Annotated in this window: 200 protein-coding genes and 2 pseudogenes (2 of these 202 only partly in view); 97 read left to right on the top strand and 105 right to left on the bottom strand. The window is 70.7% G+C overall.

What is annotated here, in order from left to right:
- Together BN1197_RS05760 and BN1197_RS05755 are read left to right on the top strand one after the other, a co-directional pair.
- Positions 1-157: the final stretch of an NADP-dependent oxidoreductase gene (locus tag BN1197_RS05760; RefSeq protein WP_040157074.1), read on the top strand. The gene continues 791 nt to the left of window position 1, outside the view; the window shows 157 of its 948 coding nt (coding positions 792-948); the start codon falls outside the window, past its left edge; its stop codon occupies positions 155-157.
- 42 nt (positions 158-199) lie between these two features.
- Positions 200-865 carry a trimeric intracellular cation channel family protein gene (locus BN1197_RS05755; RefSeq protein WP_040157072.1) on the top strand — a complete coding sequence of 222 codons (666 nt, stop codon included), beginning with the start codon at positions 200-202 and terminating at the stop codon, positions 863-865.
- Here the strand turns inward: BN1197_RS05755 and BN1197_RS05750 are convergent.
- Positions 860-1426, bottom strand: a complete 567-nt coding sequence (locus BN1197_RS05750) for a TIGR01440 family protein (RefSeq protein WP_176489715.1) — start codon at positions 1424-1426, stop codon at positions 860-862. The two genes, BN1197_RS05755 and BN1197_RS05750, sit on opposite strands and share 6 nt — an antisense overlap.
- A gap of 158 nt (positions 1427-1584) precedes the next feature.
- On the opposite strand from BN1197_RS05750, the gene BN1197_RS05745 reads away from it, so the two are divergent.
- The 3 genes from BN1197_RS05745 to BN1197_RS05735 are packed head-to-tail and all read left to right on the top strand — an operon-like array spanning position 1585 to position 3213.
- A complete protein-coding gene (locus BN1197_RS05745) occupies positions 1585-2025 on the top strand; it encodes a hypothetical protein (RefSeq protein WP_040157069.1) in 441 nt (146 codons plus the stop codon).
- The gene (locus BN1197_RS05740; protein ID WP_040157067.1) at positions 2022-2336 is read left to right on the top strand and encodes a winged helix-turn-helix domain-containing protein; all 315 of its coding nucleotides are present in this window, start codon (positions 2022-2024) and stop codon (positions 2334-2336) included. Before BN1197_RS05745 ends, BN1197_RS05740 begins: the two co-directional genes overlap by 4 nt.
- Before the next feature lie 37 nt (positions 2337-2373).
- Positions 2374-3213 carry an HAD-IIA family hydrolase gene (locus tag BN1197_RS05735; protein WP_040157065.1) on the top strand — a complete coding sequence of 280 codons (840 nt, stop codon included), beginning with the start codon at positions 2374-2376 and terminating at the stop codon, positions 3211-3213.
- Positions 3214-3256: 43 nt separating this feature from the next.
- Here BN1197_RS05735 and BN1197_RS05730 read toward each other — a convergent pair whose 3' ends face one another.
- Complete coding sequence (locus BN1197_RS05730) at positions 3257-4528, bottom strand: PTS transporter subunit EIIC (RefSeq protein ID WP_040157295.1); 1272 nt, start codon at positions 4526-4528, stop codon at positions 3257-3259.
- A 105-nt stretch (positions 4529-4633) separates the two neighbouring features.
- Between BN1197_RS05730 and BN1197_RS05725 the strand changes: the two genes are divergently transcribed.
- From BN1197_RS05725 to BN1197_RS05700, 6 genes are all read left to right on the top strand, one after another.
- A complete protein-coding gene (locus BN1197_RS05725; RefSeq protein WP_261795876.1) occupies positions 4634-4909 on the top strand; it encodes a PTS sugar transporter subunit IIB in 276 nt (91 codons plus the stop codon).
- The gene (locus BN1197_RS05720) at positions 4906-5352 is read left to right on the top strand and encodes a PTS sugar transporter subunit IIA (protein WP_040157061.1); all 447 of its coding nucleotides are present in this window, start codon (positions 4906-4908) and stop codon (positions 5350-5352) included. The genes BN1197_RS05725 and BN1197_RS05720 overlap by 4 nt, the downstream gene beginning before the upstream one ends.
- A gap of 87 nt (positions 5353-5439) precedes the next feature.
- The gene (locus BN1197_RS05715; protein WP_040157060.1) at positions 5440-6642 is read left to right on the top strand and encodes a M4 family metallopeptidase; all 1203 of its coding nucleotides are present in this window, start codon (positions 5440-5442) and stop codon (positions 6640-6642) included.
- 94 nt (positions 6643-6736) lie between these two features.
- The gene (locus BN1197_RS05710; RefSeq protein WP_040157059.1) at positions 6737-7516 is read left to right on the top strand and encodes an NAD-dependent epimerase/dehydratase family protein; all 780 of its coding nucleotides are present in this window, start codon (positions 6737-6739) and stop codon (positions 7514-7516) included.
- Between the two features lie 115 nt (positions 7517-7631).
- On the top strand, positions 7632-8939 hold the full coding sequence (locus BN1197_RS05705) for a YihY/virulence factor BrkB family protein (RefSeq protein ID WP_052466068.1): 1308 nt from the start codon (positions 7632-7634) through the stop codon (positions 8937-8939).
- A gap of 178 nt (positions 8940-9117) precedes the next feature.
- On the top strand, positions 9118-11412 hold the full coding sequence (locus BN1197_RS05700; RefSeq protein ID WP_040157058.1) for an immune inhibitor A domain-containing protein: 2295 nt from the start codon (positions 9118-9120) through the stop codon (positions 11410-11412).
- Between the two features lie 82 nt (positions 11413-11494).
- Here BN1197_RS05700 and BN1197_RS05695 read toward each other — a convergent pair whose 3' ends face one another.
- The 4 genes from BN1197_RS05695 to BN1197_RS05680 all read right to left on the bottom strand — a co-directional run bounded on the left by BN1197_RS05695 (position 11495) and on the right by BN1197_RS05680 (position 15174).
- Positions 11495-12802, bottom strand: coding sequence for an O-antigen ligase family protein (locus BN1197_RS05695; RefSeq protein ID WP_176489714.1), 1308 nt, complete (start codon positions 12800-12802; stop codon positions 11495-11497).
- 67 nt (positions 12803-12869) lie between these two features.
- Positions 12870-13619 carry a class I SAM-dependent methyltransferase gene (locus BN1197_RS05690; RefSeq protein WP_040157056.1) on the bottom strand — a complete coding sequence of 250 codons (750 nt, stop codon included), beginning with the start codon at positions 13617-13619 and terminating at the stop codon, positions 12870-12872.
- 101 nt (positions 13620-13720) lie between these two features.
- Positions 13721-14143 carry a DUF1810 domain-containing protein gene (locus BN1197_RS05685; protein ID WP_040157054.1) on the bottom strand — a complete coding sequence of 141 codons (423 nt, stop codon included), beginning with the start codon at positions 14141-14143 and terminating at the stop codon, positions 13721-13723.
- 59 nt (positions 14144-14202) lie between these two features.
- Positions 14203-15174, bottom strand: a complete 972-nt coding sequence (locus BN1197_RS05680) for an oxidoreductase (RefSeq protein WP_245851834.1) — start codon at positions 15172-15174, stop codon at positions 14203-14205.
- Positions 15175-15347: 173 nt separating this feature from the next.
- On the opposite strand from BN1197_RS05680, the gene BN1197_RS05675 reads away from it, so the two are divergent.
- The 3 genes from BN1197_RS05675 (at position 15348) to BN1197_RS05665 (ending at position 19646) form a co-directional block, all read left to right on the top strand.
- A complete protein-coding gene (locus BN1197_RS05675) occupies positions 15348-15686 on the top strand; it encodes a DUF2249 domain-containing protein (protein ID WP_040157053.1) in 339 nt (112 codons plus the stop codon).
- A 98-nt stretch (positions 15687-15784) separates the two neighbouring features.
- Positions 15785-16855 (top strand): hypothetical protein, encoded by a 1071-nt coding sequence (locus BN1197_RS05670; RefSeq protein ID WP_040157051.1) that lies wholly within the window; start codon positions 15785-15787, stop codon positions 16853-16855.
- Complete coding sequence (locus BN1197_RS05665; protein WP_082043660.1) at positions 16839-19646, top strand: multicopper oxidase domain-containing protein; 2808 nt, start codon at positions 16839-16841, stop codon at positions 19644-19646. The genes BN1197_RS05670 and BN1197_RS05665 overlap by 17 nt, the downstream gene beginning before the upstream one ends.
- 146 nt (positions 19647-19792) lie before the next feature.
- Here BN1197_RS05665 and BN1197_RS05660 read toward each other — a convergent pair whose 3' ends face one another.
- Positions 19793-20410 (bottom strand): class I SAM-dependent methyltransferase, encoded by a 618-nt coding sequence (locus BN1197_RS05660; RefSeq protein ID WP_052466066.1) that lies wholly within the window; start codon positions 20408-20410, stop codon positions 19793-19795.
- Positions 20411-20449: 39 nt separating this feature from the next.
- On the opposite strand from BN1197_RS05660, the gene arfB reads away from it, so the two are divergent.
- Positions 20450-20875: an alternative ribosome rescue aminoacyl-tRNA hydrolase ArfB gene (arfB, locus tag BN1197_RS05655; protein WP_040157049.1), complete on the top strand. Its 426-nt coding sequence runs from the start codon at positions 20450-20452 to the stop codon at positions 20873-20875.
- 197 nt (positions 20876-21072) lie between these two features.
- The gene (locus BN1197_RS05645; RefSeq protein ID WP_141397231.1) at positions 21073-21639 is read left to right on the top strand and encodes a hypothetical protein; all 567 of its coding nucleotides are present in this window, start codon (positions 21073-21075) and stop codon (positions 21637-21639) included.
- A gap of 111 nt (positions 21640-21750) precedes the next feature.
- On the opposite strand, the gene BN1197_RS05640 is transcribed toward BN1197_RS05645, so the two are convergent.
- Positions 21751-22257 carry a DUF3830 family protein gene (locus BN1197_RS05640; protein WP_040157044.1) on the bottom strand — a complete coding sequence of 169 codons (507 nt, stop codon included), beginning with the start codon at positions 22255-22257 and terminating at the stop codon, positions 21751-21753.
- Between the two features lie 37 nt (positions 22258-22294).
- Complete coding sequence (locus BN1197_RS05635) at positions 22295-23722, bottom strand: amidase (protein WP_040157042.1); 1428 nt, start codon at positions 23720-23722, stop codon at positions 22295-22297.
- Positions 23723-23797: 75 nt separating this feature from the next.
- Between BN1197_RS05635 and BN1197_RS05630 the strand changes: the two genes are divergently transcribed.
- Entirely contained in the window at positions 23798-24526 is a 729-nt protein-coding gene (locus tag BN1197_RS05630; RefSeq protein WP_040157040.1) for a maleate cis-trans isomerase family protein, read from the top strand.
- Between the two features lie 30 nt (positions 24527-24556).
- On the opposite strand, the gene BN1197_RS05625 is transcribed toward BN1197_RS05630, so the two are convergent.
- On the bottom strand, positions 24557-25933 hold the full coding sequence (locus tag BN1197_RS05625) for an MFS transporter (protein WP_052466065.1): 1377 nt from the start codon (positions 25931-25933) through the stop codon (positions 24557-24559).
- Positions 25934-26047: 114 nt separating this feature from the next.
- Between BN1197_RS05625 and BN1197_RS05620 the strand changes: the two genes are divergently transcribed.
- Positions 26048-26758: a maleate cis-trans isomerase family protein gene (locus BN1197_RS05620; RefSeq protein WP_040157038.1), complete on the top strand. Its 711-nt coding sequence runs from the start codon at positions 26048-26050 to the stop codon at positions 26756-26758.
- A gap of 16 nt (positions 26759-26774) precedes the next feature.
- On the opposite strand, the gene BN1197_RS05615 is transcribed toward BN1197_RS05620, so the two are convergent.
- The 6 genes from BN1197_RS05615 to BN1197_RS05590 all read right to left on the bottom strand — a co-directional run bounded on the left by BN1197_RS05615 (position 26775) and on the right by BN1197_RS05590 (position 34074).
- Complete coding sequence (locus BN1197_RS05615) at positions 26775-27497, bottom strand: GntR family transcriptional regulator (protein ID WP_245851833.1); 723 nt, start codon at positions 27495-27497, stop codon at positions 26775-26777.
- Positions 27498-27530: 33 nt separating this feature from the next.
- Positions 27531-28772 carry a M20 family metallopeptidase gene (locus BN1197_RS05610; RefSeq protein WP_040157034.1) on the bottom strand — a complete coding sequence of 414 codons (1242 nt, stop codon included), beginning with the start codon at positions 28770-28772 and terminating at the stop codon, positions 27531-27533.
- Entirely contained in the window at positions 28769-29998 is a 1230-nt protein-coding gene (locus BN1197_RS05605; protein WP_040157283.1) for an aminotransferase-like domain-containing protein, read from the bottom strand. Before BN1197_RS05605 ends, BN1197_RS05610 begins: the two co-directional genes overlap by 4 nt.
- Before the next feature lie 88 nt (positions 29999-30086).
- A complete protein-coding gene (locus BN1197_RS05600; RefSeq protein ID WP_040157033.1) occupies positions 30087-31268 on the bottom strand; it encodes a M24 family metallopeptidase in 1182 nt (393 codons plus the stop codon).
- Positions 31269-31286: 18 nt separating this feature from the next.
- Complete coding sequence (locus BN1197_RS05595; RefSeq protein WP_040157031.1) at positions 31287-32762, bottom strand: NAD-dependent succinate-semialdehyde dehydrogenase; 1476 nt, start codon at positions 32760-32762, stop codon at positions 31287-31289.
- A gap of 49 nt (positions 32763-32811) precedes the next feature.
- On the bottom strand, positions 32812-34074 hold the full coding sequence (locus BN1197_RS05590; protein WP_040157030.1) for an aspartate aminotransferase family protein: 1263 nt from the start codon (positions 34072-34074) through the stop codon (positions 32812-32814).
- A gap of 63 nt (positions 34075-34137) precedes the next feature.
- On the opposite strand from BN1197_RS05590, the gene BN1197_RS05585 reads away from it, so the two are divergent.
- A complete protein-coding gene (locus tag BN1197_RS05585; RefSeq protein WP_245851832.1) occupies positions 34138-35157 on the top strand; it encodes a D-2-hydroxyacid dehydrogenase in 1020 nt (339 codons plus the stop codon).
- A gap of 92 nt (positions 35158-35249) precedes the next feature.
- Positions 35250-35708, top strand: a complete 459-nt coding sequence (locus BN1197_RS05580; protein ID WP_141397230.1) for a hypothetical protein — start codon at positions 35250-35252, stop codon at positions 35706-35708.
- Between the two features lie 6 nt (positions 35709-35714).
- On the opposite strand, the gene BN1197_RS05575 is transcribed toward BN1197_RS05580, so the two are convergent.
- Both BN1197_RS05575 and BN1197_RS05570 read right to left on the bottom strand, forming a co-directional pair.
- On the bottom strand, positions 35715-36377 hold the full coding sequence (locus BN1197_RS05575) for a class II aldolase/adducin family protein (protein ID WP_040157278.1): 663 nt from the start codon (positions 36375-36377) through the stop codon (positions 35715-35717).
- 54 nt (positions 36378-36431) lie between these two features.
- Positions 36432-37196 (bottom strand): GntR family transcriptional regulator, encoded by a 765-nt coding sequence (locus BN1197_RS05570; protein WP_052466063.1) that lies wholly within the window; start codon positions 37194-37196, stop codon positions 36432-36434.
- A 114-nt stretch (positions 37197-37310) separates the two neighbouring features.
- On the opposite strand from BN1197_RS05570, the gene mtnA reads away from it, so the two are divergent.
- The 5 genes from mtnA (at position 37311) to mtnK (ending at position 43449) form a co-directional block, all read left to right on the top strand.
- The gene (mtnA, locus tag BN1197_RS05565) at positions 37311-38348 is read left to right on the top strand and encodes an S-methyl-5-thioribose-1-phosphate isomerase (RefSeq protein ID WP_040157029.1); all 1038 of its coding nucleotides are present in this window, start codon (positions 37311-37313) and stop codon (positions 38346-38348) included.
- A 45-nt stretch (positions 38349-38393) separates the two neighbouring features.
- Positions 38394-39509 carry a substrate-binding domain-containing protein gene (locus tag BN1197_RS05560; RefSeq protein WP_040157028.1) on the top strand — a complete coding sequence of 372 codons (1116 nt, stop codon included), beginning with the start codon at positions 38394-38396 and terminating at the stop codon, positions 39507-39509.
- Between the two features lie 67 nt (positions 39510-39576).
- Entirely contained in the window at positions 39577-41127 is a 1551-nt protein-coding gene (locus tag BN1197_RS05555; RefSeq protein ID WP_052466062.1) for a sugar ABC transporter ATP-binding protein, read from the top strand.
- Positions 41127-42161: an ABC transporter permease gene (locus BN1197_RS05550; RefSeq protein WP_040157026.1), complete on the top strand. Its 1035-nt coding sequence runs from the start codon at positions 41127-41129 to the stop codon at positions 42159-42161. The genes BN1197_RS05555 and BN1197_RS05550 overlap by 1 nt, the downstream gene beginning before the upstream one ends.
- Before the next feature lie 46 nt (positions 42162-42207).
- Positions 42208-43449 carry an S-methyl-5-thioribose kinase gene (mtnK, locus tag BN1197_RS05545; RefSeq protein WP_052466061.1) on the top strand — a complete coding sequence of 414 codons (1242 nt, stop codon included), beginning with the start codon at positions 42208-42210 and terminating at the stop codon, positions 43447-43449.
- A gap of 52 nt (positions 43450-43501) precedes the next feature.
- Here the strand turns inward: mtnK and BN1197_RS05540 are convergent, their stop codons facing one another.
- Complete coding sequence (locus tag BN1197_RS05540) at positions 43502-44335, bottom strand: Fpg/Nei family DNA glycosylase (protein ID WP_040157024.1); 834 nt, start codon at positions 44333-44335, stop codon at positions 43502-43504.
- Positions 44336-44644: 309 nt separating this feature from the next.
- On the opposite strand from BN1197_RS05540, the gene BN1197_RS05535 reads away from it, so the two are divergent.
- Both BN1197_RS05535 and cynS read left to right on the top strand, forming a co-directional pair.
- Positions 44645-46204, top strand: coding sequence for a methyl-accepting chemotaxis protein (locus BN1197_RS05535; protein ID WP_187122589.1), 1560 nt, complete (start codon positions 44645-44647; stop codon positions 46202-46204).
- Between the two features lie 107 nt (positions 46205-46311).
- A complete protein-coding gene (gene cynS, locus BN1197_RS05530) occupies positions 46312-46761 on the top strand; it encodes a cyanase (RefSeq protein WP_040157023.1) in 450 nt (149 codons plus the stop codon).
- Positions 46762-46789: 28 nt separating this feature from the next.
- Here the strand turns inward: cynS and BN1197_RS05525 are convergent, their stop codons facing one another.
- The 5 genes from BN1197_RS05525 to BN1197_RS05505 all read right to left on the bottom strand — a co-directional run bounded on the left by BN1197_RS05525 (position 46790) and on the right by BN1197_RS05505 (position 52012).
- Positions 46790-47599 (bottom strand): MBL fold metallo-hydrolase, encoded by an 810-nt coding sequence (locus BN1197_RS05525; RefSeq protein WP_040157021.1) that lies wholly within the window; start codon positions 47597-47599, stop codon positions 46790-46792.
- Positions 47592-49097, bottom strand: a complete 1506-nt coding sequence (locus BN1197_RS05520; protein WP_040157013.1) for an FAD-dependent oxidoreductase — start codon at positions 49095-49097, stop codon at positions 47592-47594. The genes BN1197_RS05525 and BN1197_RS05520 overlap by 8 nt, the downstream gene beginning before the upstream one ends.
- A gap of 79 nt (positions 49098-49176) precedes the next feature.
- Entirely contained in the window at positions 49177-49959 is a 783-nt protein-coding gene (locus BN1197_RS05515; protein ID WP_040157008.1) for an ABC transporter ATP-binding protein, read from the bottom strand.
- The gene (locus tag BN1197_RS05510) at positions 49956-50984 is read right to left on the bottom strand and encodes a FecCD family ABC transporter permease (RefSeq protein ID WP_040157007.1); all 1029 of its coding nucleotides are present in this window, start codon (positions 50982-50984) and stop codon (positions 49956-49958) included. The genes BN1197_RS05515 and BN1197_RS05510 overlap by 4 nt, the downstream gene beginning before the upstream one ends.
- On the bottom strand, positions 50981-52012 hold the full coding sequence (locus BN1197_RS05505; protein WP_082043658.1) for an iron chelate uptake ABC transporter family permease subunit: 1032 nt from the start codon (positions 52010-52012) through the stop codon (positions 50981-50983). Before BN1197_RS05505 ends, BN1197_RS05510 begins: the two co-directional genes overlap by 4 nt.
- An 81-nt stretch (positions 52013-52093) precedes the next feature.
- Here BN1197_RS05505 and BN1197_RS05500 point away from each other — a divergent pair, with 81 nt between their 5' ends.
- Complete coding sequence (locus BN1197_RS05500) at positions 52094-53125, top strand: ABC transporter substrate-binding protein (RefSeq protein ID WP_040157005.1); 1032 nt, start codon at positions 52094-52096, stop codon at positions 53123-53125.
- Between the two features lie 120 nt (positions 53126-53245).
- On the top strand, positions 53246-55354 hold the full coding sequence (locus tag BN1197_RS05495) for a methyl-accepting chemotaxis protein (RefSeq protein ID WP_040157003.1): 2109 nt from the start codon (positions 53246-53248) through the stop codon (positions 55352-55354).
- A gap of 18 nt (positions 55355-55372) precedes the next feature.
- Here the strand turns inward: BN1197_RS05495 and BN1197_RS05490 are convergent, their stop codons facing one another.
- Positions 55373-56110 (bottom strand): sulfite exporter TauE/SafE family protein, encoded by a 738-nt coding sequence (locus BN1197_RS05490; RefSeq protein WP_052466058.1) that lies wholly within the window; start codon positions 56108-56110, stop codon positions 55373-55375.
- A 36-nt stretch (positions 56111-56146) separates the two neighbouring features.
- Between BN1197_RS05490 and BN1197_RS05485 the strand changes: the two genes are divergently transcribed.
- The 3 genes from BN1197_RS05485 to BN1197_RS05475 all read left to right on the top strand — a co-directional run bounded on the left by BN1197_RS05485 (position 56147) and on the right by BN1197_RS05475 (position 58789).
- Complete coding sequence (locus BN1197_RS05485; RefSeq protein ID WP_040157001.1) at positions 56147-57118, top strand: ERCC4 domain-containing protein; 972 nt, start codon at positions 56147-56149, stop codon at positions 57116-57118.
- A gap of 62 nt (positions 57119-57180) precedes the next feature.
- The gene (locus BN1197_RS05480; protein WP_040156999.1) at positions 57181-58389 is read left to right on the top strand and encodes an NAD(P)/FAD-dependent oxidoreductase; all 1209 of its coding nucleotides are present in this window, start codon (positions 57181-57183) and stop codon (positions 58387-58389) included.
- 40 nt (positions 58390-58429) lie between these two features.
- On the top strand, positions 58430-58789 hold the full coding sequence (locus BN1197_RS05475; RefSeq protein WP_040156998.1) for a SpoIIAA family protein: 360 nt from the start codon (positions 58430-58432) through the stop codon (positions 58787-58789).
- Between the two features lie 3 nt (positions 58790-58792).
- Here BN1197_RS05475 and BN1197_RS05470 read toward each other — a convergent pair whose 3' ends face one another.
- The 4 genes from BN1197_RS05470 to BN1197_RS05455 form a co-directional block, all read right to left on the bottom strand.
- The gene (locus tag BN1197_RS05470) at positions 58793-60019 is read right to left on the bottom strand and encodes a GNAT family N-acetyltransferase (protein ID WP_245851840.1); all 1227 of its coding nucleotides are present in this window, start codon (positions 60017-60019) and stop codon (positions 58793-58795) included.
- Positions 60020-60053: 34 nt separating this feature from the next.
- Positions 60054-62453, bottom strand: a complete 2400-nt coding sequence (locus BN1197_RS05465) for a penicillin acylase family protein (RefSeq protein WP_217991158.1) — start codon at positions 62451-62453, stop codon at positions 60054-60056.
- A 116-nt stretch (positions 62454-62569) separates the two neighbouring features.
- A complete protein-coding gene (locus tag BN1197_RS05460; RefSeq protein ID WP_052466057.1) occupies positions 62570-64084 on the bottom strand; it encodes an MFS transporter in 1515 nt (504 codons plus the stop codon).
- 225 nt (positions 64085-64309) lie between these two features.
- A complete protein-coding gene (locus BN1197_RS05455) occupies positions 64310-65821 on the bottom strand; it encodes an HNH endonuclease (RefSeq protein ID WP_040156992.1) in 1512 nt (503 codons plus the stop codon).
- A gap of 212 nt (positions 65822-66033) precedes the next feature.
- Here BN1197_RS05455 and BN1197_RS05450 point away from each other — a divergent pair, with 212 nt between their 5' ends.
- On the top strand, positions 66034-69786 hold the full coding sequence (locus BN1197_RS05450; RefSeq protein ID WP_052466056.1) for a hypothetical protein: 3753 nt from the start codon (positions 66034-66036) through the stop codon (positions 69784-69786).
- On the opposite strand, the gene BN1197_RS05445 is transcribed toward BN1197_RS05450, so the two are convergent.
- Positions 69783-70682, bottom strand: coding sequence for an alpha/beta fold hydrolase (locus BN1197_RS05445; RefSeq protein ID WP_040156984.1), 900 nt, complete (start codon positions 70680-70682; stop codon positions 69783-69785). The two genes, BN1197_RS05450 and BN1197_RS05445, sit on opposite strands and share 4 nt — an antisense overlap.
- Before the next feature lie 75 nt (positions 70683-70757).
- Here BN1197_RS05445 and BN1197_RS05440 point away from each other — a divergent pair, with 75 nt between their 5' ends.
- Positions 70758-71432, top strand: coding sequence for a hypothetical protein (locus tag BN1197_RS05440; protein ID WP_040156981.1), 675 nt, complete (start codon positions 70758-70760; stop codon positions 71430-71432).
- 5 nt (positions 71433-71437) lie between these two features.
- Here the strand turns inward: BN1197_RS05440 and BN1197_RS05435 are convergent, their stop codons facing one another.
- From BN1197_RS05435 to BN1197_RS05425, 3 genes are read right to left on the bottom strand one after another with little or no spacing between them, the layout of a single operon-like run.
- Positions 71438-72013, bottom strand: coding sequence for a DinB family protein (locus BN1197_RS05435; protein ID WP_040156980.1), 576 nt, complete (start codon positions 72011-72013; stop codon positions 71438-71440).
- A gap of 30 nt (positions 72014-72043) precedes the next feature.
- The gene (locus BN1197_RS05430; RefSeq protein ID WP_052466055.1) at positions 72044-72268 is read right to left on the bottom strand and encodes a DinB family protein; all 225 of its coding nucleotides are present in this window, start codon (positions 72266-72268) and stop codon (positions 72044-72046) included.
- Complete coding sequence (locus BN1197_RS05425) at positions 72238-72693, bottom strand: maleylpyruvate isomerase N-terminal domain-containing protein (protein WP_052466054.1); 456 nt, start codon at positions 72691-72693, stop codon at positions 72238-72240. Before BN1197_RS05425 ends, BN1197_RS05430 begins: the two co-directional genes overlap by 31 nt.
- A gap of 110 nt (positions 72694-72803) precedes the next feature.
- Between BN1197_RS05425 and BN1197_RS05420 the strand changes: the two genes are divergently transcribed.
- Positions 72804-73829 carry a helix-turn-helix transcriptional regulator gene (locus BN1197_RS05420; protein WP_052466053.1) on the top strand — a complete coding sequence of 342 codons (1026 nt, stop codon included), beginning with the start codon at positions 72804-72806 and terminating at the stop codon, positions 73827-73829.
- On the opposite strand, the gene BN1197_RS05415 is transcribed toward BN1197_RS05420, so the two are convergent.
- On the bottom strand, positions 73766-74602 hold the full coding sequence (locus tag BN1197_RS05415) for an undecaprenyl-diphosphate phosphatase (RefSeq protein ID WP_040156979.1): 837 nt from the start codon (positions 74600-74602) through the stop codon (positions 73766-73768). The two genes, BN1197_RS05420 and BN1197_RS05415, sit on opposite strands and share 64 nt — an antisense overlap.
- A gap of 234 nt (positions 74603-74836) precedes the next feature.
- Here BN1197_RS05415 and BN1197_RS05410 point away from each other — a divergent pair, with 234 nt between their 5' ends.
- The gene (locus BN1197_RS05410; protein WP_040156976.1) at positions 74837-76192 is read left to right on the top strand and encodes a GntP family permease; all 1356 of its coding nucleotides are present in this window, start codon (positions 74837-74839) and stop codon (positions 76190-76192) included.
- 30 nt (positions 76193-76222) lie between these two features.
- Here BN1197_RS05410 and BN1197_RS05405 read toward each other — a convergent pair whose 3' ends face one another.
- Positions 76223-77818: a phospholipase D family protein gene (locus tag BN1197_RS05405; protein WP_040156974.1), complete on the bottom strand. Its 1596-nt coding sequence runs from the start codon at positions 77816-77818 to the stop codon at positions 76223-76225.
- Positions 77819-77856: 38 nt separating this feature from the next.
- A complete protein-coding gene (locus BN1197_RS05400) occupies positions 77857-78603 on the bottom strand; it encodes an alpha/beta fold hydrolase (protein WP_040156971.1) in 747 nt (248 codons plus the stop codon).
- 109 nt (positions 78604-78712) lie between these two features.
- Here BN1197_RS05400 and BN1197_RS05395 point away from each other — a divergent pair, with 109 nt between their 5' ends.
- The 4 genes from BN1197_RS05395 to BN1197_RS05380 all read left to right on the top strand — a co-directional run bounded on the left by BN1197_RS05395 (position 78713) and on the right by BN1197_RS05380 (position 85959).
- On the top strand, positions 78713-80980 hold the full coding sequence (locus BN1197_RS05395; protein WP_052466052.1) for a putative bifunctional diguanylate cyclase/phosphodiesterase: 2268 nt from the start codon (positions 78713-78715) through the stop codon (positions 80978-80980).
- Positions 80977-83223, top strand: a complete 2247-nt coding sequence (locus BN1197_RS05390; protein WP_082043657.1) for a putative bifunctional diguanylate cyclase/phosphodiesterase — start codon at positions 80977-80979, stop codon at positions 83221-83223. The genes BN1197_RS05395 and BN1197_RS05390 overlap by 4 nt, the downstream gene beginning before the upstream one ends.
- Positions 83224-83363: 140 nt before the next feature.
- Positions 83364-84167 carry an EAL domain-containing protein gene (locus BN1197_RS05385; RefSeq protein WP_040156967.1) on the top strand — a complete coding sequence of 268 codons (804 nt, stop codon included), beginning with the start codon at positions 83364-83366 and terminating at the stop codon, positions 84165-84167.
- Positions 84168-84210: 43 nt separating this feature from the next.
- Positions 84211-85959 carry a putative bifunctional diguanylate cyclase/phosphodiesterase gene (locus BN1197_RS05380; RefSeq protein WP_052466051.1) on the top strand — a complete coding sequence of 583 codons (1749 nt, stop codon included), beginning with the start codon at positions 84211-84213 and terminating at the stop codon, positions 85957-85959.
- Here the strand turns inward: BN1197_RS05380 and BN1197_RS05375 are convergent.
- The 4 genes and pseudogenes from BN1197_RS05375 to BN1197_RS05360 form a co-directional block, all read right to left on the bottom strand.
- Positions 85932-86153 (bottom strand): hypothetical protein, encoded by a 222-nt coding sequence (locus BN1197_RS05375; RefSeq protein ID WP_040156965.1) that lies wholly within the window; start codon positions 86151-86153, stop codon positions 85932-85934. The genes BN1197_RS05380 and BN1197_RS05375 overlap by 28 nt on opposite strands.
- Before the next feature lie 55 nt (positions 86154-86208).
- Positions 86209-86589, bottom strand: a complete 381-nt coding sequence (locus tag BN1197_RS05370; RefSeq protein WP_217991157.1) for a tetratricopeptide repeat protein — start codon at positions 86587-86589, stop codon at positions 86209-86211.
- 28 nt (positions 86590-86617) lie between these two features.
- Positions 86618-87355, bottom strand: a pseudogene (gene yaaA, locus BN1197_RS05365) (peroxide stress protein YaaA); the annotation flags it as partial.
- A 4-nt stretch (positions 87356-87359) separates the two neighbouring features.
- Positions 87360-89651, bottom strand: coding sequence for a putative bifunctional diguanylate cyclase/phosphodiesterase (locus BN1197_RS05360; RefSeq protein ID WP_095999854.1), 2292 nt, complete (start codon positions 89649-89651; stop codon positions 87360-87362).
- Between the two features lie 172 nt (positions 89652-89823).
- On the opposite strand from BN1197_RS05360, the gene BN1197_RS05355 reads away from it, so the two are divergent.
- The gene (locus BN1197_RS05355) at positions 89824-92508 is read left to right on the top strand and encodes a bifunctional acetate--CoA ligase family protein/GNAT family N-acetyltransferase (protein ID WP_040156960.1); all 2685 of its coding nucleotides are present in this window, start codon (positions 89824-89826) and stop codon (positions 92506-92508) included.
- Between the two features lie 313 nt (positions 92509-92821).
- Here BN1197_RS05355 and BN1197_RS05350 read toward each other — a convergent pair whose 3' ends face one another.
- Entirely contained in the window at positions 92822-93742 is a 921-nt protein-coding gene (locus BN1197_RS05350; RefSeq protein ID WP_217991156.1) for an alpha/beta fold hydrolase, read from the bottom strand.
- A 317-nt stretch (positions 93743-94059) separates the two neighbouring features.
- Here BN1197_RS05350 and BN1197_RS17490 point away from each other — a divergent pair, with 317 nt between their 5' ends.
- Positions 94060-94692, top strand: a complete 633-nt coding sequence (locus BN1197_RS17490; protein ID WP_095999862.1) for a serine acetyltransferase — start codon at positions 94060-94062, stop codon at positions 94690-94692.
- Between the two features lie 13 nt (positions 94693-94705).
- Here the strand turns inward: BN1197_RS17490 and BN1197_RS17290 are convergent, their stop codons facing one another.
- Positions 94706-95152: a TetR/AcrR family transcriptional regulator gene (locus BN1197_RS17290; RefSeq protein ID WP_052466049.1), complete on the bottom strand. Its 447-nt coding sequence runs from the start codon at positions 95150-95152 to the stop codon at positions 94706-94708.
- A gap of 78 nt (positions 95153-95230) precedes the next feature.
- On the opposite strand from BN1197_RS17290, the gene BN1197_RS05335 reads away from it, so the two are divergent.
- Complete coding sequence (locus tag BN1197_RS05335) at positions 95231-96031, top strand: alpha/beta fold hydrolase (RefSeq protein ID WP_052466048.1); 801 nt, start codon at positions 95231-95233, stop codon at positions 96029-96031.
- A 213-nt stretch (positions 96032-96244) separates the two neighbouring features.
- Here BN1197_RS05335 and BN1197_RS05325 read toward each other — a convergent pair whose 3' ends face one another.
- Entirely contained in the window at positions 96245-96658 is a 414-nt protein-coding gene (locus tag BN1197_RS05325) for a MarR family winged helix-turn-helix transcriptional regulator (RefSeq protein WP_245851839.1), read from the bottom strand.
- Positions 96659-96784: 126 nt separating this feature from the next.
- Here BN1197_RS05325 and BN1197_RS05320 point away from each other — a divergent pair, with 126 nt between their 5' ends.
- Entirely contained in the window at positions 96785-97351 is a 567-nt protein-coding gene (locus BN1197_RS05320) for a GNAT family N-acetyltransferase (protein WP_040156955.1), read from the top strand.
- A gap of 96 nt (positions 97352-97447) precedes the next feature.
- Positions 97448-98422, top strand: coding sequence for a Rossmann-fold NAD(P)-binding domain-containing protein (locus BN1197_RS05315; protein ID WP_052466046.1), 975 nt, complete (start codon positions 97448-97450; stop codon positions 98420-98422).
- Positions 98423-98491: 69 nt separating this feature from the next.
- Here the strand turns inward: BN1197_RS05315 and BN1197_RS05310 are convergent, their stop codons facing one another.
- The 4 genes from BN1197_RS05310 to BN1197_RS05295 all read right to left on the bottom strand — a co-directional run bounded on the left by BN1197_RS05310 (position 98492) and on the right by BN1197_RS05295 (position 103234).
- A complete protein-coding gene (locus BN1197_RS05310) occupies positions 98492-99619 on the bottom strand; it encodes an epoxide hydrolase family protein (RefSeq protein WP_040156954.1) in 1128 nt (375 codons plus the stop codon).
- Between the two features lie 64 nt (positions 99620-99683).
- Positions 99684-99977 carry a hypothetical protein gene (locus tag BN1197_RS05305; protein ID WP_040156952.1) on the bottom strand — a complete coding sequence of 98 codons (294 nt, stop codon included), beginning with the start codon at positions 99975-99977 and terminating at the stop codon, positions 99684-99686.
- Positions 99978-100036: 59 nt separating this feature from the next.
- The gene (locus BN1197_RS05300) at positions 100037-102940 is read right to left on the bottom strand and encodes a helix-turn-helix transcriptional regulator (RefSeq protein ID WP_261795880.1); all 2904 of its coding nucleotides are present in this window, start codon (positions 102938-102940) and stop codon (positions 100037-100039) included.
- A 75-nt stretch (positions 102941-103015) separates the two neighbouring features.
- Positions 103016-103234 carry a hypothetical protein gene (locus tag BN1197_RS05295; protein ID WP_141397228.1) on the bottom strand — a complete coding sequence of 73 codons (219 nt, stop codon included), beginning with the start codon at positions 103232-103234 and terminating at the stop codon, positions 103016-103018.
- 217 nt (positions 103235-103451) lie between these two features.
- Between BN1197_RS05295 and BN1197_RS05290 the strand changes: the two genes are divergently transcribed.
- From BN1197_RS05290 to BN1197_RS05280, 3 genes are all read left to right on the top strand, one after another.
- Positions 103452-103847 (top strand): HsmA family protein, encoded by a 396-nt coding sequence (locus tag BN1197_RS05290; protein ID WP_040156946.1) that lies wholly within the window; start codon positions 103452-103454, stop codon positions 103845-103847.
- 158 nt (positions 103848-104005) lie between these two features.
- Positions 104006-104302, top strand: coding sequence for a transposase (locus BN1197_RS05285; protein ID WP_040156944.1), 297 nt, complete (start codon positions 104006-104008; stop codon positions 104300-104302).
- Positions 104299-105165 carry an IS3 family transposase gene (locus BN1197_RS05280; protein ID WP_040156942.1) on the top strand — a complete coding sequence of 289 codons (867 nt, stop codon included), beginning with the start codon at positions 104299-104301 and terminating at the stop codon, positions 105163-105165. The genes BN1197_RS05285 and BN1197_RS05280 overlap by 4 nt, the downstream gene beginning before the upstream one ends.
- A 130-nt stretch (positions 105166-105295) precedes the next feature.
- Here BN1197_RS05280 and BN1197_RS05275 read toward each other — a convergent pair whose 3' ends face one another.
- Positions 105296-106507, bottom strand: a complete 1212-nt coding sequence (locus BN1197_RS05275) for an ATP-binding protein (protein ID WP_040156940.1) — start codon at positions 106505-106507, stop codon at positions 105296-105298.
- Positions 106508-106769: 262 nt separating this feature from the next.
- Between BN1197_RS05275 and BN1197_RS05270 the strand changes: the two genes are divergently transcribed.
- The gene (locus BN1197_RS05270) at positions 106770-108014 is read left to right on the top strand and encodes an IS256 family transposase (protein WP_040155408.1); all 1245 of its coding nucleotides are present in this window, start codon (positions 106770-106772) and stop codon (positions 108012-108014) included.
- 307 nt (positions 108015-108321) lie between these two features.
- Here BN1197_RS05270 and BN1197_RS05265 read toward each other — a convergent pair whose 3' ends face one another.
- The 4 genes from BN1197_RS05265 to BN1197_RS05250 form a co-directional block, all read right to left on the bottom strand.
- Positions 108322-111828, bottom strand: a complete 3507-nt coding sequence (locus BN1197_RS05265; RefSeq protein ID WP_052466045.1) for an FtsK/SpoIIIE domain-containing protein — start codon at positions 111826-111828, stop codon at positions 108322-108324.
- Positions 111829-111836: 8 nt separating this feature from the next.
- The gene (locus BN1197_RS05260) at positions 111837-112622 is read right to left on the bottom strand and encodes a hypothetical protein (protein WP_141397226.1); all 786 of its coding nucleotides are present in this window, start codon (positions 112620-112622) and stop codon (positions 111837-111839) included.
- 174 nt (positions 112623-112796) lie between these two features.
- Complete coding sequence (locus tag BN1197_RS05255; protein WP_040156936.1) at positions 112797-113666, bottom strand: Fpg/Nei family DNA glycosylase; 870 nt, start codon at positions 113664-113666, stop codon at positions 112797-112799.
- A gap of 3 nt (positions 113667-113669) precedes the next feature.
- Complete coding sequence (locus BN1197_RS05250; RefSeq protein ID WP_040157245.1) at positions 113670-114734, bottom strand: App1 family protein phosphatidate phosphatase; 1065 nt, start codon at positions 114732-114734, stop codon at positions 113670-113672.
- A 512-nt stretch (positions 114735-115246) separates the two neighbouring features.
- Here BN1197_RS05250 and BN1197_RS05245 point away from each other — a divergent pair.
- Both BN1197_RS05245 and BN1197_RS05240 read left to right on the top strand, forming a co-directional pair.
- Positions 115247-116380, top strand: a complete 1134-nt coding sequence (locus BN1197_RS05245) for a YihY/virulence factor BrkB family protein (protein WP_052466044.1) — start codon at positions 115247-115249, stop codon at positions 116378-116380.
- Positions 116381-116624: 244 nt separating this feature from the next.
- A complete protein-coding gene (locus BN1197_RS05240) occupies positions 116625-117293 on the top strand; it encodes a hypothetical protein (RefSeq protein WP_052466043.1) in 669 nt (222 codons plus the stop codon).
- A 20-nt stretch (positions 117294-117313) separates the two neighbouring features.
- Here BN1197_RS05240 and putP read toward each other — a convergent pair whose 3' ends face one another.
- On the bottom strand, positions 117314-118834 hold the full coding sequence (gene putP, locus BN1197_RS05235; protein ID WP_052466042.1) for a sodium/proline symporter PutP: 1521 nt from the start codon (positions 118832-118834) through the stop codon (positions 117314-117316).
- Positions 118835-119017: 183 nt separating this feature from the next.
- On the opposite strand from putP, the gene BN1197_RS05230 reads away from it, so the two are divergent.
- Entirely contained in the window at positions 119018-120235 is a 1218-nt protein-coding gene (locus BN1197_RS05230) for a globin domain-containing protein (protein ID WP_245851831.1), read from the top strand.
- 88 nt (positions 120236-120323) lie between these two features.
- Here the strand turns inward: BN1197_RS05230 and BN1197_RS05225 are convergent, their stop codons facing one another.
- Together BN1197_RS05225 and pepN are read right to left on the bottom strand one after the other, a co-directional pair.
- Positions 120324-120692, bottom strand: a complete 369-nt coding sequence (locus BN1197_RS05225) for an FKBP-type peptidyl-prolyl cis-trans isomerase (protein ID WP_040156932.1) — start codon at positions 120690-120692, stop codon at positions 120324-120326.
- Between the two features lie 5 nt (positions 120693-120697).
- The gene (gene pepN / locus BN1197_RS05220) at positions 120698-123325 is read right to left on the bottom strand and encodes an aminopeptidase N (RefSeq protein WP_040156930.1); all 2628 of its coding nucleotides are present in this window, start codon (positions 123323-123325) and stop codon (positions 120698-120700) included.
- Positions 123326-123440: 115 nt separating this feature from the next.
- On the opposite strand from pepN, the gene BN1197_RS05215 reads away from it, so the two are divergent.
- Positions 123441-124016 carry an LOG family protein gene (locus tag BN1197_RS05215; protein ID WP_040156927.1) on the top strand — a complete coding sequence of 192 codons (576 nt, stop codon included), beginning with the start codon at positions 123441-123443 and terminating at the stop codon, positions 124014-124016.
- A 38-nt stretch (positions 124017-124054) separates the two neighbouring features.
- Entirely contained in the window at positions 124055-124834 is a 780-nt protein-coding gene (locus BN1197_RS05210; protein ID WP_040156926.1) for an inositol monophosphatase family protein, read from the top strand.
- Between the two features lie 34 nt (positions 124835-124868).
- Here the strand turns inward: BN1197_RS05210 and BN1197_RS05205 are convergent, their stop codons facing one another.
- Positions 124869-125639: a dimethylarginine dimethylaminohydrolase family protein gene (locus tag BN1197_RS05205; RefSeq protein WP_040156924.1), complete on the bottom strand. Its 771-nt coding sequence runs from the start codon at positions 125637-125639 to the stop codon at positions 124869-124871.
- A 270-nt stretch (positions 125640-125909) separates the two neighbouring features.
- Here BN1197_RS05205 and BN1197_RS05200 point away from each other — a divergent pair, with 270 nt between their 5' ends.
- The 3 genes from BN1197_RS05200 to BN1197_RS05190 all read left to right on the top strand — a co-directional run bounded on the left by BN1197_RS05200 (position 125910) and on the right by BN1197_RS05190 (position 129072).
- On the top strand, positions 125910-127211 hold the full coding sequence (locus BN1197_RS05200; RefSeq protein WP_040157241.1) for a cytochrome P450: 1302 nt from the start codon (positions 125910-125912) through the stop codon (positions 127209-127211).
- Positions 127212-127273: 62 nt separating this feature from the next.
- Positions 127274-128170: a D-hexose-6-phosphate mutarotase gene (locus tag BN1197_RS05195; RefSeq protein ID WP_040156922.1), complete on the top strand. Its 897-nt coding sequence runs from the start codon at positions 127274-127276 to the stop codon at positions 128168-128170.
- A gap of 71 nt (positions 128171-128241) precedes the next feature.
- Positions 128242-129072 carry a hypothetical protein gene (locus BN1197_RS05190; RefSeq protein WP_040156919.1) on the top strand — a complete coding sequence of 277 codons (831 nt, stop codon included), beginning with the start codon at positions 128242-128244 and terminating at the stop codon, positions 129070-129072.
- Here the strand turns inward: BN1197_RS05190 and BN1197_RS05185 are convergent.
- The 5 genes from BN1197_RS05185 to thiD all read right to left on the bottom strand — a co-directional run bounded on the left by BN1197_RS05185 (position 129049) and on the right by thiD (position 133195).
- Complete coding sequence (locus tag BN1197_RS05185; protein WP_040156917.1) at positions 129049-130161, bottom strand: zinc metalloprotease; 1113 nt, start codon at positions 130159-130161, stop codon at positions 129049-129051. The two genes, BN1197_RS05190 and BN1197_RS05185, sit on opposite strands and share 24 nt — an antisense overlap.
- Before the next feature lie 175 nt (positions 130162-130336).
- Positions 130337-131104 carry a DNA-3-methyladenine glycosylase I gene (locus BN1197_RS05180; RefSeq protein WP_052466041.1) on the bottom strand — a complete coding sequence of 256 codons (768 nt, stop codon included), beginning with the start codon at positions 131102-131104 and terminating at the stop codon, positions 130337-130339.
- A 137-nt stretch (positions 131105-131241) separates the two neighbouring features.
- A complete protein-coding gene (locus BN1197_RS05175; RefSeq protein ID WP_141397225.1) occupies positions 131242-131883 on the bottom strand; it encodes a hypothetical protein in 642 nt (213 codons plus the stop codon).
- A gap of 83 nt (positions 131884-131966) precedes the next feature.
- Positions 131967-132386 (bottom strand): YchJ family protein, encoded by a 420-nt coding sequence (locus BN1197_RS05170; protein ID WP_052466040.1) that lies wholly within the window; start codon positions 132384-132386, stop codon positions 131967-131969.
- The gene (gene thiD / locus BN1197_RS05165; RefSeq protein WP_040156912.1) at positions 132383-133195 is read right to left on the bottom strand and encodes a bifunctional hydroxymethylpyrimidine kinase/phosphomethylpyrimidine kinase; all 813 of its coding nucleotides are present in this window, start codon (positions 133193-133195) and stop codon (positions 132383-132385) included. The genes BN1197_RS05170 and thiD overlap by 4 nt, the downstream gene beginning before the upstream one ends.
- 197 nt (positions 133196-133392) lie before the next feature.
- On the opposite strand from thiD, the gene BN1197_RS05160 reads away from it, so the two are divergent.
- Together BN1197_RS05160 and BN1197_RS05155 are read left to right on the top strand one after the other, a co-directional pair.
- Positions 133393-134688 (top strand): acetyl-CoA hydrolase/transferase family protein, encoded by a 1296-nt coding sequence (locus BN1197_RS05160; protein ID WP_040156911.1) that lies wholly within the window; start codon positions 133393-133395, stop codon positions 134686-134688.
- Between the two features lie 136 nt (positions 134689-134824).
- Positions 134825-135280 carry an ArsC/Spx/MgsR family protein gene (locus tag BN1197_RS05155; RefSeq protein WP_082043653.1) on the top strand — a complete coding sequence of 152 codons (456 nt, stop codon included), beginning with the start codon at positions 134825-134827 and terminating at the stop codon, positions 135278-135280.
- Between the two features lie 3 nt (positions 135281-135283).
- Here BN1197_RS05155 and BN1197_RS05150 read toward each other — a convergent pair whose 3' ends face one another.
- The 4 genes from BN1197_RS05150 to BN1197_RS05135 form a co-directional block, all read right to left on the bottom strand.
- Positions 135284-136120, bottom strand: a complete 837-nt coding sequence (locus tag BN1197_RS05150) for a class II glutamine amidotransferase (protein ID WP_040156910.1) — start codon at positions 136118-136120, stop codon at positions 135284-135286.
- 149 nt (positions 136121-136269) lie between these two features.
- Complete coding sequence (locus BN1197_RS05145) at positions 136270-136959, bottom strand: exonuclease domain-containing protein (protein ID WP_040156909.1); 690 nt, start codon at positions 136957-136959, stop codon at positions 136270-136272.
- Complete coding sequence (locus tag BN1197_RS05140; RefSeq protein WP_040157235.1) at positions 136956-138818, bottom strand: DUF294 nucleotidyltransferase-like domain-containing protein; 1863 nt, start codon at positions 138816-138818, stop codon at positions 136956-136958. Before BN1197_RS05140 ends, BN1197_RS05145 begins: the two co-directional genes overlap by 4 nt.
- A 96-nt stretch (positions 138819-138914) precedes the next feature.
- The gene (locus BN1197_RS05135; protein WP_040156908.1) at positions 138915-139433 is read right to left on the bottom strand and encodes a gluconokinase; all 519 of its coding nucleotides are present in this window, start codon (positions 139431-139433) and stop codon (positions 138915-138917) included.
- Between the two features lie 157 nt (positions 139434-139590).
- Between BN1197_RS05135 and BN1197_RS05130 the strand changes: the two genes are divergently transcribed.
- The 4 genes from BN1197_RS05130 (at position 139591) to BN1197_RS05115 (ending at position 144128) form a co-directional block, all read left to right on the top strand.
- Complete coding sequence (locus BN1197_RS05130) at positions 139591-140901, top strand: glycosyltransferase family 4 protein (protein ID WP_245851830.1); 1311 nt, start codon at positions 139591-139593, stop codon at positions 140899-140901.
- Positions 140888-141598 carry a class I SAM-dependent methyltransferase gene (locus BN1197_RS05125; protein ID WP_040156907.1) on the top strand — a complete coding sequence of 237 codons (711 nt, stop codon included), beginning with the start codon at positions 140888-140890 and terminating at the stop codon, positions 141596-141598. Before BN1197_RS05130 ends, BN1197_RS05125 begins: the two co-directional genes overlap by 14 nt.
- A 10-nt stretch (positions 141599-141608) precedes the next feature.
- Positions 141609-142622 (top strand): hypothetical protein, encoded by a 1014-nt coding sequence (locus tag BN1197_RS05120; RefSeq protein ID WP_052466039.1) that lies wholly within the window; start codon positions 141609-141611, stop codon positions 142620-142622.
- Positions 142623-142751: 129 nt separating this feature from the next.
- Positions 142752-144128: a dicarboxylate/amino acid:cation symporter gene (locus BN1197_RS05115; protein WP_082043651.1), complete on the top strand. Its 1377-nt coding sequence runs from the start codon at positions 142752-142754 to the stop codon at positions 144126-144128.
- 2 nt (positions 144129-144130) lie between these two features.
- Here the strand turns inward: BN1197_RS05115 and BN1197_RS05110 are convergent, their stop codons facing one another.
- Positions 144131-144814 (bottom strand): class I SAM-dependent methyltransferase, encoded by a 684-nt coding sequence (locus BN1197_RS05110; protein WP_040156906.1) that lies wholly within the window; start codon positions 144812-144814, stop codon positions 144131-144133.
- Between the two features lie 60 nt (positions 144815-144874).
- Here BN1197_RS05110 and BN1197_RS05105 point away from each other — a divergent pair, with 60 nt between their 5' ends.
- Positions 144875-145681, top strand: a complete 807-nt coding sequence (locus BN1197_RS05105) for a PaaX family transcriptional regulator C-terminal domain-containing protein (protein ID WP_176489713.1) — start codon at positions 144875-144877, stop codon at positions 145679-145681.
- Positions 145682-145696: 15 nt separating this feature from the next.
- On the opposite strand, the gene BN1197_RS05100 is transcribed toward BN1197_RS05105, so the two are convergent.
- The 6 genes and pseudogenes from BN1197_RS05100 to ccmA all read right to left on the bottom strand — a co-directional run bounded on the left by BN1197_RS05100 (position 145697) and on the right by ccmA (position 152230).
- Entirely contained in the window at positions 145697-146374 is a 678-nt protein-coding gene (locus tag BN1197_RS05100; protein ID WP_040156904.1) for a GAF and ANTAR domain-containing protein, read from the bottom strand.
- A gap of 205 nt (positions 146375-146579) precedes the next feature.
- Positions 146580-147314 (bottom strand): PspA/IM30 family protein, encoded by a 735-nt coding sequence (locus tag BN1197_RS05095; protein ID WP_040156902.1) that lies wholly within the window; start codon positions 147312-147314, stop codon positions 146580-146582.
- 1586 nt (positions 147315-148900) lie between these two features.
- A pseudogene (locus BN1197_RS17675) lies at positions 148901-149257 on the bottom strand (TPM domain-containing protein); the annotation flags it as partial.
- A 324-nt stretch (positions 149258-149581) separates the two neighbouring features.
- On the bottom strand, positions 149582-149920 hold the full coding sequence (locus BN1197_RS05085) for a hypothetical protein (RefSeq protein ID WP_141397223.1): 339 nt from the start codon (positions 149918-149920) through the stop codon (positions 149582-149584).
- A 49-nt stretch (positions 149921-149969) separates the two neighbouring features.
- The gene (locus BN1197_RS05080) at positions 149970-151490 is read right to left on the bottom strand and encodes a DUF6297 family protein (RefSeq protein ID WP_141397222.1); all 1521 of its coding nucleotides are present in this window, start codon (positions 151488-151490) and stop codon (positions 149970-149972) included.
- Positions 151491-151531: 41 nt separating this feature from the next.
- On the bottom strand, positions 151532-152230 hold the full coding sequence (ccmA, locus tag BN1197_RS05075; RefSeq protein WP_040156895.1) for a heme ABC exporter ATP-binding protein CcmA: 699 nt from the start codon (positions 152228-152230) through the stop codon (positions 151532-151534).
- A gap of 106 nt (positions 152231-152336) precedes the next feature.
- Between ccmA and BN1197_RS05070 the strand changes: the two genes are divergently transcribed.
- Both BN1197_RS05070 and menC read left to right on the top strand, forming a co-directional pair.
- Complete coding sequence (locus BN1197_RS05070) at positions 152337-153188, top strand: hypothetical protein (protein ID WP_052466037.1); 852 nt, start codon at positions 152337-152339, stop codon at positions 153186-153188.
- A 49-nt stretch (positions 153189-153237) separates the two neighbouring features.
- Positions 153238-154365 carry an o-succinylbenzoate synthase gene (gene menC, locus BN1197_RS05065; protein WP_040156892.1) on the top strand — a complete coding sequence of 376 codons (1128 nt, stop codon included), beginning with the start codon at positions 153238-153240 and terminating at the stop codon, positions 154363-154365.
- Between the two features lie 13 nt (positions 154366-154378).
- Here menC and BN1197_RS05060 read toward each other — a convergent pair whose 3' ends face one another.
- Positions 154379-155575: a cysteine desulfurase-like protein gene (locus BN1197_RS05060; RefSeq protein ID WP_040157221.1), complete on the bottom strand. Its 1197-nt coding sequence runs from the start codon at positions 155573-155575 to the stop codon at positions 154379-154381.
- Positions 155576-155699: 124 nt separating this feature from the next.
- Here BN1197_RS05060 and BN1197_RS05055 point away from each other — a divergent pair, with 124 nt between their 5' ends.
- Complete coding sequence (locus BN1197_RS05055; RefSeq protein WP_040156890.1) at positions 155700-156989, top strand: citrate synthase; 1290 nt, start codon at positions 155700-155702, stop codon at positions 156987-156989.
- A gap of 148 nt (positions 156990-157137) precedes the next feature.
- Here BN1197_RS05055 and BN1197_RS05050 read toward each other — a convergent pair whose 3' ends face one another.
- From BN1197_RS05050 to BN1197_RS05015, 8 genes are all read right to left on the bottom strand, one after another.
- Positions 157138-158394: an MFS transporter gene (locus BN1197_RS05050; RefSeq protein WP_095999860.1), complete on the bottom strand. Its 1257-nt coding sequence runs from the start codon at positions 158392-158394 to the stop codon at positions 157138-157140.
- 62 nt (positions 158395-158456) lie between these two features.
- Positions 158457-159353 (bottom strand): CoA transferase, encoded by an 897-nt coding sequence (locus tag BN1197_RS05045; protein WP_052466036.1) that lies wholly within the window; start codon positions 159351-159353, stop codon positions 158457-158459.
- Entirely contained in the window at positions 159350-160066 is a 717-nt protein-coding gene (locus tag BN1197_RS05040; RefSeq protein ID WP_040157217.1) for a GNAT family N-acetyltransferase, read from the bottom strand. The genes BN1197_RS05045 and BN1197_RS05040 overlap by 4 nt, the downstream gene beginning before the upstream one ends.
- A 37-nt stretch (positions 160067-160103) precedes the next feature.
- A complete protein-coding gene (locus BN1197_RS05035) occupies positions 160104-161810 on the bottom strand; it encodes a hypothetical protein (protein ID WP_096807367.1) in 1707 nt (568 codons plus the stop codon).
- Positions 161807-162124, bottom strand: coding sequence for a hypothetical protein (locus tag BN1197_RS05030; RefSeq protein ID WP_040156883.1), 318 nt, complete (start codon positions 162122-162124; stop codon positions 161807-161809). Before BN1197_RS05030 ends, BN1197_RS05035 begins: the two co-directional genes overlap by 4 nt.
- Before the next feature lie 169 nt (positions 162125-162293).
- Entirely contained in the window at positions 162294-162893 is a 600-nt protein-coding gene (locus BN1197_RS05025; protein ID WP_217991154.1) for a DUF421 domain-containing protein, read from the bottom strand.
- A 66-nt stretch (positions 162894-162959) separates the two neighbouring features.
- Entirely contained in the window at positions 162960-164120 is a 1161-nt protein-coding gene (locus BN1197_RS05020; protein WP_040156882.1) for an alpha/beta hydrolase, read from the bottom strand.
- A 93-nt stretch (positions 164121-164213) separates the two neighbouring features.
- A complete protein-coding gene (locus tag BN1197_RS05015; RefSeq protein WP_082043647.1) occupies positions 164214-165416 on the bottom strand; it encodes a CapA family protein in 1203 nt (400 codons plus the stop codon).
- A 64-nt stretch (positions 165417-165480) separates the two neighbouring features.
- Between BN1197_RS05015 and BN1197_RS05010 the strand changes: the two genes are divergently transcribed.
- Positions 165481-166488, top strand: a complete 1008-nt coding sequence (locus BN1197_RS05010; protein WP_040156879.1) for an aldo/keto reductase family protein — start codon at positions 165481-165483, stop codon at positions 166486-166488.
- 22 nt (positions 166489-166510) lie between these two features.
- Here the strand turns inward: BN1197_RS05010 and recD are convergent, their stop codons facing one another.
- From recD to recC, 3 genes are read right to left on the bottom strand one after another with little or no spacing between them, the layout of a single operon-like run.
- Positions 166511-168526, bottom strand: coding sequence for an exodeoxyribonuclease V subunit alpha (gene recD / locus BN1197_RS05005; protein WP_082043646.1), 2016 nt, complete (start codon positions 168524-168526; stop codon positions 166511-166513).
- Positions 168523-171861 (bottom strand): UvrD-helicase domain-containing protein, encoded by a 3339-nt coding sequence (locus BN1197_RS05000; RefSeq protein ID WP_245851829.1) that lies wholly within the window; start codon positions 171859-171861, stop codon positions 168523-168525. The genes recD and BN1197_RS05000 overlap by 4 nt, the downstream gene beginning before the upstream one ends.
- The gene (gene recC / locus BN1197_RS04995) at positions 171861-175364 is read right to left on the bottom strand and encodes an exodeoxyribonuclease V subunit gamma (RefSeq protein WP_040156877.1); all 3504 of its coding nucleotides are present in this window, start codon (positions 175362-175364) and stop codon (positions 171861-171863) included. Before recC ends, BN1197_RS05000 begins: the two co-directional genes overlap by 1 nt.
- A 373-nt stretch (positions 175365-175737) precedes the next feature.
- Between recC and BN1197_RS04990 the strand changes: the two genes are divergently transcribed.
- The 4 genes from BN1197_RS04990 (at position 175738) to BN1197_RS04975 (ending at position 180901) form a co-directional block, all read left to right on the top strand.
- Entirely contained in the window at positions 175738-176961 is a 1224-nt protein-coding gene (locus BN1197_RS04990) for an arginine deiminase (RefSeq protein ID WP_040156875.1), read from the top strand.
- Between the two features lie 5 nt (positions 176962-176966).
- Complete coding sequence (gene argF / locus BN1197_RS04985; RefSeq protein ID WP_040156873.1) at positions 176967-177968, top strand: ornithine carbamoyltransferase; 1002 nt, start codon at positions 176967-176969, stop codon at positions 177966-177968.
- A 404-nt stretch (positions 177969-178372) separates the two neighbouring features.
- A complete protein-coding gene (arcC, locus tag BN1197_RS04980) occupies positions 178373-179338 on the top strand; it encodes a carbamate kinase (protein WP_040156871.1) in 966 nt (321 codons plus the stop codon).
- A gap of 192 nt (positions 179339-179530) precedes the next feature.
- Positions 179531-180901 carry an NAD-dependent succinate-semialdehyde dehydrogenase gene (locus BN1197_RS04975; protein WP_040156869.1) on the top strand — a complete coding sequence of 457 codons (1371 nt, stop codon included), beginning with the start codon at positions 179531-179533 and terminating at the stop codon, positions 180899-180901.
- Positions 180902-180986: 85 nt separating this feature from the next.
- Here BN1197_RS04975 and BN1197_RS04970 read toward each other — a convergent pair whose 3' ends face one another.
- A complete protein-coding gene (locus BN1197_RS04970) occupies positions 180987-181556 on the bottom strand; it encodes a TIGR03086 family metal-binding protein (RefSeq protein ID WP_040156868.1) in 570 nt (189 codons plus the stop codon).
- 203 nt (positions 181557-181759) lie between these two features.
- On the opposite strand from BN1197_RS04970, the gene BN1197_RS04965 reads away from it, so the two are divergent.
- Positions 181760-182587: a helix-turn-helix domain-containing protein gene (locus tag BN1197_RS04965; RefSeq protein ID WP_141397220.1), complete on the top strand. Its 828-nt coding sequence runs from the start codon at positions 181760-181762 to the stop codon at positions 182585-182587.
- A 21-nt stretch (positions 182588-182608) separates the two neighbouring features.
- On the opposite strand, the gene BN1197_RS04960 is transcribed toward BN1197_RS04965, so the two are convergent.
- A complete protein-coding gene (locus tag BN1197_RS04960; protein WP_052466033.1) occupies positions 182609-184024 on the bottom strand; it encodes an L-lactate permease in 1416 nt (471 codons plus the stop codon).
- Between the two features lie 198 nt (positions 184025-184222).
- Positions 184223-185614: a peptidase associated/transthyretin-like domain-containing protein gene (locus BN1197_RS04955; protein ID WP_141397219.1), complete on the bottom strand. Its 1392-nt coding sequence runs from the start codon at positions 185612-185614 to the stop codon at positions 184223-184225.
- Between the two features lie 319 nt (positions 185615-185933).
- Between BN1197_RS04955 and BN1197_RS04950 the strand changes: the two genes are divergently transcribed.
- Positions 185934-186482, top strand: a complete 549-nt coding sequence (locus BN1197_RS04950) for a mycothiol transferase (RefSeq protein WP_040157203.1) — start codon at positions 185934-185936, stop codon at positions 186480-186482.
- A 144-nt stretch (positions 186483-186626) separates the two neighbouring features.
- Here BN1197_RS04950 and BN1197_RS04945 read toward each other — a convergent pair whose 3' ends face one another.
- A complete protein-coding gene (locus BN1197_RS04945; protein WP_040156865.1) occupies positions 186627-186992 on the bottom strand; it encodes a VOC family protein in 366 nt (121 codons plus the stop codon).
- Between the two features lie 218 nt (positions 186993-187210).
- Between BN1197_RS04945 and BN1197_RS04940 the strand changes: the two genes are divergently transcribed.
- From BN1197_RS04940 to BN1197_RS04930, 3 genes are read left to right on the top strand one after another with little or no spacing between them, the layout of a single operon-like run.
- Positions 187211-188314, top strand: a complete 1104-nt coding sequence (locus BN1197_RS04940; protein ID WP_040156864.1) for a hypothetical protein — start codon at positions 187211-187213, stop codon at positions 188312-188314.
- A gap of 11 nt (positions 188315-188325) precedes the next feature.
- Positions 188326-189999: a vWA domain-containing protein gene (locus BN1197_RS04935; protein ID WP_052466032.1), complete on the top strand. Its 1674-nt coding sequence runs from the start codon at positions 188326-188328 to the stop codon at positions 189997-189999.
- Positions 189986-190720, top strand: coding sequence for a hypothetical protein (locus BN1197_RS04930; RefSeq protein WP_052466031.1), 735 nt, complete (start codon positions 189986-189988; stop codon positions 190718-190720). The genes BN1197_RS04935 and BN1197_RS04930 overlap by 14 nt, the downstream gene beginning before the upstream one ends.
- A 16-nt stretch (positions 190721-190736) precedes the next feature.
- Here the strand turns inward: BN1197_RS04930 and BN1197_RS04925 are convergent, their stop codons facing one another.
- Together BN1197_RS04925 and BN1197_RS04920 are read right to left on the bottom strand one after the other, a co-directional pair.
- Positions 190737-191210 carry a MarR family winged helix-turn-helix transcriptional regulator gene (locus tag BN1197_RS04925; RefSeq protein ID WP_040156863.1) on the bottom strand — a complete coding sequence of 158 codons (474 nt, stop codon included), beginning with the start codon at positions 191208-191210 and terminating at the stop codon, positions 190737-190739.
- A gap of 121 nt (positions 191211-191331) precedes the next feature.
- Positions 191332-192093: a hypothetical protein gene (locus BN1197_RS04920; RefSeq protein WP_040156860.1), complete on the bottom strand. Its 762-nt coding sequence runs from the start codon at positions 192091-192093 to the stop codon at positions 191332-191334.
- Positions 192094-192243: 150 nt separating this feature from the next.
- On the opposite strand from BN1197_RS04920, the gene BN1197_RS04915 reads away from it, so the two are divergent.
- Positions 192244-193371, top strand: a complete 1128-nt coding sequence (locus BN1197_RS04915; protein ID WP_052466030.1) for a polyprenyl synthetase family protein — start codon at positions 192244-192246, stop codon at positions 193369-193371.
- 4 nt (positions 193372-193375) lie between these two features.
- Here the strand turns inward: BN1197_RS04915 and BN1197_RS04910 are convergent, their stop codons facing one another.
- Positions 193376-193771, bottom strand: coding sequence for a DUF2237 family protein (locus BN1197_RS04910; protein ID WP_040156857.1), 396 nt, complete (start codon positions 193769-193771; stop codon positions 193376-193378).
- Between the two features lie 133 nt (positions 193772-193904).
- On the opposite strand from BN1197_RS04910, the gene BN1197_RS04905 reads away from it, so the two are divergent.
- Entirely contained in the window at positions 193905-194990 is a 1086-nt protein-coding gene (locus tag BN1197_RS04905) for an ArsO family NAD(P)H-dependent flavin-containing monooxygenase (protein ID WP_040156855.1), read from the top strand.
- Positions 194991-195152: 162 nt separating this feature from the next.
- Here BN1197_RS04905 and BN1197_RS04900 read toward each other — a convergent pair whose 3' ends face one another.
- On the bottom strand, positions 195153-195851 hold the full coding sequence (locus BN1197_RS04900; RefSeq protein WP_141397218.1) for a MerR family transcriptional regulator: 699 nt from the start codon (positions 195849-195851) through the stop codon (positions 195153-195155).
- A gap of 240 nt (positions 195852-196091) precedes the next feature.
- On the opposite strand from BN1197_RS04900, the gene BN1197_RS04895 reads away from it, so the two are divergent.
- Positions 196092-197588 carry a DNA-3-methyladenine glycosylase 2 gene (locus BN1197_RS04895; protein WP_040156853.1) on the top strand — a complete coding sequence of 499 codons (1497 nt, stop codon included), beginning with the start codon at positions 196092-196094 and terminating at the stop codon, positions 197586-197588.
- On the top strand, positions 197585-198091 hold the full coding sequence (locus BN1197_RS04890) for a methylated-DNA--[protein]-cysteine S-methyltransferase (RefSeq protein ID WP_040156852.1): 507 nt from the start codon (positions 197585-197587) through the stop codon (positions 198089-198091). Before BN1197_RS04895 ends, BN1197_RS04890 begins: the two co-directional genes overlap by 4 nt.
- Positions 198092-198120: 29 nt before the next feature.
- Here BN1197_RS04890 and BN1197_RS04885 read toward each other — a convergent pair whose 3' ends face one another.
- Both BN1197_RS04885 and BN1197_RS17050 read right to left on the bottom strand, forming a co-directional pair.
- A complete protein-coding gene (locus BN1197_RS04885; protein ID WP_082043644.1) occupies positions 198121-199521 on the bottom strand; it encodes a saccharopine dehydrogenase family protein in 1401 nt (466 codons plus the stop codon).
- Between the two features lie 80 nt (positions 199522-199601).
- Positions 199602-200441: an MOSC domain-containing protein gene (locus BN1197_RS17050; protein ID WP_040156848.1), complete on the bottom strand. Its 840-nt coding sequence runs from the start codon at positions 200439-200441 to the stop codon at positions 199602-199604.
- Between the two features lie 106 nt (positions 200442-200547).
- Between BN1197_RS17050 and BN1197_RS04870 the strand changes: the two genes are divergently transcribed.
- Positions 200548-201645 (top strand): PLP-dependent cysteine synthase family protein, encoded by a 1098-nt coding sequence (locus BN1197_RS04870; protein ID WP_040156846.1) that lies wholly within the window; start codon positions 200548-200550, stop codon positions 201643-201645.
- A 43-nt stretch (positions 201646-201688) separates the two neighbouring features.
- On the opposite strand, the gene BN1197_RS04865 is transcribed toward BN1197_RS04870, so the two are convergent.
- Together BN1197_RS04865 and BN1197_RS04860 are read right to left on the bottom strand one after the other, a co-directional pair.
- Positions 201689-203368, bottom strand: a complete 1680-nt coding sequence (locus tag BN1197_RS04865) for a DNA polymerase (RefSeq protein ID WP_082043642.1) — start codon at positions 203366-203368, stop codon at positions 201689-201691.
- 72 nt (positions 203369-203440) lie between these two features.
- Entirely contained in the window at positions 203441-204613 is a 1173-nt protein-coding gene (locus BN1197_RS04860) for a trans-sulfuration enzyme family protein (protein WP_040156845.1), read from the bottom strand.
- 164 nt (positions 204614-204777) lie between these two features.
- Between BN1197_RS04860 and BN1197_RS04855 the strand changes: the two genes are divergently transcribed.
- The gene (locus BN1197_RS04855) at positions 204778-205263 is read left to right on the top strand and encodes an Lrp/AsnC family transcriptional regulator (protein WP_040156844.1); all 486 of its coding nucleotides are present in this window, start codon (positions 204778-204780) and stop codon (positions 205261-205263) included.
- Here the strand turns inward: BN1197_RS04855 and BN1197_RS04850 are convergent.
- Complete coding sequence (locus BN1197_RS04850) at positions 205247-206833, bottom strand: alanine/glycine:cation symporter family protein (protein ID WP_082043641.1); 1587 nt, start codon at positions 206831-206833, stop codon at positions 205247-205249. The two genes, BN1197_RS04855 and BN1197_RS04850, sit on opposite strands and share 17 nt — an antisense overlap.
- A 148-nt stretch (positions 206834-206981) precedes the next feature.
- Positions 206982-208490 (bottom strand): protein adenylyltransferase SelO, encoded by a 1509-nt coding sequence (locus BN1197_RS04845; protein WP_040156840.1) that lies wholly within the window; start codon positions 208488-208490, stop codon positions 206982-206984.
- Positions 208491-208548: 58 nt separating this feature from the next.
- On the opposite strand from BN1197_RS04845, the gene BN1197_RS04840 reads away from it, so the two are divergent.
- Positions 208549-209490: a ribokinase gene (locus tag BN1197_RS04840; protein WP_040156838.1), complete on the top strand. Its 942-nt coding sequence runs from the start codon at positions 208549-208551 to the stop codon at positions 209488-209490.
- A 13-nt stretch (positions 209491-209503) separates the two neighbouring features.
- On the opposite strand, the gene BN1197_RS04835 is transcribed toward BN1197_RS04840, so the two are convergent.
- Both BN1197_RS04835 and BN1197_RS04830 read right to left on the bottom strand, forming a co-directional pair.
- Positions 209504-210421 carry a polyphosphate polymerase domain-containing protein gene (locus tag BN1197_RS04835; protein WP_176489712.1) on the bottom strand — a complete coding sequence of 306 codons (918 nt, stop codon included), beginning with the start codon at positions 210419-210421 and terminating at the stop codon, positions 209504-209506.
- 7 nt (positions 210422-210428) lie between these two features.
- On the bottom strand, positions 210429-211100 hold the full coding sequence (locus BN1197_RS04830; protein WP_052466027.1) for a DUF4956 domain-containing protein: 672 nt from the start codon (positions 211098-211100) through the stop codon (positions 210429-210431).
- 203 nt (positions 211101-211303) lie between these two features.
- Here BN1197_RS04830 and BN1197_RS04825 point away from each other — a divergent pair, with 203 nt between their 5' ends.
- Positions 211304-212101, top strand: a complete 798-nt coding sequence (locus BN1197_RS04825; RefSeq protein ID WP_040156835.1) for a MerR family transcriptional regulator — start codon at positions 211304-211306, stop codon at positions 212099-212101.
- A 238-nt stretch (positions 212102-212339) separates the two neighbouring features.
- On the opposite strand, the gene BN1197_RS04820 is transcribed toward BN1197_RS04825, so the two are convergent.
- A complete protein-coding gene (locus tag BN1197_RS04820; protein ID WP_040157184.1) occupies positions 212340-213872 on the bottom strand; it encodes an ATP-dependent DNA ligase in 1533 nt (510 codons plus the stop codon).
- A 144-nt stretch (positions 213873-214016) separates the two neighbouring features.
- Here BN1197_RS04820 and BN1197_RS04815 point away from each other — a divergent pair, with 144 nt between their 5' ends.
- The 6 genes from BN1197_RS04815 to BN1197_RS04790 all read left to right on the top strand — a co-directional run bounded on the left by BN1197_RS04815 (position 214017) and on the right by BN1197_RS04790 (position 221613).
- Entirely contained in the window at positions 214017-214970 is a 954-nt protein-coding gene (locus tag BN1197_RS04815) for a TIGR03885 family FMN-dependent LLM class oxidoreductase (protein WP_040156833.1), read from the top strand.
- 76 nt (positions 214971-215046) lie between these two features.
- A complete protein-coding gene (locus tag BN1197_RS04810; protein WP_040156831.1) occupies positions 215047-216732 on the top strand; it encodes an alpha-amylase family protein in 1686 nt (561 codons plus the stop codon).
- 235 nt (positions 216733-216967) lie between these two features.
- A complete protein-coding gene (locus BN1197_RS04805) occupies positions 216968-218602 on the top strand; it encodes a methyl-accepting chemotaxis protein (protein ID WP_040156828.1) in 1635 nt (544 codons plus the stop codon).
- A gap of 360 nt (positions 218603-218962) precedes the next feature.
- Positions 218963-219877 (top strand): EamA family transporter, encoded by a 915-nt coding sequence (locus BN1197_RS04800; protein ID WP_040157182.1) that lies wholly within the window; start codon positions 218963-218965, stop codon positions 219875-219877.
- A 327-nt stretch (positions 219878-220204) separates the two neighbouring features.
- The gene (locus BN1197_RS04795) at positions 220205-220408 is read left to right on the top strand and encodes a type II toxin-antitoxin system Y4mF family antitoxin (RefSeq protein WP_040156827.1); all 204 of its coding nucleotides are present in this window, start codon (positions 220205-220207) and stop codon (positions 220406-220408) included.
- Positions 220405-221613 (top strand): type II toxin-antitoxin system HipA family toxin, encoded by a 1209-nt coding sequence (locus BN1197_RS04790; RefSeq protein WP_052466025.1) that lies wholly within the window; start codon positions 220405-220407, stop codon positions 221611-221613. The genes BN1197_RS04795 and BN1197_RS04790 overlap by 4 nt, the downstream gene beginning before the upstream one ends.
- 3 nt (positions 221614-221616) lie before the next feature.
- Here BN1197_RS04790 and BN1197_RS04785 read toward each other — a convergent pair whose 3' ends face one another.
- Positions 221617-222396 carry a DUF4232 domain-containing protein gene (locus BN1197_RS04785; protein ID WP_141397216.1) on the bottom strand — a complete coding sequence of 260 codons (780 nt, stop codon included), beginning with the start codon at positions 222394-222396 and terminating at the stop codon, positions 221617-221619.
- A gap of 565 nt (positions 222397-222961) precedes the next feature.
- On the opposite strand from BN1197_RS04785, the gene BN1197_RS04780 reads away from it, so the two are divergent.
- From BN1197_RS04780 to BN1197_RS04770, 4 genes are all read left to right on the top strand, one after another.
- Positions 222962-223708, top strand: a complete 747-nt coding sequence (locus BN1197_RS04780; protein ID WP_040156826.1) for a hypothetical protein — start codon at positions 222962-222964, stop codon at positions 223706-223708.
- A gap of 14 nt (positions 223709-223722) precedes the next feature.
- Positions 223723-224316: a hypothetical protein gene (locus tag BN1197_RS04775; RefSeq protein ID WP_040157179.1), complete on the top strand. Its 594-nt coding sequence runs from the start codon at positions 223723-223725 to the stop codon at positions 224314-224316.
- Positions 224317-224503: 187 nt separating this feature from the next.
- On the top strand, positions 224504-224638 hold the full coding sequence (locus tag BN1197_RS17945; protein WP_261795866.1) for a hypothetical protein: 135 nt from the start codon (positions 224504-224506) through the stop codon (positions 224636-224638).
- Between the two features lie 274 nt (positions 224639-224912).
- Positions 224913-225584: a hypothetical protein gene (locus BN1197_RS04770; RefSeq protein ID WP_141397215.1), complete on the top strand. Its 672-nt coding sequence runs from the start codon at positions 224913-224915 to the stop codon at positions 225582-225584.
- Here BN1197_RS04770 and BN1197_RS04765 read toward each other — a convergent pair.
- On the bottom strand, positions 225568-226416 hold the full coding sequence (locus BN1197_RS04765; protein WP_040156822.1) for an aldo/keto reductase: 849 nt from the start codon (positions 226414-226416) through the stop codon (positions 225568-225570). The genes BN1197_RS04770 and BN1197_RS04765 overlap by 17 nt on opposite strands.
- Before the next feature lie 121 nt (positions 226417-226537).
- Between BN1197_RS04765 and BN1197_RS04760 the strand changes: the two genes are divergently transcribed.
- Complete coding sequence (locus BN1197_RS04760; RefSeq protein WP_040156819.1) at positions 226538-227044, top strand: DinB family protein; 507 nt, start codon at positions 226538-226540, stop codon at positions 227042-227044.
- 127 nt (positions 227045-227171) lie between these two features.
- Here the strand turns inward: BN1197_RS04760 and BN1197_RS04755 are convergent, their stop codons facing one another.
- Both BN1197_RS04755 and BN1197_RS04750 read right to left on the bottom strand, forming a co-directional pair.
- On the bottom strand, positions 227172-228110 hold the full coding sequence (locus BN1197_RS04755; RefSeq protein WP_040156816.1) for an AEC family transporter: 939 nt from the start codon (positions 228108-228110) through the stop codon (positions 227172-227174).
- Between the two features lie 65 nt (positions 228111-228175).
- Positions 228176-228808 carry a TetR/AcrR family transcriptional regulator gene (locus BN1197_RS04750; protein WP_040156814.1) on the bottom strand — a complete coding sequence of 211 codons (633 nt, stop codon included), beginning with the start codon at positions 228806-228808 and terminating at the stop codon, positions 228176-228178.
- Between the two features lie 71 nt (positions 228809-228879).
- Here BN1197_RS04750 and BN1197_RS04745 point away from each other — a divergent pair, with 71 nt between their 5' ends.
- Positions 228880-229016, top strand: the beginning of a protein-coding gene (locus BN1197_RS04745; RefSeq protein ID WP_052466022.1) for a VOC family protein. The gene runs 628 nt beyond the window's last position; 137 of the gene's 765 nt are visible here — the first part of the coding sequence; the start codon lies at positions 228880-228882; its stop codon lies beyond the right edge, outside the window.

The raw sequence follows: 229016 nt of genomic DNA, 5'->3' as shown, positions 1-229016 counted from the left end.
CGAGCGCCTCGATGCGCTCGCCGCCCGGGTCGCCGACGGCACGCTGGAGCTCACGATCGCCGAGGTCCTGCCCCTGCGAGAGGTCGCCCGCGCGCACGAGATCCTCGAGGAGGGGCACACCCCCGGCAAGATCGTGCTCGACGTGCCCGGTGACTGACCCGCTGACCGACACCGCGGCGGCCACCGCCGGAGTGCGTCGATGACGGAACTCGACCCGAGCCTGCTGCTCACCGTCGACCTGCTCGGGGTGTTCTGCTTCGCGCTGTCGGGCTGCCTGCTCGCGACGTCACGCCGGTTCGATGTCGTCGGATCCCTGCTGCTCGGCGGTCTCACGGGCCTCGGCGGCGGGATCATGCGCGACGTCATCATCGGCATCCATGCGCCGACGGCGTTCGGCGCACCGATCTATCTCGTCCCGCCGCTTCTTGCGGCTGCCGTCGTGCGTCTCGGCTGGCTGACGCCGGGGCGGTTCCGGCGCACGCTGCTGATGTTCGACGCCGGTGGTCTCGCGCTCTTCTGCGTCAGCGGCACGCTCATCGCGCTCGAGCACGGGCTCAACGCGATCGGCGCGACGCTCATGGGGGTGACGACCGCGGTCGGCGGCGGACTGTTGCGCGACATCGTCGCTCGCGAGGTGCCGCAGGTCATCAGGCCGGACGGCGGTCTGTACGCGGTGCCGGCAGCGGTGGGGGCCTCGCTCGTCGCGCTGACGGATCACCTGGGATTCAACCCGTACCACCGTGTCGGCCCGGTCGAGATCCTCGTCATCGTGCTCGTCGTGGGCTTTCGCGGGTTGGCTCTGCGGCAGGGTTGGCAACTCCCCCTCGCGGGACCGTCCACGCCGAGACGGCCCCCACCGTCATAGCCGGTAGTGCGCTCGTTCCCCGCCGATGAGCCTGGGGCGGCTGCGTACCGCCGTGACCCGGGCCGCCCCCACCTGGTTGGCCTGCAGGCGCAGGGGGATCTGCACCCAGCGCACGTGCATCGCGACCTCGGTGTCACCGATATCGAGTCCCGCGTCGGCCACGACCCGCTCCACGATGACCGGGTCCTCGGCGCTGACGAACGCGGCACGACTCACCGCACCCCCGGCCTCGAGCGCGGGCACGACCGAGACGATCTCGAGCCGCTCGGCTTCGGCGTACTCCCGGTCGACGACCAGTGCGCGGTTGATGTGTTCGCAGCCCTGGACCGCGAGACGCACGTCGTGCTCGGCGACGACCGGGCGGATCCCGGCGATCACCGCCTCGCCGACCTCCTGGCTGCCGTACTTGCCGATGCGCCCGCCGCGGATCTCGCTGCTGCTCGCGCCGAGAACGACGAGGCGCCCCGGCCGTACTCCGGCCACGTCGAGCAGCTCACGCATCGCGGTCGCCGCATGAAGGGTGATCTCGTCGAGGGACGTCTCCACCTGCGTATCGCTCATGCCTCCAGTGTCGGACGAATCGGTCGCGGCCGCGTGCGGTCGCCGGGACGAGAACGATCACGGCAAGTGCTTTCCACTTCGGAAACTGGTTGCTACTGTTCTTCCATGTTCCGGTCCGGCAGGTACTCCCCGCCGGCCCTCCGACGAAAGGAACGGCCATGACCGACCACACCCGTCCCACCGCCGACGAGGCGCGACGCTCCCTCGACGAGGCCTCCGGCATCTCGGTCGTCACCGGCCGTGACCTGCGCGTTCTACAGCGCGTGCTCGTCGGCATCGGGGCTGCCATGGCAGCCGTGTTGCTCTTCGTGCGCGCCCTCGGCGACCACCCGTGGGGTCTTGCCGTGGCGATGGGGCTCTACGTCGTCGCGATCCTGCTGCTCCTGCGCTGGCAGCGCACGGTGACCGCGGCACCACGGGGCTACGGCTCCCGGTACGGCATGGGCATCGCGGGCACGTCGGCGATGTACGGACTCGGCATCGCCCTCATCGCCGGGCAGAACCCGAGCTGGTCGCTCACGGCGCTGCTCGCCCTGCTCACCGTGGCACCCGCGGTGCTCGCCGCCCGGTCGATCGCGCGCCTGGGACACCACCGATGAGCCTGCCCGACCAGCGCGAACACGCGCGCCACCGCCTCGACGACGTCATCCACGCTCCCGTGCGGTTCAGCATCGTCGCGGCCCTCGCCAAGGTCGACAACGCGGAGTTCGCGGCCGTGCGCGACGCGATCGAGGTGAGCGACTCGGTGCTCTCCAAGCAGTCGCAGGCCCTCGAACAGGCGGGGTACGTGGCGATCAAGAAGGGCTACGTCGGTAAACGGCCGCGCACGTGGCTCAAGCTCACTCCCGCGGGTCGGCGAGCGTTCGACGCCCATCTCGCGGCGTTGCGCGAGATCGCCGGAGGCGCCTGACCCGGCAGGAGCGGCCACGGCGGGGCACAATCGCGCCATGGCCATCTCACCTCCCCCTCCGCACGCCGCGCACGTCGACTCGTGGCTCACCGACATGGACGGTGTCCTCGTCCACGAGGAACAGGCGATCCCCGGTGCGGCGGATTTCATCGAGGCGCTCAAGAGTCACGGTCTGCGGTTCCAGGTGTTGACGAACAACTCGATCTACACCCCGCGCGACCTGCGAGCGCGCCTGCTCGGCAGCGGGATCGACGTGCCGGAGGACGCGATCTGGACCTCTGCCCTCGCCACGGCGCGGTTCCTCGCCGACCAGCGGCCCGACGGCTCGGCCTACGTCATCGGCGAGGCCGGGCTCACGACGGCGCTGTACGAGGAGGGGTACACGATGAGCGCGCGGGACCCCGATTACGTCGTTCTCGGTGAGACCCGCACGTATTCGTTCGAGGCGATCACCACGGCGATCCGTCTCATCGAGCGGGGGGCGAGGTTCATCGCGACCAACCCCGACGTCACCGGCCCCTCGCCGGCCGGCAGCCTTCCGGCGACCGGATCCGTGGCCGCGCTCATCACCGCCGCCACCGGCCGCACCCCGTACTACGTGGGCAAGCCCAACCCGCTGATGATGCGGACGGCACTCAACCGCATCGAGGCGCACTCCGAGCACACCGTGATGATCGGCGACCGCATGGACACCGACATCATCAGCGGCCTCGAGGTCGGCATGCGCACGATCCTCGTGCTCTCCGGCTCCACCCGGCCCGACCTCGTCGACACCTTCCCCTTCCGCGCCACCCGCGTCGCCGACTCGATCGCCGACGTCGTCGACCTCGTCGGCGAACGCGCTCCGCGCGACGACGACCCGGCCTCGAGCGAGTAGTCGAGACCGGGTCGCTGCGGTTGCGCCTCCAGTGCGTGCGCGGTCAGGCCTTCTCGTCGGCCGTCACGCCGGACTCCGCGACCGCCGTGTCGTCGTCCTCACGACCCGGGGTACGCAGGTTCCACTTGCGGATGACGAACCGGAACAGCACGTAGTAGATCACCGCGTATCCGAGGCCGATGGCGAGCAGCCACACCGGTTGCTCGGCGATGCGGAAGTTGAGCATGTAGTCGAACAGACCGGCGGAGAAGCTGAAGCCGTCGCGGATGCCCAGCGCGTTCACCAGCGCCAACGACGTACCCGTGAGCACGGCGTGGATCACGTACAGCGGGAACGCGACGTACATGAACGAGAACTCCAGCGGCTCGGTGATTCCGGTGAGGAACGCCGTGAGCGCGACCGAGACCATGAGACCGGTCGTGGCCTTCTTCGCGTTCGGGCGGGCCTCGTGCGCAATCGCGAGGGCGGCGGCGGGCAGGGCGAACATCATGATCGGGAAGAAGCCCGTCATGAAGGCACCGGCGCTCGGGTCGCCACTGAGGAACCGGGCGATGTCGCCGTGGACCACACCACCCGAGGCCGTCGTGTAGTCGCCGAGGACGAACCACGGCACGGAGTTGAGGATGTGGTGCAGGCCGAGCGGGATGAGCAAGCGGTTGGCGGTGCCGTACACGAAGCCGCCGACGACGGCGTTGGCCGCGACCCACTCCCCCAGTGCGGTCAGGCCCGCGTTGAAGGCGGGGTAGAGGAACGACATGACCACGGCGAGCGCAAGGCAGGCGAACGCGGTGATGATCGGCACGAACCGGCGTCCACCGAAGAACGCGAGGTAGTCGGGCAGCTTGGTGCGGTGGTAGCGCTGCCAGAGCCACGCCGCGATGAGGCCGACGAGCACACCGCCGAGGACACCGAAGTTGATCATGAGCGGCTCGCCCTTGACGTCGGTCTTGCCGGCGAGCACGACCGGGCTCATCGCCTTGAGCACGGCCTCGTACGTGAGGTAGCCGACGACGGCCGCGAGCGCGGTCGACCCGTCGGACTTGCGCGCCATGCCGATGGCGATGCCGAGCGCGAACAGCAGCGGCAGGTGGTCGAAGATCGCGGCGCCACCGGCTCCGACGACCGCCGCGACCGGTCCCCAGCCCAGGCCGTCCTTGCCGAGCATGTCGTCGGCACCGAGCCGCAGCATGAGTCCCGCGACGGGCAGCGCCGCGATGGGCAGCATGAGTGAGCGCCCGAACTTCTGGACGCCGGAGAGGTCGAGCTTCTTGCGCCGTGGTTCGGGGGCCGCCGCGGCGGATGGAGTCGTGGCCATGAGGACCTGCTTTCCTGCGTTCGAGGCCGCGGGTGCGGCGCGGGCGTCTGCCATGATCCCGCGCACGGGCGTGCCCACGGCGCAGGTCCGCCATGAGGCACACTCGTGTCCTGGCACCGAAGCCGGAAGACGAGTCAGGGAGGGCCGGACATGGGCAAGGCGGAGAAGATCGTCGCGGGACTCGGCGGGGCCGACAACATCGAGGAGATCGAGGCCTGCATCACGCGCCTGCGCACGGAGGTCCGTGACCCCTCCAAGGTCGATGCGGCCGCGCTCAAGGCCGCGGGGGCGCACGGGGTCGTCGAGGCGGGCTCGGTCATCCAGGTCGTCGTCGGGCCCGAGGCCGACACCCTGGCCGACGACATCGACGACCTGCTGTGACGCTCGTCCTCGCGCCGGTCGGGGGCCGGGTCGTCGCGGCGGGCGAGATCGGGGATCCGGTCTTCGCGCAGGAGATGGTCGGCGGATGCCTCGGCATCGTCCCGCGCGCCGAGGTGGGGGTCGCGGTGGCGCCGGTCACCGGGACCCTGGTCAAGGCGATGCCGCACGCGTACATCGTCACCGACGAGCAGGGGCGGGCCGTGCTCGTCCACCTCGGCATCGGCACGGTCAGGCTCGAGGGCGAGCACTTCGAGGTGCTCATCGAGGAGAACGCGACCGTGCAGGCGGGCGAGGAGATCACGCGCTGGGACGTCCCGGCCGTCGCCGCCCGCGGCATCGACACGACCGTCGTCGTCGTGCGACTGGACTCCGCTCCCGGCTCGGTGGCCTCGGAGCAGGTGGGAGCCGAAGTCGAGCCCGGGATTCCGCTGTTCGGCCTCTGATTCGCCGCCCCGCGTCGCCGGAGGGTCCGCGAGATCGCCCTCGCCGAGGACGACCGGTTGTCGGTGGGCGGGTGCACAGTGGGCGCCATGAGGACGCACCAGGGCATCATCCCGCCGTATCTGTTGGAGAACGTCGCCGAGCGGTGCGAGGGCGAGGTGGCCGAGCGGGCCAGGCTCACCCGCCGGGTCGAGGCGGCGATGCGCAACCAGCGCGAGGTCAGGGCCTACCGCGCCGGCGCCTCGCACGAACGTGGGGCCGTGGATCCCGGTGCCGGCATCGTCCCGCCGCAGATCCTCGACCGCCTCGACGCCGAGCGCAGTCACGGGCAGGGGCTTCGTGCCGGAGATGCGCGTCGACGGCGCGAGGCGACGGGGGCCGACGATGTCGGACCCCCGGCCGCCCCCAACCGGGCGGTCCATGACGCCGGACACCGCGAGACCCTCCCCGGCAGGCTCGCGCGGGCCGAGGGCGCGCCGGCGGTGGACGACGAGTCGGTCAACGAGGCCTACGACGGTCTGGGCGACACGTGGCGGCTGTTCCACGACGTCTACGGGCGCGACAGCCTCGACGACCGAGGTCTGCAACTCGTCGCGACCGTCCACTTCATGCGCGGCTACGACAACGCGTTCTGGAACGGCGAGCAGATGGTCTTCGGCGATGGTGACGGCGAGATCTTCCGCAGCTTCACCGACTCCCTCGACGTCATCGGCCATGAGCTCGCCCACGGCCTCACGCAGTACACCTCAGGGCTCATCTACCTCGCGCAGGCCGGCGCGCTCAACGAGTCGGTCTCCGACGTGTTCGGGGTGCTCACCGCCCAGTACACCGCGGGGCAGACCGCGCGGGAGGCCGACTGGCTCGTCGGGGCGCAGCTCTTCGAGGCCGGCGTCAAGGGGGTCGCGCTGCGGTCGATGAAGGCTCCCGGCACCGCCTACGACGACCCGCGCCTCGGCAAGGATCCCCAGCCGGCGCACATGCGTGACTACCAGGACCTGCCCCATGACGACACCGGCGACAACGGCGGCGTGCACATCAACTCGGGCATCCCCAACCACGCGTTCTACCTCTTCGCCACCGCGCTCGGTGGGCACGCCTGGGAACGCGCGGGCCAGGTCTGGTACGACACGATCACGCAGCAGCGCATGCCCAAGGACGCCGACTTCGCCACGTTCTGCGCGGTCACCCTCGCCGCCGCCGATGCCCGTTACGGCGGCGGAGACGTCACCGACGCGCTGCGCACGGCCTGGTCGGAGGTCGGCGTCGAACCCGCCGAACGCCCGGCCCCGTGACGTAGCGGGGGATGACGGGCGCGCTCGCTCCCACCGATCGGCGGTCGCGCGCCTCGAGGTGCCGGTCGCCACGGCTGCGACGAGAATCCGGGACATGGCAAAGCGACGAGTTCTCATCACGGGCGCGACGGGCGGAGTCGGGCTGGTGCTCAGCGAGGCGTTGTCGAGCGAGTACGACATCGTCCAGCACGGCCGCACGCCCCGCACACCCGAGCAGGAGCAGGTGCTGCGCAAGGCCGACCTCGCCGACACCGGGGAGGTGCTCGACCTCATGGAGGGCGTCGACACCGTGGTCCACCTCGCCGGGCAGGCCTCACCCGAGGCCGACTGGGACAGTGTGCTCGCGGCGAACATCGTGGGCTACCGAAACGTGCTCGAAGCGGCTCGGCAGGCCGGCGTGCGCCGCGTCGTCTACGCCTCCTCCAACCACGCGATGGGCATGTACGACCGGCACGAGCAGTGGCCCGTCTACCCCACCGATCACCTGCGGCCCGACTCGTTCTACGGCGTCTCCAAGGCGTTCGGCGAGATCCTCGGCCGCTTCTACCACGACGAATACGGCCTCGACGTCATCTCACTGCGCATCGGGTGGATGTCGGACGATCCGATGGCGGCCGACCTCGAGTTGCTCCACGCGATGTGGCTGAGCCAGGGCGACACCGTTCGCGTCGTGCGAAGCGCCATCGAGGCAGAGGTGCGCTACGGCGTGTACTACGCGATCTCCGACAACCCCGATCGCCGCTGGGACATCACCAACACGATGCTGGAGCTCGGCTACCGGCCGCAGGACTCGTGGACCGATCGTTCTGCGGAAGGGGAGGACGTCGTCGAGGGCGGCGAGTCCGTTCCCGACACCTGGCCCGCCGGCTCCTGACGGGATGACCGAACCGGCGCCGGCGAGAGGCCGCATGCCCTCCTGACGGGCGAGACACGGGCCGACACCTCGCGCCGGACGTGCCGCACGCGCCCGCTCTGGCTAACTTGGTGGCATGGCGACCGCGAGCAGCGACAACGAGATCCGTGCCCACGACGATCCCGACCACGACGGCGAGGAGTCCACGCCCAAGAAGGCCGTCGGCACGATCATGACCTCGCGCCCCATGCGGGCGTTCCAGCGGTTCGGCAAGGCCCGCGGCGGCCTGCTCGCCGGCGGCATCGCCTACACGGCGTTGTTCTCGATCGTGTCGGCCCTCACCATCGCGTGGACGGTCTTCATGTCCACCCTCGGTGGCGACCCGGGGCTGCGCGGCCAGGTCATCAAGGCCGTGAACACGACCCTGCCGGGGATCCTCGACGACGGCTCGGGGCAGGGCATGATCGACCCCGACACGCTCGTGCTCGACTCCGCGATCAACCCCGCCTCGGTCATCGCCGCGCTCGTGTTGTTGTGGAGCGCGGTCGGGATGATGTCGAACATCCGCTCCACGGTGCAGGCGATGTTCGGCATGGTGGCGCCGGCCGACAACTTCGTCATCGCCAAGCTGCGTGACCTGCTCGGGTTCATCGTCATGGCCCTCGGCATCGTGCTCTCGGCCCTGCTCGGCACGGCGGCGAGCACGATGGGCGCCACCGTCATGCAGTGGATCGGCCTTGGTGACAACCCCGTCGTGGGCTTCCTCGTGCGAATCCTCGGTCTGCTCGTCGCCGCCGCGGTCGCGGCGTGCACCTTCGCGTTCCTCTTCCGGGTGACGGCCGCGGTGCGCCCGCTGGCCAAGGACCTGTGGATGGGCGCGGCCATCGGTGGCGTCGCGGTGCAGGTCGTCCTCAACGTCTCGACGCTGCTCGTCGCCAAGGTGGCCGACAATCCGCTGCTCGCGGCCTCGGCCTCGCTCGGCGCGCTGCTGCTGATCGTCAACATCCTGTCGCAGGTGCTCATGCTCGTCGCCGCCTTCACGGCCAACCCGCCCGCACCCGACAAGGTGGAGTCGCCGCAGGAGGTCCACTTCAAGGAGACCCCGAACTTCGTCACGCTCTCCGACCGGCGCACGCTCGAGTGGAAGCACCAGGACGTCACCGGCCAGATCGACGTCGACGAGACCCTGCGTCCCGGCTACCGGGCGCCGAAGGGTGGCGACCGTCGCCCCGGCGTCGGCGACGTACGTCCCGACGGGCAGCCGATCGGCGGCGTTCTCGTCAGCCCGTGGTCGCTGCGGAGCACGATGCGCAAGGCCCGCAAGCACGAGCGCAAGGCGGTGGAGTTGCGGGCACGGCTCGGCCAGCGTCCGCGCATCGACGCGGCCGAGCAGGCGTACTGGCGTCGTCGCGGCATCCGGGGCCGCTTCAAGGTCACGCGCTGACGCGCGGGGCCCGCGAGTCCCGTTCTCCCGCAGCCGAGGCGAAGCAGGCGCGAATCGCCCTATCCCGACGAATGTGACTGTCGTCACATAGGGCGTGTTCCGGAATGAATTCTCCTGGGAGCAGGTCAGGATTCCCCTCACTCGGGGACCCACCTCTCTCCACCAGGAGGCAACGACGATGTTGCGACGCACCCCTGCGGCCTTCGCCGCTCTCACCCTCGGCGTGCTCACCGCCGGCATGGTCCCCACCGGGGCCGCGCAGGCCGCACCACCGATCGATCCCGGCCGACCGGCGGCCGGGGCACCCCGGACCGACGACAAGCCCAGCCCTCAGTCCGAGCGCCAGCGCGCCCTCACCCGCTCGGCCGCCGAGCAACTCGTCAGCGGCGAGGCCGTCGTGACGACCAACCACCGCGGCAAGAAGGTCGTCAAGCTCGGCAAAGGCAAGTACGTCAACTACGACGTCGAGCGTCACGAGAGCGTGTTCACGATCCTCGCCGAGTTCGGTACGCAGACGAAGTCGCCGCAGGGCGGAACGCCGGGACCGCGGCACAATCAGATCCCCGAGCCCGACCGCGTGTACGACGGCAGCCCGACCGACGACAACACGACGATCTGGAGGAAGGACTTCTCGCGGGCCCATTACCTGGATCTCATGTTCGGCCCCGGGGAGTCGTTCCGGGACTTCTACGCCAAGCAGTCCAACGGCCGCTTCGACACCTCCGGTGACATCTCCGACTGGGTCACGTTGCCCTACAACGAGGCCCGCTACGGTCACAACCCCGTGGCGGGCGACGGCACGAGCGAGGCGGAGGGCTACTGGTCCTTCATCGGCGACACAGTCACGGCGTGGTACCAGGCGCAGAAGGCGGCCGGCAAGAGTGATGCGGACATCAAGAGCTACCTCGCGCAGTTCGACAAGGTCGACCGCTACGACTACGACGGGGACGGCGACTTCAACGAGCCCGACGGCTACATCGACCACTTCCAGGCCATTCACGCCGGTGCCGGTGAGGAGGCCGGAGGCGGCGCCGAGGGCGACGACGCCATCTGGTCGCACCGCTGGTACGCCTACGGCAACCGCGCGGGTCAGGACGGTCCGACGAACAACCGCGAGGGCGGCGTGCAGATCGGCAACACCGGCCTGTGGGTCGGCGACTACACGACCGAGCCCGAGAACGGCGGCCTCGGCGTGTTCACGCACGAGTTCGGTCACGACCTCGGCCTGCCCGACCTCTACGACACCCGTGGCGGCGACAACGGCACCGGGCACTGGACACTCATGAGCGCGGGCTCGTGGCTCGGCGACGGCAAGGTCGACATCGGCAGCAAGCCGGGATACATGGGTCCGTGGGAGAAGCTGCAGCTCGGCTGGCTGGACTTCGCCACCGTCCAGTACGGCAAGAACACGCGGCTCAAGCTCGGCCCGGCCGACCGCGACGGCAAGAACACGCCGCAGGCGATCGCCGTCAACCTGCCCGACAAGAAGGTCACCACGGCCTACAACACCCCGCATTCGGGCACGGGCGAGTGGTGGAGCGGCACCGGCGACAACCTCGACGCGAGGTTGACCCGCAAGGTCGACCTCACCAAGGCGACGACCTCGGCGACGCTGTCGGCGTGGGTCGAGACCAAGACCGAGCCGGACTACGACCTCCTCTACGTCGAGGTCTCGAGCGACGGCGGCGCCACCTGGACCCGGGTCCCGCCGGCCCTCAGCGGTGAGAGCGCGTGGACTCAGCGCACCTGGGACCTGTCGGCCTACAAGGGCCGCTCGGTCGACGTGCGATTCCGGTACGGCACCGACGGCGGACTCTCGGGCCCGGGCGTGTTCATCGACGACATCGCGATCACCGTCGACGGCAACGCGGTGTTCACCGACTCCGTGGAGGCGGGCGACAACGGGTGGACCGCCAAGGGGTTCAGCCGCATCTCGGGCTCGGTGACCGCCTCGGTGCCGCACTACTACCTCGTCGAGAACCGCGTCTACGCCGGTTACGACCGCTACCTCAAGACCGGTCCGTACAACTTCGGCTGGCTCAACACGCGTCCCGACTTCGTCGAGCACTTCCCGTACCAGAACGGCATGCTCGTCTGGTACCAGGACGGCGCGGTCAAGGACAACAACACCAGCGTGCACCCCGGCGCCGGTCAGTCGCTGCCGGTCGACGCCCGGCCGGAGCCGATCGTCTTCCCCGACGGCGCACGCCTGGGCAACCGCCGCCAGCCGTTCGACGCCACCTTCGGTCGCGAGGCGACCGACCCGGTGACGTTCCACCGCAACGGCACCGCCGTGGACGTCCCGTCGCGTCCGGGCATCCCGACGTTCGACGACTCCGATCCCGGCCGCTACTGGTCCGCGGCCAACCCGCAGTCCTCGACGAAGGTCGCGGGTTCGGGCACGCAGATCACCGTGCACAGCTCGTCCAAGCAGGGCGACGAGCTCATGGTCGACGTCACCTTCAAGAAGTGACGACCTGACGGTCACTCACGCGACGCCCCACCGGCTCGACCGGTGGGGCGTCGTGCTGTTCGAACCCTGCGGGCCGCCCGCCTCAGACTGACTCGCGCGAGATCCTGCTCGCGCCGTGCCGGACGGTCGGTGCGTGGTCGTCGGCGGCCGAGGCGGTCTCGCGATCCTCGGGTCGGAAGACCTCGAGGCTGCGGCGGTGGCGCACCCCGTGACCCGCGGCGACCGCGAGACCGAGGACGAACCAGGCCGCGGTCGCGTTGCGGATCGCGTTGACGGGGTTGTCGAGCAGGCAGAACACGGCGAACGCGGTGAGCGCACAGCCGAGGGCGACTCCGGCGGCCGAACCCCGACGCGCAGCACGGATGACGCAGGCCGCCGCGAAGACCGTGAGGCCGATGGTGGCGAGCAGTCCGACGGGGCCGGCGGCGAGGAGCATGTCGAGCCACAGGTTGTGGGCGTGTTGGAACTCCTCGTCGCCGGGCACCCGGGCCGCGAGGAGATTGCCGGTGCGGCCGACGCCGACGCCGAGAGGGTGCTGCCGGACGAGCTCCACGGCGGCGGCCCACACGTCGGCGCGCACTCCGATCCGGCCACCGACGGCGATCGCGATCCCGGCAGCGGTGAGAGCGACCACGGCGCCGGCCGCACCCGCGACGAGCCGGGTGGTCGTGGGGCGACGCAGGATGACGAAGGCGACCAGCGAGGCCAGCAGGGCGAGCATCCCCGCGCGGGATCCGGTGGCGAGGACGCCCGCGACACCGGCCGCGGCGACGAGGTAGGCGACGGCGCGGGAGTTCCGCTGGGTGTGCCCCGCCGCGTACGCCACGGCCAGCGGCAGCATGAGCACGAGGAACGCGGCGAGGAGGTTGGGGTTGCCGAAAGTGCCGATGGCACGCATGTACACGTCGGGGTGGCCGCACGAGTCGGAGCTGCCGTCGAGGGCCCCGCGGCAGAATCCGGTCGGGATGCCCTGGACCGTCTGGCGCAGACCGGTGAGACCGGCGGTGGCGACGGCCCCGAACGCCAGGAGGGTGACGGCTCGCCACGACTCGGCGCTGCTGCGCAGCACTCCCGCGGCCAGGTACGCGACGGCGACGGACGTGAGCAACCCCCGCCACTCCGACCACCCGTCGTAGACGTACGCCGGGATCGCCGCCGCGGCCAGTAGTGCGAGAGCGCACAGGTCGAACGGCCACCGCCACCTCAGCGCGGAGGTGTCGACGCGCCGCACCGTCGCCGCGAGCGCGAGCAGCCCCACCACGATCACCAGCCGCACCGGCGTCACCACCCAGAAGAGGGAGGCGTCGGGGAGCACGTCGGCCACGGCATCGAGCACGACGAGGGCGAGAGCGATGAGGGCAAGGATCGGCACGTTTCCGTTGTCCCCCATGACGATGACCACCGTCGGGACACGAGGTGAACCACCGGTGGGCATCTCCCGACGACGACGCGTCGCGTCAGGGCCGGAGGAAGCGGTGCACCGACGTGACCTGTGGCAGTTCGACGTTCGCGCCGGCCGGGCCGAAGTGCTGCTCGACGGCCGCCGTGACCGCGGCGCGGATCTCGGCACGCTCCGGCTCGGGTCGGGCCAGGTAGTAGCTGCGGGTGGTGACGAGTTCGGCGAGATCGCTCGTCGTCATCGACCAAGCCCAACGGAACTCGCGGTTCTCGTGGTGGCCGAACGGGGCCCCGACGTCGCCGGCACTCTCGGACTTGTCGAGCACTCCGGGGTCGAGAACGTGCATGGCCTGGTTGACGGCGTCGACCCGCGAATCGCCGGTGTCCATGTAGTTCCAGACGAGCCCGAGCACCCCGCCCGGGCGCAGAACGCGGGCGGCCTCGGTCGTGCCCTGCCCCGGTTCGACCCAGTGCCAGGCCTGCCCGTAGCAGACGGCAGCCGCCGACGCGTCGTCGAGACCGGTCGACTCACCGCTACCCACGCGGACGTCGACCGCGGGGAGCCCCTCACGCAGCTGCATCGCCATGTCGGTGCTGGGCTCGACCGCGACGACGTCCCGTTCGAGGTCGACGAGCAGCCGCGTGAGCTTGCCCGTGCCCGCACCGACATCGGCGACGACCCCGGGCGGTACTTCGGCGATCATCCACGCCACGGCCTCGCGCGGGTAGCTCGGCCGCAGTCGGGCGTACGCGGCGCCGCCCTCCGCGAAGGCGCCACCGAGTCGCCGCCGTTCGTCCTCAACCCCCACGCGCCCAACCTAGCCACCCGGACGGCAGGGTCGTCGTCGTTGCCCGGACCCTGTCCGGGCGCGGGTGAAGGCGCCTGTTCGAGCCTTGTCGGGGGGCGGGATCAGAGGCGGTTCAGGGTCTCGGGGTCGGGCTCGCCTCCGTAGAACGTCTCGAGTACGTCGGTGAACAGGGCCTGCGCGTCGTCGTCCGATACGGCCTGGAACAACGTCATCGAGCTGCGGAACTTCATCGCGTCGATGCCACCGAGGAGAACGTCGGGGTCGGTCGTGCCCGACTCCAGTGCGGCCCGGCTCGCCTCCGCCAGACGAGGACCGAGCACGGGATGGGCGAGGTAGGCGCGTGCCTCGTCCGCCCCGGCGATCGCATATTTCTGCGCCATGGGGCTGCTGCCCAGCCCTGCGATCTGCGGAAACACGAACCACATCCAGTGGCTCGTCTTGCGCCCGGCCCGCAGTTCGGCGAGCGCCTGGTCGTAGGTGCCTTCGTCCTGCGCGGAGACGAACCGTTCGAGGTCGTAGCTCATGACTCCATACTGCAAGTACCCCATGCCGGGCGCAGCTCCGGCGGGTCGGCGCGCGGCTCTCAGCGCGGCCAGGGCCCAGAGCCCGACATCTCCTCGCACCTGTCCCACAGCGCGGCGGCGAGGTCGCGGTCGTGCGAAGACATGCTCGACCCGACGGGACGGGGGTGGCCCCGCCATTCGCGGGCCGCGTGGGGGCCGATGTAGCTGCCGCCCGGCAGGTCGGGGATCGTCGCGGCGTAGAGCTCGGGCAGGGCGCCGGCCTCCGCCGACTGCCCGAGGACCGGGACGAGACGCTCCGCCACTCGACCGAACGGGATGATCCCCGTGTGGCTGAAGAGCGCGGTGGCCGCCGTGCCGGGGTGCGCGGCCATCGACCGCAGGCCCGACCCCACGCGGAGCAGTCGTCGCTGCAACTCGTAGGCGAGCAGGAGGTCGCCGAGTTTGCTCGCGCCGTAGGCCTTCCACCGCGAGTACGGGCGGCGGCGCCAATCGAGGTCGTCGAGATCGAGGCCGCCCCAGCGATGCGCGAGTGAACTCAGCCAGACGACCCGGTCGGTCAACTTGGGCAGTAGCAGCGACGTGAGCAGGAAGTGGCCGAGCACGTTGACCCCGAACTGCATCTCGTGCCCCTGGGCGGTGCGCTGTTCGGGGATCGCCATGACGCCGGCGTTGTTGATGAGCACGTCGATGCGCCAGTCGGAGACGCCGTCGGCGAAGGCCCGCACGCTGTCGAGGTCGGCGAGGTCGAGGTGTCGCACCTCGGAGTGGTCGTCGCCGCCAGGCACCGTGCTCCGCGCCTCGTTCGCCTTGTCGAGGTTGCGGCAGGCCATGACGACGTACGCGCCGGCCTCGGCCAGCTCGCGTGCGGCGACGAGTCCGATTCCGGAGTTCGCGCCGGTGACGACCGCCACGCGGCCGGTCTGGTCGGGGATGTCGGCTACGGTCCACGGCTTCATGCGCCCAGCCTTGCGCACCCGCACCCCCTGACGCGAGGCGAGCACCACACCTGCCGCCGCGACCTCGGGCGTCACGGTCAGGAGGCGAGACGAGCGTCCAGGTGGTGGACCGAAGACGGGGAACGAGGCCCGAATGTGAGGCACACCGCGCTCCGCACTCGACGTCCCCACTTATTTTTCACGCCGTGGACTGTAATAATTGGATCGAACGGAGAACGACCCACACACGCGCCCGTCGAGGAGACCCCATGACCCAGCAGATCCCCCTCACCGAGAAGCCCGCCGCGAACCCCGGCGCCACCAGCGATGGTGGCGGCTGCGGCTGTGGCTGCAACCACGGTGACCTGCCCGTTCTCGACGCTCGTGTCATCCCGGGCGCGATCCGCCACGGCGCGATCCTCGGGGCGATCTCGCAGGTGCGCCCCGGCGCCGCCATGATCCTCCACGCACCGCACGACCCGCTGCCGCTGCTCGACCAGGTGCGCGACGCCTTCGGCGACTCCGTCGAGATCGGCTACATCGACCGCGAGGCCGACATCGCCGCAGGTGATGGCGTCCGCGTCACGTTCACCAAGGTCGCGCCCTGACCACTGCCCAGACCTTCTCGCGCCCTGCCTCCGGTGTGACACCGGCAGCAGGGCGCCGGTCGTCGCATCCCACCCGTTCGCGCGCGAACACCCCTCGCGTGCGGACCGCCCTCCTCGCCCTCGGCGGCGCCAGTCTGCTCGCCGGCCTCGACGCGGCCCTGGTGCGCGTGGGCGTGTGGGCGCCGGTCGAGTCGTCGCGTCTGGGAATGCTGCACGGCGTGGTCATGGTGCTCGGCTTCCTCGGCACCGTGATCTCGCTCGAGCGCGCCCAGTCGCTCGGTCGTTCGTGGGCGCTGCTCGCACCGGCGACGCTCGCCGCGGGCAGCCTGGCCCTCGTTCTCGGTGCCCCGCCGATCGTCGGAGCGCTCCTGCTCGTGCAGGGCGCTCTCGTGTTCGTCGCGGTCTACGTGGCGTTGTGGCAGCGCGCCCACGCGACTGTCGTTGCGGTCGAGGGCCTCTCGGCGGTCGCCGCCCTGCTCGCCGCGATCCTGTGGCTGTGGGCGCCGCTACCCGCGATCGCCTGCCTGCTCGCGACGTTCGTCGTCCTCACGATCGCCTCCGAACGCACCGAGCTCGCGATCCTCACCCTCGGCCCCGCCGCGCCCACCCGGCTGCTCGTCCTCGGCGGGACGATGACGTTCGCGGCGCTGCTCTCGGTGGTCCTCCCCCAGATCGGGACCCGGGTCTTCGGCGCCGCGATGCTCGCTCTCGCCCTGTGGCTGATGCGGGACGACGTCGCTCGTCGCTTCATCCGCACCGACGGCCTGCGCCGGTTCAACGCCGCCGCCCTCCTGCTCGGGTACGTCTGGCTCGCACTCGCCGGCGCCGCCTGGCTGGTCGTCGGCGTCCCCGCCGCGCAGCCCGCCTACGACGTCACCGTCCACGGCGTCTTCCTCGGTTTCGCCGTCTCGATGGTCATGGCCCACGCGCCGATCATCCTGCCCGCGGTGCTCGGCCGTCAGTTGCCGTATCGCCCCGTCTCGTGGCTGCCACTCCTCCTGCTCCACGCGGGTCTCGCGCTGCGGTTCGGCGCCGACGCCGCCGTCGCTCTCGGCCTGCCCGCCGAGCCCGTGTGGCAGGCCGGCTCGGTCGTCACGGTCGTCTCCCTTCTCGTGTTCATGCTCGTCTCGTTCGTCCTGGTGGTGACTCATCGTGCCCGCACCCACTGACCTCGGCACCCGCATCCCCCTCCGCGGTTCCGACTCCCCCGCGCAGACCCCTGACCTGCGACGACGCCGCTGGCCGCTGCGCGACTACCCGTCCGTGTTCTGGCTGGTCGCGGCCGCTGCCGTGTCGCTGGGGCACCGATTCATCCCGGAGTCGACGTGGCTGATGATCCACCTCGTGCTGCTCGGTGCGCTCACCCACGCGATCCTCGTGTGGAGCCGCTACTTCGCCGACGCCCTGCTCAAGACGCCCCAGACCGAGGCCTCTCGCCGGGAGCAGTCGATCCGCATCGTCATGGTGCTCGCCGGCGCGACGCTCGTGCTCGTCGGCGTCCCCGCGGGCATCGGTCCCCTCGCGGCCGCGGGCGCGACGCTCGTCGGGCTCGCCGTGCTCTGGCACGTGGCGGTGCTCTGGCAGATGCTGCGCGGCTCCCTGCCCGGGCGCTTCCGCGTGACGATCCACTACTACCTCGCCGCGGGGCTGAGCCTCGCGGTCGGGGCGACGTTCGGCGGCCTGCTCGCCTCGATCCCCGGTGGCGCGCCCGGGTCGTGGCACGGCCGACTCCTTCTCGCCCACACGATGGCCAACCTCCTCGGCTGGGTGGGGCTGACGATCCTCGGCACGCTCGTCACGTTCTGGCCGACGCTGCTGCGCACGCGCATGGATCCGCGGGCCGATGCGTTCGCCCGTCAGGCCCTGCCGCTGCTGCTCATCGGGCTCGTCACCCTCCTCGGCGGCGCGCTCTCGGGGATCATGCCGGTCTCGCTGCTCGGCCTGCTCGTCTACACCGGCGGAGTCGCCTGGTGGGGTCGCGCGATCCTCGCCCCGTTGCGCACCAAGCCACCGCGCGAGTTCGCGCCCGCGTCGGTCGCCGCGTCGCTGCCGTGGGCCGTCGTCGGGCTGCTGTGGGTGGGGTGGATCCTCGCGACGGCCGGCCCCGGCGACAGCGGGTGGGCCTCGGTCGTCGACCGCATGACCCCGGTGGCGGGCGTCGCCGCGGTCGGTGTCGCCCTGCAGATCCTCATGGGGGCCCTCAGCTACCTCATCCCGACCGTCCTCGGCGGTGGCCCGGCCGTCGTCCGCGCGACGATCGCGGAGTTCGACCGCCACGCGACCCTGCGTCTCGTCCTCGTCAACGGCGGCCTGCTGTTCCTGCTCCTCCCCGTCCCGAGCTGGGTGAGCGTGACGACCTCGCTCGTCGGGCTCATCGGCCTCGTGTGGTTCCTGCCCCTGGTGTTCCGCGGCCTGCGCACGAACGCGCGCGCCAAGAGGGCCGTCGAACTCGGCGAGCCGGTCACCGGCGGTGCCCCACGAGAGAGCCGCACGCCGTTCTGGTCGGCCGGCCAGCTCGTGACCAGCCTCTCGGTGCTCGGACTCGCGATCGTCCTCGGCATCGGCGTCGACCCCGCCGGGGCCGGCTTCGCCACCCCGGGAGCCCTCGGGGCCGCCGCCGGTGGCACGGCACCGGCGACCGGGCAGACGGTGCGAATCTCGGTGAGCGCGAAGGACATGCGCTTCGAGCCGGCGAGCGTCACGGTGAACGCGGGTGACCGCCTCGTCATCGACCTCGTCAACGACGACCCCGCCCAGGTCCACGACCTCGTCATCGCCGGCGCGGACTCCGGGCGCCTCGCCCCCGGTGAGCGCGCCGAGGTCGACGCCGGAGTCATCGGTGCCGCCACCCAGGGCTGGTGCAGCATCGCCGGTCACCGGCAGATGGGAATGGTGTTCGACGTCCTCGTCAACGGCGGTGACGCAGCCGCGTCCGATGCGAACGCCGCGCAGGGCGGCCAGCACGGAGGCCACGACATGTCCGGCATGGCCGGCATGTCAGGGATGGCCCCCGGCACGACGAACCGGGTCATGGCCGTGCCCGACGCGAAGCTCACGACGCACGTCGACCCGCGCCTCGCGCCGCTGCCGCCCGCGAACTCCGACGGCTCGCCGACGCTCCACCGGCTCACGCTCACGGCCACGGAGATCCCGCTCGAGGTCGCCCCCGGCGTCTGGCAGCGACGGTGGACGTTCAACGACGGCCACCTCGGGCCCACCCTGCACGGCCGGGTCGGCGACATCTTCGAGATCACGTTGAAGAACGACGGCACGATGGGGCACTCGATCGACTTCCACGCGGGCGCCCTCGCCCCCGACAAGCCGATGCGCACGATCGCCCCGGGTGAGTCCCTCGTCTACCGATTCACCGCCGGACGTGCGGGCGCGTGGATGTACCACTGCTCCACCCACCCGATGTCGAGCCACATCGCCGCGGGCATGGCGGGCGCGGTCGTCATCGAGCCCAAGGATCTGCCGGCGGTCGATCACAGTTACGTGCTCGTGCAGTCGGAGGCGTACGTCGCCACCGACGCGCAGGGTAAGGCGGCGGGCTCGGCCGATCAGGCCGTCGACGTCGACGCGACGAAGATCGGCAACCGCACCCACGACTTCGTCACGTTCAACGGCATCGCCAACCAGTACGACCAGTTCCCCCTCACGAGCAAGGTCGGCGAGCGCGTCCGCATCTGGGGTGTCGACCTCGGCCCGAACGTCGCGAGCAGCCTGCACGTCGTCGGCGGCCAGTTCGACACCGTCTACTCCGAGGGCGCCTACCTGCTCAAGAGGGGCAAGGACGCGTTCGGCAGCACCGGCGGCGGCTCCCAGGCGCTCGCCCTCCAGCCGGCCCAGGGTGGATTCGTCGAGCTCACCTTCCCGGAGGCCGGCCACTACCCCGTCGTCTCGCACCTCATGAGCGACGCCGAACAGGGCGCTCACGGGGTCGTGAAGGTCACCGACTGACGAGTGTTCAATCTGCTCACGTGTTCATTTCACGTGAACACGTGAGCAGATTTGAACTCGGGAACACGCGGATCGTGTGGGTGTCGTCCGCGTCGTAGCTCGAGGCCCGTTGTCGAGCGGTGCCGGGGACCTGACCGCCAATCGCCTCAGGTACGCGGGAGTCGGCCCGTCGCGAGGAAGACGCTGAACTCGCGCTCGATGCCGTGTTTGTTCTTGAACACGGTCGCAGCGGTCTCGGTGGTGACATCGTCGAATCCGAGGTCGCGCAACCGGGCCGCGAGGTCGTCGCGGTCGATGCCGCGGTGCCCGTCGTGGTCGTCGTCGTGGAAGAGGTTCTCGGGGTCGGCGTCGAGATCGGCGAGCGCGATCCAGCCACCGGGGTACAGCGTCTCGCGCAGAGCCTGGAGGAGGGCCTGGGTATCGGGCACGTGGTGCAGGGTCATCGCGCTGATGACGAGGTCGACCTTCTCCCCGAGCGGTTCGCTCGTGAGGTCGACCTGCCGCACGTCGTAGCGGTCGGGGTCGTCCTCGGCGCGGGTGCGTGCGACGTCGAGCATCCCGCCGGAGGGGTCGGTGACGATCATCCGGGCCACGTGCGGACCCACCACCCAGCTCAACTGGCCCGTGCCCGCACCCACGTCGAGGGCGACCCAGTCCTGCTGCACCGGCACCCGCCGGAGGATCTCGTGCGCGAGCACCCGGGATCGTTCGACCTTCTCCGGGGTGTCCCACTCGGCTGCCGCGGCGTCGAAGTCTGTGGCCATGCGGTCAGCGTAGCCATGCCCGCTTGAGAGGATTGCGGCATGGACGGCGAGCTGGTGGTGAGCGATCGGGTGCGCATTCCCGCCTCCGAGCTGCGCGAACGCTTCTCCCATTCCTCCGGACCCGGCGGCCAGGGTGTCAACACCGCGGACTCGCGCGTGGAGCTGACGTTCGACGTGGCCGGCTCGCCGTCGCTGCCGGAGCCGCTGCGGCAGCGCGCGCTCGCTCGCCTCGCCCGCCGTCTCGTCGACGGGCAGCTCACGCTCGCGGTCGCCGAACACCGTAGCCAGCTCGCCAACCGTCGGGCAGCCCGAGAGCGGCTCGCCCAACTCCTCCGCGAGGCCATCGCACCCCCTCAACCGCCCCGCCGCGCGACGCGCCCGACCCGCGGATCCCAGGAACGCCGCCTCGCCGGCAAGAAACGCCGCTCGGAGATCAAGCGAGGCCGCGGCCGACCCCAGGATTGAACCGCTCGAACAGGCTCTTTCATCCGATAGAGGGGGTGAAAGAGCCTGTTCGAGCGACCGCCTCGTTCTCAGGCATTCGGACTCGGCTGCGTGTTCGCGCACCGCGGGAGATTTCGGTGCGTACGGTATTCGCGAGGTGTTCGCACATGACGCAGGGGGCTGACCGGCGACACCTCGACTACACGAGGGGAATCACCATGAACACTCGCGTCCTACTCGCGGCCGCCGCATCCGCGGCGCTGGCCCTGACATCCGTAGGCATCCCCGCAGCCTCGGCCGGCACCCATCCGGCGTCCACCTCGAAGAGCGCCGCGAAGGTCCGCACGATCACGGCGCGCGGCAACGAGGCTGCCTTCACGACACCGTCGGGCAACATCACTTGCGACATGACGGTCGTGAAGCGGGGACGCGCTGACGTGCGTTGCGACATCACGAATCGCACCTGGAAGGTCAAGAAGCCCAGGACATGCGAAGTCGACTACGGCCACGCCCTCTACCTGTTCGGCGGCCGGGGAGTCATCCTGTGCGCAGGTGACACCGCGCTGGGCACTGCAGCGTTGTCGAACAGGTCGGCCACGCGGTGGTTCTCGGCCAAGCGCGATGTCGTCGTCCGCACCCACGGAATGCGGCGGGCCGGTCTGCGCTACGGCACGGCGCTCAAGCTGGCCGACACGACCTGTGTCTCCACCAAGACCGGGGTGACGTGCACGAACACCAAGCGACACGGCTTCTTCCTCTCGAAGGGCTCCTATCGCACCTGGTGACCACCCCTTATAGGCCGGCCGGACTCCTCGGATCTGAGGGGTCCGATGCGGATCTGAGGAGCGCGGCCGCCCATGTGGGACACCGCTGTGCCAGCGAGGGGTGTGGTGGCCTCACTCCTCGCGCCCTCGAGCGAAGGTCAAGATCTCGCCGCGGGCGCCGCCCATCCACAGGTCCTGGCAGGCGGCGGCCAGGTCGTCGAAGCCGTCAGTGATCGTGGCGAATACGTTGCCGGGCACCCAACCCTGATCGCCGTTGATGAGGAGGTTGTTGCGGCCGTAGAACAAGGCGAGGTCGACGATCTGCGAGGTCTGCCGGTGTTCGGACTCCTTCTCGTACCCGTAGGCCGGGTTGCCGAGATCGTCGCCACTGAACGTGAACCAGCAGACGTCGCCCGGGATCGGCGTGACGGTCGTGTTCTCCGGCCCCGGATCCTGCTCGGCGAACTGCGGGTGCAGGGCGTAGATCTCGTTCCGTGCGTACTTGCCGTGGTAGACCTGGGCCGAGAGCGGCAGTGCCTCCCACACGGCGTTCGCGGTGCGAGGCGCGGCATCGTCGAGGAGTCGTGCCGTGCACGTCACGCCGCGCTTCTCCAGAGTGATCGTCACGTAACGGGTCATCGGGACTCCTTCGCAGAGTTGTACTGGTACATCCGCCTCATCGCAGCAGCGTCGGCACCGCCTCGTGCCACGGCGTGGCCGCCTCGTACGCGCGACCAGCGCGCAGGACGAGCCGGTCCGCGTGCCGGGGCCCGACGATCTGCAGCCCCACCGGCCGCTCGTCGGAGGTGAACCCGCACGGCACGGTGAGCGCCGGCTGCATCGTCATGTTGAACGGGTAGGTGTACGGCGTCCACGACGTCCACAGCGGGAAGGGCCAGCCGTCCGGCGAGTTCTGGCCTCGCGGGAACGCGGCGATCGGCATCGTTGGGGTGACGAGGACGTCGTACATCTCGTGGAACCGACCCATCACGACGCCCATGTCCATACGCATCGTCGTCGCGTCGAGGTAGGACGACGCGCTCGTCTCCGCGTGGCGCCGGACGTTCTCCGCGAGCAGCGGGTCGACACGGTCGAGTGCGCCCGGCCCGAATCCCTCGAGCACCTTGCTCGCTCCGGTGAACCACAAGAGGTGAAAGGCGTCGGTGCCATCGGGCAGTTCGGGGTCGACCTCCTCCACCCGCGCTCCGAGGCCGGCGAGCACGTCGACCGCCGCACGGACGGCGGCCTCGACCTCCGGGTCGTTCTCGCCGAGGCCGCCGAGCGTGGGTGAGAACGCGACACGCAGACCCTCGATCCCCTCGTCGAGGCCGTCGAGGTAGGAACCGGACGGTGTCGGCATCGCGAACCAGTCGCGGGGGTCGCCACCGGTGATGACGTCCATGAGCAGCGCCGCATCGGTGACGCTCCGGGTCATCGGCCCCGCGTGCGACAGGGTTCCGTAGGCGCTGGGCGGATAGATGGGGATGAGACCGAACGTCGGCTTGAGGGCGACCGTGCCCGTGAACGACGCCGGGATCCGCACCGAACCACCTCCGTCGGTGCCCACCGAGACCGACCCCATCCCGAGACCCACCGCCGTCGCCGCACCGCCACTACTGCCGCCGCTCGTGAGGCCTGCGCCCCACGGGTTGCCGGTCGAGCCCTCGAGCAGGGAGTCGGTGACGCCCTTCCAGGCGAACTCCGGTGTCGTGTTCTTGCCGAGGAACACCGCGCCGGCGTCGCGCAGGCGGGCGACCGCGGGGGCGTCCTCCTCCCACGGGCCGTTCGCACCGATGAGCGTGCTGCCCTTGCGTGTGGGCCAACCCCGCGTGAGCAGCATGTCCTTGATCGTCATCGGGACACCGTCGAGCGGGCCCGCCGGCCTACCGGCAGCCCATCTCTCGTCCGCCGCGGCGGCGGCGCGCTGCGCGGACCCGGCGTCGGTGAGGACCATGGCGTGCACGGAGTCGTCGTGGGCCCCGATGATCGCGAGCGCGGTGGCCAGTGCCTCCGATGGCGTCGTCTCTCCCGCGCCGAAGCGGCGGACGAGAACGTGCGCCTCGTGTTCGGCCAGCGAGGTGCGGGCGTCGTCCGTCGCGTTCATGGGCGTCCTTTCACCGGGATGCCCACGCTATGAACGGGGATTGCCGATTGTCAACAATCTGGCACATCATCGCCCATGCAGGTGCCGCCTACTCCGATCCTCGACGCCACGGTCGGCGTCATCGCCCCCTATGACTTCGCGCTCGATCGCGAGCTGTGGCGCTGGGCACCGCACGACGTCTCCCTCGCCATCACCCGCTCACCGACCTCGCCGTTCCCGGTCAGTCGCGAGCAGGCCACGGATCTCGCGGAGGCCGGCATCGTGCGGGCCCTCGCCGCTGAGGTCCGCATGACGCAGGCGCCGGTGTGCGCCTACCTCTGCACGTCGGGCAGCTTCGTGCACGGCGCGGCCGGAGAGCGTCGACTCGTCGAGGCGATGCGGGACGCCGGATTTCCCCACGCGGTGACGACGAGCGGATCCCTGCTCGCCGCGATCGACGCCCTCGACGTCGCGCGCGTCGCCATCGCGACTCCGTACGACGACGAGATCACGGGGTTGCTCGTCGCGTACCTGGCGGATGCCGGCGTCGAGGTCACCGCCGCTCGGCACCTCGGCCTCGCCGGTCACATCTGGACCGTCGACTACACGACGACGGCGAGGCTCGCGATCGCGGCCGCGAAGGCAGGTTCGGGCACCGAGGCCCTGTTCCTCTCGTGCACCAACCTCGCGAGCTATGACCTCATCGCGCCGCTCGAGACCGAGCTCGGCATCCCCGTGCTCACGGCGAGCCACGTGACGATGTGGGCCGCCCTACGCGCGGTCGGCCGGCGCCCCGAAGGCGCCGGCCGACTGCTGGAGCTGTGATCGCGGGAGTCGTGACCGCCGAACGGCGTCTCAGTGCGTTCCGGCGAGACGTGCCTGTTCCTCGTGTGCCTCGGCCGTACCGGGTACCTGAGTGCCGCGCAGGGATTGGCCCTTGGTCTCGATCATGAAGAACCAGCAGACGAGGCCGACGAGGCATGCACCGATCGTGTAGTACGCGGGCCAGAGGGTGTCGCCGGTCCGTCCGATGAGCCACTCGTTGACGAGCCCCGCCGTGCCACCGAACAGCGAGGTCGAGATGTTGTACCCGAGTGCCAGGCCCGCGTAGCGCACGTGTGTCGGGAACATCGCGGGGAAGGTGGCCGAGATCGTCGCGAGCTGCGGCGTGTACAGCAGCCCGAGCACCGTGAATGCGATGATCGCCGAGGCGAACGACGTCGCCATGAACCGATACATCGGGTAGGCGAGCACGATCGTGCCGACGAGCGAGAACAGCCACAGCGGTTTGCGCCCCACCCGGTCGGAGAGCCCGCCGACCAGCGGCAACAGCAACATCATGATGAGCTGGCCGATGATCGGCACGATGAGCGCATGCTCGTCGGAGAGGTTGATGACGCTCTGCAGGTACGTCGGGGTGTACGACAGCAGCGTGTAGTTGATGACGTTGACGGCGATGACGAGGCCACCGAGCACGAGCAGTGGACGCCAGAAGCGCGTGAAGAGCTCCTTGAGGGTCTGACGGCCGGTGTCGGCCTCCTCGCCCTTCTCTGCGAGCTCCTGGAAGACGGGCGTGTCCTCCATCTTCGACCTCAGGTAGATGCCGATGATCCCGAGCGGGCCGGCGACGAGGAACGGCACCCGCCAGCCCCAGTCGTGCATCTGCTGGTCGTCGGTGAGGCCGATCATGAGCAGCATGAGCAGCGCGCCGCCGTTGAATCCGGCGAGGGTGCCGACCTCGAGGAAGCTGCCGTAGAAGCCGCGGCGTCGGTCGGGGGCGTACTCGGCCATGAAGGTCGCCGCGCCGCCGTACTCACCGCCGGTCGAGAACCCCTGGATGATGCGGAACGTGTAGAGCAGCACCGGCGCCCAGATCCCGATCATCGTGTAACTCGGCAGCAGGCCGATGCAGAAGGTCGCGGCGGCCATGATGATGATGGTGATCGCGAGGACCTTCTTGCGACCGACCTTGTCGCCCAGCGGACCCCAGAACAGTCCGCCGATGGGACGCATGAGGAACGACACCGCGAAGCCGAGCAGCGTGAAGATCATCGCGTTCGTCGCATGCTCGGGAAAGAGTGCGGCCGCGATATAGGTGGTTCCGTAGGCGTAGATGCCGTAGTCGAACCATTCGACCGCATTTCCGATGGCCGAGGCCGCGATGGCCCGCCGCAGCAGCGAGGGGGGGACATCCGTCTGCGGCCTGGCCGCGGGCGGTGGTGCGCTGGTCATGGGGGAACCTCCGGAGTGCGCGTCGTTGCGCTGTCGGATTGTTGACAATCGGAGCGTAGCCTCGTGAGACTCCGGTGAAAAGGGTCCAGCCGGTCGGATTCTCCGGGAGGTTCGATGATCACCGTCGCCATGCTCTACCCGGGGTCCAGCGCCGAGGACGAGTACGCCACGCTCGAACGGCGGTTCGTGGACGTCTCGTTCCCGATCGTCCACACGTGGGAGGGGGCCACCGACCACGACGTGCGGTCGTTGCTGGCCCTCGGCGCGCGCGACGTTCTGTCGCCGCACGCGAACGCCGCTCGGCGTCTCGGCCCCGACGCCGTGATGTGGGCATGCACCTCCGGCAGCTTCGTCTTCGACGAGCGCGTCGAGGAGCAGGCGGGGTGGGTCTCCGAGGCATCGGGGGCCCCCGCCTCCTCGACCACCCTGGCGTTCGTCGCGGCGGCCCGACACCTCGGCGTTCGTCAGGTGCGACTCGCCGCGACGTATCCGGCCGACGTGAGCGCGCACTTCGTGGCCGTCCTGAACCGGTCGGACGTGACGGTGGTCGACGCCGCCAGTCACGACGTGGCCTCCGGGGAGGACGCGGGACGCCTCGACCCCCGGCAGGTGAGAGCGATGATCTGCGCCGGCCACGAGGATGGCGTCGACGCCGTGCTCGTCCCCGACACCGCGCTCCACACCGTGGACCTCATCGAATCCCTCGAGGCCGAGCTCGACACGATCGTGCTCACCGCCAACGCGGTCACCGCATGGCAGGGCTTGAGGCTAGCGGGTCATTCGGCGCTCACCGACGGCCTCGGGCGCTTGTTCCGGATGCCCTGAGATGCCCGAGCCCTGGTCAGGCGTCCTCCGCCTCGAGCACGGCGAGGACGCGGCGCAGGCCGTCGTTCATGTGCTCGGCCAGGAGGCCGGTCGCACGGGCCTTGTCGCCGTCGACGATCGCGCGGGCGATGGCCTCGTGCTCGGAGGCCCGGATCTCGGTGTCGTCGTACGTCGCCTGCATCCGGGCAAGGCACAGGCGCACCTGGGTGAGCAGGGTGTCGTGCATGCGCACGAGCCGCGGACTCCCGGTGAGGGCGACGAGACGCTGATGAAAACGCATGTCGAGGGCGGCGATCTCGGGCCCGTCCGGAGCGCCGTCCTCGGCTCGCATCTCGGCGACGATGTCGAGCAGCGCGATCGCGCTCGGGCCGTTGCCGGTGTCGACGAGGCACTCGACGGCGGCGCGTTCGACCGCGCCGCGGGCGAGGTACATGTCGCGCACGGTCGCCTCGTCGAGGTCCATGACGAACAGGCCGCGGTTGCGGTGGCCGACGAGCAGCCCCTCCTGGGTGAGCCGCTGCATCGCCTCACGCAAGGGGCCCCGACTCACCCCGAGACTCGCGGCGAGTGAGGTCTCGAGGAGCTGTTGCCCGGGCACGAAGCGGCCTTCGGCGATGGCCTCGCGAAGCTGCTGGGCGATCAGCGCGGGCGTGGAGTCCTGGACGATCGGAGCGAAGAGCGGCATGTCCTCGGTGCGCGTTCTCGTCGCCCGCCTGTTCGCGGTCTTCCTGGTCGTCATGCCTCGTCCCCTGCTCACACGTGATCGTTCAGTCTAGGCACCGGCAGGGGCCGCGCCGAGCAGCCGCACGATGAGGCTCGCGTACCAGCGGGCGGCGTCGACCAGCTCGTCGATCCCCACCGATTCGTCGACCTGATGCGCCTGATCGTTGAGGCCGCCCGGCCCGGCGACGACGGCGGGAATGCCGAGGTCGCGGGCGACGAACCCGCCATCGCACGCGGCGCTCCAGCCCCCGATCGGCACGGAGAGGCCGACCTCGACACCGGCCGCGTGCACCGCGCGCACGAACGGGTGGTCGTCGGGGGTGCGGAAGCCGGGCATCTCCATCGTCACGGTGATCTCGACGCCGATGCCGTCACCGCTGATCCCGGACTCCTCGATGCGGCGAGCGAGGTCGGCGGCGATCGCGTCCGGATCCTCCTCCGGCAGCAGGCGCCGGTCGAGCCACACGTGCGCGTCGGGGGCGACGATCGAGCTGCCGCGTCCGCCGCTGATCCGGCCGACGTTCCACGTCGCCGGGCCGAGCAGCGCGTCACCCTCCCCCGCGAGCCGTTCGTGGTCGGCGCGGACGAGCTCGAGGATCCGGCTCGCCGCGTCGATCGCGTTGCGTCCGTCACCCGGTCGTCCGGAATGGGCCGGCACGCCGGTGACCTCCATCTCGAGGTAACTGTCACCGCGGCAGCCGACGACGAGCCCGAGGTCGGTGGGTTCGGCGACGACGCAGCCGAGGTACTCCGCACCCATCCCGGCCGCCGCGGGGTCGGCGACGAGGGCGCGGATGCCGAGGCCCAGGTCCTCCTCGTCGACGGTGCAGGCCAGGGTCACGGGGCCGGAGAGTCGTATCCCGGCCGCCCGCACCGCGGCCATCGCGATGACGACCGCGGCGAGCCCGCCCTTCATGTCGGTGGAGCCGCGGCCGTACACGCGCCCGTCGTCGACCGTCGCGGCGAACGGCTCCCGCGTCCAGCCCGGCCCCGCCGGGACCACGTCGGAGTGGCCGAGAAAGAGCAGTCCGGGCCCGCCGTCTCCGCGCGACCCCGTCGTCTCGCGCGACAGCGTGGCTACGAGGTTGGGACGGCCCGCGACCACCGGACTCACCGTGACGTCGAATCCCCGTTCACGGCAGGCTCGTTCGAGCACGTCGACCACCGCCTGCTCGGTGCCGCCCGGGTTCTCCCCTGCCGCATCGACGAGGGCGCAGGTGAGCTCGACGAGCTCGTCCTCCCGCACGAGCGCGCGGGGATCGGCCGCCCCGTCTCCGACCCCATCGGTCACCTCGCGACCTCCGCCCGGGCGATGTCCATGGCCCGGGCCAGACGGGCGATGCCCTCCTCGGTGCGCTCGGGGGTGGTCGAGGCGAAACACAGCCGGAACGCGTCGGAGAACCGTTGCGACGGCGAGAGCGCGGTGCCCGGGATGAAGGCGACCCCCTCGGCGAGGGCGATCTCGAAGAGGCGCCGGGAGTCGATGGCCGCGTCCTCGCCCTGGAGGGTCATCCAGAGGAAGAAGCCGCCCTCGGGGTCGGTGGTGCGCACCCGGTCGCCGAGGTGGCGGGTGATCGAGTCCTGCATCGCCTCCTTGCGCTTGCGGTACTGGCTGCGCAGGCCCTCGAGATGGGCGTCGAGCCCGCCTCGACGGAGGAACTCGGCGACGACGTGCTGGTTGGGCACGTTGGTGCACGTGTCCATCGCCTGCTTGCCGGCGATGAGCAGCTCGCGCAACCGCGCGTCGGCGCTGACCCACCCCACGCGCAGGCCGGGCGCGAGGATCTTGCTGAACGTACGCACGGAGAACAGCAGCGGGTCGTCGCCCATGAGCGCGGGGAATCCGGGAACGTCCTCGCCGGCGAAACGCAGGAGGCCGTAGGGGTCGTCGTCGACGATGACGCTGCCCCAGGTGCGGGCCAGGTCGATGAGGCGGCGGCGCCGCTCCTCCGACAGCGTCGTGCCGGACGGGTTCTGAAAGTTGGGGATCGTGTAGATCGCCTTGGGCACGCGGCCGGCCCGCGCGACGAGGCTCTCGAGCTGCTCGACGTCGAGTCCGTGTTCGTCGACCGGCACCTCGAGCAGGTCCGCGCCGTAACTCAGCGCCGTGCCCGATCCGTTGGTGTACGTGGGCGATTCGACCACGACGAGGTCACCCGGGTCGACGAAGAGCTTGAACGCGAGGTCGAGACCCTGCATGCCGCCGGTGGTGATGACCGTGCGGCTCTCGTCGACCGGCTCCGGGGTGTGCCGGCTGTACTCCACGAGCGCGTCGAAGAGCACCGGCTCACCCTCGGTCGCGCCGTAGGTGAACGAGCTCGCGTCGTACACGTCGCGAGCCAGGTCGCGGAACTGCTCCCACGGGGTGACGTCAGGCGCGGGCGCTCCCATCGCGAACCGCACGATGTCGTGCTTCTGCGCGGCGAGCAGCGAGGTCGAGGAGTCGATGACCGAGCCGACGAGTCCGTCCGCCCGTGAGGCCAGGGGGACGAACCCGGCCTGCGGGTCGCCGGCGATGCCGTGGGTGGGCAGCGGGGAGAAGGTCGAGATGGTCGTGAGCACGGATCCTCCTGGTCGTCGTGGCTCGTGATCGGCCGTGCGCGGGTCAGCGCCGGATGAGTCCTCGGGGGAACGAGGTGAAGGTCTCGACTCCCGTGGCGGTGATGCGCACGGATTCGGAGACCTCGTAGCCGAACCCCTCCATCCACATGCCGCAGATGATGTGGAAGGTCTGGTTCTCGGCGAGGTCGTTCTCGTCCTCGCTGCGGATGCTGATCGTGCGCTCGCCCCAGTCGGGCGGGTAGGCGGCGCCGATGGAGTAGCCGAGGCGGCTCGGCTTCTCGAGGCCGTACTCGGCGAGGGTCCAGTTCCAGGCGTGCGCGAGGGAGGCGACCGCGACGCCGGGAGCGGCGGCGTCGAGCACGGCCTGCAGGCCCGCGGCCACGGCCTCCTCCAGGCGCAGGAGTTCCTCGCTCGGCTCGCCGAGCATCACCGTGCGGGCGAGGGGGACGTGGTAGCGGCGGTGAGCCCCGGCGAGTTCGACGACGACCGCGTCACCGAGTTCCAGACGCCGATCGCTCCAGGTCAGGTGGGGTGTGTCGGCGGACTCGCCGGTGGGGAGCATCGGCACGATCGCCGGGTAGTCACCCCACGCCTCCCCGTCGCCGATGGCCTGCGCGGCGGCGATGCGGGAGGCGATGACGTTCTGCGGAACACCGACCTCGATCGCCTCGATCGCGGCCTCCATCGCCTTGGTCGTCACCCGCGCGGCCGCGCGCATGAGTTGGATCTCGGCGTCGGACTTGACGAGGCGCACCCAGTTGACGAGTTCGAAGCAGTCGACGATCTTCCATTCCGGTACGCCGTGTTCGAGCGCGCGGTACCCCTTGGGTGAGGTGAAGTGGGAGTCCATCTCCATGCCGACGACGCCCTTGGACGCGGGCGCGACCTGCCACCGGCGGCGCAGCGCGAACGCGACCCAGTCGAAGGGGTGCAGATGCGGGCGGTGCACGTAGCGCTCGGGGTAGGCGACGATCTGCTCGTCGGGGAGCCACGTCGTGCGATGCGCACCCTTGGCGTCCATCTCGCGAGCGAAGAGGATCATGTCTCCTTGTGCTGGTACAAACAGCATCTGTGGGGTGTAGAACGACCACGCGTTGTACCCACACAAGTAGTAGATGTTCGTCGGGTCGGTGACGATGAGCGCAGACATGCCCTGCAGATCCATGCGGGTGCGCACCCGCGCCAGGCGCTCGTCGTACTCCGCCCGGGTGATCTCGGTGGTCATGCGGGCACTCCCCTCTCGTCAGGTGCGCGGCATGGCGAGGTACCTCATCTCGAGGAACTCCTCGATGCCGACGCGACCTCCCTCGCGCCCGAGCCCCGATTCCTTGACACCGCCGAACGGGGCGGCCGGGTTGGAGACCAGCCCGGTGTTGAGCCCGAGCATGCCGACCTCGATGCGCTCCGACATGCGGAAGCCACGGTCGACGTCCTGGGTGAAGACGTACCCCACCAGGCCCCAGGGGGTGTCGTTGGCGAGCGCCACGACCTCCTCCTCGGTGTCGAACGGGATGACCGGGGCGACGGGGCCGAAGATCTCCTGCCCCATGAGGTCGGAGTCGGGCGAGACGTCGGCGAGCACGGTCGGGGGGTAGAAGTAGCCGGGGCCGTCGGGGGTCTTGCCGCCACAGACGACCCTCGCGCCCCGGTTCACGGCGTCCGCGACGAGCTCCTCGACCTTGGTGCGCGCCTTCTCCTCGACGAGCGGGCCGACCTGTGTGCCCTCGGCCACGCCGTCACCGACGGTGAGGCCCGACATGCGCTGGGCGAGCCGGCGCGAGAACTCGTCGGCGACATCGCGGTGCACGAACAGGCGGTTGGCCGCCGTGCAGGCCTCCCCCATGTTGCGCATCTTCGCGACCATCGCGCCCTCGACCGCCACGTCGAGATCGGCGTCGTCGAAGACGATGAACGGCGCGTTGCCGCCGAGCTCCATCGACGAGCGCATGACGTGCCGCGACGCCTGCTCGAGCAGCGTGATGCCGACCGCGGTCGAACCGGTGAACGAGACCTTGCGCGCCAGGCCGGAGTCCATCCACGGCTCGACGACCGAGCCGGCGTTGCTCGTGCACACGACGTTGAGCACGCCCGCGGGCAGGCCCGCCTCGACGAGGATGTCGGTGAGCGCGAACGAGCTCAGCGGCGTGAGGTGCGCGGGTTTGAACACCATCGTGCAGCCGGCCGCGATGGCGGGGCCGATCTTGCGGGTCCCCATCGCGAGGGGGAAGTTCCACGGCGTGACCAGCACACACGGCCCGACGGGCTCCTTCGTGACGATGATGCGGGTCTTGCCGTCACCGCTCGTCGTCGCGTCGCCGCCGATGCGCACGGCCTCCTCGGAGAACCAGCGGAAGAACTCGGCCGCGTAGGCGACCTCGCCCCTGGCCTCGGCGAGCGGCTTGCCCATCTCGCTCGTCATGACGAGGGCCAGCTCGTCCTGCCGCTCCATGATGAGTTCGTAGGCGCGGCGCAGGATCTCGCTGCGTTCCCGGGGTGGTGTGCGCCCCCACGACTGCTGGGTGCGGGCCGCGACCTCGATGGCGCGCCTCGCGTCCTCCTCACCGCCGTCGGCGATCGTCGCGATCACCTCACCGGTGGCGGGGTTGACGACGTCGGTCCTCCGGCCGGAGGCGGCATCGCCCCACTCCCCGTCGATGAAGACGCCCGTGCTCACCTTCGCGACGGCGTCCTTCGCGGCCTGGGTCGGGTCTGTCGTCATGGTTCGTCCTTCGTGTGGGCGGTTCGTGGGGTCGGGAGAGCCGTTGAGGTCAGGATGATGCGCCGACGACCTCGTCCACCGCGGCGCCGAATCGCTCGACGCCCGTGTCGATCTCGTTCTGGGTGACGACGAGGGCGGGGATGAGCCGGACGACGTTGCCGAGCGGGCCGCACGTGAGGGAGAGCAGGCCGTGTCGCGTCGTCGCCTGCTGTACGGCGGCGGCCGTGGCCGCGTCGGCGTTGCCCTCGGCGTCGGTGAACTCGACGCCCATCATCAGCCCGTGGCCGCGCACGTCACCGATGACGGGGTGCTTCTCCTGGATGGCCTTGACGCCGGCGAGGAGCTGTTCGCCGCGCACGCGGGCGTTCTCGACGAGGTTCTCCTCCCGGATGACGTCGAGCGTCGCGCACCCGGCGGCGGCGGCGACCGCGTTGCCGCCGTACGTTCCGCCCTGCGAGCCCGGCCATGCCTGGCTCATGAGCTCCTCTGACGCCGCCATCGCGCTGATGGGGAAGCCGGACGCGATGCCCTTGGCCGTGATGAGGATGTCGGGGCGGATCGAGGACCACTGGTGCCCCCAGAAGCGGCCCGTGCGCCCGCACCCGGCCTGGACCTCGTCGAGGATGAGCAGGATGTCGTGGCGGTCGGCGCGTTCGCGCAACCCGTCGAGGAACGCGGGCGGGGTCGGGATGTAGCCGCCGTCGCCGAGGGCGGGCTCGATGAGGAACGCAGCGGTGTCGTTGGGCGCGGTGCGCGTGGCGAGCAGGTAGTCGAGCTCCCGCAGCGCGAAGTCCACCGCCGTGTCGATGTCCCAGCCGTAGCGATAGGCGTAGGGGAACGGCGACATGTGCACGCCCGCCATGAGCGGCGCGAAGCCGGCGGAGAACTTCGTGCCTGCCGTCGTCAGCGTGGCCGCGGCGACGGTGCGGCCGTGGAAGCTGCCCTGGAAGACGACGATGTTCGGACGCCCCTTGGCCATGCGCGCGAGGCGCACCGCGGACTCGACGGCCTCGGAGCCGGAGTTCGCGTAGAAGACGGAGTCGAGGCCCTCGGGCAGCACCTCGCCGAGCTTCTGCGTGAGCTCGAGCAGGGGCGGGTGCATCACGGTCGTGTACTGGGCGTGGATGACCTTGCCCACCTGCTCGCGCGCCGCCTCGACGACCCGAGGGTGGCAGTGACCGGTGCTGGTCACGCCGATTCCGGTCGTGAAGTCGAGGTAGTCCTTGCCGTCGGTGCCGTGGATCCAACTGCCGCTCGCGTGGTCGACGACGACGGGGGTCGCTTGCTTCAACAACGGGCTGAGGGAGGTCATGAGCCGATCCTCACGGCGGCATTGCCGATTGTCAACAATCTTGTTCGACCCTAGAGTGCCGGTGTGATCAGCGCAGGTCCTCAGCCCTCGTCCGCCGCCGGTGCCCCGGCATCCTCCAGGCCGCAGGTCGTCGTCCTCACCGCCGAGGGCACGCCACCTCCGGCCAACGACGCCGCCCTCCGCGAGCTCGCCGACATCACCTACTGCGACGCCGCCGGACTCGCCGAGGCCCTTCCCGGGGCCGAGGCGCTGTTCATCTGGGACTTCTTCTCCGGCGCGCTACGGGACGCCTGGCCCGCGGCCGACGCGTTGCGGTGGGTCCACGTCGCCGCCGCCGGGGTCGACGCGATCCTCTTCGAGGAGTTGCGCGAGTCCGACGTCGTCGTCACGAACGCGCGCGGCGTGTTCGACGAGCCGATCGCGGAGTTCGTCGCGGCCTCCGTGCTCGCCCACGACAAGCTGCTGCACGAGAGCAAGGCTCTGCAGAACGAGCGCACGTGGCGCCACCGCGAGCCTCGCCGCACCGCGGGCGCACAGGCCCTCGTCGTCGGCACCGGGGGCATCGGTCGCGCGACGGCCCGGCTGCTGCGGGCGCTCGGCATGAACGTGCGGGGTGCCGGACGCGTGGCGCGGGAGGGCGACGCCGACTTCGGCACGGTCGTCGCGTCGAGCGAGCTCGCGGCGCACGTCGGCGACGTCGACCACCTCGTCCTCGCCGCACCCCTCACCGACACCACTCGCGGAGTCGTCGACGCCGAGGTCCTCGCCGCCCTGCCCGAGCATGCCCACCTCGTCAACGTCGGGCGCGGGCAACTCGTCGACGAACCCGCGCTCGTCGCTGCCTTGCAGGCGGGTGACATAGCCGCGGCGAGCCTCGACGTCTTCGTCACCGAACCCCTGCCCGCCGACCATCCCTTCTGGGCGATGCCGAACGTCCACGTCTCGGCCCACATGTGCGGCGACGTGCAGGGCTGGCGCGACGCCCTCTCCGACCAGTTCGAGACCAACCTTCGCCGATACGTCGCGGGCGAGTCGCTGCCCGACCCCGTCGACAAGGCCAGCGGCTACGTGCCGGGGCGCTGACCTGCGCGTTCGCACGGCGGCGTGTCAGGGGCGTGTCAGGGGCCGACGTTGCGGGTATGTCGATGACAGACGCCGACTCGAAGGAGACACCGATGAACGAGCAGAAGCTCGACAAGCAGAAGGTCAAGGACGCGCTCGTCTCGCAGTTGGGCGCCGAGGCGGCGAGCACGAAGACGACGGAGTCCGTCGATCAGGACGCCGCACGGCTCGACCAGGACATGCCCATGGACTCCGGTGACCTCTCGCAGTCCGACCAGGCCGGTGAGATGCGCGGGCGGCTCTCCGCGGTGGCGCAGGGCGAACTCGGCGGCATTCAGGAGGTCGAGGCGCTCGACGTCTCCCCCAAGACCACGATCGAGCCCGGCGCGATCGTCGCGATCGACGGCGACCACTACCTCGTCGGCGTCCCCGCCTCACCGTTCGAGTGCGACGGCGTCACGTACGAGGGCATGTCGAGCGATTCCCCGATGTTCGAAGCCGCGCAGGGCAAGAGCGCCGGCGACACCTTCGATCTGCTCGGCAGCACCCGTCACATCGACTCGGTGGACTGAGCGGCCTCAGCGCGCGTCGGCGGGCGGGGCGCTCTGGCCGTATCCCTTCATCTGCTCGACGACCCCCGCGATCTCCTCCTCGGGCAGGACGCGGGGCACGCCCGCCGACGAGACGCGAAGAACCAGATCGCACAGCCATTCGAGGTAGAGGGCGCGGTCGTAGGCCTGGGTGAGGTCGGAGCCCGTGACGACGGCCCCGTGGTTGCCCATGAGCGCACTGTTGCGGCCGACGAGCGCCGATTCCACCGCCGAGGCCAACGCCGACGAGCCGTAGCGGTGGTAGGGCGCGACTCGGGGAGCCCCGCCGAACATCGCCGCGTAGTAGTGCACCGCCGGCACCTCGTCGATCCCCTCCAGGCAGGCCACCGCGGTCGCCGCGCCCGAATGCGTGTGGACGACGGCCCCTGACTGCGTGGCGCGCAATGCCACCTGATGCAGTTCCAGCTCGCTCGCGGGCGCCAGCGGCGAGTCGACGCGCGCGCCGTCGTCGAACCGGACGACGCTGATCAACTCAGGCCGTAGGTCGGCGTAGGGAACTCCGCTCGGAGTGATCGCCAACAGCTCCCCAGCTCGCACCGAGACATTGCCGGCGGTGCCCACCACGAGGTCGTCGGCCACCATCCGATGGCAGACATCGATGATCTGTTTCCGCTCATCGGCCAACAACATGTCATTCACCCCAGACGTAGTTGTCAGACAACAAACCACATGTCGACGCTCTCGTCAACGCCCGAGCTCGGGCCCGTCCGCAGGCAGCGGCGCCCCGGCCCCGGACGGCGTGCGGTAGATCGTGAAGGAGTAGCGGCCTTCGATGAAGTACGTGCGCGAGTAGGCCACCAGCCGCTGCGAGGCGTCGTAGTGCAACTGGTTGAGCAACACGAAGAGCCGATGCGCGGCCGCCTCGGGCCCCCATCCGACGTGCTCGGAGTACACGGCGTGGACCTCGGCGACGGCGGTCGCGGGCTCGACGCCCAGACGGGTGCTCATGAACTCGAAGATCGATCCGGTCAACGATGAGGGGTCGAAGTCGTCGGGGAACATCTCCCACGGCAGGAGGTCGTAGGAGTACGCGACCACCTCGCCGTCGGCGAGGATCGACCGCCGAAGCTCGAGAACCTCGGTGTTCACGGCGAGCCCCATGCGTGCTGCCTCTTCCGGTACGAGCGGCCTACGCAGCCGGCTCGCATACACCATGCCGGGCTCGTGCCCCTGGTTGCGGATGGCGTCGGTCATCGACTCCAGGCGCTCCAACCCCGCGCGAACCGCGGGCTGCTCGACGACGAAGGTCCCCACCCCGTGCCTGGTCCGCACGAGGCCGAGCCCCTCGAGCTCCTGCAACGCCGTCCGCACGGTCGGGCGGGACACCTGGAACCGCGCACTGAGGGCGTGCTCGGTGGGCAACCGGTCACCCGGGGCGTACTCGCCCGCGGCGATCTCGCTACGGAGATCCTCGGCGACACGCGTCGCCAGGGTGGACCGTCGGGGCATGGCTCTCCTTGGAGGGCAGGGGACATCGGTCACTCATCCGGCGCAGCGTTGACAACCGAGGGTCGCCATTCTACGTTGAGGCATCGGTTGTCTGACAACAGCGAGGTGCAGACGATGGTTCTTGCCGTCCAATGGGTCGCCGACGACGCTCCCTGTCTTCGGTTGATCGACCAGCGGCTCCTGCCGGCGCAGGAGGAGTACATCGACGTGCGAACGGTGGACGTGCTCATCGACGCCATCCGGACGCTGGCCGTGCGCGGCGCTCCGGCCCTGGGTGCCACCGGCGCGCTCGGCGTCGTCGTCGCGATGAACGAAGCGGCGCGCAACGGCTGGAGTGAGGACCGGCTGCAGGCGGAGGTCGATCGCGTACGCGACGCACGCCCGACCGCCGTGAACCTCGCGTGGGGCGTCGACCAGGTGCGCCCGCTCATGAGCGGCGGAGTCGACGAGGTGCTCGCGTCGGCCCTGCGGCTGGTGGCCGAGGACGAGGCGGCCAACCGCGAGCTGTCCCGCCTCGGAGCCGACTGGATCCTGGCCCGCACGGGGCGATCCTCCGTGCGCGTCGTCACTCACTGCAACACCGGCGCCCTCGCCACCACGGCGTGGGGAACCGCGTACGGGATCATCCACGAGCTCCAGGACCGCGGGGCCCTCGAACTCGTCTACGCCGACGAGACCCGTCCCCTGCTTCAGGGCTCCAGGCTCACCAGCTGGGAGCTCACGCAGGACGGCATCCCGCACGTCGTCGAGTGCGACGGGGCGGCCGCCTCCACCATCCTGCGCGGCCTCGTCGACGTCGCCATCATCGGCGCCGACCGCATCACCGCCAACGGTGACACCGCCAACAAGGTCGGTTCGGTCGCGCTCGCCCTCGCGTGCCGGCGGGCCGGCATCCCCTTCGTCGTCGCCGCACCGTTCTCCACGGTCGACCTCGACACGGCCACCGGTGACGAGATCGTCATCGAGGAACGGTCCGGTGACGAGGTGCTCGTCGTCGCCGGTCACCGGGTCGCACCCGCCACGGCGCGCGGCTTCAACCCCGCCTTCGACGTCACTCCGCACGATCTCATCGACGCGGTCGTCACCGAGCGCGGAATCGTCGAACCGGCCGCTGCTCCTGCCGCACGCCTGCTCGACACCATCGCAGATTGACATCCACCGGCCGGCAACGACGCCGGTCGTACGAGAGGAACGTCCATGAAGCCTTCCGTTGCATTCGTGGCCTCGGCCGCGGCCTTCTCTCTGCTCGGGCTGACGGGGTGCAGCCAGGGAACGCCGAGCGGTGGGTCCAGTCCCGCCGGCGACAACGCCGCCAGCGCCTCGGTCCAGCAGGCCACGGGTCAGGCCCCCGCCCCCTTCGACAGTGGGACCGTGCACGTCGCGGTCGTCCAGCAGAGCGGCCAGGGCGACTACTTCCAGCAGTACCTCAACGGCACGCGCAAGCAGGCCGAGGCGCTGAAGATGAAGCTCGACGTCTACGACGCCCAGGGTGACAACGCTCAGCAGGCCACGCAGCTCGATCAGGCCATCGCCTCCGGCGTCAAGGGCATCGTCGTTCGCCACGGCTTCCCCGACACCCTGTGCCCCGGGGTGAACAAGGCCATCGACAAGGGCATCAAGGTCGTCATCTACGACGTCGAGATCCAGAAGTGCGCGCTGCGCGCGGTGCAGACACAGCAGTCCGACGCCAAGATGGCGAGCCTGGTACTCGACCAGATGGCCAAGGACATCGGTCAGGACAAGCCGGTCGGGTACGTCAACGTCGCGGGAATCGCACCGTTGGACCGCCGCGACGCCGTGTGGAAGGAGTACCTGCAGAAGAACTCCTGGACGCAGAAGTTCAAGACGGGCAAGTACACGAACTCCTCGGCCACCGACTCGGCGCCGATGGTCGACAACGCCCTCAAGTCCAACGCCGACGTCGTCGCGGTCTACGCGCCGTACGACGAGCTCACCAAGGCGACCCTCTCGGCTCTCGAGCAGAACCCCGACCTCAAGAACAAGGTCAAGGTCTACGGTGCCGACATCTCGACCGCCGACATCGAACTCATGAGCGCGGACGGCAGTCCCTGGGTCGCCACCGGCGCGACGGACCCGAACGCCATCGGCGCGGCGGTCGTGCGAACGCTCGCCCTGAACCTCGCGGGACAGGCGAAGGAGGGCGACAAGGTCGACTTCCCACCGATCCTCGTCACGAGCGAGATGTTGCGCAGCAAGAACATCAAGAACATGGACGACCTGCGCAAGGCGGAGCCTGCGCTGAACATCTCGCAGGTGTCCTCGGCCGACTGGATTCCGGCCGTCACGTTCTGACAGCTGTCGGCGCGGGGCAGGTGAGCACTCCTTGCCCCGCACCGACGCCCACGTTGAGGGAGAAGAGATGGATCACCGCGACCCCGGCACGCCGGAGCAGCCGCGTCCCGAGACGCCGGCCGCACTGGCGCTGACCGACATCACGATGGCGTTCGGCGCGAACAGCGTCCTCAAGGGCGTGACCATGCGCCTCACTCCTGGCCGGGTCACGGCGCTGCTGGGTGCGAACGGCGCCGGCAAGTCGACGCTCATCAAGATCCTCTCCGGCGTCTACCAGGGCTACGGAGGAACCGTGGAGGTCGGTGGCGAGCCCATCCACATCTCTTCACCGATCGACGCCGCGCGTCACGGTGTCCAGACGGTTCACCAGCGCATCGACGACAGCATCGTGCCGGGGCTCTCGGTCGCCGAGAACCTCACGTTCGAGGAGATCGTGCAGGGCGACATCCCTGCGGTGCGCTCACTGAAGGCCATCCTCCCCCGCGCCCGGCAGATCGCGGCCACCCTCGATCTCGGCTGGTCGGACGAGGTACTGCGCAAGGACGTCTTCGACCTCGGCATCGCGGACGCCCAACTCCTGCTGCTCGCCCGGGCGTTGATCCGCCGCCCCAAGGTGCTCGTGCTCGACGAGCCCACGTCGACGCTCTCGCAGGCCGAGGCCGACCGTCTCTTCGACGTCGTCCGGCGGTTGCGTGAGGAAGGCGTCGCGATCCTCTACGTCTCCCACCACCTCGACGAGATCCGCACGATGGCCGACGACCTCGTCGTTCTGCGTGACGGCCGCATCCACGACGAGCAGGCGGCGCCGTTCGACATGTCCCGGGCGATCCGCTCGATGCTCGGTGAGAGCGTCGCCGTCGCCGCCGACGAGCTCGTCGAGCGGCGTGGAGAACGGGTGGCGATCCACCTGGAGGGAGTGCAGTTGCTCAAGCGGTCCCGGCCGTTCGACCTCGACCTGCGGTACGGCGAGGTCACCGGCATCGTCGGCCTGATCGGAGCCGGCAAATCCGAGCTCGCGCGAGGCATCTTCGGGGTCGACCGGTTCCGCGCCGGGACGATGACCTTCGACGGGCAACCGTTCGCGCCGAGGCGCAGCGGGCACGCCGTGCGCAAGGGCATCTACCTCGTCCCCGAGGATCGCGCCGCCGAGGCGATGCTGCCGGGATGGGCGATCGCCGCGACGGCGACCCTCCCGTTCCTCGGCCGGTTCTGCCGGGGCAGCGTCATCGACCTCGGCCGCGAGCGCCGGCGCGGTGTCTCCACGATCGAGGACTTCGGCGTCGTCGCCACCGGGCCGGATCAACCGCTCGACGCCCTCTCCGGAGGCAACCAGCAGAAGGTCGTCGTCGGGCGCTGGTTCGCCGAGTCGCCCAAGGTCATGCTCCTCGACGAACCCTTCCGGGGGGTCGACATCGGGGCTCGCCGCGATATCTCCCGCCAGGCTCGCGAACTCGCCGGTGAGGGGGCCTGTGTCGTCGTCCTCTCCAGTGACGTCGACGAGATCCGCGAGGTCGCCGATCGCATCGTCGTCCTCGTCGACGGGCATCCGCGGTTCGACGCCTACACAACCCAGACCGACGGTGACGCCATCGTCGCGAGCATGTCGGAGGTGGCCTGATGGCACACGCACGCACGGACAACGACGTCACCACCGGGATGAGGGTGCAGGACGCCGTCGTCAAGTACGGCTTCATCGCCGTGACGATCGGGCTGTTCCTGTTCTTCGCATCCACCGAGCCCGCCTTCCGGACGTCCGGGGCGCTGTTCTCGATGCTCAAGTTCGCGTCGGTGACCGCCATCCTCGGCCTGGGGATGACCTACGTCATGGCCGTCGGCGGCATGGACCTGTCGATCGGGTCGACGGCGGGACTGGCGGTGCAGATGGCCGCGATGACCATGGTCTTCTACAACCTGACGGGCGGGACCGCGGCGATCGTCGTGCTGCTGGCCGGAATCGCGGTGGGCCTGCTCAACGCCTTTCTCATCGTGGTCTGCAAGATCCCCGACCTGCTGGCCACCCTGGGCACGATGTTCGTCATCCAGGGCGCCAAGCTCATTCCCGTCGACGGTCAGAGCGTCTCGGCCGGCATGGTGCTGCCCGACGGGACACCCGCCCCCGGCAAGTTCACGTCCGCGTTCCTCATGATCGACCGCGGCGCGATCGGGCCCGTTCCCTACCCCGTCGTCCTCATGTTGCTCCTCACCGTCGTCTCCTGGTTCATCCTCGACCGCACCAAGTGGGGTCGCATGATGTACGCCATCGGGGCCAACCCCGAGGCCTCCCGGCTGGCGGGTGTCAACGTCGGCTTCTACCGCGGACTGGCGTACGTGTTGTGCGGTCTCTTCGCCGCCATCGGCGGACTCATCCTCGTCTCCCGCATCGGTCAGGGCGACGTCAACGCGGGCGCCTCGAGCCTGCTGGAGGCCGTGGCCGTCGCGCTGGTCGGCACCTCCGTCCTCGGCATCGGCAAACCCAACGCCTGGGGCACGCTGCTCGGTGCGCTGCTCATCGGCATCGTGCTCACCGGCCTGACGATGAAGGGCTTCTCGTACTACTACCAGGACACGGCCAAGGGCCTGGTGTTGCTGGTGGCACTGCTCTTCTCGTTCACGATCTCGCGCAAGAAGGTGAGATACACGCCGGCCACCTGACCGTGCACCGCTCACCCGTTCCACCTTCTCTTCACAGGAGTCCACCGTGGCCGACTACGAGTTCCTCACCGTCGAGAACATCCCCGACTACATCCGCTCCACACCCACGCTCGCCGAGGTGATCGACCCCGACGACCTCGTCTTGTGCGATGAGATCGGGGACGGCAACCTCAACCTCGTCTTCCTCGCCAAGGACACCTCCGGCCGTGGGCTCTGCCTGAAGCAGTCGCTGCCCTACGTGCGGATGACCGGCGAGGGGTGGCCGATGACACCCGACCGAGCGCGGCACGAGGCCGAGACGTTGGCGGCGCACGGGGCGCTCGTTCCCGACCTCGTTCCGGCGATGTACCACTACAACCCGGAGCGGTACATCATCGCGATGGAGGACCTCTCCGATCACCGCGTGTGGCGCGGTGCGCTGAACGAGGGGCTCTCCCACACTGGCGCGGCCGAGGCCGTCGGGCGTTACGTCGGCGCCGTCGCGTTCGGCACGTCCCCGCTGGGCATGGAACGAGAGGCGCTGGCAGAGGCGATCGCGCGGTCGGTCAATCCGCAGTTGTGCGAGATCACCGAGGATCTCGTGTTCACGGAGCCGCTCGTCGACGCCGGACGTAACTCGTGCCTGCCGGCGAACGAGCCGGACGCTCGTGAGTTCTCCGAGGACGCCGCCATGATGCGGGCCATGGGCCACGCCAAGTGGCTCTTCATGACCAAGGCCGAGGCCCTCCTCCACGGCGATCTGCACACCGGGTCGGTCATGGTCCGCGCCGAAGGAGAGCCGGACGCCGACGGGGTCGTGGCCTGCGACAGCATCAAGTGCTTCGATTCGGAGTTCGCGTACTACGGACCCCTCGCGTTCGACATCGGGGCGCCCTGGGCCAACTACGTGGCCGCCGCGGCACGGGCCGTCGCCCTCGGCGAGGACGAGCGCGCGCGGTGGTGCCTCTCGCTCGTCTCGGCCACCTGGAACGCATTCGAGGCCGAGTTCCGTCGCCGCTGGCCGCAGCGACGTGATCCGCGCGTGTGGACGGACGCCACCCTGGAGGACCTGCTTCTCACCTGGCGTAGCGAGGCATGGTTGTTCGCCGCCGCGAAGATGTCGCGCCGAATCGTCGGCGCCGCCAAGAACAAGGACGTCGAGACACTCCCGGAGAACCTGCGTGAGGGCGCGGCTCGCGGCATCCTGCGCCTGTCGCGACAGCTCGTGCGTCAGGCCGGCGTCGACAGCAGCCCCGATGCCTTCGAACGACTCGCCCACGACGTCCTGCTGGAGAACCGCACGCGCTGAGGCGGTTCTTCGGCTCCGGCAAGGTCGACGAGCCGGACGCACGACCGATCGGTCACACCTGTTCCCTCGGGCAGAACCATGTCGTGCGGCTGCCGACCGTGGCCCGTTCGAGGGGCGCCCCGCACCGGGGGCACACGCCTGCCTTCTTGCGGGAGGCGATGAACTCCCCGGTGTGGACGCCGCCCTTATCGATGGCCGAGCGAGTCGCGGCGCCGAGGGCGTCGTGGAGCGTACGCAGCTCCTTCCTCGACAGTGAGCCGGCCTCGCGCCGAGGGTCGAGGCGCGCCTGCCAGAGCGTCTCGTCGGCGAGGAGGTTGCCGACCCCCGCGAGGGTCGCCTGGTCGAGCAGGCGAGCCTTGACCGGTGCGGTGCCGCGCCCGACGCGGTCGGCGAACTCCTCCACCCCGATCTGTTCGGCGTCGGGTCCGAGGGAGTCGAGGTCGGGGTCGAGCCGAACGCGGCCGAGGCGGCGCTTGTCGAAGAGGCGCAGCACGCCGCCGTCCTCGAACGTCACGGTGAAGCGATCCCACTCGGGTTTGCGGCCCGGGGCGTCGGCGTCGATCCCGTAGCGCCCGGCCGGTGGGTCGCCTCCCGAGACCTGACCGCCGTCGGCGCCGCTGATCATGATGCGGCCGGCCATGCCGAGGTGCAGGCCGAGCGACGGCCCATCGACGCCCGGCTCGTCCCCACTCGTGTCGACCCACATCGCCTTACCCCGCCGGTGGGCGGCGGTGAACTCGCGCCCCACGAGTGCATCCCGGATCTGCCCCGGCGCATGCGGACGGCAGACGTACTCGTCGGAGTCGTCGACGTCGACGATGCGGCGATGGAGCGCCGCGTCCTCGATGGCGGCGCGGGCGGTCTCGACTTCGGGCAGTTCGGGCACCCGGCCATTCTGCCCGGCCCCGGACGCAGGTCGCTCCCGCATCACCCCTCGGCTCCCTCCGAGCGAGCAACTCGAATGTCGGCACAACCGAAACGCTGCAACTTTTCGGTTGCGGTGCCGATGAGCACGGTGAGTCGTCAATCGGTGGCGGCTCGGCTCGACGCCCCCACGAAACTCTGTGTGAGGTCTACGTTGTCCACGACGGCTGCCGGCGCACTTCTGCCTGCCCCCCACGACACCGCTACCGACCGAGACGAGGCCCCTCGACGAGGTCTCACGTTCGCACGACGCATCCTGCTCGTCGGAGCCGTGGGTGCCATCGGTGCCGCGATCATGGGTCTACTCGCGTTCGTCGGAGCGTCGCGCACCGCCGAATCCAGCGCTCACGCCGCTGAACTGCGCACGGCGATCTCACAACTGTCCGAGGTGCGCACCTACAACTCCGACGTCAGCGGATGGCAGGGCGCCTACGCGTGGGACACCCGCCGTCTCGGGGCCGCCAAGGCCGTCTCGGCGGACTCCGACAACCGCAAGGGTTACCTCGCGTCGGCAGCGAACCTCAAGAAGCTGCTCGCCGCGGTGCCCACCGGGCAGATGACCAGCGCCGAACGGGCCGACTTCGACGAGATCAAGGCGTCGTGGGATCGGTTCTTCGCGGCCGACGACAAGGCGGTCGCGCTCTACGCCAAGGGCGGCAAGGCCGACGTCGACGCGGCCGACAAGGTGATCATCGAGGAGGCCTGGGGAGAGTACGGCAAGGTCCTCGAGATCACACCGCGGCTCCTCGGCTCGTTGCAGTCCCGCTCGGACGACCTCTCGGCCTCGATCGTCGCCGGGCAGCGGCGCGACATGTTCCTGCAGGTGCTGCTGGCTGCGACCATCACCGGCCTCGCCCTCATCGTGTGCCTGATGACGGTCCGCAGCCTGCGTGAAGGTTCGCGCGACATCGAGGAGTCGTTGTCGGCGCTGGCCGACGGCGACCTCACCGTCGCGCCACGTCGTGAGAGCGAGGACGAGTTCGGGCGCATGGCCGACGCGTTGCGCCACGCTCAGGCGAGGCTGCGTGAGCTCGTCGCCGGAGTGGCCACGACGACCGATTCCGTCTCGTCGACGTCCACCGGCTTCTCCCACGGTGCCGAGGATCTGCGGCGCGTCAGCCGGGACACGTCGAGCAGCCTCGCGTCGGTGACGGCCTCGGCGCAGAGCGTGTCGGCGAACATGCAGACCGTCGCCGCCGGCATGGAGGAGATGACGACGTCGATCCGCGAGATCTCACGCGCCGCGAACGATGCCGCGGGTGTGGCGGCGCAGGCGGTCTCCGTGGCCGATCGCACGAACGAGACGGTCGGCAAGCTCGGCGAATCGTCGATCGAGATCGGCAACGTCATCAAGACGATCACGTCCATCGCGGAACAGACCAACCTCCTCGCCCTCAACGCCACCATCGAGGCGGCGCGCGCCGGTGAGGCGGGCAAGGGCTTCGCGGTCGTCGCGAACGAGGTCAAGGACCTCGCTCAGGAGACGGGCAAGGCGACCGAGGACATCGGACACCGCGTCGAGGCGATCCAGCTCGACACGGAGGCCGCGGTGGCGGCGATCAGCGAGATCTCGGCGATCATCGCGCAGATCAACGACACCCAGTCCACGATCGCGAGCGCGGTCGAGGAGCAGACCGCGACGACCAACGAGATGGTGCGCAACGTGACCGACGCCTCCGAGGGTGCCTCGAGGATCTCCACCGACGTCGCCGTCGCCCAGCGCACAGCCGAGGAGGTCGCCGGCACCGCCGACGCCACCGCCGGCGGCTCCACCGAACTCGAGGAGTGTGCCTCGGGGCTGCGCTCCGCCGTGTCGCGCTTCACCTTCTGACGCGCTGCGTCCGGGGGTTCACGGTCGCCGACGCGACCCCATGACGGTCGCGCAGGGCGATCGGGTAGAAGGAGAGGACACCACCCCCGATCCGAGGAGGACATGTCATGGAACCGTTCGTCTCCCAGGCCGAAGCCGCAGAGATCGTCAAGGTCGCGCGCACGCGGGCGGGGAGGTCGTGGGCGGAGATCGCCGAGGCGATCGGTCGGCCGGCGCCGTGGACGGTGGCGGCGCTGCTCGGGCAGCACCCCGTGCCCAAGGACGAGGCGGAGAAGGTCGGCGAACTGCTCGACCTCGACGCAGCGGTGGTCGAGGCCTTGCAGGCCCAGCCCACCCGCGCCGGCATCGGCGACGCGATCGACGACCCGACGATCTACCGCTTCCACGAGGCCCTCGCCGTGTACGGCCCCGCGATCAAGGAGCTCATCCACGAGGAGTTCGGCGACGGCATCATGAGCGCCATCAACTTCAAGGTCGACGTGCAGCGCCGCGAGGATCCGAGCGGCGACCGCGTCGTCGTCACCTTCGACGGCAAGTTCCTCGACTACAACTGGTGACCCCGCCAACCGGTGACGACGCCCGGCATCAGGCGCCGGGCGCGTCCGGGGCGGCCAACCCCACCGTCTCCCCACGACGCACGAGGCGGAGCTCTCCGGGCAGCGCCCGCCGCTTCCACGTCGAGACGAAATCCTCGAGCGGGGAGCGGAACACGGTGTAGTCGTCGTAGTGCACGGGCACGGTCACCGACGGGCGGACGAGCTCGACGAGGTCGGCGCCCTGCTCGTCGTCCATGGTGACGAGCAACCCGAGGATGCGGGTGCCGCCGAGGTGCATCACCGCCGCGTCGATCGGCCCACACCGATCGACGACGGCCTTGAGCCACGGCCGATAGAGCGTGTCGCCGCTGATGTAGAGGCGGAAGGGACGGCCTCGGCCGGTGTCGAGCTCGAGCACGCTGCCCATGACCGGCGGCAGCAGTCTGCGCGCGAGGCCGGGCGCGTGCTGGCCGGGCATCGACGTGATCCGCAGACCCATGCCGTCGCGTTCGAGGGTCCGCGTGCTCCACGTCTCGAGCCCCTCGGCGGCCTCGAACCCCCACCGCTGCAACCGTGTCGCCGCGTGCGGGGTGGTGATGACGGGCAGCGAGTGGTCGAGCTCCCGGCGCGCGACCCGGTCGAAGTGGTCGCCGTGCAGATGCGAGAGCAGCACGGCGTCGAGGTCGGGCAAGTCGGCGATCCGCATGGCCGGGTCGGTGCGCCGCTTCGAGAACAGCCCCTTGCCGAGATACGCGCGCTGGCCCTTGTGCAGGAAATTCGGGTCGGTGAGCAGCGTGAACGGCCCCAGCCGCAGCACACTCGTCGCCGTCCCGACGAACTCCAGGGTCGGGTCACTCATGTCGATCCTCTCCTCGGCTTCGCTGGTCGAGCGGGGTGACGGCCGGGCCCTCGAGAACCGAGCCGTCGGCGGCGAAGCGGGACCCGTGCAGCGGGCAGTCCCACGACTTCTCGGCGTCATTCCATTCGAGGACGCCGCCGAGGTGCGTGCACAATCCGGAGACGCGGCACGTCCGCCCGTCGACCGTCGACGTCGCGACCGGTACGGCGCCCTCTCGCTCGATGCGGCCCTCCCCCTCGGCCGGCGCCGTCCGCGACTCCGGATGCGCGGCGGCCTCGGCGAGCCCGCCCGCGAGCGCCGCCCCGACTCCCGCGTTCATCGCCAGCCCGCGACCGACTCCGCGTGGCCCGGTGATGCGATGGGCCATCGGCTTCGCCCACGAGGGGGTGTTCCCGTGCAGCTGCGCGCTGAGGTTGAGCGCCGCCATGACGGCGCTCGCCATGCCCCACTTGTCGAATCCCGTTGCGACGTAGTAGTCGCCACCGCCGCGCGGGAGCGCGCCGACGTACGGGACGTGATCGTGGCTCGCGTAGTCCTGCGCCGACCAGGCGTGGGTCTCGACCGCGCCTGGGAAATACCGGTGGGTCCACTCGCGCAGCCGATCGAGGCGGTCCGCCTCCGATCGCGCGCGTCCCACCACGTGCCCCGCGCCACCGACGAGCAGCCGCGTGCCGGCGGCCCCGCCGGGGGCATCGCGTAGCGAGTGCGCCGTCGACTCGGTCGACAGCGCCATGACCTGCGGGGCGTCGGCGTGGTCGAACGCGAAGCCGTACGAACGCAGCGGTTCGAGCTTGGCGAAGTAGAGACCGCGGTCGAGGATCGGCGCGCCGGTCGCGAGCACGACCTTGCGGGCGGCGACGCGGCGGCCGTCGTCGAGGTGCAGCACGGGCGAACCGACCTTGTCGGCCCCGACGACGCGGCGTCCCAGCACGAGAGTTCCGCCCGCACTGCGGAACTCCCCCGCCAACGCCTCGAGCACGTCCATCGGGTCGAACTGCGCCTGGTCGGGTAGGACGACGCCGCCCGCGGTCGGCACCGGCAGATCGGGCCGATCCTCCCAGCGCACGGGCAGGCCCACCTCACGGGCCGCGACGAACTCCGCGCGAGCGCGATCGACCTGCGCTCCGGGGTCGGCCGCGTACGTCATCGCGTCCCGGCGTTGTACCGGTACATCGTGGGACTCGCAGAAGCGCAAGAGCCACTGCTGCCCTTCGAGGTTGCCGTCGACGTAGGACTGCGCGACCTTGCGCGAATGGAACCGCCGGATCGTCGACAGCTTCGTCCCCTGCAGCAGCGAGAGCTTCGCCGTCGTGTTCCCCGTGGTGACGGCGCCGACGTGGCGCGCCTCGAGCACGACCACGTGCCGTCCGGCGTGCGCGAGCAGGAGAGCCGTGGTCAGACCCGTGAGGCCGGCGCCCACGACCGCGACGTCGTAGGAGTCGCGATCGAGCTGGTCACCGGGGATCGGGGGGCGGTCGTCGAGCCAGAGCGAGATCATGTCGTCCTCCTGCGAATCGGCATGGAAGCGGCCATATCCGGCATTCAACGCGCATTCGCTCAGCGGCGCGCGCCGAGAATCACCCCCGCGTCACCCGCGGCACCACAAGGGGCGTGTGCGACTCGGGATCGTCGATGATGCGGCAGTCCAGCCCGAACACGTCGCGCACGGTCTGCTCGGTGACGACCTCCGACGGCGCTCCCGCGGCGACGATCGCTCCCTCGCGCATGGCGATGACGTGGTCGGCGTAGCGGGCGGCCTGATTGAGGTCGTGGAGCACGGCGACGACGGTGCGCTCCCCCGTCTCGAAGAGGCCGCGGAAGAGGTCGAGCACCTCGATCTGGTGAGCGATGTCGAGGTAGGTCGTGGGCTCGTCGAGCAGGAGCAGCGGGGTCTCCTGGGCCAGCGCGAGAGCGATCCACACACGCTGCCGTTGACCTCCGGAGAGCTCGTCGACGGGTCGTCTCGCGAGCTCGGTCAGGCGCGTGTAGGAGAGTGCTCGGTCGACGGCGGCAGAGTCGGCATCGCTCCACTGCCGCAGCAGGCTCTGGTGCGGAAAGCGGCCGCGGGCGACGAGATCCGCGACGGTGATGCCGCTGGGCGCGATGGGCGTCTGGGGCAGCAGGCCGATGTGGCGGGCGAGCTCCTTGGTCGGCAGGCGGGCGATATCGGCGCCGTCGAGCAGCACGTGCCCGCGCGCCGGTGACAACAACCGCGCGAGCGCACGCAGCAACGTCGACTTGCCACACGCGTTGGGCCCGATGATCGCGGTGAACCGTCCCGGGGGGATCGTCACGTCGAGCTCCTCGGAGACCACCCGGGCGTCGTAGGCGAGCGTCAGATCGCGACCCTGCAGACTCATCGACGTGCCTCCTTGGCGAGCAACCACACGAGATAGACGCCGCCGACCGCGACGGTGACGACGCCGACGGGCAGCGCGATCGGTGTGAACAGGTGCTGCCCGGCGACGTCGCCGAGGAGCAGCAACAGCCCGCCCGTCGCGGCGGCGGGCAGCAGGGGGATGCCCGGTGCGCCCGCCAGCCGGCGTCCGATCTGCGGGGCGGCGAGGGCGACGAACGCGATCGGCCCGGCGACGGCGGTCGGCGCCGCGGTGAGCACGGTCGCGAGCACGAGGAGCACGAGACGCACGCGCCCCCGAGCCAGGCCGAGTGAGGAGGCGTGGTCGTCGGAGAGGTCGAGCATCGCGAGATGACGAGCCGTGAGCCCGGTGACGAGCAGCACGACGAGGACGAGAACGCAGCTCGGCGCGGCCGCGGACCACCGCACACCGTTGAGCGACCCCGCTCCCCACACGGCCGCCGACACGGCGGTCTCGAGCTCGCCGGTGAGGATGAGCCAGTGGTTGACGGCCGTGAGCATCGCGCTGATGCCGATGCCGACGAGGATGAGCCGGAACCCCTGCGTGCCGTGTCGCCACACGAGCGCGACGACGACGAGCGCGGTCGCGAGGCCTCCGACGAGGGCTCCCGCGACGATCGCCGCGAACGACCCGCCGAGGACGACGATCGCGACGAGCGCGCCGGTGTAGGCACCGGTGTTGAACCCGATGATGTCGGGACTGCCGAGCGGGTTACGGGTCAACGTCTGGAAGACGGCGCCGGAGACACCGAGCGCCATGCCGAAGACGATCGCGGCGACCACCCGCGGCAGCCGCCACTCGAGCACGATCGTACCGCCGAGCGCGTCACCGGCCCGCCCGGTCAGGGCGCGCACGACGTCGGCTGCGGGCACGTGGAACGCTCCGAGGGTGAGCGCCCACACGGCGCACGCGGCGGTGACGGCGAGAACGACGGCGCTGACGACGAGCGCCCGAGGATGCACCCGCAGCCGGACCGGACCGGCGGGCAGGGTGACGGCCGTGCTCACAGTTCGATCACCTTGCGCCGCAACGCGATCGCCACGAGCACCGGAGCCCCGACGAACGCCGTGACGACGCCGACGGCCATCTCGCCGGGCACCACGACGCGCCCCAGCACGTCGGCGAGCAGCAGCACCGCCGGCCCGAGCAACACGCAGAGCAGCATGATCCGGCGTTGATCCGGCCCGACGATGCGCCGCGCGAGATGGGGAGCGAGCAGGCCGAGGAACCCGATCGCCCCGGCCGCCGCCGTCGCCGCCCCGGCGAGCAGCGTGAGCGCGAGCAGACCGAGCATCCGCACGACGGTGACGTTGGTGCCGAGCGCGTGCGCCATGTCGTCGCCGAGCGCGATCGCGTCGACCCCGCGTGCGAGGCCGGCGGCCAACAGCAGCCCGGCGGCGACGAACGGGAGCACGACGACCGTCGGCTCCAACGAACGCACGTCGAGACTGCCGACGTTCCACGCCCGCAACCGGTCGAAGGCGTGCGGATAGAGCAGGGACAACCCCGAGCCGATGCCGGTGAGCACCGCCCCGAGCGCGACGCCGGCAAGGGTGAGCCGCACGGGATCGATTCCTCCTCGGCGCCCCCGCAGCCCGCCCGAACCGATGGCGTACACCGCCACCGTGCTGGCGAGGGCTCCGGCGAGCGCGAACCACACGAGGCCAGAGACCGATCCGACGTCGAGCAGGCCGACGGCGAGCACGATCGCGAACGCCGCGCCCGCGTTGACGCCGAGCACGCCGGGATCGGCGAGGGGATTGCGCGTGAGTCCCTGGACGAGGGCGCCCGCCACGCCGAGAGCTGCGCCCGCGACGAGGCCGAGTACGGTGCGCGGCAGCCGGCCGTCCCAGATCGCGGCGTGGTCCAACGGGTCGACGTCGCCGGCGAACACCGCCCGGAGCGCGTCGAGCGGCGCGACCGGTCGGGCCCCGACCACCAGACTCGACACACACGCCACGATCACCAGCAGGCCCGAGACGACCAGGGCGACGACGAGCCGGGACGCGCCGTCGCGCGTGTTCTCGCCGTGCACGTGGGCTCCTGCCGGTCGGGGGGACGTCTCCGGGCGCAGCGAGTTGTGACCTCACGGTTTGGTAAGGCTATCCTCACTCGCATGCTGCGCATCTCACACCGTACCCGGTCTCTTTCGCTCGCTCTCGCCGCCGTCCTCCCGCTCACCCTCGCCGCCTGCGGCGGGGGCCAGAGCGACGCCGCGAAGTCCGGCCCCGGCAACGCCGATGTCGCGGTCGGCGGCGCGAAGTTCGGCACGGCCGACGCGGAGACCGCCAAGCTCGGTAGCGACGCGCAGCCCGGTGCGTTCCCCCGGACCGTGAACCACGCGGGCGGCACGACCGAGATCAAGGCCAAGCCGCAGCGCGTCGTCGTCCTCGACACCGGCGAGCTCGATCAGGTGCTCAGCCTCGGCATCACCCCCGTGGGCATCCCCTCGACCAAGGGCGCCAGCTCGACGCCGAGCTACCTCGCCGACAAGGTGCAGGGCGTGCAGCAGGTCGGCACGATCGCCGAACCCAACCTCGAGGTCATCGCGAGCCTGAAGCCGGATCTCATCCTCGGCTCCAAGCTGCGCGCCGACAAGATGTACCCCCAGCTCGCGCAGATCGCGCCGACGGTCTTCTCGATTCGCCCCGGCTTCCCCTGGAAGGAGAACTTCCTGCTCGCCGGCGACGCCCTGGGCGAGGAGAAGAAGGCGACCGACGCGCTCAACACCTACCAGGACAAGGTCGAGACACTGAAGGACAGCATCGAGGGGGATCCCAAGGTCTCGCTCGTGCGGTTCATGCCCGGCAAGATCCGGCTCTACGGCAACAAGTCGCTCATCGGCGTGATCCTCAAGGACGCCGGAATCTCCCGCCCGGCCAACCAGAACATCGACGACCTCGCCGCCGAGGTCAGCCCCGAGAACATCGCCCAGGCCGACGCCGACCACGTCTTCTACTCCAGCTACGGCACCCCCGACGCCACCGGAGAGACCTCGGTGACCGGTGGGACGGCCTGGAAGTCGATGTCCGCGGTCAAGAAGGGTGCGGCCGTGCAGGTCTCGGACGACCTCTGGTTCCTCGGCCTGGGCCCCATGGGCGCCACGCGCATCGTCGACGAGCTCGGGACTCACCTGACGAAGAAGTGACGCCTGCGGGTCGAATGCTCGCGAGATCCTTGCGCAAGAAAACCTCCCGGACGGTCGGGAGCGGTCGACAGGGCGGAGGAATATCCGCTTTGCGTAAGCGCATCGATCCGCGAGGTCCCCATGAAACTCTCCATCCAACGGATGGTCGTCCTGTTGTCGGTTGCGCTGGTACTGCTCACGGCCCTCGCCTTGTCGACGGCGAGCATCATCCAGACCAACGGGTTCGCCGACGGGGTGCAGGCCGACCTCGACGGGATGACCGATGAGCGGATCAACCAGTCCGCCAACAGCGTCCGGGACATCGTGCGCACCCAGGGCGATGCCCTGGCACAGCGGGTCGAGAGCGACCTGCGCGTGACCCAGGCCGAGCTCGACGACGCCGGCGGATTCCGCACCGGCGGCGGCTCCGTCACCTGGCAGGCCAAGAACCAGGCCACGCAGGAGATCACGACCGTCAAACTGCCTCGCGCCCAGGTGGGCGACACCTGGTTCGGTCAGGTCACCGACCCCAAGACGAGGGTGCCCGTGGTCGACGACGCCAAGGACCTCATCGGAGACACCGCGACGATCTTCCAGCGCATGAACGCCCGCGGCGACATGCTGCGCGTCGCGACGAACATCGCCAATCAGGACGGCAAGCGCGTCATCGGCACGTACATCCCCGTCGAGAACGCCGACGGCGGAAAGAACGCCGTCCTCGACGCCGTCCTCGCCGGAAAGACCTACGTGGGCACCGCCAACGTCGTCGGCTCCTGGTACGTCACCCGGTACGCGCCGATCAAGGACGCCTCCGGCGCGGTCATCGGCATGAGCTACGCGGGTGTCAAGCAGGAGTCGGTGACCACGCTGCGCGACGCCGTGCTCGGCGCCCGTGTCGGCGAACACGGCCGCGTCCTCACGCTGGGGACGACGGGCCCGAACAAGGGCATGATCCGGTTCGCCGACGACACCGCCCTGCAGGGGCAGAGTGCACTCGAGACGACCGACGCGAACGGCAAGGCCTATCTCGCGGAGGCCGTCGATGCGGCCGCCAAGCTCGATGAGAACGGCTCCGCCACGGTCCAGTTCGTCGATCCGCAGGGCGGCCCGTCCACCGTGCACGTGGCCTACTACAAGCCCTGGGACTGGACCATCGCGACGATCACCCGGGACTCCGACTTCGCCGGCCCGGCGGAGCGACTCGCTCAGGGACGCCGCGGGCTCATCGCGGGATCGGTCGTCATCTCCATCGTCGTCGTGGCCGCGGCCCTCGCGCTCGCCTGGTACCTGGGCCGGCGCATCACCCGCCCCATCACGGTTCTTCGCGACCGCATGGCCGAGATCGCCGACGGCGACGGTGATCTGACCCAGCGGGTCGACGAGCACGACCGCGACGAGGTCGGCCAGCTCGGGGGCGCGTTCAACCGCTTCGCGGGCAAGGTCGCCGGCACGATCGCGACCGTGTCGAACGCCTCTCGCGGCGTGAGCGCCTCCACCGGCGAGATCGTCGCCCTCACCCGTGAACTCGACACGTCGGCGGCCGAGTCCGCGCGACAGGCCGCCTCCGCCCGCTCGGCCTCCGAGGAGGTCGGCCAGAGCGTCGAGGGCGCGGCAGCGGCGACCGAGGAGATGTCGACGTCGATCCGCGAGATCGCCGGCAGCGCCGCCCGCGCGGCCGAGGTCGGCTCGGAGGCGGCACAGCTGGCCGCGGACACCGAGGCCGTCGTCACCACGCTGGGCGAGAGCTCCGCCGAGATCAGCCAGGTCGTCAAGACGATCAACGCCATCGCCGAACAGACCAACCTCCTCGCGCTCAACGCGACGATCGAGGCCGCCCGCGCCGGGGACGCCGGCAAGGGCTTCGCCGTGGTCGCCGGTGAGGTGAAGGACCTCGCGCACGAGACGAGCGCCGCCACCGACGACATCGGCCGTCGCATCGAGGCCATCCAGGCCGACACGCTGCGCGCGGTCGACGCCATCACCCGCATCGCCACCGTCGTCCGCGACATCAACGACGCCCAGGCCACGATCGCGGCCGCCGTGGAGGAGCAGAGCGCGACGACCGCCGAGGTCTCGCGCAGCATCCAACACGCGGCGACGGGTGTCGAAGGGATCCGGCGGGCGATCGGCGTGGTCGATGCGAGCACCGCCAGTTCGGCCGAGGCGCTGCGCACGGCCCGGGCCAGCACCGATCAGCTCAACGAACTCGTCGACGAGCTCGGACGCGACCTCTCCGGGTTCACGATCTGACGCATCTGGGCCGCCGCTTCACGTCGCGACGGCCCAGATCGCCTTGGCGAGCGCGAGGATCGTCCCGGTGAACGCGAGGATCATGACGACGCGCATCGCTGCGCGGTCGTCGAGCCTGCCGTGCAGGGCTTGCCCGGCGGCGATCCCGACGAGGACGGCGAGGATCATCAGCGTCCAGCCGAGGACGTCGAGACCCGGCCAGTGCCACTTGAGCAGCACCGCCGCCACGCCCTGAATGCCGAAGATCGCCGTCGCCGTCGCGGCGAAGGGGCGCCTCGCCCAGCCCACACCGCGCATGTAGACGGCGATCGCCGGGCCGCCGACACCGGCGGAGGTGTTCATGAACCCCGATATGAGGCCGGTGAGGATGCGGAGCCCGGGCGTGTCGCGCATATGGCCACCCGGAGCGCGCGCGGTGACGACGAGAGCGACGAGGACGATCGAGCCGACGACGAGCGCCACCCAATCCGGGGGAAGGGCGAGCACGACGAGGGCCCCGGGCACACAACCCACGAGCCCGACGGGGATGAGCCATCGCGCCCGGGCGGTGTCGAAGTCCTGTCGCAGGTGGTAGGCCGAGAAGAACGACGTCAAGGCCCCACAGATGTTCGTCAGCACGATGCCCTCGAGCGGCCCGAGAGCCAGGATCATGAATGGCGCGCTGACCAGCGCGAAACCCATCCCCGTCGAGCGTTGCAGCATCGCGCCGACGAACACGGCGACGACGGTGACGAGAACGGAGGGGTCGATGGGCATCCGCCCATTCTGGGCCCTACGCGGCACACTGGTCGCGTGCCCGACGACTTCGTCATCGCGACCAACCCCGAGGAGGGCACGACGCTGCCCTTCCTCGTCCGCATCCCCCTGGGGCGCGAAGGAGTCGTCCTCAAGGTCAAGGACCGCTGGCCGCGCACGGCGAAGGTGTACTGCCACCCGTCGGCGTGGCCGGACGAGCCGGAGATCCTCGAACGCGTCCCGGTGCGATCGTGTGTGCGCCGCGGGCCGGCGATCGACCTCGTACTCGACCGCGGCCGCGAGAACCGTTCGCAGTTCGTCATGACCCGCATCCGGGGCGGCCGCGAGGCGATCTTCTGGCAGAGCCGCCGCACCGCCAAGATGGCGCGCCCGGCCGTGAGCCTGCCCACCGCCCGCGCCGCCGGACAGCGTCTGCAGATCCTCGTCGACCACCGCGAGCGCTACGCGTGGAGGTTCGGCCATCAGCAGGCGGAGGTCGAGAAGACCCCGCTCGATGTCGGCGACTACGCCGTCCGCAGCCCGGACGGGGTGACTGTCGCCGTCGTCGAACGCAAGACCTTCGACGACCTCGTCGCGACCCTCACCAGTGGTCGACTGCGCTATCTCCTCGCCGAGCTCGACTCACTCCCGCACGCCGCGGTCGTCGTCGAGGATCGGTACTCCGCCGTGTTCAAGCTCGAACGCGTGCGGCCTGCGGTGGTGGCCGAGGGGTTGGCCGAATGCGCGGTGCGCCATCCGCGGGTGCCGATCGTGTTCGCCGAGACCCGCGCCCTCGCGCAGGAGTGGACCTACCGCTTCTTCGGCGCGGCCCTCGCCGCGTCCGAGGAGCAGAGCGAGTCGACGCGGCGGCTCGTCGCGCTGCCGGCCGGACGCGTACTCGACGCCGCCGAGCCCACGACCAGGGAGGTCCGTGCGTGGGCCCGCGCCAACGACATCGACGTGCCCGACCGTGGACGTCTGCGCCCCGAAGTGTGGGAGGCCTTCCGACGCGCGACCGGACGCGGCTGAGGTTTCGGGCGCGTCGACGACGCCGTGGCATGAGGGGCTGCGGCACCGGGTAAGCCTGGGGCATGAGCGCCTACGAACTCCTCGTCATCGGTAGTGGACCTGCGGGCATCCGAGCCGCGGCGTCGTACGCGAAGGCCGGCGGGAAGTCGCCGATCGGCATCATCACCGCCGACATGGACGAGCCGTACATGCGGCCGCCGTTGTCCAAGGACTCCCTCGTCGACGGGCCGCCCGTCGAGCCGACCCCGATCGGGCCCAAGGTGCCGAAGGACGCCGAACTGCGCCTCTCGACGCACGTCACGGCGATCGACCTCGAGAACCGCACCGTGACGGCCGGGGGCGAGCAGGTGGGTTTCGGGCAGCTCGTCATCGCGGCCGGTGCCACGCCGGTGCCGTTCCCCGAGGCCGATGCCGACGCCGACATCCATCTCCTTCGCTCCCTCGATGACGACCGTCGCCTCGTGGCCGCGGCGCAGCGTTCGAAGACGGCGGTGGTCATCGGATCCGGGTTCATCGGGTGCGAGGCCGCGGCCTCCCTCGCCCGCCGAGGCATCGACGTCACGCTCGTCACTCCGGAGCCCGGCCCGCAGCAGAAGCGGCTCGGCGACTACGTCTCGCAGCAGATCGCCTCGTGGCTCACCGACCTCGGCGTCGACCTGCACACGGAGACCGAGGTGACGCACATCGACGCACCTCGCACGGTCCACCTCTCCGACGGTCGGACGCTCGCGCCCGACATGATCCTCTCGGCCGTCGGCATCAAGCCCCTCGGCGGCGAGCTCGCCGAGACCGCCGGACTGCAGACGCACGAAGGCCGCATCGTCGCCGACGAACACCTCTCCGCTGCGCCCGGAGTGTGGGTCGCCGGTGACTCCGCCCGCGGAATCAACGTGACGGCGGGTCGCGCACTCGACGTCGAACACTGGGGCGACGCACTCCAGATGGGCGGCCTCGTCGGCCGGAACGCCGCCGCAGCGAGCAACGGCAGCGGGGAGGAGCCCGAGTCGTGGAAGGCCGTCCCCGGTTTCTTCAGCGACATCGGCGAGCACTCCATCCAGTACGCCGCGTGGGGGGACGGCCACGAGAGCGAGAAGGTCGTCGAGCGCACCGGCGGCTTCACCGTCTGGTACACGGACGCGGACGAGACGGTCGTCGGCGTGCTCACCTACAACGCCGACGACGACTACGAACGCGGGTCCGGCCTCATCGCCGAAGGCGCGACGCTGACGGAGGCCGTGAGCGGCGCGCAGCCCCAGGAGGTCGAGTCCTGAACACCGGGGACCTGATGTATCGATACAAGAAGGGACGCGCATGCTTACCACCGACGTTCGACCCGGCACCAACCTCGTCACCATCGAGTACAGCGGAGCCCTGAACGCCGACGAGATGGTCGCCTGCCGCGCCGTTCTCGAGCGGGTTCAGGAGGAACACGGCACGCTCCGGCTCCTCGCCCGCTACGGCGAGGTCGACATGACCCACATCGAGCCGCGGGCCATGTGGGAGGACCTCAAGAACATCCCGCTCATCAGGCATGTCGAGAAGTGCGCGATCGTCGCGCACCAGGACTGGCTGCGCACGATCTCCGACGTTGCCGGCCGCGTCCTACCCTGCGAGGTCAAGACCTTCCACCTCGACGAGTACGACGCCGCCCTGACCTGGGTGACGAGCTGACGCTCAGAAGCTGTCGCGGATATGCACCTGCCGGCCGCCGAACAGCGCGTCGAGCAGGCTGCCCTCCGCCGGGAGCTCTCTGGCCACGAGTCCGCCGATCGCCGAGATGTTTGCGCAGCTCTGGGCGCCGGAGTAGAGCAGTGCGAGGCCGCCCGGCGTGAACGTGGCGCTCCCGTCCGTTCGGGAGGCGGCGTCGACCCGGCGGCATCTGCCCGACCCGTCGCGCACCGTGAGTTCGTAGGCGCCGTCGACGTCGTCGAGGACTGAACCCGCGACGGCGAAACGCACGGTCGCGTCCAGGCCGCTCGGGTACCCCCGAGCTTCGAAGGCGCCGGGCACGTCGAGGATCGCGAGCATGTAGTGGTCGGTCTCGTTCGAGGTCCAGGGCCGGTCGGGCAGGACGAGTCGCAGGAGGTCGAGGCCGGAGGATCCGGACGACATGAGCTCCGTCGTGGGCGCCACCGCGTACGTCGACCCGAGCGCCGCGAGCAGCAGCCGGTAGCCGTCGCGGGTGAGGGCGATGACGTCGTCGACCTCGAGGAGGCCGTCGCCGTAGTACCCGCCCGTGTGACGCCAACTCGCGTACCCCACGACCGACCCCCCGGCGTCGAGGGCGAGGGTGAACGCCCGCTCCCCGAGCACGTCGGCCGGAGTCGACGTGAACGAGGGTCCGCGCCGCGTCAGGGGGCCGTTCTGCGCCGCCGCCCACGTGTCGTAGACGGCCTCGATGTCAGGCCAGTCCTCGGGCGTGGCCCGTCTCGTCGTTCCGTCCCGCGGTGCCGTGACACGAGCGAGCTGCTGGGTCGGCAGACGCAGGTGCTCGTACGTCGTCACGGACTCGTAGCCCAGCCCGCGGTAGACGCCGGGCACCGTCGGAACGAGCGTCGAGAGCACCGCCCCGCGGTCTCGTGCCCGGCCCATGAGCTCGACCATGAGGGCTCGCATCGTGCCCCGGCCCCGCTCCTCGACGGCCACGGTGACCGAGGCGACTCCGCTGGTCGGCACCTCCCGGCCCCCGAACCAACTGTCGTACTCCCGGTCGGCCGCCTTGCCCACGACGGCACCCCCACGCTCGGCGAGGTACATCGTGCGCCCCGAGCCGTTGAGCGGATCGACGTCCGCCGCCCGACGCGGCGTCGAGTACCCGAACGCCTCCGACGACAGGCGCGCCGAGGCGAGCCGGTCGTCGTCGGAGTCGGTCGCCACACGAACGATCACCGGGGTCGTCATGCTCACCCGCCGAGGGTGTCATACGCCGCGGATCTCACTCCTTCGGCTGCAGGACGATGCGCTCCTCGGTGTGCTTGGCGATCGCGGCGGGGCTGTAGAGCATCGGCACGTACCGGCCCTTGGACCAGGGCTCGGCGAGATCGCGGTAGTGCTTGTCGAACGGGTCCCCGGACTGGCCGGGCGTGTTCATCACCCAGGACGCGTCCCAGTTACCGACGTCGATGACCTGCTTGTACGACGCCCGTCCGGCCGCGATCGGTGTTGTCCGCGAGCCCGGGATCGCGAACGGCCCCACGTTCAACCGGGGATCCATCGCGCCGAGAGGGTGTTCCATCGCAACGGCGTTGCCGCGGTAACCCCAGGCGTCATCGGAGACCGGTCCGAGCTCGGCGAGCGCTGCCCGGTACGCATCGGTGAGCGTGGCGAGCAGAAGCTCATCGCGCACGGCAGCCGGATCGGCACCAAGACGATCGGCGTACTTCTTGGGGTGTTTGAGCAGGTCCTCGACGACGAGCCAATCCACTTCCGCGAGCAGTTCCCGCTGTTGCTCCGGGACGAGCGCGTCGCGCACGGCCGTGTTGATTCGCGGTTGCCAGTACTTCTCGAAGAGTGTCGCGGGGACCGAACCGAGGGGCTCCGAACCGTTCCACCCAGACACGAGGTCGAGCGCCGCGATCGTCGTCGGGTCGTCACTGGTGAGCGAGCGTGTCAACCGAGCCACCGTCTGCGCCCGCGGCGAGGTTACGTCGTGCTGCAACCGTTTCGAGTCCTCCAGCGTGTGCCGCGGCTGACGCGAGAGCACCCGGGAGATGCGCCGATACCGCTCGGGCCCCGTCCACTGGTACGCGGTGACGTTCTCCTTCGCCGTACCCGGATCGAGGTTGAACTGGTTGGCGGTCGCGAACCAGCCCTGCCGCGGGTTGTACGCCGAGGGCAGCTTGTCGTTGGGCACGTAGCCGTTCCACTCGTACCGCCCGTCGCCGGGTACGGGCAGCAGGCCGTCGTAGCCCTTGCGGCGTGGGGCGAACGTGCCCGGCTTCCAGCCGATATTGCCGTGGACGTCGGCGTACACCTGGTTCTCTCCCGGCGCACCCCAGCGCTTCAACGCCTCGAGGAATTCCGGCCAGGACCGCGCCCTCATGTACCCGGTACTCGCGAAGTAGGCGGATGTGCCGGGCTCGGTCCACACCGACCGCACGGCGTACGCCTTTCGGGTCTTGTTGTCGATGTGCACGATCGGGCCGTGGCGGGTGAATCGGACCTGCCGCTCCTCGATCGAGCCGCCACGAACGGGGATCCTCTCGGTCTCGGTGCGGATCTCCTCCCATCCGCCCTGGTAGCGGTAGGCGCTGCCGTCGTCGTTCAGGTCATAGACGTAGAGGTCCTGCGCGTCGGTGCCGAAGATCGTGAGCCCGAAGGCGATCGTGTCGTTGTGGCCGATGGAGATGCCGGGCAACGCAGGCTCGCCGCCGCCGATGACGTTCATGCCGGGCGCCTTGAGGTGCGCGATGTACCGCAGCGAGGGCGCCTGATGCACTCGGTGGGGATCGTTCGCGAGTATCGGCCGACCGGTCGCCGTACGCCGCGGCGAGACGACCCAGTTGTTGCTGCCCTCCTTCTCGGCACCGTCGGCACCTCCACCCGCCGGGGCCGGCGTGAACCGCACCGGCGCCTTCACGTCCCCGGAGAACTCCACCGGCTGCGTAGCGAGTTTGTAGGTGGCGAGGACATCCTTCGGCAGGCACGGATCGAGCCCGGCGGGCACCGAGGTCGTCGTCTCCGGCTGACGCTTCATCCGTAGATCGTCGAGGTCGAGAGCGTTCGCGCAGGCGAGCTTCGCACGGGCCACCTCGTCGTCGAGGCCGCTGACGAGGGCGTGGGTGCGGATGCGCACGACGTCCTCCGGCTTCCACCTATCGGGGGTGTAACCGAGCGCCCGGAACTCCGGCGGCAGCTTGTCGGGGTGCTGCTCGAGCCAGTCGATGTACGCGTTGACACCGGCCGCGAACTTCGTCGCGATGCGCTTGGAGTCAGGGCCGTAGGCAGCCCACTCCGCGTCCATGTCACCGCGGTACAGGAACAGGCGCGCAGCCCGATCCTGCTCCACGTACTTCTCGCCGAACACCTCCGACAGCCTGCCGAGTCCGCGCCGGTGCGACAGGTCGATCTGAAACAGCCGATCCCGCGCGGCGTTGAATCCCTGAGCGAGGAACGCGTCGTCGGTGGAGGAAGCCGAGATATGCGGCACGCCCCAGCGATCCACATCGATCGTCGCCGTCTTGTCCAGGCCGGCGACGGTGCGATGCGTCGTCGGCACCTGCTTTCCCTCGGGCCTGGGCGAGGCGCCGAAGGCCGGAGCGGCGACGAGCGCCAGGACAACACTGCCTGCTCCGGTCAACGCGGCCATTCGGGCGCGGGTCGAGCGTGACGTCATCAGTGGACCTCCTCGTCGAGTCCGCTCGACGCTACCCCCTCACGCCCGAATACCGGGGAAGTGAGAGGCGTTGAATCACAACGTCTCTCACTCCCCCGGGCATCGAGGTGCCCGCCTCAGGCCGTGGGCGCCGGGGCGTCGCCGCTCAGAGCCGCGGTGGCGGCGTCGTGCTCGTCGAAGGGGAGTTCGGAGACCTCGAGGTGCGGGTTCTCCTCCTGCGTGGCGACGAGGTCGTGTGCCTCCTGCGTGGAGCCGACGGTCGGCATCGAGCCGGGCAACGGCTTCTTCGCGCTCTCCTTCATCGTCAGCAGGGCGATGCCGCCGAGGACGGCGAACGTCATCGTGTAGAACGCCGGCGCGATGGTGATGCCGGTGGTCTTGACGAGCAGTTCGCCGATCATCGGGGCGGTGCCGCCGAACAGCGAGACCGAGATGTTGTAGGCGATGGCCATGGCTCCGTAGCGGGACGCGGTGGGGAACAGCGCCGGCAGGGCGGAGGCCGAGATCGCCACGTAGAACGTCACCGAGAACGCCAGCATGAGCATCGAGATCCACACGAGCGACGGCGTCGCCATCATCATGTACGCCGGGATCGTCAACAGGATCGTCGACACGATCGCGATGGCGTACACGGGCTTTCGGCCGATGCGGTCGGAGAGGCGACCGACGAACGGCACCGCGATCGACAGCGCGACGAGCGCGGGGATCGTCGCGACCGACGCCTGCAACGCCGTGTAGCCGTGGTTGCCCTCGAGGTAAGACGGCATGTACGAGGTGAGGGAGTAGCCGGCGGTGTTGGTCGCGCCGACGAGCGCGATCGCGATGAGGATCGGACGCCAGTGGTGGCGCAGCAGGCCACCGAGGCCGAGAGTCTGGCGCCCCTCGGCGATGTCGTCACCGGCCGCGTCGACGACGGCCTTGGTCTGCTCGAACGCCGGGGACTCCTCGATACGGAGCCGGAAGTACAGCGCGATGACACCGAGCGGCAGCGCGAGCAGGAACGGCACCCGCCAGCCCCAGTCGAGCATGGTCTCCTGACCGAGAAGAACCTGGCACAGGGCGACGGTCGCGGCACCGACGGCGAACCCGAGGTAGGAGCCGGTGTCGAGGATGCTGGCGAGGAACCCGCGCTTGTTGTCGGGCGCGTATTCGGAGACGAACGTCGTGGCCCCCGCGTACTCACCGCCGGTGGAGAAACCCTGGATCATGCGACAGACGATGAGCCCGACGATGGCCCAGTTGCCGACCTGCGCACTGGTCGGCAGCACACCGATCGCGCCGGTGGCGAGCGACATCATGATCATCGTCAACGCCAACGTCTTCTGACGGCCGATACGGTCGCCGAGCGGGCCGAGGATGATGCCGCCGATCGGGCGCACGAGAAAGCTCACCGCGAAGCCGGCGAGGACGACGACGAGCTGCCATTCCTTGGGCACGTTCGGCACGAAGACCGTCGTCATCGTCGCGGTCAGGTAGCCGTAGATGCCGAAGTCGTACCACTCCATCCCGTTGCCGACGACGGCCCCGGTGATGGCCGTGCGCATGGGTTTGGGCTCGACGACGGTGACGTGCTCGACCTCGAGACGACGGTCGTCGGACAGAGCGGTGGCTCCTCGTTGTTCGTCCGGCATGCGTTCTCCTCCGTGGTGGGGGTGGGCAAAACGGCGACCCACGTAAACGCATGACCAGGTGGGATGTCCAACGCAAGGCACCTCGAACGCGTGCTCACCCACCTGCGGGGCCGCCGCGGAGAGGGCGCTCACCACCGTGAGAAACCGCAGAATTCGACCTTCGTCACATTCCGAGCGCAGGGTCCAGCATGTGGACGTCGCGCTCGTGGTCGCGACCCAGCGTCGTCAGAAGGGCGGTGGCCCAGGCTCACGCCATCGCGACCGGGATGTGGCCCGCCCGGGCGCCGAACCCTGGCCCGTGTCGGGAGGATCACCGACGCCGGACGTGCGCGCGAGCGTACGGATCATGCGCCAGCGGGTCGCATTGTCGCGGTAGTCGTGTGGGGTGGTGCGGTAGGTGCGCCCCGCAGGAGTCGTCCACGTGATCGCGCCGTGGACACCCGGCTCCCGCGCGCTCGTCCAACGCCCCTGCGTCTTGTGGTTGTGCCCGCGGCGGTTCTTGGCCGAGACGTTGGATTCGCTGGAGGAACCGCCCCGGTGGAAGTCGACATCGTGGTCGGTGTCGCACCACTGCGCGGGTCGCATGCTGCCGGGCACCCGGGAGTGACGATCTCGCGCGATGACGCGCTCGCGCAGCTCACCGGTGATCGCGTACCGCGTGGTCGACAGGTCGGCCATGTACCCGGTGGTCGGGTCGGTGACCAGCCGCCGCCACACGGAGCCTTCGGCGTGCGCGACGCGCCGCAGGGCGTGCGCCGCCAGGTGCTCCTCGCGACCACCGACGACGATCGTCCCGGGTTGGTCGTCGAGACCGAGGAGCGAGGCCGCCGAGATCGTCACGTCGACGCGCGCCGCGGGCAACCGACCACCGAAGGTGTCGTATGCGGCGAACGCTTCACCCGGCTCGTCACCGGTGGCGAGAGGAAGCTGCCTGTGCTGGAGGAGGTCGAGGGTGACATCGGAGCGCAACTGGGCGAGGGTGCGTGCGTCGCCCTGGCGACGGAGCCGGCGGGCGATGCCCTCGACGCGGTTGAAGGCACCGGCGATGCGCGCCGCGTCTCCGGTGGCCGAGAGGCACCCGTCGGCATCGGGCGTGATGGTCGCCCACGCGTCGCGGTTCTCGACCGCGTGCTCATGGCGCGCGGCGCTGGTCGTCGCGGCGGCCACCGCCCGACCCAGACGCCAGGAGAACACGGTCTGCGGCACATCGAGGCCACCGTCGTCTCCGCTGTCGGGGTGGGTGTTCCACGGCGCGAGCACCTCGGCGACGATGCGCGGCACCACATGGGAGTCGACGGCGTCGGCGCGTACGAGCACCTGCACCGCCCGCGACCACGACATCGCCCCGGCAGCCAACGCCTCACGGATGGGCGCGTGCCGCTCGGCATCGTGGCGCGCGAGTTGCACGCGCGTGGTCGCCGCCCGCTGCCCGACTCCGGTGGCCAACGCGATCTCGTCGATGACCGACTCACGCGCGCCGATGCGGGCCAACGTGCGCTCGCGGCCGGACGCATCGGGATCGAGCCGCTCGAGGACCGAGTCCTCACGACGCCGCGACAGCTCCTCCACGACTGCGACACCCCTGGCCGCGAGCCACGCGCTCACCGTCTCGATCGTGCGCAGCTCGGTGAGCAGCTGGTCGTCGTCGAGGTCGACGAACGTGGACGAGGAGACCTGCTGACCCACGCCCCAGCCCGCGGGCGGCGTGAGTACCGCCGGCGTGGAGAGCGAGGACATGAGGCCATTCCTTTCGGAGCATCACAGCTGCTGACCACCCCTACCCTACTACGCATGTTCGAGACGTGGGTCGATCGTCACGCCTCCTTCCGCTCCGACTGTGGACGAAAGGTCGATCTGGCGCGAACTCCCCACTGCCCGAGTCGAGTTGCTCAGACGGGCCCGAGCGGCGCCGATTCTGACGGAGAGCAGGACGAGCGAGGGGAGGCGGGGTGAGCACCGACAGCGTGGACCGTGCGACTCGGCTGCTGCGGTTCCTCGCTCGTGCCCGGCACCTCACCGACCGGCCCGTCCGCGATGTGCGGGAGTACCCCGCCGTCCTCTGGCTCGACGACCTGCCCCACCACCGCGCCGTCACCCGGCGGACGGACGACCTCGAGACCGACCGGCTCGTCGTCCGGGTCTCACCGGTGCCCGCGAACGAGCGTCCCGCGGTCCCACCGGAGTTGGCCCCCTGGGTCGGAGGTGACGTCGACCGCCCGCAGTCACGTCCGCGTCTTCGCCGCAAGGCCGTGGTCAAGGCGACGTCGACGATCGGACGCACGGTCCTGCGCGAACAACGGCTGGCAGATCGTCCGGATCTGCGGTCTCCGTGGGCCACGTGGTACGCCGCCTGGCAGGAATGGAGCGAACGCGAACGAGACGAGCGGCCCGCGCGCCTCGTGCACGAACGCCTGCTCACCGCGGTGACCACCGCTCGCGACGACATCGAGCACGAACTCGTCCTCGGGGTAGGGCTGCTCACGTGTGGCATGGGTGAGAAGACCGTTCGGCGCCATGCGTTCACCGTGCCCCTCACCGGCACCGTCGCCGACGACGGGCGCCTCACCCTGCGCGTCGACGCGTACGCGCCGGGCCTGAGCGTCGAGCTCGACATGCTCGGCCCGACCGATTTCCCACCTGCGGAGGCTCTCGCCTCCCTGCGTGCGGCCGCCCGCGATATCTCCGGATCGCCGCTCGACGAGACGGCGATGGCAGGCCTCGCCCACGCCCTCACCACCGCGCTCCCGACCGATGCTCCTGCCATGACCTGGTCGCCGGCCGTGATCCTGCGTCCGCGCACCCCGCTGCCCGCCGCCGTCCACCGCGTCCTCGCCGACGGCATCGAGACCACCGGGCGCGTTCCCGGGGCGCTGATGCCGCTCGTTGCCGGCGAGGGGACCGCGGGCGGGGTGGTCGACGGCCCCGAGTTCGATGAGTCCGCGGCCGAGCTCGAGGTGGTCTCGCCGTTCGATCGCTTCCATCCGATGCTCGAGCACACCGAACACCACCGGCAGAGCGTGATTCGCGCGGACGACGACGACCGTGCGCAGGCGACGGCGGCGGTGCTCACCCATCACCTGGCGCGAGGGCGGCGCGTCCTCGTCGTCGCTCCGGAGGTCTCGTCCCTGCTCGATGTGCGAGCGGCCGTCCCCGCGGAGTTGCGTCCGCTGCTCGTCACCACTGGTTCCGACCCCGATGCCGGCGACCTCGTCGAGGCCCTCGACACGCTCACTCGGCAGGTCGGGGAGCACGACCGCGTCACCGTCGCCCGCACCCTCGCGACCGCCGACCGCGCCCTGACCGACCTGCGGCTCAAGCGGCGGTTGCTGCTCGACCAGGCCGTCCTCAGCAGGGAGAAGGAGACCCTGACCCGCACACACGACGGCCGCTGCGGCACCCTCGCCGAACTCGTCCGCAACCACCGTGCCGAGGCCGACTCGCTCGAATGGCTCGCCGAGCTCGTCGACGTCTCCCCCGGCGCCGCCGCGCCGATGACCGCGACCGACCTCCGCCGGTTCCTCGAGCTCACCCGCGACCGGGCGCTCCGCGACCTCACCCCGGACGCGCGCGGGCACCGGCCCGACCGCACCGATCTGCCGACTCCGCCGCAGTTCACGCGCCTCGTCGGTGAGTTCGAGACCGCCGCCGAGTCATCCTCCGCCTACACCGGCGACCCCGTGGACCCCGACGACCCCGTCTTCCAGACCCTGCTCACGGCCGACCCGGTCCGACGCTCGGCGTTGCGCACGGCACTCGACACCCTCGTCTCCGAGGTGCGGGCAGCCGCCGCGTTTCCCGGGGAGTGGATCGCCGGCGCGGTGCGTGATCTGCGCTCCCCGCGACCCGGTGCGTGGCACGAGGCCGCGGACGTGCTCGGCGCGATGCTCGAGTCGGCGACGGCCCTGGTCGACGCGGTCGGACACGAGATCTCCGTTCTCGGTGACGTCGAGGAGACCGCGGCGCGGGCCCGTTACCTGCGTGAGCATCTGCGCAGCGGAGCCGCGCTCATGGTCGACGCTCGTGGCATCCCCGTCGCCGGTGTCGATCGGGGTGACGCCGTGCAGGCGGCGACGCCGTTGTTCCGATACATCCGGGTGGACGGGCACCCGCCGACGAACCTCGACGACCTCGACGCCCTTCTGCGGCATCTCGAGGCCGAGGACGCGATCGACGACCTCGACCGACTCTGGCCCGACGGCACGGTGATCCCCGACGACTCCTCACCCCGAGCCCGGCTCGCGTGGCACACGACGCACCTCGAGCACTTCCGCCGTGTCGTCGAGCTCCGGCGCCACGTCGCCACGGCAACCGAGCTGCTCACCGATCTCGGTCTCATGCCTCCCGACTGGACGGACGACGAGGCCATCGACGCCCTCGCGACCCGGGTCGCGGCGGCAGACGCGCACGCGGCGACGGCGCGGGCCGCGCGACCGTTGACCGATCTCGCGATCCGCCTCGGGCGCGAGGACGAGCGCTCGGAGATCTGTGACGCAGCGCGACGGCTCCACGACGCGGCCGCCACACTCGACACGAGGGCGTACGCCGACGCGTGGGCGCGGCTCGACGCACTCGACGATGCGGCAGAACGGCTCGCGGAGGCGGCCAGGCTCACGGCTCGGGTCGAGGCCCACCTGCCGCGCCTCGCCGCGGCACTGCGCGAGGAGCCCGACGATCCCGTCTGGGACTCGCGGCTCCCCTCCTTCGACGACGCGTGGCGTTGGTGTCGCACCGACGCATGGCTGGCGGACCACCGAGCCGAGGATCCCGATGCCTTCGCCGCCGAGCTCGCACGCATCGACACGGAGATCCGCCGGCACGCGCGCACGGTGCTCATCGCATCGGCGTGGACGCATGCCGCCACGCCCGGCCGGTTGGCGACGACGACCCGCATCGATCTCATGCTGCGTTCGCACCTGCGTCGGCGGGCGTCGAACGGCGGTGCAACCCTCCGGCATCGCGACGAGCTCGCCCGCATCTCCCGACGCTGTCGGGACGCCGTGCCCGGGTGGCTCGTGCCCGCCACACGACTCGTCGACCAGGTCGACGTCACCCGCGACAGGTTCGACGTCGTCATCGTCGACGACGCTTCGGGGGTCGGTCTCGAGGCGACCCACCTGCGCCTTCTCGCGTCGCGGATCGTCCTCGTCGGCGACGGCCATCACACTGTCGGCCACGAGGTCGACCCCGACGTGCGGGCGCGTATCGGCCTGCTCGCCGACCGGTACCTGCGCGACGACCCCCACCGCGACACGTGGCGTGACGCGTCGCCGTCGCTGTTCACCGACGCCGTTCGCCGCGCCGGCGTCGACGTCGACCTCACCGACGCCGCTCCCGAAGACTCCCCGAGCACCGCCCTCACCGACGCGCCCGGCTTCGTCCGGCGGATCCGCGACGTGCTCGCCGCCCACGGCTATGCGGTCGCCGAGGACTCCGTGGTGCGAGGTCGCCGCGTGGGCCTCGTCGTGAACCCTGCGCCCGGGCAGGATCACGCGGCCCGCCCCCTCGCGATCGTCGGCGAGCCCGATACGTGGAACGGCCCGGCCGACTACGAGGCGAGCCTGCTGCACCAGCGCGTGCTCGAAGACGACGGATGGACCGTCCACCGGCTGCGCGAGTCGGAGTTCGAACTCGACCCCGCGAGGGCGTTCGCGATCGTCCACCGCGTTCTGCGCGGCAGCGGGATCCGGCCGGGCTCGTCCTAGTGCGACGCGAGGTGCTCCCGGATCTCGGCGAGCACCTCGGCCGGGGCCTCCTCGGGCAGGTAGTGACCGCAGTCGATGTTGCGGCCGGTGACATTCGTGGCGTACCGCGACCACTCGGCAACGGGGTCGTAGAAGCGGCCGATGATGCCGTGCCGACCCCAAAGGACCCGCAACGGCACGTCGGTGCGGTGACCGGCGGCCAGGTCGGCACGGTCGTGTTCCAGGTCGATCGTCGCGGCGGCGCGGTAGTCCTCGCACATGCCGTGAGCCGCGTTCGGGCCGGTCAGGGCGTCGACGTAGGCGTCGAGCACCTCGGGTGGGAATGGTTCGAGGCCCGCGTGGCGTCCGCTGAGCACCGCCTCGACGTAGGCCCGGGGATCCCCGGCGATGAGCCGTTCGGCCATCGGCGCGGGAGTGGTGAGGAAGAACCAGTGCCAGTAGGCGTGGGCGAACGCCCGGTCGGTGCGCTCGTACATCGCGAGGGTCGGTGCGATGTCGAGGAACACGGCGGCCGAGACGGCCCCCGGCTCGTCGAGCGTGAGCCGGGCCGCGACCCGTGCGCCGCGGTCGTGTGCGGCGACCGCGAACCGCTCGTGACCGAAGTGCCGCATCACCGCGAGCACGTCGCGCGCCATCGTCCGCTTGGCGTAGGCGGCGTGGTCACTCCCTCCCCCAGGCCGGGACGACGACCCGTATCCGCGCAGGTCGCAGGCGACGACGTCGAACTCCTCCGCGAGCCTGTCGGCGACCCGGTGCCAGATGAGGTGCGTCTCGGGATGGCCGTGCAGGAGCAGCAAGGGCGGCCGACCTTCGGGACGACTGCGACGACCGGCGAGGCGCACACCGTCGGGATCCGCGGGGATCTCGACCGCGAAGGACTCAAAGCGCTCGAACATGCCGGCAGCCTACGTCCGCTCAACTACCCGATTCGGGCGTCGATGGGATCGGTGCCCGCCGGGAGGAGACAACGCATGGGGTTCGCCGCCAAGGGTGCAGCCGCCGCCGCGGCCGTCACGCTCGCCACCGTCGTCGCCATGGGGTCGATGGGTCAGGGACACGAGAGCACGATGGACGACGCCTCGCTGACGTCCGCCGCCGGGAGCACCACCCGGGCGGTGCAGACCGCGAGGAAGCCGATCCCGAAGCCGGCGACCAAGAAGCCGGTGACGAAGAAGCCGGTGACGAAGAAGCCCGCCAAGAAGGCGACACCCAAGAACCCTCCTGTCAAGAAGACCGTGGCGAAGGCCACGCGCCTGACTGCCTGGGAGAAGCAGGTACTCGCCGGCGCTCAACAGGCGAGGGCGAAGAAGAGGATCCGCCCGATGCGTGGGAACGCGTGCCTCAACGGCGTCGCGGTCGCGATGGCGCAACGGGTGGGCACGAACGCCCGCGCGGCTCGGACGACCGATTGGACGTCGGCGGACACGACGCGTCTCATGCGTTGCACGTCGGCGGCGAACAAGATCCACGCCGACGCGGTGTGGGAGTCGAATCGGCGCACCCCGGCGCAGTGGGTCGCGTCGAACTACGCCGCGGGCACTGTGCACGTGAACTCCCGGTGGCGTGAGGTCGGTGTCGGCTCGTTCAAGGATCGCAACGGCCGCGCCCACGTCGTCCTCGTGCAGATGTACGTGACCAAGCGCTGAACAGCTCAGCGCTGCCGATGCGCGAACAGGTCTCGTAGCAGGGCGATCTCGGCGCCGTGGTGGATCACCTCGCGGTTGATGTGCAGCACGAGTTCGGCCATCGACCGCTCGGCCCACGGGCCCTCGGCCTCCCCGGCCGGCTTCTCGAGCGCCTCGGCGCCGAGGCTCCTCACCCCGTCCCGCCACCGGGCGTAGACCTCGTCGAGTTGAGCGAGGGCCGTCGCTGCGTCACCGGCGTACTCGAACGCCATGTAGTCGTAGGGCGGGTCGTCGGGCGGCAGACCCCCGAAGTGCGACGCGACGCGCGCACCCAGGCATCCGACGATGACGTGCCCGAGCCGCCACGCGATCGTCGACACCGGAGCGGGTACCGGCTCAGGAAACTCGAAGTCGATGGTGAACGCGCCGCTGCCGCCCTGCATGGCGGCGGTGCTCGTGCCGCGGGGGCGCACGTTCCAGCAGCCGTCGACCGGCTCCCAGAAGTACTCCTCGTCGGTGAGCCCGTCGAGGCGCGGGCGAAGCTGGGAGTTCCAGTGCCAGTCGAGCTGGTCGGCGAGCAGAGCGGTGAGATTGAGAGTCATGGGCGTGCTCCTTTCAGTACGTGGTGCTCATCAGCGGGTCACGCGGCCGGTCCAGTTGGCCAGCCGCTCGGTGGGGCCGGCGTCGGCGGCCGGTTCGACGACCGGGTCGAACGGCATCCCGTGCTCCATCCCACGCGGTTGCGCGGGCAGTCCCGCCTGCGCGGCTCGGAGGCCGGCCTCGGCGACCTCGGCCGGCGCCTCGCCGGACTGGCCCGTCCCGACCGTCAGGTCCCAGCCGTGGGCGAGGACCTCCATGAGATAGATGGCCGGACGACCCGCCCCGGCATGACCGGGCCCCACCCGACCTGGATCGGCTCGTCGAGGACCTCGTCGGTCCATGCGTCCCGCGCCTCGTCGATCCGGCCGCGCAGCCAGGCCGCCCGTTCGGTGGGCGCGACCCCGTCGATGCGTTCGCCGGCGAGCCGCTCGCGCATCTGCTCGGCGTCATCGTCGGTCATGCCGCCTTCGGCGGCGTACGGATCCCGCTTGTCGGTGGCGAGGCCGACGATCTTGTCGAACACGGTGGTCATGTGCGTCTGGAGCGCGCGCACGTCGAACTCAGCGCATCCCGTGGCCGCGCCCAGCCGCGCGTCGTCGACGCCCTCGACCAGGCTCGCGTACCACTCCTGCGCGGCGAAGAGTTGCGAGCGCAGGTCCGGTGCGTGTGTCGTCTCGGTCATGGCAAGGTCTCCTCGTCGATCGAGTCGAAGCGCCGGAACTCCGGCGACGACTGCACGCTAAGAACCCACGAGTGACACCCTGTGTCACCCTTTTCGCGCAGACTCGTCGCATGCGGGCCGATCGTCTCCTCGATCTCGTCGCCCTCCTGCGGCGTCACGAGCGCCTCACGGCTGCCACGCTCGCGGAGCGGCTCGGCGTCTCACGCCGCACGGTGCTGCGCGACCTCGACGCCCTCTCCCTCTCCGGCGTGCCGGTGTATGCGGCGCACGGTCGCGGCGGCGGGTACTCGATCCTGCCCGGTTACCGCCCCGAGACCGCAGGTCTCACGACCGCCGAGTCCGAGGCGCTGTTCCTGCCGGGTGGTGAGATCGCGGCGGACGCGGTGGGTCGTGGGACGGAGTTCCGGTCGGCCAGACGCAAGCTCGAGGCCGTCCTCAGTGACGAGGCCGCTCGGGGTGTGGACGAGGTCACCCGGTGCCTGCTCGTCGTCCCCGAGGGATGGGCCACGCCGGCCGAGACCCCTGCCGCGGTCGCTCCCCTCGCTGCCGCGGCGGCCCGTCGCGAGATCGTCGAGATCGGCTATCGCGCCCCGTGCGAGGCGGAGCGGACGCGCCGGGTGCGTCCGTTCGGCGTCGTCCTCGCCGGGCGCACGTGGTACGTCGTCGCCGAGCGCGACGATTCCGGTGCACGCCGCACCTACCGCGCCGACCGGATCGGTGCGATCACGACGACCGGTCGACGCTTCGTCCCCTCCGGCTCGCTCGCGGACGCATGGGAGCGGGCGCGCACCGACTACGCCGGCCGCGACGGCATCGAGATCCGCCTGCGCACCGACGAGGCCTCGCTGCCGATCGTGCGTCGCGTCGTGTCGCTCGCGGGGCGCGTGATCGACGAGCGCCCCGCCGACGACCTCGTCGAGATCACCGCGCTCGTCGAGCGACTCGCGCCGACGGCCGGGCTGCTCACCGGGCTCGCGCACCTGGCGGAGGTCACGCACCCACCCGCGCTCGTCGAGGCGATCGTCGAGACCTCGCGCCGCAACCTGGAGCGATACGCCTGCGGCTCACCCGGTCAGGCGGTGACGACGCCTCCGAGCACGAGGCCGACCAGCACGACGCCGAGCACGACCCGGTAGACGATGAAGCTCGTGAACGTGTTCTTCGAGACGAACCTCAGCAGCCACGCGATCGATGCGTAGGCGACGACGAACGACACGGCCGTCGCGACCGCCGTCGGCCCCCAGCCCACCGTGGTGGAGATGTCCGACGAGGCGCTGACGGCCTCGAGCGCGCCCGCTGCGACGAGCGCGGGGATGCCCATGAAGAAGCTGAGCCGGGTCGCGGTGACCCGGTCGAAGCCGCGGAAGAGACCGGCCGAGATCGTAGCCCCCGAGCGGGAGATGCCGGGGAACAGCGGCGAGAGGGCCTGGAAGCAGCCGATGATCAGCGCGTCCTTGACCGTGACGTCGGTCATCCCGCTTTCGTTGCCGGTGGTGTGGTCGGCGATCCACATCACCGCCGACCACACGATGAGGGCGCCGGCGATGACCCACAGGCTGCGCAGCGGGCCCTCGATCGCGTCCTTGAACAGCAGGCCGACGACGGCGACCGGGATCGAGCCGAGGATGATGCCCCAACCGAGGCGGTAATCGGCGTCGTCGCGCCTGGCCTTGTCGGCGACCCCCGCGAACCACGCCGCGGCGATGCGCACGATGTCGCGCCAGAAGTAGATGATGGCGGCGAAGATCGCGCCGACCTGGATGACCGCCGTGAAGGCCGTCATCCCCACGCTGTCGATCTGGTAGCCGAGCAGCTTCTCGACGACGTTGAGGTGCCCGGTGCTCGACACCGGGAGGAACTCGGTGATGCCCTCGACGATGCCGAGCAGCACGGCGTGGAACCAGTTCACCCAGGAACTCCGATCACGTGATGGGGGGCCGAGACCGTCGACAGGACGGCGCGGCGGAACGCCCGATGATGACCGATCGTCTTGAGTCCAGTCTGAATGCCCACACGTCGGGTCGTCGGTGGCGGTGGCCGCGTTCGAGAACCTGCATCTTCACGACCTTCTGAGGCCGGATGAGGGTGCACAGTGGGGTCTCACGCACGAATCCCGTTCTGCTCACCCGAAGGACACCTGCCCATGGTTGCGCTCCACACCGCCGTCGCGATCGTCGCGATCGTCCTGCTCATCATCAAGGCCAGGGTCGACCCGATCATCAGCCTCGTCATCGGTTGCCTCTATCTGGGTCTGGCGAGCGGTGTGGGGTTCGAGAAGACGGTCGAGGCGATCACGGGCGGCTTCGGCGACATCATGGCCAAGATCGGCCTGCTCATCGGATTCGGCGTGCTCATCGGGGCGCTGCTGCACACGACGCAGACGTTCGGTCGGCTCGTGGGGGTGCTCCTGCGGGCCGTGGGGCCCAAGAGGATTCCGTACGCGCTCGCCGTGGCCCTGTCGACGATCTTTCCGTCGATCTACGTCGACGTGCAGGTCGTGCTCGGTGCGCCGGTGGCGCGGCAGAGCGCTCCGCACGTGGGGCGCCACGGCCTCGCGCTCATGGCGGGCGCGCTCGGTACCGGCATCTTCTGCGGTTACGTGTTCGTCGTGCCCGGGCTGTCGGCCGTCTCGATCGCCGGGTTGCTCCACATCCCGCTCGGCACCTACCTGCTGTTCGGTATCGTCCTCGGCCCACTCACGGCCGTGCTGACGACGTTCCTGTTCAGCCGCATGCTCAAGCTGGGGTGGTGGAAGGCCGCCGCGGACGAGGAGGCGATCGACGAGTCCGCCGACGCCGTCGCCGACGAGGCCGAGGAGTACCCGGCACCCGCCCGCCGTCTCCCGCCGCTCGGTGTCGCGTTGCTGCCGATCCTCGTGCCGCTCGTCCTCATCGCCTCCGGCGCCTTCGCCGGCCTCGCAGGCGTGGAGAACGAGGTCGTCGACTTCTTCGGCGACGCCAACGTCGCGCTGTTCATCGGTCTGCTCATCGCGTTCGTCCTCGCTCGACGAGCCGTGGGCACCGAGGGGACGAACGACGCGTTCTCGACCGGGCTGCACACGACTGGTGAGATCCTGCTGGTCACGGGCATCGGCGGATCGCTGGGCGCCGTCATCAAGGCCACCGGGCTCGCCGAGATCCTCGGCGGACTGTTCAGTGCCGACGCCGGTGCTCCCGTCGTCCTCAGCGTGCTGCTCGCGTGGTTCATCGCCGCTCTGCTGCACCTCGCGATCGGCTCGGTGTCGGTCGCGGCGATCACGGCCGCCGGCATCATCGCGCCGATCGTCGACTCCATCGGCGTCGCGCCCATCGCCATCGGGCTCGCCATCGCCTCGGGGTCGCTGTTCGCGCTTCAGGTCAACAGCAACTTTTTCTGGATGTTCAAGGCCCTCCTCGGCCTCACCACCCAAGGGGCGCTCAAGACGATGACGACCGTGACGACGATCGCCTCACTGATCTCGCTGCCCCTCGTCGTCGCCGTGGCTCTCGTCGTGCGGTGAGGGCGGTGAGGGTCGGGCCCGACCGAGCCCTCAGAACTCCGACGTGCCGCGGAGGGCGCGGGGCCGACCGTCCGGGTCGTCGGCGTAGTCGTAGACGACCCGCCCCACGGCGGCGTCCACCGGCGGAATCGTCGTCATGACGTAGGGGCGCAGGCTGCCGGGCGGGCGGGGTCCGACACGGCCGCCCTCGTGCCAGCGTTCGAGGCCCTGCGCCGACCTGCGGAACGCCTCGAACGCCGAGACAGGGTCGAGCAGGTCGGCGTCGTCGCCGTCGGCCCGGTCGAGATGCTCACGCGCCAACGTGAGGCGCACGTCGCGGGGGAACCGGCGCGCCTCGCGGTCGGGGGCGAGGAGGCGGGGCTCGCGCTCGTCACGGGTCTCGTCGAGCACGGCGCACGTGAGCTCGGAGTCGTAGGTCCACGAGCGACGGTTGACGTTGTCGGAGCCGACGGTCATCCAGACGTCGTCGACGACGCACACCTTGGAATGCACGTACACGGGGGTGCCGGCGCGGTTCTCGACGCCGTAGACGCCCACCCTGTCGCCACCTGCGCGATAGAGGTCCCGCAGGGCCTGGTTGCGGGCGGGCATCGCGCTCGCGTTCGCCATGCGCGTGTCGGCGGTCGTGTACGTCGAGAGCACGACGATCATGCGCAGCTCCGGGTTGGCCGCGAGCGCCTCGGCGAAGCACGAGGTGACCTCGCCGCTCCAGAAGTACTGATCCTCGATGTAGACGAGGCGGCGGCCGTGGGGTACCGCTTTGCCGTAGCCGCGCGCGACGCTGCGTTCGCCGCGCGGGGCGAACGGAAAGCGCGGGATCTTCGTCGGGTAGGTGCGCAGGATCTGAACGTGCATGTCACCGCACGGGGCGGGGTCGGGCATCTGCGGCGGCAGCGGGTCGGCGCGTGGATCGTCGCGGTGCAGCAGCGCCTCGGCACGGGAGATCGGGTCGAGCGCCAGGGGTGTCGGGTCGTCCCACCGTTCACGGAACGTCGCCTCGATGTCACCGACCGCCGGGCCCCGCACCTCGATCATCGCGTCGTGCCAGGCGGGTCTTCGCCCCCACACGGCCCCCATCTGCACCGGCTGCGGGTCGCCGAGGTGCTCGCGATCGTCGCGACGGGTGTGGCACAGGTCGATGCCCCCGGCGAACGCGACGTCACGCTCCGGACGCCCCGGGTGACGCAGGACGACGAGCTTCTGGTGGTGGGAGCCGAAGGGCAGTACCCGCATGTCGAGCAGCACCTCGCCCCCGGCGCGGCGGATGGCGTCGGCCATCGACCGGTTCTGCTCCTCGGAGTACTTGATCGTGTCGAGGTGCGAACGCCAGAACAGGCCTTTGACGAGCACCCCGCGCCGTGCCGCGCCGGCGAAGAGGTCGGCCATCGTCAGCCCGTCGTCGCCCGTCCACTCGTCCGGGTCCCCCCGCCAGTCGGTGAACAGCAACAGATCGCCGGGGCGCTGCTCCTCGATGAGCTCGCGCAGACGGGCGAAGTAGTCCACACCGTGCACGTGCAGCCGTGCGTCGTTCCCGCTGGTCCAGGCGACGTTGCCGTGCCGCAGGTCGATGCGGGTCCAGGGGTTGTCGCGCTGCTCCGTGGTGAGGAACCAGTTCTCGATCGCCATGAGCCCATGGAACCGCACTGGACGCCCCACCGAAGGTCTCAGTGCGCCAGAAGGAAGGACTCCACCTCGCTGACGAGGGCGAGTGGTGCCTCGTGGGCGGCGTAATGGCCCACCCCGGGGATCTCGACGACCCGCACCTTGGGCGCGATCGCCGGCCACGTCCGGCGGGCCTGCTCCGCCGAGAGCCCGGGATCGTCGCCACCGCAGACGAGGAGCGTGGGCACCTCGATCGTGCCGATCCGTTCGAGGAGGTCGTCGCCGGTCCACGACCGCATCGCGCCCGCGACGGCCTGGGCGGTCGAGCGTGCGAGCGAGTCCTCGACCATCGCTCGGATCCAGTGCGGAGAGAGGCGATTGCCGGTCGTGGCGTCGATGATGCCGTACCGCTTGCCGGGGTCGGTCGCGGCGCCGTGGAACAGCTCCTGTTGCGGGGGTGGCATCGGCGTGGCACCCGGCCACACGGCACTCACTCCGACAAGTGCACGCACCCGTTCCGGTGCCTGCGCGGCCACCACCGTCGCGGCCTTGCCACCCATCGAGTGTCCGAGCACGGAGAAGCGTTCGAGCCCCGCCTCGTCGGCCGCGGCGAGGGCGTCGGTGGCGTACTCCCACATCGTGAAGTCGCCGGCGAGCGCGCGCCGCGCGCCGTAGCCGCGCATCTCCGGAAAGAGGTAGGTGAACGCCTCGGTGTCGACGACCTCGGGCAGGTACCCCCAGCCGTGTGCGCTGCCGAACCAGCCGTGCAGACACAGCACCGCATGCTCACCGCGACCGACTCGCCTCATCCCTTGCTCCTTCCCGATTCCTCAGGAGTGACGGCGGATTGACGAATGTAGATGAGATCCGTCGCCGCCGGTCGCCATCCCGACGCGTCGAACCGAGAAGGGAGCGCGGATGCCTCCCGGTTCCACCCGTCGAGCGCTCACGGGCCTGGCCGGTCTGGCCGTCGTGGCGAGCGTGGCGATGGCGGTCCTCGACCGCGGCTCGGTCGCGCGGATCGTCTGTCTCGTCCTCGGCGCATCGTGTCTGCTCGCGGCCACGGTGGGGCCGCTGCTGCGCGGCGCACGTCCGCTTCGGCTCTGGATGCCGCAGGTGTTCGGGTGTCTCGCGCTCTTCGTCTCGCTCGTCACGGCCACCGCCGCCGGGCAGTTCCGGCTCGGCGCGGTCAAGCTCTCCGACGGCCTCTTCGTCGTCGGCATCGGCCTGCTCGTGCTGTGGTTGATCCTGCTGTCGGCAGAGGCCGCTCGGGACAAGGCGACGTACACGTTCCTCGACCTGGCCGCGGCGTCGATCAGCACGTTCCTCGTCGTGTGGATCGCTCTGCCGTTCCTGCTCGCCGGCCGCCCCTCGACGACCCGCGGGTTCGTCATCATGCTCTACCCGAGCATCGACGTGGCGCTCCTCGCGTTGCTCGTCCATCTGGGGATGCGCACCCGGCGCGCACCGACCGCACTGCGGATCCTCGTCGTCACGGTGGCAGGGCAGTTGCTGCTCGACGTCGTCAACGTCGCGATCCATCTGCGTGGCGAGACCGAACGCGCCGACTCCTTGGCGCTCGTGTTCGTGCTCGTGTACTTCGGTCTGGCCGTGGCCGCCACGCATCCCTCGGTCGTGCTGCTCTCCCAGGCGGGGTCGCGCGTCGACGATCGCCCCACGCGGCCCACGGCCCGCGTGGTGTTCTGGGTGTCGCCCGCGATCCTCGCGACGATCGCGCCCACCCAGGGGGCGCTCGACACGGTGGTGCGCACGACGCTCGTCGCGGCACTCATGGCGTTGCTGTTCGTCCACCTCACGCTCACCATGCGCGCCGTGTTCGCCGCCGAGGCCGACAGCCGCGAACTCGCCACCCACGACCCGCTCACCGGGTTGTTCACCCGCAGCGCCATGTTCACCGAGCTCGAGCACCTGATGGCCGTCGGCCGACTGCGAGGACGCTCGACCGCGGTGCTGTTCATCGACTGCGACGACTTCAAGCACGTCAACGACACGTGGGGACACCAGGTCGGAGACAGACTGCTCGTCGACCTCGCCCGGCGTCTCCCGAGGCACTTACGCGAACGGGACGTGCTCGCCCGACACGGCGGCGACGAGTTCGTCGTCCTGCGCAGGGTGGCCGACCGGCACGAGGCGCGGGAGGCGGCCGAGGAGATCCAGCGCTTCTTCGCGGGCGGTCTGCGCCTCGGGCCGGGAACGACGCACGTCGTCAGCCCCTCGATCGGTGTCGCCGTGGCCCACGGTGACGACGGTCTCGACCCCGAGGATCTCGTCGGGCGGGCCGACATCGCGATGTACGAGGCCAAACGCGCCGGCCACGGTCGGATCGTCGTCTTCGACGACGACCTCGCCGAGGAGGCGGCGCTTCGGGCATCGGTCGGCGACCGCATCGGTCCCGCCCTGCGCGACGACTGCTTCGACGTCGAGCTCGTCCCCGTGCGCGGGGGCGCCGGTTACGCCCGCGTGGTCGGCTGGCGGGCGATTCCGCGGTGGCACGACCCCGCTCTCGGCGTCGTGTCGCCGGAGGTGTTCCTTCCCCTCGCCGAGCGGCTCGGCCTCATGGACGAACTGGGCCGGTTCCTGCTGCATCGGGCGTGCCAGAAGTTCGCGATCGTCCGCCAGAGCGATCCCTCGCCCGGGCTCTTCGTGACGACGCGTCGTGAGGTGCTGCGGCGCACCGACTACGTCGAGGACGTGCGACGAATCCTCGGCGTGACCGGTCTGGCGCCGGGGATGCTGCACATCGGTGTGAGCGAGGCGACCCTGTTCGACCCTGGGCCGATCGTCAGCGAGACGCTCGAGGCGTTGCGTGCCCTGGGTGTCGGCGCGGGAGTCGAGGGCTTCGGCACCGGATACGCCGCCCTGGAGACCCTCGTGCGCATCCCCTTCGACTGCGTGCTCCTCGACCCCACGCTCGTGGAACGCATCGGTGCCGACGAGGGCGCGCCGCGTCAGCTCGGGGCCGTCCTCGACCTCGTACGCAGCCTCGGTATCGAACGGGTCGTCGCGTGCGGCGTGCGCACCGCCGAGCAGGAGGCGGTGTTGCGTCGCCTCGGCTTCCCTCTCGTCGAGGGGCCGCGGTACGCCACCGCCGCGGGCGGGCTCGGTTCGCACCTCGCGGCCGCCGTCCTCGCGGCGACCGGGCGTGACGGCAGGCCGGTGTCATGAGGACGAGCACGCGGGACCGGGTGTGGTTCGCGACAGGGCTCGCGCTCGTCGCCACCGCCTCCGTCGTCTACGCCGTCGACCCGACCGGATGGGGTGGCACCGCCCGCGGCGTCATGACCCTCGTCATCGTCGCGGTCGTCGCCGCCGGCCCGCTGCTGCGCGGAGCACGCCCGCTGCGGATCTGGCTCTTCGAATGCCTCGGCGGGGTGTTCCTCTGCGGCGCGATGCTGGCGAGCGCCTACGAGATGAGCCCGATCTCGGTCTACGGCGTCCTCCTCGTCCTCGCCTACTCGTCGTTCGCGATCTGGCTTCTCCTCCTGTGCCGCCCTCGACGGCATCGTCTCTACGAAGGCGCGGTCCTCGACACCGCGGCCACCGCCGCCGGCGCCTGTCTCGTCATGTGGGGCCTCGCCCTCGCGCCGATCCTCGGCCGGGACCACCTGCTGGACGCCCTGGGGTATGTGCTCTCACCGCTGTTCGACGTCGTCGTCATCACGCTCGCGGCCCACCTCGCCCTCCGGGTCGGGCTCACGTTCCCCCCTCTCGCCTGGTTCCTCGGCGGCATGGTCGCGCTGGGGGTCGTCGACACCGCCCTCGCCCTGCTCCACAGCGCCGCCCCGGGACGCACGTACGTCGCGCTCGACATCGCGATGTTGTTCGGACACTTCGCGCTCGCCGTGGGGGCCGCCCACCCGCGTGTCGTCGAGCTCGCCTCCGCCGCAGCGTTGCGGGTGCGGCGGCCGTCCCGCTCGCGTCCCGCCGCGCACATCGTGTTCACGATCTCGCCGGCGGTGCTCGCGGCCGCAGTCCCGGTGGTCTCGCCGCTCGACGCCGCGGTCCAGGGAGTCCTCGTCACCGCGCTGCTCGTCGTCGTCTACGTACGGCTCACGGGCGCGCTCGGGGCGCTGTCGGACGCGGAGGCCGGCAGCCGTCACCGCGCGACCCACGACGATCTCACCGGGTTGCCCAATCGCATCGCGCTCCTGCAGTCGCTGCGGCGTGCCCCCTCCGACGGCCGGCGCGCGGTGTTCTTCCTCGACTGCGACGACTTCAAGTACGTCAACGACACCTGGGGACACCGCGCCGGAGACAGGGTGCTCCACGACATCGGGCGGCGACTCATCTCGGCCCTCGGATCGGGCGCGTTCGTCGCCCGCCACGGGGCCGACGAGTTCGTCGTCACCACCACCGTGAGCGGGCCGGAGGACGCCGAGGACGTCGCCCGGCGCCTGACGGCCCTGTTCGAGGAGCCGTTGCGGATCCGCGGCGACCGGAGCCACGTCGTCACGATGTCGATCGGTATCGCCGTCGCGCCCGCTGCCACACCCGCCGACGACCCGGACGGGGAGGTGGCGGGAGTGGCGACCGGGGACCTGCTCCTGCAGGCCGACACGGCGAGGCACGAGGCCAAGCGGCGCGGGCGCGGTCTCGTCGTCCTCTTCGACGACGAGCTGGGGCGACGCTCCCGTCTGCGGACGTCGGTGGGGGCGCGGCTCGAGCAGGCGATCCGCAGCGAGGCGTTCACCGTGGCACTGCAACCGGTCATGGGCGGCCCGGGGTACACCGAGCTCGTGGGGTGGGAGGCGTTGGCCCGGTGGACCGATCCGGAACTCGGGCCCGTCCCACCCGACGTCTTCATCCCCCTCGCCGAGCAGCTCGGCGTCGTCGGCGAGCTCGGGGAGCTCGTCCTGCATCTCGCGTGCCGCGACCTCGCCCGTCTGCGCGAGGCCGGAGCCGGCGAGGCGCGCACCGTGTTCGTCAACGTCTCACCCACCCAGCTCGCCACGCCAGGGTTCGCCGACCTCGTGCCGCGCGTCGCCGCCGAGTACGGACTTCCGCCCGCCGCGGTCGGGCTCGAGGTCACCGAGACGATCCTGCTCGACGGCGGCGAGAACGTCCGGGACACCTGGCACGCGCTGCGCGCCGCCGGCATCACCCTGTCGCTCGACGACTTCGGCACGGGGTATGCCGCCCTCACGACACTGCTGCGCCTGCCGGTCGACTGCGTCAAGCTCGATCGCTCGCTCGTGCAGCACATCGCGACCGATGTTCACGCGAAGCGGCGGCTCACGGCGGTCGTCGCGCTCGTGCGCAGCCTCGGGATCGAGCGGCTCGTCGCCGAGGGCGTCGAGGAGCCCGAGCAGGCCGCAGTCCTCGACCTCGTCGGCTGTCCACTGGCGCAGGGCTGGCTCTTCGGCCGGCCCGCGCCGGTGAGCGACCATCTCGCTGCCGTAACGGCCTGATTCCAACAGGTGTCATACATGGCCGAGATCGATCGGCCGGTTCACACTGGTGGTGTGTCGAACCGACGGCGCACCCCGCGGCGAGCCCTCAGCAATGCCGCGCGCCGGTCGAAGTACCTCAAGAGCGAAAGGAGGACGCGGTGACCATTCACATGCCGGGCGAAGCGACGTCGCACTCGACGGGTGATGCGGCGGACGGGGCTGCGCCCGACACGCTGGTGACCTATTACCAGCCCTTCTACAACCTGCGCACGGGGCGGCTTCAGGGCCTCGAGGCGCTGGCACGCGTGCGTACCGGCGACGAGGGGGACGTCGCCGCTCCGCCCGGCTTCTCCGCACCCTCGCCCGGGGACGACGGCATGCGCGAGCTCGACCTGCGGGTCCTCGACGACGCGCTCGCGCACAAGGTGGAGCTGGCGAAGACGAGCGACCACCGGCAGCTCATCGTCTCGGTCAACCTCTCGTGGGATCTCATCGCGCACCCGCGGTTCGTCAAGGACGTCAGGCGGTCCTTGGCCCGGCATCACGTGCCCGGCGACCGCCTGCTCGTCGACCTCTCCGCGGCGCTGTTCCGGCGTCTGCACTCGGCCGACGACGGCGAGCGGGCCCGGCTGACGGCCCTGCAGTGCGTCGAGATCGCGTTCTGCCTCGACGGTTTCACCGCCGACGACCTCGACCTCCTGCCCTCGGCCGCGGCGATGCCCGTCGACATCATCAAGCTGCACCCCCGCCTCGTCTCCACCGGAGACCGGCAGGCGCTCGCCGACATCGCCGGGGCGGTCCAGGACGTGGGTCTGCCCGTCGTCGCCGCGGGAGTGGAGACGCGCGAGCAGCTCGAACTCGTCCGTGAGCTCGGCTTCGAGTGGGCCCAGGGGTTCCTCCTCGGCGAGCCGGCCGACGCTCGCACTCCCGTCGCCGCCCAGATCTCCGACCTCGTCGACTGAGCGAGGCGGGCGGCGACCGCCGCCGACGAGGAAGGAGACGCCGGTGCGTCCGCGTCGCATCCTCGCCGAGCACCCGAACGCCCTCCTCGACGCCGCGGCCGTTCTGGTCGGGGCGGGGTTGGCGGTGTGGTCGGTGGCGTTCACCCAGGTCGCCGGCTCGACGGCGGTGGCGTTTCCGTTGGTCCTGCTCGCCTACCTCGCCACCACCGTCGGGCTCACCCTCGCCGTCGTCCAGCCGACGATCGCGGGGTTCTCCCGCTCCGCGACGGAACATCGGCCGGGCCGGCCCACGGCCCTGGTCCTCTGCACGATCTCTCCCGCGATCCTCGCCACCGCCGTCCCGGTGCGCGACACCCTCGACACCGCGGTGCGTGCGGCGCTGGTCACCGGTCTGCTCGTTCTCCTGTTCGCCCGGCTCACCCGCACGATGTCCGCGTTGACCCGCGCCGAGGCCGACAGCCGGTACCGGGCCACCCACGATGCCCTCACGGGGTTGATCAATCGCGCCGCTCTGCTCGACATGCTGGAACGCCGCCTGCGGCGGGACGCGGCCGCGGAACGGGCGACGGCCGTCCTCTTTCTCGACTGCGACGACTTCAAACGCGTCAACGACACGTGGGGTCATCACGCCGGCAACACCCTGCTGTGCCAGATCGCCGACCTGCTGCCCGCGCACCTCGGCCCGGGGGCCGTGCTCGCGCGGCACGGAGGGGACGAGTTCGTCGTCGTCGCCCCGGTGACCGGCCGCGAGGGATCCGCGGCCCTCGCCGAACGGATCCGACGCTTCTTCGACACGCCGCTGCGCATCCTGCCCGACCGCGTGCACGCCGTCACTCCCTCGATCGGGGTCGTCATGGCCGAGCCGGGCGAGACCGTGACCACCGAGGAACTCCTCGGCCGGGCCGACGTCGCCATGTACGAGGCCAAGACCACCGGCCGAGGGCGGTGCATCGAGTTCGGGCCCCGACTGGCCGAGCGTGCCCGGTTGCGCGCCGCGGTGGTAGACCGACTCGAGGCGGCGATCCGCGACGAGGAGTTCACGCTGGAGCTCCAGCCGATCAAGGGCGGGCTCGACCACATCACGATGATCGGGTGGGAGTCGCTCGCGCGGTGGCACGACCCGGAGCTCGGTGACATCGCCCCTGACGTCTTCATCCCCCTGGCCGAGCAGCTCGGGCTCATCGGCCGGTTGGGCGAGGTCGTTCTGCGACGGGCCTGCCGGGAGCTCGCCGAACTCTCCGCCGTGTACCCGGACGAGCCGCTGACGATGTCGGTCAACGTCTCACCGGCACAGTTGATGCGGCCGGACTTCGCGACGACCGTGTTCCGGGCCCAGGCCGAGGCAGGCATCCCCAGGGATCGGCTGTGGCTCGAGCTCACCGAGACGATGCTCGTCGACGGCAGTCCCGCCGTGCTGGAGGTCATCGGCGACCTGCGCGCGGCCGGGGTGTGCGTGGCGATCGACGACTTCGGTTCCGGCTACGCCTCGCTCGCCACCCTGCTGCGTCTGCCGGTGGACTGCGTCAAGCTCGACAGGTCGCTCGTCGAGGGGGTGGGCGTCGACGAGAACGCGACCCGCCACGTCGGCGCCCTGCTCGCCTTCGTCGACAGCCTGGGCATCGCGAACGTCGTCGCGGAGGGTGTCGAGACCGCACAGCAGGCGGAGGCGCTCCGACGCCTGGGGTGCCCGCTCGTCCAGGGGTGGTACTTCGGCCGCCCGACCACCGTCGAGGCCCTGCTGGACGAATCGGCCGCAGCCGGCGATCAGGACCGGGCGCGCATCCTGCGGTAGAGGGCGTAGCCCGACACGGAGACGAACGTGGTCAGGCATCCCAGCGGCAGCGGGAGGCAGCAGCCGCCGACGGTCACCTGCGTTCCACGCCGTGTGCGGGTGGAGTAGCCGGGGAAGGGGAAGGCGGTGAAGCCGCCGCGCCGTCCGCGCTGCTCGCGAGGGTCGCCCTCGTAGGGTCCGTACTGGTCACTCATGGAAGACCGATACCCGTCCCGCCTCGTGCTCATGCGATCGCCGCGCGGGGTCCCCTCAGAACTGCCCGCCGAGCGCCTCGGCCCGTCGCCGCATGCGGGCCGCCTCGTCGTGACGCGAGGACCGTTCGAGCGCACGGGAGAGCAGGACGGCCGCGTACGCGTTGGTCGGGTCGTCCTCGAGCAGCTCTTCGGCGGTCGCGATCGCGCGGCCGAGCTGCGCCGAGTGGTAGTAGCTGCGGGCGAGCAGCTCGCGCACCTCGGTGCTGCGCGGGTGCTCGGCGTCGAGGCGGGCGAGCATCTCCGCCGCCTTGGCGTACTCCTTCTGGTCGTACCTCGTCTTCGCCCACCGCAACGTCTCGTACGGATCGTCGAGGTTGGCCAGCACGTTCATGTCCGGTCCGCCGGGGCGCGATGATCCGTTCTCGGGGGTGGTCATGGGGGTCCTCCCCCTCGGGGCGGGAGAGGTCGGGTCGGTAGCGGTAGCCGCCCTCGTCGAACTGCTGCAAGGCTCTCACCGAGCGGACCCGGTGCTGGACGATCCACCCTGCCATGAGTCCGCGGGCACGCTTGGCGGCGAACGAGATGACCTTCCAGTCGCCCTTGGGCCCCCGGTCCTCGAACCGCGGGGTGACGACGCGCGCGTCGACGCCGGCGAAGTCGACGGCGCCGGAGTACTCCTCCGAGGCGAGGTCGACGACGACGGCAGGGCCGGGTGAGGCCGCGAGGTCGTCCGCGACCTGCTCGGTGATCGTGTCTCCCCACCAGGCGTAGAGCGACGGGCCGCGATCGGTCGCGAGGCGGGTGCCCATCTCCAGGCGGTAGGGCTGGATGAGGTCGAGGGGGCGGAGCACGCCGTAGAGCCCCGAGAGGATGCGCAGGGTCTTCTGCGCCTCGGTGAGGTCGCGGGTGTCGAAGCGCCGGGCCGCGTCGATGCCCTGGTAGACGTCGCCCGCGAACGTGAAGATCGCCGGGCGCGCGTTGGCGCGGGTGAAGGGCGTCGTGAACTCGGCGTACCGCTCGACGTTGAGGCGGGCGAGGTCGTCGGAGATGCCCATGAGGTCGCGAAGATCCTCCGGGCTCTGTCGGCGCATCACGTCGACGAGCTGCTCCGCCTGGGGCAACAGCCTCGGCTGGGTGTGGGTGCGGGTGGGCAGCGGCGAGTCGAGGTCGAGACTCTTGGCCGGCGAGAGCAAGGTGAGCACGGCCTCACCGTACCCACGAGCCGGCCTCCCGAACGGACTCCTCGAGGACGGCGACGGCCGCGTCGGCGCTCATCGGCGCCCCGAACCATGCTCCCTGGGCGAGGGGGGAGCCCACGTCCGGCAGCGCATCGACGCGGGCGCGGGTGTCGATCCCTTCGACGACGACGAGGTCGATTCCGAGGCCGCGCACGAGATCGATGACGGCCCGCAACCGGTCGCAGCCGGTGGGGCCTTCGTCGAGGCGCTCGACGAAGACCCGGTCGAGCTTGACGCAGTCCACCGGCAGACGCAGCAGGGTGGCGAGCGAGCCGTGGCCGGTGCCGAAGTCGTCGATGGCGATGCGGGCCCCGGCGCGACGCACCTCGTGCAGCCGGCGGATCACGTCGGGCCGGTGGTCGACGAGGAGGGTCTCGGTGATCTCGAACCACAGGCAGTCGCGCGGAAGACCGGCCTCGGCCAGGGCGGCCGCGACGGCGCCGGCGAACTCGGGATGCAGCAGTTGCGCCGGGCAGACGTCGAGCGATACCGCCGCGGCGGGGTCCGCCGCGCGCAGGCGGACGAGAGCCCGGCACGCCTCCCGGAGGGCGAACCCGCCGAGCTCGTCGATGAGCCCCAACTGTTCGGCGACCGGCAGGAACACCTCGCGCGCCACCACCCCGAGCTCCGGGTCGTGCCAGTACGGCTGGGCCTCCCAGCAGACGATCCGGTCGAGACCCGGGCCGGCGACGATGGGGGCGAGGACGAGGTCGAAGCGGCCGGCGTCGAGGGCTCCCCGGAGGCGGTCGCCGACACGGGCGCGCAGCCGGGTGCGTTCGGCGAGGTCGTCGTCGAAGAACACCCAGCCGCCGTGACCGCGGATCTTCGCCTCGTACATCGCGATGTCGGCCCGGCCGAGGAGGGCCTCGGTGGTCGGCTGATCGTCCGGCGCGGCGACGGCGAGGCCGATCGACGCGGTGATGATGTGCTCGCGGCGGGCCATGATCCGCACGGGCGTGGTGAACGCGTACCGGATGCGGTCGGCGATCCGCTGTGCCTCTTCGGCGCGCTCGACGGAGGCCATGAGGACGAACTCGTCACCGCCGTGGCGAGCGAGCACGTCGGAGGGGCCGGCCACGTCGCGCAGTCGACCCGCGATGTGTTGGAGCAGCACGTCACCGGCGCGATGCCCCCACGTGTCGTTGACGTGTTTGAAGTTGTCGCAGTCGATGAAGAGCACTGCCGTGTACCGGCCCCGCGCGGCGTCACGGGCCAGGCGCTCGGTGATCGTGTCGAGCATCGCGGCGCGGTTGAGCAGGCCGGTGAGGCGGTCGTGCAGGGCGCGGTGGTGAGAACGTCGCTCGGCACCGGACAGGGCGCGCATCGTGCGGCTGAGCCGCACGAAGATGAGCAGGAGCAGCACGATGAGCAGCGCGACGCGGACGACGACGTCGAGGACCCCGACTCGCGGTGCGACGATCGCGACGATGGCCGGGGAGACGGTGAAGATCGTCAGCGCACCCGGCCACGCGCTGCGCGGCACCTCCGTACGCCCCGGTCGATGGGCGAGCTCTCGCACCGACGGGTGCGTGGCGGTCACGGCGTAGCCGAGGTAGACGAACAGGTAGAGAGCCTGCACCTGGAGCGTGTGCTCGGGAGCGACGATGCGCACCGCCGCGTACACCACGTCGAGCACGAGCTGCGCGCTGAGCGCGACGAGCAACAGGCGCAACGTCGGCAGGATGGTCGGCAGCCGGAACGCGAGGTTGAGCGCCAACGCCAACAGGGTGATGTCGATGACCGGATAGACCACGAGCATGACGCCGACCGGAGGACGCTGACCGGCCATCGCCGGGGCGAACGCCACCGACCAGAGGGCGAGCAGCGCGCCGACCGTCACTGCCGACATGTCGAGGATGGTGCTCGAGCCACGCCGCCGCCCGGCGTACAGGGTGAGCAGCCCCAGCCACAGCACCAGAAACCCGTATCCGCCGCAGTAGAAGAGGTCGAAGAAGCGCAGCGGGCCGAGCCCGAACTGCACACCCTGAACGAGGAGGGAGATCAGAAAGCAGCATCCCGCCGCGACCTGCGGCAACCAGACCCGCCACGGGCGCACGCCGCGCAGCAGCGGGCCCACGGTCAACGCGACGATGAGCAGGGCCGCGCACGTGCCGTAGACCACCCCCCCGACCCCGTACGGCTGGAACATGAACATCAGGGAGCCGACGGCGCAGACGAGAGTCGCGGCCACGATGGCCGCTCTGCGTCTGCCGCTCGATGGTTCGCTGCCGTGCGCACGCGGGTGACGTGCTGTGCTCATCGGCGGCTCCTGCCCCACGACCGACCGGCGCTGCTCACCGGCGGGGAGGGATCGAGCGTAGACGAGGTGCGCGCGGGAGAACGAGGACGAAAGACACGTCGCTGCCCACCGCTCGTCGAACGACCGCGGGCGAAGAACCCTCCGGCGTGGGATTCCGGCGTAGGTTCACGCGATGGCGGCCAGTTCGGGATATCCGGCTCACTGGGAGGCCGATGTCCTTCTCACCGACGGAGCTCCGGCACGCGTGCGTCCCGTACACCCCGAGGACGTCGATCTCCTGATCCCGTTCTACGAGCGCTGTTCTCACCAGTCGAAGCACCTACGGTTCTTCGGCGGGCACCCGCGGCTGACCGATGACGACGTCGCTCGGTTCACCATGGTCGACCAGCAGGAACACGTCTCGTTCATCGTCACGGCCGGCGACGAGATGATCGGAATCGGGGGGTACGACCTGCTCGAGAGCGGGGTGGCCGAGGTGGCGTTCCTCGTCGAGGACGCCCACCAGGGGCGCGGGGTGGGCACGCTGCTGCTCGAGCACCTCGCCGAGGCGGCGCGGGAGCGGGGCGTGACGCGGTTCGTCGCGGAGGTGCTGCCGGAGAACGACACGATGGTCGCGGCGTTCAGGGCCGCCGGGTACCGCCTGGCGGCGGGGTTCGTCGAGGGCCTGCTGAGGTTCGAGTTCGCGCTCGCACCCACCGAGACCTCGGTGTCGGTGATGCGTTCGCGTGAGCACCGGGCCGAGGCGCGGTCGATGGAGCGGTTCTTCGTGGCCCGGTCCGTCGTCGTGGTGGGGGTGAGCCGCGACCGGCGCAAGCTCGGCAGGCGGGTGGCCGACAACCTCGTGACGGGCGGCTACACCGGGCGTGTGCACCTCGTGGGCCGAGGCGAGTGCATTCTCGGGCTGCCGGTCCACGACAGCGTGCGCGACGTACCCGGGCCGGTGGATCTCGCGGTGATCGCGGTGCCGGCGGGCGCGGTGCACGCCGTCGTGCTCGACTGTGCCGCGAAGGGCGTCGGCAGCCTCATCGTCTCGACCGGTGACACGACGACCGGCATCCTGACGCCGGCCCTGCAGAACGATCTCCTCGCGACCGTGCGTCATCACGGGATGCGGTTGCTCGGGCCGAGCGCGCTCGGGGTGATCGACACCGATCCGCGGCACTCGCTCAACGCGACGGTGGCGCCGACCGTCCCCCCTCCGGGGCGGATCGGGTTCTTCGCGCAGTCGGGCCCGCTGGGCACGGCGATCCTGCGGGATGTCGCGGCGCGTGGTCTCGGGCTGTCGACGTTCGTGTCGGCCGGACGCCGGCTCGACGTCTCGGGCAACGACCTGTTGCAGTACTGGGAGGACGACCGGCGCACCGAGGTCGTTCTGCTCTACCTCGAATCGATCGGCAACGCACGCAAGTTCATGCGGATCTCCCGTCGGGTGGGGCGTCGCAAACCGGTGGTGGCGGTGAAGTCGGGGGGTGCGACGCAGGGGGTGCCCGCGGGCGGCGGGGTCCGCGCGACGATCGCTCCTGCGGCCGCACTCGACGCGATGTTCGCGCAGGCCGGGGTGATCCAGGTCGACACCCTCGACGACATGCTCGACTGCGCGCAGATCCTGGCCCACCAGCCGTTGCCGCTGGGCCCGCGTATCGCGGTCGTGGGCAACTCCGACGCCGTGCAGTTGCTCATGGTCGATCAGTGCCTCGCCCAGGGGCTGACGGTCGACGTGTCGGTGCTCCTGCGGCCGGGGGCCTCGACCACGGAGTACGAGGGGGCTCTCGACGAGGCCATCGCGAGTGACGCCGTGGATGCCTGCGTCGCGGTGTACATGCCGCCGCTGGCGCAGCAACGCGACGATGTCGCGGATGCGCTCGCCCGGGTGGGGCGGACGGGTGAGAAGCCGCTCGTCGCCGTGTTCCTCGGCTTCGAGGGCGTGCCGGCACAGTTGCGGGCGGGTGATTCGGAGGCGGCCGCGCGCGGGTCGGTGCCCTCCTATCCCCTACCCGAACGCGCGGCACGGGCCTTGGCGCGGGCGGTTCGGTATTCGCAGTGGGCGCACCGACCGACGACCCCGGTTCCCGAGTTCGGCGACATCGACCCGGCTGCGGCCCGGAGGATCGTGGAGCGGGTGCTCGATACCGCGCCGGAAGGGGCGGAGCTCGACGACGACCAGGTGTCGGCGCTGCTGGCGGCGTACGGTCTGGCGCTCTCCCCGTGCGTGCACGTCGACTCGCTCGACGAGGCGATCGCGGCCGGGGAGGGATTCGGGTGGGGTGTCGTGCTCAAGGCGACGGAACCCGGTGTGCGCCGGCACCCGTACCTCGACCACGTGCGCCGCGACATCGGCGGGGTCGAGCAGATGTCCGCGGCGTGGGCGTCGTTGACGACGGCGCTCGCCGGGCGGGAGGGGTGTCTCGTGGTCCAGCGGTCGGGCCCGGCCGGGTTGTCGGTGACGATCCGGGCGTTGGAGGGTCCGGCGTTCGGGCCGATCGTGTCGCTCGGGGTGTCGGGGCCGGCGTCGGATCTGCTCGGGGACGTGGCGTTCCGCAGTCCTCCGCTGACGACCGCCGACGCCGCCGACATGGTGCGGGGCATCAAGGCGGCGCCACTGTTCTTCGAGTACGGCGGCAGCCCGGGCCTCGCGGTGAGGCGGCTCGAGGACGTCGTCCACCGCGTCGCCCAACTCAAGGACGCACTCCAGGAGGTCGCCGACCTCCACCTCGGCCTGCTCGTCGGCGCCGACAGCGTCCACCTCACGTGGGCCGCCGCCCGAGTGCTCCCCGCGATCGCACTCCGGATCGACAGCAACACCCGCCGCCTCCCCACCCCCGTGAGCTGGGACGACACCCTCCCCGGTGGGGCGTGAGTCCACGAACGCCCACCCTCGGCACCGTTCGAGCAGGCGCCCGTGTGGGCATGTCAAAGTGCTTTATCTCGACTACACGTTCGAATCTTGGCAAATGCTCCTCCACTCACACGCCCCCGCCGTCGTGCGCGGGCGTGTGACGGCGGGGCGAGAGCGCCGACCTCGCTCGGTCCCGTCACCCGTAGGCGGTGTTCCTCGGCGAGGTCAGTCACGGCGGCTATCGGCGATCGCCACCGCCCGCACCCTCGACGCCGTCGACCGCGTAGCCACCATCACGATCGACGGCCGACCGGCCTTCGCCTGGCCGCACTGATCAGCCGCGTCGATCGCCCGGTCGGATGAAGTCGGCGATGGCCCGGGTCACCTCGGCCGAATGACCCACGAGCAGATGGCCGCCGCTCTCGAACGGGACGAAGTCGACCTGCGAGAAGCGAGGCAGTGCCTCCACGGCGCGCTCGTACTTCGCCAAGGCATCGTCCTTCGCCTGAAGGACGAGGACCGGAACCTGAAGGGTCTCGATCGGATACTCCTCGAAGTTCCGCGCCATGTCCGGATTGCCGACGGACGCATCGAGCAGGACACCGCGTCTGCGTTCAGCGACGGGAAACATCGTGTGGATCGTCGAACGGGGCATGCTCATCGCCACCGGAAAGAACGGGCTGAGCAGGTACAGCGCCGGCGCGTTGCAGAGGAACTCAGGCGGACCCGCATACTCCGGCACATCCCGCGGCTTCTCGGGGTAGGGCATCGCCGACGACACGAGGATCAGGCCCTTCGTGCGCTCCGGATGGTCGAGAGCGAATCGGATCGCGGCCGTACCACCCGCGGATGCCCCGAGGACGAACACCGTGTCGATGCCCAGGTGATCCAGGAGCTCGACGTTCGCGGCCGCCTGGTCGGCAGGCGTGCCGTCGCCCCGCACATCGCTGCCCGGGTACCCGAAGCGTGAGGGTGCGACGATCCGGTAGCCGTAGTCGTGGTTGCGGACGATGTCGTAGCCCTGGTCGATGCCGCCGAACATGCCGTGCATCGCCAAGACCGGCTCCCCGCCGGGGTCGCCGGCGTCGACGAACGTCGTCCGCCCGAAGCTCAGGTCGACGGATCGTGCCGGATACTGCGACAGGCGTCGACGGCCGGCATCGGCGGCGCGCCGAAACTGCAGGAAGAACCCCATGAGGGCGAAGGCGATCAGCGCGAACCACGCTGCGGCGGTGTGCTGTCGACGGGCGACCATCTCGGCTCCCGGGGACCCGCGGCCGGTCAGGCGATGACCGGGTGGCTGCCGCCGCCGACCATGTCCAGGATATGACCCGCCTCCATCCCGCGGACTCGAATCCCGATCGGGCAACAGGTCGCTCGTCCAAGAACCCGGGCCCGATTCGCTCCGTATGCCCGTCGTCTCACCTAGGGTGTCCGGCAGGCCCCCTCCCACCGGGGGGATCGGGGGCGGCCCTCGGAGGACCAATGACCAACGAATTCGTATCGGATCCGACCCACATGCCGGCGGATCCCGCTCAACCGGTGACCGAGCCCTGGTCATGGACTCGCGCGATGCTTGCCGCCGACTTCGAGCGGAACACCTACCCGTTCGAGCGCATCACCCTCCTGTGCGTGCGACTGCGGCGGGCCTGGCACAACCAGCCCGGGGTGAAGGCGTGGGCGATCCGAAAGGCGCTGTACGTCTTCAAGGTCGTCTGGTTGGACGGCTTCGTCGGCGCGGAGATTCCCGCCGAGGTGCACATCGGCCCTGGTCTTGCCGTCCCGCATTCGTTGCGGGGCACGATGATCAACGCGTCGACCCGCATCGGGGCGCGCGCGCGGATCTTCCACCAGGTGACGATCGGTGCGCGCGATGAGAATGGCGCCCCCACGCTCGGCGACGACGTGGTCATCGGTGCCGGCGCCAAGGTCCTCGGGCCGATCACGATTGCGGACGGGACTCGCATCGGCGCCAACGCGGTCGTCGTCAAGGACACCGTCGCCCACGGCACGTACGTCTGCGGGGCGGCCGAACTGGTGGAACCGCGAACGGTGCCGGACCTGCGGTCGATTCAGGTCGCGCAGTATCAGGGCTCTTGGGCGGCGGCCCCGAACGTCGCGGTGGACGGCGCCGGAGCCGCCACGAATCCCGCGCCGCAGCCTGTGCCCGCCACCTCGGCCGCGGTGCGCGCGGTCAAGGGGTAGCTCACAGCGGCATTCATACCCGACGGGCCCGCATCTGTCTTGGCCGGTCGGTGGTGCCGCCCTCGATAAGCGCCACCGGATCGAGCGACACCCCGGTGACGGCCTCGGCGAATTCGAGTCCGGTCAGCAACGCGGCAATCTGCGGCGTGGTCAGCGGCGCATCGTCCTGACGTTCGGCATCGAGGCGTGACAGCATCTCCGCCCGCATCGGCGCGATCGCATCGCGCACCTCGGCGTCTCGTCGGGCGATGAGCAGGAGCTCGAGCCAGGCGAGGGACAGCGGCGCATCGGCCGCGATGCCCCGTTCGAGGCGGAGCCGCGCGATCTCCTCCGCGACGGCCGTGATCAGAGCCTGACGCGTCCGGAACCGGTTGCTCGTCGACCCCTGCGGCAATCCCGCCGCTTCGTCCACGGCGCGGTGGGTGAGGGCATGCACTCCCCCGGCCTGGAAGACCGCCACGGCTGCATCCCGTACTTGTCGCTCCCGGCCGCTCACACTACGATCGTAGTGCAACTACGTGCGTAGTGGAGGTGGGCCGTGTACGTCCTCGACACAGGCGACGGCGAACCGATCGTCTTCATCCCCGGCCTCGGCGCCGATCACACGATGTACGCACCGCAGATCGAGGCGCTGACCGAGTTCCGTCGACTCGCGGTGGATCTGCGCGGGACGGGCGCATCGCCTTCGCTCGACGGAGTCCCGACCGAGCACGTGCTCACGACCCAGGTCGAGGATCTGGCGACCATGCTGAAGGAACGGGGAATCGAACGCCCGCACCTGGTCGGGATCTCCTACGGCGGGGTGGTGGTCGAGGCCTTCCTCCTGCGCCACCCCGGAGTGGCAGCGTCCGCGATCATCTGCGACAGCCTGTGCGACACCCGCCCCCGCACGGTGCTCGAGCGAATTCAGATGGCCGGCGCAAAGGCGCAACCGTTCCTGCTCAAGGCGCTGCCCATGAGCTGGAATCGGGCCTCGGTGCGCCTGGTCTACCGCAAACGGTGGCCGTTGGCCGCGGAGGTCATGGCTCGATCATTCTCGGCCGACCGCCTCGACGACATCGTCAAGCAGCGTCGGGTCGTCAATGCTGTGCACTTCGAAACCGCCCTGGCGAACGTGCGCACCCCGGTGCTGTGCCTGGTCGGGGATCACTCCTCGCTGGCCGTCGGCATGATGCGCCGCGTCCACGACGCCCTGACCGGCAGCGAGTTCACCGTCATCGAAGGTTCCTTCGACCCATCGAGCCTCTGCCGACCCGGTGCCTTCACTCAACACGTCCGTGAGTGGGTGGGTCGTCACTCGTCGCACCTCCCCCGGGGCCGCGGCGACGGTGACGCGTGAGCCGCCGACCCCAGAAGGCCGCGGACGCACCGATGCCGGCGGTCACGGCACCCGTGAGCGCCCAACCGGCGTGAGGCCCGACGAGGGGCGTGCACTCGCCGACGCAGGCGACCGGGTCGATGCGGACGAGCCCGAGCCCTTGCAACAGCCACAGTCCTCCGAGCAAGGACACCATGACGCCGACGATCAGCAGCGCCCATCCCACGGCGCGAGTCATCGAGACTCCGGCGCGTCGATCATGGCCTGCAGAGTGGTGATGGCGCCATCGACCGCGGCGTCCCCGACCCGCTCGCGCAGGGCCTCCTCCCGGGCCCCGAACCACGCCTCCACCTCTTCGGCGATGGCGAGCCCCTTGGGAGCCCACCTCACCAGTTGGGCCCGTCGGTCGCTCGGGTCGGCGCATCGCTCGATGTACCCCCGGCGCTCAAGGTCCGCCACCGTCAGGCTCACCGCCTGCTGAGTGATGCCGGCCTGGCGGGCGATGTGCGTCGGCCGCACACCATCTGCGGAGACGAAGCGCAGGACGTTGAGAAAGTGGTGCAGTTGCAGGTCGTCGACTCCACGGCTGCGCACGTGGTCCATCAACCCCTGGGTCAGGTCGGCGAACGCGAGCGCCAGGAGGGACATCAGCACGGGTTGCCTCACGGACGATTCACAAGTCACTTGAACAAAGTATTTGTGCGTTTGGGCCGCGTCAACGTCACGATCAGACGTTGGTTGCCACCGCGGGAGCCTCGGTGTCACTGTGCGCGAGTGACTCCTTCGCACCCGTGGCCCAAGACCGTCGACGACGTGCTTCTGCGTGACCCCACCGAGGCCGACATCGATGTCATCGCGGGCTTTCGGAATCTGCCGGCAGTCAATCGGTGGACGTTACTCACCCACGAGGCCCCCGATGACCTGCGCCGCCGCTGGGTCGGCGTGGCGTCCAGCGACACGGATTTCTCCTGTGTCGCCGAAGTCGACGGCGAACTCGCGGGCATCGGGTTTCTCGAGATCGGGAACGGGATGGGTCAGCCCGGAATGCCACCGGCCACGGAGGCGGGAATCGGCTACATCGTTCGTCCGGGCTTCGAGGGGCGCGGCGTGGGCACGGCGATCGCCCGAGGACTCGTCGAGGCAGCGCTCGTCGATCTCGGACTCCATCGCGTGACCGCGGGGTGTTTCGCCGACAACCACGCGTCGGTGCGCATCCTGGAGAAGGCAGGCCTTCTCCGCGAGCAGCACGGGCGCGCCGACTCCTGGCACGACGAGTTGGGGTGGATCGACGGGTACACCTACGGCGCACTCAGGGACGACTGGCTGGCCTCCCGCGCGTAGCCGAGGGAGACACCGATCATCCCGGAGGGCGTGAGGACCTTCTGCCCTCAGCGGAATGCGCTGACCTCAGCAGCCGGTGCGGGGCAGATTGACCTCGTGCGACTCCTGATTCTCGGCGGGACCGCCATGCTCGGTCGCGAACTCGCCCGCCAGGCCATCGACCGCGGGATCGACGTCACGTGCGCCGCCCGCGGAACCGGCCCCATTCCCGACGGCGCCGACTTCGTCCGTGTCGAACGGGACCTCGACGACGGCCTCGAGACCGTGAAGTCGCGTGAATGGGACGCGGTCATCGATCTCACCCGTCAACCCGGTCATGCGCGCCGGGCCGTCCGCGACATCCGCACTCGCCATTGGGTGTTCATCTCCAGCGGCAACGCCTACGCCCGGTTCGATCGTCCCGAGCAGAACGAGGACGCGGAACTCCTCGAACCGCTCGCCGATGACGTGATGAGCGACATGAGTGAGTACGGGGCCGCCAAGGTGGCCTGCGAGCAGACCGTCCGGGCGAGCCAGGAGTCCTGGACAGTCATCCGCTCCGGCCTCATCGGGGGCGCCGGCGACGCGACGGGCCGCAGTGGCTACTACCCGTGGCGTTTCGCCCACCCGACCGGGCCGGATGTGCTGGCGCCCCCGGACCTCACGTTCCCGGTCGCCCTCATCGACATCGAGGACCTCGCCTCCTGGACCCTCGATTGCGCCACCGGGCACGCCCACGGCACCTTCAACGCCACGGGCCTCACCACCACGCTGGCGGAGTTCCTCGACACGGCCCGATCCGTCGCCGGCGCGTCGGTCACGACACGGCGTGTGCCGGGCGAGATCCTCTCCGCGGCAGGTGTGGGCGCCTGGATGGGCACGCCTTCGCTGCCGTTGTGGATCGATGAACCCGACTGGCGGTGGTTCGCCACTCTCGACACCACCGCCGCCCGCAACGCAGGGCTCGTCACGAGGCCGCTCGCAGACACCCTCGCTGCCGCCCTGGAGTACGAGTACCACCGCACCGCACCCCGCGCCGCCGGACTCACCGACGACGAAGAACGCGCCCTACGAGAGCGGCTCGACTCCTGAGCCCACTGGGCACTCGACAGACCTCACCGCCCTCGCCGCGATGTGCGTTCTGCGCTCAGTGTCCGCTCCTCAGTCGAAGTGGCCGATGGATTCGCGAATATCCTCTGCCACGAGCGCCGACTGTTCCCACGCGGCGAAATGACCACCGGTCGGGGCCTTACGCCAATGGACGATGTTGTCGGCCTTCTCCGCGAGCCGGCGGACGAGGCCTCCGATGTCATTCGGCATGACGAGCACCGCCGTGGGGATCGTCGAGGGCTGCAGTGGTTCTGCCCAGTTCGGGAGTCCGTACTTGTAGTAGCGGGCCGAGGACCCTGCGGTGCGGAAGAACCAGTAGATCGACATCTGGTCGCGGCCGAGAACGTCGTCCGGCGACCCCTGCGCTCCGGTCCAGTCGTGGAACCGTTCGACCATCCAGGACATCTGGCCGACCGGGGAATCGGTGAGGGCGTAGGCCAGCGACTGCGGCCGGGTCGACTGGAGCATGGCGTAGGCCCCGATCTCGTACTGGTAACGCATCCCGGCCTCGATCGCCCGCGCCTCCTCGGGGACGGACATGTCCGCGGTCTCCGGGGTCAACTCCTCACCGCCCAGCATTCCCGTGGTGTGGACGGCAGCGACGGCGTCGCCGTGTCGCAGGCCCAGCTCGCGCACGACACCCGCTCCCGTGTCGTATCCGTGGGCGAGGTACCGGTCGTAGCCGAGCCGTTCCATGAGGACCGCGAAGGCGTCGGCGACCCCCGCCAGGGTCCAGCCGTTCGTCGGGCCCGAGATGCCGAACCCGGGGATGGTGGGGACCACGACGTCGAAGGCCTGTTGCCCCTCGCCCGGGTCCGTGAGCAGGGGGAGCATGTCGAGGAAGTCGGTCGGCCCGCTCGGCCAACCGTGGACGAGAAGGAGCGGCTTGGCGTCGGGGCGCGGTGAGCGCTCATGGAAGAAGTGGATCGGGTGATCGCCGATCACGGTGGTGAACTGCGAGACGGCGTTGATGCGCGCCTCCTGCGCGCGCCAGTCGAACTCGTCCTTCCAGTAGGCCGCCAGCTCTCGGGCGTAGCTCAGCGGGAGACCGTCGGACCAGTCGTCCGTCGGGCCGGCATCGGGCCAGCGAGTCGCACCTAGGCGAGCCTTGAGGTCGGTGAGTTCGCTCTCGTCGATGTGGAGGTTGGAGGGCGTGATCACAGCGTTGTCCGTGTTCATGCCATCGAGCACACCACGGCTTGTGGTCAATACATGACCACAAGCCGGACGACGTTCGATTCACTCAACCGTTGAGGTCCGTGGCCCACTCGCTGATCAGCGCCCACGTGGCGAAGGCGGCGACCCCGGCTTTGAAGGCCTGCCGCTGGCGTGCGTCCCGCGGGTCGAGATGCCTGCCGAGCACGGCCGCTCCGACGCCGTTCACGGCTGCCCACACAGCGTTGACCTCCGGGCCGGAATGCCGCCCGGCGAGAGGCGTGAGCTGGGTGGCACCGACCGTGGCGGCGTAGGCATGGGGAGTGGCGTTGGCCGCCAAGACCCCGCAGGAGAAGGCACGAAGGAGACCCGGGGCGCTCATTCCCTCAGCGTGCCATCCGCTCCGGTCGGGGGCCAGGGTCGAAGGCGCGCACTCCATGGTCAGCCCAGAAGACCGAGGTCGCGGGCGATGGCGGCGGCCTCGGCACGATTCGCCGCCCCCAGCTTGGTGAGGATGTTGGAGACGTGGACGCTGGCCGTCTTGGTCGAGATGAACAACTGGCGTCCGATCTCGCCGTTGGTGCGTCCGCGGGACACCAGCTCCAGGACCTCACACTCGCGCGGGGTGAGTGCGGGAGTCGGCGTCTGAGGAATTGCGGCGGCGGCGCGCGGTGACGGGTCGTTCCCGGCCGGAGCGCCGGTGGATCCAAGTTCGGCCAGGAGGGGCGCGGCGCGAAGTGCCCGGGCCGTGGCGGCAGCGGCTTTCCGTTCACGCCCCGCCTCGTCTGCACGGCCGACCGCGTCGAGGACCATCGCGGACCGCGACCGGCACCGCGCCTCCTCGTAACGGTCCTCCTTGCGAGCGAACAGCTCACGGCACGAGGTGAACTCGGCAAGAAGCTCGTCGACGTCCACCTGTTCGCCCGCCTGCCAGCGCAGGAAGAGATACTCCGCGCGGGCCCGCGCCTCCCACGCCCAGGCCTCGATCGTGCGGGGCGGCAGGTCGGCCTGCTGACGCCACACCGACGCGGCCTCCTCGGCAAGATGCCGGCCCTCGTCGAGCAGCGCCGCGCGCTCGGTCGTCCCGGCCCTGCCGGCGCGCATCGCGAGGTGAGCGAGCAGCAGCGCATCGAGACGGACCTCGGCCATCACGTGCGCTTGGTGCGATGCGGCGCGCAGGAACGAGACAACGTCGTCACGAACCTTCCGCGCGGCAGCCAGGTCCCCGGACCACCCGTGAAGATCGAGCGCCGCGGTGCCCGACTGCACGACGTTCGAGCGCTCCATCTCCCACAACTCGCGCAGCCGCTCGAAGATCGACACCGCCTCCGGCTCGCCACGCCCCGCGTGGACGAGGGACAGCGCGGCCTGCAGGGAGGCGAGCATCTCGGTGGAGTGCTCTCCCTGGTCCGCGGCCAGTTCCGCCGCCCGGTCCCACTCGCCGATCTCGTACGAGCAGAGCACGGCGAGCGCGTGGGCGTACGCGGCGTAGGGCGAGCGTTGCAGCCCGGCGCTGCGGGCGAGCTCGACCGTGGAGACGTGCGCATCGCGGGCCCGGCGGAGATCCCCGTGCCGGAACAGGATCTGGGCACGGGTGTGCAGGGCCCGCAGCAGCGCGGAGTCGACCCCGTCGCCCCAGCCCGCGAGCACCCGATCGATCGCCGCCAGGGATTCGCCTCCGTCCGGCTCCTGGGAGCGCGCCTTGGCGACGATCGACGACACCTCGGTTCGCAGGTGACGGCGGTCGTCCAGCATTCCGCTGCGGGAGAGGTCCTCGGCCTGGACGAGGACCTCCTCGATCCGGCCGTCGATCCACAGGGCCTCGACGCGGCGGGTGAGGAGGTCGGCGCGAAGGTCGTCCTCACCGGTTTCCGGTACGAGCGACAGCGCGTCGTCGACGATCGCGACCCGGTCGGCCGGCTCGTCGCTGAAGTTGAGCGCGCCCGCCAGACGGGCCAGGAGTTCGGCGCGTTCCAGCGGCGGCAGGTCGTCCCGGCGGAGGCGGCTTCGCAGCAGACCGGCGGCGGCCGTGACCCGCCCGGAGGCCAACGCCGCCGCCGCGGCTCGTACGGTCAGCCGATGCACCCGTTCGTCGGTGTCCGGGAGCAGGCTCAGGGCGTTCTCGAAGTGGTGGACCGCCTCGGCCGGGCCGCCGATGCGGTCCGCGGCGTCACCGGCCGCCACCGAACTCGTGATCGCCAGGTCGACGTCGTGAACGGCGAGGGCGTGGCGGGCGAGGTCGGCGGCCGGTCCCAGATCGGGCCGGTCTTGGAGGGCGCGTGCGCAGGTGCGGTGATGGCGCACCCGCTCGCCCGGCAACAGGTCGTCGTAGACGGCCTCGGCGAGCAGCGCGTGCCGGAACGTGTATCCGCCGTCGCGCGTCGGCTCGAGGATGTGGTGGTCGACGACCTCCCGAAGGAGCCGGTCGAGTCGCGCAGCGTCCAGGTCGGTGACCGCGAGGAGCATCTCGTGACTCACCCGGCGCCCGACGACGGACGCCAGCCGCACCACGTCCTGCGCGTCGTCGCCGAGGGGGTCGAGGCGCCGCAGCAGCAGACGTCCGAGGTCGTCCCGGTCGCCCGTGCCTGCCACGGAGACGAGTTCCTGGGCGAAGAAGGCGTTGCCGCGGGCGCGGTCGACGACGTCGGTGACGGTCTCCTCGCTCAGCGCCACATCGGCTGCGCGCACGAGGGCTCGCATCGCGGCGTCCTCCAAGGGCGGCACGTCGATGCGCGTGACGCGCAGCCGTGACCACACGCCCAGTGACGACCGCAGCGGGTGTCGGCGGTGGAGGTCGTCGCTGCGGTAGGAGACGAGGATCGACACCGGGGTGCTGAACCCGCGCGTGAAGAGCAGGGTGAGTAGTTCGCGCGTCGATTCGTCGGCCCAGTGGATGTCCTCGACGACGAGCAGCAGCGGCCGGGACGAGGCGAGGAGTTCCAGACCGCCGTGGACGGCCTCGACGATGCGGCTCCAGTCCCCCGCCTCGTCCTCGGTCGCACGTCGTGGGACGAGCCGCGCGAACGCGGGGTAGACCGCGACGACGTCGTCGATCGCGGCGGGATCCGTGGCGTCGAGTCGGGCCAATGCCTCGACGAACGGCAGGTAGGACAGAGTGCCGGCCGTCTCCCCCACGCAGTGACCGACCAGGACCCGGCGCTGCGGCGACACCCGCGCCGAGACCGTGCCGATGAGGGCGGTCTTTCCCACACCGGCGTCGCCGGCGAGGAGCACCGCGGCGCTGCCTGCCGTCGGCGGGTCGATCGCTGCCTCCACGTCGGCTGCGAGCTGATCGCGGCCGTGTCGGCGGGTCGATCGCTGCCTCCACGTCGGCTGCGAGCTGATCGCGGCCGTGTAGGCGCACCTCGCTCTCCATGGGCGAAATTGTGGCAGGAGGCTCGCCTTCGACCTGCCGGTTCGTCACGTTCCCGGGAGTCGGCCTGGCTGGGTTGCGGCGGTGGCGCCCGTCGCCGTCACGGTCGCCACTCCGACGAGGCCGACGGCGAGATCGCGGAGCCGGCGGAGGACCTGGTTGCCTCCGATGCGGGCCGCACGGTCGACTCGGGGTGCGACGGAGAACTGCTCGCGGCGGTAGCGGTGCTCAGCGGCGATGAAGATGGGGTCTCCGACGATCGACATGATGTTCTCCTCCGGTTCGAGTGGATGCCTCCACACTCGACTCCTGAGGTAGGTGGTCACCTGCGCCGATTTCCGTATTCGAGGACTCGGTCCGGATCTGAGGTCACATCGCGGTTGCCCGGCTTTCATCCGACGGCGGCGGTTGCAACTTTCGACGCAGAGATACTCCAATCATGCAGACGATGTGCGTTGACGTGCGAAAACGCATGATCGAAACATGCTTCCTTCAGCCATCGTCCTCATCACAGCAGCCTTGTTCTTCTACACTCTCGGCGTCTGGGCCGAGCGCCGCGCCGGTGTTCTACGCGCCTGGCACGCGGTGGCCTTCGTGCTCGGCTTCGCCGCCGACGCCGCCGGCACCTTCGTCATGAGCCGCATCGCGGCCGCAGGCGGCGCACCCACGGAAGGCCTCGCCGCCACCCTCGGCACCCTCATGGCGGTCACCGGAGCCATCGCTCTCGTCCTCATGGGCGTCCACGCCCTCTGGGCGATCGTCGTCCTCCTGCGCGACCGCGCCAACGAGAAGGAGAACTTCCACCGTTTCAGCGTCGGCGTCTGGGCCCTGTGGCTCGTCCCGTACTTCGCCGGCATGGCGAGCTCGATGGCGGCCTGAGGCCCCCGGCCTTGTGCCGGGGCGCCGCGAGCCGCGTCGGTCGCAGGAAATGTGAGCGGTCATCGAGCAACGACCCGCGCAAACTGCTTTCCCTTGGTCTTGCCCCGTTCTGGTGGACACCTGATAGTGAGCCGCAGGCTCGCTGAAGGGAGTCCGTTATGGGCCGTCCGTCGAAGTACCCGGCGGAGTTTCGGACCGAGGCAGTGCGCCTGGTCCTGACCACTGACAAGTCGATCGCGAGTGTCGCGCGGGATCTCGGGATCAGCGACAAGACCCTCGCGGGCTGGGTCCGCAAGGACCGGGAGAAACAGACCCTGGACGCGCTGCCCGGTGCGTTGAACGAGCACGAGCGCTTGGAGTTGAAGCGACTCCGCAAGGAGGTCGCCGACCTGAAGGTCGAACGCGAGATCCTCCGCAAAGCAGCCGCGTATTTCGCCAAGGAGACGACCCGGTGAGCCGCTTCCGGTTCGTCTCTGAGCATCACGACACCTACGGGGTGAAGCGGCTGTGCACTGTTCTCGGCGTCTCCCGATCCGGCTACTACGCATGGCGCGACCGCGGCCCCTCGGCGCACGCCCAGCGCGACCTCGAGTTGGCAACTGTGGTCTGCGAGGTCCACAACCGCTCCCGCCGCACCTACGGCGCACCCCGCGTCCACGCCGAGCTCGGCCGCCTCGGGCACCGCACAGCCCGCAAGAGGGTGGCCCGGTTGATGCGCGAGTACGGCCTCGTCGGGGCGCACTCCCGCAAGAAGTGGCGCACCGGGAAGCCGAACACCGCCTGGGCACCCGACCTGGTCGAACGGGACTTCAACCCCGCCGGCCGCGACCGGCTCTGGGCAGCTGACGTCACCCAGTTCCGCACCGAGGAAGGTTGGCTCCACTTCGCCGGCGTCATCGACCTCTACTCCCGCCGCGTCGTCGGCTGGGCCATGGGCACCACCCCCGACGCCGACCTCGTCATCGACGCACTCGTGATGGCCTTCGAACGCCGCCGCCCCGACCAGCGCGTCATCCACCACGCCGACCGAGGATCGGCCTACACCTCGCTGGCCTTCGGCCAACGGCTCGAGACCCTCGGCATCACCGCGTCGTTCGGGTCCACCGGCGACTGCTACGACAACGCCGCCGTCGAGTCGACCTGGGCCACCCTGAAGCGGGAACTCGCGTCGATCCACGGACGCCAGACCTGGCCGTCGCGGGACCTGCTGCGCTCGGCGATCTTCGACTACATCGAGGGCTTCTACAACACCAGCCGCATCAAGCAGCGGCTCGGATACCGTTCACCCGCAGAGTTTGAGCAAGAGGCAATCGCCTAGAAATCCGTGTCCACGAGAACGGGACAAGACCAGATCTGGCCAGCCCGCTGGCCAAGATGCCCCGACCTTGGCCAACAGGAGCGAGACTGGCCAGAATCAGCCGCTTGCGGACAGAAGTCCACAAGGACCCTCACCCGATACTCCGCAGATACCTCCCGAAGTGCGGGACTGTGAATGCGATGCGCCCCCGCTCCCCCGAGTAGATGAGCCCCTTCTTCAGCAGGCCGTCACGCGCCGGGGAGAGGGATTGTGGTTTGCGGCCGAGGTGCTTGGCGACGTCGGAGGTGAGCACGGATTCCGACTCGTCGAGTTCTTCACCGGCGGCGAGGAGGTCGGCGGCCACGTCGGCCATGGCGCGGAGGTATTCGCGCTCGCCGGGGGTGGCACGTTCGAAGCGGGAGCCGAAGAAGCCGACACCCAGCTCCTCCTCGGCCTCCGGGCCGGCGACCTCGACGTCGTGGGCCGTGATCGGCGACTGCGGCGCCGCATCCCACGTCACCTTGCCGTACGCCTGGATGAAATACGGATACCCGCCCGTCGCCGCGTACATCGCCTCGAGCGCCTCGGGCGACCACTCCGCGTCCTCCTCCTGCGCCGGCACCTGCAACGCGTGCTCGGCCGCGGCACGATCGAGTCGGTCGATGCGGTTGTATCGGAACAAACGCTCGGAGTACGACTTCGACGCCGACAACACCGCAGGCAGATGGGGCAGGCCCGCGCCGACGACGATCACCGGCAGGCCGTTCTGACTGATCTCGTGACACGCCGCGCACAATGCCGACACGTCGTCGGGGCCGAGGTCCTGCATCTCGTCGATGAAGATCGCGACGCCCTTGCCGACGTCCGCGGCCAGGCCACCGACATCGGTGAGCAACTCGACGAGATCGATCTCGATGTCACCGGAATCCGCACGACCATTTTGTACCGGTACATCGATACCCGGCTGCCACTTGTCACGCAGCTTGGCGTTCGACGGCGCATCGCGCAGCGCGAACGCCTTGATGACACCCAACACGTGATCCACGTCGTCCTGCTGGGGATGGCCCAGCTCGCGCACCGCGACGTGTAACGCCGCACTCACCGGGCGGCGCAAGCCCTGGTCGGGACGCGCCTCGAACTTTCCCGACCCCCAGCCCGCTCGCACGGCCGCTGAACGCAGCGCGTTGAGCAGTACCGTCTTGCCAACACCGCGAAGGCCGGTCAATACGATCGACCGCTCCGGCCGGCCTCGCGCGATGCGTTCGAGCACCACCTCGAACGTGCGCAACTGCTCGTCGCGACCGGCCAACTCCGGCGGCCGCTGCCCGGCCCCGGGCGCGTACGGGTTCATGATCGGATCCACGACGAGGACGTTATTCGACTCTCTAGCCGAACCGCGAGAGACACGCAGAGACCCCTGTCATGACACCGAACGGGCTCACAGGGGTCTGTCGCTCTAACGGTGTAAGTGGCCTGATCGCCTCGTTCGGGGCAGGAGGGTCGTCATGACCGAGACACTGGGGCTCGTGGAGGAGCCGACATCGCAGGAGCCACCTGAGGACGCGTCCTCGGGTGAAGCGTTCGGGGCCGTCCCGGACGAGCCCGGGCCCGCAGGGGCTGGGGACATGACGGCCGCGAACGCGGCCGTCATTCGGCAGCTTGTACTGCAAGCCAAGGACGCCGGGATCGAGATCACCGGCCCGGGTGGATTGTTGAAGCAGATCACCAAAATGGTGATCGAGTCCGCCCTGGATGAGGAGATGTCCGAACACCTGGGCTACGACAGGCACGCAGCTGAGGGTCGTAACGGCGGGAACTCCCGCAACGGGAAACGGTCCAAGACCGTGGTCACCGACAACGTCGGTGAGGTACGGATCGACGTGCCGCGGGACCGGGATGCCTCGTTCGAGCCGCAGTTGGTGAAGAAGCGGCAACGCCGGCTGGGGGATCTGGATGCGATGGTGTTGTCGCTGTACGCCAAGGGCCTGACCACCGGAGAAATCAGTGCGCACCTGGCCGAGGTGTACGGGGCGTCGGTGTCCAAGGACACCGTCTCTCGGATCACCGACCGGGTGATCGAGGAGATGCAGGTCTGGTGGGCGCGGCCGTTGGAGAAGGTGTACGCGGCGATCTTCATCGACGCAATCGTGGTGAAGGTCCGCGATGGGCAGGTGCGTAATCGCCCGTTCTATGCCGCGATCGGGGTCGACCTCGAGGGGCACAAGGACGTGCTGGGCATGTGGGCCGGCGACGGGGACGGGGAGTCGGCCAAGTACTGGCTGGCCGTCCTGACCGAGCTGCGTAACCGGGGCGTGCAGGACGTGTTCTTCGTCGTCTGTGACGGCCTCAAAGGCCTACCCGACTCGGTGAACGCAGTGTTCGCGCAGGCCACGGTGCAGACCTGCATCATTCACTTGATCCGCAACACCTTCCGGTACGCCTCCCGCAGGTACTGGGACGGCATCGCCAGGGACATGAAGCCGATCTACACCGCCCCCACCGCGGCCGCGGCCCGAGACCGCTTCGAGGAGTTCGCCGAGAAGTGGGGCAAGCCCTACCCAGCGATCGTGCGGCTGTGGGAGAACGCCTGGACCGAGTTCATCCCGTTCCTGGACTACGACGTCGAGATCCGACGCGTGATCTGCTCAACCAACGCGATCGAGTCGCTCAACGCCCGCTACCGGCGCGCGGTCCGAGCCCGCGGACACTTCCCCAACGAGCAGGCCGCGATGAAAACCCTGTACCTCGTCACGAGGAGCCTGGACCCCAAGGGCACCGGACAGACACGATGGGTCACACGCTGGAAACCAGCGTTGAACGCCTTCGCCATCACCTTCGCCGACCGCATCCCGGCCGCCGAAGACCGCTGAGAATGAAAACGCCACTTACACCGTTGGCCGGACAGTCCCGCTCACAGAGCGCCGACAACCGGATGAGGACGCGGACGGAAACGCCTGTTTGAGCGGGGGTTGGGAGTGCGTGGGCGAGCACCGCGGTGCGAAACGCCTGTTTGAGCGGGGGTTGGGAGTGCGTGGGCGAGCACCGCGGCGCGGAACGCCTGTTTGAGCGGGGGGAAGGGCCTGTTCGAGCGGGGTCGGGGTGAAACCGCCTGTGCGACGCCGGTGGAAACGCCTGTTCGAGCGGGGCCGGGTGAAACCGCCTGTGTGAGCGTGGGGGTTACGGCTCCGGGATGTAGGAGGAGCACGCGACCTGGACTCGTTCGGGGAGTCCGTCGAGGACCAGGAACCCGGCGCCGACGCCGAGGGCGCGGCCGTACTGGGCGCGTCGCAGACGGACGCCGAAGGCCTCGCCGTCCTCGAGCGTCTGGGGAGACAGCATCACCCCGCACCGAGCCCGACGCAGGGCGGGCGCAGGGCCGCGGAAGGCGCCGACGATCTCCTCCGCCTCACCGGAACCGACGAAGAGACTCCCGGTGTCCCGCAACCGCGCCGGCAGGGCCGCGAGCGCGTCGAGCAGCGGCCCGTCGGGCACGAGGTCGACGTCGTCGGCGACGACGAGCAGCCTCGTGGAATCCGACACGCACCGATCCACCACGGCGAGCAAACGATCCGCGTCCTCGTCCCGCCGGAACACGCCGTGAACCCGCGTGCCTCCGACACTCGGCAACGCCTCCAACGGGCTGCGCCGACCGGCGACGACGGCGACCTCCCAGCCGGCCACCAGGGCCGACTCCGCCAACGTGAGCAGCGCCCCCGACCGCCCGGTGCGCCGCCGCCCGGTCACGAGCGCACACGGCCCGTACTCGTCGGCGTCGATCCACCGCGCGCCGAGCTCGTCACCCCCGGCGGCGACGAGCAGCGCACCGGCGGGCCGAGATTCGTGTTCGGGCAACGCGGCGACCTCCTCCCGCGTGACGAAGCCCGGGAGCGGATCGATCCGGAACGGGCCGCCTTCGACGGGTGCACAGGCGTCGCCGCGCTCCAGCAACTCCTCCAACACCTCGTCCACGTCGGCCACCTGGGTCTCGATGGCGCCGAGTCCGCGCCAGCCACGGCCCGGTTCGCCGTGTCCGGCGGGGCCGGGCAGGCCGACGGCGGCGTAGTCGTACGGGTCGGCGAGGCGCAGCAGAAGCCGATCGGGGAACAGCGAGGTGACCCGACCGGTGAGCATCGATCGGTCACCGGTGGCGACGACGAGGATTCCGGCCCGCGCGCCCTCCGTCGCGATCCGTTCGAGCGCCGCGACGGCCGCTCGGTCGTCGACGGCGTCGGCGGCCTCCGCGAGCAGATCCCACCGGTCGACGAGCACGACGACCCACGGCCACGGCGTATCGGGTTCGGCCTCCCGCTGATCTGCCGCGTCCCGCCAACCGTGCCGGGCGAGCCGCTGAACCCGGTCGTCGAGCTGGTCGGTCAGTCGCGCGACGAGCCGTTCGGCGCGATCCGGTTCGTCCCGCCCGGCGACGACCCCGATGTGCGGCAGCCGCGCGATCCCCGCCAGACCACGCGCGCCCGCATCGATCGCATGGACGTGCACCTCCGAGGGCTCGAACCGCAGCGCCACCGACGCGACGAGCGCCCTCAGTACCCCAGTGCGTCCCGACCCGGCGCCTCCGACGACCGTCAGCGGTGCACCTTCGTCGAGCCGCAGGTGGGCGACCTCCCGACGCTGCCGGCCGGGAAGATCCTCGATACCGAACGGCACGACACCCGTCATCGCACAGTCGGCGAGCTCGACGCGCGCGGGCAGCGGCGGCAGCCACGGACTCGGCGGGACGACCAGGCCCTTCTCGGCCACCAGCCCCCGCATCGTCGCCGCGAGCAACGCGAGATCGGACTCCCCCACCATGTCGACCGGTTCACCGAACACGTACGGCGTCGACGCCGAGCCGACCGTGGGATCGCACGTCGTCACCCGCGCGGTCTGCACCTCGACGGGGTGGTTGCGCCCGACCCGCACGATCGCGCGGCCGGGTCGGCGTTCGTCGATCGCCGCCGCGTCGGGAACGCCGACGACATCGACGGAGTCCGCCGTATCGGCCACCCGCAACGCGATGCGCAGCGTGGTGTTCGCGCGAATGTCGGCGCTCACCGCACCCGCCGGGCGCTGGGTGGCGAGCACGAGGTGCAACCCGAGGGAGCGGCCGCGACGGGCGATGTCGACCAGCCCGTCGACGAAGTCGGGGAGTTCGGCGGCGAGCGTGGCGAACTCGTCGACGACGATGACGAGCCGCGCGAGCGGACCCCGCCCCGCGGCGAGGTACGCATCGAGATCGGCGACGCCGGCCTCGGCGAGCAGGCGTTCACGGCGCCGGACCTCCGCCGACAGGCTCGCGAGCGCTCGTTCGGTCAACGCGACGTCGAGGTCGGTGACGACCCCGAGGGTGTGCGGCAGCCGATGGCACGCCGCGAACGCGGCACCGCCCTTGTAGTCGACGAGGAGGAACGTCATCGCCTCGGGCGCATTGCTCACCGCCAATGAGGCCACGAGCGTCTGCAACAACTCCGACTTGCCCGATCCGGTCGTGCCTCCGACGAGCGCGTGCGGGCCGTCGGCACGCAGATCGAGCGCGACCGGAACCCCCTCGGCAGGATCCTCACCGATGACGACCCGCGTGGTGGTGGGCGACTGCCAGCGCTCGAAAATCGCGCCGGCGTCGGTGGGGGCCATGCCGAGCAGTCCGAGAAGCCGCCCACCCGGTGGCGGTGGGTCGTCGCTCACCGCCGTCATCGCCCGGGCCAGCCGCTCGATCCAGGCGGTGTCGGGCAGATCGACGTCGAGGGTCCGACCGTCGAGGTCGCCGGGCAGCCCCGCGACCCGGGCGCGTGGTCCGTCGACGTCGACGACCGTCCCGGTCTCGGGCACCTCGTCGTCGAGCACGAGCATCGCGAGCCCGGGACGAGCGAGCGCTCCGACCTCCCCGACGTGCCCGTCGACAACGACGAGATCGACGCTCTCACCCCGCTCCTCGCCCGCGATCTCGGAGACCAGCCTCGCGCAGGCGTCGTCGTCGAATCCCGCACGCACGAAACGTTCGTCGTCGCATCGGGCCTGCGGCAGCCACCGCGTCCATGCCCAGCGCGCACGCTCGTCGACGTCGAGACCGGGGGCGAGCACCGTGAGGCGCAGCGGATCGGCAGTCCCGGTCAGCAGCCGACCCAGCACCGCGCGGGCGTAGGCGTGGCGTTCGGTGCCGCGCACGAGCAGCACGGGCGCCTCGCTCACCGTGACGGTCACCTCGTCACCCGAGCCGGCCTCCCGACCCAGCGACCACCGCGCCTCACCAGGCGCCGCCGAGACCCCGGCGATGCGACCGAGGAGCAGGTCGGCGAGCGAGGCGGGCTCACGCGTGAGGCCCGACGGCCCGCCGCACCACCGCAGCGCGAGGTCGAGGCCACCCAGCCGACGTCGTTCCCCGACCGGCCACCGCCACTCCTCATCGAGGGTGCAGACGAACACCTCCCCGCCACAACGCACGTCGATGACCCACGACACGTCGGTCGGCAGGACGAGGTCGGAATCCCGATCCGCCCCACAGCGATAGCGCCCCACGTCGAGGCGGTGCACCGCGCCTGCGCCCCTGCCCGTGACGACGACGAGCTCGACGACCCCGAACGGCAGCGCGAGCGGTTCGTCACCGACACCGAGCACCCCGCCGGGACGCTCCTCGACCGGCCACGCCGGAGACCGAACGACGACGTCACTGCCGTCCGCCGCCGTCATCAGCGCTCTCACCACGTGAGACCCTCCGCATCCGCGCGCCATTGCCACACGCCACGACCGGCCCCAGGGGCGACGACTGTCGCCGCGCCCCGCCACCGGGACGCCCGGCGCACGAGCCGCACCTCGCTCTCGGCCAGCGCCCGACCGACGAGAACCACCTCGTGCTCACCGCGCGGCGGCCGGCCCCATCGACCGGAGACGCCGCCGAGCGGCTCGGGAGGCGTTCCGAGAGCGACGTCCAGGGCCGCGGCCGGCCGCACCCGCGGATGATCCGGCGACGGGAGATCGACGAGCGTCACCCGCACCCCGCCCGACCACGGGTGCTCGAGCAGCGACAGCGCGATCGACCGTTGCAACGCGCCGACCACACCCGGCTCGCCGTCGATCTCGACGAGGCCTGGAGCCGCGCCGAGATCGGCGAGCAGCCACCCGCGCGAGCCGGGGCTCGAAAGCCCACTCGGACAGGCGCTTTCACCCGCCTCGCCCTCCCCGGGCTCCGGGAGCACCCGCCCGAGCGGGACGAGCGCGGGATAGGCGTCGAGAGCCACCGGGACACTGCCGAGCCGCGCGATCTCGACACTCCAGACGTGCCCGCGTGTCTGCCACGGCGCCGGAGCCGGACCCAACGGAGCTGCGAGGTGCAACTCGAGCACCTCACCGTCCGCGACGACGATCGGTGCCACCGGTAACGGTCGCCGCTCCGCGCGACAGGCGAGCACGAGGTGACGCAGCGCGGCGTGCACTCCGACCACCGACGCGGCGTCGTCGCCGAGGCGTTCTCGCGGCCGAGACACCGTCCAAACGGCAGGCGCGTGCTGCGCCACCTCGATGCCCGTCATGTCCTGCCTGCCGTCGAACCTACTCGTGCGTACCCGCCGAATTGTTGCGTTGACCAGGGCAGATGTCGATGACCACACGAGCGGCCGGCACCGGGGCGCACGCGAGGAGAGACCCCTCGCGCGCCGAGCTCACTTGAGCAGACGCGACATCCGTCGGTCGGCGAGCGGCTTGCCGCCCGTCTGGCACGTGGCGCAGTACTGCAGGGAGGAGTCGGCGAACGACACCTCACGCACGACGTCACCGCACACCGGACAGGCCTCGCCGGTGCGTCCGTGGACGCGCATGCCGGCGCGCTTGGCGTCCTTGAGCTCGGCGGCCGGCTTACCGCTCGCCGAGTCGACGGCCCCGACGAGCGTCTCGCGCATCGCGTCGTAGAGCCGGGCCACCGTCTCCTCGTCGAGCGACGTGGTCATCGCGAACGGCGACAGCCGGGCCACGTGGAGGATCTCGTCGGAGTACGCGTTGCCGATTCCGGCGAGCACCGACTGGTCACGCAGCACCCCCTTGATCTGGGCCCGCTTGCGGCCGAGGATCTCGGCGAACTGCTCGAGGGTGAAGTCGTCCGCCAGCGGATCGGGCCCGAGGGAGGCGATGCGCGGCACCGCCTGGGGGTCCTCGACGACGTAGACCGCGAGCGACTTCTTCGTGCCCGCCTCGGTGAGGTCGAATCCGGAGCCGTCGTCGAAGCGCACGCGCAGCGCGATCGGTGACTTGCCGGGTCGGATCGGCTTCTCCGGCAACGACTCCGACCACCGCAGCCACCCGGCGCGGGCGAGATGGAAGACGAGGTGGATCCCCTCGCAGTCGAGGTCGAGGAACTTGCCGTGCCGCGTCACGCTGCCCACCGGGAGGCCGACGAGCGCGTCGGGCGGCGGCGCGTAGGTCTTGAGCACCGCGATCGACGCCAGCTCCACACCCGTGACGACGCGCGGCTCAGCACCGGTCAGCCGATCGGAGAGGAAGTCGACGAGGGCCTGGACCTCGGGCAACTCGGGCACGGTTCAGCCCTGCTGCGCCAGAAGGGCCCGCAACTGCCGCAGCAGGCCGTACCCGTCGGGGGCGCGAAGCACCGGCACGGGCCGTCGCACGCGCGGGGTGAACCCCTCGATCGAGACCGGCAGACCGTGGCTCAGCACCTGCTCGGTCGTCGTCAGCTCACGGATGCCGATGGCGCGGACGACGTCGGGCCGGTCGCGAGCGAAGTCGCCGTAGATCTTGGGGTCGTGCTGACCGTCGTCACCGATGAGCACCCACTGGATCTGCGGGAACTCACGGGCGAGTCGGTGCAGCGAGACACGCTTGTGCTGTTGCCCCGAACGGAACCAGCCCGTGTTCGTGGGCCCCCAGTCGGTGAGCAGCAGCGGGCCGGCGGGATACCCGTGGCGCCGCAGGAACCGGTTGAGCGTGTCGGCCGTGTTCCACGCGCCGGTGGACAGGTAGAAGATCGGAGCACCCGGGTGATCGTCGAGCAGCTCGCGGTACATCGGCGCCATGCCCGGCACGATGTGGCGGGCCTGCTCGGTGAGCACGAACGTGTTGTACGCGGCGATGAGCGGACGCGGCAGCGACGTGGTGATGACCGTGTCGTCGATGTCGCTCACGAGGCCGAACCGCACCGACGGGTCGACGATCATGACCTTCGCCGTGTCGGAGATGCCGCCCACCGGCGTGATCGTCACGTCGTGCCAACCGGGCGGCAGGTCGTGACCCTCGACCGTGAGATCGACGTACCCGCTGCGGTCGCTGTGGGTCTCGTGGCGGCGACCCGCGATGTCGATGACGACCGGCGCGTTCATGAGCTGGGCGGTCATGAACGCCCGCCAGCCCCGCACCTTCTGCTCCGGCTCGAGAGTCACGTCGGCACCGCGCGGCTCCTCCGGCGGCTCGCTCGTGACCTCCTCGGGGTGCCGCGAGAGCAGGACCCGGCCGAGCACCCGCACGAAGTCGGGAGATCCGTAGCCGGTGTTGCCCACGGCCCGCGGAGTCCAACCCTGCCCGGCCAGGACGCGGTTCATGCGGGAGTTCCACGCATCCTCGATGAGAGCTGCGGCGTGCGGTCGCGACATGCCTCGACCGTAGTTGATCGAAGCGCCGACGTGAGGCGTCACCGCGTCATCCGTGCCCTCCATCCACCGCGGTCACGTCCGCGAGGGGTGCAGTCGGACGTTCGACTCGCCCGCGCGAACTCCTCAGTACCTCCACCACGGGGCCGATGAGAGGGGCAACGCGACGGATCGCGACACCGGGCAGCGGCCCCGGACCACATGGAGCAAGAAACGCCACGGAGGGCGCTGTGCACGAGAAGGACGCGCGGGGACACCTGTCACGACGACGCCGGAGTCTGCCCCCCAAGCGGCGGGAGCGGTGTGCGATCACCCCGGCTGCCCGTTCGCCGCACGCCGATCGTCGCCCGCGCGGCACGCGACCCACGCGAGCCGGCCTTTCGCGCAACCACACCGCACCCATGCGAGGCCGCCTGAGCTGTCGCCAGACCCACGGCCTGGAGGAGGTGTGGTCGGCCCGTCACGCGGGTAACGTCGGGGCGATCGACGACGCTTCTCCCCTGGCGAGGACCCCCATGACCCAGCCCCCCGAGGGCACCAGCGCGCGCAAGGCCGAGACCGCGCCGGCGCCCGACGCGAACGGCAAACCCGAGTACCCCACCGAGATCACCAAGCCCTCCTGGCGGTACACCGCCCGCAAGGCCGTCATGGAGTTCATGCGTGACGGCTGCATGGACGCGGCCGCCGGGCTCACGTACTTCTCGGTGCTCTCCCTGTTCCCCGCACTGCTCGCGCTGGTCTCCCTGCTCGGCGTGTTCGGGGAGGGGTCGCGCACCGTCGACTCGCTCATGGACGTCGCGGCGCGGTTCGTCCCGTCGAGCGCGCTCGGTCTCATCCAGCCCGTCATCGCCTCGATCGTGCAGACCCAGGCCGCCGGGTTCGCGCTTCTCACCGGTGTGCTCGTCGCGCTCTGGTCGGCCTCCAACTACATCAACGCGTTCTCGCGGGCGATGAACCGCATCTACGAGGTCGACGAGGGGCGCCCGATCTGGAAGTCCCGTCCGCTGTTCCTGCTGCTCACGGTCATCGTGCTCGCCCTCATCGCCATCGTCGGCTTCGGTCTCGCGATCAGCGGCGACGTGGCCCGCACCCTCGGAGACGTCGTCGGGCTCGGTGACACCACGGTGACGGTGTGGAACATCGCCAAGTGGCCCGTGATCCTCGCGATCGTCATCATCATCGTCGCGCTGCTCTACTACGCGACGCCCAACGTGAGGCAGCCGCGGTTCCGCTGGATCAGCGTGGGCGCGACGGTCGCGATCCTCACCTGGCTCGTCGTGTCGGCCGCGTTCGGGTTCTACGTCGCGAACTTCGGCAACTACAACGCCACGTACGGCTCCCTCGGCGGCGTCATCGTCTTCCTCCTGTGGCTCTGGATCACCAACCTCGCCCTGCTCTTCGGTGCCGAGATCGACTCCGAGCTCGAACGCGTCCGCCAGCTCCAGGCCGGCATCAAGGCCGAGGAGTCCCTCCAACTGCCGCCGCGCGACACGACGATGAGCGACAAGAACGCGGTCAAGCGCGACGCGGCGATCGAGGCCGGGCGACAGATCCGCCTCGATGCCGAGGCCGCGGGCGTCACGCACGAGGGCGCGGACGGCTCCGCCGACACCAGTCGCGGCGGCGCCTCGCCGGCACCCCAGGGCTGAGCCTCCCTTCATCACAGAGTTCATCGCAGAGCGGGACCGGACGATCGTCCGGTCCCGCTCTTCGTGTGTCCGAACCGCCCGGCTGGGATACAAGGGGCCGCTTCTCGTGATGGCCGTCCTGGACACCGGTCCAGTACGCTCAACTCGGACGAGCGACCGACAACGGTGCTCGTCCCCGTGGCCGGGGAAGTCACGGGAGGCGATCGGGGGATCGCCCGCACGGACGCACACTGGGGGAACGTCGATGCACTCGCTGCACATCCTGCTCATGACCGCGGGCGCGGTTCTCGTGGCCGTGACCGCCGCGGGGAGGGGCAACCTTCGCCGCCGGGGACACGACCTGCCGCTCATCGGCCAGATCATCGGCGGCGCGGCCGTCGTGGGGAACGCCGCCTGCCTGCTGCCCACGGCCCCGGCCTGGTACCGGGTGGCGATGATCAGCCTGACCGTCGCCGGGATCGCCTGGTTCCTCGTCTCGGTGGCCTCGACTCCGCGGGCGACGGATCCCGACGCCGAGCTCGCCTCGCGCGACATCTACGCCGGCCTCATCCCGACGCGCCCGGCACCCGAACGACCCGAGCTCCGCGTCGTCCACGCCACGGTGGTCGAGCCCGATGACAGCACCGGCGCCTGGAGCGACGACACGGCCGACATCCCGACCCTGCGGCCCGTCGCCACCCAGGAGACGTTCGACGACGCGGCTCCGGGCGGCGGCACGGTGCCGACCGGAGCGACCTACGTCGCGGCGAACATCGGTGAGTACGTCGACACCCGCGGCACCCGCCGCGCCCACGGCCGCTACGGAGCCCGCGCCCATGCGTCAATGGATCCGACCGAGCGTTTCCTGCGCCTCGCCGACGCCTACTCGATCGACCGCGGACCCCGCAGCCTCGGCCGGTCGCACCGCGCCTGACGCACCGGCCTGCCCCATCGTCAGACCTCCTTCTCCGCGGCCACCATCGCCTTGCTCGTGCGCCTCATCTCGTCGAACTCCGCCTCGAGACCCTCCTGCCGCCGGTAGGTCATGAGGCTGACGACGACGGCGAGGACGAGGCCGATGACGAAGCCGGGCACCATCTCGTAGAGACCGAACAGCGGGTCCTCACGCGTGCCTCCCCAGGAGGTGCTCGGACCCCACAGCCCGACCGTGACCGCGCCCGCGATCATCGCCGTGAGCGCGCCCTGCCACGTGAGCCGGCGCCAGTAGAGCGACAGGAGGACCGTCGGCCCGAACGCCGCACCGAACCCGGCCCAGGCGAAGGAGACGAGCCCGAGGATCGTCTCGTTCCGCTCCCACGCGAAGTAGCCGGCGATGAGCGCCACGACGAGCACCGCGAGACGCCCCATGAGCACGTAGTGCTTGTCGTCCTTCTCGACGTTGAAGACCCGATACAGGTCCTCGACCAGCGCCGAGGAGGTGACGAGGAGCTGGCTGCTCATCGTCGACATGATCGCCGCGAGCACGGCGGCGAGCATGAAGCCGGCGATGATCGGGTGGAACAGGATCTGCCCCATGCGGATGTAGACCGTCTCCGGATCCTGGATCGCGAGCTCGGGGTGCTGGTGGAAGTACGCGAGACCGACGAGCGCGGTGCAGATCGCCCCGGAGACCGAGAGGATCATCCAGCCGATGCCGATACGGCGGCCGGCGACGGCCTCCTGCGCGTTCCGCAGCGCCATGAACCGCACGATGATGTGCGGCTGCCCGAAGTAGCCGAGACCCCAGGCGAGCGCCGAGATCACCCCCACTGCCGTGGCGCCCTTGACCATCGACAGGTGGTTGGGATCGATCGCGTGCACCGCCGCCGAGACCTCGCCGACGCCGCCGACGGCGAACACGCCGATGAGCGGCACGGCGATGAGGGCGGCGAACATCATCACGCCCTGGATGAAGTCGGTGTAGCTCACGGCGAGGAACCCGCCGAACAGGGTGTAGGCGACCGTGACGGTCGAGATGACGAGCAGCCCCTCGTGGTAGTCCTGGCCGAACGAGCTCTCGTAGAACACGCCGCTCGCGGTCATGCCCGAGCTCACGTAGAACGTGAAGAAGACGAGGATGACGAGCCCGGATGCGATGCGCAGGGCGCGTGACCGGTCGTGCAGGCGGTTCTCGAAGAAGCTCGGAACGGTGATCGAGTCGTTCGCCACCTCGGAGTACGCGCGCAGGCGCGGGGCGACGAACCGCCAGTTGGCCCAGGCGCCGACGGTGAGGCCGACGGCGATCCACGACTCCACGAGCCCGCTCGCGTAGATCGCGCCGGGCAGACCCATGAGCAGCCAGCCCGACATGTCGGCGGCACCGGCCGAGAGGGCGGCCACCGCGGGTGGCAGGTCGCGCCCACCGAGCATGTAGTCGTTGAGGTCGCGGGTGCGCCGGTAGCTGTACCAACCGACGAGCAACATCGCCACGAGGTACAGCACCATCGTGACGATCTGGTACGCGATCGGACTCATGAGTCCTCCTGAAGGGGTGCGATAGCACGGGCGGCGGTCGCACCCGATGCGCGGGAGACTAGCGCCCGGTGGGTGTGATTGGGGTCACCGACGAGATGTTCGATCACCCACCGCCGCCGTTTGTCACGGGCACACCCGTGTCATCTACGGTGGGGCCGAATGCCACCGACGAAGGAGCAGAGCGTGCTGTCAGCCCAGTCCACCGAGATCGTCAAGGCCACCGCCGGCGTCGTCGCCGAGCACGCCGTCGAGATCACCTCGCGGTTCTACCCCCACATGTTCGACGCGCACCCCGAGTTGCTCGGCGTCTTCAACCGCGCCGACCAGGAGCTCGGCGAGCAGGCCCAGGCCCTCGCGGCCTCGGTCGTCGCGTACGCCGTGCACCTCATCGACCCCGACGCCCCGAGCTTCGAGCCCGTGCTGCAGCGCATCGCGCAGAAGCACGTCTCGCTCGGCATCACCGCACCGCAGTACACGATCGTCGGCCACCACCTCATGTGGGCGATCGGCGACGTGCTCGGCGACGCCGTCACGCCCGAGATCGCCGCGGCGTGGGACGAGGTCTACTGGCTGTTCGCGCTGCAGCTCGTGGCCGAGGAGGCCAAGGTCTACGCCCAGAACGGCATCGACCCCGAGAACCCCTGGCGCGACTACACGGTCACCGACCGGGTCGTGGAGGTCACGGCCGACGGCTCCGACGAGGTCGTCACCCTCGTCATGACGCCCGCCGACGGCGGCGAGGTCCCCTCGCACCACGCCGGCCAGTACGTCACCGTCAACCCCACCCTCCCCGACGGCGGCACCCAGCCGCGCCAGTACACGATCTCCTCGGCGCCCCGCTCGCAGACGCTGCAGATCACCGTCCGCCGGGTGCGCGGCGTCGACGGCGCACCCGACGGCCTCGTGTCGAACTTCCTCATCGACCAGTGCCCCGAGGGCTCGACGATCCCCGTGTCGATCCCGTGCGGCGACGTCGTGCTCGAGGACTCCACCGACCCGCTCGTGCTCGTCAGCGCGGGCGTCGGCATCACCCCGATGGCGGCGATCGTCGACGACCTCGCCGAGCGCGCCCCCTCCCGCCCGGTGATCCTCGCCCACGCCGACGCCTCGGCGGCGCGTCACCCGCTGTACGACACGGTGGCGGCGAGCGCCCGGCGACTGGAGTCCGTGGGCAGCCACCTCTGGTACGAGGACCTCGAGGGCGCCGCCGACCGTGATGCCGTCGAGGGGCTCATGGACCTCTCCACGATCGACGTGCCCGAGAACGCGACCGTGTTCATGTGCGGTCCGCTGCCGTTCATGCGCAACGTCCGCCGCACCCTCATGGACAAGGGCGTTTCGAGCGAGGCCATCCGTTACGAGGTCTTCGGACCCGACCTGTGGGCGCAGAACCCCAACTGATCGCCCCACACACAGACGACGGACGCCCGGCCGCAGAACCTCCTGCGGGCCGGGCGTCCGTCGTCGGAGCCGGGTGTGCGACGTGCGGTCAGTTCACGCCCATGAGGTCGACGACGAAGACGAGGGTCTCGTTCGGCTTGATCGCGCCGCCCGCGCCGCGGGCGCCGTAGCCGAGGTGCGGCGGGATCGTGATGCGACGGCGACCGCCGACCTTCATGCCGACGATGCCGTCGTCCCAGCCCTTGATGACCATGCCGCCGCCGAGGGGGAACTGCAGCGGCTCGCCGCGGTCGTAGCTGTTGTCGAACTCCTGGCCGGTGGACCAGGCGACGCCGACGTAGTGGGCGGCCACGGTCGTGCCGGGCGCGGCCTCGGGGCCGTCGCCGACGACGAGGTCTTCGAGAACGAGTTCGGTGGGCGCGTCGCCCTCGGGAATGGTGACGGTGGGCTTGTCCATGCGCGTCAGCCTACGACGGCCGCGGCCTGGGCTCCCAGGGCGCGTTCGAGGTGTGCGAGCTCCTCGACGAGCAGGCGGCGCAGGGCCGTGGGCGCGTCGGGGTGGCTGTCGAGCCAGCCGCGGACGGCGGCCACGACCGGCTGATCGTCGATGCTGCCGCCCTCGACGAGGTCGGCGGTGGGGAAGAAGCCCTCGACGGCGCGGGTGGCGAGCTCCTGACTGCGCGTCGACCACACCCGCGTCAGCGCCTCGAGGTACCGCTCGAGGTAACCCTCGGTGAGCGACCCGTGCCCGGGCGTCGAGAAGCCGGTCGTACGGGCGCTGACCTCGTCGTTCGACAGCGACATGTCGTCGATGACCGCGATGAACGCCTCCTCCTTGGTCGCGGGGTCCGGCATCGACGCGACCGCGGTGAGGTGACGGATGCGGGCCGGGGAACTCTGATCGCGTTCGCGTTCGGCGTCGAGATCGGCCACGCTCGCGTGCCCGGTCGCGGCGAGGGCCCGCAGGAGCGACCAGCACATCATCGAGTCCATCGGCAACCCGTCGACGACCTCGGAGCCGTCGAGCAGCTCCCGGATCTCCGAGGAACGTTCGTCGCACGACAGCGCCGCGTCGGCGAAGGCCCGGGCGAAGATGAGCTGCGCACCCGACCCCGGTTCGGCAGCGCGCATCTGCTCCGCGGCCAGGTCGAGCACCCGACGGACGAGCTCACCTCCACGCGAGACCGGCGCGTACCGGCGAGCCGCCACGAGCGCCTGGGCCATCGCGTTGCCGAGCAGCGCGACGTGTGACTCTCGCGGTGCGTACCGGCACACGATGTCGACGTAATCGGCCGCCGGCAGCAGCCCGTCGCGGCAGGCCTGCCACAGCGCCGACCACACACAGGCGCGTGAGAGGGAGGACTCGATCGCGAACGTCTCGCGGATCGTCGCGAGCCCGGCCTCGTCGAGGCGCACCTTGGCGTAGGTGAGGTCGTCGTCGTTGACGAGCACGAGCGCCGGCGCCGGCAGACCCACCGCCTCCTGGACGACCGTCGACGCGCCCGCGACGTCGAGTTCGATGCGGGACGTGCGCCGCAGCGTGTCATCGCCTTCGCGTTCGTCTCCCCGTTCGCCTTCGAGCTCGTACAGCCCGACGACGAGGCGGTGGTCGCGCAGGACGTCGCCGTTCTCGCCCGACGGGGCCTGCTCGATCACCAGCTCCGCGATGGTGCCGTCGTCGGCGAGCGTGACCCGCGGCGTGAGCTCGGAGACCCCGGTCGTGTGCAGCCACTGGTCGACCCAATGCCCCAGCTCGCGGCCCGAGGCCTCCTCGAGAGTGGCGAGCAGATCGGGCAACGTCGTGGCGGAGAACGCGTGCCGCTGGAAGTAGCGGCGGGCGCCCTCGTAGAACTCCTCCTCGCCGACGTAGGCGACCAACTGCTTGAGCACGCTCGCGCCCTTGGCGTACGTGATGCCGTCGAAGTTCTGCCGGGCGGCCTCGATGTCGGGGATGTCGGCGACGATCGGGTGCGTGGTCGGCAACTGATCCTGCTCGTAGGCCCACGCCTTGCGGCGGGCGCAGAACGGGGTCCACGCGTCGGTGAAGTCGGTGGCGAGCGCGTTCGCGGCCGTGCCCATGTAGTCGGCGAAGGACTCCTTGAGCCACAACTCGTCCCACCACTTCGGGGTGACGAGGTCGCCGAACCACATGTGCGACATCTCGTGCATGAGCGTGTTGGAACGGCCCTCGTGCTGGCTGCGGGTCGCGGCCGACTCGTAGACGTACGCCTCGTCGGAGAACGTCACCAGGCCGGGGTTCTCCATCGCGCCGAGGTTGTACTCGGGCACGAAGATCTGGTCGTACTTGCCCCACGGATAGGGGTAGGCGAACGCCGTGTCGAAGTGGTCGAGCCCCTGCTTGGTCAGCGCGAACAGCTCCTCGGGGTCGAAGGCCGAGGCGAGGGACTCGCGGCAGAGCAGGGCCAGCGGCACGGTGAGCTCCTCGCCGTCGCGCGTCCGACTCCACTCGTCGTCCCAGCGTCGGTACGGGCCGGCGACGATGCAGGTCAAGTACGTCGACTGCGGAGGAGTCGTCGCGAACGTGCGCCGGCTGCAGGCCGATCCGGCGGAGTTCTCGCCGGTCTGCTCGCGGGCGATCTCGGCGCCGTTGCTGCGGACCTCCCACGCGTCGGGCCCGGTGACGACGAACGTGAACGGCGCCTTGAGGTCGGGCTGCTCGAAGCACGCGAACACGCGCCGCGAATCCGACGGCTCGTACTGCGTGTAGAGGTACGTCTGCCCGTCGGCCGGGTCGACGTAACGGTGCATGCCCTCACCCGAGCGGCTGTACCGGGCACGCCCGCGCACCGTGACCGTGCACGGCTGCCCCGCCGGGACCGTCACTCGCACCCGTGCACCGTCGGCGTCGACCTCCTGGGCCTGCCCGTCGACCTCGACCCCGGTCACCTCGCCGATGAAGTCGAGCGTGACCTCACCCGACGCGCTGGTGAGGTCGACGGCCGTCGTCGTCGGGAACGTCTCCACCTGCGGGTCGGGGCACTCGGAGACGTCGACCTCGACCCGGTATCCGGCGAGGTCGAGGTCGTCGCTTCGAAAGGCGCAGTCGGATCGGGTGAGGTTGGTGTCCATGCCGGTCAAGGTACCGGTCGCCCCCGTCGGGCCGCCTGCGGTTTCGGGCACCTCCAGGCCGGTCGGTGCTCGACGAACGCGAAGCCGCACGGCCCCGCGCATTACGCTGAAGGGCATGCGCAGCGTCTGTGTGTTCTGCGGTTCCAGTCCCGGCGACGATCCTCGCTACGTCGAGGCCGCCGCCGTCCTGGGTGCCGAGATCGCACGCCGCGGAATGCGCCTCGTCTACGGCGGCGCCTCGGTCGGGCTCATGGGCACTCTCGCCGACGCGGCCCTGGCACAGGGAGGCGAGGTGCTCGGCATCATCCCCGAACACCTCGTCGCGGCCGAGATCGCCCACGAAGGCATCACGGAGTTGCGCACGACCACCTCGATGCACGAACGCAAGGCGGTCATGGCCGAGGTCGCCGACGGGTTCGTCGCCCTGCCGGGCGGATTCGGCACCGTCGAAGAGGTCATCGAGATCATCACGTGGAACCAACTCGGCCTCATCGCCAAGCCGGTCGGGCTCGTCGACACCCTCGGCTACTACGACCGTCTCGTGTCGTTCTTCGGACACTGCGTCTCGCAGGGCTTCGTCCGCGCCCCCCATCTCGGCCTCTACACCGTCGACTCCGACCCCGTGTCGCTGCTCGACGCGATGGATCACTGGGTGCCCTCGACGACCCCCAAATGGCAGGACCGTTCCTGACGACGTGTGAGCCCGACGACGTGTGAGACGGTGGATCCGTGGACACCCAAGCCGTTCTCGATCTCATGCGCGAGGTCGCCGAGCAGGTCATCACGCCCCGCTTTCAGGCACTCGGCGCCGGTGAGGTCATGGAGAAGAATCCGGGCGACCTCGTCACGGTCGCCGACCAGGAGGCCGAACGCCTCATCACCGCGGCGTTGCTCGCCGACGATCCGGGGGTGCTCGTCGTCGGTGAGGAGGCCACCGCCGTCGATCCCGGGCTCCCGAGCCGTCTCGCCGGCGCGGCGCACGCCTACACCGTCGATCCCATCGACGGCACGAGGAACTTCGTGCACGGCTCTGCCGACCACGCGGTGATGATCTCCGAACTGCGCGACGGCGAGCCCGTGCGCGCGTGGATCCTTCATCCCGCCCACGGCGTCAGCTACATCGCCGAGCGTGGCGCCGGCGTGTACCGCGACGGGGTACGGCTCCCGGCGATGACGATGCCGACCGACGGACTCACGGTCGTCACCTCCACCCCGCGCCTCGAAGGCCGCCACGGCTCGCTCGACCTCGGCCCCACCGCCTGGAGCTGCGGCATCGACTATCCGTGGCTCCTCGGAGGGCGCGTCGACGGCATCCTCTACAGCAAGGGCCTGCCGTGGGACCACTGCCCCGGCTCGCTCATGGTCGACGAGCTCGGCGGGGTCGTGCGCTTTCTCGACGGCTCCCGGTACGACGTCAGCGACCGCGCTCTCGGCCGCGCCGGGCTGCTCGTGGCCTGCTCCCCGGAGGCGTGGGACGAGGTCGCTCCCCAGGTCGCGCACCTGTACTGACGAGCTGCACTGGCGATCTGGGGACGAGCGCCGCTCAGAACGGCGCGACGAGGCAGGTCATCGTCCCCTCGCGCTTCTCGAACTCGGAGATGTCGACGACGACCGGGGTGTAGCCGAGGTCGACGACGGTCTGCGCCGAGCGGGGGGCGCTCGCGGGCAGCAGCACCTGGTCGCCACCGAGCGGGAGGGCGTGGGCGCCACCGGGTTCGGGGACGGGCACGAAGTCGTCGAACACCGAGGGGTCGTCGACGAGGGGCGGATAGCCGAGGACCGTGCCGCAGGGCAGCGCGGCGACCGCCGAGTCGAGCTGCACCGACTTGTGCAGCGGGACGGGCACGACGCGCAGCCCCGACGCCTGCATGATGCGGACGACCTGGGCGAGACCGGCCCGGTTGGTCCGCGTCCCGACGCCGACGTAGAGCGTGTCCCCGACCCGCACGAGGTCACCGCCCTCGACCGTGCCGGGACGCCTGATCGGCGCGACCCGCACGTGCATGCCCGCGAGCGTGCGACGGATCGCGGTGCGCTCCGGGCGTCGCGACTCCACGGCCGAGCGGGTGAGCACGACGCGCCCGGCCACCGACACGACCGCGTCTCCGACGAACGCGCCGTCGGGGCAGTCCGGGTCGCTCTCATGAGGCTCGACGACGACGACCTGCCAGCCGGCCGACTCGAGTTCGGCCCGCAACCGGTGCCACTGCTCCACCGCCCGCTCGAGCACGACGGGCTCCCGATCGATGAACGACAGGACCGCCTCGCCGAGGCCCGGCTCGGGGCATCGCATGAGCGCTCGGTGCGTGGCCATGCCCTCAGCGTGGCACGACCCCCGCGTTGACCGTCCCTTGACCCGATCGGTACCCAATGATTGACGGGCGATCGTCCCGTTCCCCTCCATCCTCACCGGTAGGTGCCGAAGAGAGGTGCGACGGCGACTTCCACCACCCGCCGTCCCGGCACCCGGAGCGGTCACAGGCCCAGGTCCGTCCGAAGGGGCGGTGCGTGCACCCGCACCGCCCCTTCGCATGTCCCCCGCTTCGCAGGCAGACTCATGGGTGACGTCGTCGAAGGAGCGGAGATGAGCACGTCCTGTCCCCACGGTGCACGCAAGACCGGGCGCGCCGGAGAGCGTCTCTCCCCGGCCGTCGAACTGATCGACGGGGTCTGGCACGTGCGCTCCTACCCTCTGGTCAAGGAGGTGTTGCGAGCCGGGACGACGGTGCAGGCCGGGTTCAACGTCGACATGGTCCGCGGCGGCGCCCGCGCGATGCGCGAACCGATCCTCTATCTCGACGGGCCGGAGCACCGCAGGCAACGCAGCATGATCGCCCGATACTTCGCCCCGGCCACCGTGAGCCGCCGCTACCGCGAGCTCATGGAGTCCCGCGCCGCGGAGCTCGTCGACGAGGTGCGCACCGAGACGCGGGCCGGACGCACCGTCGATCTCGGGCGGATCAGCCTCGAGTACTCGGTCGCGGTCGCCGCGGCCGTCATCGGCCTGACCGACTCACGGGGCATGGCGCGGCGGCTGGAACGCCTGTTCGCGATCCCGGCGCAGCCCCCACGCTCTCACGTGGGCGGGGAGGACGACGCCGGCGGCGACTCGAGCCGGGGCGTCGGGGCGGCGGTCGCCTCACTGGCGGGGCGGTTCTCCGCGGTGGTCTCGGCGACGCGCGGTCTGGGCCCGGTGGCCCACTTCTACGCCCGCGACGTGCGGCCCGCGATCAAGGCCCGACGCGAGCGCCGCCGCGAGGACGTCATCTCCCACCTGCTCGATCAGGGCTACACCGACTCCGAGATCACGACCGAATGCGTCACCTACGCCGCCGCGGGGATGGTGACGACCCGGGAGTACATCTGCATCGTCGCCTGGCACCTGCTCGAGGACGACGATCTGCGCCGGCGATACGTGGCCGGGGACGAGGCCGAGCGCCACGAGCTGCTCCACGAGATCCTGCGACTCGAGCCCGTCGTCGGTCACCTCTTCCGCCGCGCTGTCGAGGACCTCACCCTCACCGACGGCGACGTCGTGCATCACGTTCCCGCCGGTGCCGTGCTCGACCTGTCGATTCGCGCCGCGAACGCCGACGAAGGCAGCGTCGGCGCGGACCCACTCGCCCTGTGCCCCGGCCGGGACATCCCCAAGGGCGTACGCCCCGAGGCGATGTCGTTCGGCGACGGCAACCACCGCTGCCCCGGCAACGCCCTCGCGATCCAGGAGACCGACGTCCTGCTCACGCGGCTGCTTTCGCTGCCTCTCGGGCTGCACGGCGAGCCCCGACTCGGATGGCTGGATCTCATCGTCGGATACGAGGTGCACGACCTCCGTCTTGCACACAACGGCGGCGCCGAGGAGCAGTCTGCGAGCGTGAACCACTGAGATTCACGGCGTTTCGTGCCGACAAGGCACGCGTGAGCGATGTATCCGGAGACCATGGGTCCATGACGACGACCACGACACCCCCCTCGCCCGCGCTGCCCGAGGGCGTGAGTCTGACGGGAGGCGACGTGCCCCGTCTCGTCGTCGACACCCCGGCGTGCAGCGGCGAGATCCACCTCGACGGCGCCACGGTGACCCGATGGGCACCCGCCGGCGCGGACGAGGTGCTGTGGGTGAGCGAACACGCCCGCTTCGGCGAAGGCGTCGCGATCCGCGGCGGCGTGCCGATCTGCGCACCGTGGTTCGCCACCGGCCGCGCCAAGAACCGCTCACCGCAGCACGGCTTCTTCCGCAACGTCCGATGGTTGCCGACGGAGGTGCATCGCGACGACGACGACGTCACGGTCGTGCTCACGCTGCCCCCGCTCTCACAACTCGACGCGGACGGCGTCGAATCCGCGCCCGCCGACCTCACGGCCACGTACACGGTCACGTTCGGCGCGACCCTGCGCATGTCGCTGACGATCGCCTCCCCCAGCGAGGCCATGGAACTCGAGGAGGCCCTGCACACCTATCTGCGCGTCTCCGACATCGCCTCGGTGCACCTCGAGGGCCTCGACGGCGCGCGCTACGCCGACCGTGCCCCCGGTGGCCGGGCCGTCAACGCCCAATCCGGCGACGTGCGCTTCCTGCGTGAGACCGACCGCGTCTACGCCTCGACCGACACCGTGACGCTCGTCGACGGCGACCGTCGCGTCGTCGTGGGCAAGGCCGGCTCCAACAGCACCGTCGTGTGGAACCCGTGGGAGCGCAAGGCCGCCGAGATGTCGGACTTCGGCGACGACGAGTGGCGCGGCATGGTGTGCGTCGAAGCGGCCAACGCGCTCGCCGGGCACGTCAAGCTCGAGGCCGGCGGGTCGCACACGCTGACGACGACGATCTCGCTGCAAGACGCCTGATCGGCCGGGCCCCGGGCGGCGGAGTAGGTTGACCGCGTGATCGACACCGCCGCGGCGACGGACGCGCCCGCATGACCCTGAGCATCGTCTGCCTGATCGTGGGCGTCCTCGCCTACGGCTGGGCGGGAGCACGCCTCTCCGACGGCGCGCAGGGCGAGGCCCACCCGCTGAAGTCGCCCGCGTGGTGGATGGGCACCGCGTTGCAGGGCGCCGGGTTCTTCTTCACCCTCCTCGCCCGCGGCCACCTTCCTCTGCTCATCGTGCAGGCGGCCGTCGTGGGTGGGCTCGCGATCACGGCGCTCATCCAGCACCTCGCCGGCACGCGAGCGCTCAAGACCCGCGACGTGCTCGCCATCGGAGTCGTCGTCGCGGGCATCGCCGTCCTCGCCGCCACGACCGTGCCCGGCCCCGCCGTACCGATCGAGCCGATCCACGTCGCGGTGCTCGGGGCCGGGGTCGCGATCTGCCTCGTCGGGGTCTTCCTGCCCCTGCACCCGGGTGTGTTCGGCGTGTTGTCGGGCCTGGGCTTCGCGATCAGCGCGATCGCCGCCCGGCTGCTCATCGCCCGCCTCGACGCGGACATCTGGCGGTTCTGGGAGTGGCCGTGGACGCTGTGGGCCGGTGGGTTCTTGCTGGTCGGCGGCCTCGTGCTCGGCCAGGTCCACCTGACCCGTGGGCTGGCCGTCTCGCACGCCGTCGGTGTCCTCGGTGCGAACTACGTGACGAGCACGATCGTGCCCGCGGCGTTCGGTCTGGTGCTCATGCACGAACTGCCGCGCCAGGGGATGATGTGGGCCGTCGTCGCCGGGCTCGTGCTGTCGCTGGCGGGCGCACTGTCGCTGCTGCGCCCCGACCAGGCCGAGCCCGCGGCCCAGGGCCTACCGCTGGGCGAGGACCACTGAGGACCGCACGCCGGGAACGACGCGACTCTTCACCGCGGGGCGCTTGACCGCGGGACGCTTGGTCGCGGCAAGTCGTTTGGCCGGCTTGGCGAAGCAGCCCGAGGAGGCGCCCAGTCGGCGGAGGGCGACGAGATCACCGGCGCCCCATTGCGCCTGCTTGTACGTGGTCTCGGGGTGCATGATCTGGTCCTTGTCGGCGACCGCCGGGTGATCGAGCCCGAGCGTGTGCCCGATCTCGTGCAGCAGCACCTGACCCCAGGTGCCGAGCTCGCCCGTCTCGCGGCCGGCACCGAACCCGCTGGGCAGGCTCTTGGTGGTGTTGAGCACGACGTAGCCCTGCACCGCCCGGTGCCAACTGTTCTTGCCGATCTTCTGCGGTGTGAGGTCGTAGAACACGCCGCCGATGCCGAGCGCGTGGTCGCGGCGATCGAGCAGCCTGGTCTTGGCGGGCGTGGTGTAGGCGATGACGAGGTCGGTGCCGGCGGGGTAGGTCTCGGGGGTGTCGGCGCCCTTGGCTCCGGGAACGATCTTGGTCGTGCCGAGGTACTTGTAGCGGACGCCGGTGGCCTGCGAGGCGAGGCCGATCGCCCGACGGACGTCCTCGAGGGCGTCGTCCGGTGCCTCGGTGAGATTGACGCGGTACCCGATGGTCGTGCACGGATCCCACCGCACCGGTGGCGTGGTGAGGTAGTCGAACGCGCGGGGGTTGCCGGCGCCGATGCCGACGGTGAACGTCGCACCGATGCCCTCGGAGAAGCCGTCGGTGGCCGGAGCCTGGACGCGGTAGGAACTCACCCCGGCGTCGCCGGTGGGCAGGGTCAGGGTGAACGTGCCGGTCGTCTCCTGCGAGTCGAGGGTGCGCCACGTGCGCCCGACCCTGACCTGGAGGCGCACCTCGCGCGGACCCTCGGTCGTGACCGAGCCACGAACGAGCACCCGGTCACCGGTGCGCGCGACGGTGCTGCTCGGAGTGCTGGTCACCGAGGTGGCGTCCGCCTCGGGTGCCGCGTGCACGACCGACGGAGCCGCCACGCCGAGGACGGCGACGATGACGGCGAGACCGGCCCGCCGCCCCCCTACTGCATTCACTTCTGGCCTCTTCACGTGTCGCGCCGAATACGGTGCGCACCGCCGTCGTCGAGTACCGCCGCTGTCGAATGCGGCCGCTGTCGTGGCGAGGCGCCCCTGATATCTCCCCCGAGACCAGACCGGACCGAGCCGGACACCTGCCCAGAATGTCACGAACCGCACGTGACCGCCAGGGTCAGACGCCGACCGTTCGGCGATCCGTTCCCCTATCGGCCTTGCGCGCGACGGCTCCAGCCGGTTCGGACCGCCGCACCGGGATCACGCCCGCCGCGAGCAGCAACGACTGTGAGGCGACGGGGCCGAGGTGGACGAATCCGGCGTCGGCGAACGCCTCGGCCAGGCGCACCGATCGGGCGTCCGAACGCGGTATCGCGGTGAGCTCCACGCCATCCGAGTCGATCTCGTCGAGCGTGCGACCCCAGACGAGGTCGACGAGCCCGCCCGCGGCGCGCAGGGCGCACGTCGCGCGTGCAGTCGTGATCGCGGCCTCGCATTTGCGGCGGTTGCGGATGATGCGTACATCGTTGACCAGATCGTGGACATCGGCGTCGGTGAACGCGGCCACGGCGTCGGCGTCGAAACCCGCGAACGCGGCCCGGAGACCCTCACGGCGTTGCAGCACGTTGGCCCACGTCAGCCCGCCGGCGAAGACGAACAGCACGATGAGCTCGAACAGCCCTTGTTCGGTGCGCACCGGCGTGCCCCACTCGGTGTCGAAGTAGCGGCGTACCGCCTCCCCGCGATCGGCCCAGGCGGGGCGGCGGATGCCGTCGGGCCCGACGACGGTCTCTGTGACATCGGTGGTCCCGATGACGTCGGTGTTGTCGGTGTCGTCCGTGAGATCGGTGGTCTCGGCGGACCTGGTGGTCTCGGCGGTCCTGGTGGTCTCGGCTGTCCCGGTGGGTGCGTTGACGTCGGTGACGCTGGGCATGAGTGCGAGCACGGCGGGCTCCTTTGCCGGGGCGCCGCTGGCCGGGCGCCGGTGCGTCCACGCTCGCAAGAACCGGTGCCCGTCGTGTGCGCTCGATTCGGGCCGGTGGACAACCGCCGGCCCCGCAGAGCGCTGTGGAGAACTCCCGTTCAGGGGCGAGCGGCGAGGCGCGGACGCGGCGCGAGGGGTCGGTCGGTGGGCACGGCCACCCCCGGCTCGGCCTGTCGTTCCTCGAGCGATCCCGATGCGACCGCGACGCGATAGGCGTCGTGCCCGCTCCACGCGTCGATCGCAAGAACGCGCAGCTCACCGGGTCTCACTCGCGCGCTCCACAGCCCGACCTGCTCGTCGAGGAGCATGGTGAGGAAGGCGCGGGACGCCTCGGCCTGGTCGCGGTCGGCGCGCCAGAGGAGATCCCCGGCGCTCCACAGTTCGAGGTACTCGGGGTCACCGGCGCCGGGCACGTACGGCCGCTGCGGGCCGAGGAGTCGCGCCCAGTCGTCGAGACTGCGTTGGTAACGCACGATGTCGCCGAGGAAGAAGCACGTCGCCGGCACGTCGGCGAGGTCGCCGTCCAGCGGCAGGGTGCCGTCCTCGAGCAGTTCGAAGAGCAGCCGGACGCGCGGTTCGTGCTGGTCGGACACTCCGGTGAGGTAGTCGTGCAGCCTTTCGAGAGGCGTCGCCCGACCGGCACGCAGCGTGTCGCGCACCTCCTGCTCGAAGGCGTCCTCGAGCGCCTCCCGGATACGCTCGGCCATCACGAGACCCCGGCCCTGATCGTCCCCGCTCATCGTGCCTCCCCCGCTCGGACTGCTGCGGGGAGTGTAGGTCACTCGTCCAGTTCCGGGGAGGGGCGCAGCCAGATGGGCACGGCTCAACTCACGTCGCCGTCGACGTACACCCAACGGCCACCACGCCGCGCGAATCGGCTGGTCTCGGTCATCTCATGCCGGGCCCCGGAGGCATCGAGCGACGTCGCGCGGTAGACGACCACTCCGGTCTCATCGCCGTCGAGGCCGTCCTGGGTGCCGAGCACCTCGAGCCCGATCCAGCGGTGGCCGGGGTCGAGCGTCAACCCCTCGGGTCGGGTCCGCGGGTGCCACGTGCGCAGCAGGTGCTGTGCGTCACCGACCGCGAACGCCGAGTACCGCGAGCGCATCAACGCCTCGGCCGTGGGCGCGGGCCTGCCGTCGTGGAACACCCGGCAGCACCCGGCGTACGTCGCGCCCGAGCCGCACGGGCAGGCGGCGCCGGGCGCAACGGCCGCACCCGGCGTGCCGAAGGCGTGCGTCACACGCCCTGCCAGAGGGCGGCGAAGGGCGCGTTGGACTCCACCCGGGCGCGAATTCCCTCGGTGACGAACGACTTCGCGGCCCGCGCCGCGGCGAGGGGGTCACGGCCCTTGGCGAGCTCGGCCGTGATCGCCGCCGCGAGCGAGCAGCCCGCGCCGCTGACCGCGACCTCGCCGATCTTCGGCTCGGAGAGGACCTCCGTCGTCGTGCCGTCGTAGTAGACGTCGACGGCGTCGGGACCGGCGAGACGCACGCCACCCTTGGCGAGCACCGCCGCACCGCACGACTCGTGGATGCGGCGAGCGGCCGTCTCGAGGTCGTCGACCGACTCGATGGCGTCCATGCCGGCGAGCGACATGGCCTCGAACTGGTTGGGGGTGACGAACGTCGCCAGCGGCAGCACGTGCTCCTTGAGGGCGTTGTCGGTGTCGAGCGCGGCCCCGGGCTCCTGCCCCTTGCAGATGAGCACCGGGTCGAGCAGCAGCCGCTCGGGACGCTGCTCGCGCAGCGTGGAGGCGACGACGTCGATCGTCGCCGGCGTGCCGAGCATCCCGATCTTCACGGCCGACATGTCGTAGCAGGCGAACTCGGCCTCGAGCTGGTCGGCGATGACCTGCGGGTCGACCGGGACGAACCGGTGTGCCCAGCCGGCCTTGGGGTCGAACGAGACGATGCACGTGAGCGCCGCGATACCGAAGACGCCCAGCGCCTGGAACGTCTTGAGGTCGGCCTGCGCCCCGGCCCCACCGGTCGCTTCGGACCCGGCGATCGTAAGGGCGATGGGCGGAGGAGGAAGAAGGGTGTCGGCCATGGGTCCATCTTGCGCCTCCCCTCATCCACGGCGCACGTGGAGGGTGGCGGGAGGTGCCCGGTGCAGATCGGCGTCGTCCGTCGGAGCTCCGGCGGTGTGGGAAGGGTCTCCTGCCCGGCCGCGCGTTCGGGCCTACGTTGCGCGACCGGGCGTCTAGGGTCGACTCGAGTGGACGTCTCAGCCAACGGAGGTCGACGATGACCGCGCAGGACCAGTACGCAGCCAAGCGCCGCGAGGCGGGCGAGGCGATCGACCTCGTCGAGGACGGGTCGACCGTCGTCGTGCCGACCGGCGTGGGTGAGCCGCCGACGATCCTCGAGGCGATCTCCGAGCATCGCACCCGCTTTCGCGACGTGAAGATCAGCCAGATCCTGCCGCTGCGTCCCTACGCCTACTTCGACGAGCAGACCGCCGAGAACGTGCGCCACCGCTCCTACTTCGTCGGCGGCCCGAGCCGTCCCGGCGCTCAGGCGGGGTGGATCGACTACCACCCCTCGTACTTCAGCGAGATGCCCGCGTTGTTCCGCGAGGGCCTGCTGCCCTCCGATGTCGTCGTCGCCATGGCCTCGCCCATGGACAAGCACGGCTACTTCTCACTCGGTCTCGCGCCGGACTACACGATGGCGGCCATCGAGAAGGCGCGCACGGTGATCCTCGAGGTCAACCCCAACGTGCCGTACGCCTACGGTCACTGCCACATCCACGTCGACCGCGTCGACGCCGTCGTGGAGGACGAGCGCCCCCTGCTCGAGGTGGGCCTGCCCGCGATCGGCCCGGTGCAGGAGGCCATCGCCGGGTACGTCGCCGACCTCATCCCCGACGGCGCGACCCTGCAGATCGGCTACGGCGGCATCCCCGACGCCGTCGTCATGCAGTTGCTCGAGAAGCGCGACCTCGGCATCCACACCGAGATGATCGGCGACGGCATCCTCTCCCTCGTCGAGGCCGGAGCCGTGACCAACCTGCGCAAGAACCTCGCGCCCGGCTCGATGATGGCGACGTTCGCGCTCGGCTCGCGGCGGCTGTACGACTACATGGATCACAACCCCGCGCTCGAGATGCACCCGGTCGACATCACCAACGACCCGTATCTCGCCGGGGCCCACGACAACCTGCACTCGATCAACGGCACGATGCAGATCGACCTGCTCGGGCAGTGCGGCTCGGAGTCGCTCGGCACCAAGCCGTACTCCGGCACCGGCGGCCAGTCCGACTTCGTGCGCGCCTCCAACCGGTCGAAGGGCGGTAAGGCGTTCATCGTGCTGCCCGCGACCGCGAAGAACGACACGATCTCGCGCATCGTGCCCACCCTCACCCCCGGCACGCACGTCTCGACCAGCAAGAACGACATCAACTACGTCGTCACCGAGTTCGGCGTCGCCCAGCTGCGCGGCAAGACCAACCGCCAACGCGCCCAGGCCCTCATCGACATCGCCCACCCCGATTTTCGAGCCGAGCTCACCGAACAGGCGCAGAAGCTGCGAATTCTCTGACGAGACCGGCGAGGACCGTACGCGGTCGAGTCGCGTCGGAATCACGTTGACAGAGACACGCGCATCTCCAGTGCTCGGTGCCATGAGCCGAGGCGTTCGTCTTGACCCCGGCGCGTGGCGGCGGTAGACGGGTCTCATGATCACGATCCTGCACAACCCCCGGTGTTCCACCTCCCGCGCGGCGCTGCTCGCCCTCGAGGAGGCGGGCGTCGAGCACGACGTCGTGCGTTACCTCGACACGCCCCTCAACGAGCAGGCCGCGCTCGACCTGTTCGACATCCTCGAGGACCCGTTCGGAGACCTCGTGCGCCGCGACTCGACGTTCGAGCAGCTCGGCCTCGGCGACGACGACGTCGCGAGCCGGGAGAAGGTCGCCGAGCTTCTCGCCGAGAACCCCCGGCTCATGCAGCGTCCGGTGCTCATCTTCGATGCCGAGGCCGCGATCATCGGCCGCCCCAAGGAGCGGGTGCCGGCGTTCATCGAGAAGTACGGCACCCCCGCCGAGGCCGGCACGGCCGCTCAGGACGAGATCGACGACACCGCCGAGGAAGAGATCGCGACCGAGCAGGAAGAGGCGGTCGACCGGACCTGACGCTCAGGCGTCGACGACGGCGAACGACCCCGTGGCCGTCGTGCTGAGCACGCGCGTGCGCATCGTCACCGTCGCGAGGTCGACGACGCTGACCGAGTCGAGCGGCAGATCCTCCCAGCCGGTCGTGTCGAGGCCGCTGGAGGCGAACGCGACGCTGCCGTCGTCGCCGACGCGTACCCGCAGGTCGTAGTACGCCTCGTCGTGCGCCGGGGGCAGGTCGTCGTCGACGATGCCGCGCTCGACGAAGTGCTCGGTCGGCACGATCGCGTGGGTGCTGGCGCGGACGGCGACGAGCTGGTCGGCGTCGAGCACGATCGCGTTGAGGCTCGCGAGGGGGAAGCGCTCGCGCAGCATGGTCACGGTCGCCGTCACCGCGTCACCGAGATCGAGGCCGTCGGCGCGCCGCTCACGCACGAGCGCGAAGTAGAGCTCGCTGTCGGTCGCGCCGTCGCACTCCCGCAGGGAGGACGCCGCGAGCAGCGAGCGCAGGTCCCCCACCGGCAGGATCGATCCGTTGTGCGCGAGCCCGACGTCGGCGGCACGCGCGACGAAGGGGTGGGTGTTCTCCTCACGGATGCTCAGCCCGCCGGTCGCGAGGCGCAGGTGGGCGACGGCAGCGCGCGCACGCGGGCCGTTGAGGTAGTTGGTCAGCTCGGCGTTGCGAAAGCCGCCACCCGCGTGCCGGTGGCGCCCGACGCGGCCGGTCTCCTCCAGCCACATCGTTCCCCAACCGTCCGCGTGCAGACGGGCGAGGCGCTGGAACGCGGCCCCTTGATCGAATCCGATGACGTCGGAGAACGTGGAGGGCGCGGGAGCGACGTAGGCGAGCAGGCGGCACATGGGAACGACACGACTTTCAGGGGTGTGCGAGCACGGGTGTCCTCGCGGTGATCGGCAGGAGCGAACTCCCATCGGCATGAGAGCCGCGCAGCCGAGCAACTCGTGAGTAGCCGTCTCCCCCGAGGCACGAACTCCCGCCGGGCAGTGTCCTACCGGAGCAACCCCTTGAGGGTCGTCGTCCCACGATCCGAGAAGACCGCCCGTTGCGCGAGATAGAGCTCCGCGCACGCGAGGGCATCGGTGAGCGCGGCATGGGCGCGGTAGCGCGGCAGACCGTGCGCCTGCCGCGCGGCGCCGAGACGCAGCGAACCCGAACGCGGGTCGTCGTAGGGGTTGCTCGTCAGACGCCGCTGCAGCTCCAGGGTGTCGACGGTGCGCAGCGGCAGCGGGGCACCGTAGACCTCACGGCAGGCAGCGGTGAGGAACTCCTCCTCGATGACGCAGTAGTGCGCGAGCAGCACCCGCCCGGTGAGCGCGGCGAGCACGACCTCCAGCACCTCCTCAAGGGAGCGGCCGGCGGCGACGACGTCGTCGGTGAGCCCGTGCACGACGGCGCTCTGGCCCACCTCACCCTGGGCACGCACGACGAGCTGGCGGGCGCCGGAGAGGTCGACGACCTCCCCGTTCACCGGCACGAAGCCGACCGAGAGGATGCGATCGGTCCTGGGGTCGAGCCCCGTGGTCTCCAGATCGAGCGCGAGCAAGGACGCCTCGGCCGTGGGCGTCGACCGCGGTGGCGGGGGTACCTCGAGAAAACGCGCGAGCGCCGTGCCCTCCCCGGCTCGCCGGCGCGCCCGCTCACGCCGAGCGCGCAGCCCCCACCCGAGGGCCGGACTCACGAGATGAGCCCCAGGGGCTGCCGCTGGGCCAACACACTCTGCGCCGAGCGGACGACCCCGAACGCGTCCTTGAGAGTGCGCTTCTCGAACGAGCTCAGCGAGTCCGGCGCGACGAAGTTGTCCGGCTTGGCCCCCGACCGCACGCAACCGGCCTGGTGACGCAACCGCACGTAACCGATGAACTCGAACGCGTCGAGCAGGTCGTCGACGCTGCCGGGGTTCATCCGCCCGGCGGCGCGAGCGGCGGCGAGCCGCCCCCGGGTGTCGACGGCCGGTGAGCCGAGCGAGAGCGCCTGGACCCGGGCGATCTCGGTGACCGGTCCGACGCCTCGGTGCTTGAGGTCGAGGGTGCGCTGGTGCTCACCGCTCTTCTCGACGACGAAACCGCGGAACAGCCCGAGCGGCGGCTGGTGCTCGATGGCCTGCTTGGTCAGGTGCGCGAGGAACGTGCGTGCCCCGGGAGTGCGCGAGAGCACGTGGGCCCGCAGCCGCTCGCACAGCTCGGCCTGACCGTGAATCGAGCGCATGTCGAAGAAGATCGCCGCCCCGACGAGCGCGTCGGGGGTGGGCTCGTCGATCCATTCGGCGAAGATCCCGCGCCAGGCCCGTTCGGTCTGTCGCCAGCGGGGATTCGTCGCCATGACACCGCCCGGGCAGCGCGGGTAGCCGCAGGCGACCAGGCCGTCGGTGACGAACGCCGCGAGGTCGGCGAAGTACGCGTCGTGGTCGTGCGCGCCGCGGTCGTCGACGATGATCGCCGTGTCCTGGTCCCCTCCGAGGCCGGACTCGTGACGGGCCTGCGAGCCGAGCACGACCCAGCAGTACGGCACCGGTGGAGGTCCGAGCCTCTTCTCGGCGAGCACGAGCAGCCGCCGGTGCAGGGCGTCGGCCACGGCGGTGACGACACGGGAGATGTCGCTCGCCGACGCGTCCTGGGTGACGAGGCCCTCGACGATCGACGGCAGCCGGGCCGCGCCCTCGGCGAGCCCCTCGACCGTGGTCTGGCTCGTGACGTCCTGCACGAGGTACAGCGGGTTCGACCGCTCGAGGCGCACGAGATCGGTGCTGGTCACGACGCCGAGAGGGCGCCCACCCTCGACGACCGGGAGGTGATGCACGTCGCGCGCGAGCATCTCGAGCAGCGCCTCGAACGCGAGCGCGTCGGGACGCAGTGTGACGGGCTCCGGGGTCATCACCTGGGCGAGCCGGCTCGTGACCGAGAGCCCTTCGGCGACGACCCGGTTACGCAGGTCACGATCGGTGAGGATGCCGCAGAGACGGCCGTCGGGATGGAGCACGAGCACCGACGAGACCCGTTCGGTCCGCATGAGCTGCGCGGCCTCCTGCACGCTGATCTCGGGGGTCGCGACGACGACGCGGCCCGAGATCATGTCGGTGACCGGCGTGCGCAGCACGTCGCCGCCGGTCTCGGAGACCTGCACCGACTCGACGGCCTGGCGCAACCGCGTGACCTGCTGCTCGAGAAAGAACGTGCCGACGTTCGGATGATCGACGAGGCGGTGGAACACGGCCGCGGGCAGCTCGAGCACGAGCGTGTCCTCGACCGCGGTGACGTCGAACCCGTACGGCCCCTTCTCGACGAGGCCGGTGACGCCCACCGTGCCGCCGACGTCGACCCGTTCGACGAGGCCGCCCCCTTGTTCGTGCACGTCGACCGCGCCCGACCGCACGACGATGAGGGAGGTGACCCGATCGTCCGGGCGCAGCAGGATCGTGCCGCGGCGGTGGTAGCGAAGCGTCGACTGGGCCGGCAGCGCGTCGAGCACGTCACGCGGCAGTTCGGAGAAGGGCGCGTGGGCGGCGAGGAAGTCTCTGACCTCGACGAGTTCGGGTTCCATGATGCGCCGCATCCTCACACGGATGCGCGCCTGGCGACCGACGTCGAGAACCGGCGTCGCCGAGTGGGCGCTCCGAGCGGCGAACGGCGGAGGGGCTCAGTGCCGCACGCGGGCGAGGATCTCGTCGACGATCTGCTCGGGCGGCGTCTCGATCGACACCGTGAAACCAGGCTCGTCCTCCTCCAGCAGTTCGAGGGTGTCGAGCTGCGACTGCAGCAGGGTCAACGGCATGAAGTGACCCTTGCGCACCCCCATCCGCTCCTTGAGCGTCTCGTATGGGCCGTGAAGCAGCACGAACGTGACGTCTCCCGCCCCGCACAGGATCTCGCGGTAGGACCGTTTGAGCGCCGAGCACGTGGTGATGCTCGATCGACCCTCGCGCTGGCGCTCGATCATCCAGTCGCGCAGCGCCTCCAGCCAGGGCTGCCGGTCCGCGTCGTTCAGCGGCTCCCCGCGGCTCATCTTGTCGATGTTGGCCTGGGGGTGGAAGTCGTCGGCCTCGGCGTACTCCCATCCGGTCCGCTGCTGCAGGATCTCCGCGACGGTCGTCTTGCCCGAGCCGGAGACGCCCATGACGACGATGTGGCACACGCTGGGGTCCTGGTGATCGTTCATGCGTCTACTTCACACCATGACGCGACCGAATGGTCGAGGAGGACCCGGCCGGCGAAGGACGCCGGCCCTGGGAGCGGGTTTGGCACGCAGGTCAGTAGGCTGTCGCAGGGCCCTTCGTCGGGTCGGTCGTGCCACGACGATTCGGACAGGAGGGCGCATGGGTCTGCGGGTCGCTCTGCTCTCCTACCGCAGCAAGCCCCACGTGGGCGGGCAGGGTGTGTACGTGCGCCGCCTCTCGCGGGAGCTCGTCCGCGCCGGTCACGAGGTCACGGTGTTCTCGGGTCAGCCGTACCCCGAGCTCGACGCCGGGGTGGAGCTGGCGCGGCTCCCGAGCCTCGACCTCTACCGCGAACCCGACCCGTTCCGCGTTCCCCGGCTGCGCGAATACCGCGATCTCGTCGACGTGCTTGAGGTCGCCACCATGATGACCGCGGCCTTTCCCGAACCCCTGACGTTCTCGCTGCGCGCCGCTCGCGAACTGCGCCGGCGGCGTGAGGAGTTCGACGTCGTCCACGACAACCAGTGCCTCGGCTACGGGCTGCTCGACGTCGCCCGGCACCTGCCCCTGGTCACGACGATCCACCACCCCATCACCCGCGACCGCGCGACCGACCTCGCCGGCGCCAGCGGATGGCGCCGAGTCTCGCTGCGGCGCTGGTACTCGTTCCTCGCGATGCAGAAGCGGGTCGCCCGGGCCCAGCGGCACGTCCTCACGGTCTCGGGATCCTCGGCGCGCGACATCGTCGCCGACTTCGGCGTCGACCCGCGGCGCATCGAGGTCGTGCCGCTCGGGGTGGACATCGACGTCTTCACCCCCTCGGCCGCCGGCGACACTTCCCGGACACCGGGACGCATCGTCACCATGGCGAGCGCCGACGTGCCGCTCAAGGGCGTCGACGTGCTGCTCCACGCTCTCGCGCGGCGACGGCGGACGCACCCGCAGTCACCACTCGAACTCGTGCTCGTCAGCCGGCCGGCGAAGGGTGGGGCGACCGAGCGCCTCATCGACCGACTCGGGCTCACCGACGTCGTCACCGTGCGCAACGGCCTCTCGGACGCCGAGCTCGCGGCGCTCATCGCGTCGGCCGAGGTCGCGTGCGTGCCCTCGCGCTACGAGGGGTTCTCGCTGCCGACGGTCGAGGCCATGGCGTGCGGCACCCCGCTCGTCGTCAGCGACGCCGGCGCGATCGGAGAGGTCGTCGGCCACGACGGAAACGGCGGCGCGCCGGGGGCTCTCGTCGTCCCGCCGGGAGACGTCGACGCCCTCACCGCCGCCCTCGGCCGGTTGCTCGACGACGCCACGATTCGCGAACGTCTCGGACTCGGCGGGCGGGCTCGCGCCGTCGCGGAGTACTCCTGGCCTGCCGTCGCGGCGCACACCGCTGCCGTGTACGCGCAGGCCGTCGCGTCGCACCGCTCGTCCTCACCCGTCGTCTCAGGAGAAGGAGCCCCGCGTGCTCACCGTTGACTTCGACCGTCTGGGCCTGCGCCCCGGCGACCGCGTGCTCGACCTCGGGTGCGGTGCCGGCCGGCACGCGTTCGAGATGTACCGCCGGGGAGCCGACGTCACGGCCTTCGACCAGGACGCCGACGAACTCCGCGGTGTCGCCGAGATGTTCGGTGCGATGGAGCTCGAGGGCGAGGGCGCCGCCGGCGGAGCGCGGACGGTCGAGGGTGACGCACTCGACCTGCCGTTCGACGACGGCGGGTTCGACAGGGTGGTCGCCGCCGAGGTGCTCGAGCACATCCCGGACGACACCCGCGCGATCGCCGAGCTCGTCCGCGTGCTGCGGCCCGGCGGGACGATGGCCGTGACCGTCCCCCGTTACTGGCCCGAGCGAATCTGCTGGACGCTCTCGGACGAGTACCACGAGGTCGAGGGTGGGCACGTGCGGATCTATCGCGCCGACGCCCTCGCCGGGCAGTTGAGGCAGGCCGGGCTCGTCGTCCTCGGGCGCGAGCACGCCCACGCCCTGCACGCGCCGTACTGGTGGCTCAAGTGCGCCGTCGGCGTCGACGACGACGAGAACCGCCTCGTCAAGGCCTATCACCGCCTGCTCGTGTGGGATCTCATGAAGCGGCCCGCACTCACGCAGACCGCCGAGCGGCTGCTCAACCCCGTGCTCGGCAAGTCGGTCGTGCTCTACGCGCGCAAACCGGGATGAGCCCGGTCCGATGAGCACGACCGCAGGCACGACCCGGCTGCCCGGCGAGGCCGAGCTGGCCCGCACCGGCGCGGCGATCGCGGCGACCCAGGCCGCGTGCGGCGCGATTCCCTGGGACGTCGCCGGTGACACCGCGGGCAAGATCGACGCCTGGGACCACGTCGAGTGCGCGATGGCGCTGCTCGCCACCGGCTTCGACGAGGAGGCCGCCGCCGCCTACGACTGGCTCGCGGCGACCCAACGCGACGACGGCTCTTGGCCCCTGGAATGGCGCGTGGCCCCGGGAGATTCGCCGGAGGTCGTCGACGCCGGCTTCGACACCAACCTCACGGGGTACGTCGCGGTCGGGGTGTGGCACCACTGGCGCAGCCGCGGCGACCTGGCGGCGCTGAAGCGATGGTGGCCGACGGTCGCCGCGGCCCTCGACGCGGTGGCGTCCCTGCAGCTGCCGAGCGGGGCGGTCGCGTGGGCCCGCGGACAGGGCGGCACGGCCACCACCGGGCTGCTCGCGGGGAGCTCGTGCCTGCACCTGGCGTTCCGGTGCGGAGCGATCCTCGGCGACGTCGTCGGCGACCCCCGCCCTCGGTGGCGCGAGGTCGCGGCCCGCATCGCCGCGTGCGTCACCGGATGCGCCGACGACCCCGCGGTGTTCGAGCCCAAGCATCGGTACTCGATGGACTGGTACTACCCCGTCCTCGGCGGTGCCCTCGCCGGGGCCCCCGCGCGGGCCCGCATCGACGCCCGGTGGAGCGACTTCGTCGTCCCCGGCCTGGGCATTCGCTGCGTCGACGACCACCCCTGGGTCACCGGCGCCGAGACGTGCGAACTCGCGCTCTCCCTACGCGCCCTCGGGCGACACGAGGAGGCGAGGCGCCTGGTCGCCGACATGCAGCACCTGCGCGACGAGGACGGCTCGTACTGGACGGGTTACGTCTACCCCGACGACGCCCGGTGGCCGATCGAGCGTTCGACGTGGACCGCCGCCGCGGTGGTGCTGGCGACCCGGGCTCTGACTCGGGGCTGAGCGTCGACGATCTCCCCTCTTGCGCAATACATTCCACGACGTTTGGGAATGCATAACGCGGCATGCGGGTTGCCCCCTGTACGGCCGGGCCGTCGCGGAGCGCCCGTCGTCATGCCGAAGGGAGTTCACATGTCCTCGTCGCCTCGTGCCGTGGACGAGAAGACGCAGGCAGAGCGTCGTCCTCGTCGCGGCCTCCACCTGTCGTTCGGGATGCAGATCCTGCTCGCACTCGTCGCCGGTGTCGCCCTCGGCTGGGTGGCCCGCCAGTACCACGTCGGATGGCTCGAAGCCGGACTCGACGGCATCGGCAGCCTCTTCGTCCAGCTCCTCAAACTCGCGATCCCGCCGCTGGTGTTCACGGCGATCGTCGTCAGCGTCGCCAACCTGCGCAACGTCACCAACGCCGCCCGCCTCGTCGGGCAGACCCTCCTGTGGTTCGCGATCAGCGGCCTGCTCGCCGTGCTCGTCGGCATCGGCCTCGGCCTGCTCACCGACCCGGGCCAGGGCGTGACCCTCGACATGGGCACGGCCAAGGCCCCCGACCACACCGGCTCGTGGACCGACTTCCTCACCGGCATCATCCCCACCAACCCCGTCGGCGCGTTCGTCGAGGGCAACGTGCTGCAGATCGTGTTCCTCGGTGTCGTCGCCGGCATCGCCGCCGTCAAGATCGGCGCGAAGGCCGACCCGTTCATCCACCTCTCCGAGTCCGTTCTCGAGATCACCCAGAAGGCCCTGTGGTGGGTCATCCGCCTCGCCCCGATCGGCACCCTCGGCCTGATCGGTCGCGCCGTCGCCGGCTACGGCTGGGATCTCGTCGCCCCGCTCGCGACGTTCACCATCGACGTCTACGTCGCCTGCGCGATCATCCTGTTCGTCGTCTACCCCGTGCTTCTCGCGGTGTTCGCCAAGGTCAGCCCGCGACGCTTCTACGCAGGCGCGTGGCCGGCCATCCAGCTCGGGTTCGTCTCGCGCAGCTCGGTGGGCACGATGCCCCTCACGCAGCGCGTCACCACCGAACGCATCGGCGTCTCCCGCGAGTACGCCTCGTTCGCCATCCCCTTCGGCGCGACCTCGAAGATGGACGGTTGCGCCGGGGTCTACCCCGCGCTCGCCGCGATCTTCGTCGCCCAGATCTTCGGGGTGCACCTCGGCCTCGTGGACTACGCGCTCATCGCGTTCGTCTCGGTCGTCGGCTCGGCCGCGACCGCGGGCCTCACGGGCGCGATCGTCATGCTCACCCTCACCCTCTCGACCCTCGGGCTCCCCCTCGCCGGTGTCGGCCTGCTGCTCGCGATCGACCCGATCGTCGACATGATGCGCACGGCCACCAACGTCGCCGGGCAGTCCGCGATGACGACGCTCGTCGCGGCGCGTGAGGGACTCCTCGACCGGGAGGTCTTCGACGCCCCGCCGCGCGCCCTCGACGACGAGGCCGTGAGCACCGACGCGGAGCACGACCGCGCCGCATCCGAGCCCTCGACTGACGAGGTTCCTGCCCGCTGAACTCAGGTGAGCGGATCGCCGGCGTCCCCGGCGATCCGCCGTAGGACGCGCATCGACCCGAGGTGGCGGGTCTCCTCCCACACCTTCGAGTCGAGTGCGCGGCGGTAGCAACGCCACGGGGCCTGGCCCCCGTCCTCGGGACGTTCGAAGACGTCGTGGAACACGAGGCTTCCACCCGCCGCGATCCAGCGTCCGAAGCCGAGGTAGTCGTTCGTCACGTGCTCGTCGGTGTGACCGCCGTCGACGAAGAGCAGTGACAACGGAGTGCGCCAGTGCCGCGCCACCGTGGGCGCGCGCCCGACGATCGCGACGACCTCCTCCTCGAGGCCGGCATCGGTGAGCGTGCGGCGGAAGAACGGGAGCGTGTCGATCCGGCCGGCGTGCGGGTCGACGAGCGTGGGGTCGTGGTACTCCCAGCCCGGTTGGTTCTCCTCGCTGCCGCGATGGTGGTCGACGGTGAACGCGACCGCGTCCGGTGCTCCGCGTTCGCGAGCGAGGCGCACCGCGGCCCCGAGGTAGACCGCCGACGTGCCGCACCACGTGCCCACCTCGAGCAGCGGACCGGCCGAGGCACGGCGGGTGGCCTCGGCGAACAGCAGGTCGCCCTCGTCGGCCGGCATGAACCCTCGTGCCGCGCGCGCGACGTCCAGCAGATGTGGCGGCATGGCCGGGATCGCATCGCTCATGGCCGCAGCCTAGGGAGACCCGACGAGCCGGTGCGACGGGGAGGTGGGAGAGTGAACGGCGTGGCGGAATCGGACACGGGCGCCCGCCCGGGTGCGGGTGTGGTGGCGTTCCTGTTCGGGGTCGCCGAGACCACGTCGCTGCCCGGACCCGCGCTCGTGCGGTTGCTCGGCGACGTCGGCCTGACCGAGAGCGCCGCGCGCAGCCTCCTCGCCCGGCTGCGTCGCTCCGGAGACCTGCGCACGAGCCGTTCGGGCCGGACGGCGACGTACACGCTCACCGGCGCGATGCTCACCGCGTGGCGGCGCGGCGACGCCCTCGGTCGCGGTCACACCGCGGATCCGTGGGACGGCACCCTGCACGGCATCCTGTGGTCGGTGCCGGAGACGCATCGCGCCTACCGCGACCACCTGCGCCGACTCGCCCGCCTGGCCGGGTACGCGCCCCTGCATCCCGGGCTGTTCGTCAGCGTCGCCGACCACTGGCGCATCGTCGCCGACCAGGCGGGCCAGGCACCGCCCGGCGCCCGCGTCGGCCCGCTCGAGCTGCGCATGGACCCTGCCGACGCCGCCGCGGCCGCCCGCGACGCGTGGAACCTCGACGCGCTGGCGGGGCGCTACCGCGCCCTGACGGTCACGCTGCAGCGCAGCCGCGAGGCGCACGTCACGCCCGGCCCCGAGTCGCTGCGGCGCTTCGTCGAGACGGCTCATCCGGTGTACACGGCCCTCGTCGCGGACCCGGGCCTGCCGGCCGAGCTACTGCCCGACGACTGGCCGATGCCGCTGCTGCTCACCGAGCTGCACGCGGTGCTCGCTCGGTACCACGAACCGCTGCGGGAGTACCTGCGCGAGATCCTCGACGGGGCATGACCCCTCGTCACCGCCTCAGTCGGGCAGGACGCGCGACTCCACGAGCTGGGCCGCGACCTCGCGCAGCTTGATGTTGCGGTCCTGGGAGTAGCGGCGCAGCACGGCGAAGGCCTGGTCGCGGTTGAGCTTGAACCGTTCCATGAGGATGCCCTGGGCCATGCCGATCATGTGGCGACCGTCGATCGCGCTGCGCAACTCCTCGCGCTCCTTGTCCGCGGCGAGCGCGACGGAGGCGTGGGTGGCGAGGATCGTCGCGACGACGGCGTCCTCCTCGCTGTAGCGGTTCGGCTGGTAGGAGTAGAGGTTGAGCGCGCCGAGCGTGCCCTGGGCCGTCGTGAGGAACACCGCCAGCACGCTGCGGATGCCGAGTTTGCGCACCTCGCCGCACCACTTCGGCCACCGCTCGTCGGTCTCGGTGTCGTCGATGATGAAACGGGTCTGGTCGTCGATCGCCTCCAGGCACGGACCGTGGCCGGTCTCGAGCTGGAGCTCGTCGGCGCGCAGCACGAGATCCTCGGTCACGGCCGCCGAATGCACCTTGCCCTTGCGCACGAGCATCACGCCGCCCAGATCGGCGTCCACGGCGGAGATCGCCGCGCGGAGCACCTCGGCGAGGGTCATGTCGAAGTCGGAACCCTGCAGGCGTCGAGCGAGGTCGGCGAACTCCACGGCCAGACGCTGCCCATCGGTCATCAGTGCCACCTTCTTGCCGTGCCTGATCCGTGGCGCCCTTGTCTCGAGCCGAATCCGGCGAATCACACCTTACGTCGAAACGGCGTACGGCCACGTTGCAGGGCATCACGCCCGACAACAGTGCGGACGCGACCGGCCCGGCGCGCGGCACGAACACGAACGGGCCCCTCGATGCCGAGGAGCCCGTTCGTCCGAGACGCTCGCGTCAGTTGCCGAGCGCCGGTCGGTCCTGCACCTTGAGGGAGGCCAGCCGGGCCTCGATCTCGGAGTCCTGGCCGTAGTCCTCGAGCTCGGCGAACTGGTCCTCGATCGAGGTGGCCGCGGCCTCCTGCCGACCGGCGACCAGCGCCTCCTGCTGCTTGATGCGGTCCTCGAAGCGGGAGAGCTCGCTCGTGGGGTCGAGGACGTTGATCGAGCCCATGGCCTGCTGCACCTTGTCCTGCGCCGCGACGGTGCGGGAACGGGCGACGAGGGCCGAGCGGCGGGACTTGAGGTCCTCGAGCTTGGTCTTCATCTGGGTGAGGCCGTTCTTGAGCTGCTCGACCGTCGCATTCTGCTGCGCGATGGCCGGCTCGGCGTCGCGGGCCTCCTTCTCGTGCTGGATCTGCCTGCCGATGGCGACCTTGGCGAGGTTGTCGAACTTGTCGGCCCCGGCGCTGTCGCCGGAGCCGCGCAGCTCGTCGGCCTTCTTCGACGCGGCGGCGGCCTTGCGACCCCACTCGGCCGCGGCCTCGACGTCCTCGGTGTGGTCGGCCTCGATCATGCGGACCTGGGCGATGGTCTGGGCCACGGCCTCCTCGGCCTCGGCGATCGAGTTGGTGTAGTCGCGCACGAGCTGGTCGAGCATCTTCTCCGGGTCCTCGGCCCGGTCGAGGAGCGCGTTGATGTTCGCCTTGGCCAACTGGGCGACTCGGCCGAGGATGGTCTGCTTCTGAGCCACGGGTGATCCCTTCGAGAGTGGATGGTGCCGGTTGATCGGTGGAGGTCGCTAGGAGGTCGGGTCGGCGGCTGCCGACGGTGACGGTGTTGCCGGATGAACGCGTGACGGAGGCCGCGGGTTCGCGACAGGGGCCCCATGAGGATGCCGCCGAGGATGAGCGAGCCGAGGTCGATGCCGCCCGAACGACCCGGGCCGCCCCAGCCGCCACCCCAGCCGCGGCCGCCGTAGCCTCCGCCGTACCCGCCGCCCCAGGCGTCGTGGTCGTCGTCGGCGAGCCGGAGCGCGTCCTCGCCGAGGCGTTCGGCCTCGTTGAGCAGGGAGGCAGCCCGTTCGGGCTCGGTGCCCGCGAGTCCGGTGGCCTCGTTGTAGACGCGCAGGGCCTCGGAGATGCGCGTGCGCGCCTCGGAGCCGACGGCGCCGCGGCGGGTGCGGATCGAGTCGTCGATCGACATGAGCCGGGCGCGCACGCGGCCGAACCGGTCGTCGAGGCCGGCCTGGGCGCGGCGGGCGTTCTCCTCGGCGTCGCGGTAACCCTGCAGGGCGGCGTCGAGGTCGTTCTCCGCGGTGTCGAGGGCGGCCAGCGCGCCGAGGGGGTCGCCGCCGGTGCGGGCCGCGCGCCCGTGCTCGATGGCCTGCAGCGCCGCGGCGAGCGCCTCCCTGGTCAGCGGGTCGTCGGCGCCGAGGCGTTCGGCGTCGGCGACGTCGGAGCTGATCGAGGCGAGACGCTTCTCGAGCTTCTCGGAGGCCTGGCCGAGATCGACGTGCGCCCGGTCCACCGCGTCGAGCAGCGAGGTCGCCTGCCCGAGGGCGTCCTCGGCGCCCCGGGCCGAGACCACCGCGGCCGGCCGGTCACCCTCCTGCACGTGCGCCCGGCCCGAGGTGATGAGGCCGGCGGCGGCGTCGGCGAGCGCGGCCGCCTGATTGACGTTGGCCTTGACCGTGCGCAGCGCCTGCTCAGGGTAGGTCGCCTGCAGCGCGGCGAGCTGCTGCTTCGCGGCGGGGAGCCGGCCGCGCACCTCGCCGACGCGCCGGTCGAGGTCGCCGAGCAGTTGCGGTGCCCGCGACTGCAGGTCGCGCATGCGCTGGAACTCCTCGGTGTGCTCCTCGAGCACCCGGTCGGCGTCGGTCGCGAGGGTGACGATGCGGTCGTAGGCGGCGGGTCGGTCGGCCTCGGCGATCGTGCCGGCGTCGATCTGGTGCTGGATGCGGAACGCCTCGACCGATCCGGCCTTGGCCTTCTCGAGCGCGTCGCGGAACGTGGCCGTGGCCTGGGTGCCGAACTGCGCCTCGGCGAACGCGAGCTCCTCGCCGGAGGAGCGGATCTCGTCGTCGAGCGCGATGAGCGCGGCCGCGGCCCGCTTGCCGGGGTCGACGTCGTCCTGCGGTCCGCGCCCGCGCGGGGGCTGGCCGGCGGCGCCCTGCGTGCCCTGGTCACGTGGCTCGTCGGCGGCGACCTTGCGTCGACGGCGGCTGAACGCGTAAGCGCCACCGCCGATGGCGAGCGCCGCTGCTCCCCCGGCGACGAGCATCCCGGCGCCTCCGCCGCCGCCACCTCCGACCGAGTCGAACCCCTCGGCCGCCGCGATGGCCGCGTCACCCCAGGAGCCCTGGCCGCTCGCGGCCTTGCGCAGCGCCGGCTCGATGTCGTCGCGGTTGACCTTCTGCAGGTCCTGTTGCGTGAAGTCCTGGGTGCCCGTGGCGTACGTGCCGTAACGCCGGTCCTGGGTCGCCACGGCGAGCAGCACGTCGTTGCCGCCGAGCCCGCTCTTCTGGTACGTCTGCTTCGCCCACTCCGTCGACGCGACACCATCGAAGCTGCGCACGTAGACGACGTGGAGGTCGAGCTTCTCATTCTGTTGCAGCTCGGAGAGGCGCTGCTCGACCTCGCCCTTGTCACCTCCGAGCACGCCGGCGGAGTCGGTGACGGGCGCGGTGAGGCTCATGGGCGGCTCGGCCCAGGCGGCGGGTCCGCCGACGACGAGGACCGCCCCCAGCCCCGCGACCGCTGCGGCCCGGGTGAGCACCCCCTTCAGCGTGGAGGTCGTCGACGGTCTCGTAGCCCCTGGTTCGATGCGCACCCCTCGATCCTCCCCGGGACGACGCGCCCACGCAACGCCTCCACGTCCATCTGCCCCGGTTCATCTGCCCCGCTCAGGAGACGGGCGGGGCGAGTTCCAGCCCTGGGGTGACGTGCTCGGGGTGACGGGGTGACGTGGTGGAGGGCACCCCTGCCCTCCACCACGCACTCCCCCGACGCGCACCCCGGCTCAGCGCGTCTCGTCCCGGCCGTCCTGCGGCCGGTCGTCTCGATGCGACTCCCCACACTCGTCGATCTGCCCGGCCGCGACGAGGTCCTCGCGGTGGCGTCGCACCGCCTCGCGGACGACGTCGTCGAGGGGGCGTCGCGAGGCCGCGGAGACCTCCTCGATCTCCTCCCACAGATCGTTCGGGAGAACCGGCACGACGACCGGTTCACGGGTGTCCACCCAGGCCGGCGAGTCGGGCAGGGCGGGCTGCGGCCGGGACGCGAACAGCACCGCGGTGACGATGACGATGACGACGACCGCGACGACGCACACGGCGAGCACGGCGGGCAGGGCAGACATGTTCCCGATCTTCACCGGGCGCGGTCGAGGTGCGCCTGAGCACGGGTGCTCAGAGTGCTCTGTCCTTCTCGACCCGGGTGAGGAACGTGAGCAGGATCGCGAGGGCGAGCATGGCTCCCCCACCGGGGAATCCGGCGAGTGCGAGCAACACCGGCAGCGCCGCGACGTCGGGTCCGCGCAGCAGCACCGCCATGAGCCCGACCGGTACGGCACCCATGGGGCTCTGCTGCACCTGCCCGGCGGCGATGCCCGAGGACACCTGGGGCGCAGTGCGCAGGACGGCCGCCGCCGCCGACAGGGACAGGCAGACCCACGTGAGCACACCGGCCCCGGTGAGGGCGCAGGCGAGCGCCGCCCAGAGCGCCGCCAGGACGGCGGGAACGACGAGGTGAGCGACGCGCACCCGCACGTCGGGCAGCGGGTACATCCGGCGCACGGAGGTCGAGCGAGTCCACAGGCGCAGGCCGCTCGCGGCACCGTTACCGATGAGGACGGCGAGCAGCGCGACGGCGATCGTGCCGCCGATCGGGCCGAGCAACGACCGGGCGACGACGGCGACCGGCAGGAGGAGGACGGCGACGATCACGACCGTGCGCGCACGCAGCAGCCGCCGCAGGTCGGCCGAGACGATCGCGAGATCGCCGTGGCCGCGCATCGGACGGGACCTGAACCGCCCGCGTGTCTGCCGAACGCGCGCCCCGCGCAGATCCTCGATCGCGCCCGACTCGAGCATGAGCACGCTGGAGACGGCGGCCTCGGCGGCGTCACCGCCCCGGCGCAGCTCGGCGTGAGGCAGCCGGCGCAGGCGGGCAGGCAGGACGGCCGCGGCGAGGACGGCCGCGAGCGCGCCCGTGGTGACGGCGATTCCGCCGACGACCACGGTGGGCACGCCCGGCAGGACGGGCAGCGACCAGGGACCGACCGCCATCGCGGCGCCGGCGATGCCGAGGAGCAGCAGCCCGCGACCGACGGCCGTCCACCAGCGACCCGCGGAGGTGGTCTGCACCCAGGCCGCGACCAGCACGAGGAACACCCCGGCCGACACTCCCGTCACGGCTCCGAGCAGGAGGATGGTCGCGATCGACCGGCCGGTGCCGGCGGCGACGGCAGCGGCCACGCCGACGGCGACTCCGGCGACCGCACCGCACAGGGCGACACCCGCGAGTGGTTCGCGCAGGTCGAGGGCCCGGTCACCGGGCGCCGACCCGAACCATGACCGCCGAGCAGCCGACAACCCGGCCGGTCCGACGAGACGAGTGGCGACGATGAGCGCACCGCTGCCGCCGACGACGATGGAGGCGGCGAGCCAGGAGGACGACGCCGGCCCCAGGCCCTCGCACACCGCGCCGACGCAGGCGTGGGCGACCATGCGCGAGGCCAGCGCGCCTCCCATCGCGAGCACGAGGACGACCGCGACGAGGATCATGTAGGCGGTGCCGAACCGTGAGTCCCCGCGTTCGGCAAGGCGATTGCCCCGAGCCTCGGCGAGGGAGTCGAGGGCGTCGAGCGTCCACGTGCGCCGTTCGGCCAGGGGCGGCAGCTCGCGGTCGACGCGGGGCGGTAGAGGCATGCGATCGTCCGCGGGATCCTCGGGGACTGCCGGAGGACGGTTCACGTGAGGTCCTCGGCCGGCTCGCCTCCGTCGTCGCGCGCCGGCGCCTGCGGGAGCTCGTCGGGTGCCTCGATGCGCACGACCCTGCCTCCGCAGGCCTCGACGAGCGCGGGGTCGTGACTCGCCATGACGACCGTGCGGCCGTCGGCGGCCAGCGCGGCGAGATAGCGCGCGAGCCACGCCCGACCCGCCTCGTCGAGACGTTGCTCGGGCTCGTCGAGGACGAGGAGGTCGAAGGGACGCACGAGAGTGGTCGCCAGCCCGAGCCGCCGCCGCTGGCCCGAGCTCAACGTGCCGGGCACCTGGTCGGCGACGTGAGTGAGTCGTACGGCGGCGAGCGCGTCGTCGACGACGTCGTCGTTCGCGTCGTCACCGTGGGCGCGCGCGAGGAGGTCGAGGTGCTCCCACGCGGTGAGGTCGGGAAACCATGCGAGGTCGTCGAGCACGACCGCGACGCGTCGCCGGGTGGCCGGGTCGCGCTCGTCGTACGGGCTTCCGTCCAGCGTCACCGTGCCGGCGTCGGGAGTCTCGGTGCCGACGAGGCACCGCAGGAGGGTGGTCTTGCCTGCGCCGTTCGGTCCGACGACGGCGACGATCTCGCCGGGCGCCGCGTCGAAACTCACCTCGTGGAGGATGCGGCGACCGCCGTAGGTCTTGGAGATGCCCTCGACGACGAGCCGGGACGCAACGCTGGTCACCGCCCCACGGTAACGGCGTGGGATGGAGACCCGCGGACGGACGCCGGCGTCATGTGGATCAGCGGCTCGGCGGTGCGATGTCGGCGCGGGTGGGCATGATGTGGCCGTGAGCATCGAGGTGCGAGAACTGCACGGCCGCGACGAGGCGGAGGCCGCGACGAGTCTGCTCGCCGCCGTGTGGGGCACGCCGTACGAGTCCGCGCCCATCCCCGGTGACGTCGTCATGTCGATCGGCGCGTGGGGCGGGTGTCTGCTCGGTGCGTTCGACGGCGACGAGCTCGTCGGCGTCGCGGTCGGCATCGCCGCGGCCCCGCACTCCGACACGCTCGCCTCGCTCATCGCGGGGGTGCTGCCGAAGGCCGCGGGCACCGGCGTCGGACGTGCCCTCAAGGACGCGCAGCGCCGGTGGGCGGCCGAACGCGACGTCGCCCGCATCGAGTGGACCTACGACCCACTCGTGCGCCGTAACGCGCACTTCAACCTCAACCGGCTCGGTGTCGGCATCGCCGCGTTCCACGTCGAGCACTACCCGCCCATCCCCGACGGCATCAACGAGGGAGATCCGACCGACCGACTTCTCGCACGGTGGGACGTGCGCGACGCGGCACCGCGGGAGGCGGTCGACGACGACGCGACCCGGGCCGTCGTCGTGCTGGAGGAGGACGGGCGCGGGTGGCCCCGTCTGCACGAGCGTCCCCGTGACCGGGCCTGGCTCGTCGGCACCCCCGCCGACATCGAGTCGCTGCGCCGCGCCGACCCCGAGGCGGGGCTCGCCTGGCGCCACGCGATGCGGGAGGTGTTCCTCGCCGGCCTCGGCCCAGATGCCAGGCGCGCGGTCACCGGGTTCACTCGCGGCGGGGCCTCCTGGCGGTTCGGTGTTCCTCGCCGGCCTCGGCCCAGATGCCAGGCGCGCGGTCACCGGGTTCACTCGCGGCGGGGCCTACGTGCTGGCCCCTGACGCGTCCGAACCGCCAGGAGTTCCCGCCGATCCGACGAAGGTGAGATGAATGAGCTCAGGCGACATCGAGGTCGAACTCCGCGAGGCCGAGCTGCCGCTCGTGCGGCCGTTCCGCACCTCCCGCGGGGTCGAGACGAGCAAGCGCGTGTTGCTCCTGCGCTGGTCACCGCCGGGTTCCACGGCCGCGACGGCGGGCTGGGCCGAGTGCGGCGCCGATCCCGAGCCCACGTACTACCCCGAGTACATCGCCACCGTTCGCCTCGCCCTCGCCGACGTGCTCGTACCGATGGCCCGAGAGATCGCCGCCGGTGACGGGCCGCTCCTGCCTCGGCTGCGCGCCGCCCTCGCCGACCTGCCCGGCATGCCGCTCGCCAAGAGCGCCCTCGAGTCCGCCGTGCTCGACGCGGAACTGCGAGCGTGCGGCATGCCGCTGCGCACGTACCTCGGCGGCGACCGCGAGCGCATCCCGGTCGGGGTCTCGGTCGGCATCCCCGACTCGATCGACGAGCTGCTCGACTGGGTCTCCGGCTACCTCGACGACGGATACCGCCGCATCAAGCTCAAGGTGCGCCCCGGCTGGGACGTCGAGCCGCTGCGCGCGGTGCGCGAGGCGTTCGGCGACGCGCTGCCGTTGCAGGTCGACGCCAACCAGGCGTATCGCACCTCCGACATCCCGCACCTGTTGGGCCTCGACGCGTTCGGGCTGCTGCTGCTCGAGCAGCCGTTCCCGGCCGACGATCTGCTCGGGCACGCGAGGCTCGCCGCCGACCTCGCCACGCCGGTGTGTCTCGACGAGTCGATCACATCGGTGGGCGCGACCGCGGCGGCGATCTCGCTGGGGGCGACCGACAGCGTCAACATCAAGCCCGCGCGGGTCGGCGGCTACCCGATCGCACGCTCGATCCACGACCTCTGCGCGGCGCACGGCGTGCCGGTGTTCTGCGGCGGGATGCTCGAGACCGGCATCGGCCGGGCCATGAACCTCGCCCTCGCCTGCCTGCCCAACTTCACTCTGCCGGGCGACATCTCGGCCACGAGCCGCTACTACGAGCGCGACATCACTCAGCACTTCGAACTCGTCGACGGCCACCTCGTTCCTCCGGAGGGGCCGGGTAGCGGGGCGATCGTCGACCACGACGTGCTCGACGACGTCACGACCGCGGTGACGATGCTCTGATGCCCGGCTCGCCTCAGACGAGCTCGCCCAACGCGGTGAGCAGTCGGTCGACGTCGCCGGCGTCGGAGTACGGGGCGAGCCCGACGCGCACGGCACCGGTGTCGCCCAGGCCGAGGCGGCGGGAGCACTCCAGGGCGTAGAAGGAACCCGCGGGAGCGTTGACGCCGCGTTCGGCGAGCCCGCGGTGGACATCGGCGTCGGCGACGCCCGGCAGCCGGAAGAGCAGAGTCGGAGTGCGACGGGCCGCGCGTGACCAGAGCTGCGCGCCGAGGTCGACGAGGCCGTTCTCGATGCGCAGGCGCAGCCGGTCCTCGTGCTCCTCGATCGCGGCCATAGCGTCGAGCACCCGCTCGCGGCGGGTGGTGCCCGAGTCGCCGGAGCCGAGGGAGGCGATGAGGTCGACGGTCGCGCTCGTCCCCGCGAGCAGCTCGTACGGCAGGGTGCCGAGCTCGAAGCGTTCGGGCACGGCGTCGGTCGAGGGCGCGAGCTTGTCGGGGTGCAGGGTCTCGAGCAGTTCCGGTGAGGCGGCGAGCACTCCGCAGTGCGGGCCCATGAACTTGTACGGCGAGCACAGGTGGAAGTCGGCCCCGAGCGCCCCGACATCGGTGCCGGCGTGGGCCGTCGCGTGCACCCCGTCCACGGCGAACAGAGCGCCCGCGTCGTGGACGAGACGAGAGATCGCCGCGACGTCCGGCCGGGTGCCGACGAGGTTGCTCGCGGCCGTGAGCGCGACGAGGCGCGTGCGTTCGGTGAGCACCGCGGCAACGTCGTCGACCGTCAGCTCGGCCGTCTGCGGGTCGAAGTCGATCCACCGCACCGTGACGCCGGCGCGTTCGGCAGCCTGGACCCACGGCCGGACGTTCGCGTCGTGGTCGAGGCGGGAGACGACGACCTCGTCGCCCTCCGACCACCCGGCGGCGAGCGTGCGCGCCAGGTCGTATGTGATCTGCGTCATGGACCGGCCGAACACGACGCCGCGCGGATCGGCGCCGAGCAGGTCGGCCATCGCGTTCCTCGCTCCGCGCACGACCTCCTCGGCGCGACGCTCCGACGCCGTCACCGTGCCGCGATTGGAGATCCCCGAGGTCATCGTGCGAGCGACCACGCCCGCCACCGGCGCCGGCGTCTGTGTGCCTCCGGGGGCGTCGAAGTAGGCGGTGCCGTCCGAGAGAGCGGGAACGAGGGTGCGCAGGGCGTCGACGTCGTACATGACGACATCCTCGTCGACGACAGGCACACGCGCGCACAGGGATGCAGCCCACACCTCCCCGGGGGGACCATTGTCCCCACGCCGCCTTAAGGTGACTCCGAAGACCACGACATCAGGAGGCAACATGAGCCGGACGGCCCGCATCGAGCTCGATGGGAAGTCGTACGAATACCCTGTGGTCGAAGGCACCGAGCACGAACTGGCCATCGACATCAGCAAGCTCCGTGCCGAAACCGGGTACATCACCCTGGACGACGGCTACGGCAACACCGGGTCCTGCAAGTCCGCAGTCACCTACATCGACGGCGACAAGGGCATCCTCCGCTACCGAGGCATCCCGATCGAGGAACTGGCCGAGAAGAGCACGTTCATCGAGGCGGCCTACCTCGTCATCTTCGGTCACCTGCCCACCATCGAGGAGCGCGACCGGTTCGCGACGATCCTCATGGACAACGCGATGATCGACGAGAGCATGAAGAAGCACTTCGACGCGTTCTCGCAGTCCGAGACCCACCCCATGGCGATCACCTCGGCCATGGTCAACCTCATCAGCGGGTACGAGCCCGACGGCGGCAACATCCGCACCAACGAGGACATGGAGGCCGCGGCCGCCAAGCTCATGAGCAAGGTGCGCACCATCGCCGCAGCCGCGTACAAGGCCTCGATCGGCGAGCCGATCGTGTACCCGCGCTACGACCTGCGGTACGCCGAGAACTTCCTTCACATGATGTTCACCAAGCCGTACCTGCCGTACGAGCCGACCCCGGCGGTCTCCAAGGCGCTCAACCTGTTCCTGCTGCTGCACGCCGACCACGAGCAGAACTGCTCCACCTCCACGGTGCGCATGGTCGCCTCCAGCCAGGCCAACCTGTTCGCGAGCTGCTCCGCCGGCGTCAACGCCCTCTCGGGGCCGCGTCACGGCGGCGCCAACGCCGCGGTCATCGAGATGCTCGAGCAGATCCGCGACAGCGACATGGACGTCAAGGAGTACGTCCGGCGCGTCAAGGACAAGGAAGACGGCATCAAGCTCATGGGCTTCGGCCACCGCGTCTACCGCAACTTCGACCCGCGCTCGAAGATCCTGCGCGCCGCGGCCGAGGACATGTTCAAGGAGCTCGACGTCACCGACCCGCTGCTCGACATCGCGCAGGAGCTCGCCGACACCGCCCTGTCGGACGACTACTTCGTCGAGCGCAAGCTCTACCCCAACGTCGACTTCTACTCCGGCATGATCCTGCGGGCCATGGGCATCCCGATCAACATGTTCACGGTCATGTTCGCCATCGGCCGCATGCCCGGGTGGATCGCCAACTGGAAGGAGATCCACGACGACGAGAAGAACCGGATCTACCGTCCGCGTCAGATCTACGTCGGCCCCACCGACCAGCACTGGATTCCCCGCGAAGAGCGCTGAGCTGCGACATCGTTCGTGACACGTTCGTCGACGCGAGTTCTCCCGAGGCCGGTACGCCCCGCGCGTGCCGGCCTTCGGTATGCTCGGGGGTGTTAGGGGAGGGCGTGTTCGACGAGGTGCGTGCGACGAGGTGCGTGCGACGAGACGCTCAGGCGCGGTAGCGGATGAACACCGGCGCGAGGGCGGCGGCGACGAGTACGCCGATGACGGTGAGGATGCCGCCACCGGCGATCGTCCAGCCGGGGCCGACGAGGGGCGAGGCGGCGCCGTGGACCACGTCGGCGAGCCTCGGACCGCCGGCGACGACGACGATGAACACCCCCTGCAGGCGTCCGCGCACCGCGTCGGACGCCGAGGCCTGCAGCATGCTCTGCCGGAACGCGGCGGAGGCCATGTCGGCCGCCCCGCCGACGGCCAGGGCCACGGCCGCGAGCGTGAGCAGGACCGTCGAGGGCCCGTGGGCCGCGAGGACGACGAACCCGAGCGCGGTGACCGAGGCTCCCCAGACGACGATCGAGGCGACCACCGCGAGCCCGTGGCGCTCGACGCGGGAGACCCAGCCGGAGACGACGCCGCCGAAGACCATGCCGGCGGGCATCGCGGCGAAGAGCACCGCGTAGGCGAGGCCGCCGCCGGGCGGCCCTCCGAACGAGACGTGCGCGACCTCGGGGAACAGGGCCCGCGGCATGCCGAAGAACATCGCGATGATGTCGACGACGAACGACATCATGAGCACCCGGTGGCCCCCGAGGTAGACCAGTCCGTCGACGACCGAGCGCAGGCCGGGGCGGCTCGTCTCGCCCTCGACGGGCAGCGGTGGCAGGTTGACCACCGCCCACAGCGTCGCGAACAGGGTGACGGTGTCGATGAGATACAGCCACGACAGTCCGACGAGCGGGATGAGGACGCCGCCGAGCAGCGGACCGACGACGGCACCCGCCCCGAAGAGCGTCATCGACAGCGAGTTGGCGGCCGGCAGCAGCTCGGGCTCGAGGATCTTGGGCAGCACCGCGCTGCGCGTGGGCTGGTTGACCGCGAAGAACGCCTGCTGCAACGCGAACAGGCCCAACAGCAGCCACACGTTGCGGTTGCCGAGCGCGGCCTGCACGAAGAAGCCGGCGGTCGTGACGATGAGACCCCACGTCGTGACGACCAGCAGGGTGCGCCGGTCGACGGCGTCGGCGAGCGCGCCGCCGTAGAGGCCGAACACGACGAGCGGCACGAGGCCGAAGACGCCGGTGAGACCGACGTAGGCCGACGAGCCGGTGATGAGGTAGATCTGCGCGGGCACCGCGACGATCGTGAGCTGGGCCCCGATGACCGTGGCGATGTTGGCCGTCCACAGCCGCCGGAAGAAGGGGTTGTGCAGCGGCCTCGTGTCGGCCAGGTGCTGGCGCAGGGCCACGACCATCTCCTCGTCGATCCGGTCACGAACCGGGTGTCGTGACCAGGAGCGATGATGCCCGATCAGGGCCCAGTGACCCCACCCGGCTCACGGACGGCGACCAGGGGCACGTCGTGCTCGGTGGCCCAGGCCTCCCATTCGGCGGCCGCTCGGGTGGCGAACACGGCGGCGTAGGACTCGGCGCTGCCGTCGACGTCGAGCAGTTCGAGGGTGCGGGAGAGGAAGTGGGGTTCGAGGGCGGCCAGGGCGATCCAGCCGTCGGCGGCCCGGTAGAGGGAGTACGCGGGGTAGCCGCCCCCGAGGTGGGCGGTCGAGGCGGTGAGTCCGTACCGCGCCGGGGCGGCGAAGTCGTGCGCGGTCTGCGCCAGGGCGACCTCGCGGCGGCATCCGCGTCCGGTGGTGTCGCGGACGCGCAGAGCGACGAGCGCCTCACTCACCGCCCGTTCGGCGCCCGAGAGGTCGGCGACGAACGTCGTCGGCAGGCCGGGCGGGCGGACGAGCCCCTCGACCGCCTCGTACGTGAGGTCGTGGCCGGCGATCTCGGCGTCGGGGCCGGGGTGGCCGACGATGTCGATCTGACCGAGGCGGGGATGCCGCTGGGAGAGGGTCTCGAAGTCGACGCCGAGGCGCCGCAGGGCCGAGGGCCGCGACGAGGTGACGAACAGGTCTGCGGCGTCGAGGAGTTCGGTCATGCGGGCCGCCCCGGTCTCGGTCTTGAGGTCGAGGGTGAGCACCTGCTGGCCCGCGTGCAGCGCGATGAACCACGGCGGAGAGTACTGCTCGAGGGGGTCGCCGGCGGGCGGGAGCACCGTCGTCACCGACGCGCCGAGATCCTGCAGGCGACGCACGGCCACCGGGCCGGGCACGTTGAGGGCGATCGAGACGATCTCGACCCCGGCGAGCGGCCGGTCGAGGTCCGAGGTGACGGGGGCGCCCTGGCGATCGGTCGGGTGGGTCATCGGGTGTCTCCTTCGTCGTCCCAGAGTGCGGCGGTGGCCTCGGAGAGGCGGAACGCCTGGTGCCCGTTCGCGCCGGTCTCGGTGCCCTCGATCCACGCCTCGTGGACCGGCCGGATGCGCTGCCAGTCGTCATCGGTCATGGCGTACCAGGCCGTGTCGCGGTTGCGCCCCTTGTAGACGAGCGCGTTGTGCCAGATCCCCTCGAAGCGAAACCCGAGCCGCGTGGCGGCGGCGCGGGACGCCGCGTTGAGGGCATCGCATTTCCACTCGTAGCGGCGGTACCCGGCGGAGAAGGCGTGTTCGGCGAGCAGCGTCATCGCCTCGGTACCGGCCGTGGCGCGCCGTAGCCGAACGCCGTAGCTGATGGCGCCGATCTCGGCCGCGCCCTCCGCGGGCCGGATGCGCAGAAGGCTCGCCATTCCGAGAACCCCACCGTCGAGGCCGGTGATCACGTGGGGAACCCAGCCGGGGGCCTCGAGGTAGCCGGCGACGATGCGGCGGAGGTCGTCGACGCCGGTCGGCGGCTCCACCGACATGTACGTCCACTGGGATCTGCCGGGCCCCAGCGCCTCCCAGAGGCCTTCGGCGTGCTCGAGCGCCAGGGGTGCGATGGCGACCGTGCGTCCGGTGGCGGTGAGCGCCGGCAACGTGGCGGGCGGGGTCCACGACACCGCGCGGCCCACAGGCTGCCCGAACTCGTCCATGCACGCCATGCTCGGCATCCTGTCAGACGGCACGCTCCTCCGGCCGTCATGACCGGCCCCGATCCAGCGCGAACTCCTCGGTGCGCTCGGCGCCGACCTCGAGTTCGAGCGGCCCCACCCCTACCGTGAACGGCGACCCGTCGGAGCGCGTCCCGTACGTCTGTCGGCGATAGTCCATCTGCCCGCTCTGGACCTCGGGGGACAGCGGGTCGGCCTCGGCCGTTTGACGCAGCAGGTCGAGGGCGCGACGGGTGTCCGCGCTCGGGCCGTCGAGACCGCCGGTGGCCAGATCGGCGGCCGCCCTGTCGAGTTGCTTGACCTCGGCGGGGGTGAGACGCCGGGACTTGTCGCCCAGCACGTACGTCCCCGACTTCGGATCGTCCGTGCGAGTCGTCACCGTCAGCACCCCGGCGCCACTGCGGTCGGTTCGCACCGCCGCCTTGAAACCGGCTCCGGCGCCGTACGTCTGCTGCCGTACGCCCTTGTCGACCACCGGATGCTCGGCTCCGACGCTGCCGCCGACCTCGAAGGACGTGGTGACGGAGCCGTCACGGCGTACCTCCCGGCCGACGCCGATCCGGCCCTGAAGGTGCGCGCCGACCGCCGTCTCGCCCAGCCCACCCCTGGCCTCGGCCCGCGCCTGCACGGCGGCCGTGGTCGCGATGCCGTCGGGCGCGAGGCGGCGCGCGAGCGTCTGAGGTGTGAGCATCGGGTGGGTCGCGAGGATCCGGCCGGCCTCGGCGAGTTTGCGTTCGGCCTCCGCCTTGGAGGTCGACACCCAGATGAGCGTCGCCCCCGTCGAGAGCCCCGCCGCGGCCTCGGCTCCGAGCTCACGCTGGTCGAGGTCGACGGCAAGACCCGGCGTGGTCGCGGCTCCACCGGACGGGCCCGCCGGCCCCGAACCGCCGTGAGTGCCGCCGGAGTCTCCGAGCCACGGAGCCTGCCACCCCACCCGCCCACCGGCGTACCCGTCGAGCGTCACCCGTGTCTCCCAGGTGCCGTCGGAGAGCTCGACGACCTGCGTCTCGGCCCCAAATTCACCGGCGACGGCCCCCACCGTGCCCCCGAGCAGCAACCTCGATGTCGTGCGGCCCACTACGCTCGGTCCGAAGGCGGAGCCCGCGACGGCCGTGGACGACACCGGTGCCGGCATCTCGGGAGGGGTCGACACGAGGTCGATGGCGGTCGCGGCCTCCTGGGCTGCCTGCGCGACCAGCCGATGCAGGTGTCGCGCCTGCTCCTCGTAGGCCTCGTATTCCCGGCGCAGGTCTCCGACCCCGGGCGGCAGTCCCGGGAGGCGGAACGTGGGGCCGGGGCCGGACAGCGTGGGATCGAGCCGAAGGAGGGGGTTGTCGCCGGCTCGGGCCAGGAGGTACGCCCGGGCCTCGTCCCACCGTTGCCAGGCGATTCGGGCGGCGCCGCGCAGGACGGTCATGCGACGGTCGAGATCTTCCAGACGCCCCGCGAGCTCGTCGACCACGCGGTGCAACCGAGCGAAAGATTCCTGCGCCGCGGCGGGCATCGGCGCGTACGACGCGAGTCGGCGCCGGTACAGCTCCCCCTCGCTGCCCGCCCAGCTCGGCACCGTCAGACTCTCCACGGCCTGCTGCGCACCGACGGCGTGGGACGCGAAGACGCCGTAGGCGACGGCGGAGGCCCGCAGCGCCGCGGGCGAGGCGTCGATGTGAAAGAGCGCCTCCGGAAGGGCCGCGATCGAGGCCATTCCGGCCTCGAGTTCCGGCAGCCCGCTCATCGGGGGACCCTCGCGGCCAGGACCCGCCAGGGCTCCGCGGCCTGCCGGTCCTGCTCGGCCATCGTCGCCGCGATGACCGTGACCCCCTCGCCCAAGGCGCCGACGGTCCGCTCCCACTCACCCAGACGCGCCGTCCACGACGTGCGGAACCGCGCTGCCGCCGCCTCGACCGCGGCCGCCTCGCCGGCACCCCGCAGCGGCCCGTACCGGCGGGCCGTGGCCGACCCGGCCGCGACCTCGCGCAACCGGACACCCGCCGCGCGGATGTCCGAGACATCCGCCGAATGGCCGCTCTCCGCCTGTGTCCACGCCATGCCGTCTCCCGTGCTCGCCCGCTCGTCGCCCCCATTGCACTGCGGCGGAGCATGCATGAGCGACGCCTCGAACCTGCCTGTGGACGACACGCCGGTGTGCGATCGCACTGTGGACGACGCTGCTGCGAGCGGCCCCTGCGGTCGATGCCGTACCCGGCTCCGGCGCAGGTCAGCGGCGTTCTCGAATGAGTTCGGAGAGCTCGGCCACCGCGGCGCGAAGCTCGGCGCGGCTCACGCTCTGCTCGTCGGCGAGCAGGTCGACGACGATCGCGCCGCCGGGGTCGATCTGGGCGATCTTCACCTCGCGGGCGGAGTCCGCACTCTGGCGACGCAGCGCCTGCCGCAACTCCGAGGTGGTGATGCCCAACCGGGCGAGGGCGGTCTCGTCCACGTTGCCGTCGCGGACGAGCACGGTCGGCGAACCCTCGAGAAGCCACCGCACGCGGGCGCTGCGATGCGAGAGCCGGTCCAGAGCGGCGTTGACCACGACGAGCACGACCGCGCCGAGCAGGCCGCCGGAGAGGGAGTTGTCGTCGCCGATGATCGCGTTCTGCACGACGTTGCTGAGCAGCAGGACCACGACGAGGTCGAGGCTGTTCATCTGCGCCATGAGCCGCTTGCCGGCCACCCGCAACAACAAGGCGATGCCGAGGTAGACGCACACCGTGCGCACCACCTTGTCGACCGGGCCGATACCCATCGTGAACAGGTCGTTCATGAGGGCGTCGAACTGCCCGGTGGTGAGGAGCGGATGGAGGGTCGACATCATGGCGGTCTCCTGCGATGCGATTGCCGCCCGACGCGTCGTCGCGTCAGGCCTCGAGCCGGGCCGCGGTCACCGGGTCGAGGAGAACCCGGGACTCGCGTGCCCCAACCATGCCAGCGACGGTTCGATGTAGGGCTCCCAGACCTCGGCGCGGTGCGCCCCGGTGGTCAACACGGTGGGGGTCACCGAGAACGGGGGCCGCGCCGCCTGGGTCAGTGCGGTCGTCGACGGGGCCGAAAGCTTGTCGGGCGCCGAGGTCAGGGTCCACGCCGCGACCGCCGGCGGCTTGTGCTGGACGAGTCGCACCAGGTCGTAGCGCTGCCAGGCCGGGGTGTCCTTGCCGAACGGGACGTACGGCGGGTCGAAGTCGGGCCGCGCGTACCCGCCGAGCGAGATCGCTGCGCTGTACGTGGTGGGATGCAGCATCGTCGCCATGAGCGAACACCAGCCGCCGGCGCTGTAGCCCATCGTCGCCCACGCCTCGCGCGAGGCGGGGACGCGGAAGTTCTCGTAGATCCACGCGGGCACGTCCTGCGTCAGCCACGTCTCCATCGCGGGCGTGCCGGGCCGTCCTCCGTCGACGCATTCGGTGTCGAGCCGGTCGGGCGCCCAGTGCGGAATGACGAGGATGGGCAGCCGGATCCGGCCCTTCTCGCTCAGGCGGTGCAGGACCTGGTCCATGTGGAAGACCCGGAAGGTCGCGAGCGGGGCCGGCAGGTAGCCGTGAAAGATCTCGAGCACGGGAAACGTCGCGCTGCTCTGACGCCGGTACTCCGGCGGGAACCACACGGTGACCTGGCCCGTGTACTTGCTCTTGGGTCCGGGGACCTCAAAGGTCTGGTAGCCGCCGACCGCGGTGTTCGTGAGCTGGAGCGGAACCCGGTCACGTGCCGAGGTCGGCAGCGTCGCGAGCGGACTCTGCCCGACGTGCGCGCGGGTCGACTCACCCGGGCCCAGGCCGCGCGTCTGCCCGGCGGGCACGACCGCGGAGTTGCCGGTGAGGTCGCTCCAGACGTCGCTCCACGAGCTGTACCAGCCGTACTCGGCGTTGATCGGGACGAGCACGTTGAGCACGGCGAGCACCATGACGACGACGAGACTCAGGACGCGCTTGAGGACCCCGAGGACGGTGGTGCGGGCGGCCGCACCCCACCGCACCACCACCCAGAGGAGGACCACGACGAGCGCGACCCGGACGAACCACGTGAACAGTGGGCTGGTGAGACTCATGACGGCTCCGATCGACGCCGTGAACGATCGATCACGAGGCTGGGAGAGAGCCGGGTCGCGTCGTGCGCCGCTCCCGGCGCAGACACGCGACCCTCACTGGGGGCTCTGCGCCAGACCCGAACACGACCTCGCGTTCTGGGCCGCGCGCTCGAGGCGAGGTCGCGACGTGGTGGGGGTCTCGGGAAGGCCGCCGGGGGAGATGACCTTGGGCGTCCACGTGTAGGAGCGGACGAGGCCGGGCCCGTTCGCGCGCGCCGCCGCATCCTGGGCGCCTCGTGCGCGGGCGGCGTCGGCGTCGACCGAGACGGTGAGGATCCCGGAGGAGCGGGACCCGGCGCTCGTGTTGTACCAGATGAAGTTGCCGGTGCCGTAGCCGACGAAGGCCCGCCCGTCCCAGCCCGAGCCCTGTGGCCGGTGGGCGTGGGTGCCGACGATGACGTCGACCCCGGTGTCGCGCAGGATGCGTGCCGTCTCGACCTGCCGCTCGTTCGGACACGTCGATCCCTCGGTACCCCAGTGCAGGAACGCGATCACGAGGTCGTGGTTCGCCACGGCATCCTGCGCCGCCCGGGTGAAACGGTCGCGGCGTACGTTCTGCGCGACGCCGGCACTGTCCGGCCCGGCCGACCAGTTCGCGTACGTCTGCTCGGGAATCTCCATTGAGGAGATCACCCCCACCTTGACGCCGCGCACGTCGAACGTCGCGGGCGCGTAGGCCTGGCGCTCGTCCGCGCCGAAACCGACGACGGGGATCGGGCTGTCCTTCACCGCCGCGAGCGTGTCCTCCACGCCCTGGCGGCCGAAGTCGGCGGCATGGTTGTTCGCCATGCTCACCGCATCGACGCCCGCGGCCTTCAGCTTGGCCAGGGCCACCGCAGGGGCTCGGAACGTGTACGCCTTGGACGCGGGCCTGCCGCGTTCGGTGATCGCCGTCTCGAGGTTGACCATCGCGAAGTCGGCCGCGGCCAGCTCGGGCAGACGCCTCGACCAGGCCTCGTCGGAGTCCCGCAGCCTCGGCGCGAGCTGGCGTTCGAAGTGGACGTCGCCCGCGAAGGCGAGGGTGATGCGCTGCGGCGACGTCGGGGACCCTGGTGACTCCGGAGGCGTCGACGGCTCCGCAGACGTGGACGGCTCCGACGACGAGCCGGACGAGGGCGAGGACGACGGCGGTATCGGTACCGGAGAACCCGGGGTGACGGCGTTCGGGATCGAGCGTGTCGACGGCTCCGGCGCCGGAGCGGCACAGCCGACGAGCACGACGGCGAGAACGACGAGGGGCCACGCGCGGCGCGTCATGGCGCTCAGAGTACTGCCGTGTTCCCGCCGTGCCGGCGGACAGCGCCGGGCATAGCCTGCCCGTATGGAATTCCGTCATCTCGGCAACAGCGGCCTCAAGATCAGTGCACTCACGTACGGCAACTGGCTGACCCACGGCTCACAGATCGAGAACGAGACCGCGACCCGGTGTGTGCGGGCCGCGCTCGACCTCGGCATCTCGACGTTCGACACCGCCGACGTCTACGCCAACACGAAGGCGGAGACGGTCCTCGGCGAGGCGCTCAAGGGCGAACGGCGCGAGTCCCTCGAGATCTTCACCAAGGTGTACTGGCCCACCGGCCCGGGCGGGCACAACGACTGCGGCCTCTCCCGCAAGCACATCATGGAGTCGATCGACGCCTCCCTGCGTCGGCTGCAGACCGACTACGTCGACCTGTACCAGGCGCACCGGTACGACACCGAGACCCCGCTCGAGGAGACGATGCAGGCCTTCGCCGACGTCGTCCGCGCGGGCAAGGCCCTCTACATCGGTGTGAGCGAGTGGACCGCCGAACAGATCCGCGCCGGGCACTCCCTCGCCCAGCAGCTCGGTATCCAGCTCATCAGCAACCAGCCGCAGTACTCGATGCTGTGGCGGGTCATCGAGGACGAGGTGGTTCCCACCTGTCGCGAGCTGGGTGTCTCGCAGATCGTGTGGTCGCCGATGGCGCAGGGCATCCTCTCGGGCAAGTACCTGCCCGGGCAGGCTCCGAAGGAGGGCACGCGCGCGGCCGACTCCGAGGTCGGCGAGTCGATGTCGTCGTTCATGAACGACGAGTTGCTCACCGCCGTGCAGGAACTGCGGCCCATCGCCGAGGACGCCGGACTCTCGATGCCCGCGCTCGCGCTGGCCTGGGTGCTGCAGCACGACGACGTCGCCTCCGCGATCGTCGGCGCGTCACGCCCCGAGCAACTCGAGGAGAACGTCAAGGCGGTCGGTGTCTCGCTCGACGAGAGCATCATGGCGCGCGTCGAGCAGACCCTCGCAGGCGTGGCCGAGCGCGACCCGGGCAAGACCGCCGAGCGGGCTCCGGCGACGCGTCCCTGCTGATCCGGCCTGGCCGGGGGTGGGATCAGCCCCGGCGCAACCGACCCGCCAAGCCGCTCGCTCGGCGGGCACGGCGGGCGAGTGCGTCGCGGATGACCTCTTCGCTGCCGACGACCGTGACGGAGCGGCGAGCGCGGGTGACCGCGGTGTAGAGCAACTCGCGGGTGAGCAGGGCCGAGTCGCCCGGCGGGAGCATGACCGTGATGTCGTCGACCTCGCTGCCCTGTGCCTTGTGCACGGTCATCGCGTGCATGGTCTCGACGTCGGCGAGGCGGGTCGCGGCCATGCGCACCGTGCCCGCCGCACCCGCGAGGACCGCCGTCGGGGGCGTGCCGGGCTCGGCGGGGGCGACGACGACGCCGGTGTCGCCGTTGTAGAGGCCGAGGGTGTGGTCGTTCGTCGTGATGAGCAGTGGCCGGCCAACGTACATGAGGTCGTACAGCGCGTCGCCGGTCTCCTCGGTGAGCCAGGACTCGATGCGTCGGTTCCACGTGCGCACCCCGAACGGGCCCGCGCGGTGGGCGCACAGCACGCGGTGTCGCCCCAGCAGGTCGAGTGCCTCCTCGGCCTCGCCCGCACGGGCCGCGGCGCGGACGGCCACGGCGTGCGAGACGAGACGCGGCCGCACGACGGTCGCCGGATCCTCGTCCTCGACGAGTCGCATGCCCTCGCCGCTGCGGAGCACGTCGATCACCGTGTCGGCGTCGCCCGCCCGCACCGCTCGCGCCAGCTCACCGATCGCCCCGGTGTAGCGGTGCGAACCGGTGAGCCGCACGACGGTGGCGACGTCGGCCGCCTCCAGGGCACGTGGGTCGGTCTCGGGAGGAGCGTCGGGAGCGTCGGCGTCGCCGGGGGCCGGATCGACATCGGAGGCGGGGTCGACATCGGAGGCGGGAGCGGCATCGGCGGCGCCGGCGGCATCGGTGCTGCACGTGTCGTCTGCGCGGCCGAGACCGCCGACGAGGTCGCCGAGCACCGCACCGGCGTCGACCGAGGCGAGCTGGTCGGCGTCGCCGACGAGGACGAGCCGGGTCGTGGGCCGCAGCGCCTCGAGCAGTCGCGCGGTGAGCGTGAGCGAGAGCATCGAGGACTCGTCGACGACCACGACGTCGTGCGGCAACGTGTTGGCGCGGTCGTGACGAAAGCGGGTCCGTGATCCGGGCCGCCACCCGAGCAGGCGGTGCAGTGTCGAGGCCTCGAGGCCGGCGAGAGCCGCGCGGGCGTCCTCGGGGAAGCGAGCGGAGGCCGACGCGACGGCCTCCTGCAGGCGCGCCGCGGCCTTGCCGGTCGGCGCGGTGAGGGCGATGCGCGGCGGGAGCCCGCCGTCTGCGGTGATCTGGTCGACGAGCACGGCGAGGAAGCCGGCGACCGTCGTCGTCTTGCCGCTGCCGGGGCCGCCGGTGAGCACGCCGGTGGTGGAGCGCACGAGGCGCCCGACGGCCTCGCGCTGCTCGGCATACCCCTCGCCGGGGAAGATCCGCCGCAGGCTCGCCTCCAGACGCTCGTCGTCGACCTCCGGCGGCCGGGTCTGTCGCCGTTGCAGCAGGTCGCTGCACACGCTGCGCTCCTCGCCCCAGTACCGGTCGAGGTAGAGCAGGCCGTCGTCGTGACGCAGCACGCCGCCCGCGACCAGGGGACTCGCGACGACCCGTCCGACCCACGTCGTCGCGTCGGGCCACGGCAGCTCCGGCACGGGCACCCCCGCCGGTACCGCCTCGGGTGCCGCCTCGTCGTCGGCGTCCGGATCGTCGACGACCTCGGGTGCGAGCTCGCGTGCCGTCTCGAGTCGCAGGCACGTCGACCCGTCGCGCACCACCCGAACGAGCAACGCGAACGCCAGGACGACGTCGGGATCGGTCTCGCCGACGAGGGACGAGAGCCGGGTGGCGACGTGGGCGTCGGCCGCCCGCAGGTAACCCGCCCGGTTGAACGTCGCGAGCGGCTCCGGGGCGCGCAGGGCGTGCCGCACATCGACATCGGTGCCGGTAACTGTGCCGGTGCCGCTGCCGGTGCTTGGAGCGATGGTCAACGACGAACTCATGCGACACCTCCGTCGAGCAGGGCCGAGATCTTCTCGATGAGCGCCGGCGGGGGCTGCCAGGAGAAGACGCCGCAGGGTCGCCCGTCGACGAGCGGAGTCCGCGGGCCGCACATTCCCCGGACGTAGAGGTACAGCACCCCGCCCAGATGGGTCGCCGGGTCGTAGCCGGGCAGCCGCCACCGCAGATAGCGATGGAGGACGACGGCGTAGAGCAGCGCCTGCAGGGGATAGTCGGAGTGCCCCATCGCCGCATCGAGACTCTCCGGCACGTAGGACGCGGCGGTGAGCGGCTCGTCGAACGGGCCGAGCCAGTTGGTCTTGTAGTCGGCCACGAGGTACCGCTCGCCGACGCGCAGGATCAGGTCGAGGGAGCCGGTGAGGTATCCGCGCAGCAACTGACCGCCGAGTTCGGGGCGGTCGAGCTCGTCGGCGTACGGGCGGATCGGGTCGTCCTCGGGCAGATGGGCACGCAGGAGGGCGGCGATCTGCCCGAGACGTACCTCGGCGAGCGCGTCGCCACCGGGCTCGTCGCCCCCGGCGAGCGGGAGCTCGAACTCGGCCTCGCACAGCCGGTCGCCGCGAGCGATGTCGCGCAGCGTGACTCCGGCGAGCGGCCCCAGCGGGCTGTCGCACACCGCGACGAGGGCGTCGGCGAGCACGTCGGCGTCGAGGTCGACCGGCCAGGCGACCCGCAGTTCCTCGATGCGGTCGAGGAACTCGGTGCGCAGGTCGGCGGCCTGCGGGTCGGCCTCCTCGAGCACGGCGTGGACGAGCGAGCCGAACCGGGCGCCGACGGGCAGGCCGGCCATCGGCGAGGGCAGGTCGCCTGCGAGCGGGGCCGGTTCCTCCACCGGCAACGGGGACTCGTCGTCGGTCCCGAGTGTCTCCGGCTCGCTCGTGACGACGGCCCCGAGCGCGTGCACCCCGGCCTCGCGGGTGAGGGAGCTGTAGCTCGTGCGGCGCCACGCGAGGTCGATCTGCCGGGTGAACTCCCGCACGCCGAGCGCGCCGATGCCGGAGGCCGGCTCGGCCTCGACGACGTCGGCGTGCCGGGCGGGCTCGATCACCGGACCACCCGCCTCCTGCCATCCGCGCAGGTGGGAGACGATCTCGGCGTCCGAGGCGATCGGGACCACGTCGAGCACTTCGGCCTCACCCGCCGTGCGTCCGAGCAGCAGACGGTGCAACGGCGACCGGCAGGTGTTGACGGTCGGTGCCCACCACGCGACGACCTGGGCCCGGGCCCGGGTGAGCGCGACGTAGGCGAGGCGCAGCGACTCCCCCGCCTCCTCCTGCGCGTGGGCGGCCAGCACCGCCTTGCGGTCGCCGCGCTTGCCGCCGACGTCGATGGCCCGCGCCCGATGGCCGTTCTCGTCGGGCGGCAGGTGAAAGGTGGGTCGCTCGGGCTCGTCGGGCACCCACCGGTCCCAGAGGTAGGGCACGAAGCAGACGTCGTACTGCAGCCCCTTGCTGCCGTGGATGGTGACGAGCTGAACGGCCTCGGCATCGCTGTCGAGACGCCGACGACGGGTGGACGTTCCGGTACGCCGGGCGTCGTCGCGTAGGTCGGTGAGTCGGGTGATGAGGGCGACCAGCCCCAACCGGTCGTCGTGGGCCTCGGTGTGGAGGATCTCGGCGAGGTGGCGCAGGTCGGTGAGCTCGCGCTCGCCCCCGAGCCGGGAGAGCATGCGGGCCGAGAGGCCTTCGGCGTCGATCATCGCCATCACCGCGGCGAGCCCGCGGGCCGCGAACAGCTCGGCGTACCGTCGCAGCCGCCCGGCGAGCTCGTCGGTGAGTGCGTCACCGCCGGCGTCGAGGGCTGCGGCCGAGTAGCCGAGGAGATCGGTGAGGGCGGCGGCACGCACGAGCCCGGTGCGGTGCGGGGCGTCCATCGCGAGGAGCACGGTGAGCCAGTCGGCAGCGGCCGGCGTCTCCAACACACTGCCGGTGCCGGCGAGCACCGCTGGAATCCCCCTGCTCTGCAACGCTTCTCGCACGTACTGCAGTTGCCGGGACGTGTGCGCGAGCACGGCCACGTCAGCGGGGCACATCGGTCGCAGTGGGCGTTTCGGGTCGTCGAAGGTCGGTTTCGCGGCGAGCAGCGCGGCGATCTCGGAGGCGACGTCGTCGGCGACGATCGGACGGATCTTGCCGACGCTCGGCAGCCGCTCGGCCCGCCAGTTCAGCGTCGCGCGGTCGAGGACGCGCACCCGGAACGGGTCGCTCGACGGGGCCCCGCGCAGCCGCGGACCGGGATGGGCGGCGTCGACGTCGTGCACGACGATGCCCTCCTCGCCCAGTTGGGCGCCGCGGAGCGCGACCTGCAGCGGTGCGAGCAACGTGCCGTCGGTACGAAAGTTGCGTCCGAGGGTCTGGCGGGTGGTCGCGGTGCGGGCGGCGTCGAGGTAGGTGACGATGTCGCCCCCGCGGAACGCGTAGATGGCCTGCTTGGGGTCGCCGATGAGCACGAGCGTCGCGTGCTTCCGGAACGCGCGGTCGAGCACGGCCCACTGCACCGGGTCGGTGTCCTGGAACTCGTCGACGAGCACGACCGACCACCGCTGCCGCATGCGCTCGGCGGCCGGTGACTCGGGCGCGTCGAGGGCATCGGCGAGCCGGCTGAGCAGGTCGTCGTAGCCGAGCAGGCCGCCACGGCGCATGCGGACCGCCATCTCCTCACGCACCTTGCGCGCGAACCCGACCCGCCGCGCGGCCGGGCTGCCCGCCGGAGCATCGGCGGGCACGATGCGGGCCTGCGGGTCGAGCATGACGTCGTGCGCGATGGCTCGGGCCTCGGCGAGCGAGAAGATCGGCGTCGCCTCGTCACGGGCGAATCCGCGCAGGTACAGGTCGTCGACGACCTCGCGCAGCAGGTCGCTGACGTCGTCGACGAGCTGGGCGTCACGCTCGGTGTCACCGGCGACACCGAGCGAGCGCAACACGGTCTGGCAGAACTGGTGCGTCGTCGCGATGGTCGCAGAGTCGAACGTGGCCAACGCGTCGATGATCCGCGTTCGACGGTTCGCGAGTTCGGCCTCGTCGGCGTCGAGGAGCAACCTGACGACAGGGTCGGGGTCCTCGACACCGGCGGGATCGGCGAGCGCCCGCGCGGCCTCGACGAGATGCTCACGCACCCGGGCCCGCAGTTCCTGGCTGGCGGCGCGACCGAACGTGACGACGAGCATCTCATCGAGCTCGGCGCGGCCCTCGGCGACGAACCGGGTGACGAGCGCCCCGATGGTCCAGGTCTTGCCCGTGCCCGCGCTCGCCTCCAGCAGCACCGTGCCCTCCGGCAGCGGGGCGGTGATGTCGAACGTGCCCATGACCGGCGTCATCACACCCTCCTGCCGTTGGTGATCTCGGGCTCCCACACCCGCACCGCGTACCGGCCGAACCGGGTGGGCTCGGAGTTCCACGTCTCGTCGGGCGCCGAGCCGGCGAAGAGCACCTCGAGCGCGGCGCCTTCGCCGTGGATGCGGGCGAAGGCGGGATCGGCGTGCTCGCCGGGGAACGGATCCGACCGCCTGCGGTCGGTCTCCCACGCCGCACGCGCGGCGTCGATCGGCGACCCGTCGTCGCGCGTCGAGGCGTACGGGTCGTCGGCCTGGCGGTCGCGACGCCGCGAGGCGGCCTCGGCGAACGCGAGAGAAGCCTTCGGCGGCAAGGGAATCGGCTCACACAGGCCGCGATCGCGCACGTCGACGAGGTCCGCGAGCCACTGCGCGGCGGCGGTAGGAGGCAGTGGCCCCCAGACGCGGTGGACGGCCCCGCCGCGGTGGCGGGCCACGACGTGCGCGACCCACGGCACCTCGGGCCGGGCCACGGTGAGCGCGAGCAGGTCGATCCAGGCCCGCATGCGTGACCTGGCCGAGAGGGCGGAGTAGGACACCGTGACGACGTCGTTGCCGTGCACCCCCGAGACCGTGCCCGTGAGCCGCCGTCCGCCCGTGCCGGGCAGCTCGACGGTGAGGTCGACGGCTCGGGCTGGTTCGACGCGCAGAGGTCCGGCCGTGCGCATGAGCGCGGAGACGACCCCGACGACGTCGGTCACCGTGCGCTCGCCGAGCCGCGCCGGTGGCACGAGGCCGCGCGCGGCCTCCGCGGCGACGGCGTCGTCGGGGTGGAGGCCGGCGAGGGCGTCACGCAGCATCCGATCGCCCACTCCCCACTTGCCCAGCGAGTCGAGTTCGACCGGCATCGCGTCGAGTTCGGTCTCCTCCTCGCGCATGGGGAGCACGTCGAGGCGGTCGCGGAGGAACGCGCGAGCGGGGTTGGCGAAGAAGGCCTGCAGGTCGTCGAGGGCGACGTCGCCGTCGGTCTCGGGTCGCGGGGGCAGGGCGCCGGCGAGGAACGGGTCCTTGGGGGCCCTGGGCCCGGCGAGCGCCTGAGCGCCGGAGTAGGCCGCCCGGTCGAACGTCTGCGGCGACTCCTGACGCAGCAGGCGCGGGTCGAACGGCTGGAGCGGATGAGTGTGGACGATGCGAGAACGGCCCTCCTCGTCGACGATCCCGGGCGCCACGGCGTGCACCGCGTCGATGAGCTCGCCGACGGGCACGGCGGGCGGTCTGGTCGAGCCGTCGAGGTCGCTCGCCCCGCTGTAGGTGATGACGAGGTGCTCGCGCGCCGCCATGACCGCGTCGAGAAGGAGCTGGCGGTCTTCGCTGCGCCGGTCGCGCTCGCCGGTGCGCGGGTCACGGGCCAGCACGTCGTCACCGTCGACGGTCTCGGCGCGGGGGAACACGCCGTCATCGAGGCCGACGAGTGCGACGACCCGGTGCGGCACCGAGCGCATCGGCACCATCGTGCAGATCGTCAGGGTGCCGGTACGGAAGTTCGCCCTGGTCGGACGCCCACCGAGGCGCCGGTCGAGCAGCCGGCGTACGTCGGCGAGACGCATCCGGGTGTCGGTGCGCGCCGAGTCGGCCACCATGGCGAGCTCCCGGTCGAGCTGGGCCTGCTGCCACTCGTCGACGGTGGCCACCGAGGTGAGGGAGGCGACACCGGCGCGCAGAGCCGTCATCCATTCCCGCACCCCGCCGGCCGCGAGGAGGGCCTCGAGGGTGGCAGTCATCCGGTCGGTGAACTCGACGAACCGACCCACGAGGTCGATGTCGCCGCTGCCCACGTCGTCCACCGGCAGTACCTCGCCGAGGTGGCGGCGAGCGAACCCACCCGTGGCGTCGTCGGCCGCCACGCCCTCGGCCATCGTCACGCCGAGCAGGAGCCGGTCGAGCCCGGCGCGCCAGGTGTTCTGCCCGAAGGACGAGAGCTGATAGCCCGCGCGATGCTCGGCGTCGAGCCCCCAGCGGATGCCCGCCTGCTCGATCCACGCCTCGATCTTCTCGAGCGCGTCGTCGTCGAACCGGAACCGACGTGACACCGCCGGATGCGTGGCGAGGTCGACGACCTGCGAGACGGTCACCCGGCCGCCGGCGAGGTCGAGCAGGGCGAGGGTGACGCCGAAGAGCGGGTTGGTGGCGACGAGCGACCGGTCGGCGAGGCGCACCCGGAACCCGTGGGCGGGGTGGGCGAACCCACCGACCTCCTCACCGAGGCCGAACGCGGCACCGAACAGGGGCGCGTACTCCTCGATGTCGGGGCACATGACGAGGATGTCGCGCGGCTCGAGCGTCGGGTCGTCCTGCAGCAGGCCGGTGAGGACGTCGCGCAGCACCTCCACCTGCCTCGCCGGCCCGTGGCAGGCGTGGATGCGCACCGAGTCGTCGTTCTCGTCGAACACGCGCGTCGAGGCGGCGTCGCCCGGCGCGTCGGCCGCGAGGTCGTGCTGCAGCCACGCCAAGACGTCGCCGTGCCGCTCCCGTGCAGGGTCGGCGGGCTGCGGACCGTGGTCGACCGCACCCGTGCCGGCGAGACTGCGCTGCAGTTCGCGGGCGTCGCGACCGAGCGAGGCGAGCAGGGGATGCCGCACGAGCCGAGCCGAGGTGTCGTCGGCGCGGCGCACCGGCCCCTCGGCGACGGCTTCGGCGACCCGATCCCACGCGACCGGTGAGGCCTGCGGAAGCCAGAGATGCACGTCGCGGTGCGTCGCGAGCGCGCCGAGCAGTTCGATCTCGGTGGCGGCCAGGCGGGTGTGGCCGAACATCGAGAGCCGCGGGGGCAGGTCGAACGTCCCTGGGGTCTCACGGAGCGCCCGCACCACCGCCGCGTGCCGAACGTCGGGCGGTGTGTGCGGCGCGAGCTCCCCGCCGAGCCCGGAGGCAGTCGCGGGAGCCGCCGCACCTGCCGCCGCGCCGATCTCGTCGACGACGAGCGTCCACAGCCGGGCCTGCCACTCCAGGTCACCCTCGCTCCCGTCGAGCCGGCCCTCGCGCCAAGTGGTCAGCAGCCCGGGTCGCTGCAGGGCGTAGTCGGCGTACAGCACGGCGAGGTGGCGGGCGACCGCGTACCGGCGGCCGAGGCGCAGCTCGGCCTCCAGCCCGGAATGCTCGCGCCCCAGGTGCCGGGCGACGGTGCGCAGCCAGGGCTCGTCGAGATGGGTGTCGATGACGTCGAGCACCGTCCAGGTCAGCCGGTCCACCGCGTACGGGTCGTCGGCTCCGCTGCCGGAGAACGTGGAGCGTCGCCCGGTGAGCAACCCGACGAGCGAGGCCGGGGAGACGAACCGCACGCCGGCGCAGACACCATCGGCGCCGAGGGCCGTGCCGCCGGAGGTGCCGAGGTGGTGCGAGAGGCGCTGGGTGAGCCACCGTTCGGTGCCCTTGGCCGGGACGACGACGAGCTCCTGAGCCAGCGGATCGGGCAAGGGCTCGGCGAGCATGCCGGCCAGCCCGCGGGCGAGCGCGGAGGTGTCGGTCCCCCGGTGCAGGTGCAGGGTCATGCAGCCTCCTCGCGTGCGTCCGATATGTCGTCTTCGAACCCGTGCGCCGGCTCGTGCAGACTCGCCGTCGCTCTCGTCACCACCGAGCGTAGGTGCCGCCACCGACAACCCCTGTGAGCAGGCCCGACACGAACCCCACGGACTACCCGTCCCGGACCCCTGACGCCGAGACAGCCGTCGTTTCCGGCGCCGTTCGCACCCCGTCACGATCACGCGTCGAGACCGGAACGCGCACCGGCCCGAGAGCAGCCGTGGATGATCGCCGAACCCCTCACGCGCGCGGGTCGCGCCACGTTAGCCTGATCGTGCACCCAGGCATCACCGCTGGTCGGGCACGACTCTGCCCGGTCAGCACCCACGAAAGGGGAAGTGCATGTCGTACGTCGGCTCCGAAGTGGGGCAGCTTCAACAGGTCATCCTCCACCGGCCCGGCCGCGAGCTGGAGCGCCTCACCCCGACGAACAAGGAGGGGCTGCTGTTCGACGAGCTCCCCTGGGTTCCGAAGGCGCAGGAGGAGCACGACCAGTTCGCCGACGTGCTGCGCAACCTCGGGGTCGAGGTGTTCTACCTCGAGAAGCTCCTCGAAGAGACTCTCGCCGTGGACGACGCCCGCGACTTCCTGCTCACCCGGCTCCTCGACGAGGACGTCTTCGGGCCCGGCGCGATCGACCCGCTCATGGGGATCCTCTCGGGCATGGACGACCACACGCTGGCCGAGATGCTCATCGGGGGCATGACCCTGGCCGAGGCGCGCGAGTACGGCGATCTGTCGACGTCCTCGGTGCTGCTGGGCTCGATGGCCGACAAGGACTTCATCCTCCCGCCGCTGCCCAACCACCTCTTCACCCGTGACACCTCCTGCTGGGTCTACGGCGGCGTCTCGATCAACTCGATGCAGAAGGTCGCCCGCATGCGGGAGTCCCTCAACTACCAGGCGATCTACCGCTGGCACCCGCGCATGCAGAACGCCTCCTTCGACTACTGGGGCGACGGCCTCGGCCAGGGACAGGCCACGATGGAGGGCGGCGACGTCCACGTCATCGGCAACGGCGCCGTGATGGTCGGCATGAGCGAACGCACCACCCCGCAGGCCGTCGAACGCCTCGCCCGCGCGCTGTTCGCCCAGAAGGCGGCGACGCAGGTCATCGGCCTCGAGATGCCGAAGTACCGGGCGGTCATGCACCTCGACACGGTGATGTCGATGGTCGACGCGAACTCGTTCACCTACTACGCCAACCTGCCGCAACTGCGTTCGTTCGTCCTTCGACCCGACGACAGCGAGGTGGGCTTCTCGGTCTCCAGCCACGAGCCCGAGCAGATGCGCACCGTGCTCGCCGAGGCCATCGGCGCCGACTCGGTGCGCCTGCTCACCGCCGACCAGGACGAGGCCGCCGCCGAACGCGAGCAGTGGGACGACGGCTGCAACGTGCTCACGGTGCGACCGGGTGTCGTCGTCGCCTACGAACGCAACACCGTCACCAACACCTACCTGCGTGAGAACGGGGTCGAGGTCCACACCATCGCCGGCGGTGAGCTCGGCCGTGGCCGCGGTGGCCCCCGTTGCATGAGTTGCCCCATCCAGAGAGAGGACGTCTGAGAGTCATGGCCTTCAACCTGCGTAACCGCAATTTCCTCAAGGAGCTCGACTTCACCCCGCAGGAATGGGCGTTCCTGCTGCGTCTGTCGGCCGATCTCAAGGCCGCGAAGTACGCCGGTACCGAGCAGCGGCGCCTCACCGGCAAGAACGTGGCCCTCATCTTCGAGAAGACCTCCACCCGCACCCGCTGCGCCTTCGAGGTCGCGGCCTACGACCAGGGCGCCGGGGTCACCTACCTCGACCCCTCCGGTTCTCAGATCGGGCACAAGGAGTCGATGAAGGACACGGCCCGCGTGCTGGGGCGCATGTACGACGGCATCGAGTACCGCGGCTCCAAGCAGGAGCTCGTCGAGACCCTCGGTGAGTACGCCGGGGTGCCGGTGTGGAACGGCCTGACCGACGAGTGGCACCCCACCCAGATGCTCGCCGACCAGCTCACGATGATGGAGCACTCCGACAAGCCGCTGTCGCAGATCGCGTTCGCCTACCTCGGCGATGCCCGTAACAACGTCGGCAACTCCCTGCTGATCTCCGGCGCGATGGCCGGCATGGACGTGCGCATGGTCGCGCCCGCGTCGCTGCAGAACGAGGGCGAGATCGTCGCGCAGGCCCGCAAGATCGCCGAGAAGACGGGTGCGCGCATCACCGTCACCGACGACGTCAAGAAGGGCGTCGAGGGCGCGGACTACCTGTACACCGACGTGTGGGTCTCGATGGGCGAACCCAAGGAGGTCTGGGACGAGCGCATCGGGCTGCTGAAGGACTACCAGATCAACGCCGAGACGATGGCCGCCACCGGCAACCCGAACACCAAGTTCATGCACTGCCTGCCCGCGTTCCACGACCGCAACACCAAGGTCGGTGAGGACATCTACGAGAAGACGGGTATGGAGGCTCTCGAGGTCACCGACGACGTCTTCGAGTCCGACGCCTCGATCGTCTTCGACCAGGCCGAGAACCGGATGCACACGATCAAGGCCGTGATGGTCGCGACCTTGGGTGACTGACGAAGAGCGAACGGCACGGTAGGACTCCCGACGAAGTCGCGGGTCCTGCCGGGCCGAGAGGTCGAGGAAGTCACCCAGAAGAAGTGGCTGACTGACGAGGAGCGAACGGCATGGTGACTGACGAAAAGCGAACGGCACGGTAGGGCCCCCGACGAAGTCGCGGGTCCTGCCGGGCCGTGAGGTCGAGGAAGTCACCCAGAAGAAATGGCTGGCTGACGAAGAAGGAACGGCATGGTGACTGACGAGAAGCGAACGGCACGGTAGGACTCCCGACGAAGTCGCGGGTCCTCCCGGGCCTTGAGGTCCAGGAAGTCACCCAGAAAGAAGCGGCTGACTGACGAGGAACGAACGGCACGTCACCCGGAACACACGGCCGACCGGTAAGAGTGAGCGAGAGGATTGTCATGCGCATTGTCGTCGCGTTGGGTGGGAACGCCTTGTTGGAGCGCGGTCAGAAGCCGGATGCCGAGACGCAGCGGGCGAACGCGGAGAAGGCGATGAAGGCTCTGGCGCCGTTGGCGGAGGAGCACGAGTTGGTCATCACTCACGGCAACGGCCCGCAGGTGGGTGTGTTGGCGTTGGAGTCGGCCAAGGATCCGTCGTTGTCGGAGCCGTATCCGTTGGACACGATCGGTGCCGAGACGCAGGGCATGATCGGGTATTGGTTGTTGCAGTCGTTGCAGAACAACCTGCCGGGTCGGCAGGTTGCCTCGTTGATCAACCAGACGCTGGTCATGGCGCACGATCCGGCGTTCGAGAATCCGACGAAGTTCGTGGGTGAGGTGTACGACGAGGCCACTGCTCGGCAGAAGGCCGAGGAGATGGGTTGGGTCGTCAAGCCGGATGGCCCGAAGTGGCGTCGTGTCGTTGCCTCGCCGGAGCCGCAGCGGGTGGTGGAGACGCGCATCATCCGGTTGCTGTTGTCCTCCGGTGCGGTGGTGGTGTGCTCCGGTGGTGGTGGCATTCCGGTGGTGCGTGACGAGCGCGGCAAGCTCAAGGGTGTCGAGGCGGTGATCGACAAGGATCTGTCGGCCGGTCGTCTGGCCGAGTCCCTCGAGGCCGACGCGCTCATCATCCTCACCGACGTGCCCAACGTCATGAAGGACTTCGGCACCGATCACGCCGAGGCCATCACGACGACGACGCCCGGGTACCTGCGCAGTCTCGGTGCTCCGGCCGGTTCGATGGGTCCGAAGATCGAGGCGGCCTGCCGGTTCGTCGAGCTCACGGGTGACCTCGCGGCCATCGGCAAGCTCGACGACGCCGTCAAGATGCTCGACGGTGAGGCCGGCACGATCATCACGCCCGGCGGCAACTACGGCGGGCCCGGCGACCTCAACCCCCGTCACGAGCTCACTCTCGACGTGTGAGTCGACTGCGGCTTCGGCCGCCGATCAATGTGTGACACAGGCGGATCCACGCGGGTCCGCCTGTGCCGCGTTCGGTGGCGTGGCCCGTCGCCCGTCGATCCTCCCGGGCCTCGTCCCTGTCGCGGGACTCCTCGGGCTGTGCCTACGGTGGCGACGAATCGTCTTGGAAGCACGAGGGAGAAGGAGTTCACCGTGAGCGAATACCGCACCGAGAACCCGGCCACCGGCGAGATCGTCGAGGAGTTCGAGAGTCTCGACGACGCCGGCGTGAAGGCCGCGATCGACCGGGCCGCGGACGCCTTCGACACGTGGCGCACCACCGACCCGAAGGAGCGCGCGGCGGTGCTCGCGCGGGTCGCCGACATCTACGACGAGCGTGCCCAGGAGCTGGCGGAGATCATCGCCCGCGAGATGGGCAAGCCCGTCAAGCAGGGGCTCGGCGAGGTCGGCCTCGTGTCGAGCATCTATCGCTACTACGCCGAGCACGGCGTGGCCGCGCTCACCGAAGAGGTCCTCAACGTCCCCGGTCAGGGCACCTCACTCGTCGTGCGCGATGCGGTGGGGGTGTTGCTCGGGATCATGCCGTGGAACTTTCCGTACTACCAGGTGGCGCGCTTCGCGGCTCCCAACCTCATGCTCGGCAACACGATCCTGCTCAAGCACGCTGCGATCTGCGCGAAGTCGGCGCAGGTCATGGAGGAGATCTTCACTCAGGCGGGTCTGGTCGAGGGCGCCTACGTCAACGTGTACCTCTCCAACGAGCAGGCCGCCGACGTCATCGCCGATCCGAGGGTGCAGGGCGTCTCGCTCACCGGCAGCGAGCGCGCCGGGGCGGCGGTGGCCGAGGCCGCGGGCCGCAACCTCAAGAAGTGCGTGCTCGAACTCGGCGGCTCCGACGCGATGATCGTCCTCGACGTCGCCGACATGGAGAAGATGGTCAAGACGGCGGCGTTCGCACGTCTGGCGAACGCCGGGCAGGCGTGCAACTCGCCCAAGCGCATGCTCGTCGTCGAAGACCTCTACGACGACTTCGTCGCCGGGCTCACGGCGGCGTTCGAGAACACGAAGCCGGGGGACCCGCTGGCCGACGGCACGCGCATGGGTCCGATGTCGTCGGCGGGGGCGTTGGAGACGCTGCTCGAGCAGGTCGAGGACGCGAAGAAGAAGGGCGTGACCGTGCGCACCGGCGGCGATCGGGTCGACGGGCCGGGCGCGTTCATGCAGCCCACGGTGCTCACCGACGTCACGCCGGAGATGCGTGCGTACACCGAAGAGTTGTTCGGCCCGGTGGCGATGGTCTACAAGGTCTCCTCCGCGGAGGACGCCATCGCCTTCGCCAACGCGAGCGCCTTCGGCCTCTCCGGGTCGGTGTGGACCCAGGACGCGGATCTCGGTCGCTCCGTCGCCGATCGCCTCGACGTCGGCATGGCGTACGTCAACGAGCACGGCACGACGCTGCCCGAGCTTCCGTTCGGTGGCGTCAAGCGCTCCGGTTACGGCCGTGAACTCGCCCAGTTCGGCATGGACGAGTTCGCCAACAAGAAGCTCATTCGCCAGGTCTGACGCGCCCTCGGTCGCCGGTCTCCGCGCTCGGGCAGGCGGTTCCACTCGATTGCACGAGGTGGAACCGCCTGTCCGAGCGTTCGTTTCAGGCCGACCAGGCCGGGTCGCGACCGGAGAGCGCGACGAGACGGTCGATCGCCGGAGCGTCGTCGCCGATCTCGACGCGCGGGCCGAACGACTTGCCCTCGCCCTGGAAGTCCTCGGTGAGCATGTTCGGGGCGAACGCCAAGGAGGCCTCGATTCCGTCCTCCGCCGGGGACCACGGCCGGCCCGTCGCGCGGGCGAGGTCCCAGCCGTGCATCTGGTACTCCCACAGGATCATCGACAGCGCCATGTCGCCCGGCATCCCCGCCTCGCCGATGTACAGCGGTCGTGACGTGGCCTCCGGCAGCACCTGCTCCAGTCGACGGGCGAGTTCACGCACCTGGTCGCCGCCCCGGCCTTCGACGGTCACGGATTCGGGATCCGAGCAGAGTCCGTCGCTGCTCGTGTAGCCGTCGGTGAACGCGGAGAGCCAGCTGATGGCGTGCTGCCGGAGCGCAGCGACGTCCCACTCCGAGCAGGGCGTGGGGTCGTCGTCCTGCGAGGTGTCGATGTCGTCGAGGAGGTCGGCGAGGTCGAGGAGCACAGCGTGAAGCTGTCGATCGGTCGTCATGGCCGTGACGATACGAACGCTCGGCGTCGACGGGATTGAAGATTCGCGACACGTGCTCGGTCTAGGGTCGATGTGTGACCGCCCGACCCGCGACGGTGCCCGCCGAGAGCACCGGAGTCACCCCAGGCTCGCAAGACACGGTGAACGGCGACGGTCTTCGCGATCACCCGACGCGCCCTGTCGACCACGACACTCGCGGGATCATGGCGCCGCGCCGCATGCCGGAGTTCGCCACGTTGAGCCGGTTCGAGGCGCAGGTCGAGCTCGCGGGGCTGGTCGACTGGTTCTGGTGCGTCGAATGGGATCTGCCGAGCGGCGTGGTGCACCGGCAACGTGTGCTCACCCAGCCGGGGGTCAACGTCAGCGTCGGCACCTCCCCTCCCCCGGGCGACGATCCGCCGCCGGGGCCATGGCCGCTCACGGTGATGGTCGACGGAGTGGCGACGCGGATGACGACCCGCGCGCTGTCGGGCCGCGGCTTCAACCTCGCGGCGAAGTCGACGACGGGCGGGTTCGGCGCCTGGATCGACGACGTCTCCGCCCTCACCGACACCACCTTGCCCGCGGCGGGAATCATCCCGTTGGGCGACACCCTCGCGCGCGACATCGCGGACGCCGCACGCACGAGCCTCTCCGCCGCCGTCGACGTCCTCGCCAGCGGGCTGCTCGGTGCCCTGCACGATCGGCCGGAGGAGCGCATCGCCACGGCCCGGGAGGTCGCACGCATCGCGCGGGTCGCGGAGACCGATCGCACGATCCGTCGCGTCGCCGATCTCGCGGCGCTGGCCGGAAGCACCCCGCGCACGCTGCAGCGCTTGTTCGCGCGGTACGCCGGGGTGTCGCCGACGTGGGTGATCCGCCGGTTCCGGTTGCTCGAGGCGGCCGAGTTCGTGCGTGACGGGGAGCACGTCGAGTGGTCGGCCGTGGCCGCGGACCTCGGCTACTCCGACCAGGCCCACCTCGTGCGCGACTTCACCGCGAACATCGGGACGTCGCCGGCCGCCTACGCCCGCGCACAACGCCCCGACTGACGTCGCTTCCGAGACGACCGGTCAGAGCCGGGCGAGGGCGACGAGCGACAGGCCGATCGCGATGACGACGTCGACGGCGAGGACGACGAGCATGATGCGGCGTCGGTCGAGCTGCTCGCCCGCGAGGCGGACGGCCATCTCGATGCGCGAGGGCGCGGCCATCGTCCACGCGGCGGCCGCGCTGTTGGTGAGCGCGAGGAATGTGAGGACCGAGACGCCGAGCCCGCGCGCCGCCTCGGCCTGGGCCACGGCGAACATCGAGTTCGCGCCGGTGTTGGAGCCGGTGACGAACCCGCCGAGCGCACCGATCCACGGCCCGACGACGAGGTAGGCCGGGCCGAGCGTCGCGACGGCCGCGGCGAGCGCCCCCGCCATCCCGGTCGCCGCCATGACGACGCCGAGCAGCAGGAACGCTCCCGTCGGAACACCCACCCCGAGCCACGTGCGCGCAGCCTCCCCGACGACTCCACGCACCTGCCCCGGCTCGAACGGCAACACGAGAACCGCGACCAGGCACGTGAGCGGCAGCCACAACCCCGGCGAGCGCAGCCAGGAGGCGAGCCCGTCCGTGGCGCCGAGGGCGAGGCTCATCACGAGCAGACCGGCGACGAGCGTGGCGTACGGCGTGAGTGCGCGGACCAGACCCACATCACCGGCGAGGTCGTCGGTGCGCGGTAACCGGCGTCCGGTCGCGAGCCCGAGGCCGACGTGAGCAGCGATGACGGCCACGCTGCCGATGACTCCGGCCAGCGGCGTTCCCACCAGCACGTTCGCCGCCCACACCGCACCCCAGAGCGCGAGCCCCGAGAGGCTCCCGCCGATGACCTCGACCGGTCGCGCGCGCCCGAAGGCGACGACGACCGCGGCCACCCCCGACACGACGAACACGACCCCGTTGACGATGGCGGTCTCGACGCCGAACTGCGTGAGGTCGAGACCGCCCATGCGAGCCGCGACGAGCGTGCCCGGCCCGAGCGATCCCCACGGCACGACGACGAGGCCGAGCAGCGCGATGATCGCGGCGCGCATCGGCGAGACCCCGAGGGCGAGCAGGAGCGGCACCCCGACCATGACCCCGACCCCGAACCCCGTGACCGACTCCGCGAACGGCACCGCGCCGTGCACGACGAGGAGGATCGCGGCCACACGGCCCGCGGCGAGTTCGGCGAGGTGACCGGCGAGCACGCGCTGCCCGCCGGACGCCTCGAGCAGACGCGAGAGCAGGATGCCGCCGGCAAGGATGAGGAGCACCTCGAGCAGCGTCGGCAACCATCCGCCGACGACCGCGAGCAGGTCGGCGGCAGGCATGGGGAACGCGAGCGGTGTGAGGGCGAACGCGGCGGCGAGGCCGAGCAGCGACGATCGCAGGGAGGAGACGCCGAGGGCCAGTGCGACGCAGGCGAGGAGGATCGGTGCCGCCGCCGCGAGCGTCGTCATAGGGGCTCCTTCATGGTCGACGTCTGCGACACGAGGCGGGTGGGTGCCGCGGCGTCAGGGATTCGGTCAGCGGCTCAGTCTGCCTCGCGGATGCCAGAGACCGACGGTTGCCGAGCAAGGTGCGGCATGACCGGTGGTCAGCACGTCGGAGACCATGCCGTCAGGCAGGCGCGGTGGCACCCGAGTCCTGGCTGGCCCTCACCGGCCCTGTTCCGTGCGTTCAACTCGTCGCAGGCCGATGTCGATGGTCTGCGTCGAGTCTTCGGACAGGGTGGGCAGGACATCGGGCGCCTCCAGGTCGACGTGGATGGGTGCCCGCGGGTCGAGCAGCAGCACGCGTCGGTATTCGCTGTGGTGATCGGGCGCTCGTACTCCGATGTGGATCCAGGTGCGTGCGTCGTCGAGGTCGGGGTCTGCTCCGGGGCGATTCAGCCAGGTGATCAGCCTCCAGACCCCGTCCTGGTCGACCCGAGTCCAACCGCGATTCTCCATCTCCCACGGCGCGTCGGTGCGTTCGTCGAACGTGCCGTCCGGGCGGCACCGCCAGGCGTCGATCCTGGCCTGGACGGGTGCGCCGGTGGCGCCGTCGGTGACCCGCACACACAGCCGCAGATCGATGTGCGGGGCGTGGCCACCGGCGCTCATCTGGTCCAGCACCGCCAGCACGGGGGAATCGTCGAGGTGGTGCGGCCATCCCGGCGCGGGGTCGACATCGCCGAGGTCCTCCATCAGCGACGCGCTGCCCGTGCGGTGCCATTCCTCGGCGGTCAGAGGCTCGGGCATGGGCTCGAACGTCGCGGGGTCCGGCTCGGGTCGCTCACACGGTACGGCCTCGGGCCGGCCCGGCAGGACGGCGATGTGCCGGATCGGATCGTAATAGAGCAACCCCAGGGCCTGGGCCTGTCGGCGGACGACGGTGAAGATCGTCTCCCAGCGCCGTAGCCCCCCGGTGTCGTGCAGCCGTAGATAAAGCGCGGTGCCGTGGACGTAGGAGAGCAGCGACGTCTGTTCGGCGGTGTAGGACTCGTCGGGGACTCCGAGGCGGTCGCGGATCGCGTCGACCAGGGCGAGGATGCGCTCGTCGGGCTCGGCGTCCGGCCCGCCGTCCAACCACTTCCGCCGGCACCACTCGTCATAGATCTCGTACGCGGGCCGCGCGTCGGCGGGTTCGGACGAGACGAAGACCTCGATCTGGTCGAACGGGCCGTACGGCCCCTCAGACGGTGGCTGCCCATCGACCGGTGAGTCGTGCCTGGGCAGCCACGCCACCATCCCGAGCGGGTCGTACACCATCAGCTGAAGGTCGGCCGAGACCTCCCGCACTACCGTGTGGATCCGCTCCGCAAGATTCTCATCCGCGCGAATGGAGAGGTACGCGTTGCCTTGGGCGACGGCGTTCTCCAGCGCATCGTGGGAGTCGAGCCACAGGCGATCGTCGAGGCCCACACGTTCGCGGACCTCTTCAACGAAGGCCCGCATCACGGACGTGGCCGAATCGTCCGCGGGGCGAGGGTCGTCATGGCTCGCGTAGGCGTCATAGACCGACTGCCCAGGCTGCGGCAGCGGGCCCACATACAGCTCCAACGGCATGACTTGCTCATTCCTGCTCGGAGGACGAGGCACGCGGTGCACCATCGTGCGGCCTCGTGGGCCGGGTGCGACCGGGACGTCGTGTCTCCTCCACGCTAAGGCGGCGGCATCACTGACGGTGCGCAGGAGGCGTTGAGCCTTGTGAGGTTCACAAATGCAGGCCGCGTCCTCGGCGGGGCTCGCTGGTGTTCAGTTCGGCCAGGGGACGGCATGCGAACTCGACCTCCCGCGGCCCTGCGCGGAACGTCTTCGAGGTCGGCACGAGCGTGTCCGCGCCGTCCGGGTGGTGAGGATCGTCGCGAGCGTCGAGACTGGCGCCATGGCTACCGACGACACCCAGCCCGCCACGCTCGCCCACGATCTGCTCGTCGACGGGTTCGAGCGCGTCCACGAGGAGTTTCCGCAGGTCGTCGAGCGGTTGTCGGTCGCGGAGCTGTGCTGGCGGCCGGACGCCGACGCGAACTCCGTCGGCTGGCTGCTCTGGCACCTCACGCGGGTGCAGGACGACCACATGGCCGGGCTCGCAGGGGCCCTCGGCGACCCCTGTGATCAGGTGTGGAGCCGGTGGCGCGACCAGTTCGACCTGCCCTACGACCCCGACGACATCGGTTACGGGCAGACCAGCGAGCAGGTCGGCGCCTTCACCGTCAAGTCCCCGGCTCAGCTCACCAAGTACCACGAGGGGGTCCACGAACTCACCCTCGAGGTCCTCGGGCGGTTGAAGGCCGAGGACTACACCCGCGTCGTCGACGAGAACTTCGACCCGCCGGTCACGGCGGCCGCCCGCCTGGTCTCCGTGCTCAACGACATCACCGCCCACATCGGCCAGGCCGCCTACGTCAAGGGAATGCTGCTGCGGACGCACTGAGCTGCACGATCGACGCGGGCCCGTCTCGCCGACCTGTCACCGCCGGTCAAGACCTGCCCCGGGCTCGCGACCCAACGACGTCGGCGAGCGCACGATGAAGGGGCGGGACGTGGTCCGGATCAACGAGCGGCCGGGGGAACGCGGTCAGCGTGGCCGGACGACGCAGAATCGGTTGCCCTCGGTGTCGGCGAGGACGACGAAGTCGGCGTCGTCGGGGTAATCGGGCCAGTCGACGCGTTCGCCGCCGAGCTCGCAGGCACGGCGCGCGGCGTCCTCCTGCGCTTCCGCGGAGTCGACCGCGAAGTCGAGATGGACGCGCGGTCGATCCCGGGCAGGGGTCGTGCTGTGCATGAGGCCGACGCGTAGGCCGTCACCGTCGGCAGGGACGAGGGTGCACCAGCGCGCCGTTCGGCCGGCGTCGATCGGGCGGTAGTCGAGGAACGCACTCCAGAACGCGATGGCCCGGTCGAGGTCGTCGACGCCGAGGACCGGATTCTGGAATCTCACCACGCGATGGACTGTACGGGACGGTCGCCGTGGACGGGCACGCCTCGGGCGGGCGCATCGGAGGCCATCGCCGACGCCGGTCCTTTCGAGGGGTGGGGCGACCAGAGCCGCCTCGATCCGGCCCCTGACCTGCTGCATCGTCGCCGAACGTTCACCTGAGATCGCCCCCGGTGGCCGAATGGCGGACATATCCTGACCCCACTCGACCAAGGGGGGCGTGGATGAAAAAGGGCGTCGGGATCGCGCTGGTGCTCCTGCTCGCAGTCGCGGTCGTGGGTGCGATCGTCTGGGGCGGCAGGCTGGGCCGAGGGGGCGACGACGGTGCCACCCAGGGGGAACAGCTGACGACGCTCACCGGTGTGGTGGGCTCGGAGAAGGAGCCGTTCTTCCGCGACCAGCGAGTCAAGGACGCCCTGGCCGCCCACGGCCTCCAGGTGCAGGTCACGCCCGTCGGCTCCCGCGACATCGCGAACCTGCCCGACCTCGCGCGGTACGACTTCGCCTTTCCCTCGTCGGCGCCCGCCGCCGACCGCATCCGACGCACGGGCAAAGCGGCCGGGGTGTACGCCCCGTTCTTCTCCCCGCTCGCCATCGCGACCTACCGGCCCATCGTCGACGTCCTCGCCAAGCAGGGCATCGCCACGAAGAGCGGCGAGCACTGGATGTTCGACATGGACAAGTACTACGCGCTCGCCGCCAAGAAGACCCGCTGGGATCAACTCCCGGGCAACACGGCGTACAAGGCGCGCAAGAACGTGCTCGTCACCACCACCGACGTGCGCCGCTCGAACTCCGCGGCGATGTACCTCTCACTGACCAGCTACGTCGCCAACGGCGGCAACGTCGTCTCCGACACCAAGCAGGTGCAGACGGTCGTCCCCAAACTCGCGCCGCTGTTCCTCGACCAGGGCTACGTCGGCGGGTCGAGTGAAGGGCCGTTCGAGGACTACCTCGCCGCCGGCATGGGCAAGACGCCGATGGTGATGATCTACGAGTCGCAGTTCCTCGGCCGGCAGATGAGCAAGGACGGATCGATCACCGGCGACATGGTGCTCATGTACCCGACACCCGACGTCCTCAGCAAGCACACCCTCGTCGCGTTCAAGGACGGCGGCAGCCGGCTCGGTGAGCTGCTCGGGACCGATCCCACGCTCGTGCGCCTCGCCGCACAACACGGCTTCCGCCCGAACCAGCGCCAGGTGTTCACGCAGGCCGTCACCGAGGCCGGCATCACTCCGCCGCCGGATCTCGTCGACGTCGTCGAACCGCCGACGTTCGAGGTGCTCGAACAACTCATCGTCGGCATCGAGAAGCTCTACGGCTGAGGGGGACTCGCATGACCACCACGACCGTCGCGAACGTCCCGAGTGGGATCGCCCGTCGACGCCTCCACGGAATCCTCGCCGCGTCGATCGCCCTCGTCCTCCTGCTCGCCGGATGTACGGGCGGCAACGACGGCACGAGCGAAGGCGGGCCCGATCCCAACGCCCCGACCACCCTGCGGGTCCTCGCCGGCTCGGAGGTGCGGGACATGGAGCCGGTGCTCGAGGAGGCCCGCAAGGCCACGGGCATCGCGGTGACGTTCGGTTACACCGGCACCCTCGAGGGCGCGGAACAGGTCGCGAACGGCTCGGCCGGGGGGTCCTACGACGCGACGTGGTTCTCCTCCAACCGTTACCTGGGGCTACTCCCCAAGGGCAACCAGGCCCTGACCACGTCGACCAAGGTCATGGCCTCACCCGTCGTCCTCGGCCTGCGCACCGAGAGCGCGAAGAAGCTGGGATGGGACACCAAGGCACCCACCTGGGCGCAGATCGGCGCGGCGGCGAAGGCCGGCCGGTTCACCTACGGCATGACCAACCCCGCGTCGAGCAACAGTGGGTTCTCCGCGCTCGTCGGCGTCGCCACGGCTCTGGCCGGCAGCGGCAACGCCATCGACCCCGCGCAGGTCAAGACGGTGACGCCACAGCTCACGAGCTTCTTCTCCGGGCAGAAACTCACCTCGGGTTCCTCCGGCTGGCTCGCCGACCGGTGGGTCGAACAGGTGAAGAACGGCGCCTCCGCCGGCGTGGACGGGATCATCAACTACGAGTCGGTACTGCTCGACCTCAAGGCGCGCAACGAGGTGCCCGGTGGCATCACGCTCGTGTACCCCTCCGACGGCGTCGTCTCGGCCGACTACCCGCTCTCGCTACTCGCGAGCGCCTCCCCCGAGAAACGGGACTCCTACACCAAACTCGCCGACTGGCTCCGCACCCCTGAGGCACAGAAGCTCATCATGGAGCGCACTCACCGCCGCCCCGTCGTGCCCGGGGTGCCGCTCTCGGGCGAGTTCGGGCAGACGATGCTCGTCGAGCTCCCCTTCCCCGCCCAGCGCGCCGCGGCCGACGGGCTCATCACGGCCTACCTCGACGAGGCGGCCCGCCCGAGCCAGACGATCTACGTCATCGACACCTCCGGTTCGATGTCGGGAGACCGCCTCCAACAGCTCAAACAGGCGTTCGCCACGCTCTCGGGCAAGGACGTCACCAAGGCCGAGGGGTTCACACGGTTCCGCAACCGCGAACGGGTGACGATCATCCCGTTCAGCGGCACGCCGCAGCCCGCGCAACAGTACGAGGTCCCCAAGGGCGACCCGCGCCCCGTCCTCGACCAGATCAACACCTCGGTCGACGAGCTCGCCGCGAACGGCGGCACCGCCATCTACGACAGCCTGGCGACCGCCTACGCCCAGGCCCAGCAGGAGGTCGCCGCCCGCCCCGAGGCGTTCACGAGCATCGTGCTCATGACCGACGGGGAGAAGACCGAGGGACGCTCGCTGGAGTCGTTCGTCGACGACTACCGCGCGTTGCCCGAGCAGGTGCGGGCCGTGCCGACGTTCACGGTGCTGTTCGGCGACTCCGACGACTCCGAGATGCAGACCATCGCGCAGACCACCGGCGGCAAGGTGTTCGACGCCCGCACGTCGTCGCTCGATTCGGTGTTCAAGGAGATCCGTGGCTACCAGTAGGCCGTGGTGGCAGCGTGCCGGCGCCTACCTCGGGTCCAACCGGAACATCGTCGGCTCCGTCGCGGGCCTCGCCGCCCTCGGGGCCACCGTGCCGACGGGCGTGGCGGGGCCGTTGTGGCCCGTCGTCGTCGGTGGGGTGTACGGCATCGCGGCGCTGGTCACCCCGCGCGACAAGGTGCAGCTCGTCGACTCCGGGTACACCGCGGCGCTCGCCAGGGCCGAGAATCTGCGCGCCGACCTCGACCGTCTCGGCGAGCGAGTCCGCAGGCACGAGCGGCGGCTGCCCGACGACGTGCTCGCCGCGTACGACCGCGTCGAGGCGAGCCTGCGCGAGATCCTCGCTCGCGCGGAGGAACTCGCCACCTCCCCCGACCACCTGTTCGTCGTCGGCCGCACGATCAACGACTACCTGCCGACATCGCTGGAGACCTACGCCAACCTGCCGCGCAGCTTCGCCCTCGGTCACCGTGGCGACAACCAGCGCACCGCCCACGAGGAACTGCTGAGTCAGTTGGCGCTGCTCGAGCGGGAGCTCGGCGAGATCGCGACCGCCGTGTACGCCGGTGACGTCGCGCGTCTCAACGCCCAGGGCCGGTTTCTCGAGGACAAGTTCGCCGACTCCTCCCTCGACCTCGGCGGGCTGCCGACACCGCCGCAGGACACGGTGCGCCGCCAGGACCCGCCGCAAGACCCGGATCGGCTCGCACCACCGAGCCCCTGACGAGACCGGCCGACGCTCAGGCCCCGGAGGGCGCGGCCTCGTCGATACGCGTGGCGAGCCTGGTGAGGATGCGGTCGAGTGCCTCGAGCTCCTCGGCCGGGAGGTCCTCGAAGAAGAGGCAGTGAATGAGCCGGGCGTGCCCGGGGGCCGCCTGCGTGATGCGCTCACGACCCTCGTCGGTGAGCACCGCGAAGGCTCCGCGGCCGTCGTGCTCGCACTCCTCGCGACGCACGAGCCCACGCTTCTGCATGCGGGTGAGCTGGTGAGAGAGCCTGCTGCGCTCCCACTGCAACGTGTCGGCGAGCTCGGCGATGCGGTAACGCTCGCCGGGGGCCTCGCTGAGCTGGACGAGGACGGAGAAATCGGCCGACGACAGGTTGGAGTCGGCCTGCAGCTGCGCGCTGATCGCCCCCGGCAGACGGCTCGTGACGTGAAGCCAACGGCGCCAGACGTGTTGGCTGGGCTCGTCCAGCCATGGCGATTCGGTCATTGACCCAGTATGACAGTGATGCGTCATCTAGTCACCCGACTGGGACACAAGCCCAGGACGGGCGTACGCGTGGAAGGCGGGGGGGGGGGGGGGGGGGGGTGGATCGCACCCGGCCGGGCGTTCAGGCGGCCCGGGTCGTATCGGCGGCCGAGTTCGACGTCGTGCTCGTCGTCGAGTTCGTGCTCGGCACGTCGGTCGGACTCGTGCCGGTCGAGGGAACCGTGGCCGGAGCGTTCGGTGCGGCGCCCGAGTCGCCTCGCGGGCCATCCGGCCGGCCGGTGTGCACCTCGATCGTCTTCAGGTCGGCGCTGACCCGCGCCATCGCCCGCTCGCCGCCCTTGGCGCCCATGACGAGGTAGGTGCCCTGGTCGTCCTTGCGCACGTCCTCGGGGGTGAAGGTCGAGTCCTTCGCCTGGAGCGCGGCGACGACCTTCGTCTTCTCGGCCCCCGTGACCTCCGTGAGGTTCATCGGGCCGTGCCCGCCACGCCCCTCGCGCCCTCCATGTCCTCCCGGGCCGACACCCTCACGGACCTCGATCGTGGCGAGATCCTTGCTCACCTCGACCATGACCCGCTCGCCCGATTTCGTGCCCATGACGTCGTAGGAGCCGTCGGCGTCCTTCATCACCCTCTCGACGGTGACGGCCGAGTCCTTCTTCGTCACGGCCTGGGTGACCTTGGTCGCCTCTGCGCCGGTGACCTGGGTGTGGGCGTGACCGCCGGGTCCGCACTCACGGCCGTCCTGCTGGGCGGCCGTGGCGGTCGCGGTGCTCGACTCTCCCGTCGAGGTGTCGGCCGAGGCGAGGGTGGCTCCCGCGAACGCGAGGGATCCGGTACTCACGAGCGCCGCAGCGGCCGTGACGAGCGTGTTCCTGCTGACCATGACGTGGCCCTTCTCTGTGGTGTGTCGTGCTGACCACTTCACGTTCGGGCCCGAACCTGTCAGGAGGTTATGAACGCCGTAGGGCCGACCCGTGGATCGCCCCGAAACCGCTCGACGTGCGCACACGGCTGAAACGCCTAGGCTTCTGGCATGACGAGCACCGCCGGAGGACACGACCTCCGCAGTGCTCTCGCCTCGTCCTCCCCGCACGCGGCCGACACGATGCTCGGCCACGTCGACGCGGTGATCGCGGAGCTCCTCGCCGATGTGCGTTCCCAATGGCGCGCGGCCCTCGCGGGCGCGGTCGACGACATCCTCGGCGACGACGATCTACCGACCCGGCTCGACGGCGTCCTGCGCTCGGGCGGCAAACGCCTACGACCGCTCATGTGTCACTGGGGATACGAGTGCTCCGGCGACGACAGCCCGGCCGGTCGTGACGCCGCCGTCCGCGTCGGTGCCGCACTCGAACTGCTCCACGCGTTCGCGCTGATCCACGACGACGTCATGGACGAGTCCGACACGCGTCGCGGCAGGCCTTCCGCGCATCACGCGGCGACGCTCTCCCACCGCCGCGCGGGCGCGCAGGGGTCACCGGAGCGGTACGGGGAGTCGATGGCAATCCTGCTGGGAGACCTCGCGCACACGGCGGCCGACGCGCTCGTCGCGGAGCTCGGTCCGCGCATCCGACGCCGGTGGTTCGAGCTGCAGATCGAGCTCATCGCCGGGCAACGGGAGGATCTGTCGGGTGCAGCGACCGACGCCGGCGGGCTCGCGCGAGCGCAGCGCATCGCGAGGATCAAGTCGGGTGCCTACACGGTGACCCGCCCGTTGCAGCTCGGTGCGATCGCCGGCGACGCTGGGCCGGCCGTCCTCGACGTGCTCGAACGCTTCGGCCACGAGCTCGGCGGGGTGTTCGCCGCGCGCGACGACATCCTCGGTGTGTGGGGTGATCCGGCCGAGACCGGCAAGCCCAGCGGTGACGACCTGCGACAACGCAAACCGACGACCCTGTGGGTGGACGCTTCGGCCCGCCTCGACCGGCGTGGGCGCGCCCTGCTCGACCGGGTCGGTACGCCGCGGGAACGACCCGGCGACGTCGCCGCGCTGCAGGACGCGATGGTCTCCGCCGGCGTCCTGGAACGCTCGGAACGCACGATCGCCGACGGCGTCGACCGCGCGATCACCGTGCTCATGCAGTCACAGCACCTGCTCGCGCCCGCCGGCGTCACCGGCCTGGTCGCCATGACGCGCTCCATCGCCTGGCGCGCGTCGTGACTCCTCAGACGAGGCCGCCCAGATCGTCGGGCACGTCGACGGCGTAGCCGCGCAGGATCTCCATCGGCACGATCTCGAGCGTGCGCTCGTGGGTGGCGGCGAGCACGACCGGGGCGGCCGCGCCGTCGTGGTGGGCCTGCAGCCAGCGCGCCGCGACGACGCACCACCGGTCGCCGGGGGCGAGGCCCGGGAACTGCCATTCCGGGCGCGGAGTCACGAGATCGTTGCCCACCGACCGCTGATGGGCGAGGAACTCCTCGGTCATCACCGCGCACACCGTGTGACTGCCCAGATCCTGCGGTCCCGTGTGGCAGCACCCGTCGCGATAGAACCCGGTGACCGGGTCGGTGCCGCACTCCTGCAGTTCTCCGCCGTGGACGTTGCGCTCTGCGTCGGCCATGTCCTGACCGTATCGGGTCGACGATCCCGGTCGAGGCCGTCCGGATGATGCACGGCGTGGATCGGGCGCCGGGACCGTGGGAACGACGCGCGATCGCATTCCCCGCGACCGGTGTGAGTGACAGGATGGGGCGATGGACGTCGTCGTCGTCGGTGGTGGTCAGGCTGGGCTCGCGACCGCGTTCTACCTGCGCCGGGCCGGGCTCACCTACGTGGTGCTCGACGAACACCGGGTGCCCGGCGGCGCGTGGCACCACGCCTGGTCCTCGATGCGTCTGTTCTCCCCCGCCGAGTACTCCTCGCTGCCGGGCTGGCGCATGCCGCCGAGCACCGGCGGCAATCCCGACGCCGACCACGTCGTCGACTACCTCGCCGAATACGAACGCCGCTACGAGATCCCCGTCGAACGGCCCGTCGCCGTGCACTCGGTGAGCCGGGTGGCGGGCGGGTTCCTCGTCGAGGGCATGAACCAGCGCACCGGTGAGCACGTCACGCACCGCGCCGGCGCGGTCGTCAGCGCCACCGGCACGTGGTCGCGTCCCTTCGTCCCGGCCTACCCCGGCCGCGCGAGCTTTCTCGGGCGACAGTGCCACAGTTCGCACTACACCTCCCCGTCCTCGTACGAGGGGCATCGCGTCATGGTCGTCGGCGGCGCGAACTCCGGTGCGCAGATCGCCGCCGATCTCGCGCCCGTGGCCGAGGTCTGCTGGTGCACACTCGACGAGCTCGCGTTCCTGCCCGACGAGGTCGACGGCCGAGAGCTGTTCCGCATCGCCTCCGCACGAGTGCGGGGGGACGAGGGCGCGGGTGGTGTCGCGGGGCTCGGCGACATCGTCGTCGTGCCGCCGGTGCGCGATGCCCGTGACGCCGGGCTGCTCGTGCGGCACGAGATGCCCGAGCGCTTCACCCGGGCCGGAGCGGTGTGGGCCGACGGCACGACCCTCGAGTTCGACGACATCCTCTGGTGCACGGGATTCCGGCCGGCGCTGCGCCACCTCGACGGGCTCGACCTGCCACGCGAAGGAGCGCACGTCGCCACCGACGGCCCCCGCGTCGTGAGCGAACCGGGGCTCTACCTCGTCGGTTACGGCGACTGGACGGGAGCCGCGTCGGCCACCCTCATCGGCGTCGGGCAGTGGGCCCGTGCGGCGGTCGACGACATCGTCGCCCACCTCGACCACGGCGCCGTCTCAGATCGCGGAGACACGGCGCGACCCTGACCTCCGCCGCTGTGGGGGCTCGACGGTGTGACTTTCGCCGATGAATGGCAGGTTCCCTTGCGACGCTCCGTCGCAATCTCTGAGCTGGTTGCCGATCCCCTTAACGGAACGTCGGTCAGCTCAGTCAGCGCCTCATCGCTTGTTAATTCGCGCGGCACCGCATCACCCCTGCGAGAGCTGGATACGGTTACCGCTCGGATCGTCCACCACCGAAGATCGCGGCTTCCATTCGAAGTCTGTCGGGGGCGCGACCTGCGTGGCGCCGTGCTCGAGCGCGCGCGTGTGGCGCATGTCCACGGCGTCGACCAAAAGCCCGAACGCTGACGGCGTCACGCTGTCGAACGGGTTCTCGACCGTGAGCAGGAAGAATGAATCGGTCTGCCATGCTCCGAGCACGAAAGAGGAGATCTCGGGGCTGAACTCGAGCCCGAACACTTCGGTGTAGAAGCGGATCGACTCGTCGAGGTCGCGGGTTGCCAAGATCACCTGCACGACCCGGGCGCCGACCGGTGGGGGCACCGGCACGCCCCGGTCGACATACGCCGCTGACGTGGTCAACATGCGCTCCAGCGCGTCGGCGCGCTCGGCCAGCCGACGCCGGTGTCGATGCAGTACGGCCTGGGTGTGTTCCGAGTCGTCTGCCTGCAACACCGCGCGAACCTCGTCGACCGGCAGGTCGACACCTCGCAGGTGGCATATCAGACGAGCGTGGCGGAGTTGGTCCGGGCGATAACGGCGATACGAGGTCCGTGGGTCCACCGAGGCCGGCTTGAGGACATCGACCTCGTCGTAATACCGGAGGGCATCGACCGACAGTCCAGAGGCGGTCGCGAACTTGCCGATCTCCATCAAGTCATCCACGACCCCATCCTCGACTCTCGGGTCACCCGAGACTCAATGCTCACCCATGCTGCGTACCGACCGACTCGCCTCACCCGACCTGACGGCATGCCGGGCCGACACCCTGGTCATCGGAATCACCTGACCCTGGCCCGCCACGGAGGGTCCGAAGAACCCCCGCCGTTTCAACGTGGAAGTCGCACGACGGCGATGTCGCATTCCTGCCAGACGGGTCTCGGGTCAGCGGTGATACTCGAACGCATGACGATCACCCACCTCGACCGCGACGGTTGTCTGCGCGCGGTCGCCGGACGCGACACGCGGTTCGACGGCTGGTTCGTCACCGCCGTGCGCACGACGGGGATCTACTGCCGCCCGAGCTGCCCGGCGATGACGCCGCGGGCCTCGAACGTCGACTTCTACCCCACCGCGGCAGCCGCGCAACGGGCCGGGTTTCGCGCGTGCAAGCGCTGCCGGCCCGACGCGAGCCCGGGTTCGCCGGAGTGGGACGTGCGCGCCGACGTCGTCGCGCGCGCCATGCGGCTCATCGCCGACGGGGTCGTCGACCGCGAGGGCGTGCCGGGCCTGGCCGCCCGGCTCGGGTACAGCGTCCGGCAGATCGAGCGGACCCTGCGCGCGGAACTCGGTGCCGGGCCCCTCGCGATCGTCCGGGCGGGCCGCGCGCAGACGGCGCGGACGCTCATCGAGTCGACGGCGATGCCGCTCGCCGACGTCGCGTTCGCCGCCGGGTTCGCCAGCGTCCGCAGCTTCAACGACACGATGCGGCAGGTCTACGCGGCGACCCCCCGCGATCTGCGGTTGCGCTCGCGACACCCGGGCACAGGGATCGCGGCGGGGAGCCTCTCCGTGCGGCTGCCCTTCCGCCGCCCGTTCCACCCGGACGACCTCTTCGGCCACCTCGTCGAGACCGCGGTGCCCGGCGTCGAGGAGTGGCGAGGCGGTGCTTACCGGCGCACGCTCGACCTGCCCGGCGGGCCGGGCATCGTCACGCTGCGCCCCCGGGTGGATCATGTGGCCGCAGATCTTCGACTCACCGACCTACGCGACGCGGGCGCGGCCGTGGCCCGGTGCCGCCGGCTGCTCGACCTCGACGCCGACCCCGTCGCGATCGACACCGCCCTGTCGGCCGACCCCGTGCTCGCGCGGCTCGTCGCCCGTGCTCCCGGCCGTCGCGTTCCACGAACCCCCGATCCGGCCGAACTCGCGCTGCGCGTCGTCCTCGGGCAACAGGTCTCGACCGCCGCGGCCCGCACGCTCGCCGGCCGTCTCGTCACGAGTCTCGGTGTGGCCGTGGACGATCTGAACGGGGGCCTGACTCACCTGTTCCCGTCGGCCGAGGCCGTCGCCGGCCTCGGTGACGACGACCCCACCGCCTGCCTGGCCATGCCCGCCCGGCGACGTGACACCCTCCTCCGACTGGCCGAGGCCCTCGCCACCGGAGATCTCGATCTCGGCCCGGGCGCCGACCGCGACCGTGCCCGCGCGCACCTCACCGCGCTGCCCGGGCTGGGCCCGTGGTCGGTGGACACCATCGCGATGCGTGCCCTCGGGGATCCCGACGTCTTCGTCGCCGGTGATCTCGGAGTCCGCCGCGCCGCTGCCACACTCGACCTACCGACCACGCCCGCCGCCCTCACCACCCGCGCCGGAGCGTGGCGGCCCTGGCGCTCCTACGCCGTCCTCCACCTGTGGGGATGCCTCGACCACCCGATCACCCGCATGCCGGAGGAACCATGAAGGCCCCCGCCCCCACCCGCGTCCACACCACCGTCGACAGCCCCATCGGCGAACTCACCCTCGTCTCCGACGGCACCCACCTCGTCGGCGTCTACATGACCGAACACCGGCACCGCCCGGACCAGACGACGTTCGGCGAACGTGACGACGACGCCACACCGTTCGCCGCGGCCCGCACCCAGCTCGGCGAGTACTTCGCAGGCGAGAGAACGGAGTTCGACCTGCCGCTCGCCCCCGTCGGCACCGAGTTCCAGCGCCGCGTCTGGGAGATGTTGGCGACGATCCCGTACGGCGAGACGTGGAGCTATGGCCGGCTCGCCGAACGGATCGGCAATCCCCGGGCCTCCCGCGCGGTCGGCCTGGCCAACGGGCGCAACCCTCTCAGCATCGTCGTGCCGTGCCACCGCGTCGTCGGCGCGAACGGGGCGATGACCGGTTACGGCGGCGGCCTCGAACGCAAACAGACCCTCCTCGATCTGGAACGCCGCCGCACCCACCACTGAGCGCCGAGATCTCGCGCAACAAAGACCGGTCAGCGACGGGACCTGGTCACGCTGCAACCCTCTGACCAGCACCGACGCCGAACACCGGGGCCGCGGGGCCACCAATCACCGGTCTTTGTTGCGCGAATCCTGCCGAGCCCTTCCAGACCGACCCCGACCACAGCCCCGTGGAGGCGCCCCGACTCGATGCGGAACCCGTGGTCGCGCAGCCGCCTCACGAGCAACTCACCGAGGCCGACGGCCGGGCTGTAGACCCCGCCCGATGTCGTGACCGAGCCGAGGTCGTCGAGCGCGAGGGCGAGGGCGCTCTCGCCGAGCATCACCGCGGTGCCGGTGTAGCCCGGGTCGCGCTGGTCGGCGATGCGGGTGCGGTACCGCGCGCCGGAGGTCGTCACGGCGTCGACGTCGACGGCGAACCGCCCCTCGTCCATGGATTTCTGGCTCGGCCCCTCCCCGGCCGCGGGCATGAGCCGGCGGAACACGTCTCGCACGGCGGGAATCCGCATGCCCCGGAACGCGGCTCCGGTGACCAGCGAGACCGCGGCCGCCCGTGCCGCGCCCGCGACGCCGCGGCCGGTGTCCATCACCTCCGCGTACCGGAATCCGGGGCCGTAGGACCAGCCGCTGCGCGCGTTGCTCCACCACACGACCTGCCGGTTGTAGGTCGACATGAAGAACGGCGCCTCCCACCGGTCGGTGGCCCGATCGCGCGTGACGCCGAAGGTCTCCCCGTTCCCTTCAGACGTGCCCGCTCGGCGCGGCTCGGAGTCGCCGGCCCGAGCGGCCTCCCGGGCGGACAGCAGCGCGTAGGGGTCACCGAACAGACGCGCCTGGCCGGGGTCCTCGTCGGCACGCTCGAACTGCCCGAACATCGACGCGAACGTGCCGCCGCTCAGGCCTCCCCGCATGGATCGCACGTGGGTGACGGTGTCGGTGAGCGTGCCGTCGCCGCCGTCGCGCGCGGCGCGAGCCGTCTCGAACACGCCGAGATCGGAAGGGATGGAATCGAATCCGCACGAGTGGACGATGCGGGCACCGCTGCGAGCCGCGGACGACTCGTTCGCCTCGATCGACCACTTGACGAACGACACCTCACCGGAGAGGTCGCAGTAGTGCGTGCCGTACTTGGCGCAGGCGGCGACGAGGCGCTTGCCGTACTCCTCGTACGGGCCCACGGTCGAGCACACCGCGGTGGTGCGAGCGGCGAGCGCGGCGGCCTGCTCGGCGTCGGTGACATCGGTCTCGATGAGCGTCCAGCCGCGGGCGCCGGCGGGCAGATGGGCCCGGGTCTTCTCGAGCCGGCCCCGGTTGCGGCCGGCGAGCGCGATGCGGGCCTCTCCGGCGTTGCGGGCCAGGTGCGCGGCGGTGAGCCGGCCCACGAAGCCGGTCGCTCCTACGAGGACGAGGTCGAACTCCCGGTCGGATGCCATCGGGTCTCCTTCGGTGGCGGACGATGCGATACCTGCCGTGCCCTTGCCCGCGGGCCGATGCGCTCAACCGCGGGCCACCCTCAGAACGGGATCACCCTGTCGCCCACACCGACTCGGCCCGTCGCTTCGGGGATGTAGTGCACGGCGCACCACGTCGACCCGTCCCAGCGGCGGTGGGCGGCGAGCGTGCGGATGGGGTCCTTGCCGCGGGAGAGGTCGTCGGGGTCGATCGTCGTCATCACGCATCGATCGACGAGCTTGGCGCGCCGCAGCACGACGTCGCCGATGCGGACCCGCTCCCAGTCGTCCTCGGCGAACGCCGCCGGCGCGCCCTCGACCAGCAGGTTCGGCCGAAAGCGCCGCGCGGAGATCGGAGCCGGAGGCGTCTCACCGCGGGCTCGGGCGTCCTCGCCCATCCACGCGTCGACCTGCGCGACGGACTCCTCAGAGAGCAGCGTGACCGGATATCCGTCCTGGAACGCGGCGTGATCACCCTCGCGTCCACGGCGGAGGCGGCGGCGGCGCGGGTCGTGACACCAGACGAGTCGCAGGTCGTCGCGGCCGACGGCCTGCCGGATCCACGCGTCCGCCTCCGCCCCGGCCGGGCGCGCGACGAGTTCTTTCGTGCGGAACAGCCGCACGTCGACGGCGTCGGCCTGCGGGTGCGAGACCTCGAGCGGCGAGAGCCCGGGTGCCTCGAGCAGCAGGTCGGCGGCGGTGTCGCCCGTGGCCGGGGTGCTCGCCGTGATCGTGAACAGGCGTGGCTCGACCCGGGCCGAGATCATCTCCCCGGTCTCGTCGACGACCATCCACTCCCGGTCGCCGCGCAGCCCCGCGAATCCGACGTCGGCCTGCGCCACACGCCGGATCGCCGTGCTCTTCACCGGGTGAATTCCGATCGCGGTCAGCCGCACCGTCATCGCCGTCCCCTCCCGTGCTCGCCGACTCATCCTCACATCCCGCCGAATCGTGCCGCACCGACACGACGACCCGGCGACAATCGAAGCCCTGACGAAGGAGAGTGCGATGGGACTCGTGGCCGGCCTCAACGACGTGAACCGCTTCGACGCCGAGAACCGTGCGTGGGTGACCGAGCGCATCCGCCGGCTCGACGCCGACGCCCGCCGCTCGGCCGACACCCACCTCTGGCGGGTGGAACTGCCCGTCGACTGGGGCATCGACCTCTACCTCAAGGACGAGTCGACCCACCCCACCGGCAGTCTCAAGCACCGGCTCGCCCGGTCGCTGTTCATGTACGCGCTGGTCAACGGGTGGCTCGGGCCGGAGACCCTCGTCGTCGAGGCGTCGTCGGGTTCGACCGCGGTGAGCGAGGCGCATTTCGCGCGGATGCTGGACCTGCCGTTCGTCGCGGTCATGCCCCGCTCGACGAGCACCGCGAAGGTCCGGCTCATCGAGGCGCAGGGCGGACGCTGCCACTTCGTCGACCGCGCCGACCAGATGTGCGCCGAGTCCCACCGCCTCGCCACCGAGCACGGCGGCCACTTCCTCGACCAGTTCACCTACGCCGAACGCGCCACCGACTGGCGGGGCAACAACAACATCGCCGACTCGATCCTCGACCAGCTCGCCGAGGAGCGACACCCCGACCCGTCGTGGGTCGTCGTCGGGGCCGGCACCGGCGGCACGAGCGCCACCGTGGGCCGCTACCTGCGCTATCACCGCCTCGACACGCGCCTGTGCGTCGTCGACGTCGAGAACTCCGCGTTCTTCGACGGCTGGGTCGAGGACGACCGCGACCTGACCTGCGAGGGCAGCTCGTCGATCGAGGGCATCGGACGGCCGCGGGTGGAGCCGAGCTTCATCCGGCACACGGTCGACCGGATGATCCAGGTGCCCGACGAGGCGTCGATCGCCGGCGCACGGTTCCTCTCCGACCGGCTCGGACGTCGCGTCGGCGCCTCGACCGGCACGAACATCGTCGGCGTCGCCGCGATCGTCGACGAGATGCGCCGCCTCGGCGAGACCGGCTCGATCGTCACCCTGCTCTGCGACTCCGGTGACCGCTACGCGACCACTTACTACGACGACGACTGGGTCGCCGCCAAGGGCTGGCGGATCGAACCCTGGCAGCGCGAGCTGGAACGCGCCCTGCCGTCGCGCTGATCACCGGCGCGAGTCCGCACACGGCCTGCGCACCCCGAAACCGTCAACCCTTTGCCTCCGACCAGCGCGCCACGATCTGGGTGTCGGTGACGAATCGGGCCCGGCCGCCGGCCCAGCGACGAGCGGCGTCCTCGAGTGCCCGATCGACGAGCGCGGCGACCTGCTGGGCGTGCTCGGCGGGAACGTGGATGAGGAGCTCGTCGTGCAGGCAGAGGACGATCCGCGCGCCCAGGTGAGCGGTGGTCGCGCGAACCGTGGCCGCCCACGCCTTGAAGAACTCCGCCGCCGCCCCCTGGATGATCGCGTTGCGCGCGAAGCGACCTCGGGCCGCGTCGAGCTGCGGGTTCGCTCCAGGACGGTCGCCACCCATGAGGCGCGCGGTCGGAACGAGCCGACCGCCGTAGGTACGCACCGATTCCCCGCGCATCCCGGCCGAGGACGCCTCCTCCAGGAGCCGAATCGCGACCGGGTATTCGCGCTCGAGCCCCTGCAGCGCCGCCGCGGCCTGCCCCGCGCGGCCGCCGTACATCGCCGAGAGCACCGCGACCTTGGCCACCGCCCGCTCCACCCCGAGTCGTTCGGCGACGGGCGCGTACAGGTCGTCGGCGCGGGTCGCGGCGACGAAGGCCGGGTCGCCGGAGACGACGGCGAGGACGCGTGGCTCGATCTGGCCGAGGTCGGCGCGCACGAAGAGGTGCCCGGGATGGGCGGCCACCGCCGGCCGCAGTACCGCGGGCAGGTTGTGCAACCCACCGGCCGCGGTCATGCGTCCCGCGCCGCCGTCACAGGCCCGCCATTCGCCGCGCAGCCGATCGTCGGGCCCGATGTGCTCGTCGATCCACCGCAGACCGTACGTCGTGGCGATGCGTTCCTCGGCGCGCCAGTGCAGCAGCGCCGGCACGACCGGATGCACGTGGACGTACGCCTCGAGCACGTGTTTGCGCGTCGAGGGCACGTCGATGCCGACGGCTCCGAGCAGCTCACGGACCGACGCGGGATTGCGCAGGTCGGTGCCCTCCCGCCCGGGCACGTGCGCGAGCACGGCGGCGTCGCGTTCGGCCGGCGGCCCGCACATCGGTCCGACGATGTCGAGCAGCGCGGTCCGGTCGACCGGGAGCCCGTCGTGACGCAGTTCTTCGCAGAGCACCGCCGCCGCCGACTCCGAGTGGACGGTCGCCACCAGCCGCGGCCCGAGAGCCTCGGCCCGCTCGTGCTGGGCCTGAGCGCAGGAGAGCAGTACGTCGGCCCAGGCCAGGAGACGGTCGTCGGTGACGGCCCAATCGCCCGCCACGGCATCGGCGCGCAGGTGCCCGTCGCGGCGCACCGGGTTCTCCGGATCGTCGTCGTCCTCCCCGCCGAGCAGGTCGAGCAGGTCGCCGCGGTGGCGTTCGGGCAGCGTCGCCGGGTCGAGTCCTCGTGCGGCCGCCCAGGCCAGACCCGGCCCGGCCTCCCACCCGCCGGCGAGCAACCGATGCGCCTCGGCGACGTCCCAGGCCCGCGCGATGCCGATCCCCGCGTCGACCAGCGGACGTGCCCCCTCGGCGGCCGACCACCACACCCACCGCGCCGACGTGGCCCCGACCTCGCGTGCGTGCCCGGGCAACTCGTCGAGCGGCACCACGCGGCGCAGCCCGTCACCGACGATCGCGACCCGAGGCGAGGCGGGCGCGCCCCACGCGTCCGCCGCGCTCGGCCCGACGACGAGGGCTGCGAACTCCGGCACGAGCTCAGCGTAGGGACGGGCACCGACATCCCGGCCGCGCCCCCGGCCGGTTCGTCGCCGACGGGACCGAGGTCAGCCGCGCATCGCCCGCTCGAGGTCGGCGATGAGGTCGGCCGGATCCTCGAGACCGACCGAGAGGCGCAATACGCCCGGCACCGGACGCGCCTCGGGCGCGACGGGGCGGTGGGTCAAGGACGCCGGGTGTTGGATGAGCGAGTCGACCCCGCCGAGAGAGACGGCATGGGTGATGAGCTCCACGTGCTCGGCGACGTGCGCGGCGCGTGCGTAGTCGCCCATGTCGAAGGCGAGGATCGAGCCCGGCCCCGACATCTGCCGGCCGACGAGGCCCGCGGGGTCGCAGCCCGGTGCGCCGGGGTAGTAGACGTTCTTCACCTGCGGCTGCTCGGCGAGCCACGCGGCCACCGCCATCGCGTTCTCCTGCTGCGCACGCACGCGGATCGGCAGCGTCTGCAGGCCACGGTGCGCGAGATACGCCGAGAGCGGGTGGAGGATGCCGCCGGTCAGCGCCCGCACCCCGCGCAGGCGGGCGGCCCACTCGGCGTCGGTCGCGACGATGCCTGCGAGCACGTCGCCGTGGCCGCCGAGGTACTTCGTCGCCGAGTGCATGACGAGCCTGGCTCCGAGCTCGAGCGGCCGCTGCAGCACGGGGGTGGCGAACGTGTTGTCGACGAGCACGGGCACGTCGCCGGCCTGGCGCACGACGTCGGCGATGTCGACGAGTTCGAGGGTCGGGTTGCCGGGTGACTCGATGACGACGAGACCGGTGTCGCGGGTGATCGCCGCGCCCACCCCGTCGGCCTTCGCCCAGCTCACGTGGGTACCGAGCAGGTTCGTGGCGAGCACGTGGTCGGTGCCGCCGTAGAGCGGACGCACGCCGACGACGTGACGCTTGCCGCTCTGCACCATCGCGAGCAGCACCGCGCTGAGCGCCGCCATACCGGAGGCGTATGCCACCGACTGCTCGGCGCGCTCGAGCCCGGCCAGGGCCTCCTCGAACCGCGCGACCGTCGGATTCCACAATCGCTGGTAGACCGGGGAATGCCCCTGCTCGAGCACTCCACCGCCTGCGAGGTTCTCGTAGGAGTCGCCGCCGGATTCGACATCGGGCAGCGGCGCCGTGCTCGACAGGTCGATGGGAGGAACGTGGGCGCCCAGGCCCGCGAGGTCCTCGCGGGCACCGTGAACGGCCATCGTGTCGAACGCGAGGTGGGGGTGCTGTGGCATCGGCGGACTCCGGCATCGTCGACGGGATCTGGCGGTGGACACCACCTAGTCTGTAGATCCTGCGGTGAACGGTCAATGAGACCGAACGATCCTCCTGGTCACCGTGGTTACGCTGAGAGTTTCTCGCACCACCCGCGCCTACGCCCGGCACCCAAGGAGCACCCATGTCGCGCCAGGACGACCCGCGACCTCTCGACGACGTCGACCGCGCCCTGCTGAACCTGCTCGAGGAGGACGGCCGGGCGACCAACGCGCAGCTCGCCCGGGCGGCCGGCATCGCGGAGTCGACGTGTCTGGCCCGGATGCGCACACTGCGTGAGCGCGGCGTGATCCGCGGGGTCCACGCCGACGTCGATCCCGTGGCCGTCGGGCGACCGGTCGAGGCGATGGTCGCCGTGCGGTTCAGCGGCCACGAGCGCTCTCATATCGAGGAGTTCACCGAACAGGTGCCGCGGCTACCCGGCGTGCTCAGCCTCTTCCACGTGTCGGGGGCGACCGACTTCTACGTCCACGTCGCGTGCCCGAACGCCCACGACCTGCGCGATTTCGTGCTCGACCACCTCACGAACCGCCCGGGCGTGGCCCACGCCGAGACCTCGTTGATCTTCGAGTCCCGACGCGGGGCGCGGGCGCTCACCGATCCGTCGTGACTCCGGCCGCGGTGGCTCCACCGGGCGTCTCGTCGTCGCCCGGAACGCCGATGAGGGCCGTGCCGTCGTTCGCGTGCTCGGTGCGATACCGGGTGGCGATCTCGTTCCACAGCGGCACGTCGTGGATGCCGACTCGAGCGGGGTCGAAGACCGGGTCCAGGCCCTCCTTGCGCTGCTGGGCGTAGTCCTTCATCACCTTCATCGCCGTGCCGACGAGGAACAGCAGACCGATGAGGTTGATCCACGAGTAGAGACCGACGCCGATATCGGCCATGTTCCATGCGAAGTCGGACTTGCGGATGGCTCCGATGATGATCGACGCCGTGAGCACGAGCTGGACGACGATGTTGGCGATGCGCGCCTTGCGGCCGCCACGGAAGAGGAAGGCGATGTTCGTGTCGGCGTAGAAGCCGAACGAGAGCAGCGTCGTGAACGCGAAGAGGAACATCGCGATCGCGACGAACCCGGCGCCGAACCCGGGGAACACCGAGTCGATCGCGCTCTGGGTGTACTGGGCGTTCTCGACACCGGGGAGGTTGTTGATGATCTGGGTCGTCTCGTCCGGCGCCACGACGTTGTACTGGCCGGTGACCAGGATCATGAGTCCGGTGATCGTGCACACGAAGGTCGTGTCGATGTAGACCGAGAATCCCTGGGCCAGGCCCTGCTTGATCGGGTGCGACACCTCGGCGGCGGCGGAGGCCTGCGCACCCGAACCGGTGCCGGCCTCGGAGGAGTAGACGGCTCGCTTGACGCCCCACATGATGATGGCGCCGAGCATGCCGCCGAACATCGCCTCCTGGCCGAACGCGGCGGAGAAGATCAGCCGGAACATCTCGGGCACCTCGTCGGCGTCCAGGACGAGAATGACCAGACCGAGCAGGATGTACGCGGCGGCCATGAACGGCACGAGGAATCCGCAGACCTTGCCGATGCGCTTCATGCCACCGAAGATCACGAGGCAGAAGAGAATCGCGACGACGATTCCCGTGGCGGCCGGCGGAATGTTCCACGCACCCTCCATCGACATCGCGATGCTGTTCGACTGGATCGTCGGCCCGGTGACGGTGAACGCGAGAATCGCCGCACAGGCGTAGACGAATCCGAGGATCGTGCCGACCAGCGGCCACTTGATTCCCCTGGTCATGTAATAGGCCGGGCCACCGCGGTATTCACCGTTGACCTCGACCTTGTAGACCTGCGCGAGCGAGGACTCGACCACCGCGATGCCCGCGCCGAGCAACGCCGTGATCCACATCCAGAACATCGCTCCAGGACCACCGAAATGAATGGCGGTTGCGACGCCCATGATGTTGCCGACACCCACCCGCCCGCCGAGGGCCATGGCGAAGGCCTCGAACGAGGAGACACCCCGGGAGGAATCACCGCCACCCATGAGCTGGGCGACCATCTCACGAATGCGAAGAAGCTGCGGGGCCTTGAGCACGATGGTGTAAAGGATCCCGCTGAAGAGCACGAGATAGATGAGCCAGTTGCTCCACAAGGCTCCGGCGATCGCACCGGTGCACTGGTCGAGCCCTTGCCCGCACGCTTCGATCAACTCGTCCATCGAGTGCCTCTTTCGCTCACACCTCGCCGATGAGGTCACCGGCGTAGCCGGGTGGTGGAGTTCTGCGTGATTGTCAGGCTAGGCCCAGAACGTTCTCTCGTGGCGGAAAGCCGCGCACGTGTTCACCGGATCACGATTGCGCGGTGCCTCAGGTGCCGCAGTACGTGATGTGCTGCGGCGTTCCGGCCGGCGCGGGACGTGCGAGATCCTCGAACCCGTCGCGGCGCGTGAACGGCGTGCGCAACGCCGGGAGAACTCGCATGAACGGCGCGAGATCACCCTCGGTCGCGGCACCGAGCACGTCCTCGACGACGTGATTGCGCGGGATGTAGACGGGGTTGGCGGCGTTCATCCTCGCCTCCCTCGCCGCAGTGTCCGGATCGAGCAGCGCGCTGCGTCGCTCGAGCCAGACGTCGAACGGCGCGGCGTCGTCGACGAGCTCCCGAGCCGATCCGTCGGTGAGCGCCCGGAAGAACTGCGTGTGGTCGATGCGCTCGCGGGTCAGCAGAGCGAGGACGTCGCTGACGAGGGTGCGTACCTCCGGGTCGTCCTCCGCACCGGTGCGCACGCCGAGTTTGGCCGCCATGACCTCGTGGAACGCCGCGTCGTAGGTCTCGGCGAACCCGGCGAGGACCCCGGTGGCGGCCTCGACCGCCGCCTCGGCCGGTTCGGGCCACGGCCGTGGCGTCGACTCGTCCTCACCCGACTCGTCCTCACCCCCGCCCGGCCCGCGGCCGATCAGCGGCAGCAGCGCCTCGCCGAGCCGCGCGAGGTTCCACTGCGCGATGCCCGGCTGATTGCCGTAGGCGTACCGGCCACCGTGGTCGATCGAGCTGAACACCGCGCGCGGGTCGTGGGCGTCGAGGAAGGCGCAGGGGCCGTAGTCGATGGTCTCGCCGCTGATCGTCATGTTGTCGGTGTTCATCACGCCGTGGATGAATCCGACGCCCATCCACCGGGCGACGAGCCGGGCCTGCGCGGTCGCGACCGCCTCGAAGAGCGCGAGGTAGGGGTCGTCGGCCTCTCGTGCCGTGGGGTGGTGCCGGTCGATCGCGTGGTCGGCGAGAGCGCGGAGCACGTCGAGGCGGCCGAGGGAGGCCGCGTACTGAAACGTGCCGACCCGCAGGTGGCTGCTCGCGACCCGCGCGAGGATCGCGCCCGGCAGCGGCCGCTCACGCATGATCGTCCGGCCGGTGCCGACGACCGCGAGCGAGCGGGTCGTCGGGATGCCGAGCGCGTCCATCGCCTCGCTCACGAGGTACTCGCGCAGCATCGGCCCGACCGCGGCGTTGCCGTCGCCTCCGCGGGCGTAGGGGGTGCGGCCCGACCCCTTGAGGTGCAGGTCATGACGTCGACCGGCAGGATCGACGAACTCACCGAGGAGCAACGCCCGACCGTCGCCGAGCACCGGTGAGTACGAACCGAACTGGTGGCCGGCATAGGCCTGCGCGTACGTCGGCCAGGATTCCGGCACCTGCCCTGCGAGCATCCGCACCCCGTCGGGGGTGCGCAGCCACGCGGCATCGAGCCCGAGCTCGGTCGCGAGGTCGTCGTCGAACACGAGCAGGCTCGGCTCCTCCACGACCGCTGCCCGCCACGCCGTCGACAACTCCGGCACGTCGGCCGCGTACGTCTGCTCGAAGGTGGGTGCACTCATACCTGCCCTATGCCCCGGTCGCGCGCCGGGCAACCGCGTCCTGCGTAGGGTCGAGGCCATGGACACCCCGTCGCGCGTCGTCGTCATCGGTTCGATCAACGTCGACCTCTTCGCCCGCGTGCGCACGCATCCGCGCCCCGGCGAGACCGTGCTCGGTGAGGACGGCTCCCGCAAGGCCGGCGGCAAGGGCGCGAACCAGGCCGTGGCCGCGGCCCTCGCTGGAGCACCGACCGCGATGGTCGGCTGCATCGGCGAGGACAGCGCGATCGCGACCTCGCTGCTGGAGAAGGCGGGTGTCGACCTCTCCGGCGTGCGAAGGGTCGAAGACACCCCCACCGGGATCGCGCTCATCACGGTCTCCGACGCCGGCGAGAACTCGATCATCGTCATCCCGGGGGCGAACGCGCAGGTGACCGTAGACGACGTGCGTGCGGCCGCGCTCACGGCAGAGGACGTCGTGGTCGTCCAGGGCGAGATCCCCACCGACGTCGTCGACGAGGCCGCGCGGGTCTGCACCGACCTCGGGACGCGCCTCGTCGTCAACCTCGCGCCCGTCGTCGCCCTCGCGCCCGACACCCTTCGAGCCGCCGACCCGCTCATCGTCAACGAGCACGAGGCCCGTGCCGCCGCGGCCATGCTCGAGGCCGACGACCCCGCTGCGGCCGACGACGACATGACGACGGAGGACGCCGAGATGACCCTCGACGAGGCCTCCGCCCTCGGTGAGTCCCTGCGCGCCCACGGGGTCGACTCGGTCGTCATCACCCTCGGCGCAGCGGGCGCCGTCGTGTCGACGAGCGCCGGGACGACGGTGTGCGAGGGCGAGAAGGTGGAGGTCGTCGACACCACCGGCGCCGGCGACTGCTTCGTCGGTACCGTCGCCGCCCGCCTCGCCGAAGGGGACTCACTCGAGGACGCCGCCCGCGCCGGCAACGCCGCCGCCGCGAAGGCCGTCCAGCGAGCCGGCGCCCAGGAGTCCTACGCCTGGCCCCGGTGCTGAGGCCGGCCCCCGGTCATCGCACCGGATGCAGTGGCCGGGGTCCGCGCGGGGCGCGAGGCGGGCGAAGCGGCCGCGGGGCACGTGGCGGCCGCTCCAGGGAGACATAGGCGGTCGCGGCGCGTTCGCCTACGGCGGTGACGGTCGGTCGTCGAGGGGGCCCGAAGAGCCGGGTCATCGCGGGCAGGTAGCGGTTCACCGACAGGTGCGGGTGGAGCAGTTCGAGCCCGAGACAGTACTTACTCACCCGCATCGGCCGGATACCCAGGTCCCACAACAGCCGGTCCATCTCGCCATTGCCGTGGGCGCTCTTGGTCTCGACGAGCGCGAGCGTGGGATCCATCGACGCGACGACGTCGGCACTACGGAGCATGTGCAGGTCGACGTCGACGGTCGTGCGGGCCGGCGTCGCACGCGAGGCGAGCGTGAACCGCCGGTACCGATTGCGCAGCACCGGCTGCACGGGATACGTGACATCGAGTCCGTACGCCTCGCGCACCACCTCCCGAAAGAAGGCGTCCGCCCTCGGCCCCACGACGTTCGCCGCGTCATCGGCGTGGTCGATCTTGCGCTTGACCGTGTGGCCGCGGCCGTCGCGCAGTTTGACCTCGAAGACGTTCAGACCGGTGTCGACGTAGATGCGAGTGCGCATCTTGTAGGTGTACCGGCGTCGCTGCAGGTGATCGTGGTAGCTCGTCAGCTGCGCGGAGTCGAAGTACGTCGTGTCGTACTGCTGACCACGCACCCCGTCGATCTCGAGCACGTCGCAGCGGCCCTCGAGGCGTGCGACGAACGCGTCGAACTGAGCCCGGTCGAGGACGTACTTCGAGTCGGCTCTGGTCTGCAGCGCGGCTCGGGCGTTGAGCTCGGTGAGATCGATGGGGTCGAGGCGGCCGACGATCTCCTCGAGGTGGTGGCCACGGGGACGACTCACGGCGACCTCACGGCTGGTCGAGCGTCGCGACACCCGCCACCTGTCCACGCGCGCCGTCAGGGGCCACGTAGCGCACGTCGACGAGCATCGTGTCCTGGACGTAATCGGCGTGGAGCACGGTCGCGGTCGTCACGTCGACCCCGAGCCGATCCTCCAGGTCGTTGCGCAGCATCACCGGGTCGCGGTGCACCGTGTCGAGCGTGATCTGCACGTGGCCCGCCGCCGGGCGCAGCCGCGGATGATCCACGAGATAGACCCCGAGGACGATGGTCGCGCTCAACAGGATCGCGAAGAGCTCGTTGGACCAGTTGAGCACCGTGCCGCCCACCTCGAGCGCGTTGACCACCCCCAGCACGATCCCGCAGAAGAAGTACGCCAGCTCGATCGTCGAGAACGTCTCACTGCGCAGGCTGATGATCGACAGCAGCGCGAACAGGCCGAACCCGAACCCGAGGTCGACGCTGCGCACGTCGATGACCGCGAGCACGACGAAGAGCGCGAGGTTGAAGCAGAGCAGGCACGTGACGATGTCACGACGGCCGTGCCGCAGGTAGATCCCGAACGCCAGCACGAGCACGGCGGCGAGATCGACGACGAGGTGGATACCGAAGTCGAGAAAGTTCTCGGGTGTCACCGAGGGGTCGTTGGAGGTGAACGCGAACGAGGCGAGATCGAACATGACGTCCTTTCATGCATTCGGTCCGATCCCGCCAGTCTGCCTGCGGGGCACTGGAGCCGGGTCGCTACCCACCCGCGGATCCACCCGCCGGTCACGCGGTCGGCACGAGGCTGGGCCGCGGCCGGTCACACGGTGTCGCGATGTGGCTTGACCCTCACGCGGCGTGAGGCGGAATCGTCGTGGGTGTGAGAGATGCTGCAACGGTGAGCACACCGCACGACGAGCTGACGGTCGGCGCCACGGCGGCGTTGGTCGGGGTGAGCGTGCGGACCCTCCACCACTGGGACGAGATCGGCCTCGTGCACCCGAGCGGGCGTACGAACTCCGACTACCGGGTGTACTCGCGCGACGACGTCGCGCGGATCCATCGGGTGCTCGTCTACCGGGAGGTGGGGATCCCGCTCGCGCAGATCGGCGAACTCCTCGACGACCCCACGGTCGATCAGGTCGCCCACCTGCGTCGCCAGCGGGAACTGCTCGAAGGCCGCATCTCTCGCCTGCAGGAGATGGTCTCCGCAGTGGATGTGTTGATGGAGGCAGAGATGAACGACACGAACCTCACCCCGGCCGAGATGAGCGAGATCTTCGGTCAGGAGTGGAACCCCGAGTACCAGGTCGAGGCCGAGGAACGCTGGGGCGACACCGAGCAGTGGGCGCAGTCGCAGGCCCGCTCGAAGCAGATGTCACGTGAGGACTGGGAACGGGTCAAGGCCGAGAGCGACGCGCTCGACGCCGACATGGCCGCGGCCGTCCGCGACGGCGTCGCCCCCGGTTCCGACACGGCGAACGCCCTCGCCGAGCGCCATCGCGCGTCGATCGACCGGTTCTACGACTGCTCGTACTCGATGCAGGTGTGCCTGGCCCGGATGTACCTCGCCGACCAGCGGTTCACCGACCGCTACGAGGCGGTGCAGCCCGGTCTCACGCAGTGGCTGCACGACGCGATCGCTCAGAACGCGAGTGCCCAGGGAGTCGACCCCGAGACCGCCGTCTGGCAGTGAGGCAACGCAGAACTCGCGCAACAAAGACCGGTCACCGACGACCTCTCATCGGCCGCCACCGGCATCACCGCTGGTCAGGGGGCTGCCGGCGAAATCGGCCGTCGGACTGACCGGTCCTTGTTGCGCGAGTCTTTCGGGCAGCGTGAGTGCGGGCCGACGTCGGTGACGACCATTCGTTGTTGCGCGGGCCTTCGGAGCAGCGTGAGTGCGGGCCGACGTCGTTCGTGGCAGGGGCGGCTCAGGTCGCCGCGAGGGCGCGGACGGTCTCGATCGTGTCGGCCTCGGCCGCGCCCTTGTCGTCGCGGTAGCGCAGCACCCGCGCGAACCGCAGGGCCAGGCCGCCGGGGTAGCGGGTCGACGTCTGCAATCCGTCGAACGCGATCTCGACGACCTGTTCGGGTCGCACGAACACGACGTGTCCCTCGCGATGGGTCTCGAGGTCGAGGAACCGGCGGGTCTGCCACTCGAGGATCTCGTCGGTCATGCCCTTGAACGTCTTGCCGAGCATGGTGAACCCCGTGGGCGAGGCGGCATCCCGCGCCCCGAGGTGGATGTTCGAGAGCTTTCCACGCCGGCGACCGCTGCCCCATTCGACGGCGAGCACGACGAGGTCGAGGGTGTGTCGCGGTTTCACCTTGACCCAGCCCGCTCCCCGCCGGCCGGCGGCGTAGGGCGCATCGAGGCTCTTGACCACGACCCCTTCGTGCCCGGCGGCGATCTGATCGGCGAAGAACGCGGCCGCCTCGTCCTCCTCGGCGGTGACGAGCCGGGGCACGCGGGACTCGGGTGCGACGTCGGCCAGACGGGCGAAGCGCTCGCGAGCGGGCAGGTCGAGAAGATCCTCCCCGTCGACGTGCAGGAGGTCGAAGGCGTACGTCGTCACCGGGGTCCGCTCGGCGAGAGCGGCGGGATCGGCCCGGCTCGCGGTGCGAGCGCCGGTGACCTGGAACGGGTGTGGGCGCCCGTCGAGTCGCAACGCGATCGCCTCGGCGTCGAGGACGAGCCGCTCGGCCGGCAGCGAGCGCACGAGTTCGACGACCTCGGGCAGCCGTTCGGTGATCTCGTCGAGCGAGCGGGTGAACAGGCGCACGTCGTCGCCGTCCTTGTGCGCCTGCAACCGGATGCCGTCGAGTTTGCGCTCGACCGCCACCGGCTCTCCTCCGCCCACCGTGGCGAGCGCCGCCGCGACGTCAGGTGCCGATCCGGCGAGCATGGGCCGCAGGGGTCTTCCGACGACGAGGCCGATCTCGGCGAGGCCCGCCTCACCGTGCGCCAGGGCCGCAGCAGCGACATCGGCCGACCACCCGGCGAGCATGACCGCGCGCCGCACGGCGGCAGCGGGAACAGCGGCGGCCTCGGCGATCGCCGCCTGCAACACCCCGTCGAGTGCGCCCTGGCGAACCTCGCCGGTGAGCAGCCCCCGCAGGAACGCCTGCTCGTCGGCGGTCGCGCGGGCGAACAGGTCGTTCACGGCTTCACGACGCCGCCCCGCCGAGCCGGTCCCGGCGAGCGCAGAGATGTCCTCGAGAGCGGCGTCGACCTCGGCGACCGTTAGCGTCGGCTGCTCCGCCGGTGCGGGCAGCGACGCGAGCCCTCGCCAGCCCACGCCGGTCCGGCGCTGCGGCAACGCCCCGGAGAGGTAGAACGCGACGATCCGCGCAGCGTCGGACCCGGCCTCGCGCAACGCCTCGGCGACGGCGGCGATCTTGGCCGTCCGCGATCTGGTCGCGCCGACACGCGCGGAGGTGGCGACGACGTCGGCGAGTCTCACGCGCGCCCCTGTCTCGAATCCGTCATGCCCACACTGCTCCTCGTCGTTCGACCGCGGGCCGTCGACCCGGTGCGCCACTGCCCGAGTGCTCCCGTCGTCACCGACCGGTGTGACCACGGCCACCTCCTCGGTTTGAATGAGGGTATGACTCTCGTCGGCTTTCACGCCTCGCACGAACAGATCCCGCCCGGGCAGTTGCTCGAGGACGTCCAGCTCGCCGAGCAGGCCGGCTTCGACGCGGCGATGTGCTCCGACCACTTCGCGCCGTGGAGCTCGCGGCAGGGCGAGGCGGGGTTCACGTGGTCGTGGCTCGGAGCCGCGATGGCGACGACCGGCCTCACGTTCGGCACGGTCAACGCCCCCGGCCAGCGGTACCACCCGGCGATCATCGCCCAGGCGTCGGCCACGCTGGCCTCGATGTTCCCCGGCCGGTTCTGGATGTGCCTCGGCACCGGCCAGTACATGAACGAGTACGTCACCGGCGAGAAGTGGCCGCGCAAGGAGGTCCGCGACGAGCGACTGCTCGAGTGCGCCGACATCATCCGGCGGCTGCACCGCGGCGAGACCGTCACCCACCACGGGCACGTCACGGTCGAGGACGCAAAGTTGTGGACGCTGCCGCAGGAGCCGCCGCAGCTCTTCCAGCCCACCCTGTCTCCGCGCAGCGCCGCCCAGGGCGCCCGCTGGGCAGACGGCATCGCGACGATCAACCAGCCGATGGATCGCCTGCGCGAGATCGTCGACGCCTACCGTGGTGCGGGGGGCGACGGCCGGATGATCCTCCAGGTCCACGTCGCCTGGGCGCCCACCGACGACGAGGCCCGCGCGATCGCGCGGGACCAGTGGAGCAGCAACGTCTTTCCCACCGCCGTCGCCACCGACGTGCTCACCGAGCACCTCGACGCCCTCGGCGAGGCCTCCACCGACGAGCAGATCCAGGACGCGTGCCTCGTGGAATCCGACCTCGGCCGACTGACCGAACGCATCCGCGAGATGGCCGACCTCGGCTTCGACGCGGTCTACCTCCACCAGGTCTCCCAGCAGCAGCGGCCGTGGATCGACGCCGCCGCCGAGCACGTCCTGCCCGGCCTGCGCTGACACCCCTCTGACATCCCCCGACGACCGCCCGACACGTTCGATCAACCCGACGAGAACGCGACCTCGAGGAGCCTGCATGCGCATCACCGACACGAGTGACCTGTGGTGGAAGAACGCCGTGATCTACAGCCTGGACGTGGAGACGTACCAGGACGGCAACGGTGACGGGATCGGCGACTTCGCCGGCCTTGCCCGCCGCATCGACTACCTGGCCGAGCTCGGAGTGACGACCCTGTGGCTCATGCCGTTCTACCCCTCCCCCGACAAGGACGACGGATACGACATCACCGACTTCTACACCGTCGACCCACGCCTGGGCTCCCTCGGTGACTTCGTCGAGTTCATCCGCACCGCGCACGACCGCGGCATGCGGGTCATCGTCGACCTCGTGCTCAACCACACCTCCGACGAGCACCCGTGGTTCAAGGAGGCACGCAAGAGCAAGGACAACCCGTTCCGCGACTGGTACGTGTGGCGCGACACCGAACCGCCGGACACCTCCGACAAGGTCGTCTTTCCCGACGTCGAGGACTCGCTCTGGGAGAAGGACGACAAGACCGGCGAGTGGTACCTGCACAACTTCTACAAGTTCCAGCCCGACCTCAACATCGCCAACCCCGAGGTGCGTGAGGAGATCGCGCGCATCATCGGGTTCTGGACGCAGCTCGGCGTCGACGGGTTCCGGGTCGACGCGGTGCCGTTCATCCTCGAGACGACGGGTTACACGGCGCAGGAGAAGAAGGAGCTCGGCGACCCGATGAACTTCCTCCGCCAGACGTGCGCGTTCCTGCGGCGCCGCACGGGCGACGGCATCCTCCTCGGCGAGGTCAACGTGCCGTACAAGGACCAGTACCAGTTCTTCGGTGCCGAGAACGGCGACGGGCTCTCGCTGCAGTTCGACTTCATCGGCATGCAGGCGCTGTACCTCGCGATGGCCCGGCACGACGCGCGCCCGATCGTCAAGGCCCTCACCGAGCGGGGCAAGTACCCCCTCGCCCGCGAGACGCAGTGGGCCAACTTCCTGCGCAACCACGACGAGCTCACCCTCGACAAGCTCACGGATTCCGAACGTCAGGAGGTGTTCGACGCGTTCGGCCCCGAGAAGGAGATGCAGGTCTTCGACCGCGGGCTCAAGCGTCGACTGCCGACGATGCTCGCCGGCGACCCGCGCCGCATCCGGATGGCCTACAGCCTCATGTTCGCGTTGCCCGGTACCCCGTCGATCTTCTACGGCGAGGAGATCGGCATGGGCGAGAACCTCGCCGAGACCGGGCGCATGGCGGTGCGTACCCCCATGCAGTGGACGTCGGAGGACTCGACCGGCTTCTCCAGCGCGAAGGCGAACAAGCTCATCGCGCCGCTAGCCGACGGCGGCTACGGCCCCGACCACGTCAACGTCGCCGACCAGCGCAGCGACCCGGACTCGCTCTACTCCTTCATCCGCGGCCTCATCTTCCTGCACCGCCGCCACCCCGAACTCGGTTGGGCGGACGTCGAGGTCATCGACGTCGGTGACCCGGCGGTGCTCGTGCTCGCGGCTCGTGGCGACGAGGCCACGGTCGTCACCGCACACAACCTCGGCCAGGAGGGTCGCACGATCGAGGTGAAGCTCGACGACATCGACCCCGGGTCCAAGCTCGTCGATCTGTGGGCCCAGGACTCCGTCGAGGACGACCCCACCAAGCCCTTCGAGATCCAACTCGACGGGTACGGCTATCGCTGGCTGCGGGTGCAGAGCGAGGACGACACGAGGCTGTACTGACCTCGCACCGAACGCCGTAATGACACATCCCGCCGTGGCGCCGCCCTGCCGAAACGGGGTCGGCGCCACGGCGTCTCACACGGGGGTTCCGACGGGAACGTCCTCGAACGTCTACGAGAGAGGTCCTCAGAACGGTCGTCCTGCTGCCGAAGGAGGAAGAGCGTCCAGCAGGGCGCGTACTCAGGCGTCCAGATAGGCGAGACCCGTCCCGCCGGACACGGTCAAAGGCGGCCCCATGAGCGTTCCCGTATCCACCTCCCGTCGTTCCCTCGGCATCTTCGGCAAGATCACCGGCGTCGGCCTCGTGGGCCTCCTCGGTGCCGTACTCGTCGGAGGTATCGCTCTCGCGAACCTGCTCGATGTGCAGAGTCGCGTGCACGATCGCACCCAGATTCTCACCGCGAGGGAGGCCGCCGCGGGACTCGAACTCGACAACTCCGACGTCAGCGGCTGGCAGCTCGGAATCCTCGGCGACGTCTACCGCATCGGCTCGAAGAAGGCCCTGAGCGGCGAAGAGGCCTACAACCTTCAGGGATTCGAGGAGGCCAAGGCCAACGTCGACAAGCACCTCGCGCAGTTCCCCACCGAAGCACTCACCGAGGAGGAGGCCGGCCGGCTCCAGGCCGCACGCGCCGGCTATCAGGACTTCTTCGCCGCCGACCAGGCCGCTCGCGAACTCCTCGCGACCGGCGATCGGGCCAAGATGGCGCAGGCGTCGGACTCCATCAACGGCGGCGCCAGCGGTGAGGCCAACGGCCGCATCAGCGAGGCCACCGGGGCCCTGCAGAAGTCGATCGACGCCCGCGCGGACGCCGTCTCCGACGAGATCGACGCGGCGATCGCCCGCACGATCTGGATCGTCGTGGTCGCGACGCTCGTGCTCCCGGTCGTCATCCTCCTCGTGGCCCGCGCGGTCGCCCGGCCGATCCAGCGTTCCCTGCGCTCGGTGCGTGACTCGCTGCGGGCCATGGCCGACGACGACCTCACGGTGCCCGCCGAGGTCACGACGGGCGACGAGGTGGGCGAGACGGCGCAGGCTCTCGAGCACTCGCGGCAGTCCATTCTCGGCATCATCGGCCGGGTCAAGGAGGCTGCGGAGAGCGTCGCCCGTGAGGCGGAGACGATGACCGAGCGCTCGCGCCGCATCGGCACCCGAGCCGTCGACAGCTCGACCGCCCTCGGCGCCACCGCGGGCGAGGCCGACGACGTCTCGCACAACATCCAGACGGTCGCCGCGGGCACCGAGCAGATGACCTCGTCGATCCGCGAGATCGCCCAGTCGACGAACGACGCCGCCGGCGTCGCGGCCCAGGCCGTGCAGGTGGCCGAGACGACGAACGCGACGATCGGCCAACTCGGCACGAGCTCCGCCCAGATCGGAGAGGTCGTCAAGGCGATCACGAGCATCGCGGAACAGACCAACCTGCTCGCCCTCAACGCGACGATCGAGGCGGCACGCGCCGGTGAGGCCGGCAAGGGCTTCGCGGTCGTCGCCAACGAGGTCAAGGACCTCGCTCAGGAAACCTCCAAGGCCACCGAGGACATCGGCCGTCGGGTCGAGGCCATCCAGCTCGACACCGAGGCCGCCGTCACGGCGATCACGCAGATCGGTGCGATCATCACCCGCATCAACGACTCCCAGTCGACGATCGCCTCCGCGGTCGAGGAGCAGACCGCGACGACCAACGAGATGAGTCGCAGTGTCGCCGACGCCGCGAGTGGTGCCGGACGCATCGCCGAGAGCATCCAGCGCAGCGCCGGCGACGCCCGCTCCTCCTCCGACATCGCCGACGAGATGATGGGCGACATCGACCACCTCACCGGCAGCGCCGATGAACTACGCGCCCTGGTCAGCGGCTTCAAGGTGTGACCCGGGCCACGGACGGGCATGTGCGGCTCATCCGGTGTTGACCCTGACACCGCGTGAGGCGGGAGAACGGTGTCATGTCGATCGGAGACTTCGCTCGACTCGGGCAGGTGTCGGTCCGGATGCTGCGTCCGACTGGGTCACCGAGCTCCAGCAACCCATGCGGAGCTGACGGGTTGCGAGCCGCGCCCGGCGTGGCGCCCATGGGCGGGGCGGTTCGCAACGCACGATGAAGGTGGCCTCGGACGACAGTGGGGAAGCCTGTTGTCCGAGGCCGCTCCATGCCGAGGTGGCCCGTGCGTGTACCGCATGTCCCGTGGACGACGCTTGTTCCGGATCGCCGGTCTCGCCACGATGTGGCCCATGCCGATTCGCCACCGACTGCTCGCCGGGCTCGTCGCGGTGCTGTGGGGCCTCAACTTCCTCGCCATCCACGCCTCGCTCGAGCACTTTCCGCCGTTCCTCTGCGTGGCGTTGCGGTGGGCGCTCCTCGCCGTTCCCACCATGCTGTTCGTGCCCCGGCCGCGAGTGCGGGCGCGGTGGCTCATCGGATACGGCGTCGGCTTCGGCATCCTCCAGTTCGTCTTTCTCTACTGGGCGATGGCCATCGGCATGCCGACGGGGCTGGCCTCGCTCGTCCTCCAGAGCTCCGCACCGTTCACCGTGATCCTCGGTGCCGTGCTGCTGCGCGAACATCTCTCGCGCACCGCGATGCTCGGCGCGGCCATCGCGGTCGGGGGCCTGGCGATCGTCGGATCCCAGCGGTTCGGCGGGGCGACCCTCTGGCCGTTCCTCCTGACGGTCGCAGGCGGCCTGGGCTGGGCGCTCGGCAACCTCGCCTCACGGCAGGCCAGGCCGCAGAACCCGCTGCACCTCACGTTGTGGATGTCGGTGGTCCCACCGCTGCCGATGTTCGCCCTGTCGTGGCTCGTCGAAGGCCCCGACGCCGTCACCTCGTCGCTCGCGACCGCGCTGACCCCGGGTGCCGTTCCCGCTCTGCTCGGCCTCGCCTACACGTGCCTCGTCGCGACGGTGCTCGCCGGTGGCATCTGGACGTGGTTGATGAAGGCCCACCCGGCGAGCCGTGTCGCGCCGTTCTCGATGCTCGTGCCGGTCGTCGGGCTCTCGACCGCATGGCTGGTGCTCGGCGAGGTGCCGAACCCCGTCGAGATCCTCGGCGGCGTCATCGTCATCGGAGGCGTGCTCTACGGATCCCGCGGCCCCCGGCGTCCCGGCGAACTCACCCCGCTCGACGGCGAGGTCGTCCCGGCTCGCTGAACACCTTGCCCACGCTCCCCCCTCCTTCACCTCCCCTCTCGACTTCTCGTCGTCAGGCCGCCCGACCCGAGACGGCAGATGGGATGGCAGCGAGTCCGGGGTCATCACCCCCGCCGTGTTGCCACGAGGTCTTCCACGACGCCTGCCATGACGAGGACTTCCGTAACCGGCGTGATCGTGCCGGTTCCCGGCGAGAATGCCGGAGGACGCCAGTCACAAGGCGGGCACCGGCATGATCTTGCCGGTAAGGTGAAGATTCGCAGCACGCGGAGGGTGCGAACGATAGAACCGGCGCGATCGAGCCGGTCGGAGCGTCGAGGAGCAACGGTGACACTGGGAACCGACGTCCGTGAACGTCGCCGCACGCTCGGCCTGCTGCAGACCGATGTCGCCGACATGGCCGGCGCCTCCGAACGCTTCGTCCGCGACCTCGAACACGACAAACCCACGCTCAGGCTCGACAAGGTCACCGCCGTCCTCGATGTCCTCGGACTCGAACTACGGGCCGAGTTGCGCAGGACCGACGCGTGAGCAGCCGCGGCATGGCCACCGACCCCCGGCGCGTGCAACGCGCAGAGGTCCTGCTCGACGGCACCCCGGTGGCCACGTTGGCGCGGGAGCACGGAGGCATCGAGTTCACGTACCTTCCCGAGCACGTGGAGTCGGGCGGCCGGCCCGTCGCCACCACCCTGCCGCTCACCGACGAACCCCTGCGGATCGTCGGCGGGGCGCTGCCGCCGTTCTTCTCCGGCCTCCTCCCGGAGGGCCGTCGGCTCACCGCCCTGCGCACGGCCGTCAAGACGTCGGCCGACGACGAACTGTCGCTGCTGCTCGCCGTGGGGTCCGATCCGGTGGGCGACGTTCAGGTGCGGGCCGAGGATGACGCGAACACGTCGCCACCGGCGCCGGTGACCACCGAATCCACGTGGGACGACGTCGATTTCACCGAACTGGCGGCGGCCTCGGGCGTCGATCCCGGGGCACTGGCCGGGGTTCAGGACAAGGTCTCCGGGCGCATGCTCACCCTGCCCCTCGTGCATGGCGGGCGCTTCCACCTGCTCAAACTCAACCCCCCGGAGTACCCGAACGTCGTCGACAACGAGGCGTTCTTCCTCTCGGTGGCCCGCAGGCTGCGCCAACCGGTCGTCGAGACCGAGGTCGTGCGCGACCGCGAAGGTCGGACCGGGCTGCTCGTCACGCGTTTCGACCGAGTCGCGGAGGCGGGACGGGTCCGGCGGCTTGCCGTCGAGGACGCCGCTCAGCTCATGGGTCGCTACCCCGCCGACAAGTACGCGGTGACGACCGAGGCGTTGCTCACTCGCGTCGGCGAGGGGACCGCGGCACGCATTCCGGCGATGCGGGCGCTCCTCCAGCAGGTTGCGTTGGCGTGGCTCACCGGCAACGGCGACCTGCACGCGAAGAACATCTCACTCGTGCGAGACCGCGGCGAGTGGCGCCCGTCGCCGATCTACGACATTCCCTCGACGCTTCCCTACGGTGATCACCGCCTCGCGCTCACGGTGGCGGGGCGGGACGACTCGCTGTCGCGCAAGCGCTGGCTCGGCCTCGCCGACGGCACGGGCTTGCCGCAGCGCGCGGCCGAGCGGGCACTCGACGAGGTGTTGGTCGCCACTGCCGATCTCGACGACCGGCTCGCCGATGCCTTCCCGATGCCGCCCCACGTGGCACGCGACCTCCGCCGTGTGCTGCGACGGCGCCACGAGATGCTCGCCTGACCCTCACTCGCCCGGGTTTGCGGGCTGCCAAGCGCCGATGAGCAGCGCGCCTCCGTCGACCAGGTCGAACGGCGCCGGCCCGGGAGACGGTGGCTCGAGCGGCACCTCGCGACGCTCGACCGAGCCCAGCCGAATGGTGAGGCGCTGCGGGGTCTCGCTGTCGGCGGCGTTGCGATAACCGCGCCACGTCAGCAGGGTCGTCGCGCTCTGCCCGGGGCGCAGCAGCAGCCGACGCGGCGGAACCGGCTGCCCACCGAGGGCGTGGGTCACCTGCTCCGTCGTCAACGCCAGGGGGCGGCCGCCCTGGTCGAGACGAAGGCTCGGCCAACCGCCCAACAGGCAGGGGTCGTCCCCGAGGTTCGTCGCCGTCAGCGAGGTCGCGGTGTTGCCGGTCCAGGCGTCCCAACCGTGGTTGACGATCGACAGGTCGTCGACATCGCACTCCCGGCCGGCGTCGGTGGGAGCCGCGACTTGCGCGGGTCGGATCGGCGAGGGCAGCGTGCGGGGATGGGCTTGCGGGCTGCCGGCATCCCACGCGGGTGTCGGTGAGGTGGGCGTGGCCGGCGGTGCGGGCGCGGTCGTGAACGCCTCGGGCGGGAAGGCGGGTTCGCGCCCGGGGCTGCGTTCCGGGAGCGGTCGCCAGAACGGTAGGACGACCGCGAGCGCGGCGACGCACATCACCGTCACGGCCACGGCGTGCAGACGTCGCCGACCCCGCTGGCGGTCACGGCGGCGCGGGCCGCGTCCCGGATGCAGGACCAGCAGGTCGTCCTTCGATCTCATGTCGCCCCCTCCCGATCCGAGGCTCCCCCGACCGGCTGGAGATCCGCTGACCGCCCTCGCGGTGCCGATCGTCCGGACCGCCTCGAACTGAAGGCCGCGCCCCGGCTGCACCCGTCGAGATGTACGAAGCACCAGGACACCGGCAGGACACGGCCGCGAGGCGCGTCATCCACCAGCCGTCCACCTGCCTGTCACTCTGCTCAAGAGCTCGCACAGTGAGATGCATCACGTCTACTCACTGGACACCAGAGTGAGAACCAACCTCAGAACACCCCAAACCTCTTGCAGATCAACGTGTTACGTGCCGTTCGCAGGCATTCAGAGACCGCCTGGAAACTGATCGCAACGGCAACACCCCGACCCACGCAGACCTACCGAAGCTACTGGACCGTCCAGTAACGTCCGCCGCGGCACTGACACGTCTCACCGGTCGGGATCCCGGGTGTTCTGGTCCGCCGTGCATTAGCGCGGTTTCGGGGGGAACCTGCGCCGGAACGGGTCCGCTACCGGCAACCCCGCCCGCCCCCGAATCGCGCCATCCATCGAAACCACACAAGGAGATGCGATGCGCACTCGTCTCGTCGCCCGAACCGCGGGCGTCACCCTGTCGGCACTGACCATCGTCGCCGCCGGCCTTGCTCCCGCCCTCGCGGCCACGCCGGAGTCCACCGGCGCCGACCCCTCGCCGGGCAACGTCACCACGCCGAACACCCCCGACAACAACGAGCTGCTCCCGCTCGTCAACGTCAAGCGTCCGTCGAGCCGGCTCAAGCCCAACCTCATCAACCCGCGCCCGGTGTGCAACGCCCTCGAAGACCACCGCACGGTGATCTACCAGGTGCAGGACACGTTCACGCCCATCGGCGCGATCGAGATGAAGAACGCGTCGAGTTCGGCGGTGCCCCTGTCGCAGGAGCTGAGCAAGACGCAGTCCATCGCTCTCAAGATCAGCGGCGACTACGGCAAGACGTTCGGCGGGCTCACCGCCGGCCTCACCGCCGTGGCCGACAACCTCACGGGCAACATCTCGGCCACCGCCCCGCAGGAGTCGATGCACATCCAGCCCAGCATCGAGTACTCCCTCTCGTGGACCGCCGGCCAGCAGATCGGCCCGTACCAGGTGCCGGCCGGCCACACCGGAAAGGCCACGTACGGCTTCCGCCAGCTCGCGTTCAAGGGCACCCAGCAGCGCTGCCTCGCCAACGGCACCTGGTCGAACACGTGGGCCTACCACGGCCTCGCACCGCTCTCGAACGCGGTCGTCCTGAAGGTCTACGGCAACCCGGCCTCCGAGGCCGCCGGCACGAAGTGATCGAGGAGAACACGATGAAGAACACCCTGCGCACTCTCGCCGCCACCCTCGCCGCGTCCGGCGTGGCTCTCTCCGGCGGCGTCGCCGCCACCGCCGACACCACCCCCGGCGCCACCGCCAAGCACGACCTCGGCGTGCACTACACCGTGTCCACGGCCAAGCTCGACGGGCACCCGGGTCTCGTCGCGATCCGTCTCGACAACGCCGGCACCGACCGCTACTTCGCGGAGTTCCCGCTCGTCACGTTCGACGTGCTCGTCAAGACGGTCAAGGGCCCCGAGGGCGTCAACCGCAACCTCAACGCCCGCGGCCTCAACGGAGCGCACGTCGAGGACCTCGGCTTCGACGAGGCCACCTCGACCCGTGCGTACCGCATCGTCCTCAGCAACCCCGTGGAGAAGGGCGCGAAGAACCTGCCCATCGCGAGCTTCGACTTCGGCGTCGGGGCCACCAAGGAGGGCCGCATCTTTCAGAAGATCGTCACCACACAGAAGGGCCGCGTCTCCGGCGACACCCCGAACGCGAACGACCAGGGCGTCGACTCGACCGTCGCGGGCAACACTCGCGACGACTTCGGCAAGGTCGGCACCGTCACGGGCCTCTTCTGAGCCGAGGCGACGCACGCCGGGGCGGGCTCGTCCTGCCCCGGCGTCCTCGCATCGAGCGTGGATCCGCCCGCTCTGCACCACTCCCGCGCGGTGCGATCTCGGAATTCCCGTCGCGCCTTCGGTGGCCGAACCGGCCAGAAGCCTGCAGGCTGGGGCGACAGGCGAGCACCCCGAAAGGAGCAGACCCATGAGCAACCAGTCGCGCGACGACGAGAACACGACGTTGGACGAGCTCAACGAGGACGGTGCCGGCGGCACCGTGGGCGAGGACTCGGCCTTCGAGCCGGAGGAGGACGAGGAGGTCGAGTCCGAGGACTCCTGACCACGTCGGTGGACGCCGGGGTCGTGGCACGTCGCCACGGCCCCGGCGTCCGTCGTCTCGCCGTCTGCCGTCTCGCCGTCTGTCGTCTGCCGTCTGTCGTCTCGTCGTTGATGAGCCGGCCCGCGTCCACGCGAGGGCGTCACGCGCTGTCCACGTCGCCTTCGTCTGGGGTCCGTCGAGGCGTATCGGGCGGACACGTAGGCTGTGCGACGGTTCGGCGCCGCGAGGCCGCCTGTCTCGCCGGTACGCCATGCCGATCGATGAGGAGGCGTACGTGGAATCCAGCCACCCGACGGGCCCCGACGACAACGCGGGCAGCGACGAGAACGTCGACCTCGCCGGCGACACGTCCCCCGACGAGCGCGTCGCCCCCGGCCTGCGCGAGACGGTCGAGCTCATCGAGCAACGGGACTACGCCTACGAGATCCTCGCGCCGGCCGCGGTGCGGGTGACGATCCCCTCCGGTGACGTCGTCATGGGTGCGGTGCCGCTGCTCGACCCGGCCTCGGCCGCGGTGGCGATTCTCGCGGAATCGCGGGACGGACTGTCCGCACTCGTCATGCGCGACGGTGATGACCTGTTCGTCGTCAAACGCTCGCCGGGTGCGTGGGAGCACTTCCGCTCTCGCGGCGGCCCGAGCGCGATCTTCGGGAGCTGGCGCACCGGCGAGCGCACCCGGTTCCGGATGCGCCACGGGGCGTTGTGGAAGTCGATCCCCGAGGCCGTCGAACTGGCCGAGACCCTCGGTATCGCCGATCTTCTGCCCGTCGAGACCCCGAACCGGCCCCCAAGATCTGCACGCGCTGCTTCGTCCAGCTCCCCGCCAGCGGCGTCTGCGATTGCGGCTGAGTCACGAACGGCGGCGCGACAGCGTGACAGGCGTGGGCCTCCCGGATCGGCGATCCGGGAGGCCCACGTCGTCGGGATGGTCAGGCGCCGACGTTGAACTCGTCGGGGTCGGGGCCCGAGCGCTTGCCCTCGTCGAGGCCGTCGATCGCCTGCACCTGTTCGTCGGACAGCTCGAAGTCGAACAGGTCGAAGTTCTGCTCGATGCGCGACGGGTTGGTCGATCGGGGGATGACGACCGAGCCGATCTGCAGGTGCCACCGCAGGATGACCTGGGCGGGCGTCTTCTCGACAGCGTTCGCGATCGAGCCGATCACCGGGTCGTGGATGATGTCGAGGCGGGCACCGAGCGGGCTCCAGTCCTCGGTGACGATGTCGTGCGCCCGGTTGAACTCCCTCAGCTTCGCCTGCGTGAGGTAGGGGTGGACCTCGATCTGGTTGACGGCCGGCATCTCACCGGTCTCCTCCGACAGCCGTTGCAGGTGGTGCTCCTTGAAGTTGCACACCCCGACGGCCTTGGCCTTGCCCTCGTCACGCAACTTCAACAGCGCCTTCCACGTGTCGACGTACGCGTCCTTGGCGGGGGTGGGCCAGTGGATGAGGTACAGGTCGACGTGGTCGGTACCGAGCTTGCGCAGTGAGTCGTCCATCGCGGCCAGGGTGGAGTCGAAGCCCTGCGCGTCGTTCCAGACCTTGGTCGTGAGAAAGAGGTCCTCCCGCGGCACCTCTGTCTGACGCAGCGCGCGACCGACACCCTCCTCGTTGCCGTAGAACGCCGCGGTGTCGATGCTGCGGTACCCGGCCTTGAGGGCGGCGAGCACGCAGTCGGTGACCTCCTCGTCCGGGATCTCCCAGGTGCCGAAGCCGAGCTGCGGGATCTCGATCGTGCCGTCGCCGGAACGCAGGGACAGGGTGGGAACGTTCGCAGTCATGCGTCCTCCTTTCCCGTTCGTGGCGCGCGAGAAACGCGACGTCCCCCTGGCCGAGACGCGGGGACGACGTGGCGTGCGGTCGCGTCGACCGTGCGACGCGGCCTGAGGTATCAAGAGGGGCATGACGATCTCCGAGCCCGCCTCCGGTGCCGACCTGCGCGCGTTGCTGCTCGACTACCTCGACTACTACCGCTCCGTCGTCGTGGCCAAGCTCGACGGATTGCCGGCGTCGTCGCTGCGCCAGTCCCGCGTGCCGTCGGGGTGGACACCGTCGGGCCTGGTCACCCACCTCGCCCACATGGAGCGGCGCTGGCTCGTGTGGGGGTTCCTCGCCGAGCCGGTGCCCGATCCCTGGGGCGACTCCGCCGGTCACGGGTGGAGGTCTCCGGCGATGAGTGTCGAGGACGCCCGCGCGCTGCTCGAGGACGCCGGGCGCCGCACCCGCGAGATCGTCGAGGCGCACGACCTCGCGGACGTGGCCGCCGTCGGTGGGCGGTTTCGCACCCCGGCCGAGGCTCCGCGCCTGCAGTGGATCCTGCTGCACGTGCTCCAGGAGTTCGCCCGCCACACCGGCCATCTCGACATCGCCCGTGAACTCGTCGACGGACGCACGGGCGAGACACGCTGAGACGCGACGCCGCCCGCGATCGGCGAACGAGCACCTCATGTGATCGGTCGCGAGGTGGTCGGTTACGCCAGTCCGCCCCCGCCCAGGGTGGTGACGTCCACCTGTTCAGCACGTTCCACGTGGAACATCACACCCATCCCACCGCGTGAAACCCGGCGGCGAGAACGAGGATCACCACGAGCGAACCGAACGTCGAGAAGAAGATCGCGTCGCGCGCCAGCGGGATCGCGCGGTCGTAGCGCACGGCGTAGGTGAAGATGTTCTGCGCCGTCGGCAGCGCAGAGGTGACGACCACGGCGAACAGCGGAACGCCCCCGAGGCCGAACGACAACCCCAGCGCCAGGGCGATGAGGGGCATGACGACGATCTTGAGTCCGACGAGCGTCGCGACGTGCGGAAACGATCCACCCGAGCCCGCGCGGGGCCCGACCTGCAGCGAGATGCCGAACGCGAGGAGCATCGCGGGCACGGCCATGTTGCCGAGCATCGTGACGGGATCCGCGAGCACCGCCGGCAACCGCACTCGCGTGACGGCGAGGACGAGCCCCGCCACCGCGCCGAGCGTGATCGGGTTGCGCACCAACGAGGCGAGGCTGCGCCACGGCGACGGCCGTACGCTCGCGACCTCCCGGTCGAAGAACGTCATGGCGAGCGGGGTGATGACGAGCAGTTGCAACAGGAGCACCGGCGCCATCCACGCGACGTCACCGAGCACGTACAGAGCGATCGGGATGCCGAGGTTGCCCGCGTTGACGTACAAGGCGCAGAGAACGCCGATGAGCCGGGTGCCGCGATCCGCGCCGGGCCACACGAGCCGGCAGACGACGAGGTACACCAGCCCCGTGAGCAGCACCGCGAGGGCCGAGATCGTGAGGTTGGTCGAGAGGAGCTGTTCGAGGGGCGTGCGCTGCATGACCGCGAGGAGAAGCGCCGGCGAGCACACCCAGAACGCGACGAGGGAGAGCACCCGCTGCGCCTCCTCGCCCACGACCCGCAGTCGCGCGAGCAGCCAGCCGACGACCACGACGAGTGCCAGCGTGGCGAATCCCTGCAGCACTCCGAGCACCCGGCAAGGCTAGTCGCTTCGGCGCCGCCTGCCGGTGGACCGCGGCGTTACCGGGTGGCCTGCCCTCACACCTGGGTGACGGCGACGATCGCGCCCTCGACGACCCGCTGCGTCAATGCGTCCACGTCGCTCGCGCCGACGCTGCGCAGCGGCCCCTGGACGACGAGCATCGCGAGGCCGTGCACGGCAGACCAGCAGGGCACCTCGGCGAGGACCCGCTTCTCCGCGGAGAGGTCTCCGTCGTCCTGCATCGCGTCGAGGGCGTCGGAGAGGAGCTGGAACGGGGTGCGGCCGCTCTCACCCGCGGCTCGAGGGTCGTTGGCGAGTTCGAGGTCGACGGGCTCGAGGAACGCGGCCTGGAACAGCCCGGGCTCGGCGCGGGCGAACTCGACGTATCCGATACCGACCTGCCGCAGCCGGTCGCGCCCGGAGTGCGAGGTGAGGCCGGCGAGGCGACGTTCGATGAGACGCGCGCACTCGGCCTGGCCGTGAAACGTCACGGCACGCGCGAGATCGTCCCGGTCGGCGAAGTGCCGGTAGGCGGCGTTGACGGTGACGCCGGCGCGGCGGGTGACGGAGCGCAGGGTGATCGCCGTGGGACCTCCGGCGCGGGCGACCTCGAGGGCCTCACGGAGCAGCGCCGCGCGCAGGTCGCCGTGGTGGTACGTCGAACGCCCACGCTCAGGGGTTGTCGCCATGTCGCCTCCATGTGTACGGTGTGCACATTGTACTCGCGGCCAGCGCGAGACGCCCGAGAGGATCACTCATCATGACCGCTCGCACGACCCCCCAGACCACCGGCACCCCCACCTGGCTCGACTTCTGGTGCTCCGACATCGACGCGACCCGCACCTTCTGGATCGACCTGCTGGACTACACGATTCCCGAGGGAACGCCCGAGTTCGG

The sequence above is a fragment of the Mobilicoccus massiliensis genome (assembly GCF_000826525.2).
GTDB lineage: Bacteria > Actinomycetota > Actinomycetes > Actinomycetales > Dermatophilaceae > Mobilicoccus > Mobilicoccus massiliensis.
This window is presented reverse-complemented; position numbering and strand designations above follow the sequence as displayed.

Coding starts and splice junctions, on each gene's coding strand:
- BN1197_RS05755 (WP_040157072.1), top strand. CDS start 200: ATGACGGAACTCGACCCGAGCCTGCTGCTCACCGTCGACCTGCTCGGG.
- BN1197_RS05750 (WP_176489715.1), bottom strand. CDS start 1,426: ATGAGCGATACGCAGGTGGAGACGTCCCTCGACGAGATCACCCTTCAT.
- BN1197_RS05745 (WP_040157069.1), top strand. CDS start 1,585: ATGACCGACCACACCCGTCCCACCGCCGACGAGGCGCGACGCTCCCTC.
- BN1197_RS05740 (WP_040157067.1), top strand. CDS start 2,022: ATGAGCCTGCCCGACCAGCGCGAACACGCGCGCCACCGCCTCGACGAC.
- BN1197_RS05735 (WP_040157065.1), top strand. CDS start 2,374: ATGGCCATCTCACCTCCCCCTCCGCACGCCGCGCACGTCGACTCGTGG.
- BN1197_RS05730 (WP_040157295.1), bottom strand. CDS start 4,528: ATGGCCACGACTCCATCCGCCGCGGCGGCCCCCGAACCACGGCGCAAG.
- BN1197_RS05715 (WP_040157060.1), top strand. CDS start 5,440: ATGAGGACGCACCAGGGCATCATCCCGCCGTATCTGTTGGAGAACGTC.
- BN1197_RS05710 (WP_040157059.1), top strand. CDS start 6,737: ATGGCAAAGCGACGAGTTCTCATCACGGGCGCGACGGGCGGAGTCGGG.
- BN1197_RS05705 (WP_052466068.1), top strand. CDS start 7,632: ATGGCGACCGCGAGCAGCGACAACGAGATCCGTGCCCACGACGATCCC.
- BN1197_RS05700 (WP_040157058.1), top strand. CDS start 9,118: ATGTTGCGACGCACCCCTGCGGCCTTCGCCGCTCTCACCCTCGGCGTG.
- BN1197_RS05695 (WP_176489714.1), bottom strand. CDS start 12,802: ATGGGGGACAACGGAAACGTGCCGATCCTTGCCCTCATCGCTCTCGCC.
- BN1197_RS05685 (WP_040157054.1), bottom strand. CDS start 14,143: ATGAGCTACGACCTCGAACGGTTCGTCTCCGCGCAGGACGAAGGCACC.
- BN1197_RS05675 (WP_040157053.1), top strand. CDS start 15,348: ATGACCCAGCAGATCCCCCTCACCGAGAAGCCCGCCGCGAACCCCGGC.
- BN1197_RS05660 (WP_052466066.1), bottom strand. CDS start 20,410: ATGGCCACAGACTTCGACGCCGCGGCAGCCGAGTGGGACACCCCGGAG.
- arfB (WP_040157049.1), top strand. CDS start 20,450: ATGGACGGCGAGCTGGTGGTGAGCGATCGGGTGCGCATTCCCGCCTCC.
- BN1197_RS05645 (WP_141397231.1), top strand. CDS start 21,073: ATGAACACTCGCGTCCTACTCGCGGCCGCCGCATCCGCGGCGCTGGCC.
- BN1197_RS05640 (WP_040157044.1), bottom strand. CDS start 22,257: ATGACCCGTTACGTGACGATCACTCTGGAGAAGCGCGGCGTGACGTGC.
- BN1197_RS05635 (WP_040157042.1), bottom strand. CDS start 23,722: ATGAACGCGACGGACGACGCCCGCACCTCGCTGGCCGAACACGAGGCG.
- BN1197_RS05630 (WP_040157040.1), top strand. CDS start 23,798: ATGCAGGTGCCGCCTACTCCGATCCTCGACGCCACGGTCGGCGTCATC.
- BN1197_RS05625 (WP_052466065.1), bottom strand. CDS start 25,933: ATGACCAGCGCACCACCGCCCGCGGCCAGGCCGCAGACGGATGTCCCC.
- BN1197_RS05620 (WP_040157038.1), top strand. CDS start 26,048: ATGATCACCGTCGCCATGCTCTACCCGGGGTCCAGCGCCGAGGACGAG.
- BN1197_RS05615 (WP_245851833.1), bottom strand. CDS start 27,497: ATGACGACCAGGAAGACCGCGAACAGGCGGGCGACGAGAACGCGCACC.
- BN1197_RS05600 (WP_040157033.1), bottom strand. CDS start 31,268: ATGACCACCGAGATCACCCGGGCGGAGTACGACGAGCGCCTGGCGCGG.
- BN1197_RS05595 (WP_040157031.1), bottom strand. CDS start 32,762: ATGACGACAGACCCGACCCAGGCCGCGAAGGACGCCGTCGCGAAGGTG.
- BN1197_RS05590 (WP_040157030.1), bottom strand. CDS start 34,074: ATGACCTCCCTCAGCCCGTTGTTGAAGCAAGCGACCCCCGTCGTCGTC.
- BN1197_RS05580 (WP_141397230.1), top strand. CDS start 35,250: ATGAACGAGCAGAAGCTCGACAAGCAGAAGGTCAAGGACGCGCTCGTC.
- BN1197_RS05575 (WP_040157278.1), bottom strand. CDS start 36,377: ATGTTGTTGGCCGATGAGCGGAAACAGATCATCGATGTCTGCCATCGG.
- BN1197_RS05570 (WP_052466063.1), bottom strand. CDS start 37,196: ATGCCCCGACGGTCCACCCTGGCGACGCGTGTCGCCGAGGATCTCCGT.
- mtnA (WP_040157029.1), top strand. CDS start 37,311: ATGGTTCTTGCCGTCCAATGGGTCGCCGACGACGCTCCCTGTCTTCGG.
- BN1197_RS05560 (WP_040157028.1), top strand. CDS start 38,394: ATGAAGCCTTCCGTTGCATTCGTGGCCTCGGCCGCGGCCTTCTCTCTG.
- BN1197_RS05555 (WP_052466062.1), top strand. CDS start 39,577: ATGGATCACCGCGACCCCGGCACGCCGGAGCAGCCGCGTCCCGAGACG.
- BN1197_RS05550 (WP_040157026.1), top strand. CDS start 41,127: ATGGCACACGCACGCACGGACAACGACGTCACCACCGGGATGAGGGTG.
- cynS (WP_040157023.1), top strand. CDS start 46,312: ATGGAACCGTTCGTCTCCCAGGCCGAAGCCGCAGAGATCGTCAAGGTC.
- BN1197_RS05525 (WP_040157021.1), bottom strand. CDS start 47,599: ATGAGTGACCCGACCCTGGAGTTCGTCGGGACGGCGACGAGTGTGCTG.
- BN1197_RS05520 (WP_040157013.1), bottom strand. CDS start 49,097: ATGATCTCGCTCTGGCTCGACGACCGCCCCCCGATCCCCGGTGACCAG.
- BN1197_RS05515 (WP_040157008.1), bottom strand. CDS start 49,959: ATGAGTCTGCAGGGTCGCGATCTGACGCTCGCCTACGACGCCCGGGTG.
- BN1197_RS05500 (WP_040157005.1), top strand. CDS start 52,094: ATGCTGCGCATCTCACACCGTACCCGGTCTCTTTCGCTCGCTCTCGCC.
- BN1197_RS05495 (WP_040157003.1), top strand. CDS start 53,246: ATGAAACTCTCCATCCAACGGATGGTCGTCCTGTTGTCGGTTGCGCTG.
- BN1197_RS05490 (WP_052466058.1), bottom strand. CDS start 56,110: ATGCCCATCGACCCCTCCGTTCTCGTCACCGTCGTCGCCGTGTTCGTC.
- BN1197_RS05480 (WP_040156999.1), top strand. CDS start 57,181: ATGAGCGCCTACGAACTCCTCGTCATCGGTAGTGGACCTGCGGGCATC.
- BN1197_RS05475 (WP_040156998.1), top strand. CDS start 58,430: ATGCTTACCACCGACGTTCGACCCGGCACCAACCTCGTCACCATCGAG.
- BN1197_RS05470 (WP_245851840.1), bottom strand. CDS start 60,019: ATGACGACCCCGGTGATCGTTCGTGTGGCGACCGACTCCGACGACGAC.
- BN1197_RS05465 (WP_217991158.1), bottom strand. CDS start 62,453: ATGACGTCACGCTCGACCCGCGCCCGAATGGCCGCGTTGACCGGAGCA.
- BN1197_RS05460 (WP_052466057.1), bottom strand. CDS start 64,084: ATGCCGGACGAACAACGAGGAGCCACCGCTCTGTCCGACGACCGTCGT.
- BN1197_RS05455 (WP_040156992.1), bottom strand. CDS start 65,821: ATGTCCTCGCTCTCCACGCCGGCGGTACTCACGCCGCCCGCGGGCTGG.
- BN1197_RS05445 (WP_040156984.1), bottom strand. CDS start 70,682: ATGTTCGAGCGCTTTGAGTCCTTCGCGGTCGAGATCCCCGCGGATCCC.
- BN1197_RS05440 (WP_040156981.1), top strand. CDS start 70,758: ATGGGGTTCGCCGCCAAGGGTGCAGCCGCCGCCGCGGCCGTCACGCTC.
- BN1197_RS05435 (WP_040156980.1), bottom strand. CDS start 72,013: ATGACTCTCAATCTCACCGCTCTGCTCGCCGACCAGCTCGACTGGCAC.
- BN1197_RS05430 (WP_052466055.1), bottom strand. CDS start 72,268: ATGGAGGTCCTCGCCCACGGCTGGGACCTGACGGTCGGGACGGGCCAG.
- BN1197_RS05425 (WP_052466054.1), bottom strand. CDS start 72,693: ATGACCGAGACGACACACGCACCGGACCTGCGCTCGCAACTCTTCGCC.
- BN1197_RS05420 (WP_052466053.1), top strand. CDS start 72,804: ATGCGGGCCGATCGTCTCCTCGATCTCGTCGCCCTCCTGCGGCGTCAC.
- BN1197_RS05410 (WP_040156976.1), top strand. CDS start 74,837: ATGGTTGCGCTCCACACCGCCGTCGCGATCGTCGCGATCGTCCTGCTC.
- BN1197_RS05405 (WP_040156974.1), bottom strand. CDS start 77,818: ATGGCGATCGAGAACTGGTTCCTCACCACGGAGCAGCGCGACAACCCC.
- BN1197_RS05400 (WP_040156971.1), bottom strand. CDS start 78,603: ATGAGGCGAGTCGGTCGCGGTGAGCATGCGGTGCTGTGTCTGCACGGC.
- BN1197_RS05395 (WP_052466052.1), top strand. CDS start 78,713: ATGCCTCCCGGTTCCACCCGTCGAGCGCTCACGGGCCTGGCCGGTCTG.
- BN1197_RS05390 (WP_082043657.1), top strand. CDS start 80,977: ATGAGGACGAGCACGCGGGACCGGGTGTGGTTCGCGACAGGGCTCGCG.
- BN1197_RS05375 (WP_040156965.1), bottom strand. CDS start 86,153: ATGAGTGACCAGTACGGACCCTACGAGGGCGACCCTCGCGAGCAGCGC.
- BN1197_RS05370 (WP_217991157.1), bottom strand. CDS start 86,589: ATGACCACCCCCGAGAACGGATCATCGCGCCCCGGCGGACCGGACATG.
- BN1197_RS05360 (WP_095999854.1), bottom strand. CDS start 89,651: ATGAGCACAGCACGTCACCCGCGTGCGCACGGCAGCGAACCATCGAGC.
- BN1197_RS05355 (WP_040156960.1), top strand. CDS start 89,824: ATGGCGGCCAGTTCGGGATATCCGGCTCACTGGGAGGCCGATGTCCTT.
- BN1197_RS05350 (WP_217991156.1), bottom strand. CDS start 93,742: ATGGTCGCCCGTCGACAGCACACCGCCGCAGCGTGGTTCGCGCTGATC.
- BN1197_RS17490 (WP_095999862.1), top strand. CDS start 94,060: ATGCTTGCCGCCGACTTCGAGCGGAACACCTACCCGTTCGAGCGCATC.
- BN1197_RS05325 (WP_245851839.1), bottom strand. CDS start 96,658: ATGTCCCTCCTGGCGCTCGCGTTCGCCGACCTGACCCAGGGGTTGATG.
- BN1197_RS05310 (WP_040156954.1), bottom strand. CDS start 99,619: ATGAACACGGACAACGCTGTGATCACGCCCTCCAACCTCCACATCGAC.
- BN1197_RS05305 (WP_040156952.1), bottom strand. CDS start 99,977: ATGAGCGCCCCGGGTCTCCTTCGTGCCTTCTCCTGCGGGGTCTTGGCG.
- BN1197_RS05295 (WP_141397228.1), bottom strand. CDS start 103,234: ATGTCGATCGTCGGAGACCCCATCTTCATCGCCGCTGAGCACCGCTAC.
- BN1197_RS05290 (WP_040156946.1), top strand. CDS start 103,452: ATGCTTCCTTCAGCCATCGTCCTCATCACAGCAGCCTTGTTCTTCTAC.
- BN1197_RS05285 (WP_040156944.1), top strand. CDS start 104,006: ATGGGCCGTCCGTCGAAGTACCCGGCGGAGTTTCGGACCGAGGCAGTG.
- BN1197_RS05270 (WP_040155408.1), top strand. CDS start 106,770: ATGACGGCCGCGAACGCGGCCGTCATTCGGCAGCTTGTACTGCAAGCC.
- BN1197_RS05265 (WP_052466045.1), bottom strand. CDS start 111,828: ATGACGGCGGCGGACGGCAGTGACGTCGTCGTTCGGTCTCCGGCGTGG.
- BN1197_RS05250 (WP_040157245.1), bottom strand. CDS start 114,734: ATGTCGCGACCGCACGCCGCAGCTCTCATCGAGGATGCGTGGAACTCC.
- BN1197_RS05245 (WP_052466044.1), top strand. CDS start 115,247: ATGACCCAGCCCCCCGAGGGCACCAGCGCGCGCAAGGCCGAGACCGCG.
- BN1197_RS05240 (WP_052466043.1), top strand. CDS start 116,625: ATGCACTCGCTGCACATCCTGCTCATGACCGCGGGCGCGGTTCTCGTG.
- putP (WP_052466042.1), bottom strand. CDS start 118,834: ATGAGTCCGATCGCGTACCAGATCGTCACGATGGTGCTGTACCTCGTG.
- BN1197_RS05225 (WP_040156932.1), bottom strand. CDS start 120,692: ATGGACAAGCCCACCGTCACCATTCCCGAGGGCGACGCGCCCACCGAA.
- pepN (WP_040156930.1), bottom strand. CDS start 123,325: ATGGACACCAACCTCACCCGATCCGACTGCGCCTTTCGAAGCGACGAC.
- BN1197_RS05215 (WP_040156927.1), top strand. CDS start 123,441: ATGCGCAGCGTCTGTGTGTTCTGCGGTTCCAGTCCCGGCGACGATCCT.
- BN1197_RS05205 (WP_040156924.1), bottom strand. CDS start 125,639: ATGGCCACGCACCGAGCGCTCATGCGATGCCCCGAGCCGGGCCTCGGC.
- BN1197_RS05200 (WP_040157241.1), top strand. CDS start 125,910: ATGAGCACGTCCTGTCCCCACGGTGCACGCAAGACCGGGCGCGCCGGA.
- BN1197_RS05195 (WP_040156922.1), top strand. CDS start 127,274: ATGACGACGACCACGACACCCCCCTCGCCCGCGCTGCCCGAGGGCGTG.
- BN1197_RS05190 (WP_040156919.1), top strand. CDS start 128,242: ATGACCCTGAGCATCGTCTGCCTGATCGTGGGCGTCCTCGCCTACGGC.
- BN1197_RS05175 (WP_141397225.1), bottom strand. CDS start 131,883: ATGAGCGGGGACGATCAGGGCCGGGGTCTCGTGATGGCCGAGCGTATC.
- thiD (WP_040156912.1), bottom strand. CDS start 133,195: ATGGCCGACACCCTTCTTCCTCCTCCGCCCATCGCCCTTACGATCGCC.
- BN1197_RS05160 (WP_040156911.1), top strand. CDS start 133,393: ATGACCGCGCAGGACCAGTACGCAGCCAAGCGCCGCGAGGCGGGCGAG.
- BN1197_RS05155 (WP_082043653.1), top strand. CDS start 134,825: ATGATCACGATCCTGCACAACCCCCGGTGTTCCACCTCCCGCGCGGCG.
- BN1197_RS05150 (WP_040156910.1), bottom strand. CDS start 136,120: ATGTGCCGCCTGCTCGCCTACGTCGCTCCCGCGCCCTCCACGTTCTCC.
- BN1197_RS05140 (WP_040157235.1), bottom strand. CDS start 138,818: ATGGAACCCGAACTCGTCGAGGTCAGAGACTTCCTCGCCGCCCACGCG.
- BN1197_RS05135 (WP_040156908.1), bottom strand. CDS start 139,433: ATGAACGATCACCAGGACCCCAGCGTGTGCCACATCGTCGTCATGGGC.
- BN1197_RS05130 (WP_245851830.1), top strand. CDS start 139,591: ATGGGTCTGCGGGTCGCTCTGCTCTCCTACCGCAGCAAGCCCCACGTG.
- BN1197_RS05120 (WP_052466039.1), top strand. CDS start 141,609: ATGAGCACGACCGCAGGCACGACCCGGCTGCCCGGCGAGGCCGAGCTG.
- BN1197_RS05115 (WP_082043651.1), top strand. CDS start 142,752: ATGTCCTCGTCGCCTCGTGCCGTGGACGAGAAGACGCAGGCAGAGCGT.
- BN1197_RS05110 (WP_040156906.1), bottom strand. CDS start 144,814: ATGAGCGATGCGATCCCGGCCATGCCGCCACATCTGCTGGACGTCGCG.
- BN1197_RS05100 (WP_040156904.1), bottom strand. CDS start 146,374: ATGACCGATGGGCAGCGTCTGGCCGTGGAGTTCGCCGACCTCGCTCGA.
- BN1197_RS05085 (WP_141397223.1), bottom strand. CDS start 149,920: ATGTCTGCCCTGCCCGCCGTGCTCGCCGTGTGCGTCGTCGCGGTCGTC.
- BN1197_RS05080 (WP_141397222.1), bottom strand. CDS start 151,490: ATGCCTCTACCGCCCCGCGTCGACCGCGAGCTGCCGCCCCTGGCCGAA.
- menC (WP_040156892.1), top strand. CDS start 153,238: ATGAGCTCAGGCGACATCGAGGTCGAACTCCGCGAGGCCGAGCTGCCG.
- BN1197_RS05060 (WP_040157221.1), bottom strand. CDS start 155,575: ATGTACGACGTCGACGCCCTGCGCACCCTCGTTCCCGCTCTCTCGGAC.
- BN1197_RS05055 (WP_040156890.1), top strand. CDS start 155,700: ATGAGCCGGACGGCCCGCATCGAGCTCGATGGGAAGTCGTACGAATAC.
- BN1197_RS05045 (WP_052466036.1), bottom strand. CDS start 159,353: ATGACCCACCCGACCGATCGCCAGGGCGCCCCCGTCACCTCGGACCTC.
- BN1197_RS05040 (WP_040157217.1), bottom strand. CDS start 160,066: ATGGCGTGCATGGACGAGTTCGGGCAGCCTGTGGGCCGCGCGGTGTCG.
- BN1197_RS05035 (WP_096807367.1), bottom strand. CDS start 161,810: ATGAGCGGGCTGCCGGAACTCGAGGCCGGAATGGCCTCGATCGCGGCC.
- BN1197_RS05030 (WP_040156883.1), bottom strand. CDS start 162,124: ATGGCGTGGACACAGGCGGAGAGCGGCCATTCGGCGGATGTCTCGGAC.
- BN1197_RS05025 (WP_217991154.1), bottom strand. CDS start 162,893: ATGATGTCGACCCTCCATCCGCTCCTCACCACCGGGCAGTTCGACGCC.
- BN1197_RS05020 (WP_040156882.1), bottom strand. CDS start 164,120: ATGAGTCTCACCAGCCCACTGTTCACGTGGTTCGTCCGGGTCGCGCTC.
- BN1197_RS05015 (WP_082043647.1), bottom strand. CDS start 165,416: ATGACGCGCCGCGCGTGGCCCCTCGTCGTTCTCGCCGTCGTGCTCGTC.
- BN1197_RS05010 (WP_040156879.1), top strand. CDS start 165,481: ATGGAATTCCGTCATCTCGGCAACAGCGGCCTCAAGATCAGTGCACTC.
- recD (WP_082043646.1), bottom strand. CDS start 168,526: ATGAGTTCGTCGTTGACCATCGCTCCAAGCACCGGCAGCGGCACCGGC.
- BN1197_RS05000 (WP_245851829.1), bottom strand. CDS start 171,861: ATGACGCCGGTCATGGGCACGTTCGACATCACCGCCCCGCTGCCGGAG.
- recC (WP_040156877.1), bottom strand. CDS start 175,364: ATGACCCTGCACCTGCACCGGGGGACCGACACCTCCGCGCTCGCCCGC.
- BN1197_RS04990 (WP_040156875.1), top strand. CDS start 175,738: ATGTCGTACGTCGGCTCCGAAGTGGGGCAGCTTCAACAGGTCATCCTC.
- argF (WP_040156873.1), top strand. CDS start 176,967: ATGGCCTTCAACCTGCGTAACCGCAATTTCCTCAAGGAGCTCGACTTC.
- arcC (WP_040156871.1), top strand. CDS start 178,373: ATGCGCATTGTCGTCGCGTTGGGTGGGAACGCCTTGTTGGAGCGCGGT.
- BN1197_RS04970 (WP_040156868.1), bottom strand. CDS start 181,556: ATGACGACCGATCGACAGCTTCACGCTGTGCTCCTCGACCTCGCCGAC.
- BN1197_RS04965 (WP_141397220.1), top strand. CDS start 181,760: ATGGCGCCGCGCCGCATGCCGGAGTTCGCCACGTTGAGCCGGTTCGAG.
- BN1197_RS04960 (WP_052466033.1), bottom strand. CDS start 184,024: ATGACGACGCTCGCGGCGGCGGCACCGATCCTCCTCGCCTGCGTCGCA.
- BN1197_RS04955 (WP_141397219.1), bottom strand. CDS start 185,614: ATGCCGTTGGAGCTGTATGTGGGCCCGCTGCCGCAGCCTGGGCAGTCG.
- BN1197_RS04950 (WP_040157203.1), top strand. CDS start 185,934: ATGGCTACCGACGACACCCAGCCCGCCACGCTCGCCCACGATCTGCTC.
- BN1197_RS04940 (WP_040156864.1), top strand. CDS start 187,211: ATGAAAAAGGGCGTCGGGATCGCGCTGGTGCTCCTGCTCGCAGTCGCG.
- BN1197_RS04935 (WP_052466032.1), top strand. CDS start 188,326: ATGACCACCACGACCGTCGCGAACGTCCCGAGTGGGATCGCCCGTCGA.
- BN1197_RS04925 (WP_040156863.1), bottom strand. CDS start 191,210: ATGACCGAATCGCCATGGCTGGACGAGCCCAGCCAACACGTCTGGCGC.
- BN1197_RS04920 (WP_040156860.1), bottom strand. CDS start 192,093: ATGGTCAGCAGGAACACGCTCGTCACGGCCGCTGCGGCGCTCGTGAGT.
- BN1197_RS04915 (WP_052466030.1), top strand. CDS start 192,244: ATGACGAGCACCGCCGGAGGACACGACCTCCGCAGTGCTCTCGCCTCG.
- BN1197_RS04910 (WP_040156857.1), bottom strand. CDS start 193,771: ATGGCCGACGCAGAGCGCAACGTCCACGGCGGAGAACTGCAGGAGTGC.
- BN1197_RS04905 (WP_040156855.1), top strand. CDS start 193,905: ATGGACGTCGTCGTCGTCGGTGGTGGTCAGGCTGGGCTCGCGACCGCG.
- BN1197_RS04895 (WP_040156853.1), top strand. CDS start 196,092: ATGACGATCACCCACCTCGACCGCGACGGTTGTCTGCGCGCGGTCGCC.
- BN1197_RS04890 (WP_040156852.1), top strand. CDS start 197,585: ATGAAGGCCCCCGCCCCCACCCGCGTCCACACCACCGTCGACAGCCCC.
- BN1197_RS04885 (WP_082043644.1), bottom strand. CDS start 199,521: ATGGCATCCGACCGGGAGTTCGACCTCGTCCTCGTAGGAGCGACCGGC.
- BN1197_RS17050 (WP_040156848.1), bottom strand. CDS start 200,441: ATGACGGTGCGGCTGACCGCGATCGGAATTCACCCGGTGAAGAGCACG.
- BN1197_RS04870 (WP_040156846.1), top strand. CDS start 200,548: ATGGGACTCGTGGCCGGCCTCAACGACGTGAACCGCTTCGACGCCGAG.
- BN1197_RS04860 (WP_040156845.1), bottom strand. CDS start 204,613: ATGCCACAGCACCCCCACCTCGCGTTCGACACGATGGCCGTTCACGGT.
- BN1197_RS04855 (WP_040156844.1), top strand. CDS start 204,778: ATGTCGCGCCAGGACGACCCGCGACCTCTCGACGACGTCGACCGCGCC.
- BN1197_RS04850 (WP_082043641.1), bottom strand. CDS start 206,833: ATGGACGAGTTGATCGAAGCGTGCGGGCAAGGGCTCGACCAGTGCACC.
- BN1197_RS04845 (WP_040156840.1), bottom strand. CDS start 208,490: ATGAGTGCACCCACCTTCGAGCAGACGTACGCGGCCGACGTGCCGGAG.
- BN1197_RS04840 (WP_040156838.1), top strand. CDS start 208,549: ATGGACACCCCGTCGCGCGTCGTCGTCATCGGTTCGATCAACGTCGAC.
- BN1197_RS04830 (WP_052466027.1), bottom strand. CDS start 211,100: ATGTTCGATCTCGCCTCGTTCGCGTTCACCTCCAACGACCCCTCGGTG.
- BN1197_RS04815 (WP_040156833.1), top strand. CDS start 214,017: ATGACTCTCGTCGGCTTTCACGCCTCGCACGAACAGATCCCGCCCGGG.
- BN1197_RS04810 (WP_040156831.1), top strand. CDS start 215,047: ATGCGCATCACCGACACGAGTGACCTGTGGTGGAAGAACGCCGTGATC.
- BN1197_RS04805 (WP_040156828.1), top strand. CDS start 216,968: ATGAGCGTTCCCGTATCCACCTCCCGTCGTTCCCTCGGCATCTTCGGC.
- BN1197_RS04800 (WP_040157182.1), top strand. CDS start 218,963: ATGCCGATTCGCCACCGACTGCTCGCCGGGCTCGTCGCGGTGCTGTGG.
- BN1197_RS04785 (WP_141397216.1), bottom strand. CDS start 222,396: ATGAGATCGAAGGACGACCTGCTGGTCCTGCATCCGGGACGCGGCCCG.
- BN1197_RS04780 (WP_040156826.1), top strand. CDS start 222,962: ATGCGCACTCGTCTCGTCGCCCGAACCGCGGGCGTCACCCTGTCGGCA.
- BN1197_RS04775 (WP_040157179.1), top strand. CDS start 223,723: ATGAAGAACACCCTGCGCACTCTCGCCGCCACCCTCGCCGCGTCCGGC.
- BN1197_RS17945 (WP_261795866.1), top strand. CDS start 224,504: ATGAGCAACCAGTCGCGCGACGACGAGAACACGACGTTGGACGAGCTC.
- BN1197_RS04765 (WP_040156822.1), bottom strand. CDS start 226,416: ATGACTGCGAACGTTCCCACCCTGTCCCTGCGTTCCGGCGACGGCACG.
- BN1197_RS04760 (WP_040156819.1), top strand. CDS start 226,538: ATGACGATCTCCGAGCCCGCCTCCGGTGCCGACCTGCGCGCGTTGCTG.
- BN1197_RS04750 (WP_040156814.1), bottom strand. CDS start 228,808: ATGGCGACAACCCCTGAGCGTGGGCGTTCGACGTACCACCACGGCGAC.